At 64.4% G+C, this 221441-nt stretch carries 223 protein-coding genes, 2 tRNA genes, 4 pseudogenes and 1 riboswitch (2 of these 230 cut by a window edge); of the genes and pseudogenes, 118 read left to right on the top strand and 111 right to left on the bottom strand.

Annotated elements, in window-relative coordinates; genetic code table 11:
• Window positions 1–392, bottom strand: partial view of a hypothetical protein gene (locus AC0L27_RS10990; RefSeq protein ID WP_354208043.1) — the 5' portion only. Its footprint begins 61 nt before the window's first position; only the first 392 of its 453 coding nucleotides appear in the window; its start codon is at window positions 390–392; its stop codon lies beyond the left edge, outside the window.
• Window positions 393–709: 317 nt separating this feature from the next.
• Complete coding sequence (locus AC0L27_RS10985; protein ID WP_354208045.1) at window positions 710–3046, bottom strand: Tex family protein; 2337 nt, start codon at window positions 3044–3046, stop codon at window positions 710–712.
• 400 nt (window positions 3047–3446) lie between these two features.
• Between AC0L27_RS10985 and atzD the strand changes: the two genes are divergently transcribed.
• Entirely contained in the window at window positions 3447–4559 is a 1113-nt protein-coding gene (gene atzD / locus AC0L27_RS10980; protein WP_354208047.1) for a cyanuric acid amidohydrolase, read from the top strand.
• A 125-nt stretch (window positions 4560–4684) separates the two neighbouring features.
• Window positions 4685–6154, top strand: coding sequence for an amidase (locus tag AC0L27_RS10975; protein ID WP_354208049.1), 1470 nt, complete (start codon window positions 4685–4687; stop codon window positions 6152–6154).
• Window positions 6155–6191: 37 nt separating this feature from the next.
• On the opposite strand, the gene AC0L27_RS10970 is transcribed toward AC0L27_RS10975, so the two are convergent.
• Window positions 6192–6512, bottom strand: coding sequence for a hypothetical protein (locus AC0L27_RS10970; RefSeq protein WP_354208051.1), 321 nt, complete (start codon window positions 6510–6512; stop codon window positions 6192–6194).
• Between the two features lie 150 nt (window positions 6513–6662).
• Here AC0L27_RS10970 and AC0L27_RS10965 point away from each other — a divergent pair, with 150 nt between their 5' ends.
• Both AC0L27_RS10965 and AC0L27_RS10960 read left to right on the top strand, forming a co-directional pair.
• The gene (locus AC0L27_RS10965) at window positions 6663–7571 is read left to right on the top strand and encodes a PaaI family thioesterase (RefSeq protein WP_354208053.1); all 909 of its coding nucleotides are present in this window, start codon (window positions 6663–6665) and stop codon (window positions 7569–7571) included.
• Window positions 7572–7639: 68 nt separating this feature from the next.
• Entirely contained in the window at window positions 7640–8005 is a 366-nt protein-coding gene (locus tag AC0L27_RS10960) for a hypothetical protein (RefSeq protein ID WP_354208055.1), read from the top strand.
• On the opposite strand, the gene poxB is transcribed toward AC0L27_RS10960, so the two are convergent.
• The 3 genes from poxB to AC0L27_RS10945 all read right to left on the bottom strand — a co-directional run bounded on the left by poxB (window position 8002) and on the right by AC0L27_RS10945 (window position 11379).
• Window positions 8002–9738, bottom strand: a complete 1737-nt coding sequence (gene poxB / locus AC0L27_RS10955) for a ubiquinone-dependent pyruvate dehydrogenase (protein ID WP_354208057.1) — start codon at window positions 9736–9738, stop codon at window positions 8002–8004. The genes AC0L27_RS10960 and poxB overlap by 4 nt on opposite strands.
• An 80-nt stretch (window positions 9739–9818) precedes the next feature.
• Window positions 9819–10451, bottom strand: a complete 633-nt coding sequence (locus AC0L27_RS10950; RefSeq protein ID WP_354061754.1) for a 2-dehydro-3-deoxy-6-phosphogalactonate aldolase — start codon at window positions 10449–10451, stop codon at window positions 9819–9821.
• A gap of 13 nt (window positions 10452–10464) precedes the next feature.
• Entirely contained in the window at window positions 10465–11379 is a 915-nt protein-coding gene (locus AC0L27_RS10945) for a 2-dehydro-3-deoxygalactonokinase (RefSeq protein ID WP_354061752.1), read from the bottom strand.
• A gap of 241 nt (window positions 11380–11620) precedes the next feature.
• On the opposite strand from AC0L27_RS10945, the gene AC0L27_RS10940 reads away from it, so the two are divergent.
• Window positions 11621–12718, top strand: coding sequence for an LLM class flavin-dependent oxidoreductase (locus AC0L27_RS10940; protein WP_275173603.1), 1098 nt, complete (start codon window positions 11621–11623; stop codon window positions 12716–12718).
• A 55-nt stretch (window positions 12719–12773) separates the two neighbouring features.
• On the top strand, window positions 12774–13328 hold the full coding sequence (locus AC0L27_RS10935; protein ID WP_354061750.1) for a flavin reductase family protein: 555 nt from the start codon (window positions 12774–12776) through the stop codon (window positions 13326–13328).
• A 205-nt stretch (window positions 13329–13533) separates the two neighbouring features.
• On the opposite strand, the gene AC0L27_RS10930 is transcribed toward AC0L27_RS10935, so the two are convergent.
• The 4 genes from AC0L27_RS10930 to AC0L27_RS10915 all read right to left on the bottom strand — a co-directional run bounded on the left by AC0L27_RS10930 (window position 13534) and on the right by AC0L27_RS10915 (window position 21313).
• Window positions 13534–15393, bottom strand: coding sequence for a sigma-54-dependent Fis family transcriptional regulator (locus AC0L27_RS10930; RefSeq protein ID WP_354208060.1), 1860 nt, complete (start codon window positions 15391–15393; stop codon window positions 13534–13536).
• A gap of 109 nt (window positions 15394–15502) precedes the next feature.
• On the bottom strand, window positions 15503–18808 hold the full coding sequence (locus AC0L27_RS10925; RefSeq protein WP_473318923.1) for an acetyl-CoA carboxylase family protein: 3306 nt from the start codon (window positions 18806–18808) through the stop codon (window positions 15503–15505).
• 127 nt (window positions 18809–18935) lie between these two features.
• A complete protein-coding gene (locus AC0L27_RS10920; protein WP_354208064.1) occupies window positions 18936–19619 on the bottom strand; it encodes an aspartate/glutamate racemase family protein in 684 nt (227 codons plus the stop codon).
• 11 nt (window positions 19620–19630) lie between these two features.
• Window positions 19631–21313 (bottom strand): methyl-accepting chemotaxis protein, encoded by a 1683-nt coding sequence (locus AC0L27_RS10915; RefSeq protein ID WP_354208066.1) that lies wholly within the window; start codon window positions 21311–21313, stop codon window positions 19631–19633.
• Window positions 21314–21610: 297 nt separating this feature from the next.
• Between AC0L27_RS10915 and AC0L27_RS10910 the strand changes: the two genes are divergently transcribed.
• Both AC0L27_RS10910 and AC0L27_RS10905 read left to right on the top strand, forming a co-directional pair.
• On the top strand, window positions 21611–22111 hold the full coding sequence (locus tag AC0L27_RS10910) for a hypothetical protein (protein ID WP_354208068.1): 501 nt from the start codon (window positions 21611–21613) through the stop codon (window positions 22109–22111).
• An 11-nt stretch (window positions 22112–22122) separates the two neighbouring features.
• Entirely contained in the window at window positions 22123–22596 is a 474-nt protein-coding gene (locus tag AC0L27_RS10905) for a hypothetical protein (RefSeq protein ID WP_354208070.1), read from the top strand.
• 56 nt (window positions 22597–22652) lie between these two features.
• Here the strand turns inward: AC0L27_RS10905 and AC0L27_RS10900 are convergent, their stop codons facing one another.
• The gene (locus AC0L27_RS10900) at window positions 22653–23582 is read right to left on the bottom strand and encodes a CobW family GTP-binding protein (protein WP_354255099.1); all 930 of its coding nucleotides are present in this window, start codon (window positions 23580–23582) and stop codon (window positions 22653–22655) included.
• Window positions 23583–23585: 3 nt separating this feature from the next.
• Window positions 23586–25076, bottom strand: a complete 1491-nt coding sequence (locus AC0L27_RS10895) for an amidohydrolase family protein (protein ID WP_354208073.1) — start codon at window positions 25074–25076, stop codon at window positions 23586–23588.
• A 1004-nt stretch (window positions 25077–26080) separates the two neighbouring features.
• Here AC0L27_RS10895 and AC0L27_RS10890 point away from each other — a divergent pair.
• Window positions 26081–27034, top strand: coding sequence for an alpha/beta hydrolase (locus AC0L27_RS10890; protein WP_275173662.1), 954 nt, complete (start codon window positions 26081–26083; stop codon window positions 27032–27034).
• A gap of 103 nt (window positions 27035–27137) precedes the next feature.
• Here the strand turns inward: AC0L27_RS10890 and AC0L27_RS10885 are convergent.
• Both AC0L27_RS10885 and AC0L27_RS10880 read right to left on the bottom strand, forming a co-directional pair.
• Window positions 27138–27212 (bottom strand) — tRNA-Glu (locus AC0L27_RS10885).
• A gap of 221 nt (window positions 27213–27433) precedes the next feature.
• On the bottom strand, window positions 27434–27778 hold the full coding sequence (locus AC0L27_RS10880; RefSeq protein WP_354208075.1) for a hypothetical protein: 345 nt from the start codon (window positions 27776–27778) through the stop codon (window positions 27434–27436).
• Here AC0L27_RS10880 and AC0L27_RS10875 point away from each other — a divergent pair.
• The 3 genes from AC0L27_RS10875 (at window position 27777) to AC0L27_RS10865 (ending at window position 30434) form a co-directional block, all read left to right on the top strand.
• Window positions 27777–28784, top strand: coding sequence for an RluA family pseudouridine synthase (locus AC0L27_RS10875; RefSeq protein ID WP_354061730.1), 1008 nt, complete (start codon window positions 27777–27779; stop codon window positions 28782–28784). The two genes, AC0L27_RS10880 and AC0L27_RS10875, sit on opposite strands and share 2 nt — an antisense overlap.
• A 217-nt stretch (window positions 28785–29001) precedes the next feature.
• A complete protein-coding gene (gene rpoH, locus AC0L27_RS10870; RefSeq protein ID WP_007596598.1) occupies window positions 29002–29901 on the top strand; it encodes an RNA polymerase sigma factor RpoH in 900 nt (299 codons plus the stop codon).
• A gap of 191 nt (window positions 29902–30092) precedes the next feature.
• A complete protein-coding gene (locus AC0L27_RS10865; protein ID WP_275173591.1) occupies window positions 30093–30434 on the top strand; it encodes a hypothetical protein in 342 nt (113 codons plus the stop codon).
• A gap of 182 nt (window positions 30435–30616) precedes the next feature.
• On the opposite strand, the gene AC0L27_RS10860 is transcribed toward AC0L27_RS10865, so the two are convergent.
• The 4 genes from AC0L27_RS10860 to AC0L27_RS10845 form a co-directional block, all read right to left on the bottom strand.
• Window positions 30617–31243 (bottom strand): peptidoglycan recognition protein family protein, encoded by a 627-nt coding sequence (locus AC0L27_RS10860; protein WP_354061728.1) that lies wholly within the window; start codon window positions 31241–31243, stop codon window positions 30617–30619.
• A gap of 34 nt (window positions 31244–31277) precedes the next feature.
• Complete coding sequence (locus AC0L27_RS10855; protein WP_354061726.1) at window positions 31278–32489, bottom strand: GGDEF domain-containing protein; 1212 nt, start codon at window positions 32487–32489, stop codon at window positions 31278–31280.
• Window positions 32490–33184: 695 nt separating this feature from the next.
• Window positions 33185–33796 (bottom strand): LysE family translocator, encoded by a 612-nt coding sequence (locus AC0L27_RS10850; protein ID WP_354061724.1) that lies wholly within the window; start codon window positions 33794–33796, stop codon window positions 33185–33187.
• A 56-nt stretch (window positions 33797–33852) separates the two neighbouring features.
• Entirely contained in the window at window positions 33853–34227 is a 375-nt protein-coding gene (locus AC0L27_RS10845; RefSeq protein ID WP_275173588.1) for a response regulator, read from the bottom strand.
• A 127-nt stretch (window positions 34228–34354) separates the two neighbouring features.
• On the opposite strand from AC0L27_RS10845, the gene AC0L27_RS10840 reads away from it, so the two are divergent.
• A complete protein-coding gene (locus tag AC0L27_RS10840; protein WP_354208082.1) occupies window positions 34355–35188 on the top strand; it encodes an SDR family NAD(P)-dependent oxidoreductase in 834 nt (277 codons plus the stop codon).
• A 202-nt stretch (window positions 35189–35390) separates the two neighbouring features.
• On the opposite strand, the gene AC0L27_RS10835 is transcribed toward AC0L27_RS10840, so the two are convergent.
• The gene (locus tag AC0L27_RS10835; RefSeq protein WP_354208084.1) at window positions 35391–36197 is read right to left on the bottom strand and encodes a lytic murein transglycosylase; all 807 of its coding nucleotides are present in this window, start codon (window positions 36195–36197) and stop codon (window positions 35391–35393) included.
• A 153-nt stretch (window positions 36198–36350) separates the two neighbouring features.
• On the opposite strand from AC0L27_RS10835, the pseudogene AC0L27_RS10830 reads away from it, so the two are divergent.
• A pseudogene (locus AC0L27_RS10830) lies at window positions 36351–37288 on the top strand (OmpA family protein).
• Window positions 37289–37851: 563 nt separating this feature from the next.
• Window positions 37852–38088, top strand: a complete 237-nt coding sequence (locus AC0L27_RS10825) for a hypothetical protein (RefSeq protein ID WP_275173584.1) — start codon at window positions 37852–37854, stop codon at window positions 38086–38088.
• Between the two features lie 167 nt (window positions 38089–38255).
• Here the strand turns inward: AC0L27_RS10825 and rpoD are convergent, their stop codons facing one another.
• Together rpoD and dnaG are read right to left on the bottom strand one after the other, a co-directional pair.
• Window positions 38256–40406: an RNA polymerase sigma factor RpoD gene (gene rpoD, locus AC0L27_RS10820; RefSeq protein WP_354208086.1), complete on the bottom strand. Its 2151-nt coding sequence runs from the start codon at window positions 40404–40406 to the stop codon at window positions 38256–38258.
• Between the two features lie 385 nt (window positions 40407–40791).
• Entirely contained in the window at window positions 40792–42804 is a 2013-nt protein-coding gene (dnaG, locus tag AC0L27_RS10815; protein ID WP_354208088.1) for a DNA primase, read from the bottom strand.
• A 192-nt stretch (window positions 42805–42996) separates the two neighbouring features.
• Between dnaG and AC0L27_RS10810 the strand changes: the two genes are divergently transcribed.
• Window positions 42997–43560 (top strand): chlorite dismutase family protein, encoded by a 564-nt coding sequence (locus AC0L27_RS10810; RefSeq protein WP_354208090.1) that lies wholly within the window; start codon window positions 42997–42999, stop codon window positions 43558–43560.
• Here the strand turns inward: AC0L27_RS10810 and AC0L27_RS10805 are convergent.
• Both AC0L27_RS10805 and AC0L27_RS10800 read right to left on the bottom strand, forming a co-directional pair.
• Window positions 43557–43955 (bottom strand): gamma-glutamylcyclotransferase family protein, encoded by a 399-nt coding sequence (locus AC0L27_RS10805; protein WP_354208092.1) that lies wholly within the window; start codon window positions 43953–43955, stop codon window positions 43557–43559. The genes AC0L27_RS10810 and AC0L27_RS10805 overlap by 4 nt on opposite strands.
• Before the next feature lie 45 nt (window positions 43956–44000).
• Window positions 44001–44912: a transglutaminase family protein gene (locus AC0L27_RS10800; protein ID WP_354208094.1), complete on the bottom strand. Its 912-nt coding sequence runs from the start codon at window positions 44910–44912 to the stop codon at window positions 44001–44003.
• Window positions 44913–45002: 90 nt separating this feature from the next.
• Here AC0L27_RS10800 and AC0L27_RS10795 point away from each other — a divergent pair, with 90 nt between their 5' ends.
• The gene (locus tag AC0L27_RS10795; protein ID WP_354208096.1) at window positions 45003–45809 is read left to right on the top strand and encodes an N-formylglutamate amidohydrolase; all 807 of its coding nucleotides are present in this window, start codon (window positions 45003–45005) and stop codon (window positions 45807–45809) included.
• Window positions 45810–45820: 11 nt separating this feature from the next.
• Here AC0L27_RS10795 and AC0L27_RS10790 read toward each other — a convergent pair whose 3' ends face one another.
• Complete coding sequence (locus AC0L27_RS10790; protein WP_085384410.1) at window positions 45821–46441, bottom strand: LysE family translocator; 621 nt, start codon at window positions 46439–46441, stop codon at window positions 45821–45823.
• A gap of 165 nt (window positions 46442–46606) precedes the next feature.
• Between AC0L27_RS10790 and AC0L27_RS10785 the strand changes: the two genes are divergently transcribed.
• The 3 genes and pseudogenes from AC0L27_RS10785 (at window position 46607) to AC0L27_RS10775 (ending at window position 47894) form a co-directional block, all read left to right on the top strand.
• The gene (locus AC0L27_RS10785) at window positions 46607–46921 is read left to right on the top strand and encodes an ArsR/SmtB family transcription factor (RefSeq protein ID WP_354208098.1); all 315 of its coding nucleotides are present in this window, start codon (window positions 46607–46609) and stop codon (window positions 46919–46921) included.
• Window positions 46914–47385: pseudogene (locus AC0L27_RS10780) on the top strand (SRPBCC family protein). Before AC0L27_RS10785 ends, AC0L27_RS10780 begins: the two are co-directional and overlap by 8 nt.
• Window positions 47382–47894: an SRPBCC family protein gene (locus AC0L27_RS10775; RefSeq protein ID WP_275173575.1), complete on the top strand. Its 513-nt coding sequence runs from the start codon at window positions 47382–47384 to the stop codon at window positions 47892–47894. Before AC0L27_RS10780 ends, AC0L27_RS10775 begins: the two are co-directional and overlap by 4 nt.
• An 18-nt stretch (window positions 47895–47912) precedes the next feature.
• Here AC0L27_RS10775 and AC0L27_RS10770 read toward each other — a convergent pair whose 3' ends face one another.
• Entirely contained in the window at window positions 47913–48089 is a 177-nt protein-coding gene (locus AC0L27_RS10770; protein ID WP_245286329.1) for a hypothetical protein, read from the bottom strand.
• Between AC0L27_RS10770 and AC0L27_RS10765 the strand changes: the two genes are divergently transcribed.
• The 3 genes from AC0L27_RS10765 to AC0L27_RS10755 all read left to right on the top strand — a co-directional run bounded on the left by AC0L27_RS10765 (window position 48084) and on the right by AC0L27_RS10755 (window position 49479).
• Entirely contained in the window at window positions 48084–48416 is a 333-nt protein-coding gene (locus AC0L27_RS10765; RefSeq protein ID WP_275173574.1) for a hypothetical protein, read from the top strand. The genes AC0L27_RS10770 and AC0L27_RS10765 overlap by 6 nt on opposite strands.
• Window positions 48417–48481: 65 nt before the next feature.
• Window positions 48482–49288: a transglutaminase-like domain-containing protein gene (locus AC0L27_RS10760; protein WP_354061705.1), complete on the top strand. Its 807-nt coding sequence runs from the start codon at window positions 48482–48484 to the stop codon at window positions 49286–49288.
• The gene (locus tag AC0L27_RS10755) at window positions 49288–49479 is read left to right on the top strand and encodes a hypothetical protein (protein WP_354208102.1); all 192 of its coding nucleotides are present in this window, start codon (window positions 49288–49290) and stop codon (window positions 49477–49479) included. The genes AC0L27_RS10760 and AC0L27_RS10755 overlap by 1 nt, the downstream gene beginning before the upstream one ends.
• Before the next feature lie 27 nt (window positions 49480–49506).
• Here AC0L27_RS10755 and AC0L27_RS10750 read toward each other — a convergent pair whose 3' ends face one another.
• A complete protein-coding gene (locus tag AC0L27_RS10750) occupies window positions 49507–50280 on the bottom strand; it encodes a DUF2189 domain-containing protein (RefSeq protein WP_354208104.1) in 774 nt (257 codons plus the stop codon).
• A 314-nt stretch (window positions 50281–50594) separates the two neighbouring features.
• Between AC0L27_RS10750 and AC0L27_RS10745 the strand changes: the two genes are divergently transcribed.
• A complete protein-coding gene (locus tag AC0L27_RS10745; protein WP_354208106.1) occupies window positions 50595–52823 on the top strand; it encodes an ATP-binding protein in 2229 nt (742 codons plus the stop codon).
• On the opposite strand, the pseudogene AC0L27_RS10740 reads toward AC0L27_RS10745, so the two are convergent.
• The 6 genes and pseudogenes from AC0L27_RS10740 to AC0L27_RS10715 form a co-directional block, all read right to left on the bottom strand.
• A pseudogene (locus AC0L27_RS10740) lies at window positions 52824–53266 on the bottom strand (hypothetical protein). It abuts the gene before it with no gap.
• Window positions 53267–53347: 81 nt separating this feature from the next.
• Window positions 53348–53815, bottom strand: coding sequence for a MarR family winged helix-turn-helix transcriptional regulator (locus tag AC0L27_RS10735; RefSeq protein WP_354208110.1), 468 nt, complete (start codon window positions 53813–53815; stop codon window positions 53348–53350).
• A gap of 9 nt (window positions 53816–53824) precedes the next feature.
• A complete protein-coding gene (locus tag AC0L27_RS10730; RefSeq protein ID WP_354208112.1) occupies window positions 53825–55435 on the bottom strand; it encodes an acyl-CoA synthetase in 1611 nt (536 codons plus the stop codon).
• Between the two features lie 119 nt (window positions 55436–55554).
• Entirely contained in the window at window positions 55555–56691 is a 1137-nt protein-coding gene (locus tag AC0L27_RS10725) for an epoxide hydrolase family protein (RefSeq protein ID WP_473318943.1), read from the bottom strand.
• A 160-nt stretch (window positions 56692–56851) separates the two neighbouring features.
• Entirely contained in the window at window positions 56852–57307 is a 456-nt protein-coding gene (locus AC0L27_RS10720; protein ID WP_354208114.1) for a GatB/YqeY domain-containing protein, read from the bottom strand.
• Between the two features lie 33 nt (window positions 57308–57340).
• Window positions 57341–58069 carry an alpha/beta fold hydrolase gene (locus tag AC0L27_RS10715; protein WP_354208116.1) on the bottom strand — a complete coding sequence of 243 codons (729 nt, stop codon included), beginning with the start codon at window positions 58067–58069 and terminating at the stop codon, window positions 57341–57343.
• Window positions 58070–58215: 146 nt separating this feature from the next.
• Here AC0L27_RS10715 and carA point away from each other — a divergent pair, with 146 nt between their 5' ends.
• Both carA and AC0L27_RS10705 read left to right on the top strand, forming a co-directional pair.
• Window positions 58216–59406 carry a glutamine-hydrolyzing carbamoyl-phosphate synthase small subunit gene (gene carA, locus AC0L27_RS10710; protein ID WP_354208118.1) on the top strand — a complete coding sequence of 397 codons (1191 nt, stop codon included), beginning with the start codon at window positions 58216–58218 and terminating at the stop codon, window positions 59404–59406.
• A gap of 160 nt (window positions 59407–59566) precedes the next feature.
• Window positions 59567–60088 carry a hypothetical protein gene (locus AC0L27_RS10705; protein ID WP_354061688.1) on the top strand — a complete coding sequence of 174 codons (522 nt, stop codon included), beginning with the start codon at window positions 59567–59569 and terminating at the stop codon, window positions 60086–60088.
• Between the two features lie 112 nt (window positions 60089–60200).
• On the opposite strand, the gene AC0L27_RS10700 is transcribed toward AC0L27_RS10705, so the two are convergent.
• The gene (locus tag AC0L27_RS10700) at window positions 60201–60725 is read right to left on the bottom strand and encodes a Dps family protein (RefSeq protein ID WP_018453593.1); all 525 of its coding nucleotides are present in this window, start codon (window positions 60723–60725) and stop codon (window positions 60201–60203) included.
• A 113-nt stretch (window positions 60726–60838) separates the two neighbouring features.
• Here AC0L27_RS10700 and AC0L27_RS10695 point away from each other — a divergent pair, with 113 nt between their 5' ends.
• Window positions 60839–61540 (top strand): class I SAM-dependent methyltransferase, encoded by a 702-nt coding sequence (locus AC0L27_RS10695; protein ID WP_354208120.1) that lies wholly within the window; start codon window positions 60839–60841, stop codon window positions 61538–61540.
• A 237-nt stretch (window positions 61541–61777) separates the two neighbouring features.
• On the opposite strand, the gene AC0L27_RS10690 is transcribed toward AC0L27_RS10695, so the two are convergent.
• A complete protein-coding gene (locus AC0L27_RS10690; protein ID WP_354208358.1) occupies window positions 61778–62149 on the bottom strand; it encodes an ArsR/SmtB family transcription factor in 372 nt (123 codons plus the stop codon).
• A 108-nt stretch (window positions 62150–62257) separates the two neighbouring features.
• Between AC0L27_RS10690 and AC0L27_RS10685 the strand changes: the two genes are divergently transcribed.
• From AC0L27_RS10685 to greA, 3 genes are all read left to right on the top strand, one after another.
• Window positions 62258–63427, top strand: a complete 1170-nt coding sequence (locus tag AC0L27_RS10685; RefSeq protein ID WP_354208122.1) for an MFS transporter — start codon at window positions 62258–62260, stop codon at window positions 63425–63427.
• 144 nt (window positions 63428–63571) lie between these two features.
• Window positions 63572–67036 carry a carbamoyl-phosphate synthase large subunit gene (carB, locus tag AC0L27_RS10680; RefSeq protein ID WP_354208124.1) on the top strand — a complete coding sequence of 1155 codons (3465 nt, stop codon included), beginning with the start codon at window positions 63572–63574 and terminating at the stop codon, window positions 67034–67036.
• Window positions 67037–67248: 212 nt separating this feature from the next.
• Window positions 67249–67722: a transcription elongation factor GreA gene (gene greA, locus AC0L27_RS10675; RefSeq protein WP_007596674.1), complete on the top strand. Its 474-nt coding sequence runs from the start codon at window positions 67249–67251 to the stop codon at window positions 67720–67722.
• Between the two features lie 186 nt (window positions 67723–67908).
• Here the strand turns inward: greA and AC0L27_RS10670 are convergent, their stop codons facing one another.
• Complete coding sequence (locus tag AC0L27_RS10670; RefSeq protein ID WP_275172518.1) at window positions 67909–68388, bottom strand: Lrp/AsnC family transcriptional regulator; 480 nt, start codon at window positions 68386–68388, stop codon at window positions 67909–67911.
• 265 nt (window positions 68389–68653) lie between these two features.
• Between AC0L27_RS10670 and trxB the strand changes: the two genes are divergently transcribed.
• From trxB to AC0L27_RS10645, 5 genes are all read left to right on the top strand, one after another.
• A complete protein-coding gene (trxB, locus tag AC0L27_RS10665) occupies window positions 68654–69619 on the top strand; it encodes a thioredoxin-disulfide reductase (protein ID WP_354208127.1) in 966 nt (321 codons plus the stop codon).
• 5 nt (window positions 69620–69624) lie between these two features.
• Window positions 69625–70548 (top strand): LysR family transcriptional regulator, encoded by a 924-nt coding sequence (locus AC0L27_RS10660; RefSeq protein WP_007614700.1) that lies wholly within the window; start codon window positions 69625–69627, stop codon window positions 70546–70548.
• A 465-nt stretch (window positions 70549–71013) separates the two neighbouring features.
• Window positions 71014–71922: a 4-hydroxy-tetrahydrodipicolinate synthase family protein gene (locus AC0L27_RS10655; protein WP_354208129.1), complete on the top strand. Its 909-nt coding sequence runs from the start codon at window positions 71014–71016 to the stop codon at window positions 71920–71922.
• 178 nt (window positions 71923–72100) lie between these two features.
• Window positions 72101–72247 (top strand): hypothetical protein, encoded by a 147-nt coding sequence (locus AC0L27_RS10650; RefSeq protein WP_354061676.1) that lies wholly within the window; start codon window positions 72101–72103, stop codon window positions 72245–72247.
• Between the two features lie 131 nt (window positions 72248–72378).
• Window positions 72379–72525 carry a hypothetical protein gene (locus tag AC0L27_RS10645; protein ID WP_275172513.1) on the top strand — a complete coding sequence of 49 codons (147 nt, stop codon included), beginning with the start codon at window positions 72379–72381 and terminating at the stop codon, window positions 72523–72525.
• A gap of 78 nt (window positions 72526–72603) precedes the next feature.
• Here AC0L27_RS10645 and AC0L27_RS10640 read toward each other — a convergent pair whose 3' ends face one another.
• Complete coding sequence (locus AC0L27_RS10640) at window positions 72604–73281, bottom strand: ParA family protein (protein ID WP_007596685.1); 678 nt, start codon at window positions 73279–73281, stop codon at window positions 72604–72606.
• Window positions 73282–73709: 428 nt separating this feature from the next.
• Window positions 73710–74060 (bottom strand): hypothetical protein, encoded by a 351-nt coding sequence (locus AC0L27_RS10635; RefSeq protein WP_354208359.1) that lies wholly within the window; start codon window positions 74058–74060, stop codon window positions 73710–73712.
• A gap of 321 nt (window positions 74061–74381) precedes the next feature.
• Here AC0L27_RS10635 and AC0L27_RS10630 point away from each other — a divergent pair, with 321 nt between their 5' ends.
• The 4 genes from AC0L27_RS10630 to AC0L27_RS10615 all read left to right on the top strand — a co-directional run bounded on the left by AC0L27_RS10630 (window position 74382) and on the right by AC0L27_RS10615 (window position 78166).
• Window positions 74382–75548 carry a CaiB/BaiF CoA transferase family protein gene (locus tag AC0L27_RS10630; protein WP_354208131.1) on the top strand — a complete coding sequence of 389 codons (1167 nt, stop codon included), beginning with the start codon at window positions 74382–74384 and terminating at the stop codon, window positions 75546–75548.
• Complete coding sequence (locus AC0L27_RS10625) at window positions 75545–76474, top strand: HpcH/HpaI aldolase/citrate lyase family protein (RefSeq protein ID WP_354213920.1); 930 nt, start codon at window positions 75545–75547, stop codon at window positions 76472–76474. Before AC0L27_RS10630 ends, AC0L27_RS10625 begins: the two co-directional genes overlap by 4 nt.
• 6 nt (window positions 76475–76480) lie before the next feature.
• The gene (locus AC0L27_RS10620) at window positions 76481–77419 is read left to right on the top strand and encodes an AEC family transporter (RefSeq protein WP_473318899.1); all 939 of its coding nucleotides are present in this window, start codon (window positions 76481–76483) and stop codon (window positions 77417–77419) included.
• 342 nt (window positions 77420–77761) lie between these two features.
• A complete protein-coding gene (locus tag AC0L27_RS10615) occupies window positions 77762–78166 on the top strand; it encodes a nuclear transport factor 2 family protein (protein ID WP_354208137.1) in 405 nt (134 codons plus the stop codon).
• A gap of 109 nt (window positions 78167–78275) precedes the next feature.
• Here AC0L27_RS10615 and AC0L27_RS10610 read toward each other — a convergent pair.
• The 4 genes and pseudogenes from AC0L27_RS10610 to AC0L27_RS10595 all read right to left on the bottom strand — a co-directional run.
• Window positions 78276–78635, bottom strand: a pseudogene (locus AC0L27_RS10610) (thiaminase II/PqqC family protein); the annotation flags it as partial.
• A gap of 141 nt (window positions 78636–78776) precedes the next feature.
• Window positions 78777–79274 (bottom strand): tetratricopeptide repeat protein, encoded by a 498-nt coding sequence (locus AC0L27_RS10605; protein ID WP_473318894.1) that lies wholly within the window; start codon window positions 79272–79274, stop codon window positions 78777–78779.
• A gap of 776 nt (window positions 79275–80050) precedes the next feature.
• A tRNA-His gene (locus tag AC0L27_RS10600) sits at window positions 80051–80127 on the bottom strand.
• Between the two features lie 192 nt (window positions 80128–80319).
• Window positions 80320–80751 carry a phasin gene (locus tag AC0L27_RS10595; RefSeq protein WP_275172505.1) on the bottom strand — a complete coding sequence of 144 codons (432 nt, stop codon included), beginning with the start codon at window positions 80749–80751 and terminating at the stop codon, window positions 80320–80322.
• 651 nt (window positions 80752–81402) lie between these two features.
• Here AC0L27_RS10595 and AC0L27_RS10590 point away from each other — a divergent pair.
• From AC0L27_RS10590 to AC0L27_RS10580, 3 genes are all read left to right on the top strand, one after another.
• Window positions 81403–84810, top strand: coding sequence for a PAS domain-containing sensor histidine kinase (locus tag AC0L27_RS10590; protein ID WP_473318891.1), 3408 nt, complete (start codon window positions 81403–81405; stop codon window positions 84808–84810).
• A gap of 332 nt (window positions 84811–85142) precedes the next feature.
• Window positions 85143–86186, top strand: coding sequence for an AI-2E family transporter (locus tag AC0L27_RS10585; protein WP_354208143.1), 1044 nt, complete (start codon window positions 85143–85145; stop codon window positions 86184–86186).
• A 254-nt stretch (window positions 86187–86440) separates the two neighbouring features.
• Window positions 86441–86908, top strand: a complete 468-nt coding sequence (locus AC0L27_RS10580) for an MAPEG family protein (RefSeq protein WP_354255160.1) — start codon at window positions 86441–86443, stop codon at window positions 86906–86908.
• Between the two features lie 3 nt (window positions 86909–86911).
• Here the strand turns inward: AC0L27_RS10580 and AC0L27_RS10575 are convergent, their stop codons facing one another.
• Entirely contained in the window at window positions 86912–88915 is a 2004-nt protein-coding gene (locus AC0L27_RS10575) for a BTAD domain-containing putative transcriptional regulator (RefSeq protein ID WP_354208147.1), read from the bottom strand.
• A 151-nt stretch (window positions 88916–89066) separates the two neighbouring features.
• Here AC0L27_RS10575 and AC0L27_RS10570 point away from each other — a divergent pair, with 151 nt between their 5' ends.
• The 4 genes from AC0L27_RS10570 to AC0L27_RS10555 all read left to right on the top strand — a co-directional run bounded on the left by AC0L27_RS10570 (window position 89067) and on the right by AC0L27_RS10555 (window position 91001).
• Complete coding sequence (locus AC0L27_RS10570) at window positions 89067–89255, top strand: hypothetical protein (RefSeq protein WP_354061648.1); 189 nt, start codon at window positions 89067–89069, stop codon at window positions 89253–89255.
• 42 nt (window positions 89256–89297) lie between these two features.
• Complete coding sequence (locus AC0L27_RS10565) at window positions 89298–89525, top strand: hypothetical protein (protein WP_354208149.1); 228 nt, start codon at window positions 89298–89300, stop codon at window positions 89523–89525.
• A gap of 297 nt (window positions 89526–89822) precedes the next feature.
• Window positions 89823–89975, top strand: coding sequence for a hypothetical protein (locus tag AC0L27_RS10560; RefSeq protein WP_354061644.1), 153 nt, complete (start codon window positions 89823–89825; stop codon window positions 89973–89975).
• Window positions 89976–90095: 120 nt separating this feature from the next.
• On the top strand, window positions 90096–91001 hold the full coding sequence (locus AC0L27_RS10555) for a hypothetical protein (protein ID WP_085348788.1): 906 nt from the start codon (window positions 90096–90098) through the stop codon (window positions 90999–91001).
• An 85-nt stretch (window positions 91002–91086) separates the two neighbouring features.
• On the opposite strand, the gene AC0L27_RS10550 is transcribed toward AC0L27_RS10555, so the two are convergent.
• From AC0L27_RS10550 to AC0L27_RS10500, 11 genes are all read right to left on the bottom strand, one after another.
• Window positions 91087–92259 (bottom strand): thiolase family protein, encoded by a 1173-nt coding sequence (locus tag AC0L27_RS10550; RefSeq protein ID WP_275172497.1) that lies wholly within the window; start codon window positions 92257–92259, stop codon window positions 91087–91089.
• Between the two features lie 270 nt (window positions 92260–92529).
• Entirely contained in the window at window positions 92530–94119 is a 1590-nt protein-coding gene (serA, locus tag AC0L27_RS10545; RefSeq protein WP_354208152.1) for a phosphoglycerate dehydrogenase, read from the bottom strand.
• A gap of 134 nt (window positions 94120–94253) precedes the next feature.
• Complete coding sequence (locus AC0L27_RS10540; protein ID WP_354208154.1) at window positions 94254–95426, bottom strand: phosphoserine transaminase; 1173 nt, start codon at window positions 95424–95426, stop codon at window positions 94254–94256.
• Window positions 95427–95505: 79 nt separating this feature from the next.
• Entirely contained in the window at window positions 95506–95697 is a 192-nt protein-coding gene (locus AC0L27_RS10535) for a hypothetical protein (RefSeq protein WP_231170993.1), read from the bottom strand.
• A 171-nt stretch (window positions 95698–95868) separates the two neighbouring features.
• On the bottom strand, window positions 95869–96333 hold the full coding sequence (locus tag AC0L27_RS10530; protein WP_354255167.1) for a GNAT family N-acetyltransferase: 465 nt from the start codon (window positions 96331–96333) through the stop codon (window positions 95869–95871).
• A 25-nt stretch (window positions 96334–96358) separates the two neighbouring features.
• A complete protein-coding gene (locus AC0L27_RS10525; RefSeq protein WP_354208158.1) occupies window positions 96359–96949 on the bottom strand; it encodes a glutathione S-transferase family protein in 591 nt (196 codons plus the stop codon).
• Window positions 96950–97019: 70 nt separating this feature from the next.
• Window positions 97020–97847: an outer membrane protein gene (locus tag AC0L27_RS10520; protein WP_473318881.1), complete on the bottom strand. Its 828-nt coding sequence runs from the start codon at window positions 97845–97847 to the stop codon at window positions 97020–97022.
• 167 nt (window positions 97848–98014) lie between these two features.
• Entirely contained in the window at window positions 98015–98851 is an 837-nt protein-coding gene (locus AC0L27_RS10515; RefSeq protein ID WP_275172493.1) for an outer membrane protein, read from the bottom strand.
• Between the two features lie 234 nt (window positions 98852–99085).
• Window positions 99086–100336, bottom strand: coding sequence for an MFS transporter (locus tag AC0L27_RS10510; protein ID WP_354208162.1), 1251 nt, complete (start codon window positions 100334–100336; stop codon window positions 99086–99088).
• A gap of 124 nt (window positions 100337–100460) precedes the next feature.
• Window positions 100461–101804 (bottom strand): phosphoglucosamine mutase, encoded by a 1344-nt coding sequence (gene glmM, locus AC0L27_RS10505; protein ID WP_275172491.1) that lies wholly within the window; start codon window positions 101802–101804, stop codon window positions 100461–100463.
• Between the two features lie 219 nt (window positions 101805–102023).
• Window positions 102024–102191, bottom strand: a complete 168-nt coding sequence (locus AC0L27_RS10500) for a hypothetical protein (RefSeq protein WP_007596725.1) — start codon at window positions 102189–102191, stop codon at window positions 102024–102026.
• 149 nt (window positions 102192–102340) lie between these two features.
• Here AC0L27_RS10500 and AC0L27_RS10495 point away from each other — a divergent pair, with 149 nt between their 5' ends.
• A complete protein-coding gene (locus AC0L27_RS10495) occupies window positions 102341–103477 on the top strand; it encodes an alpha-hydroxy acid oxidase (RefSeq protein ID WP_473318878.1) in 1137 nt (378 codons plus the stop codon).
• Window positions 103478–103687: 210 nt separating this feature from the next.
• On the opposite strand, the gene AC0L27_RS10490 is transcribed toward AC0L27_RS10495, so the two are convergent.
• The 8 genes from AC0L27_RS10490 to AC0L27_RS10455 form a co-directional block, all read right to left on the bottom strand.
• A complete protein-coding gene (locus AC0L27_RS10490; protein WP_354208170.1) occupies window positions 103688–104311 on the bottom strand; it encodes a single stranded DNA-binding domain-containing protein in 624 nt (207 codons plus the stop codon).
• A gap of 14 nt (window positions 104312–104325) precedes the next feature.
• The gene (locus AC0L27_RS10485) at window positions 104326–104952 is read right to left on the bottom strand and encodes a hypothetical protein (protein WP_354208172.1); all 627 of its coding nucleotides are present in this window, start codon (window positions 104950–104952) and stop codon (window positions 104326–104328) included.
• Between the two features lie 65 nt (window positions 104953–105017).
• Window positions 105018–105851 carry a shikimate dehydrogenase gene (locus tag AC0L27_RS10480; protein ID WP_354208174.1) on the bottom strand — a complete coding sequence of 278 codons (834 nt, stop codon included), beginning with the start codon at window positions 105849–105851 and terminating at the stop codon, window positions 105018–105020.
• A 93-nt stretch (window positions 105852–105944) separates the two neighbouring features.
• On the bottom strand, window positions 105945–107699 hold the full coding sequence (locus AC0L27_RS10475; protein WP_354208176.1) for a SulP family inorganic anion transporter: 1755 nt from the start codon (window positions 107697–107699) through the stop codon (window positions 105945–105947).
• A gap of 109 nt (window positions 107700–107808) precedes the next feature.
• Window positions 107809–108081, bottom strand: a complete 273-nt coding sequence (locus AC0L27_RS10470) for a helix-turn-helix domain-containing protein (protein ID WP_247353060.1) — start codon at window positions 108079–108081, stop codon at window positions 107809–107811.
• Between the two features lie 356 nt (window positions 108082–108437).
• Entirely contained in the window at window positions 108438–110486 is a 2049-nt protein-coding gene (locus AC0L27_RS10465) for an elongation factor G (protein ID WP_354208178.1), read from the bottom strand.
• Between the two features lie 152 nt (window positions 110487–110638).
• The gene (locus AC0L27_RS10460) at window positions 110639–111109 is read right to left on the bottom strand and encodes a DUF992 domain-containing protein (protein ID WP_354208180.1); all 471 of its coding nucleotides are present in this window, start codon (window positions 111107–111109) and stop codon (window positions 110639–110641) included.
• A gap of 160 nt (window positions 111110–111269) precedes the next feature.
• Window positions 111270–112472, bottom strand: coding sequence for a pyridoxal phosphate-dependent aminotransferase (locus AC0L27_RS10455; RefSeq protein ID WP_275172483.1), 1203 nt, complete (start codon window positions 112470–112472; stop codon window positions 111270–111272).
• A 638-nt stretch (window positions 112473–113110) separates the two neighbouring features.
• Here AC0L27_RS10455 and AC0L27_RS10450 point away from each other — a divergent pair.
• The 6 genes from AC0L27_RS10450 to AC0L27_RS10425 all read left to right on the top strand — a co-directional run bounded on the left by AC0L27_RS10450 (window position 113111) and on the right by AC0L27_RS10425 (window position 117005).
• On the top strand, window positions 113111–113761 hold the full coding sequence (locus tag AC0L27_RS10450; RefSeq protein ID WP_354208183.1) for a glutathione S-transferase family protein: 651 nt from the start codon (window positions 113111–113113) through the stop codon (window positions 113759–113761).
• Between the two features lie 154 nt (window positions 113762–113915).
• Entirely contained in the window at window positions 113916–114092 is a 177-nt protein-coding gene (locus AC0L27_RS10445; protein ID WP_007614766.1) for a hypothetical protein, read from the top strand.
• A 73-nt stretch (window positions 114093–114165) separates the two neighbouring features.
• Window positions 114166–114324, top strand: a complete 159-nt coding sequence (locus tag AC0L27_RS10440; RefSeq protein ID WP_473318873.1) for a hypothetical protein — start codon at window positions 114166–114168, stop codon at window positions 114322–114324.
• A gap of 129 nt (window positions 114325–114453) precedes the next feature.
• Window positions 114454–115266: a PAS-domain containing protein gene (locus tag AC0L27_RS10435; protein ID WP_354208185.1), complete on the top strand. Its 813-nt coding sequence runs from the start codon at window positions 114454–114456 to the stop codon at window positions 115264–115266.
• Window positions 115267–115331: 65 nt separating this feature from the next.
• Window positions 115332–115787 (top strand): GNAT family N-acetyltransferase, encoded by a 456-nt coding sequence (locus AC0L27_RS10430; protein ID WP_354061610.1) that lies wholly within the window; start codon window positions 115332–115334, stop codon window positions 115785–115787.
• A 276-nt stretch (window positions 115788–116063) separates the two neighbouring features.
• A complete protein-coding gene (locus AC0L27_RS10425) occupies window positions 116064–117005 on the top strand; it encodes an aldo/keto reductase (RefSeq protein ID WP_354208187.1) in 942 nt (313 codons plus the stop codon).
• Between the two features lie 19 nt (window positions 117006–117024).
• Here AC0L27_RS10425 and hmuQ read toward each other — a convergent pair whose 3' ends face one another.
• The 3 genes from hmuQ to AC0L27_RS10410 form a co-directional block, all read right to left on the bottom strand.
• Complete coding sequence (gene hmuQ / locus AC0L27_RS10420; protein ID WP_354208189.1) at window positions 117025–117348, bottom strand: heme-degrading protein HmuQ; 324 nt, start codon at window positions 117346–117348, stop codon at window positions 117025–117027.
• A gap of 79 nt (window positions 117349–117427) precedes the next feature.
• Complete coding sequence (locus AC0L27_RS10415; RefSeq protein ID WP_354208191.1) at window positions 117428–118645, bottom strand: DUF1501 domain-containing protein; 1218 nt, start codon at window positions 118643–118645, stop codon at window positions 117428–117430.
• A gap of 2 nt (window positions 118646–118647) precedes the next feature.
• Complete coding sequence (locus AC0L27_RS10410) at window positions 118648–120237, bottom strand: DUF1800 domain-containing protein (protein ID WP_473318867.1); 1590 nt, start codon at window positions 120235–120237, stop codon at window positions 118648–118650.
• A gap of 114 nt (window positions 120238–120351) precedes the next feature.
• Between AC0L27_RS10410 and AC0L27_RS10405 the strand changes: the two genes are divergently transcribed.
• Window positions 120352–120564 (top strand): cysteine-rich CWC family protein, encoded by a 213-nt coding sequence (locus AC0L27_RS10405; protein ID WP_354208195.1) that lies wholly within the window; start codon window positions 120352–120354, stop codon window positions 120562–120564.
• A gap of 159 nt (window positions 120565–120723) precedes the next feature.
• Here AC0L27_RS10405 and AC0L27_RS10400 read toward each other — a convergent pair whose 3' ends face one another.
• The 3 genes from AC0L27_RS10400 to AC0L27_RS10390 form a co-directional block, all read right to left on the bottom strand.
• Window positions 120724–121419, bottom strand: a complete 696-nt coding sequence (locus tag AC0L27_RS10400; protein ID WP_354255175.1) for a glutathione S-transferase family protein — start codon at window positions 121417–121419, stop codon at window positions 120724–120726.
• Window positions 121420–121532: 113 nt separating this feature from the next.
• Entirely contained in the window at window positions 121533–121763 is a 231-nt protein-coding gene (locus AC0L27_RS10395; RefSeq protein WP_354208199.1) for a hypothetical protein, read from the bottom strand.
• The gene (locus AC0L27_RS10390) at window positions 121760–122539 is read right to left on the bottom strand and encodes a TSUP family transporter (protein WP_473318864.1); all 780 of its coding nucleotides are present in this window, start codon (window positions 122537–122539) and stop codon (window positions 121760–121762) included. Before AC0L27_RS10390 ends, AC0L27_RS10395 begins: the two co-directional genes overlap by 4 nt.
• A 126-nt stretch (window positions 122540–122665) precedes the next feature.
• Between AC0L27_RS10390 and AC0L27_RS10385 the strand changes: the two genes are divergently transcribed.
• The 4 genes from AC0L27_RS10385 (at window position 122666) to uvrB (ending at window position 127324) form a co-directional block, all read left to right on the top strand.
• Window positions 122666–123583 (top strand): LysR substrate-binding domain-containing protein, encoded by a 918-nt coding sequence (locus tag AC0L27_RS10385; protein ID WP_275172471.1) that lies wholly within the window; start codon window positions 122666–122668, stop codon window positions 123581–123583.
• A gap of 124 nt (window positions 123584–123707) precedes the next feature.
• On the top strand, window positions 123708–123935 hold the full coding sequence (locus tag AC0L27_RS10380) for a hypothetical protein (protein ID WP_275172470.1): 228 nt from the start codon (window positions 123708–123710) through the stop codon (window positions 123933–123935).
• Between the two features lie 58 nt (window positions 123936–123993).
• The gene (locus AC0L27_RS10375; protein WP_354208202.1) at window positions 123994–124224 is read left to right on the top strand and encodes a hypothetical protein; all 231 of its coding nucleotides are present in this window, start codon (window positions 123994–123996) and stop codon (window positions 124222–124224) included.
• A gap of 106 nt (window positions 124225–124330) precedes the next feature.
• A complete protein-coding gene (gene uvrB / locus AC0L27_RS10370; protein ID WP_354208204.1) occupies window positions 124331–127324 on the top strand; it encodes an excinuclease ABC subunit UvrB in 2994 nt (997 codons plus the stop codon).
• Window positions 127325–127392: 68 nt separating this feature from the next.
• On the opposite strand, the gene AC0L27_RS10365 is transcribed toward uvrB, so the two are convergent.
• The 3 genes from AC0L27_RS10365 to AC0L27_RS10355 form a co-directional block, all read right to left on the bottom strand.
• On the bottom strand, window positions 127393–127758 hold the full coding sequence (locus AC0L27_RS10365; protein ID WP_354208205.1) for a hypothetical protein: 366 nt from the start codon (window positions 127756–127758) through the stop codon (window positions 127393–127395).
• Between the two features lie 7 nt (window positions 127759–127765).
• Window positions 127766–128152 carry a hypothetical protein gene (locus tag AC0L27_RS10360; protein ID WP_354061587.1) on the bottom strand — a complete coding sequence of 129 codons (387 nt, stop codon included), beginning with the start codon at window positions 128150–128152 and terminating at the stop codon, window positions 127766–127768.
• A 118-nt stretch (window positions 128153–128270) separates the two neighbouring features.
• On the bottom strand, window positions 128271–128513 hold the full coding sequence (locus AC0L27_RS10355) for a hypothetical protein (protein ID WP_275172465.1): 243 nt from the start codon (window positions 128511–128513) through the stop codon (window positions 128271–128273).
• 263 nt (window positions 128514–128776) lie between these two features.
• Between AC0L27_RS10355 and AC0L27_RS10350 the strand changes: the two genes are divergently transcribed.
• The 5 genes from AC0L27_RS10350 to AC0L27_RS10330 all read left to right on the top strand — a co-directional run bounded on the left by AC0L27_RS10350 (window position 128777) and on the right by AC0L27_RS10330 (window position 132159).
• The gene (locus AC0L27_RS10350) at window positions 128777–129229 is read left to right on the top strand and encodes a nuclear transport factor 2 family protein (RefSeq protein WP_275172464.1); all 453 of its coding nucleotides are present in this window, start codon (window positions 128777–128779) and stop codon (window positions 129227–129229) included.
• A 207-nt stretch (window positions 129230–129436) separates the two neighbouring features.
• On the top strand, window positions 129437–129877 hold the full coding sequence (locus tag AC0L27_RS10345) for a nuclear transport factor 2 family protein (protein WP_354208206.1): 441 nt from the start codon (window positions 129437–129439) through the stop codon (window positions 129875–129877).
• A gap of 214 nt (window positions 129878–130091) precedes the next feature.
• Window positions 130092–131009, top strand: a complete 918-nt coding sequence (locus tag AC0L27_RS10340) for a hypothetical protein (protein WP_275172462.1) — start codon at window positions 130092–130094, stop codon at window positions 131007–131009.
• Window positions 131010–131318: 309 nt separating this feature from the next.
• Window positions 131319–131741, top strand: coding sequence for a hypothetical protein (locus AC0L27_RS10335; protein WP_275172461.1), 423 nt, complete (start codon window positions 131319–131321; stop codon window positions 131739–131741).
• Between the two features lie 280 nt (window positions 131742–132021).
• The gene (locus AC0L27_RS10330) at window positions 132022–132159 is read left to right on the top strand and encodes a hypothetical protein (RefSeq protein ID WP_007614812.1); all 138 of its coding nucleotides are present in this window, start codon (window positions 132022–132024) and stop codon (window positions 132157–132159) included.
• Window positions 132160–132199: 40 nt separating this feature from the next.
• Here AC0L27_RS10330 and AC0L27_RS10325 read toward each other — a convergent pair whose 3' ends face one another.
• The 3 genes from AC0L27_RS10325 to AC0L27_RS10315 all read right to left on the bottom strand — a co-directional run bounded on the left by AC0L27_RS10325 (window position 132200) and on the right by AC0L27_RS10315 (window position 133479).
• Window positions 132200–132346 carry a hypothetical protein gene (locus AC0L27_RS10325; protein WP_007596790.1) on the bottom strand — a complete coding sequence of 49 codons (147 nt, stop codon included), beginning with the start codon at window positions 132344–132346 and terminating at the stop codon, window positions 132200–132202.
• Window positions 132347–132544: 198 nt separating this feature from the next.
• Window positions 132545–133027: a MaoC family dehydratase gene (locus AC0L27_RS10320; protein ID WP_354255184.1), complete on the bottom strand. Its 483-nt coding sequence runs from the start codon at window positions 133025–133027 to the stop codon at window positions 132545–132547.
• Window positions 133027–133479 carry a MaoC family dehydratase gene (locus AC0L27_RS10315; RefSeq protein WP_354208208.1) on the bottom strand — a complete coding sequence of 151 codons (453 nt, stop codon included), beginning with the start codon at window positions 133477–133479 and terminating at the stop codon, window positions 133027–133029. The genes AC0L27_RS10320 and AC0L27_RS10315 overlap by 1 nt, the downstream gene beginning before the upstream one ends.
• A 176-nt stretch (window positions 133480–133655) precedes the next feature.
• Here AC0L27_RS10315 and AC0L27_RS10310 point away from each other — a divergent pair, with 176 nt between their 5' ends.
• Window positions 133656–133952, top strand: coding sequence for a DUF4282 domain-containing protein (locus AC0L27_RS10310; protein WP_275172458.1), 297 nt, complete (start codon window positions 133656–133658; stop codon window positions 133950–133952).
• A gap of 121 nt (window positions 133953–134073) precedes the next feature.
• On the opposite strand, the gene ychF is transcribed toward AC0L27_RS10310, so the two are convergent.
• The 4 genes from ychF to AC0L27_RS10290 all read right to left on the bottom strand — a co-directional run bounded on the left by ychF (window position 134074) and on the right by AC0L27_RS10290 (window position 137206).
• Complete coding sequence (gene ychF, locus AC0L27_RS10305) at window positions 134074–135171, bottom strand: redox-regulated ATPase YchF (RefSeq protein ID WP_473318855.1); 1098 nt, start codon at window positions 135169–135171, stop codon at window positions 134074–134076.
• Between the two features lie 115 nt (window positions 135172–135286).
• Entirely contained in the window at window positions 135287–135892 is a 606-nt protein-coding gene (gene pth, locus AC0L27_RS10300) for an aminoacyl-tRNA hydrolase (RefSeq protein WP_275172457.1), read from the bottom strand.
• A 58-nt stretch (window positions 135893–135950) separates the two neighbouring features.
• Complete coding sequence (locus AC0L27_RS10295; protein WP_275172456.1) at window positions 135951–136670, bottom strand: 50S ribosomal protein L25/general stress protein Ctc; 720 nt, start codon at window positions 136668–136670, stop codon at window positions 135951–135953.
• Between the two features lie 284 nt (window positions 136671–136954).
• On the bottom strand, window positions 136955–137206 hold the full coding sequence (locus tag AC0L27_RS10290; protein WP_007596812.1) for an accessory factor UbiK family protein: 252 nt from the start codon (window positions 137204–137206) through the stop codon (window positions 136955–136957).
• A 168-nt stretch (window positions 137207–137374) separates the two neighbouring features.
• Between AC0L27_RS10290 and AC0L27_RS10285 the strand changes: the two genes are divergently transcribed.
• From AC0L27_RS10285 to AC0L27_RS10250, 8 genes are all read left to right on the top strand, one after another.
• The gene (locus AC0L27_RS10285; RefSeq protein WP_027520357.1) at window positions 137375–138106 is read left to right on the top strand and encodes a dienelactone hydrolase family protein; all 732 of its coding nucleotides are present in this window, start codon (window positions 137375–137377) and stop codon (window positions 138104–138106) included.
• Between the two features lie 14 nt (window positions 138107–138120).
• Window positions 138121–138966, top strand: coding sequence for a prolipoprotein diacylglyceryl transferase (gene lgt, locus AC0L27_RS10280; protein ID WP_473318851.1), 846 nt, complete (start codon window positions 138121–138123; stop codon window positions 138964–138966).
• Between the two features lie 21 nt (window positions 138967–138987).
• Window positions 138988–140106: a class I SAM-dependent methyltransferase gene (locus AC0L27_RS10275; protein ID WP_275172453.1), complete on the top strand. Its 1119-nt coding sequence runs from the start codon at window positions 138988–138990 to the stop codon at window positions 140104–140106.
• Entirely contained in the window at window positions 140103–140870 is a 768-nt protein-coding gene (pgeF, locus tag AC0L27_RS10270) for a peptidoglycan editing factor PgeF (protein WP_275172452.1), read from the top strand. The genes AC0L27_RS10275 and pgeF overlap by 4 nt, the downstream gene beginning before the upstream one ends.
• 113 nt (window positions 140871–140983) lie before the next feature.
• Window positions 140984–141598, top strand: coding sequence for a hypothetical protein (locus AC0L27_RS10265; RefSeq protein ID WP_275172451.1), 615 nt, complete (start codon window positions 140984–140986; stop codon window positions 141596–141598).
• Window positions 141599–141791: 193 nt separating this feature from the next.
• Complete coding sequence (locus AC0L27_RS10260; protein ID WP_007596822.1) at window positions 141792–142745, top strand: ribose-phosphate pyrophosphokinase; 954 nt, start codon at window positions 141792–141794, stop codon at window positions 142743–142745.
• Window positions 142746–142882: 137 nt separating this feature from the next.
• The gene (locus AC0L27_RS10255) at window positions 142883–143911 is read left to right on the top strand and encodes a putative zinc-binding metallopeptidase (RefSeq protein ID WP_354061563.1); all 1029 of its coding nucleotides are present in this window, start codon (window positions 142883–142885) and stop codon (window positions 143909–143911) included.
• On the top strand, window positions 143908–144942 hold the full coding sequence (locus AC0L27_RS10250; protein ID WP_275172449.1) for a D-alanine--D-alanine ligase family protein: 1035 nt from the start codon (window positions 143908–143910) through the stop codon (window positions 144940–144942). The genes AC0L27_RS10255 and AC0L27_RS10250 overlap by 4 nt, the downstream gene beginning before the upstream one ends.
• 82 nt (window positions 144943–145024) lie before the next feature.
• Here the strand turns inward: AC0L27_RS10250 and AC0L27_RS10245 are convergent, their stop codons facing one another.
• Window positions 145025–145603 (bottom strand): 6,7-dimethyl-8-ribityllumazine synthase, encoded by a 579-nt coding sequence (locus tag AC0L27_RS10245; RefSeq protein ID WP_354208211.1) that lies wholly within the window; start codon window positions 145601–145603, stop codon window positions 145025–145027.
• Window positions 145604–145679: 76 nt separating this feature from the next.
• Window positions 145680–145839: riboswitch (FMN riboswitch) on the bottom strand.
• Window positions 145840–146246: 407 nt separating this feature from the next.
• On the opposite strand from AC0L27_RS10245, the gene AC0L27_RS10240 reads away from it, so the two are divergent.
• Window positions 146247–146747: a type III secretion system chaperone family protein gene (locus AC0L27_RS10240; protein WP_354208212.1), complete on the top strand. Its 501-nt coding sequence runs from the start codon at window positions 146247–146249 to the stop codon at window positions 146745–146747.
• Window positions 146748–146930: 183 nt separating this feature from the next.
• On the top strand, window positions 146931–147758 hold the full coding sequence (gene proC, locus AC0L27_RS10235; RefSeq protein ID WP_354208213.1) for a pyrroline-5-carboxylate reductase: 828 nt from the start codon (window positions 146931–146933) through the stop codon (window positions 147756–147758).
• A gap of 13 nt (window positions 147759–147771) precedes the next feature.
• Here the strand turns inward: proC and AC0L27_RS10230 are convergent, their stop codons facing one another.
• The 5 genes from AC0L27_RS10230 to AC0L27_RS10210 form a co-directional block, all read right to left on the bottom strand.
• Entirely contained in the window at window positions 147772–148167 is a 396-nt protein-coding gene (locus AC0L27_RS10230; RefSeq protein ID WP_354208214.1) for a thioesterase family protein, read from the bottom strand.
• A 178-nt stretch (window positions 148168–148345) separates the two neighbouring features.
• Window positions 148346–148621, bottom strand: coding sequence for a tautomerase family protein (locus AC0L27_RS10225; protein WP_354208360.1), 276 nt, complete (start codon window positions 148619–148621; stop codon window positions 148346–148348).
• Window positions 148608–150320, bottom strand: coding sequence for a histidine--tRNA ligase (gene hisS / locus AC0L27_RS10220; protein WP_354208215.1), 1713 nt, complete (start codon window positions 150318–150320; stop codon window positions 148608–148610). The genes AC0L27_RS10225 and hisS overlap by 14 nt, the downstream gene beginning before the upstream one ends.
• Before the next feature lie 80 nt (window positions 150321–150400).
• Window positions 150401–150925, bottom strand: a complete 525-nt coding sequence (locus tag AC0L27_RS10215) for a YegJ family protein (RefSeq protein WP_354208216.1) — start codon at window positions 150923–150925, stop codon at window positions 150401–150403.
• Window positions 150926–151031: 106 nt separating this feature from the next.
• Window positions 151032–152114, bottom strand: a complete 1083-nt coding sequence (locus AC0L27_RS10210) for a branched-chain amino acid aminotransferase (RefSeq protein ID WP_354208217.1) — start codon at window positions 152112–152114, stop codon at window positions 151032–151034.
• A gap of 339 nt (window positions 152115–152453) precedes the next feature.
• On the opposite strand from AC0L27_RS10210, the gene AC0L27_RS10205 reads away from it, so the two are divergent.
• The 3 genes from AC0L27_RS10205 to AC0L27_RS10195 are packed head-to-tail and all read left to right on the top strand — an operon-like array spanning window position 152454 to window position 155128.
• Window positions 152454–152993, top strand: a complete 540-nt coding sequence (locus AC0L27_RS10205; protein WP_007596846.1) for a MarR family winged helix-turn-helix transcriptional regulator — start codon at window positions 152454–152456, stop codon at window positions 152991–152993.
• Window positions 152990–153721 carry a response regulator gene (locus AC0L27_RS10200; RefSeq protein ID WP_275172442.1) on the top strand — a complete coding sequence of 244 codons (732 nt, stop codon included), beginning with the start codon at window positions 152990–152992 and terminating at the stop codon, window positions 153719–153721. The genes AC0L27_RS10205 and AC0L27_RS10200 overlap by 4 nt, the downstream gene beginning before the upstream one ends.
• Before the next feature lie 18 nt (window positions 153722–153739).
• On the top strand, window positions 153740–155128 hold the full coding sequence (locus AC0L27_RS10195; RefSeq protein ID WP_275172441.1) for an ATP-binding protein: 1389 nt from the start codon (window positions 153740–153742) through the stop codon (window positions 155126–155128).
• Between the two features lie 105 nt (window positions 155129–155233).
• Here the strand turns inward: AC0L27_RS10195 and AC0L27_RS10190 are convergent, their stop codons facing one another.
• Window positions 155234–155764, bottom strand: coding sequence for a DUF3617 domain-containing protein (locus AC0L27_RS10190; RefSeq protein ID WP_354255190.1), 531 nt, complete (start codon window positions 155762–155764; stop codon window positions 155234–155236).
• Between the two features lie 44 nt (window positions 155765–155808).
• A complete protein-coding gene (locus AC0L27_RS10185) occupies window positions 155809–156102 on the bottom strand; it encodes a hypothetical protein (protein WP_354208219.1) in 294 nt (97 codons plus the stop codon).
• 182 nt (window positions 156103–156284) lie between these two features.
• Between AC0L27_RS10185 and AC0L27_RS10180 the strand changes: the two genes are divergently transcribed.
• The 4 genes from AC0L27_RS10180 to AC0L27_RS10165 all read left to right on the top strand — a co-directional run bounded on the left by AC0L27_RS10180 (window position 156285) and on the right by AC0L27_RS10165 (window position 158939).
• On the top strand, window positions 156285–156749 hold the full coding sequence (locus AC0L27_RS10180) for a hypothetical protein (RefSeq protein WP_027565385.1): 465 nt from the start codon (window positions 156285–156287) through the stop codon (window positions 156747–156749).
• A 119-nt stretch (window positions 156750–156868) separates the two neighbouring features.
• Entirely contained in the window at window positions 156869–157561 is a 693-nt protein-coding gene (locus AC0L27_RS10175) for a ribonuclease T2 (RefSeq protein ID WP_354208220.1), read from the top strand.
• A 52-nt stretch (window positions 157562–157613) separates the two neighbouring features.
• The gene (locus AC0L27_RS10170; RefSeq protein WP_354208221.1) at window positions 157614–158474 is read left to right on the top strand and encodes a 23S rRNA (adenine(2030)-N(6))-methyltransferase RlmJ; all 861 of its coding nucleotides are present in this window, start codon (window positions 157614–157616) and stop codon (window positions 158472–158474) included.
• A 249-nt stretch (window positions 158475–158723) separates the two neighbouring features.
• A complete protein-coding gene (locus tag AC0L27_RS10165) occupies window positions 158724–158939 on the top strand; it encodes a cold-shock protein (protein WP_092029496.1) in 216 nt (71 codons plus the stop codon).
• Window positions 158940–159025: 86 nt separating this feature from the next.
• On the opposite strand, the gene AC0L27_RS10160 is transcribed toward AC0L27_RS10165, so the two are convergent.
• Window positions 159026–159649 (bottom strand): outer membrane protein, encoded by a 624-nt coding sequence (locus tag AC0L27_RS10160; protein WP_275172436.1) that lies wholly within the window; start codon window positions 159647–159649, stop codon window positions 159026–159028.
• Between the two features lie 250 nt (window positions 159650–159899).
• Between AC0L27_RS10160 and uvrC the strand changes: the two genes are divergently transcribed.
• The 9 genes from uvrC to AC0L27_RS10115 all read left to right on the top strand — a co-directional run bounded on the left by uvrC (window position 159900) and on the right by AC0L27_RS10115 (window position 168683).
• Window positions 159900–161969, top strand: a complete 2070-nt coding sequence (gene uvrC / locus AC0L27_RS10155; protein WP_354208222.1) for an excinuclease ABC subunit UvrC — start codon at window positions 159900–159902, stop codon at window positions 161967–161969.
• Window positions 161970–162067: 98 nt separating this feature from the next.
• Window positions 162068–162685, top strand: coding sequence for a CDP-diacylglycerol--glycerol-3-phosphate 3-phosphatidyltransferase (gene pgsA / locus AC0L27_RS10150; protein WP_007596859.1), 618 nt, complete (start codon window positions 162068–162070; stop codon window positions 162683–162685).
• Window positions 162682–162933: a molybdopterin converting factor subunit 1 gene (gene moaD, locus AC0L27_RS10145; protein ID WP_018318355.1), complete on the top strand. Its 252-nt coding sequence runs from the start codon at window positions 162682–162684 to the stop codon at window positions 162931–162933. The genes pgsA and moaD overlap by 4 nt, the downstream gene beginning before the upstream one ends.
• 3 nt (window positions 162934–162936) lie before the next feature.
• Window positions 162937–163413 (top strand): molybdenum cofactor biosynthesis protein MoaE, encoded by a 477-nt coding sequence (locus tag AC0L27_RS10140; RefSeq protein WP_354208223.1) that lies wholly within the window; start codon window positions 162937–162939, stop codon window positions 163411–163413.
• Complete coding sequence (prmB, locus tag AC0L27_RS10135; protein WP_354208224.1) at window positions 163413–164372, top strand: 50S ribosomal protein L3 N(5)-glutamine methyltransferase; 960 nt, start codon at window positions 163413–163415, stop codon at window positions 164370–164372. The genes AC0L27_RS10140 and prmB overlap by 1 nt, the downstream gene beginning before the upstream one ends.
• A gap of 91 nt (window positions 164373–164463) precedes the next feature.
• Window positions 164464–165063, top strand: a complete 600-nt coding sequence (locus tag AC0L27_RS10130) for a phage holin family protein (RefSeq protein ID WP_354208225.1) — start codon at window positions 164464–164466, stop codon at window positions 165061–165063.
• Window position 165064: 1 nt separating this feature from the next.
• The gene (locus tag AC0L27_RS10125) at window positions 165065–166195 is read left to right on the top strand and encodes a YihY/virulence factor BrkB family protein (RefSeq protein ID WP_354208226.1); all 1131 of its coding nucleotides are present in this window, start codon (window positions 165065–165067) and stop codon (window positions 166193–166195) included.
• A 142-nt stretch (window positions 166196–166337) separates the two neighbouring features.
• Window positions 166338–167813, top strand: a complete 1476-nt coding sequence (locus AC0L27_RS10120; RefSeq protein ID WP_473318841.1) for an EAL domain-containing protein — start codon at window positions 166338–166340, stop codon at window positions 167811–167813.
• Window positions 167814–167828: 15 nt separating this feature from the next.
• Window positions 167829–168683 (top strand): TIGR01459 family HAD-type hydrolase, encoded by an 855-nt coding sequence (locus AC0L27_RS10115; protein WP_354208228.1) that lies wholly within the window; start codon window positions 167829–167831, stop codon window positions 168681–168683.
• A 212-nt stretch (window positions 168684–168895) separates the two neighbouring features.
• Here the strand turns inward: AC0L27_RS10115 and AC0L27_RS10110 are convergent, their stop codons facing one another.
• Window positions 168896–169291: a response regulator gene (locus tag AC0L27_RS10110; RefSeq protein ID WP_007596883.1), complete on the bottom strand. Its 396-nt coding sequence runs from the start codon at window positions 169289–169291 to the stop codon at window positions 168896–168898.
• A 230-nt stretch (window positions 169292–169521) separates the two neighbouring features.
• On the opposite strand from AC0L27_RS10110, the gene AC0L27_RS10105 reads away from it, so the two are divergent.
• From AC0L27_RS10105 to arfB, 7 genes are all read left to right on the top strand, one after another.
• Window positions 169522–170493 (top strand): bifunctional riboflavin kinase/FAD synthetase, encoded by a 972-nt coding sequence (locus tag AC0L27_RS10105; protein ID WP_354208229.1) that lies wholly within the window; start codon window positions 169522–169524, stop codon window positions 170491–170493.
• A 203-nt stretch (window positions 170494–170696) separates the two neighbouring features.
• Entirely contained in the window at window positions 170697–173696 is a 3000-nt protein-coding gene (ileS, locus tag AC0L27_RS10100) for an isoleucine--tRNA ligase (RefSeq protein WP_354208230.1), read from the top strand.
• Window positions 173697–173852: 156 nt separating this feature from the next.
• Entirely contained in the window at window positions 173853–174347 is a 495-nt protein-coding gene (gene lspA, locus AC0L27_RS10095) for a signal peptidase II (RefSeq protein WP_199198057.1), read from the top strand.
• Window positions 174348–174444: 97 nt separating this feature from the next.
• Window positions 174445–175170 (top strand): hypothetical protein, encoded by a 726-nt coding sequence (locus AC0L27_RS10090; protein ID WP_354255260.1) that lies wholly within the window; start codon window positions 174445–174447, stop codon window positions 175168–175170.
• Between the two features lie 198 nt (window positions 175171–175368).
• Window positions 175369–176763 carry a M16 family metallopeptidase gene (locus tag AC0L27_RS10085; RefSeq protein ID WP_473318839.1) on the top strand — a complete coding sequence of 465 codons (1395 nt, stop codon included), beginning with the start codon at window positions 175369–175371 and terminating at the stop codon, window positions 176761–176763.
• On the top strand, window positions 176760–178127 hold the full coding sequence (locus tag AC0L27_RS10080; RefSeq protein ID WP_354208231.1) for a M16 family metallopeptidase: 1368 nt from the start codon (window positions 176760–176762) through the stop codon (window positions 178125–178127). The genes AC0L27_RS10085 and AC0L27_RS10080 overlap by 4 nt, the downstream gene beginning before the upstream one ends.
• Before the next feature lie 113 nt (window positions 178128–178240).
• Entirely contained in the window at window positions 178241–178657 is a 417-nt protein-coding gene (arfB, locus tag AC0L27_RS10075; RefSeq protein WP_354208232.1) for an alternative ribosome rescue aminoacyl-tRNA hydrolase ArfB, read from the top strand.
• Window positions 178658–178719: 62 nt separating this feature from the next.
• Here arfB and AC0L27_RS10070 read toward each other — a convergent pair whose 3' ends face one another.
• Window positions 178720–178908: a hypothetical protein gene (locus AC0L27_RS10070; RefSeq protein WP_354101211.1), complete on the bottom strand. Its 189-nt coding sequence runs from the start codon at window positions 178906–178908 to the stop codon at window positions 178720–178722.
• 426 nt (window positions 178909–179334) lie between these two features.
• On the opposite strand from AC0L27_RS10070, the gene AC0L27_RS10065 reads away from it, so the two are divergent.
• Genes AC0L27_RS10065 through AC0L27_RS10050 form a run of 4 tightly spaced genes read left to right on the top strand, consistent with a single transcriptional unit; the run spans window position 179335 to window position 182298 of the window.
• Window positions 179335–179721, top strand: a complete 387-nt coding sequence (locus AC0L27_RS10065) for a c-type cytochrome (protein WP_354208362.1) — start codon at window positions 179335–179337, stop codon at window positions 179719–179721.
• The gene (locus AC0L27_RS10060; protein ID WP_275172421.1) at window positions 179722–180117 is read left to right on the top strand and encodes a VOC family protein; all 396 of its coding nucleotides are present in this window, start codon (window positions 179722–179724) and stop codon (window positions 180115–180117) included. It begins immediately after the preceding gene.
• Window positions 180118–180151: 34 nt separating this feature from the next.
• Window positions 180152–180700, top strand: coding sequence for a gluconate 2-dehydrogenase subunit 3 family protein (locus AC0L27_RS10055; RefSeq protein ID WP_354208233.1), 549 nt, complete (start codon window positions 180152–180154; stop codon window positions 180698–180700).
• Window positions 180701–180729: 29 nt separating this feature from the next.
• Window positions 180730–182298: a GMC family oxidoreductase gene (locus AC0L27_RS10050; protein ID WP_354208234.1), complete on the top strand. Its 1569-nt coding sequence runs from the start codon at window positions 180730–180732 to the stop codon at window positions 182296–182298.
• Window positions 182299–182445: 147 nt separating this feature from the next.
• Here the strand turns inward: AC0L27_RS10050 and AC0L27_RS10045 are convergent, their stop codons facing one another.
• On the bottom strand, window positions 182446–182763 hold the full coding sequence (locus tag AC0L27_RS10045; RefSeq protein WP_275172418.1) for a ribbon-helix-helix domain-containing protein: 318 nt from the start codon (window positions 182761–182763) through the stop codon (window positions 182446–182448).
• A gap of 245 nt (window positions 182764–183008) precedes the next feature.
• Here AC0L27_RS10045 and mutL point away from each other — a divergent pair, with 245 nt between their 5' ends.
• A complete protein-coding gene (mutL, locus tag AC0L27_RS10040; RefSeq protein ID WP_473318834.1) occupies window positions 183009–184820 on the top strand; it encodes a DNA mismatch repair endonuclease MutL in 1812 nt (603 codons plus the stop codon).
• Between the two features lie 133 nt (window positions 184821–184953).
• Here mutL and rsmD read toward each other — a convergent pair whose 3' ends face one another.
• Window positions 184954–185508 (bottom strand): 16S rRNA (guanine(966)-N(2))-methyltransferase RsmD, encoded by a 555-nt coding sequence (gene rsmD, locus AC0L27_RS10035; protein ID WP_354208236.1) that lies wholly within the window; start codon window positions 185506–185508, stop codon window positions 184954–184956.
• A gap of 2 nt (window positions 185509–185510) precedes the next feature.
• Complete coding sequence (locus AC0L27_RS10030; RefSeq protein WP_473318832.1) at window positions 185511–187652, bottom strand: pseudouridine synthase; 2142 nt, start codon at window positions 187650–187652, stop codon at window positions 185511–185513.
• Window positions 187653–187772: 120 nt separating this feature from the next.
• Here AC0L27_RS10030 and AC0L27_RS10025 point away from each other — a divergent pair, with 120 nt between their 5' ends.
• Window positions 187773–188231, top strand: a complete 459-nt coding sequence (locus AC0L27_RS10025) for a nucleoside deaminase (RefSeq protein ID WP_275172521.1) — start codon at window positions 187773–187775, stop codon at window positions 188229–188231.
• Here the strand turns inward: AC0L27_RS10025 and AC0L27_RS10020 are convergent.
• Window positions 188228–189133, bottom strand: coding sequence for an alpha/beta fold hydrolase (locus tag AC0L27_RS10020; protein ID WP_354208238.1), 906 nt, complete (start codon window positions 189131–189133; stop codon window positions 188228–188230). The two genes, AC0L27_RS10025 and AC0L27_RS10020, sit on opposite strands and share 4 nt — an antisense overlap.
• Before the next feature lie 171 nt (window positions 189134–189304).
• The gene (gene purD, locus AC0L27_RS10015) at window positions 189305–190588 is read right to left on the bottom strand and encodes a phosphoribosylamine--glycine ligase (RefSeq protein WP_354208239.1); all 1284 of its coding nucleotides are present in this window, start codon (window positions 190586–190588) and stop codon (window positions 189305–189307) included.
• A 262-nt stretch (window positions 190589–190850) separates the two neighbouring features.
• On the opposite strand from purD, the gene AC0L27_RS10010 reads away from it, so the two are divergent.
• The 3 genes from AC0L27_RS10010 (at window position 190851) to AC0L27_RS10000 (ending at window position 194494) form a co-directional block, all read left to right on the top strand.
• Window positions 190851–191102, top strand: a complete 252-nt coding sequence (locus AC0L27_RS10010) for a hypothetical protein (RefSeq protein ID WP_354255206.1) — start codon at window positions 190851–190853, stop codon at window positions 191100–191102.
• Between the two features lie 71 nt (window positions 191103–191173).
• Window positions 191174–191728 (top strand): hypothetical protein, encoded by a 555-nt coding sequence (locus AC0L27_RS10005; protein WP_473318823.1) that lies wholly within the window; start codon window positions 191174–191176, stop codon window positions 191726–191728.
• Between the two features lie 483 nt (window positions 191729–192211).
• Window positions 192212–194494 (top strand): KAP family P-loop NTPase fold protein, encoded by a 2283-nt coding sequence (locus tag AC0L27_RS10000; protein ID WP_473304559.1) that lies wholly within the window; start codon window positions 192212–192214, stop codon window positions 194492–194494.
• 270 nt (window positions 194495–194764) lie between these two features.
• Here AC0L27_RS10000 and AC0L27_RS09995 read toward each other — a convergent pair whose 3' ends face one another.
• From AC0L27_RS09995 to AC0L27_RS09985, 3 genes are read right to left on the bottom strand one after another with little or no spacing between them, the layout of a single operon-like run.
• The gene (locus AC0L27_RS09995; protein ID WP_018453460.1) at window positions 194765–195064 is read right to left on the bottom strand and encodes a winged helix-turn-helix domain-containing protein; all 300 of its coding nucleotides are present in this window, start codon (window positions 195062–195064) and stop codon (window positions 194765–194767) included.
• Window positions 195064–195618, bottom strand: a complete 555-nt coding sequence (locus AC0L27_RS09990; RefSeq protein ID WP_354208240.1) for a hypothetical protein — start codon at window positions 195616–195618, stop codon at window positions 195064–195066. Before AC0L27_RS09990 ends, AC0L27_RS09995 begins: the two co-directional genes overlap by 1 nt.
• Window positions 195615–196724 (bottom strand): alpha/beta hydrolase, encoded by a 1110-nt coding sequence (locus AC0L27_RS09985; RefSeq protein ID WP_354255212.1) that lies wholly within the window; start codon window positions 196722–196724, stop codon window positions 195615–195617. Before AC0L27_RS09985 ends, AC0L27_RS09990 begins: the two co-directional genes overlap by 4 nt.
• A 118-nt stretch (window positions 196725–196842) precedes the next feature.
• Between AC0L27_RS09985 and xseA the strand changes: the two genes are divergently transcribed.
• On the top strand, window positions 196843–198483 hold the full coding sequence (gene xseA, locus AC0L27_RS09980) for an exodeoxyribonuclease VII large subunit (protein ID WP_354208241.1): 1641 nt from the start codon (window positions 196843–196845) through the stop codon (window positions 198481–198483).
• Window positions 198484–198796: 313 nt separating this feature from the next.
• Here xseA and AC0L27_RS09975 read toward each other — a convergent pair whose 3' ends face one another.
• Together AC0L27_RS09975 and AC0L27_RS09970 are read right to left on the bottom strand one after the other, a co-directional pair.
• Entirely contained in the window at window positions 198797–198982 is a 186-nt protein-coding gene (locus AC0L27_RS09975; protein ID WP_354208242.1) for a hypothetical protein, read from the bottom strand.
• A gap of 181 nt (window positions 198983–199163) precedes the next feature.
• Window positions 199164–199988 carry a dienelactone hydrolase family protein gene (locus AC0L27_RS09970; protein WP_354208243.1) on the bottom strand — a complete coding sequence of 275 codons (825 nt, stop codon included), beginning with the start codon at window positions 199986–199988 and terminating at the stop codon, window positions 199164–199166.
• A gap of 175 nt (window positions 199989–200163) precedes the next feature.
• On the opposite strand from AC0L27_RS09970, the gene AC0L27_RS09965 reads away from it, so the two are divergent.
• Window positions 200164–200391 carry a DUF2093 domain-containing protein gene (locus AC0L27_RS09965; RefSeq protein WP_007596922.1) on the top strand — a complete coding sequence of 76 codons (228 nt, stop codon included), beginning with the start codon at window positions 200164–200166 and terminating at the stop codon, window positions 200389–200391.
• 16 nt (window positions 200392–200407) lie between these two features.
• Here AC0L27_RS09965 and AC0L27_RS09960 read toward each other — a convergent pair whose 3' ends face one another.
• Window positions 200408–200791, bottom strand: coding sequence for a hypothetical protein (locus tag AC0L27_RS09960; protein ID WP_473318817.1), 384 nt, complete (start codon window positions 200789–200791; stop codon window positions 200408–200410).
• A gap of 441 nt (window positions 200792–201232) precedes the next feature.
• Here AC0L27_RS09960 and AC0L27_RS09955 point away from each other — a divergent pair, with 441 nt between their 5' ends.
• Window positions 201233–201427 carry a hypothetical protein gene (locus AC0L27_RS09955; RefSeq protein ID WP_275172402.1) on the top strand — a complete coding sequence of 65 codons (195 nt, stop codon included), beginning with the start codon at window positions 201233–201235 and terminating at the stop codon, window positions 201425–201427.
• 380 nt (window positions 201428–201807) lie between these two features.
• Here the strand turns inward: AC0L27_RS09955 and AC0L27_RS09950 are convergent, their stop codons facing one another.
• The 7 genes from AC0L27_RS09950 to AC0L27_RS09920 form a co-directional block, all read right to left on the bottom strand.
• On the bottom strand, window positions 201808–202143 hold the full coding sequence (locus AC0L27_RS09950; RefSeq protein ID WP_007596925.1) for a GYD domain-containing protein: 336 nt from the start codon (window positions 202141–202143) through the stop codon (window positions 201808–201810).
• Between the two features lie 313 nt (window positions 202144–202456).
• Window positions 202457–203473 (bottom strand): tetraacyldisaccharide 4'-kinase, encoded by a 1017-nt coding sequence (gene lpxK, locus AC0L27_RS09945; protein ID WP_354208244.1) that lies wholly within the window; start codon window positions 203471–203473, stop codon window positions 202457–202459.
• Complete coding sequence (locus AC0L27_RS09940) at window positions 203466–204812, bottom strand: 3-deoxy-D-manno-octulosonic acid transferase (RefSeq protein WP_354208245.1); 1347 nt, start codon at window positions 204810–204812, stop codon at window positions 203466–203468. The genes lpxK and AC0L27_RS09940 overlap by 8 nt, the downstream gene beginning before the upstream one ends.
• The gene (locus tag AC0L27_RS09935; RefSeq protein ID WP_354208246.1) at window positions 204775–205488 is read right to left on the bottom strand and encodes a lysophospholipid acyltransferase family protein; all 714 of its coding nucleotides are present in this window, start codon (window positions 205486–205488) and stop codon (window positions 204775–204777) included. The genes AC0L27_RS09940 and AC0L27_RS09935 overlap by 38 nt, the downstream gene beginning before the upstream one ends.
• Entirely contained in the window at window positions 205485–205727 is a 243-nt protein-coding gene (locus AC0L27_RS09930) for a DUF4170 domain-containing protein (protein WP_007596929.1), read from the bottom strand. The genes AC0L27_RS09935 and AC0L27_RS09930 overlap by 4 nt, the downstream gene beginning before the upstream one ends.
• Window positions 205728–205787: 60 nt before the next feature.
• Complete coding sequence (locus AC0L27_RS09925; RefSeq protein ID WP_354208247.1) at window positions 205788–206606, bottom strand: inositol monophosphatase family protein; 819 nt, start codon at window positions 206604–206606, stop codon at window positions 205788–205790.
• Window positions 206593–207996 carry a TldD/PmbA family protein gene (locus AC0L27_RS09920; protein WP_473318809.1) on the bottom strand — a complete coding sequence of 468 codons (1404 nt, stop codon included), beginning with the start codon at window positions 207994–207996 and terminating at the stop codon, window positions 206593–206595. The genes AC0L27_RS09925 and AC0L27_RS09920 overlap by 14 nt, the downstream gene beginning before the upstream one ends.
• A 264-nt stretch (window positions 207997–208260) precedes the next feature.
• Here AC0L27_RS09920 and AC0L27_RS09915 point away from each other — a divergent pair, with 264 nt between their 5' ends.
• The gene (locus AC0L27_RS09915; protein ID WP_354208249.1) at window positions 208261–208779 is read left to right on the top strand and encodes a DUF6101 family protein; all 519 of its coding nucleotides are present in this window, start codon (window positions 208261–208263) and stop codon (window positions 208777–208779) included.
• Here AC0L27_RS09915 and ubiA read toward each other — a convergent pair.
• Complete coding sequence (ubiA, locus tag AC0L27_RS09910; protein ID WP_354208250.1) at window positions 208776–209708, bottom strand: 4-hydroxybenzoate octaprenyltransferase; 933 nt, start codon at window positions 209706–209708, stop codon at window positions 208776–208778. The genes AC0L27_RS09915 and ubiA overlap by 4 nt on opposite strands.
• Entirely contained in the window at window positions 209705–210364 is a 660-nt protein-coding gene (locus AC0L27_RS09905) for a hypothetical protein (protein ID WP_275172395.1), read from the bottom strand. The genes ubiA and AC0L27_RS09905 overlap by 4 nt, the downstream gene beginning before the upstream one ends.
• Before the next feature lie 210 nt (window positions 210365–210574).
• On the opposite strand from AC0L27_RS09905, the gene AC0L27_RS09900 reads away from it, so the two are divergent.
• A complete protein-coding gene (locus AC0L27_RS09900; RefSeq protein ID WP_354208251.1) occupies window positions 210575–211327 on the top strand; it encodes a 16S rRNA (uracil(1498)-N(3))-methyltransferase in 753 nt (250 codons plus the stop codon).
• An 81-nt stretch (window positions 211328–211408) separates the two neighbouring features.
• On the opposite strand, the gene AC0L27_RS09895 is transcribed toward AC0L27_RS09900, so the two are convergent.
• Window positions 211409–212353, bottom strand: coding sequence for a helix-turn-helix domain-containing protein (locus AC0L27_RS09895; RefSeq protein WP_354208252.1), 945 nt, complete (start codon window positions 212351–212353; stop codon window positions 211409–211411).
• A 739-nt stretch (window positions 212354–213092) separates the two neighbouring features.
• Between AC0L27_RS09895 and AC0L27_RS09890 the strand changes: the two genes are divergently transcribed.
• The 5 genes from AC0L27_RS09890 to AC0L27_RS09870 all read left to right on the top strand — a co-directional run bounded on the left by AC0L27_RS09890 (window position 213093) and on the right by AC0L27_RS09870 (window position 218205).
• Window positions 213093–214244, top strand: a complete 1152-nt coding sequence (locus tag AC0L27_RS09890; protein ID WP_354208253.1) for an ATP phosphoribosyltransferase regulatory subunit — start codon at window positions 213093–213095, stop codon at window positions 214242–214244.
• Between the two features lie 3 nt (window positions 214245–214247).
• Window positions 214248–215225, top strand: a complete 978-nt coding sequence (gene hisG, locus AC0L27_RS09885) for an ATP phosphoribosyltransferase (RefSeq protein ID WP_354208254.1) — start codon at window positions 214248–214250, stop codon at window positions 215223–215225.
• Between the two features lie 100 nt (window positions 215226–215325).
• Entirely contained in the window at window positions 215326–216387 is a 1062-nt protein-coding gene (locus AC0L27_RS09880) for a glycosyltransferase family 2 protein (RefSeq protein WP_354208256.1), read from the top strand.
• A complete protein-coding gene (locus AC0L27_RS09875) occupies window positions 216384–217229 on the top strand; it encodes a ChbG/HpnK family deacetylase (protein ID WP_354208258.1) in 846 nt (281 codons plus the stop codon). The genes AC0L27_RS09880 and AC0L27_RS09875 overlap by 4 nt, the downstream gene beginning before the upstream one ends.
• Window positions 217230–217365: 136 nt before the next feature.
• The gene (locus AC0L27_RS09870) at window positions 217366–218205 is read left to right on the top strand and encodes a DUF2076 domain-containing protein (RefSeq protein WP_354208260.1); all 840 of its coding nucleotides are present in this window, start codon (window positions 217366–217368) and stop codon (window positions 218203–218205) included.
• A 73-nt stretch (window positions 218206–218278) separates the two neighbouring features.
• Here AC0L27_RS09870 and AC0L27_RS09865 read toward each other — a convergent pair whose 3' ends face one another.
• A complete protein-coding gene (locus AC0L27_RS09865) occupies window positions 218279–219079 on the bottom strand; it encodes a L,D-transpeptidase (protein WP_354208262.1) in 801 nt (266 codons plus the stop codon).
• Window positions 219080–219393: 314 nt separating this feature from the next.
• Between AC0L27_RS09865 and AC0L27_RS09860 the strand changes: the two genes are divergently transcribed.
• The gene (locus AC0L27_RS09860) at window positions 219394–220173 is read left to right on the top strand and encodes a protein phosphatase CheZ (protein WP_275172386.1); all 780 of its coding nucleotides are present in this window, start codon (window positions 219394–219396) and stop codon (window positions 220171–220173) included.
• A 161-nt stretch (window positions 220174–220334) separates the two neighbouring features.
• Here the strand turns inward: AC0L27_RS09860 and AC0L27_RS09855 are convergent, their stop codons facing one another.
• Window positions 220335–220856 carry a hypothetical protein gene (locus tag AC0L27_RS09855; RefSeq protein ID WP_018453434.1) on the bottom strand — a complete coding sequence of 174 codons (522 nt, stop codon included), beginning with the start codon at window positions 220854–220856 and terminating at the stop codon, window positions 220335–220337.
• 313 nt (window positions 220857–221169) lie between these two features.
• Here AC0L27_RS09855 and AC0L27_RS09850 point away from each other — a divergent pair, with 313 nt between their 5' ends.
• Window positions 221170–221441, top strand: partial view of a co-chaperone GroES gene (locus AC0L27_RS09850; RefSeq protein WP_007596954.1) — the 5' portion only. Its footprint extends 25 nt past the window's final position; 272 of the gene's 297 nt are visible here — the first part of the coding sequence; its start codon is at window positions 221170–221172; its stop codon lies off the right edge, out of view.

Here is a 221441-nt window from a genome sequence, read left to right as displayed (position 1 = left end):
CGCCAGCAGCCGTCATTGTAGCCGGCATAGTAATAGGGCGCGCCGAAGACGGCGAAACGACGGAAGTGATGGTGGTGCAAGAAGGCGTGATGGCCGTGCCAGCCGGCACCGGCAAAGCGTGGTCCGATCGCGCCGTGCGCGAAACGCGCCCCGCCGAAGCCTGGTCCGCCAACATGGGCAAAGCGCGCGCCGCCCATTCCGCCGACATGCATCCCGCCGAAGCCACCGGCGTGCATGCCGCCGCCGAAATGCCCACCACCGCCGAAATGCCCGCCGCCGCCGAATCCGCCATGACCGCCACCGCCGCCACCTCTGGCAAGCACCGGTGAAGCGAGCGCCATCACCGCTGCGATCGTCGCCGCGGTGAGGCCTTTGAGAAGCCGGTTGTCCATCGAAGCATCCTCCGTGCTGCGCGGGCGACACGTCGGCCGCGCGAGAAGGATCAGATGAGAGGAAGTGACAGGCACCTTCAACTTACAAACGCGCCAGATTCTGACGCGGAAGTCAGGGAGACGGACCCGCGCTCTCTCCTCGTCATTGCGAGGAGCCCTTGCGACGAAGCAATCCAGACTGTCCGGGCGGAGGCAGTCTGGATTGCTTCGCTGCGCTCGCAATGACGACGTGGAGAGAACTCTCCGCTGGTTGAGCAGCTCAACGTACGGAGACGATCCGACCTCTCCCCGCAGAAGAGCGGGGAGGGCTTAAGTACCTACGCCCGCTTGCCGCCGTTCTTCTCGGCCGCGCGGCGCAGCGCTTCGGCGAGCGCGCCGCCGCCGGAAGACTCCTGCTGGCGCGGGGCCGACGAGGTCATGCGGGAGGGGTTGCGTGGGCTGTTGTCCCGCTGCATGCCGGGCGCGTCCTTCTTGGCGCCGACCTCGTCGTCGAGCCGGAGCGTCAGCGAGATGCGCTTGCGCGCGACCTCGAAGTCCAGCACCTTCACCTTGACGATGTCGCCGGGTTTCACCACCTCGCGCGGATCCTTGATGTAGGTCTTGGACATCGCCGAGATGTGCACGAGGCCGTCCTGGTGCACGCCGATATCGACGAAGGCGCCGAACGCGGCGACGTTGGTCACGGTGCCCTCGAGGATCATGCCCTTCTTGAGGTGCTTGATCTCCTCGACGCCGTCCATGAACACTGCGGCCTTGAACGCCGGGCGCGGGTCGCGGCCGGGCTTCTCGAGCTCGCGCAGGATGTCGGTGACGGTCGGCAGACCAAACGTCTCGTCCACAAAGTCTTTCGGCTTCAGCGTGCGAACGATGTCGCTGCTGCCGATCAGCGCCTTGATGTCGCTCTTGGTCGCGCTGAGGATCCGGCGCACCACCGGATAGGCTTCCGGATGCACGCCGGAGGCGTCGAGCGGGTCCTCGCCGCCGAGGATGCGCAGGAAGCCGGCGCACTGCTCGAACGCCTTGGGGCCGAGCCGCGGCACCTCCTTCAGCGCCTTGCGCGACTTGAACGGACCGTTGGCGTCGCGGTGTGCCACGATGCTCGAGGCCAGGCCGGAGCCGACACCCGACACGCGCGCGAGCAGCGGAGCGGACGCGGTGTTGACGTCGACGCCGACGGCATTCACGCAGTCTTCGACCACGGCGTCGAGCGATTTGGCAAGCTTGGCCTGGCCGAGGTCGTGCTGGTACTGGCCGACGCCGATCGCCTTGGGTTCGATCTTGACCAGCTCGGCCAGCGGATCCTGGAGCCGCCGCGCGATCGACACTGCGCCGCGCAGGGTGACGTCGAGGCCCGGCAACTCCTCCGAGGCGAAAGCCGAGGCCGAATAGACCGAAGCGCCGGCTTCCGACACCACGATCTTGGTCATCTTCAAGTCGGGCAGACCCTTGACGAGATCGGCCGCGAGCTTGTCGGTCTCGCGCGAGGCGGTGCCGTTGCCGATCGCGATCAGCTCGACGCGATGTTTCAGCGCGAGCTTGCCGAGGATCGCCAGCGCCTCGTTCCACTGCCGCTGCGGCTCGTGCGGATAGATCACGGCGGTATCCACCACCTTGCCGGTCGCGTCGGTGACGGCAACCTTGACGCCGGTGCGGAAGCCGGGATCGAGACCCATGGTGACACGGGTGCCGGCTGGCGCCGCGAGCAGCAAGTCGCGCAGGTTCGAGGCAAACACGCGCACGGCCTCGGTCTCGGCCGCATTCCACAGCCGCATGCGCAGGTCGATGTTGAGATGCACCTGGATCTTGGTGCGCCAGGCCCAGCGCACGGTGTCGATCATCCAGCGGTCGCCGGCGCGCTTGAGGTCGGCGATGCCGAACCGCTTCATGATCTTCAGCTCATAGACACTCGGCACGCCCGGCGGCGATGCTTCGGTCTCGGCCTGGATCTGAAGATCGAGGATCTCTTCCTTCTCGCCGCGGAACATCGCGAGGATGCGGTGCGAGGGCAGCTTCGTCAGCGGCTCGGAGAACTCGAAATAATCGGCAAACTTTTCGCCCTCGGTTTTCTTGCCGTCGCGCACCTTGGATGTCATGCGCGCATTGGTCCACACCTCCTCGCGAAGCGCACCGATCAGGTCGGCGTCTTCGTCGAAACGCTCGACCAGGATGGCGCGGGCACCGTCGAGTGCTGCAGCGGCATCGGCAACGCCCTTCTCGGCATTGACGAAGGCTTCGGCAACGACCTTCGGATCGTTGGTGGGCTCGGCCATGAGCTGATTGGCGAGCGGCTCGAGGCCGGCTTCCTTGGCGATCTCGGCCTTGGTGCGGCGCTTCGGCTTGAACGGCAGATAGATGTCTTCGAGGCGTGCCTTGCTGTCGGCGGCGAGAATGGAGGCTTCCAGCGCGGCATCGAGCTTGCCCTGATCGCGGACCGATTCGAGGATGGCCTTGCGGCGGTCTTCGAGCTCGCGCAGGTAACCCAGGCGCTCCTCGAGCGTGCGCAATTGCGCGTCGTCGAGCGCACCGGTCGCTTCCTTGCGGTAGCGGGCGATGAAGGGAACCGTGGCGCCGCCGTCGAGCAGCGCCACTGTCGCCTCGACCTGCTCCGCCCGAACCCCAAGCTCCTGCGCAATTTTCTGGTTGATATTTGCCACGCGAGAACCTCTCTAACCAAGCACGCATCGCGGAGGCGAACCACCGGCTGCGGGACGCCGCTTATGGACCATTCGGGGCTGATTCATCAAGGTGCGGCGGACGACCGTCGACAGGGGATTTTTTGTCGGGCCGATGCGATCTCGCCACAATCGTGGGAGCGTGGGAAGACGACGCACATCCTGCTGTCGTCCTGGCGAAAGCCAGGACCCATACCGCGTGATACATCGATTGTGGGCGGTAGGCGTGCCGAACGACGAGCCTTCGCCAAACTCCCCCTGGGGGTAATGGGTCCTGGCGTTCGCCAGGACGACGATGGGAATTGCCTCGACACCTTGACAGGCGCCCCGGTTCAGCGGCTGTTTTGTCCGCCGGACTCCTGAACCCCATGTGAGGACTATCATGCGGACGACATCGGTCGGCGTCTTCAAGGTCGCCACCAACGGCCCCGGCGACGTCTCCGGATTGATGAGCATGATCGCCTCCGGCGCGATCGATCCGACATCCATTCTGGCGGTCCTCGGCAAGACCGAAGGCAATGGCGGCGTCAACGACTTTACTCGGGAATACGCCGTTGCCGCGCTGAGCACGGCGCTAGCGCCACGGCTCGGCCTGTCGCCGCAGGAGGTCGAGCAGCGCATCGCCTTCGTGATGTCCGGCGGCACCGAGGGCGTGCTCAGCCCGCACATCACCGTGTTCACGCGCCAGGACGTTCTGCAGCGCCCGGCAGGCATCTCCGGCAAGCGCCTGAGCATCGGCATGGCGCAAACGCGGGATTTTCTCCCGGAAGAGCTCGGCCGTTCCGCTCAGATCATGGAGACAGCCGCGGCCGTGAAGGCCGCGACGGCTGATGCCGACATCGCCGATCCCGCCGACGTCCACTTCGTGCAGATCAAGTGCCCGCTGCTCACCAGTGATCGCGTTGCGGCAGCGAATGCGCGCGGCCACAAGACGGTGACGACCAGCGCCTACAGTTCGATGGCCTATTCCCGCGGCGCCTCCGCGCTCGGCGTTGCGGTCGCGCTCGGCGAGATCGCAACCGACATTCGCGACGAGGACGTGCTGCGACGCTATGATCTGTTCTCGAACGTCGCCTCGACCTCGTCCGGAATCGAGCTGATGCACAACGTCGTCATCGTGCTCGGCAATTCGATGTCTTCGACGAGCGACTTCGAGATCGGGCATGCCGTGATGAGCGATGCCATCGACGCTGCCGCCGTGCTCGCGGCGCTGGAGAGCGTTGGGCTCCGTGCCGCGCCGCAGACGACGACCGGCCGTGAGCTCGTCAACGTCTTCGCAAAGGCCGAGGCCTCGCCTGATGGCAGCGTGCGCGGCTTCCGCCACACGATGCTGGAAGATACCGATATCAGCTCGACGCGCCACGCCCGGGCTGCCGTTGGCGGCTTGATCGCCGGCCTCGCCGGCACCGGCGCGGTCTACGTCTCCGGCGGCGCCGAGCACCAGGGCCCCGCCGGCGGCGGGCCGGTCGCGGTGATCGCAAAACTCTCGAATTGATGCGTGCGCATGCAATGCGGGATTACCTCTCCATCCGGCGCAACCCTGCCCTTCGCGCCGCCTCAGTTGATTAAAATGTTCCCGTGCGAAACTAAGGTGGCGCCGCACGAAGAGGTTTGGACCGCATGACTTTTCCGATGAGCTGGAACGAATGGACGCAACACGATGGCGTGGGGCTGGCCGCGCGCGTCCGCAAGGGCGAGCTCACGGCGAAGGAATTGGCGCGCCAGGCCGCCGCGGGCGTCGCCAAGGTCAATCCGGCACTGTCGGGCGTGGTCGAGCTGTTCGATGACGTGATCGCCGATCCGGCCAAGGACGGCGCCAATCTCGCCGGCCCGTTCGCCGGCCTGCCCTTCCTGATGAAGGACCTCGGCCCGACCATGAAGGGCCGGCTCCAGGAGATGGGCTCGCTGTTGATGCGCGGCAATCGCGCCAGCGCCGACACGTTCCTGACCGGCAAATTTCGCCAGGCCGGACTGAACCTGATCGGACGCACCACGACGCCGGAATTCGGCGTCTGCAGTTCGGCCGACAATCCGGCCGTCTATGTCACGCGCAATCCCTGGGATACCGACTACACCACCTGCGGCTCGTCGGCCGGCAGCGCCGCAATGGTCGCCGCCGGCGTGGTGCCGATCGCACATGCGACCGACGGCGGCGGCTCGATCCGCATCCCCGCCGGCGTTAACGGCAATATCGGGCTGAAGGTCTCGCGCGGCGTGTTCTCGCTCGCACCGCACATGTCCGATCTCACCGGCCTCGTCTCGATCCAGGGCTGCCAGTCGCGCTCGGTGCGCGACACCGCCGCCTTCGTCGATCATGCAAGGGGAGCGGCGCCCGGCGAGTTCATGCCGTTCTGGACCACGGCGCAGCCTTATTCCGAGATGATCAAGCGCGATCCGTCAAAACTTCGCATCGCACTGTCGCACACCTGGGGCGACTACACGGCGACGCCCGAGATCGCGGCCGAGCTGGCGAAGGCCGGCCGTTTCCTCGAAGGCCTCGGCCATCACGTCGATTACGCCCTGCCCGAGCTCGACTTCCGCGCCGCGTTCGAGGCCCAGACCACCTGCTACATCTCGAATTTTGCGGTGGTGATCTCCAACATGCTCGCCGCACGCGGACTGGAACGGCCGCCGGAAGATCTCATCGAGCCGATGAATATAAGGATCTGGGAAGCCGGCCGGCATACGAGCTTCGCCGAGCGGGCGAAGATGCAAGGCGTGTTCAACACGACCTCGCGCGCCTTCGGCGCCTTCTTCGAGCAGTGGGACGTGATCCTGACCCCGATCACTGCGCTGCCGACGCCGAAGGTCGGCACCAGGGAATATCTCACCATCTCCGACAACCCCGACGTGCTCGACTGGTTCGGCAATCTCTGGCGCTTCTTCGCCTTCACGCCGCTCGCCAATCTCTGCGGCATGCCGGCGATCTCGATGCCGATGGCGACGCAGGACCACGGCCTGCCGCTCGGCATCCAGGCGATTGCGAAACAGGCCAATGACGGCCTCCTGCTGCAACTCGCCGCCCAGATCGAGCGCGCGCTCGACGGCAAGTGGAACGACGGCAGGAAGCCGAAGGTGCATGTGAGCTGAGCGCGTTGATCGCATTAACTGCGATCCGCTAACGGCCTCAGTTCTTCACCGTCGGGATCTCCTCCGGCCGGGGCTGCTGCTGGCCCTGCTGGTACATCGCCAGCGCCTTTTCGAGCGCTTCGCGCAGCGCCAGCGCGGCGGCCACGCTGCAGCGCAGATGCGCGGTCTGAACGACGTCAACCCTGACGGCGGCGCCGACCGGCATCAGGAGGTTCGCGGCGAGTTCGATCTGAATGGCGCCGTTGTGGTGTCCGAAGCAGGATGCGCCGTCGAAATAGATGATTGGCGCCCGCTCCGAGCTCGAGGTCGAAATGATGACGGGCCCCTGGCTGGTGGCGGGCATTTCGGGATCGGCCATGGGCACTCCTTGCGGCTAGTCGAACGAACGAGGCGCCCACCATCGTTGCTTCGGCCCGCCCTGTCGAGGCCAAACCGCCCCCGGCACGCCTGCCGCGGGACACGCATCCGGGGTTTTGCGCCGCGCCCGCCACTGGTCTAGAAAGTCGTCATGTCCAGCTCACCGACCACACTTTCGTTCGAGGACCTCGCCGAAGCGATCAGGGGCCGGCGCTCCGATTACGGCCAGATCAGCGGGCTTCAGCTCGACCGCGTCGCACCGCGCGAGGCCTGGTCCAGCCTGCCCTACCGGCCCGTCTTCGTCGGCGACACCGAGACCGGCGTCCTGCATGGCGGCGTCGTCACCGCGATGCTGGACGAGAGCTGCGGCATGGCGGTGCAACTCGCGCTCGACGGTACAAGCGCGATCGCGACACTCGATCTGCGCATCGACTATCAGAAGCCGGCGACGCCGGGCCTCGACATCAAAGCGCATTCGGTCTGCTACCGCACCACGCGTTCGATCGCCTTCGTGCGCTCCACCGCCTATCAGGAGTCCGAGGACGATCCGGTCGCGACCGCGACCGCCTGCTTCATGATCGGCGCCAACCGCACCAACATGCTTGCGGACCGCAGGACGGATTCGCCCGGCATTCCATCGCTGGAGGCGCCGGACGATCCGGAAGGCCCGTTCGCCAACAGCCCGTTCGCGCGCTGCCTCGGCATTCGCGTCAATGACGACGACACACTGACGATGCCGTTCTCGCCAAAGATCATCGGCAACCCGATCCTGCCCGCGATTCATGGCGGCATGACCGGCGCCTTCCTCGAGACCACCGCGATCTTCGGAGTGGCGCGCGAGCTCGGCGCCGCCGCACTGCCCAAGCCGATCGGATTGACCGTCAACTATCTGCGCTCGGGCCGCGCGCTCGACACCATCGCCAACGTCTCGATTGTGAAACAGGGCCGGCGCATCGTCGCCTTCGAGGCGCGGGCCTGGCAGGACGATGCGAACAAGCCGATCGCCACGGCCTTTGGCCATTTCATGCTGCGGCCGACGCCCGGAAACGACGAGGAATAGGCGCATTTTCCCTTGACGGCCAAGGCCTGGGCCCCAACGATAGCGCGTCTCTCACGAGAGGTATTGGGTTGAGGCATCCGCTCGACATCATCGCCATGTTCGCCGCGCTCTGGCTGCTGGCAGCGATGGTGCTCGACGCGCTGACGCCGAAGGAGCTGACGACGGTGATGATCGGCATCGCCATCGGACCCGCCGTCGTCATCACCGCCGTGTTCTACTATCTGCGCTGCCCGCGCACCGATTTCGCCGTGATGTTCGCAGCACTCTGGCTGATCTCCGACATCGGCATTGCGTTCATCTCGCCGGCGCAGCTGCCGCATTTCCTGATCGCGCTCGGCTTCGTGCCGGCGCTGCTGATCGGGATCGTCCTGCACTGGCAACGCTTCCAGCGCCGCCATGAGCGGCTGCCGGTGCCGTCGGTCAAGCGGGGTTAGCGCGGCAGCAGATTGGTCTTGGCGAGATCGACGACCTCGTCGCCGCGGCCGTTCATCACGGCGCGCAAGACCCAGAGGCTGAATCCCTTGATCTGTTCGGGCGTGATGGTCGGCGGCATCGACAGCTCCTGCTTCGCCGTGACCACGTCGAGCAGCGCCGGCCCGTCGTGGGCCAGCATGTCCTTCATCGCTCCCGGGAGCTCGCCGGGATCCTCGACGCGCCTTGCGAAGATGCCCATCGCGCGCGCCATCGCCGCGAAATCCGGATTCTCCAGATCGACATTGGTGTCGACGAAGCCGGCCGCCTTCATTTCCAGTGCGACGAAGCCGAGCACGCCGTTGTTGAAGATGACCACCTTCACCGGCAGCTTCATCTGCGTCAGCGTGATCAGATCGCCCATCAGCATGGTGAAGCCGCCGTCGCCCGAAAGCGAGATCACCTGCCGGCCGGGCCGCGCGGCCTGCGCGCCGATCGCCTGCGGCATGGCGTTGGCCATCGAGCCGTGCACGAACGAGCCGATCAGCCGGCGGCGACCGTTCATGTCGAGATAGCGCGCGGCCCACACCGTGGGTGTGCCGACGTCGGCGGTGAACACGGCATCCTCTGAGGCGTGGTCGCTGATGACCTTGGCCAGGTATTGCGGATGGATTGGTTTGGTGCCCGGCGTGCCCTTTGCGAGTGAGTCCAGGCCCTCGCGCGCCTTCTTATAGTGCGCGATCGCATCGTCGAGGTGCCTGCGCTGCGTCTTGGATTTCAGAAGCGGCAGCAGCGCCTCAAGGGTGAGCTTGACGTCGCCGACGAGGCCGAGATCGATCTTGCAGCGGCGCCCGAGATTTTCCGGACGGATGTCGACCTGCGCGATCTTCGCATCGGTCGGGAAGAACTGCTTGTAGGGAAAATCCGTGCCGAGCATCACCAGCGCGTCGCAGGCGTGCATGGCGGCATAGCCGGAGGAGAAGCCGATGAAGCCGGTCATGCCGACGTCGTACGGATTGTCGTATTCGACATGCTCCTTGCCGCCCAGCGCATGCACGATCGGGCTCTTCAAGGTTTCCGCAAGCTGCATCAGCGGCGCATGCGCGCCGGCGCAGCCGCGACCGCAGAACAGGGTAATGCGCTCGGCGCCGTTGAGGAGGTCCGCAAGCGCCTTCAGTTCATCGGCTTGCGGCACGATTTTCGGCGCGGACAGCGCAAGGCCACGCGCCGTCGACAGCGCACGCTTGGGTGGCGAGCGGAACGCGACGTCGCCCGGCATGGCGACGACCGCAACACCGCGCATGCCCACCGCCGCACGGATGGCGTTTTCCAGCACGTAAGGCAGCTGACTCGGATCCGAGACCAGCTCGCAATAATGGCTGCACTCGCGGAACAGGTTTTGCGGATGCGTCTCCTGGAAATAGCCGCTGCCGATCTCGGCGGTCGGGATTTGCGCCGCGATCGCCAGCACGGGCACGCGGCTGCGGTGTGCGTCAAACAGGCCGTTGATCAGATGCAGATTGCCCGGACCACACGAGCCCGCGCACACCGCAAGGCTGCCCGTCATCTCCGCTTCCCCGGCAGCGGCGAAGGCCGCAACCTCCTCGTGCCGGACATGGATCCACTCGATCGTGCCGCGCCGTCGCAGCGCTTCGGTCAATGCATTCAGGCTGTCGCCGACGATGCCGTAGATGCGCTTGACACCGGCCTGTTCGAGCGTTGCCACGAACAGATCGGCCACGTTGTTGATCGCCATGTCGGTCTCCTGATCTCGCTGGTCCAGCAAGATAGGATAACGCGCGGGTGTGACCGCATCACGGCTTGTTTATTGCGGGCTCAGTCTTTCGCAATCGCCCGATCGTAGGCCGCGATCGTCAATTTTGCGCGAGCGGCAACGTCCGTTGCCGTCATGCCAGGCTTGTAGAGGCTGGAGCCGAGCCCGAACACGGTGACGCCGCCCTTGATGTACTCCGCAAAGTTCTGGTCGGAGACGCCGCCGACGGCGGCAATCATCACGCCGGCAGGCAGCACGGCACGGATCGCGGCAATGCCGGACGCACCGAGCACGCTTGCCGGAAAGAATTTCAGGCCCGATGCGCCGGAGCGCGCGGCAAGCAGCGCCTCGGTCGGCGAAAACACGCCCGGCAACGTCACCATGGCGTATTGATGCGCACGCGTGAGCACCTGTGTATCGACATTCGGCGACACCATCAGCTTGCCGCCGACATCGTTGAGACGATCGACATCTGCGGTGGTCAGCACCGTGCCGGCGCCGATCAGCACGTCCGCCGGCGCCTGTTTCACGGCTGTCGCGATGGAGCGGAACGGGTCCGGCGAGTTCAGCGGGATCTCGATTGCGGTCATGCCGGCTTCGATCAGCACGCCGACGATGGCCTGCGTCTCCTCGGGCTTCACGCCGCGCAGGATCGCGACCAGTGGCCGCTTCATCGCCGGAAAGGGAACGCTCATCTCAACAGTCCTCTCATTTCGTCCAGATCGCGGCAGCCGCCATCGACAGACCGCGGCGGACGGCTTCATCGGCATCGACCGGGTTCACAGTGACCGACAGTGTGTCGAAAGCCAGCCGGTACAGCATTGCGAGCCGCCCCGAGGCAATCAGCGTGATTCCTGCTTTCGGCATCGCGCCGGACAGCCCTGCCGCCAGCTCGACGCCGATCAACGTTCCCGACAGCGTTTCGCGCGCCGCGGCCGGTGTGCCCCCGAACAAAAGCTGCCGCGACCGCGCGCCGAACAGAAAATTGGCGGCGAAGGCCGGCGCTTCATACGCGGCTTTCACCGCCGCCTGGAAACTCGCGACATCCTCGGCGTCCTCGGCGCCTGCGACCGCAAGCGACAAAATCGTCTCGCGCGACACGGCGCTGAAGAGCTCGCCGGTCATGAAGGTGGAGAAATGCGCAACCGTGCCGTCCTTCAGGCGCACCCATTTCGAATGCGTGCCGGGCATGCAGACCAGCGCTTCGCCGGCGGCATCGAGCCCGAGGGCGCCGAGCAATTGCGTCTCCTCGCCGCGCATCACGTCGGGCGCTTTTGCATCGCGCTGCGCAATACCCGGCAGGATGCGTATATCGCGCGTCTCGCCCGGCACCCGCGCAGCCTGCTTCAGAACGGCCGCGAGCGGCGCCGGTGTATCGACATATCCGGCTTCGACCCAGCCCGTCTTGGCGCCGGCCATGCCGCAGACCAGAACCGGCAGATGAGCTGGTGCTTCGACGGCGGCAAGATGCGATTGCAGCACGGCCGCGAAGCCGGTCTTTGCCGCCGCCAGCATGCCCTCATCGCTGCGCCGTTCGGCCAGCACCACGCCGGTACGATCGATCAACCAGAGCCGGAAGCTGCTGGTGCCCCAGTCCACCGCGACGTAAGCGGGTTCGGTCATCTCGGTTCTCGTCCTCGTCTCACCGGCAAGACGCCGTCTCGCGACAATGAGACAACGCCCCGCAAATCTGCCCCGGGATATCGGCTATTGCTGCCGCAAACCAGCCATTTCTCGCCAGGTCTGAGGCGCCGCTCGCGCAGGCACACCGCTCTCGAAGAGGTGGCACACCGCTTGCTAAGGTGTTCCCGCTCACGTCCGTGAACCGCGCAACAAGACGCGTCAACATCAGATGAGGAAACCCATGGAGATCGGTTATTTCACGATGCCTTCGCACCCGCCGGAGTGCGGCCTGAAGGAAGGGAACGACTGGGACCTGCAAGTCATGCGCTGGCTCGACGAGCTCGGCTATCAGGAGGCCTGGGTCGGCGAGCACCATACCGCGCCCTGGGAACCCAATCCCACGCCGGATCTGCTGATCGCACAGGCCCTGATGCAGACCAAGAACATCCGCATCGGGCCGGGCGGCTTCCTGCTGCCCTATCACCACCCCGCCGAGCTCGCCAATCGCGTCGCGATGCTCGATCATCTCTCCGGAGGGCGGCTCAATTTCGGCGTCGCGGCCAGCGGCCTGCCGAGCGACTGGGCCATGTTCAACGTCGATGGGATGAGCGGACAGAACCGCGACATGACGCGCGAGGCGCTGGAGATCATTCTGAAGATGTGGAGCGATCCCGCGCCCTGGACCTACAAGGGCAAGTTCTGGACGGTGACCAAGCCGGACACGATGTTCGACTTCCTCAAGCCCCACATCAAGCCGTTGCAAACGCCGCATCCGCCAATCGGCGTCGCCGGTCTCTCGAAGAACTCGGACACGCTGAAGCTCGCCGGCGAGCGCGGCTTCATCCCGATGAGCCTCAACCTGAACCCGGCCTATGTCGGCAGTCACTGGGATTCGGTCGTAGCAGGTGCCGCCAAGACCGGGCGCAAGCCGGACCGCGCGGATTGGCGGCTGGTGCGCGAGGTGTTCGTCGCCGATACCGACGAGGAAGCGTGGAGGCTCTCGACCGGCGACATGATGGGCCGGATGATGGGCGAGTACTTCCTGCCGCTGCTCGGCCATTTCGGCTTCAAGGACTATTTGAAGCACGCGCCCGACGTGCCCGATAGCGACGTCACCGTCGAATATTGCGCCAAGCGGAACTGGATCGTCGGCTCGCCCGCGACCGTCGCCGAGAAGATCGAGAAGATCTACGAGGAGGTCGGCGGCTTCGGCGTGCTGCTGGTGTTCGGCTTCGACTACAAGCACAAGGCTGAAGCCTGGCATCACTCGCTGTCGCTGCTCAGGAACGAGGTGATGCCGCGCCTGAAGCATCTCGGCTCCGCGAAGAAGGCGGCTTGACCCGACGCGGGTGCGGCGCGATCGTGCCGCACCCGTTCTTTCTGGAGACCATCGCGTGAGCGTGGACGCAAAGGATTTCAAGCAGGCGATGCGCCAGTGTGCCGGCGCCGTCGCGCTGGTCACTGTGGGGGCCGAGCACGGCAAGCGCACGGGGTTGACGGTGACCTCGGCCTGCTCACTGTCGGACTCACCGCCATCCCTGATCGTCTGCGTCAACCGCAACGCCAGCGCGCACGCGCGTATCCGCGAAGAAGGCGCGTTCGCGATCAACTTCCTGCACGAGGACCACGCGGCGCTGGCGCTGACCTTCAGCGGCCAGAAGGGCGTCAATGGCGACGACCGTTTTGCGTTCGGGGAGTGGACGCGCGGGGTGACCGGCGCGCCGGTGCTGAGCGATGCGGTCGCGGCGTTCGATTGCGTGCTGGCCCAGGAATTCGAGACGACGACGCATTCGATCTTCATCGGCGAGGTGCGCGGCGCATCGCATTCCGACGGCGCGGCGCCGCTCGTGTATCTGCGCAGCAGCTTCCACGCCCCTCGCGAAATCCGCGGCACCGTGACGGTCGGCGACCTCGACTCGCGGCATCTGAGCTGGAGTGATTTTTCGTAGAGAGCGACGCCGAGCGAGCTGCCGTTCCCTTCTCCCCTTGCGGGAGAAGGTGGCGCGAAGCGCCTGATGAGGGGTATCTCTCCGCATACACAAATGGCTGAGGTGAATGCGGAGACAGACCCCTCACCCGTCTCGCCACTACGCTGCGAGCCACCCTCTCCCGCAAGGGGAGAGGGGAAGAACGCTCGCCGCATGCAGCTGAGTCCTACTGCGCCGTCTCGATCTTCAACTGCTTGAGCTTGCGATACAGTGTGGCGCGGCTCAGCTTCAACGCGCGCGCCGCTTCAGTCACACGACCACCGTGCTTGCGTAGTGCCTCCACGATCGTGGCGCGCTCCGCCGCCGCGAGGTCCGCTTCCACCGCCCTTCCACCAAACGGCGGCAGATCGAGATCGGCATCGGTAATCACGCCGTCCTCCGCCGTGCAGCCGGCGAGCCGCAGCACATGCCGGAGCTGGCGCATGTTGCCGGGATAGGGATAGGCCGCGAGCTGCACCCAAGCCTCGTCCGAGAGCGAGCAGTTCGGCGCTTCCTCGCGCGCGATCTGGCGGATGACGTCGTCGCGGTCGGCGCGCTCGCGCAAGGCCGGCAGCCGCACCTCCATGCCGCGCAGACGGAAATACAGGTCGGTGCGGAAGGCGCCCTCCTCGGCCATGCGGCCGAGATCGCGATGGGTGGCGCTGATCAGGCGAATGTCGACCGGCACGGGCTTCAGCGCGCCGAGCGGCCAGACTTCGCGGTTCTCCAGCACACGCAGCAGCCGCGTCTGCAGCGCGATCGGCATGTCGCCGATCTCGTCGAGGAACAGCGTGCCGCCGTCGGCCTGCACGATCAGGCCCTTCGAGCCGTCGCGGCGCGCGCCGGTAAAGGCGCCGGCCTCGTAGCCGAACAGCTCGGCATCGATCAGGCTTTCCGGCATCGCCGCGCAGTTCAGCGCGACATAGTTGTGACGCGCGCGATTGCCGGTTGCGTGAATGGCACGAGCGAACACATCCTTGCCGACGCCGGTCTCGCCATGCAGCAGCACCGGCAGATTGTGATCGCCGACGCTTTTAAGTCGCTTCACGCTCCTGATCAGGCCGGGATCGCGGCCGGCCAGGCGCTGCAGCGCATCGATGCGATCGACCGGTGCCTCGCGGCGCGGCGCGAGCGGACGGGTCGAGGCCCTCGCCCGCAGCGGCGGCGCGACATGGCCATGCCCCAGCGGAGTGCCATCGGCCCGGCGCAGCTCGACGAGATCGTCTGCGTCGCGCGCAGCAAACTTGACGTACCGCGACAGATCGATGCCGGATGCGATCAAGCCGTCGGTGAGACCCAGCAGTGCGCGCGCCGAACGGCAGGCGCCCACGATGCGGCGATCGTCGTCATAGGCGAGCAGGCCGCTGCCGCCGTCGCCCGGGACGGTCGCGATCCAGGCGTTGCGGAAATGACCGCGGAAGATCGCACCCTCCATGCGCCGCGTCGCCTCCATCGTCACCGCCAACGCAAGCTGATGCGCGGTGCGTTCGAGGTCCTCGCGGCACGAGGTGATGTTCACGGCGCCTGCAAGCCTTCCGGCCTCGTCGAACAGCGGGGTCACGGCGCAGGAGAACATGTGCCACTGCGCGCGAAAATGCTCGTCGCGATGCACCAGGATCGGCTTTTGCTCGGCAAGTGCCGTGCCGAGCCCATTGGTGCCTTCGAAGGACTCGGAAAAATTTGAGCCGGTGTAGATCTTCCAGTCCATGAATAGTCTTGCGTCGGCTTCGCCGGGCAGGCGGCTGAACAGCATGGTTGCGTTCACGTCCGCCAGATTGACGCAATAGCCGGCATCGCGCAGCACACGGGCGAGATCGTCGAGCTCCGGTGTTGCGAGCCGGATCGTCTTCTCCATGGGTTCGGCGACGTGACGGATCTCGGCTTCGGTGAGCGTCTGCGGCGGCCCCTGACGGGCGGGATCAAGCTTGTGGCTGACCAGGCAGCGCCGCCAGGAATTGGCAATGCGCGAAGAAGCATCGACGTCGGCCACGTGGTTGGCGGCGGACAAGACACGGGCGACATGGTTCGAGGCCGAAAGGCTGGCCATCGCGGACGTCTCCACCCAGTATTATTGTGCAAAGTCTGGCACCGCAGACGGGGATGTCAATCGGGAACCGGAAACGCGGCGAAGCGCAATCAGAATTGCTGCACCGCCCTCACCACGTATCGATGCATGGGCGTTTCTTCGCGGTCCGCGCCGGCGGCTTCGGCACCGAGCGCAAGCCTGCCATGATCCACCGCCTCGTCTCAGCGGGGTCGATGACGTTGTCGATCTCGAACACCGAGGCGATCGACACGGCCTTGCCGTTGGCATAGAGCTCGGCGACCTTGTTGCGATAATAAGTCTCGCGCTCGACGGGGTCGGCGATCGCCTCCATTTCCTTGCGGAAGCCGAGGCGGACGTATCCCTCCAGGCCCATGCCGCCGAACTCGCCGGTCGGCCAGGCCGCGGTGAAGAACGAGGCGTGGAAGCCGCCGCCGATCATCGACTGGGCCCCGAGCCCATAGCCCTTGCGCAGCACGATGCCGAACAGCGGCACTGTCAGGCTCGCGCCTGTCACGAACATGCGCGAGACGTGGCGCACGATGGCCGTCTTCTCGGCTTCCGGTCCGACCATGAAGCCGGGCGTGTCGCACAGGGAGACGATCGGCAGATCGAAGGCGTCGCAGAGCTGGAGGAAGCGCGCGGCCTTGTCTCCGGCATCGGCGTCAATCGCGCCGCCGAGATGGCGCGGATTGTTGGCGATCAGGCCGAACGGCTTGCCCTCGATGCGGATCAACGCGGTGACCATGCCGACACCGTAGTCGCGGCGCAGCTCCAGCACGGAATCCTTGTCCGCGACGAGGTCGATCACGCTGCGGATGTCGTAAACGCGCAGGCGGTTCTCAGGGATCGCGCGGCGCAGCAGCCGCTGGTCGGCGGCCTGCCACTCCGTCACCGCGCCCTGGAAATAGGACAGGTATTTTTGCGCAACACGCGTCGCCTCCTCCTCGTCCTCGACGAGGATATCGATGACGCCGTTCGGTGACTGGAACGTGACAGGACCAATCTCGGCCGGATGATAGACGCCGAGCCCGCCGCCCTCGATCATCGCGGGGCCACCCATGCCGATCGAGGCGTTTTTGGTCGCGATGATGACATCGCAGCAGCCGAGCATCGCGGCATTGCCGGCGAAGCAATAGCCGGAGACCACGCCGATGACCGGCACGAGACCCGAGAGCCTTGCGAACTGCACGAAGGACGGACCATCAAGCCCGGTCATGCCGAGCCGGTCGGTATCGCCGGGCCGGCCGCCGCCGCCTTCGGCATAGAACACCAGCGGCACGCGCCAGTCTTCCGCGAGCGTCAGCATGCGGTCGATCTTCTTGTGGTTCATGTGGCCCTGCGTGCCCGCGAGCACGGTGTAGTCGTAGGCCACGACGATGCAGCGCCCGCCTTCAGGACCGAACTTTTCGGCGTTGACGGTCGCGACACCCATGACGAGGCCATCGGCCGGCGTGTTCTTGACGAGATCGTCGAGCTTGCGCCGGCGCCGCTGCGCAGCGATCGCAAGGCTGCCGTACTCCATGAACGAGCCGTCGTCGACGAGCTGCGCGACATTCTCGCGCGCCGTGCGCTGATTGGTGTTGCGGCGGCGCTCGACCGAGGCCGGGCGATTTTCGTCGAGCGTGTTGGCCTGGCGCGCGATCAGTTCGGCGAGATCGGGACGGATGTGGTCGAGATCGATATCGGCTTCTGTTGCCGACGCATCCGCCGCAACCTCGAGCGGCTCCAGATACATGATCGGCTCGCCATGCATCAGCGTGACGCCGTCGCCGGCCACGAGCTTCATGACGCGACCACCCTGCTCGGCCATGACCAGATGCTCCATCTTCATGGATTCGATCACGGCGAGCTGCTGGCCCGGGCGCACGATCTCGCCCTCCTTCACCTGAATGGTGACAATGGTCCCCTGCAAGGGTGCTGCGACCATCACCGTGCCTTCGGGCACGATCTGTGCGGTATGCGCCTCGGTGCCGGGACCGCCGCTTCGTTCCGTCGCCGCAAAATAGAGTGGTTTGGCCGCGCCATCCGCGGCTTCGACAAGCTTGCCGATGTTGCGATCGATGAAGTCTGTCGCGATGCGGTTGGAGCGGAAGTCGGGATGCGCCAACACGGCCTGGAGGAAGCCGATATTGGTGACGACGCCGTCGATCCGAAACTCCCGCAAGGCGCGCGAAGCCTTGGCGACGACATCGTGCCAGGCTTCACCGGGCGTATGCACGATGACCTTTGCCAGCAGCGAGTCGAAGGCGGCGCTGGTCTTGTAGCCGGCATAACCGAAACTATCGACGCGGACGCCGGGGCCTGATGGCGGCTCGAACACGGCAAGCACGCCGCCGGTCGGGTGCGTCGCCCCTAGCTCGTCCAGCGTCTCCATGTTGACGCGGAGCTGCATGGCATAACCGCGCGGCTTCGGGATCGAGCCTTGCGCCAGGCCGAGCGAGGCAAGCGAGGCACCGGCAGCAACCGCAAGCTGGGCGCGGACGAGATCGAGGCCGAGCACCTCCTCGGTCACTGTGTGCTCGACCTGAAGCCGCGGGTTGGCCTCGATGAAGGCAAAACTGTCGTCGGCGGTGCCGTCGACCAGGAACTCGAACGTGCCGAGATTGTCGTACGACGCAGCCACGGCGAGTTGCTTCGCCGCCTCGATGATACGGCCACGCAAGCCGTCGCCGAGCGACGGGCTCGGCGCCACCTCGATTAGCTTCTGGTGCCGGCGCTGAATGGTGCATTCGCGTTCCCAGAGGTGGGAGATCGCACCACGATGGTCACCGATGATCTGCACCTCGATATGGCGCGCCTGCCGGATCAGCCGCTCGGCATAGACGCCGTCGAAGCCGAACGCGGTCTTGGCCTCGGACTGGCAGCGCGCGTAGGCCTCCGCGAGATCGGCAGCGCACTCGACCACGCGCATGCCACGGCCACCGCCACCGGACATCGCCTTGATCACGATCGCCGCATTGCTGCCGAGCGAGATGAAGAACGCCGTGATATCCTCCAGCGAGGACGGCCCGCTGGTGCCGACGATGATCGGCACGCCGCAGCGCTTTGCCAGCTGCCGTGCCGCAACCTTGTCGCCGAACAGTTCGAGCGCCGCGGCCTTCGGCCCGACGAAGGCGATGCCTGCATCGGCACAGGCCGTGGCGAACGCAGCGTTCTCGCTGAGGAAGCCATAGCCGGGATGCACGGCGTCGCATCCAGACGCCGTTGCCGCCTTCACCACGGCCTCGATGTCGAGATAGGCCCGCGCGCCGCGGCCGGGGATTTCGACCGCCTCATCGGCAACCCGCACATGCAGCGACAGCGCGTCGTCGGCGGAATGGATCGCGGCCGTCGCGATGCCCGCGTCTGCCGCCGCACGCGCGATGCGGATGGCGATCTCGCCACGATTGGCGATCAGGAGCTTTTTGAACGACATGCAGCGTCTCCATGCCCGCGCACCCAAGCGCGGGTCGGCAGGTCCGATGGTTCTGCTTCGTCACTTTAACCGAGGTCGTCAAGGGCAAGAACGCCGGTCGCGATGACCGTTCCCGCGGGCCGGAATTTCAGTCGGTCGCGCGCGCCGTGACGAGGCGAATAATCCGCGCCACGGCAGACGGGATCGGCGCGATGATTGGCACGGTGAACATCGGCTGAAGCTCGCGCGCGGCTTCGCCCAGCGGCCCGCCACCGATGATGACCGCCTCTGCGCCATCCTGCGCGATGCAGGCCTCGACCGCACCGGCGAGAGCCGCGCGCAGCCACGCCGGATCACGCATCAAGTCTTGCGGATCGCCCTTGGCGAAGCGGGCGCCGGTGTAATGCGATCGCAAACCCAGCGCTTCCGGCAGAGCGTCGATCTTCGCTTCCAACAGCGGTGTCGTGGTCGCCACGCCGAAGCGGCGGCCGTTCTCGGCGGCTTCCAGCATCGAGGACTCGCCGATGCCGACCGCGGGCAGTTTCATCGCGGCCTTGATCCCCGCCAATCCGGGATCGCCGAACGCCGCGACGATGATACCGTCGCATGCATGCCGGTTCGACTGCGCGATCTCGAGAACTTCGGTGGAAGCTGCATCCAGCGCATCCGGCGTCACGATCATTTGCGGCGCGCGCGTTGCGGTCGCGCCGTCGACGTCGAAGCCGTCCACGGCGGCCGACTTCGCGATGGCGACCATCATCGCTGTGGTCGCCACGGAACTGTTCGGATTGATCAGGAGAACGCGCGCGCGACGATCGGAATTTGGGCCCATCCCCTGCTATACTAGGCCGCTCGCACCCCCGCAACGAAAGCGCTGACCTCGTTTTCCAGCGATTGCAGCTTCTGCGACAGCCGGCCGCTCGATTGCAGCACGAGGCCGGCGGCCTGGCCGGTCTCCGCCGTGGCATCAGTGACGCCCGAGATGTTCTGCGAGACCTGGTCGGTGCCGGAGGCGGCCTCCCTTACGCTGTGGGCGATCGCCGCGGTCGCGGCGCCCTGCTCCTCGACGGCTGCGGCGATCGACGAGGAAATCTCGTTGACCTCCATGATGGTCTTGCGAATGCTGTCGATGTTGCCGACCACCTGGTTGGTCTCGGCCTGGATCGCGGTGATCTGCGCGCCGATCTCGTCGGTCGCCTTCGCGGTCTGGCTTGCCAGCGACTTCACTTCGCTTGCCACCACGGCAAAGCCCTTGCCAGCCTCGCCGGCGCGCGCCGCCTCGATGGTGGCGTTGAGCGCGAGCAGATTGGTCTGCGAGGCGATCTGGTTGATGAGGTCGATGACCTCGCCGATCTTGTGCGCGGCGGCGGCAAGTCCCTGCACCGTGTCGTTGGTGCGCTGACCGTCGGCGGCGGCCTTGTCGGCCACGCTTGCAGCCTGCGCGACGCGCTGGCTGATCTCGGCGATCGAGGACGACAGCTGCCCGGCGGCGGAGGCCACCGTCTGCACGTTGCTCGAAGCCTGCTGGCAGGCGGTGGCGACGAAGCTCGCACGGTCGGTCGCCTTGTTCGCGGTCTCGGACATGCCCTGCGCGGCCTGCTGCATCGCGCGCGCCTCGTTGAAGACGTCGCGGACGACGGCCTGAACGTTGGCCTCGAACTTGCCGGCGAGGTCGGTCATCGTCTTGCGCTTCTCCTCGTCGGCCTTCTGCTTCGTCTCCTGCTGTTCGGCGTGCATCCGGCCGACCGCCGACGCATTGTCCTTGAACACGGCGAGCGCCTTGGCGAGCCCGCCGATCTCGTCGCGACGATCGGTATGGGGCACATCGAACGCGCTGTCGCCGGCGGCGAGGCGCTCGGTGAGCGCAGTGATCTTCGCCAGCGGCCGGGTCACGCTGCGGCCGATCACGAAGGAGGCGCCGAGCACGAGCACGAACACGGCCAGGCACACCAGGGCGAACGTCATCGCATTCTGGCGGAAGACGGCGTCGACATCGTCGAGATAGATCCCGGTACCGATGATCCAGCCCCAGGGCGCAAAGCCCTTCACATAGGAGATTTTCCCGACCGGCTGGTCGAAGCCGGGCTTCGGCCAGAGGTAGCTGTAGAAGCCCGCGCCCTGCTTCTTGACGACGTCAACGAAGCCGACGAACAGCGCGTTGCCGGACGGATCCTTCATCCCGGCGAGATCCTTGCCGTCGAGTTCGGGCTTGATCGGATGCATGACCATCTTGGGGGTCATGTCGTTCAGCCAGAAATACTCGACCTTGTCGTAGCGCAGGCTCTTGATTTCCGCGATCGCGCCGGCCTGGGCCTGCTCGCGCGGGAGTTTTCCCTCACTCTCGAGCTTCTGGTAGTGCGCCAGGATGCCGTAGCCGACGTCGACCATGTGCTGCGTCTTGGCCTCACGGTCTGCGATCATCTGCGCGCGCAGGGTCGAAAGCGCGATCGGCGCCAGCGCGATCATGCCGAGGAGGCTGATGCCGACAATCAGGACCAGCTTGAAACTGATGCGGGAGAAAAACATAGGTGCTCGCAAGATTTGGAAGGGCTGATATGCCAGTTTATCCCGCGCCCCTTAGCAAAGCTTTAAGCATTCGGGGTCCCCGCAAAACACGCAAAACTCCGTAGGATCCTACCGGCACGCCGCGGACGGCCTCGCAGGTTCACGAGGCCAGCTGCATCCAAGATGCGATCTCTTCAAAACTAGAAGGCCTCGATATCGCCCCTCCGAGCGTTGACTTGCAGGGGGCCCTGACGGAACGATCGACGCAGATCATCAGCGCCAGCCGGGGCGTGGGCGCAGCCGGAGGCCAGAGGCTCAATGCATCAATCGACATCGACAGGATCCCTCGACCTTCCGTCGCTGAACGCGGCGGAGCGGCTCTTCATTTGGGGATTTCGGGCGAAGGCGCGCAGCGGAAGCGCCGTTCCGACCGCGGCCGACGTCCAGCAAGTGTACGACCACTTTCGCGTGGGCGATGCCGTGCCTTCGCTGGAGTCCATCATCGAGATTTTTGCCTGCACGGCGCATACGGCGATCGCGGTGCACTGCCCGACCTGCCCGCGCATGTCCGACAGCGAGCACGGCATGTTGCGGGCGATCGCCGCCGCGCAGAAAGAGCGCGATGATATCGCGCGCGAGCAGTTCGAATGCTGGCTGCCGCCTGTCGGCGCCGACTGGGCCCTCGCACCCGTGCGGGGACTTGCAACGATCTTCCGCATGGCGGGCCTCATCCTGCCCGACCGACACGTTCCGTCTTTCGACCATGACCGGACCATGGCGATGAAGAGCTGGCTGGTCGGAAGCCCCACGTTGCACTGACGGGATCGCGCGTGATGCAGGACAGTTACGGCTCTGTGTCTGTCACGGAAGCCGGCCAGGCGCGGCTCTGTCCGCTCCAGGCCGCGCTTGCGACGCGGCCTGACGTCGAGAGCTACGATGATTTTGGCCGCGTCACGCTCTCGCTGTTCCGGTTCATCGCCGCCGCCTATGCGACCGGCGCGTCCGATTGCTGGGAGGCGGCTTATCGCTTTGCCGACGAGGCGCCCGGCATCGCCGATAGCCCGCTGCTGGTCGCACGCGTTGCCGCGCTGGTCAGGATCCTGCGCAGCGGCCGGCCGTGCCAATTGTGCTTCATGCCGCCGTCGTGCCGGCGTCTGTCGAAGGACGAGGCGGAATTGATGCGGCTGCTGGCGGTGGCGCGCGGCAATCGGCCGGGTGAGCTCGAATCCGCCGTCTGCCAGTTCGTCGGCAACGAGAACTGGATCGCGACAACTAGGGCAGTCAACGCGCTCGCGTTCTGCTGATACAGTCCTTCCAGACCACCGTGTTCGCCTCGCGCAATTCGCTTGAGGCGGCAGCTTCACCGATCGGCAACGCACGTCGCCATGATCGCATCGAGCTCCGCCTTCGAGAGCACGCCTAGCTCGGCGATGAACACGATGCGCGCGGCGGGCAGGCCCGGCGTCGGCACTTCGCCTGGCACCAGCGTGGCGCGGCCGGCGGCGAATTGAAACACCATCTGGCGCCCGGGCTGCTCGACGGTCTCGAACAGGCCTTTGGCCCGCGCGAGTTTTGGCGCAAGCTGACCGATCGCCTGCTGCAGGCGGGGCAGCGAGAGCGGCTGGTCCGAGGTCCAGCTCAGCGTTTCGAAGCGTTGCTCTGCCGGACGTTTCGGTCCGGGCTCGCGCCGCGCGGGGGCGCGATCGACGGTCGCGGGAAACAGCAGCGCGGACGGAATCTCGCCATGCTGCGCATCGACCACCACAGCAGGGACGCGCTGCGCGCGGATGGCCTCGCGCATCCGCCTGCCGGCGCCCTCGTCCGCCAGATCCAGCTTGCTCAGAGCCACGATGTCGGCGACACGCAGCTGCGAACGATGCAGCGCGTCGTCGAGAGCGGCGGGGGGTGTTGCCGCGTCCATCACGCAGACCACCGTTTCCAGGGGCGCCTCGCGCAGGATCACGGGATCCATCAAATTGCGGACGATGTCGGCGGGATCGGCGACGCCGCTGGTCTCGATGACGATGTACTCGGGCTTCGGATCACGCCGCAGCAGCGTCGAAAGCGTGCGCAGCAGGTCACCTTCAAGCGAGCAGCAGATGCAGCCGTTGGCGAGGCTGACCACGCCGTCGCTGGCGCCCGCGATCAGCTCGGCATCGATGTTGATCGCACCGAAATCGTTGACTACAGCGGCGATCCGCCGCCCCTCCGCATGCGCCAGCAGATGGTTCACGACCGTGGTCTTGCCGGCCCCCAGAAAGCCCGTCACCAGGAGAATGGGGACCGGCATGTCTCAGCCCCCAACGACGGGGCGGCGCACGGGACGGCCGGGCCGCGCCGCCACGTCCAGCACGCCATCTGTGATCAGCACCTCGCCGCTGACGATCAGATGCCGCACGCCTTCGGAGGGGCGGTTCATCGCCGTGAAGGTCGCGCGGTCCGAGAGCTTCTCGTAGTCGAACACGACGATGTCGGCATCGGCGTCCTTCGCGAGCCGGCCCTTGGCGCGCATCGCGGGCGTGCTCTGCGAGAGGATCTCCGCCGGGATCAGCGCGCATTTGCGCACGCCTTCGAGCAGCGACACCGTCTTGCGCTCGCGCACCCATTCGCGGATGAACTTTGTGAAGCAGCCGGCCGAGCGCGGATGCGAGGTGGCGTCATCCGGCAGCGGCCAGGCATCGCCGGTGTAGGTCTTGCCGTCAGACGTCGTCCACGGCATCGCGTCGGAGGCGATGGCGCCGCCGGGATAGAGCACCGACATGTCGAGGAGGTCGCGGTGATGCGCATTGTTCTCGGTGTCGAGGATGTGCCACAGCACCAGCGAAGACGGCTCTTCGCCCTGCGCCTTCAAGAGCTCCTCGCGATCGCTGAAGCGGTGGCCGTCGGTGACCCGCTGCACGGAATCGTAGCCGGTGCCGTTGCGCTCGACGAATTCGGGGTCGCTGAAAAACGCGGCCGCCAGCACGGTCGATCCGGTGCCGTAGGGATAGGCCTCGACCGTGATCGGCAGGCCCTGCGCCTGCGCTTTCGCGATCAGCACACGGCAGCGCTCGACGTCAGTCTTGCTCGACGAATTGAAATGGCAGATGTGCATGTGCGCGCCGGTGGCGCCGGCATAGCCGATCAGGCGGATATAGGCCTCCGCCGCGCTCTCGGGGTCGACGCGCGACATGTAGGCGACATGCGTGAAGGTCGGCACGTCCTGCGCGGCCGCGAGCTGGCAGACCGCGGTCAGCTCCTGCACGCCGGCGCCTGGCGCATAGGCGTTCAAGATGCCGATGCCGATGCCGCCCTCATTCAGGCCGCGCGACAATCTCTCGAGGATTCCCGCAACCTCCGCATCGCTCGCCACGTTGTCCATCCAGCGGCGATCGCGCATGGCATTGCCGAACGCCTCCAGCGAGCTCTCCGCATTGGAGCCCGTCATCGCGCCGATGCGCGCGAAGGCCCAGTTGGTGGCGGCGCCGTAGTTCAGCACGCGTCCCTTCCGCGCCTGGCGCTCATACCACGACCCGACCGGCAGCACGCCGGCTTCGAGATCGAGCGTCGTCGTGACGCCATCAAACGCCTGCATGCGATCGGCGGGGAGCGACTGGCCATGCGCATGCAGGTCGATGAAGCCGGGCGCGACCACGAGGCCGGTCGCGTCGATCACCCGCTCGGCGCCGCCGAGCGAGGCGCCGACCGCGGCGACCTTGCCGTCCACCACCGCCACATCGCCAACCGCGTCCATTCCGCTGGCGGGATCCACCACCCGGCCGCCAGAGATCACCAAGCCGCTCATGTCGTCACTCCCTCACGCTGAATTCGCATCAAGGCAGATTCCCGGAGGGACGACCACCTCCACCGATGCCGACGCATCATGCTCGCAAGGGAGGCTCGAAGGCAGGCTCGAAAGGGAGGCTCGAAGGAGAGGTCAATTCACAGCAGGTCGCGGACACGCGCTCGCAGTCTCGCGGCAGGTTTGCCCGAGGTATGCTTCTCGCTTCACGCCCTCGAAGAAAGGGCGCAGGCAAGACCGGGCGCCGGCTGGCACCCATAAAGACCCCCATGCGAACTGATTGCACACGCAATGCACAGGGGAGACACAGGGCAGCCGAGACCAGGCCTTCCCTGCGCGATGGTTTGACGGCCTATGCCGCGCTCTCCCCGGAGACGAGTTCCTTCTTGCCTCCGTCACCTCCGTGAAATGCACGGCACCGCGCCGGTTGACGCGCTGACGCCTTCGCAAAGGCTTGACCGTAGCAACGACGGCCAGGACCACACGGTTTTGCCGTACGCGAGCTTCCTGCTTCGCCCAAGGCTTCGCAGGACATGGCCCTGCTTCGGCAAAAGACTTCGCAGGCATTGGGCGCCGTCCGTCGATGCGGTTCGTGCCATGCTCACGAGGTTCATCTCGCCCTGCATGCACAATCCCGCCTTTAACGCCGCCCGCGTCCACCGCAACTCCCAACCCGCGTTCGTGACGACGTACGACCGCCCCTCTTGTGGGCTGGGATGGGCGACACATACGACATTTCCGAATTTCGGTAAAGCGGAATATTTTTGCTGGCGGGGATTGACTTGCGTTTGCGGCTGTTTCGCGCGACCGCCGGAGACGACCGACGCCACGACCATGCAATGGACCGCGAAGCTGCTCCGCCGTCTTCTCGCCCCCATTGTCATTCAGGAAGTTAGATGGGGCGCTACGGTGGACAAAGTTCCCAAAGGTTTCGTGTGATCGCTCGACCTCTTCTGCAACGCGACCCTCACCATTCTATTTCGCGCCGCGCTCTCCTCGGTGGATTTATGTCGGCAGGGACCGCCATTGCGCTCGGCGGATGCGCCGGCTTGGGTGCGACCGGGGCGCGTTTCGACGCGTCATCGCTCTCCCTTGATCCCACATTGCTCGTCGCCACCACGCGCAAGCCCGTCAACGGTGGTCGCACGAAACCCTGGTTCGGGCCGGAGCGTGCAACCAACATGACGGTCGCGAGGGCGAAGCTGGTGGCGCCGGACGAGAGCCGACTTTCTCTCGCCTCGGTCGGATTTGGCGATTGGCGCCTTGATCGGCTCGAACCGGTATCGGCAGACGTTGGCGATCTGGTCGCGCAGGCCGGCGGAGGAGACGTGCTTATCTATGTGCACGGCTTCAAACAGACATTCGAGACGGCGATGCTGGATGCCGCTCATCTCTCGGATGGGATCAAGTTCCGCGGCCGAACCGTGGCGTTCTCCTGGCCTTCCAAGGCAGGGCTGTTCGACTATGCCTATGACCGCGACAGCGCGATGTGGTCCCGCGACGATTTCGAACGCGTGCTCTCTGCCCTCGTGTCCGCTCCGGGCGGCGGCCGCGTACACATCGTTGCGCACAGCATGGGAACCATGCTGACGCTCGAAAGCCTGCGTCAGCTCTATGCCCGATACGGCGACACAGTTACGAGCAAGATCGGCGCGGTTGTGTTTGCTGCGCCAGATATCGACATGGACGTGTTCACGTCGGCGGTCCACCGCATCGGTCCGCTTGCCGGCAAAATCACCGTGATCGCCGCGACGAACGATCGCGCACTGGCGCTGTCGGGACAAATCGCAGGTGGAATGACCAGGGTGGGCGCCGCCGAGAAGGCCGTCATCGCGCGGCTCGGTGTGCGCGTGGTAGATGCCTCGCAGGAAGGCTGGGGCATCATCAACCACGATCTGTTTCTGTCGAATGCAGAAGTGCAGCGGGTGATCCGCCGCTCGATCGACGGCACGATCGCGTAAGAGAGCGCCTGCGCCGAGCCGTGGAAAGCTCGCTCCTGCGCTTGCTCGTTGCGGCTTCAGGCGGGAACGGCCGGGGTTTGAAGTGCCCAGTCTCGTACGCGAATGGCGCTCCCTAGGGGAATCGAACCCCTGTTTCAGCCTTGAGAGGGCCGCGTCCTAACCGCTAGACGAAGGGAGCGTGAGGGAGAGGACATAGCCTCGAATTTTGCCGGCGGCAAGCGGGGATCGCGGGGTTTTGGAACTCTGCTTGGCGTCGTCCCGGCGGAATCCGAACCCATTAGCTCGAATGCGGATGGTTAAGCAGATCGGAGCGACGATCTCGTTCATGCAAGCGGATTCGGTGGCTATGGGTCCTGGCCTTCGCCAGGACGACGATGGCGGCGAGTCCCGGGGCCGGACTCACGGCTCATTGGCAAATTTCAGCTTTCCGGCCGGCCGCAAGGTATGGGCGTCGAAGGTACGGATCTCGGTGACGCCGCCGATGTCGAGCGTGATCACGAGGCGGTCGCCGGCGACGGCGCTCGAGACGATTTTGGCGCCCTTGGGCAGGGTGGCAATGACCTCGCCGGCCGGCTCGGGCGCCCTTCCCTCCGACTTGAAAAGGCGGTAGCCCACCGCAATCAGCACGGCGCAGATTGCCAGCGCCGTGGTCAACCCCGCGATCAGCATCATCCGCCGCACCCGCGCGAACAGCGCGGCCTGCTCGGGGCTCGGTTCGGGAACAACGGTATCAGACGTCGTCATGGAAAATTCTGGCTCTGCGCAAAGGTTGGAGGTTGTCGTCGAAGGCTCCGAGGGCTCGACCCGGCTCGACCGCGTGCTGGCGGTGCACCTTGCCGAGCTGTCGCGATCGAGGCTGAAAGCCCTGATTCTGGCGGGCGCGGTGAGCCTCAGGGACGCCGCGATCCGGGACCCCGCTTATCACGTCGCCTCCGGTGATACGATCACAATCGACGTGCCGGAAGCGGCCCCGCCGGAGCCGAAAGGCGAGGATATCGCCCTCGATATCGTGTTCGAGGACGACGACATCGTCGTCCTCAACAAGCCGAAAGGGCTGGTGGTGCATCCCGCGGCCGGCCACGAGACCGGCACGCTGGTGAACGCGCTGATCGCCCATTGCGGCTCATCGCTGTCGGGCATCGGTGGCGTCCGCCGGCCCGGCATCGTGCACCGGCTGGACAAGGACACCACCGGGCTGATGGTGGTCGCCAAGAACGACCTCGCGCATGCCTCGCTCACCGCGCAATTCGCCGATCACGGCCGCACCGGGCCGATGCGGCGCGGCTACATGGCCTTCGCCTGGGGGCTGCCGGGGCGCCATCGCGGCACCGTGGACGCGCCGATCGACCGCCACCCGCATGCGCGCGAGAAGATGGCGGTACGCCAGGGCGGCCGCGAGGCCGTGACGCATTGGGAGCTTCTGGAGAGTTTTAACGGGCGCGACGGCAAGCCGATCGCGACGCTGCTCGCCTGCGAACTCGAGACCGGGCGCACCCACCAGATACGCGTCCACCTCGCCCATATCGGCCACCCCCTGATGGGCGATGCCGTCTACGGCCCGCATTTCAAGACCAAGGCGAACCAGCTCGGCCCCGAGTCGCAGGCCGTCCTGGCCGCGCTGGGGCGGCAGGCCCTGCATGCTTACCTGCTGGTATTGGAGCACCCGAGGACTGGAGAATTACTCCACTGGGAAGCGCCTCTGCCGGAGGATTTGCTTCTCCTCCAGGGGGCCCTGAAAGCGGCGCTATGACGCAGGCCGCTTCAGAAATGCTTTACATTACAAAAAGTTATAGCTGCCACACGGGGACGTGACGTCAGCAATCCTTCCCTTTTTGCCTCCCGATGGAGTATATTGCGCTTGCGTTGAAGACCAACGCGGAACATCGCAGCACCGATCGGCTTTAACCAAGCGGTCGTCTGCCTGGCCCGCCGCTATCGGGGGCCTGAACCTGTTTGGAGGGCGCACTATGGCCCGTACAGCTACCCTGCCGGTCCTTAATGGCGAATCCGGCCTTTCCCGTTACCTCGGCGAGATCCGCAAGTTTCCGATGCTGGAACCCCAGCAGGAATACATGCTCGCCAAGCGCTGGCGCGAGCACGATGATCGTGACGCCGCGCACCAACTCGTCACCAGCCATCTCCGTCTCGTGGCCAAGATCGCCATGGGCTATCGCGGCTACGGCCTGCCGATCTCCGAGGTCGTCTCGGAAGGCAATGTCGGCCTGATGCAGGCGGTGAAGCGGTTCGAGCCCGAGAAGGGCTTCCGTCTCGCCACCTACGCGATGTGGTGGATCAAGGCGTCGATTCAAGAGTACATCCTGCGTTCGTGGTCGCTCGTGAAGATGGGCACCACCGCGAACCAGAAGAAGCTGTTCTTCAACCTGCGCAAGGCGAAGAGCAAGATTTCCGCGCTGGACGAAGGCGATCTCCGCCCCGACCAGGTGGCCATCATTGCCAAGCGTCTCGGCGTCACGGCTCAGGACGTGGTCGACATGAACCGCCGCCTCGGTGGCGACGCGTCGCTCAATGCTCCGATCCGCGACGACGGCGAAGCCGGCGAATGGCAGGACTGGCTGGTCGACAATTCGCCCAACCAGGAAGCCATGCTCGCCGAGCATGAGGAGTATGATCACCGCCGCGACGCCCTGAACGGCGCGATGGGCGTGCTCAACCCGCGCGAACGCCGCATCTTCGAGGCCCGCCGCCTCGCCGATGAGCCGATGACGCTGGAAGACCTTGCCGCCGAGTTCGGCGTGTCGCGCGAGCGCGTCCGCCAGATCGAGGTCCGCGCCTTCGAGAAGGTGCAGTCCGCGGTCAAGGGCACGATCGCAAAGGCCGAACAGGCCGCGCTGGAAGCCGCGCTCTAAGCGCGGGGTTTTTAGCGCCAGAGATTGGCGGATCGACAAGAGACAGAAAGCCGGCGGCAACGCCGGCTTTTTTGTTTGCGTGTGAGGTGCAGCATGTTGTTGGAGACGCGGGCCAGGCGTCTTGAACCCCCACTGCCGGTCGGCCGACCAAAAACATTGGACTGACAGCCTCAAGAGAACGGACACAGACCGTGTCGATCATCCTGCAATCCACCGTCGGCGGCTTCTCCGCCCAGTTCATGCGCAAGCTGCCGCTGGTCGAGCAGGCGATGCGCGAGCACGGGCTCGAGCCGTCGGAGTTCGTGATCTCGAAGGACTATGCCTCGACCGCGACGATCCCGCTGATGGGTCCGTTCTTCTTCAATTACAGCGTCTACTTCGGCGACGAGACATTCACGGTCACCGAGCCGAACGACATGGTGTTCCTGGACTACTTCTTCAAGCGCGTGCTCGCGGCGGATGACCCGCCGGAAGTGCCGCGGCGGCCGGGCTTGATCCGGCGGTTGTTCGGCTGGATGTCGGAGCCGGTGTAGTTGCTTTTCCCCTCTCCCCTTGCGGGAGAGGGTGGCTCGCGAAGCGAGACGGGTGAGGGGTCGCCTCCGCGAGCGCATCTCTCACATCGTCATTCGCGGAGACAACCCCTCATCCGGCGCTTTGCGCCACCTTCTCCCGCAAGGGGAGAAGGGAAGAGCGCACCGCCGGCGCCTCGCTAACTCTACTCCCCCCAAACCCGCGCCAGGGTCGCGAGCCAGCAGCCTTCGCAATAGCGGGCGTCCTTGTAGTCGATCCAGTTGTGCGCATAAACGCGGTCGAGCGGGATCCCGTAGCGCGCGCGCAGGATCTGGACGAGGATCTTCCACGCCGCGACCTGCGCCGCGGTCGGGCCCGTCGTGACGTCGGGATAGTTGCCGGCGAACTCGACGCCGATCGAATTGTGGCGCACCACCTGGCGATAGGTCGGCTTGTTATCGATGTACTTGTTGTCGTTGCGGTTGGCGCCGTCGCCATGGGTCGGCACCAGGTTTTCCGCCACCGCCCAATAGACGGTGCCGTCGGTCTCCACCCACAATGTGACGCCGCGACGCGTGGGATTCTTAGCCTGCTCCTGCGCACCGCCGCGCGCCGAACCTGCCGGTCCCTCGGTCTGGTGCACGATGATGTTGCGCCAGGGTTTTGCGTTGCCGACGTCCCCCCATGGCGCCAGCCACACCATCTTCAGGCCGGGGATGTCAGGCGTGCCGGAGGCGCGCGCGAGCTTTGCGAGTTCGGCGTCGGCCGCGGCGGCAGGTGCGATCAGAACGAGGGCGGCGAGAATGGTCGCGAGCAGGCGAGAGATCATCATGCGGGTCCAGTGCGGACCCGACGTTAGCACGCCCCTACGCGAATTTGCGCAAGGCCTCACCTGGATCGATCGGGTCAGGCATGAGCGGCGGCGCCGGATCGTGGACGGCAAAGTCGTTCTTGCCGTTCTTCTTGGCCGCATAAAGAGCGTGGTCGGCATGTGCGATCAGGCGATCCGGAAACTGGCCGACGCCACGGTCCCACTGCGCCACCCCGATCGAGATCGCGATGGGAATGTCGATGCCGGTGCAGTTGACGGCATCCTGGCGGCAGACCTCGAGCACGCGTCGGGCGATCGCAGCCGCTTCGCGCAAGGTCGACGACGGCAGCACGACGCAGAATTCGTCGCCACCGGTGCGGGCGAGCATGTCGCCGGGCCTCAAGCGCGTCTGCGCCATCAGGGTGAAGTGCTGCAGGCAGGCGTCGCCCGCGGCATGGCCATGGGTGTCGTTGATGGTCTTGAAGCCGTCGAGATCGATCACCAGCAGCGAGAACGGCTCGTTGCTGCGCTCCGAGCGGGCGCATTCTTCACCCAGCCGCTGCAACAGATGCCGCCGGTTGGCGACACCGGTGAGATCGTCAAGCAGCGCGAGGTCGGCAACTTCGTTGCGCAGGCGGTCCATCGCCATCAGCAGGAAGCCGAAATTGAGCGTCATCGACAGGAACAGCAGGCCCAGCACCATGACGGCATGAGACTGCCCTCCGGCGACCGACGAGAAATCGCCGCCGAGCAGATTGCCGATCGCACGGGCCGCGAAGATCGCGATGATCATGATGATCACGATGCCGGAGAGCCGGGCTCCCGGGCTGGCACGGCCTTCCGGCGGCGATAGCAGCAAACGCAGCGACAGCGCCAGCGGCAGCGCCTGGCCGAGCGAGTAGCTGAGCATGCGCAGCTGCATGTGATCGAATACGACCATGAAGAACACGACGCCGCTGAGGCTGAGAATTCCCGTCGCGGCCATGACGCGCCACGACACCGGCCGACCGTAGAAGCGCTGAATGCCCATGGCGGCAAGGCTGCTCGCCGCGATGATGCCGACGGCTCCGAGCAGCAGCGGGACAGGCGAGACGACGAAAAGGCGGATCAAGGCCGCCATCGTGCCGATCGCGCCGACGAAGCACGATGCCATCCAGAACCGCGCGGCCGCGAATTTCGGATAGGAGCGCGTCACGTAGGCCCAGATCAGACCGAGCGCCAGGAAGTTGACGACGAATACGGTCCAGAGTGTCGGCACGTTCAGCATGGCGCGCGCCACAAGCGCAGCATCGCGCCCTCCGTCCCTGCCAGCTGTCCGTTCATGACCCCGTCCCCGTTTTGTTGCGGGGACAATGCGACCGACGCGCTTAACGGAGTCTCACTGCGATCCGCGAAAACATGCCTTTGGTTTTGGATTCATGAACGGCCGGCGCATTGTCGGATCGTTAGGCATGGCCGGCGATGTGGATTCGCGAGCCAAAATCACCCGAAAATGCATCTGAGCTGTGGATAACGCGATGACACGGATGTGACAGCGCGGGGCAGAAGCGCGCGAATCTGCTGAGCTTGTCGTCGAGGATGTTGCGAGGCTGGCCCTCCGCCGAGCATCCCTCGTGTCGCGTTTCACCATTAACCCTGAAGAGGATCCTATGGCTAAGAAAGCGAAGAAGGCGAAGAAGGCGACGAAGAAGAAGGCCAAGAAGGCAGCGAAGAAGAAGTAACGAGGCTTCTTATTCTTTGCCCGGGTGGAGCTCGCTCCGCCCGGGCGTCGGGCAGGAATTGTGAGTTTGAAGACGGCGGGCGCAAGGCCCGCTCTTTTATTGGGCGGTTGCTGGAGGGGCGGAATCTTCCGCAGCGTCATGGCCGGGCTTGTCCCGGCCATCCACGCCCACGCCACGGCACGAAGAACGTGGATGCCCGGGACAAGCCCGGGCATGACGACCGCTCGAGAGGTGGAAAGCGCTACCGCTCCGCGAACGCCAGCTTGGCGCCGAGCGCGGCGAAGCCGGCGGCAAAGCTGCGGCGCAGCCAGGCCATGACACGCGGGCGGGAGATGACGCGCTCCCGCACCGAGGCTGCGCAGAGGCCGTAGACCACGAACACCGCAAACGTCATCGCCATGAAGGCGCCGCTCAATTCCAGCATCCGCGCCAGCACATGGGCTTCGTCCGCGGCGATGAACTGCGGCAGGAAGGCGAGGAAGAAGATCGACAGCTTCGGATTGAGGATGTTGATCAGGAAGCCGGTCACGATCACCCGGCCAGCCGAACGCTCGCGGATCTCGCCGTCGACCGCCAGTGCCCCGGTCTCGCGCAGCGCCTGCCATGACATGTAGAGCAGATAGGCGACGCCGCACCATTTCAGCGCGGCGAAGGCGAGCGCGCTGGTGTGGAGCACGGCGGCGAGCCCCAGCATCGCGGCCGTCATGTGCGGCACGATCCCGAGCGTGCAGCCGAACGCGGCCGCGATGCTCGCGCGCGAGCCACGGGTCAGCGCTGCCGCCAGCGTGTAGAGCACGCCGGTACCGGGCGAGGCGACGACGATCAGCGAGGTGAGCAGGAAGGACAAGGTCATGGACCGACCTTATCACCGCGCCGCGGACCGTGAAAGCCGGCCTGCCAGATCGACCGTCAGGACAGCTGCGCGATCTCGGCCTCGCGGAGCACGTCGAGCGGCGCCCAGGGCTTGGCCCAGAACTTTGCGCCGTTCGGCAAGGGCTGCATCAAGGGGCGGCCGGAGGTGACGACGATGTCGAGCTTCGGGTTGCGGTCCTTGGCGACATGCGCGAGCTCGACGCCGTTCATGCGGCCGGCAAGCTGCACGTCCGTCATCATCAGGCAAAGCGCCCCGGCGCTCTTCTCCAGCACCAGCTCGGCCGCCTCGGCGCTCTCGCACTGAATGACGTCATAGCCGCTTTCTTCGAGAAGAAGGCTGAGCATCTCCCTCTGCATGAGGTCGTCTTCAACGATCAGTGCGGTGGCTCGAAACGGCTTTGCTTGTCCCATCGGCGGCTCCCAATGCTGCCTGTCTTCATGAAGTAACGTACGTTAAGGTGGGAACAGCGATGCGGTTCGGTTCCAATATGAAAAAATGTAAAGCATAGTTCCGCTCGAAGGCTTGACGGGGGATATCATGACATCGATCCGCGGCGCCGCCGCCATCAGCGGAGCGGCAAGCGGCATCGGCCGGGCGCTCGCGAGCGAGCTTGCGCGGCGCGGCTGCGATCTCGCGCTCGCCGATCGCGACGAGTCCGGGCTGAAGACGCTCGCGGCCGAGATCGGAGCCGCGCGCAAGGTCAGCCTGCATCGCGTCGACGTCAGCGAGCCCGACGACATCGCGCAGTTCGCGCGTGAGGCGACCACCACGCATCCCGCGCTCGGCATCGTCGTCAACAATGCCGGCGTGGCGCTGATGGGCTCGTTCGAGGAGATCGACCAGGCACAGATGGACTGGCTGTTCGACATCAATTTCTGGGGCGTGGTGCACGGCACGCGCGCCTTCCTGCCGCATCTGAAGACGATGGGCGAGGCGCACATCGTCAACCTGTCCTCGATCTTCGGCATCATCGCCCCGCCGGGACAGTCGGCCTATGCCGCGGCGAAATTCGCGGTGCGCGGCTTTTCCGAGAGCGTGCGGCACGAGCTTGCCATGGCGGGCAGCCCCGTCAGGCTGTCGGTCGTGCATCCCGGCGGCGTCGCCACCGCCATCGCCCGCAATTCGCGCACCGGGACCGGCGTCACCGATAATGCGCGCCGGTCGCAATCGATCGAGCGGTTCGAGAACGCAGCAAAGACCACGCCGCGAGATGCCGCGCTGCGCATCATCAGGGGCATCGAGAGAAACGAGCCGCGCATCCTGATCGGCAACGACGCCCGCTTCATGGATCTCCTGCAGCGCTTCCGCCCGGCAACGTACTGGGCCCCGTTGCAGCGCAAGCTGGAGAGGATGGCGAAGGGGACGAAGTGAGGGGCGCCGTCGAATTGCACGATGCCAGGCGCCACACCCGCCGCTGTCGTCCTGGCGAAAGCCAGGACCCATAGCCACCGAATTCAGTTTGGCGAAGACTGGCAGTTACTCAGCACGTGACTGCGAGTCGTTGTAACGATTCCCGCCTGGGGTAATGGGTCCTGGCGTTCGCCAGGACGACGGCGGAGAGGCATCACGCCCCTCACTGCCCCGCCAGCCGATCGGCAAAATACCCGATCGTCTTGCGATAGATCACCGCCCTGTTCCATTCGCGCATGGCCTCGAAATTGGCGGTGCCTTCGCCGTAGGGTTGGCCCATCTTGAAGCCGCTGGTGTGGAGCAGGTTCGCGGTCGAGGCGAGCACGTCGGGGACGCTGTGGCGGAGATCGACGTGGCCGTCGCCGTCGAAATCAACGCCATACTTGATGTAGGACGACGGCAGGAACTGAGTCTGGCCGATCTCGCCGGCAAAGGCGCCGATCAGGTCGCGCAGCGGCAGGTCGCCGCGCTGTACGATCTTCAGCGCGGCGAGCAGCTCGCCCTGGAACAGCTCCGTGCGGCGGCAATCATGCGCGAGCGTTGCCAGCGTGCGGATCACCGGCATCTTGCCGATGTCGCCCTTGCCGAAATCGCTCTCCAGCCCCCAGATCGCAACCAGGATATAGCGGGGCACGCCGAACTGCTGCTCGATGCGCGAGAGCAGCGCGGCGTGGCGCTGCAACATCGCACGGCCGCCATTGATGCGGCCGGGGCCGACGCGAGTCGAGACGTACTGCTCAAAGCTCTTGTTGAAGGTGTAGCGCTGGCGCCGGTCGAAGGCGAGCACCGCGCCGTCCTGCTGCACACCGCTGAGCGCCGCGCTGGTCACGCCCGCCGAGACGCCGGCGGCTTGCGCTTCCGAGGCCATGCTGGCGACAAAGCTATTGAAGTCGCCGCCGCAGCGCGCGGCCTGCGCCGATCCACTGGCCAGACAGGCGATGAAGGCGATGGCCAGGGCGTATCGCAGCATATGGGGAAATCCTTTGAACAATGAGCGGGGGGAAGCAGCGCGCGATCATGCCCGGGAACCGGATTCGCGTCAAAGCGGCAAATCCTCGCCAGAACCGATCGCTGCCTGCCTGCGACAAATCAAATGCGCTCGCCCCCTCCCCAACCGATCGAGATGTCCATGACCATGTCGCGCCGGGTGCTCGCCGCCCTCGCCTTGCTCTCCCTCACCGTGATGGCCGCTTCCGCACAGACGCGCGATGTCGCCGGCAGCCGCGACTATCCCGGCATCGGCCGGTTCGCCGGCAGCGTCATCACCGGCTATGTGATGAAGGATTTTGACGCGGCGCGGATGCAGGCGGCTCCCTTCAAGGACGGCCAGCCCGTCGATGCGCGGCGGCTCGAGGGCCGCATTGTCCGCATCGCCTATCGCACCAATCCCGGCCCCTCGATCCTGGAAGTGTCGCGAATTTCGAGACGCAGCTTGCCAAAGCCGGTTTCGAGACCCTGCCCGCCTGCGACACCGATTCCTGCGGGGCCATTTCTTTTACCGAAGCCATCGACACGCTGCCGGTGCCGCAGATGTGGGTCGATGGTTTCAACTATCGTTACTACGCCGGCCGCAAGATCGAGGGCGGGCGCGAGACCTTTGCCAGCGTCCTCGTCAGCCAGAACAATCAGGACATCACCGCGCAGGTCACCGTCGCCGAGCTCGGCGCCATCGCGAACAAGATGGTGGACGCCGCCGCGATGGCGAAGGGACTTGGCGAGACCGGCCACATCGCGCTCTACGGCATCTATTTCGACACCGACAAGGCCGTGCTCAAACCGGAAAGCCGGCCGACGCTGGAGCAGATCGCAAAGCTGCTGACGAGCCAGCCGCAGCTCAACGTCTTCATCGTCGGCCACACCGACAGCCAGGGCGCCTATGAGTACAATCTCGACCTGTCGAAGCGCCGAGCCGAAGCCGTCGCCGCCGAGCTGGTGAAGAGTTTTCGAATTGTGCAAACGAGGCTGCGCACCGCTGGCGTCGGCTTGCTGGCGCCGGTCGGATCCAACACATCGGACGCCGGCCGTGCGTTGAACCGCCGGGTGGAGCTGGTGGCGCCGTGAGAACGGCGCGTGCGATGGTGATGGGACAGCGTGAAGTGCGGAACGGATTAACATATGTTAGTCAGCGCAACTTCTGCACGCATGCGGGAATACGTGCAGGGAAACGCGCTTTCTGACAAGGTGGGTACCGGTCGCTGCATTGCGAGAGCAGGAAATATCCAAGCAATTGCTTTGCAAAACGCGATGTCGCGACCACTGCATATCTGACGCGCTCGCTGCGACATCGCAGCGTCAACGATTTGCCTTGCCACGGCATGGCGCGAGTTATAATCTTCTATTCTAGGTTGTCGCCCCGCCAGCCCCGGGCGACGCTGAAGACCAAAATAAACGGCGGGCTTCGCGGCCCGCCGTTTGTTGAGGCAAGGGTGAGGTAAGGGTCTCCTCGAAGGAGCGCATCGGGTTTTACGAAGCGTTGGACGCTTCCGCCCGACATCCAGGCGCCTCGCAAACGGGTTCGTCGATCGATCGCGCAGCCGGTTCTGCCGCTGCAGGGCGCGCAACCGGCCACCGGAAACCTGCCAAAGTCATTTGACTATGGCCCCCTGATCGACGAAAAGCCGGCCATGGCCAAAAAACCCGGAACCAATCCCAAGGGCGAATTCGCCTTTTTCAACGTCTTCTATGAAGACGGCTCCCAACGCTCAAACCGGCGCGTGCCCGCCGAATTGCTCGGCGGCCTCGACGGCGACGAGCCGGCCCGCGCCTTCATCATGGAGCAGGACCGCGAGATCGCCGAAAAATCCGGCCGCCCGCCGATGGAAATCAAGAACCTCGAGCGAGTCGGCGCGAAGAAGAAGTAAGTTTCAGCCCTATCCACGTCATTGCGAGCGGAGCGAAGCAATCCACGTCTCCACATGCCGCGCGATGGATTGCTTCGCTCCGCTCGCAATGACGGGGCGAGAGCTGAAGCTAAAACAAAAACGGCGGGCCTTGGGCCCGCCGTTTTGCTTTGGATCGATGTTCGCGCTCAGTTATCCAAAAAGCTTCGCAGCTTCCGCGACCTGCTCGGATGCTTCAGCTTCCGCAGTGCCTTCGCTTCGATCTGACGAATACGCTCTCTCGTCACCGAAAACTGCTGGCCGACTTCTTCCAGCGTGTGGTCGGTGTTCATGCCGATGCCGAAGCGCATGCGCAGCACGCGCTCTTCGCGAGGGGTGAGCGAGGCCAGCACGCGCGTGGTGGTTTCGCGCAGATTCGACTGGATCGCGGCGTCGATCGGCAGGATCGCGTTCTTGTCCTCGATGAAATCACCGAGGTGTGAATCCTCTTCGTCACCGACGGGCGTCTCCAGCGAGAGCGGCTCCTTGGCGATCTTGAGGACTTTTCGCACTTTCTCCAGCGGCATGCCGAGCTTTTCGGCCAATTCCTCAGGAGTGGGCTCGCGGCCGATCTCGTTGAGCATCTGGCGCGAGGTGCGCACGATCTTGTTGATCGTCTCGATCATGTGCACGGGAATGCGGATGGTGCGCGCCTGGTCGGCGATCGATCGGGTGATCGCCTGCCGGATCCACCACGTGGCGTAGGTCGAGAACTTGTAGCCGCGGCGGTACTCGAACTTGTCGACCGCCTTCATCAGGCCGATGTTGCCTTCCTGGATCAGGTCGAGGAACTGCAGGCCACGGTTGGTGTATTTCTTGGCGATCGAGATCACGAGACGGAGGTTGGCTTCCACCATCTCCTTCTTGGCCTGGCGGGCCTCGCGCTCGCCCTTCTGCACCGAGTGCACGATCTTGCGGAACTCGATGATCTCCAGGCCGGTCAGCGCCGCGAGCTGATGCACCTCGTGGCGGAGGTCCTTGATGCGGTCCTTCTCGTGATGGACGAAGTTCTTCCAGCCCTTGGCCGACAGCTTCGAGACACGGTTGAGCCAGCGCGGATCGAGCTCCGAGCCGGTGTAGTTGCGCAGGAAGTCTTCGCGCGCGACGCCGTGGCTGTCGGCAAGGCGCATCAGGCGGCCCTCATGCGAGACGAGGCGCTTGTTGATGTCGTAGAGCTGCTCGACCAGTGAGTCGATACGCGCCTGGTTGAGGCGCAGCGACTTCACCTCGACGATGATCTCGTCCTTGAGCTTGCGGTACTTGCGCTCCTGGTGCGGCGAGAGCGAGGGGCCGTGCGAGGTGCTCTCGAGCTGGTTCTGGATGTCCTGCTCTTGCAGCTTGCGCAGCTTCTTGTAGCTGTCGGCGATCTTGTCGAAGATCTCGACGACCTTCGGCTTGAGCTCGGCCTCGATCGCCGCAAGCGACATCTGGTTCTCGAACTCGTCGTCTTCGTCCATGTCCGCTTCGGCGGCGGACTCCGCGGGATCCTTCGCGGCCTCGCCGGCATTGCCGGGCGCAGGCGCGGCGCGGAACGGGGTCGGCGCCGGCGGTGCTGCGGGCGGCGCGACATGCGCGGGCGCAGCGCCGGTGACCTGGCCGCCTTCGGCCGCCGCTTCACCGTTCTCGCCGTTGGGACCCGCGATCATTGCATTGTTCATGCCGGCCTTGGCGTCGGGCCCGGCATAGGTGGCTTCGAGATCGATGATGTCACGAAGGAAGATCTTTCCTTCGTTGAGCTCGTCGCGCCAGATGATGATGGCCTGGAAGGTCAGCGGGCTTTCGCACAGACCTGCGATCATCGCCTCGCGGCCGGCCTCGATGCGCTTCGCAATCGCGATTTCGCCTTCGCGCGACAGCAGCTCGACGGTGCCCATCTCGCGCAGATACATGCGCACGGGATCGTCGGTGCGCTCGCCCGGCTCGCTCTTCTTGACCTCGGTGACGGCCTTCTGGGTGACTTCGACGAGCTCGTTGTCGGTCTCGTCCTCGCCGCTCTCGTCCTTGTCCTCCTCGCCTTCGCTATCGTCGGCTTCGGTGACGTTGATGCCCATGTCCGAGAGCATGGACATGATGTCCTCGATCTGCTCGGGAGAGGTCTGGTCGGACGGCAAAACTTCGTTGAGCTGATCGAAGGTCACGAAGCCGCGCTTCTTGGCCTGCTTGATCATCTTCTTCACGGCCGCGTCGGACAGATCGAGCAACGGCGAGGGCGCGTCCTGGGAGTCCTTCTCCGGCGCGTCCGCTGCCTTGTCGTCTTTTTCCTTGTCCTTCGCCTGCAGCGTCTTTGCCTTGGTGGCCATCCATTGCTCCTAAACGCGTTTCACACAGACGTTCGCCCGTTCGCCGCGCCCGCGTGAAATCACTTGAACCTGTTGCTCGATGCTCTCGCTTCGTCAGATCTCGACACGGAAAGGGCGGCGCGGACCTCTTGTCGCCACCCCCGACCTTTCACTCGCCGGATTTGCCTAACGCTTCGTAGAGCCTCTTTGTCGCAGCGGATGCAGGTGTAGTGCCAACAGCAATTGCGCGGATTCATTCCTGACGCGTCTGTTCTGCCTGCGGCCGCCTGGTGGCCAAAGTGCTACAAGACCGTTAAGCCTCGATTAACCCTGTTTTTGCCGCCAAACCTCGGATTTGGCGAGTCTTTTAGCGGTTCCGGTCCCGGCCGTCCGCATGATTCTTTCATCACACGCTCTTCTGGAACCGGCCCGACAGCTCGCCAAAACCCTCGATCAGGGCCTCGGTGCCATCGACTTCGCCTATCCGAGCCTTGACGTCGCGCAGCCACGCCATGTTGGCCTCGCTGGGATCCTCCCCCAAGGCCATCTCGGCGTCTTTCAGCTCTCTAAGTAGTGAATGGTACTGCCGATGCAAGGCGACCAGCTGATGCCAGGTGGAGAGAACGTCGTCCCGCGCGGCGCCCTCGCGGGCGCCCCACACCGCCGCGGTCGTGATGCCGCCATCAACCCTTTGAAGAGCCTGCGAAAATCCGCCCTTCTCGAGGTCGCCGCGCATCTTCTCGGCGAGCTCACCGGGGTCCGGCGAATGGTGATGGTCGTTGGCAAAGGCCGCGATGATGCCGGCCCGGAGCTTGTGGACCTCGGGATGGGCGAGCTCCAGGGCCGCGACTTCCTCGAGATGATCGTGCAGCAGCCATGGGTGGTTGATCAGGATTTGCAGGATCAGGGCCTCGCGGCGGGAGATAGCGCTGCGCTGGCCGCGCATGATCGGGCTTGCCGCCAGCTGCGCGCTCGCCGCCTGGTAGGGCCCGGAGGGCAGCTGGATCGGACCGGGCGGGCCGCGGCGGCCACCAAATCCCTGACCGCCGAATCGATTCGCGCCTCCCCCACCGCGGGGCTGGAACTGGCGACCGACGGGCCCGGGGCGGAAATTGCCCCGGCCGCCGCCAAAGCCGCCGCGCCCGCCTTCGGGGGCAAAGGCGCGCTGAAGCCGCTCGGCAAGATCCTGCCGATAATAGCGCCGCACCACCTCGTCGCGGATGCCGTTGGAGAGCTCCTTGATGCGCGCCTCCAGCGCGGCGCGGCGCTCGGGCGTGGCGAAATTGCCGCCTTCGAGCTCGCGCGACCAGATCATCTCGGCGAGCGGACGCGCCGCCGCGATCACCTCCTCGATCGCGCCGCGACCGCCGGAGCGCACGAGATCGTCCGGGTCCTGCCCTTCCGGCAGCAGCGCGAAACGAAGACTCTTGCCCGGCGCGAGGAAGGGCAAGGCGAGGTCCGCGGCACGATACGCCGCCTTCTGGCCGGCGCGGTCGCCGTCGAAGCAGAGGATCGGCTCGTCCGCCATCTTCCAGAGCAGCGCGAGCTGGTTTTCGGTGAGCGCGGTGCCGAGCGGCGCCACGCTGCCGGCAAAGCCCGCGGTGACCATGGCGATGACGTCGACATAGCCTTCGACCACGACCAGGGCGCTGCCGTCATGGGTGGCTTTGCGCGCCGTCTGGTGGTTGTAGAGATTGTCGCCCTTGTGGAAGAGCGGCGTCTCCGGCGAGTTCAGGTATTTGGCCGGAACGTCCTTTTCCAGCGCGCGCCCGCCGAAGGCGATGACGCGACCGCGCAAATCCGTGATCGGAAACATCACGCGATCGCGGAAGCGATCATAGGGCACCGGGATGTCGTTGCCGGCCACCAGCATGCCGGTCTCGACCATGTCGTCGACGGAGACGCCGAGCTTGCCGAGATGCTCTTTCAGCGCGAAGCGATCGGGCGGCGCATAGCCCAGCCGAAACTGCAATTGCGTCGCCGGCGAGATGGCGCGATCGGCGAGATAGCCGCGCGCCTTGGCGCCGACGCGCGAGGCCAGCGTCTCGGCGAAGAACTTCGCGGCGAGATCCATCACGTCATGCAGCGAGCGGCGCCGCTGCTCCTGACGCGCCGCATCCGGCGTCACCGCCGGCAGCGGCAGGCCCGCCATATTGGCGAGCCGCTCCACGGCCTCCGCGAACGGCAGGCCATCGGTCTCCATCATGAAGCTGATGATGTCGCCGTGCTTGCCCGAGGAGAAGTCGTGGTAAAAGCCCTTCTGGTCGTTGACGTAGAAGGACGGCGTCTTTTCCTGCTGGAACGGCGACAGCCCCTTCCATTCCCGCCCCGCCTTCTTCAGCTTGACGCGCTTGCCCACGACCTCGGAAACCGAAAGCCGGGCACGCAGCTCGTCGAGGAATTGGGGCGTGAAGCGCATGGGCTCTGTGTAACGCGAAACCGTGTGAGTCGGGCGAAGGGATCAGGGATATAGGGACGACCCGTCCAGAAGTCAGGTTTGTCAGGCTTATACGCGCTGTTCACAGCCCTTCCGTCATTCCAGGGCGGGCGGAGCCTGAGCCCGGAGTGACAGAGGCCTTGAACCCGCCCCGGTTCCACGCTTCCATGGGCCATGTTCAGGACCTTCCGAGGCGGCCAGAGCGGGGGTTGGCGCATCACCTCGATTTCGCCCGTGACGGGCGAACCCCTCCCCTTCATGCCGGCGCTGTCGGTCACCGACAGCGAGGCCATCGCGCTGCCGCTGGTGCCCTCGCGCAATGCCTGGCGGCTCGTCGGTGTCGCGAGCAGCTTGCGCTACACCGAGCGCGCCGAGAAGCAGCAACTCACGGCCGTGCAGGCCGGCCTCGGCCGGCTGGAAGCAACCAGCGCGGCGCTGATCCCGATCCGCAAGTCGCAGGCCTGGTGGGATCTGACCCAGGAGGAGCGCCGCAGGATCTTCGAGGACAAATCGCATCACATCGCGAGCAGCCTGCGCTTCCTGCCCGCGATCGCGCGCCAGCTCTATCATTGCCGCGACCTCGGCGGGCCCTTCGATTTCCTGACCTGGTTCGAATTCGCGCCCGCGCACGCCTCGCTGTTCGAGGAGCTGGTGGCGATGCTCAGGCGGACCGAGGAGTGGAGCTATGTCGAGCGCGAGGTGGACGTACGCGCGGTGAAGGAAGTGCTGTCGGCCTAGTGATCGAGGAAGCGGCCGGATTCGATGCGCGGCAGATCGGTGACCGGCCAGTTGTAGATGTAAGTCCAGGCCGGTGCCGTCGCGCCGTCCGCCCCTGTCACGTCGACCAGCTGGCGCAGATATTCGGTCGGCTCCGGAAAGCCCTCACCGCAGGCCTCGTACATGTCGAGCTCGCGCAGGAGCTCGTCCGGCACGCGCAGCTGGAAGAGTTCGCCGTGGACGCGGTCGGACGGCACATCGGAGAGCAGCAGCCCCGGATAATGCTTCACCAGAACGAGCCGGCCGCGGCAGGTCGCTTCACCGAGAAAATCCGCGTGGCCCGCAAGCAGCCGCGCCATCGGATGGTCGAAGCCGCGCATCAGCGTGCCGTAGACGAAGAGACGATTGGAGGTCATGGCCTTCTATAACCGTCAATCAGCAGCGCGCAAATCGCGGCCGATCTACGAAACCTCCGCCTCCAGCTCCTCGTCGCTGCGTTGCTCGTCCGACACCACCCTGATGGTCACGTCCATGGCCTCGAACGCGCCCGCAGGGCCGATATAGACGCCGTGCAGCGGGATCGCCTGGCGCGGATCGCGGGCGACCGCGACGCGGATGAGGTCGCGGGTGCCGACGATGCCGTTGGTCGGATCGAACTCGATCCAGCCCGCGCTCGGCAGATAGACCTGCACCCAGGCATGCGTCGAACCACCGCCGACATGGCGCTGCGCGATATCCTCCGGCAGGAAGATGTAGCCGGATACGAATCGTGCGGCGAAGCCGAGATGGCGCAGCGCCTCGATCATGAACAGCGCGTAGTCGCGGCAGGTTCCGGTGCCGGACTGCAAGGTGTCGAGCGGATGCTGCGTGCCCAGTTCGTGGCGCTTGCGATACTTGAACCGCTCGCGGATGCCGTGGGTCATGCCGCTCAGGATCTTGAAGGTCGGCGTCGGCGCGTCCTCGTCGAGAAAGCCGCGCGCCCATTCCGCGATCTCGCCCTCGGGATCGGTATATTGCGGCGTGATGTACTGGACGAGGTCGGGAAATTCCTCGTCCTCATAGGCGAACGGATAGAAATAGGCCGAATCGTCCGGCGTCAGCGCGAACTCCTCGACCGGATTGTGCTCGACGGTGACGTGCCAGTCGAACACCAGCGCGGCCGCGCGCTCGTCGAAATTCGCGATCGCGACGGAATTGCCGAACACGTCGTGGATCCAGTGCAGCGACATCGGCTCGGGCGAAATCTCGAGCCTGGAGTCGAGCACCCGCAGATCATGCCCGTCGCGCGGACGCAGCATGATCCTGTGTTCGCCGAACGCCACGGGGCGGATGTAGCGATATTCGGTCTTGTGATGAATCGTCAGCAGCGGCATCGTCAGGCAATCATGGTGATGTCGGGCGGACCAATCTACAGCAATCCCGCCCGATTCTTCGGGTGACTGCTGTTTCATTAGGCAATCAGGATGGCTTTAGACACAATCGAGGCGACCAATCAACTCCTCAGCGAGGGTGACGTCCCTCCGGTGCACGAGGTGAATGCGCAAGGGACGTCGCCTTTTTTGCTCACCTCGGACCACTACGGACGGGTGCTGCCGCGTACGCTGGGCGATCTCGGCGTCGCGGGAGGCGAGCTGACGCGGCACATCGCCTGGGACATCGGCATCGCGGGTGTCGCCGACCGGCTGGCCGAGATGCTGGGCGCGCATCTGATCGCCCAGCGCTATTCGCGGCTTGTGATCGACTGCAACCGCCCGCCCGCCGCCGTGAGCTCGATTCCCGTGATTTCCGAAGCAACCGCGATCCCGCGCAACGAGGGGATTTCGGAGCAGGAGCGCAAAGCGCGCAGGCGCGAGATTTTCGAGCCCTATCACCGCCGTATCGATGCAGCGATCGGCCGCCGCGTGCACGACAAGCGGCCCACGGTGCTGGTGTCGCTGCACAGCTTCACCCCCGTTTACGCCGGCGTCGCGCGTCCCTGGCACATCGGCGCGCTCTACAATCGCGACACCGTGCTGCCGCAGCTGTTGCTCAGGCATCTGCGCAGAGAGAGCGATCTCGTCGTCGGCGACAACGAGCCCTACGCGGTGAACGACCTCACCGACTACACTATTCCCGTCCACGGCGAAGCCCGCGGCCTCGTCAACACAGGCATCGAGATCCGCCAGGATCTGATCGCCGACCAGTCCGGCCAACAGCAATGGGCCGAGCGGCTGGCGCGGATTTTTGCGGAGATCGAGCTGGAGCTGCGGGCGGCGAGGCTGGTCGACTAGCTCAACGCCGGTTATTTCGCCCTGGTCAGCGCCAGCCAGATGCCGCCGCCGATCATGAAGCCGCCTGAGATGCGCGACATCATGCGGGTGCGGCGAGCCGAAAAGAACTTACGGGCGCGCCCGGCCGCGATGGCGTAGAGCGCGTCCGTCATCACCGCAGTGACCATGAAGGTGGCCCCCAGCAGCGCGACCTGCGGGAAGTGGTCGCGGTTCATGTCCATGAACTGCGGGATGAAGGCGCCAAAGAACACCAGCACCTTCGGGTTCGACAGCAGCACCAGGAAACCTTGCAGGAAGAATCCGCCACGCGGCGGCGCTGGCGGCTCGTCCACATTGACGCCCTCGACCGGCGCCCAGATCAGCTTGATGCCGAGCCAGACCAGATAGGCGGCGCCGGCAAAGCGCACCCAGTCGAACCAGTAGCCCATGGTCGCCATCAGCGAGGTCAGGCCGACCGCGACGATGCCGATGACGATGGCGAGGCCGGCCTGCGCACCGGCCACGTTGGTCAGCGCCGCACGCGTGCCGTGGCGCAGCCCGTTGGCGATGACGAGAGTGACGATCGGCCCCGGCAGCAGCGCCAGCGCGATGCAGGCGGCAAGGAAGGCGAGATAGGCTTGCAGAGACATCATGGGGAGGACTCGCTGAGAGCGGTTCGGAGCATTAATGCATGACACTCAATGTCCGTCCAGCGCCGCAGCCCCACGTCTTCATCTCCGGCGTCTGCAGGAACACGAGCATCGCGCGCCGCACCACCATCTTGACATGCAACCATATGGTTGCATATTATCGTCGCCATGGATGAGGTCTTCAAAGCGCTCGCCGATGCGTCACGACGGTCGCTGCTCGACAGGCTTCACGCCAGGAACGGCCAGACGCTGAACGAGCTCTGCGAAGGTCTCGCGATGACGCGCCAGGCGGTGACCAAGCACCTTGCCATTCTGGAACAGGCCAATCTGGTCACTACGCTCAGGCACGGCCGCGAGAAGCTGCACTATCTCAATCCGGTTCCGATCCATCAGATCGGCGAACGCTGGATCAAGAAATTCGAGCGCGGCAAGCTCGCCGCACTCGGCGAGTTGAAACGCCGGTTGGAGAAGCGCGATGAGTAAGCCGCAATTCGTCTATGTCACCTTACATCGAGACCACGCCAGAGAGGCTGTGGGAGGCGCTGACATCAAGCGAGTTCAGCAAGCAATACTGGTTCGGCGCCGAGGTCAGATCCGACTGGAAAATCGGCTCCCCTTTCGCGCTGCTGCTGGACGGCGAGACCACCGATTCCGGCGAGATCCTCGAGGCCGATCCACCGCGGCGGTTGTCCTACAGCTTCAAGCACCAGAAATACGAGGAATTGCGCGGTGAGCCGATATCCCGCGTCGTGTTCACCATCGAACCGTTCGGCTCGCTCGTGCGTTTGACGGTGCTGCATGACGGCTTCGTCGAAGACGGCAAATATCTCGGCGCCGTCTCCAACGGCTGGCCGGCGATCCTGTCCGGTCTCAAGAGCCTGCTGGAAAGCGGCAAGGTGCTGGCCATTCCGCGCGCAGCCCTCAACAAGGGATTCGATGCAAGATGAACCTCGATCAGTTCAAGCCGCTCACCGTCTACACGATTTACATCGCCGCGACGCCGGACAAGGTGTGGGAGGCGCTGACCTCCGCCGAGTTCAGCCGCAAATACTTTTCCGGCTTTGCAGTTGAGATGGAGCCAAGACTCGGCGGGAAATTCATCGTGCGCGCGCCCGACGGTTCGGAACACATCTCGGGCGATGTGTTCGAATACGATCCGCCGAACAAGCTGACGGTGACGTGGAACGTCAACTGGCCCGACCTCGTCGCAAAGCTCGGCACGACGCTTGTGACTTATGAGATCGAACAAGCCGGCGAGGCCGTCCGCCTCACCATGAGCGAACGTCACGACCGCCCGCTCAGCGACGACATCCTTTCCGGCGGCCGCACCGGCTGGCCCGCAATCCTGTCAGGGCTGAAGAGCCTGCTGGAAACGGGCAAGGCGCCGCAGATCAAGATGGCGCCGCCGGCGCAGATGCTGGAAGCGTTGAAGGCGATGGGTATCAAGACGCCGTAGCGGGCGAACCCGGCGCCGTCATCGCTTCTTCTTCACCGGCGGATTGATTTCGTCGATCTTGCGACTGCAATCCGCTTCCGAATCGTGCGGGCCCGAGACAAAGGTCCCGCTGACCTTGATCGCGTACCAGCCCGACTCGACGCCGAGCCGGAGCGCTTCTTCTGTCTTGACGTGTCGTGGGGAGAGAGCTTGCATCTGGTGCTTTCGGTTGGCGTTCGATCTCATGATCGAATCGCGGTGAAACCTTCAGAGGTCCGCGGCACGCGCTGCCGCGTCCAACTCACCCGCTGGAGCGGGCAATCTGCGCAACGACCGCTGTTGCGACGTCGCGATGAGTCGGCTCCGCCGGTGCGAGGAAATGAGGCGCTTCACGTCGCGCGAATAGTCGTGGCGCTGCATAGCGCAGAGACGACAGGTCTTTCCGACATTATCGGCACCGTGCGCGCAATCGCCGCAATTAGCTATCGTTTTCTCGCCCGCGCCGCGCTTTTGAGGCGCCAAATGCCGTGCGCGATCGAATAAGCCGTCGAAGCCTTGTGATCGGCGGCTTCGTAGCCATGTTGGGAGCTTAGCCAAGGGAAAATCGTATGAAGCTCCGCGTCGGATTTGAGATGCTGTACGAATTCCCGCAGCCCACGCCTATGATCATGGTGTTGGGCACGCACTTTACGCGCGCCTCCGATGTCATCGTGCCCGACCTGGTGACCACCAGACCCTCGGTGCCGATCACTCCCTATCGCGACCTCTTCGGCAATTGGTGCAGCCGTATCGTGGCGCCGGCCGGCGCCTTTCGCCTTGCCGGCGACGGCGTCGTGAGCGACAGCGGCCTGCCCGACCCGGTGTTCCCGAAAGCGGCTCAGCACGCCGTCGAGGCGCTGCCGGCCGACACGCTCGTCTATCTGCTCGGCAGCCGCTACTGCGAGACCGATCGCCTGTCGGATATCGCATGGAAACTGTTCGAGCACACCCAGCCGGGCTGGGCGCGGGTCCAGGCCATCTGCGATTTCGTTCATCGTCACATCGCTTTCGGCTATGAGCACGCGCGCGCAACCAAGACGGCGCGGGAGGCCTACGACGAAGGCAAGGGTGTGTGCCGCGACTATGCTCACCTTGCTATCACGTTCTGCCGCTGCATGAACATCCCGGCGCGCTACTGCACCGGCTATCTCAGCGACATCGGCACGCCGAAGCCCTGGGCTGTGGGAGATTTCGCCGGCTGGTTCGAGGCTTATCTCGGAGGAAGCTGGCACATGTTCGATCCCCGCAACAACACGCCGCGGATCGGCCGCGTGCTGATCGCACAAGGACGCGATGCCGCGGACGTCCCGATCACCCAGACCTTCGGTCCGAATAAGCTGGTCAATTTCAAGGTATGGACCGACGAGGTTGCCTGATGACAGACAACAGCGTTGCGCTCAGCGCCGATGAATTTGCGTCGTTGGCCGAGATCGGCAAGGGCAAGGCGCAAGGCGAAATTCCGCAAGCGCATGGCGAGCGGCTGACCAACCTGGGTTATGCGATCAGGCGCCTCGGTGAACTCGAACTGACCTCATCAGGCGAGCGCCGGCTGGCAACGGGCGAATAGCTCGCTGCCGTTGCGTCCGGCTCGCTGTTACGCCACCGGCACCACGATCCGCCGATAAAGATGCCAGGTCGCGTGCCCGAGCACGGGCAGCGCCACCACCAGCCCCAGAAAATACGGCAGCGCGGAGACGATCAGGACCATCACAATCACCGCGGCCCAGCCAATCATCGGCAGCGGGCTGGCCACGACCGCGCGCACGCTCGTCACCATCGCCGTGACGAAATCGACCTCGCGGTCGAGCAGTAGCGGAAACGACACCACGGTCAGTGAAAACAGGATCAGCGACAGCACCGCGCCGACCGCGTTGCCGATGCCGAGGAACAGCAAGCCCTCATTCGTGGTCAGCACCACCGTCATGAATTCCTGTAGGCTCGAGAACGAGGCATGCAGGCCAAGCAACAGCGCGATCAGAAGCCGCACCTGATACATCCAGACCACGAACACGAACAGCGTGACGAAGGCCATCCAGCCGATCTCGCTGCGCGCGCGCACGGCCGACCAGATCGCGCCGAGCGAGATGGCCTCGCCGCGCTCGCGACGGCGGCTGACTTCATAGAGCCCGATCGCCACGAATGGCCCGAGCAGCGCGAAGCCGGCGGCCAGCGGATAGACCAGATAGACCATGCCGAACGCGGTGAAGCACAGCATGATGGCAATGCCGCCGGCGGCGTAGAGCGCACCGAAGCAGAGGCCGTACAGCGGCAGCGCCTGGAAATCACGCAGGCCCTCGACCAGCGCCTCGGCGATGTCGGTCGCCGCGACGGGACGCACCACCGGATCGACCTTGCCCGAAATGGACATCAGCTTCCTCCTCGTTGGCCGGCGCGATCTCCGTCGCGCGCGGATTGGCCTCGATCTTAGCGTCCCCGCGGCCGGTCCGCACGCGCGAGTTGACGGCCGGACGACGGTATCCCGAAGCCGCCGGCGCAGACCCGGGGAAACCACCGCGCCGTCAGCGTCGCTTCGTTCGGGAAGCTCATCCGTGCTGCACGCGGCTCGAAATCTTTCCCCGTCGGAGACTTTTTCGGCCCGATGCCTATGGACTGAGCTGAGGGTGGTGCCGCAAATTGGGTCCTTGAACGAGCGCGCGATGACCCGAATGGACCGTCCCACCGATGAGCTTGCGTACCCGGCTACTGATACTCGTCATCGCGGCCATGCTGGTGCCGGCGAGCCTCGTCGGGCTGCGTTTCGTGCAGAACCGGAGCAGTGAAATCAACGCCGCCCTGGCCAATCTGGCGGCTTCGGCCGACGACATTGCCAGCGATCTGGGCGAGAAGATTCAGGGCACTGCGCAGCTTCACTACGGTCTGGCCCGTGCGCGCGACCTCGACACGCGCGACAAGGCGGCGTGCTCGGCGTTTCTGTCCGATGTGCGCGAGGAATACCCTCAGTTCACGGGAATCCTGACTATCGACCCGGACGGCAGTCTGTTCTGCGACTCGCTGCGGACCAACCGCACCCTCGACCTGAGGGATCGCGCCTATTTCAAGCAGGCCCTGGTCTCGCGCAACGTCGTGGTTGAGCCGGTATTCGGCCGGCTGACCGGAATATCGGTGCTCCAGATCGCATATCCGGTGCGATCGGAGGCGGGCGCGCTGAAGCTGGTGCTGCTTGCCTCGTTCAACCTGCGCAAATTCGCCGAGTATCACCACAAGCGGCTGCTCGCCGAGAAGGATATCCTGCTCATCGACGCCAAGGGCACCGTTCTCGTCGCCCCCTCGACAGCCGGCTGGAGCGCGCCCGTGGGCGCGTCGATTGCGGGATCCGACCTGCTCCGCTTCGCGACGGCTCCCGATCAAGATGCATATCAAGAAGTGACCGATCGCGACGGCCGCACGCAGGTCTGGGCCGTCGCCCACTCGCCTTCGATCCGTGATGCCGGCCTCCATATCCTGGTCGGACGGTCCAAGGACGGATTGGTCGCGGCGGCGAATCGCCGGCTCTACGAGGACATGGCGATCCTCGCGGTGGCCTTGCTGCTGCTGCTGGCCGGCGTATGGATCCTCGCAACCGTGAGCGTCGGGCGCCAGGTCGGGCGGCTCGCCAACATGGCGAAGAGGCTCGGGCTCGGCGATCTCAGCGCGCGAATTCCCCCTCCCCATCCGCGCGGCGAACTGGGCGGATTGATGACCCTGCTCAATGGCACCGCCGAGTCGCTCGAGCAGCAACGCGCGGCCATCGCGGACCTCAACCAGAAGCTCAGCCAATCCCAGAAAATGGAGGCCATGGGCCAGCTCACCGGCGGCGTGGCACATGACTTCAACAACCTCCTCACCGTCATTCTCGGCAATTCGGAGCACCTTGCCGACAGGCTGGCGGGAAACACGGAGTTGCACCGGATCGCCGGCGACATCGCAACAGCGGCCGAGCGCGGCTCCGACCTGACGCGGAGCCTGCTCGCCTTCGCGCGCAAGCAACCCCTGAGACCGCGGGACATCGACATTAGCGAGAAGATTCAGGAGATGGAGCAGTTGTTGCGTCGGCCGCTGGGCGAGCACATCGAATGCGCCTTCGCGCTCGAACCGGATGTGGGGTTGACCAGCGTCGATCCCGGCCAGCTGACGACGGCACTGCTCAATCTCGTGCTCAACGCGCGCGATGTCATGCCGTTGGGCGGTAGGCTGACCATCGAGGCGCGCAACGCTTCGCTCGGTGAGTCCGACCTTGACGTCAACGGCGAGCCGCGACCGGGCGACTATGTCATGGTGGCCGTGACCGACACCGGCAGCGGCATGACCGCCGAGGTGGCAAGCCGGGCGTTCGAGCCGTTCTTCACCACCAAGGAGGTCGGCAAGGGGACGGGGCTCGGCCTGAGCATGGTCTACGGGTTTGTGCGGCAGTCCGGCGGATTGGTGCAGATGCAGTCCGCGCCGAGACAAGGCAGCACCGTCAGGCTGTTCTTTCCCCGCCTGGCAACGCCGCCGAACGAGACCCCCTCACCCGCCGAAGGGATCGTCACGCGCGAAGCAAGCGAGACCATTCTCGTCGTCGAGGACAACGACATGGTTCGGACCTATGTCGAAAGCGAGCTGAAGACGCTCGGCTACCGCGTCATCACGGCGGCGAGCGGCCCGGAGGCGCTCGACTTGTTGCGCCAGCCCGGGGACATCGACCTGCTGTTCACCGACGTCGTGATGCCCGGCGGCATGTTCGGGCCGGAGCTAGCCAGGCAAGCGATCCAGCTGCGGCCCGGGCTCAAGGTGCTCTTCACTTCCGGCTACAGCCAAAATCCGGTCAAGGCGCCCGACGGGATCGGCGATGCCCGCATCCTGACCAAGCCGTTCCGGCGGCGAGACCTCGCCGCGATGCTGCGATCCGCGCTGTCGAAGCCGTCGCGGTAGTCAGGAGCGCGACGCGAGGAGAAGCGCCGCACCCAGATTGGCCACGAACAAGACCGCGTCGATGACGAAGATCCTGAGCATCGGGCCCTTCAACACGGGCCAGTAAGCCACCCCGACGCGTCCTCCGCGCAGCAGGACCGGAAGGTTGTAGGCGAACTGGCTGAAATGGCAGGCGGCAAAGAACAGGAACAGCGCAGCTGCGCTTCGACCGGCTGGAAGAAAACCGGACGGGCTGCCAGAAGATAGAGCGACAGAAGGCCGATCGGCAGATTGATGCCGCCGAGGAATGCCACGCTGGCCGACAATGTCGGCGCGATCGGATTGGCGCGCTCTTCCCGCGGCACGAGAATCTTCAGCGTGTTGGCTTGCGCAATGCTGAACTGGATGAAGGCGCCGCCGAACCAGAACGCGTTGAGGAGCAGGACGATATCCGAAAGACGCATGGCGGAGCCCTCCCTTGGCTCGTCGGCCAGGAAAGTGACAAAGCCCGCTCCTCATGTCAACCATGTTGACTTCAAGAATTGTCAATTGGTGTCGGCGATCGCCTCCATGACGCCCATCCACGCAGCCGCACCTGTCGCTCCGACGCGATCGAACGCCTCGCGCAGCACCTTGCGCTCGTGGTCCGATGCACGCTGCTCGATGCGCTGCCCCGCGGCGGTCAGGCGCAGCAGCTTCGAGCGATGCTGCTCGGGCGAGCGTTTCGAGGTCAGGAGCTTGCGCTCCAGCAACAAATTGAGCGGCCGGTTCAGGGCCTGCTTGGAAATGCCGAGGATCTCGATCAGCGAGCCGATCGCGATATCGGGCCGGCGCGCCACCACGTAGAGAATGCGATGGTGCGGGCGCGACAGTCCCTGCTTGGCGAGATACGCATCGGCTTCGAGTGTCATCCCGCGCCAGCCGTAATACATGAGCTCCAGCGCCGCATCGAGATCGTGCAGCTTCGCAAGTGAGGCGCGGTGAAGCCCCGCGGCTTGAGACGTCTTTGCCATTGCAGGAAGCTACCCCCTCGTCCGCAGTTCGCGCCGCAGCACCTTTCCGGTGGCGGTCATCGGCAGTGTCTCCGCGAACTCCACGAAGCGCGGGTATTCGTGGGCGGCGAGTTGCACCTTGACGAATTCCTGGATCTCGCGCGCGAGTGCGTCGCCGGCGGCAAAGCCCGGGCGCAGCACGATCCAGGCCTTGATCGATTCGGTGCGGATCGGATCGGGAATGCCGACCACCGCCGCCATCGCCACCGCCGGATGCTTCATCAGCGTGTGCTCGATCTCGGACGGGCCGACGCGATAGCCGGCGGTGGTGATGACGTCGTCCTCGCGGCTGACGTACCAGAAGTAACCGTCCTCGTCCTGCACGCCGAGATCGCCGGTGAGCAGGAACTCGCCGGCATATTTCTTCGCCGTGGCGTCCGGATTGCGCCAATATTCGAGCATCGTGCAAGGACAGGGCTGGCGCACGCCGATGATGCCGCGCTGGCCACGCGGCTGCTCCTCGCCTCTGTCGTTGACGATGCGAACGTCGAAACCCGGCGTCGCCTTGCCCATCGAACCGGGGCGGATCGGAAACAGATTCGCGTTGCTGCCGATCACGAGATTGCATTCGGTCTGGCCAAACACCTCATGCGCGTCGATGCCGAAAGTCTCGTGCACCCAGCCGAGCATCTCGCCGCCGAGGGACTCGCCGCCGGTAAAGATGCTGCGCAGCCTGACGCCCGGATGCGTCACCCTGGCCTGTCGCATCAGCTTCAGCGCGGTCGGCGGCAGGAAGACATTGCGCACGCCGAGATCGGCCATCATCTGCATCGCCGCCTGCGGCTCGAACTTTCGCGCGCGGTGACCGACCAGGGGAATGCCGTGATACCAGAACGCGAACAGGCCGTTGATGAGGCCGCCGATCCAGGCCCAGTCCGCCGGCGTCCACATCAGATCGCCGGGGCGCGGCAGGAAGTTGTGGCACATCTCGACATTGGGGAGATGTCCGAGCACGACGCGATGCGCATGCAGTGCGCCCTTCGGATTGCCTGTCGTGCCCGAGGTGTAGATGATCAGCGCGGGATCGTCCGGAGACGTGTCCACCAGCGTGAAGTCGGGCGATGCAGCCTTGACCGAATTCCAGAACGATGTCGTGCCCGCCGGCGTTCGTTCGCCAACGATGTAGACATTCTTCAGCTCCGGCAGGCGGTCGCGAATCTTCGAAAGCTTCTCCCAGCCACCCTCGTCGGTGACGATCGCCTTGGCCTGCGAGTTCGACAGACGGAATTCCAGCGCGTCTTCGCCGAACAATGCGAACAGCGGAATGGAGATCATCGCCGAACGGAACGCCGCCATGTGTGCGATCGGCAGCTCCAGCGACTGCGACAGGAACACCGCGACGCGGTCGCCGCGGGCAAGACCATCCGCCTTCAGCACATTGGCGAAGCGGCGCGACATCTCCGCGACCTCGTCGAAGGATGTGCGCGTGATGGCGCCGTTCTCGTCGACATAGACCAGCGCCAGCCGGCCAGTGCCGTCAGCATGGCGATCGCAGCAGGCCTCCGCCATGTTGAAGCGCGCCGGGATCTCCCAGCGGAAATTGCCATAGAGTTCGTCGTAGGTGCTGGCTTCGGTGAGCATGGTCGTTTCCCGGCGGCGTCGTCATGGCCGGGCGTGTCCCGGCCATCCACGTTCTTGTTTGACCTCAGTTTAAGGACGTGGATGCCCGGGACAAGCCCGGGCATGACGCAGATTGCGTTTCAGCGCACCGTCGCGAAGAACTTGCGGACATCGCGCACGAACAGCTCCGGCTGCTCGAATGCGGCGAAATGCCCGCCCTTCTCCATCTCGCTCCAATGCGTGATGTTGTGGAAGTTCGGCTCCATCCAGCGCCGCACCGGCGTGATGATCTCCTTGGGGAAGACAGCGACGCCCGTCGGCACCTTGACGACCGGCGTGGTCCGGCGCTTGCCAAAGCTTTCCCAATAGAGGCGCGCGGACGAGGTCGCCGTCTCCGTCGCCCAGTAGAGCATGACGTTGTCGAGCAGCTCGTCCTTGGTGAAGATGTTTTCGGGATGACCGTTGCAATCGGTCCAGGCCCAGAATTTTTCCAGAATCCAGGCCGCCTGCCCGCTCGGTGAATCCGTCAAGCCGTAGCCGAGTGTCTGCGGCCGCGTCGATTGCTGCTTCGAATAGCCGGAATCGAGGTCGACGTAATGCTTGAGGCCGGCGAGCGCGCGCTTCTCTTCCGGCGTCGGTTCGCCCTCGACCTTCGGTGCTGCGTTGAAGGCGAGCGTAATGTGGATGCCGGCGCAATGCTCGGCGTCCTGCATGCCGAGCGAGGTCGTTACCGCCGAGCCCCAGTCGCCGCCCTGCGCGCCATACCTGATATAACCGAGTCGGTCCATCAGCCTGGCCCAGGTCGCGGCGATACGATCGACGCCCCAGCCGGTGGTGTTCGGCTTGCCGGAGAACCCAAAACCCGGCAGCGACGGACAGACGACGTGGAAGGCATCGGCAGGATCGCCGCCGTGCGCGGCAGGATCGACCAGCGGCGCGATCACCTTCTGGAATTCGACGATCGAGCCGGGCCAGCCATGGGTGATGATCAGCGGCAGCGCCGACGGATGCTTGGAGCGCACATGCAGGAAGTGGATGTCGAGCCCGTCGATCTCGGTGGTGAACTGCTCGAAGCGATTGAGTTTTGCTTCGCGCGCGCGCCAGTCGTAGCCATCAGCCCAGTAGGTGCAGATCTCCTGGATCGATGCCAGCGGCGCACCTTGGCTCCAGTCGGAGACGAGCTCCGCCTCCGGCCAGCGCGTGCGAGCAAGGCGCGACTTGAGGTCGGTGAGGATATCGTCGCTGATGGCGATGCGAAACGGTTTGATGGCGGTCATCGGAGAGGCCCTGCTCATCGGAGGTTCTCGTCATGGCCGGGCTCGTCCCGGTCATCCACGTTCTTTCTCTTCATTCTGAAGAACGTGGATGCCCGGCACAAGGCCGGGCACGACGGGATGATAGTCTGTCAGCTCTTGGCAAATCTTTCGGCGCGGCCGTCTAGCCCGTCAGAGCAGCCTTCACCAAACCGGAAGCCTTGCCGAAATCCATCTGGCCGGCGTACTTCGTCTTCAGCACGGCGATCACCTTGCCCATGTCCTTCATGCCGGCGGCGCCGGTCTCGGCGATCGCGTCCGAGATCGCCTTCTTGACGTCGTCGTCCGACATCTGCTTCGGCAGATACGCAGAGATCACCGCGATCTCCTCGCGCTCCTGCGCGGCGAGCTCGGCACGGCCGCCCTTCTCGTAGAGCTCCACCGACTCCTGGCGCTGCTTGATCATCTTCTGAAACACGCCTAGCAGATCCGCGTCCGTGAGCGGCGGCTTGCCACTGCCGCGCGCCTCGATGTCGGCGTTCTTGATGGTCGAGTTGACCATGCGCAGCGTGGACAGCTTGCGCTCTTCCTTGGCCTTCATGGCCTGCTTGACCGCATTGTTGATGTCGTCGCGCAGCATGGTCGTGCTCCCCTAGAATATCCGACGCCTGATCTAGGCCGTTCGCGGCCCTGAGACAACCGGGGTTCCCAGCCATTCGACCAACGCCCGCACCGTCGCCGCGGGCTGCTCCGGCTGCGGCAGATGTCCGCAATTCTCCAAAACGACGAGCCTTGCGCCGGCAACGCCCTCCGCCATCTCCTTCGAGAATGCGTTGGGAATCGTATTGTCCGCATCGCCCGTCAGCACCAGCGTCGGGCATTTGATCGTCGCAAGCGTCGGCCGTGAATCCACCCGCGCGATGATCGCGGTCTGCTGTCGCAGATAGCCCTCGACGCCGACGTCATCGCCCTGCTCGTGTACGAGCTGGCGAATGCCGGCATCGTCGCGGCGCGAGGGATGCACCAGTTCGGGAAACATCTCCTCGCGCGCCGCACGGAGCTCGCCGCGCCGGGCCCGCTCCATCAGACCGCGGCGACGCGCGGTCGCCTCCGCCGTGTCGGGCCGGGCCTGGGTGTTGATCAGCGCCAGCTTTGCCACCCGCTCGGGCGCCTGGCGCATGATCTCGAGCGCGATGTAGCCACCCATGGAATGGCCGGCGAGCGCGAAGCGCGGCGGCGCCTCGCTCAGCACCCGCCGCGCAATCGCCGCCATGTTGTCGTCGCGAATATGGTTGGCGACCATCACCGCGCCGAACCGCCAGAGCGCCGGGATGACCGGCGCGTAGATCCGGGCCGAGGAGGCTAATCCCGGAACCAGCAGAATCGGCGTCGTCTGGTCCATTATTGCCTCCCAAGCCCCGGAATTTGCCGGAAATTATGCCACCGAGCTTAGGGGCCCAAGGCGACCTGTCAAATATGCAAAAACGCATGTGAATCGGCGCATCTCCGCTTTGACGTCGGCGCCCGCGGAGACTATGAACCGGGCTCATGACACAACATGACAACGATCCTGCCTGGCCGGACCACAAACCGACCGCGCTGTTGGTGCTTGCCGATGGCACGGTGCTGGAAGGCTTTGGCCTCGGCGCCGAAGGACAAGCCGTCGGCGAGGTCTGCTTCAACACCGCCATGACCGGCTATGAGGAGATCCTCACCGATCCCTCCTATGCCGGCCAGCTCATCACCTTCACGTTCCCGCATATCGGCAATGTCGGCACCAACGACGACGACATCGAGACGGTGAACATGGCCGCAACGCCCGGCGCGCGCGGCGTGATCCTGCGCACCGCGATCACCGATCCCTCGAACTACCGCGCCACCAAGCATCTCGACCAGTGGCTGAAGGCCCGCGGCATCATCGGCCTCTCGGGCATCGACACCCGCGCACTGACCGCGCTGATCCGCAACAAGGGCATGCCCAATGCCGTGATCGCGCACGCCAAAGACGGCGAGTTCGACCTGCACGGTCTGAAGGAAGAAGCGCGCGAATGGCCGGGGCTCGAAGGCATGGACCTCGTGCCGATGGTCACTTCCGGCCAGCGCTTCACGTGGGACGAGACGCCGTGGCTGTGGGACAAGGGCTTTGGCCGTCAGGACAAGCCTGAGTTCAACGTCGTCGCCATCGATTACGGCATCAAGCGCAACATTTTGCGCCTGCTCGCCGGCGTCGGCTGCAAGGTGACGGTGGTGCCGGCAACGACGTCGTCTGAAGATATTCTGGCGATGAAGCCAGACGGCGTGTTCCTGTCGAACGGTCCCGGCGATCCGGCCGCGACCGGCAAATATGCCGTGCCTGTGATCCAGGACGTGATCAAGTCGGGCACGCCGACATTCGGAATCTGTCTCGGCCATCAGATGCTCGGCCTCGCGGTCGGCGCCAAGACGAAGAAGATGCACCAGGGCCATCACGGCGCCAATCATCCCGTCAAGGACGAGACCACCGGCAAGGTCGAGATCACCTCGATGAACCACGGCTTTGCAGTGGACGAGAGCACCCTTCCGACCGGCGCGACGCAGACCCACATCTCGCTGTTCGACGGCTCGAATTGCGGCATCCAGCTCGACGGCAAGCCGGTGTTCTCGGTGCAGTACCACCCCGAGGCCTCGCCGGGTCCGCGCGACTCGCACTATCTGTTCCAGCGTTTTGCGGACCTGATGCGGCAGAAGAAGAGCGCGTAAATCGCGCGCTCTCCTGCAACTGCTTTGACGACATCGAGCCCGGGCCTTCTCCCGGGCTTTTGTTGTTCCGGGGCGCAGCGCCAACCCGCACTGACAGCGCACGAGGAACGCCGCTTAGCTCCCTTCGTTGATCCCTACTACGCTCACGCAGGAGCCCGCCATGTCCGTCGTCCGCGACAATGCCGAGCCGCTCGCCATCGTGTTTGAGGATGACGGGCTCGTGCCGAACAATATCCTCCCCTTCCTGGTCTACCAGGCCGCGGTGAAGCTCGATTCCAGACGGCCGGAAGAGACGATCGAACGCTTGTTCGAAGCGAACGGCTGGGGCGGCACGTGGCGCAATGGCGTCTTCGACTATCTGCATTATCATGCGACGGTGCACGAGGTGCTCGGCGTTGCGCGTGGCAGCGCGCGCGTGCGCTTCGGCGGCGACCATGGCCAGGAGCTGGAGATCAAGGCCGGCGACGTCGCGATCCTGCCCGCCGGCACAGGTCACCAACGTATCAAGGCCAGCGAGGATTTCTGCGTGATCGGCGCTTATCCGCCGGGCGCGAAGATGGAGGTCACCCGGGCAACGCCGGAGAACCACGCCAAGGCGCTGAAGACGATTCCAAACGTCGCGCTGCCGCCGGCCGATCCGGTGACGGGGAAGGACGGGGCGTTGATGCGGTTGTGGCGGTAGCTGCAAGCAAGGTGATGTAGGGTGGGTTAGCGAAGCGTAACCCACCTCTTCTGTTTCCGCGGAGGCAGACGTGGTGGATTACGCCTGCGGCTAATCCACCCTACGACCTATCCTACGCCTCGTTCGCACCTTCCTGTCTTGTGGCTTCGAACAAAAACCAGGTGCGGCGCTCCGTCTCGTCGATGAAGTTCTCGAGGATGCTGGCACTGGCGACGTCGCCGGCCTCGTCGCACACGTCGTGCGCCTTGCGCATTGCGGCGGCGACATGCTTGTTGTCCTGCATCAGCTCGCGCAGCATCTCACGCGGCGGGACGTAGTCTTCGTTGTTGTCCTTAATAGTCTGGAGTTTCGCGACCTGGCCGATCGACTTCAGGGTCGTGCCGCCGATCTTGCGGACGCGCTCGGCGAGCTGGTCGGTGGTGGCGAATATCTGGTCGGACTGTTCGTCAAGCAGCAGATGATAGTCGCGGAAATGCCGGCCGCTGATGTGCCAGTGAAAATTCTTGGTCTTGAGATAAAGCGCGAACGCATCGGCCAGGAGCACGTTGAGTGCCTCCGAAACCTTGTTGACTGCCTGGGACGACAGATCGGTGGGGGTGTCGAGGTCGGGCGAGACCTTTTGTGGGGCTTTGCTCACGAGAAACCTTCCTGTTAGGACGCGGACATTGACGGCGCGCCGCCGCACCCCTAACGCAGGCGGGCAGCGCCGGTTCCTTCAACGGAACCGTTTGGCCGGGGCCCTCGGATACCATGGACGATTGGATCGATTATTACGACTCGACGCATACGATCTATGTCAGCAAGCTGCATCGCGACTTGCACTTTCAGATCATCGCGCGGGACATCATCGGCTACATCTCCTCGCCCGAGGCGACCGTGCTCGACTATGCCTGCGGCGAGGCGCTGTCGGCGAGCCAGGTCGCGGCGGCTTGCGGCAAGCTGATCCTTGCCGAGCCCGCGCCCGGCGTGCGCGGCCGGTTGATCGCCCGGTTTGCCCCGAACACGAAAATCCGCGTCCGCTCGCTCGACGACGTCCACAACATGCAGGAGCAGTCGATCGATCTCGTCGTGATGAACTCGGTCGCGCAATACATGACGCCGGACGAGCTCGACGGCGCGCTCCTCAATTTCCGCCGCATCCTGAAACCCTCCGGGAAGCTGGTGCTCGGCGACATCCTCCAGCCCAATGTCGGCATGTTCAGGGACGTCACGGCGCTGCTCAGCTTCGGCCTGCGTCACGGCTTTTTGAAAGATGCACTGATCGGGCTGATCAGCACCGCACTGTCGGATTACCGTCATCTGCGCACGCGCATCGGGCTGCAGCGCTACAGCGAGGCGGAGATCACCGCCAGGCTCAAGGCAGCCGACTTCGCGGTCCAGCGCGCTCACCGCAATATCGGCCACAATAGCTGGCGCATGACGTTCGTCGCGCGGCCGCCGTTGGTTCGGTAAGTTTCCTGGGTTCGGTAAACTTCCTGGATTCGTTAGGCTTCCTGGGTCCGTTAAGCATAACGTCTGCCTGAGGTGGCTTGTCGCACCTCGATCGGTAATGATCGCCGCGGCCCGGTGGCGGAAGCGTTACGCGAGGGCGATGCATCGCTCTTTATCCTGGTTCAAATCCAGGCCGGGTCTCCACGCTTCGCCCCTCACGGGGCTACGCGTGGCGCGGCCACGCAAGCCGTCCAATCCTCACTCCATCTCGACCACTTCGCATTCCGACACAAGTCGCAGCCGGTCGGCATCCTTTGCCGCGGAGGTGATGACGGCATCCAGCAGGCCCGGAAAACGTGCGTCCAGATCTTCGCGGCGCAGCCGCACGAAGCGGTTGGTGCCGGCGACGCGGGTCTGCATCAGGCCGCATTCGCGCAGCTTGGCGAAGTGATAGGCCAGATTCGACTTGCCGCTGAGCCCGTTGAAATCGCCACAGCACAGCTCGCCGCTGACACGTTCCTGCTGCGCGAGCTGATACACGATCGCCAATCTGATCGGATCGCTCAGGCAATCCAGAACCATCGGCAGTTCGATCTGCGCGCGGGTGGGGTGGGGTGGGGTGCGGCTCATGTCGGAGACCATAGCGAAATGGCTTCGATGTTCAATAGTTCTTGAACCAATTGACTCCTGACCGTCCCATCGATAGTTCAATAAACATTGAACATAGGGAATCCTCGGATGAGCGTATTCTGGTTGGCCTTGGCGGCCTTTGCGATCGGCACGGAAGGCTTTGTCATTGCAGGGCTTTTGCCGTCGATCGCCACCGACCTGGCGATTTCCGTCCCCGCCGCCGGGCAGTTGGTCACGGCCTACGCCCTCACCTATGCGGTCGGCTCGCCGATCCTGGCGGTGACGCTGAACAATATCGACCGCCGCACCGTGCTGGCCCTGGCGCTATCGACCTTCATCGCCGGAAACCTCGCGGCGATGGTGGCGTCGAATTACGCCCTGCTGCTGGCCTCGCGCATGCTGATGGCGCTGGGCTCCGGCCTGTGCATGCCGACCGCGCTGGCCGTATCCGTGGCCGTCGCGGCGCCGGAGCGACGCGGCCGCGCGGTGGCGCTGGTTACCTCCGGCCTCACGGTTGCGACCGTCATCGGCGTTCCGCTCGGCAATCTCGTCGGCAGCCTGCTCGGCTGGCGCGCGACCTTTGCCATGGTCGCCCTGATCGGCGCCGTTGCGCTCGCTGGCCTCCTGCTCGGCCTGCCCCGCGGCCTGCCCCGCAACACGGCTTCGCTCGGCGATCGGCTGGCAGTGGCGCGTCACCGCAATGTCCTGACCGCGCTTCTGATCACGATCCTATGGGCGCTCGGCGGCTTCACAGTGTTCACCTATTTCGCGATCCCGCTGCGCGGCCTTGGATTCGATGCGTCGCAGATCAGCCTCGCGCTGCTGGTGTTCGGCGGCGCCGCCGCGATCGGCAACATGCTCGGCGGCGTCCTGGCCGACCGGCTCGGCACGCCCGCCACAGCAGGTCTCGGGCTTGCCGGCATGGCAAGCGCGCTGATCCTGCATTCGCTGGTCCTGAAGCTGATGCCGGGACAGGCGCATTATGCGGTGCTGGGCGCGATCTTCCTCTGGGGCATCTCGGGCTGGGCGTTCTACCCGGCCCAGGTCGCCAGCATCATCCGGATCGAGCCGCAGGCTTCGATGATCGCGCTCTCGCTCAACGCCTCGGCCATGTATCTCGGATTTGCGATCGGCGGTGCCCTGGGTGGCGCCGTGCTTGCGGCGTGGAGCCCGGCCGATCTCGGCTGGGTCGGCGGACTGAGCGTTTCGGCGGCTGTTCTGGTGCATCTCGCCCGGGGCTGGCAGGCCCGGCCAAAACCGGTCAAAATTGCCGGTTGATGGGCGTTTTTCGGGGTTTCGCCGTCCCGAAAACTGGTCTAAGACCCACCCCGCGCGCGAGGGGGGACCACCGCGCTCTCGGCCAAGGGACGCGCAGCAGGCGCGCCCTTTTTTTGTGCCCAAATTCCACTTCGGCGAGAGTTGATGCCCAAACGTACAGACATCACCACCATCCTGATCATCGGCGCCGGCCCCATCGTGATCGGCCAGGCCTGCGAGTTCGACTATTCGGGCACCCAGGCGGTGAAGACGCTGAAGGAAGAGGGCTATCGCATCGTCCTCGTCAATTCCAATCCGGCCACCATCATGACTGACCCGGAATTGGCGGATGCGACCTATATCGAGCCGATCACGCCCGAGATCGTCGCGAAAATCATCGAGAAGGAACGTCACGTCATTCCCGGCGGCTTCGCGCTGCTGCCGACCATGGGCGGACAGACCGCGCTGAACTGCGCGCTGTCGCTGCGCCAGCAAGGCACGCTCGACAAGTTCGACGTCGAGATGATCGGCGCCACCGCGGACGCGATCGACAAGGCCGAGGACCGCCAGCTATTCCGCGAGGCCATGACCAAGATCGGGCTCGAGACGCCGAAGTCACGGCTCGCCAACGCCTCCGCCCTAAAGAAGTCCTTCCGCGACAAGTACCAGGCCGAACGCGCAAAGGCCTCTGGCGCGGCGCTCGCAGAGCTCGAGCGGCAATGGACGCTCGGCGAGAACGACCGCCGCAAGCGCTACCAGGAATATGCGCTGGGCCAGGCGCTGATGGCGTTGTCCGAGATCGGCCTGCCCGCAATCATTCGCCCCTCCTTCACCATGGGCGGCACCGGTGGCGGCATTGCCTACAATAAGGAAGAGTTCCTCGACATCATCGAGCGCGGCCTGGATGCGTCTCCCACCAACGAAGTGCTGATCGAAGAATCCGTGCTCGGCTGGAAAGAGTACGAGATGGAGGTGGTGCGCGACAAGAAAGACAATTGCATCATCGTCTGCTCGATCGAGAACCTCGATCCGATGGGCGTGCACACCGGCGATTCCATCACGGTGGCGCCGGCGCTGACGCTGACCGACAAGGAATACCAGATCATGCGCGACGCCTCGCTGGCGGTGCTGCGCGAGATCGGCGTCGAGACCGGCGGCTCCAACGTGCAGTTCGGCGTCAACCCCGAAGACGGCCGCATGGTCGTCATCGAAATGAATCCGCGCGTGTCGCGCTCTTCCGCCCTGGCTTCGAAAGCCACCGGCTTTCCGATCGCAAAGGTCGCCGCCAAGCTTGCGGTCGGCTACACGCTCGACGAAATCGCCAACGACATCACCGGCGGCGCCACGCCGGCCTCGTTCGAGCCGACAATCGACTATGTCGTCACCAAGGTGCCGCGTTTCGCCTTCGAGAAATTCCCCGGCGCCTCCACCACGCTGACCACGTCGATGAAGTCGGTCGGCGAAGTCATGGCGATCGGCCGCACCTTCCAGGAAAGCCTTCAGAAGGCCTTGCGTGGACTCGAGACCGGCCTCACCGGCCTCGACGAGATCGAGATCGAAGGTCTCGGCCGCGACGACGACAAGAATGCGATCCGCGCCGCCCTCGGCACGCCGACGCCGAACCGGCTGCTCCAGGTCGCCCAGGCGATGCGGCTCGGTTGGTCGGACGAGGAGATCTTCAATTCCTGCAAGATCGATCCGTGGTTCCTCAGCGAGATGCGCGGCATCGTCGACATGGAAGCGAAGGTCCGCAAGAACGGCCTGCCGGGCAACGCCTTCGGCATGCGCACGCTCAAGGCCATGGGCTTCTCCGACGCCCGGCTCGCGGTGATCGCGGAGACGACGGAGGCAGAGGTCACGGCGAAGCGCCACGCGCTCGGCGTTCGCCCGGTCTACAAGCGCATCGACACCTGCGCGGCCGAGTTCGCCTCGCCCACCGCCTACATGTACTCGACCTACGAGGCGCCGTTCGCGGGCGCACCTGCGGACGAGAGCTCGCCGTCCGACAAGAAGAAGGTCATCATTCTCGGCGGCGGCCCGAACCGCATCGGCCAGGGCATCGAGTTCGACTATTGCTGCTGTCACGCCTGCTTCGCGCTGCACGACGCCGGCTACGAATCCATCATGGTCAACTGCAACCCGGAGACGGTGTCGACCGACTACGACACTGCGGACCGGCTCTATTTCGAGCCGCTCACCGCCGAGGACGTGCTGGAGATCATCGCGAAGGAACGCACGAACGGCACGCTTCACGGCGTGATCGTGCAGTTCGGCGGTCAGACCCCGCTCAAGCTCGCGCGTGCGCTGGAAGCCGCCGAAGTGCCGATCCTCGGCACCTCGCCCGATGCCATTGACCTGGCGGAAGACCGCGACCGCTTCAAGCGGGTGCTCGACAAGCTGCGGCTGAAGCAGCCCAAGAACGGCATCGCCTATTCGGTCGAGCAAGCGCGCCTGGTCGCAACCGATCTCGGCCTGCCGCTGGTGGTTCGCCCGTCCTACGTGCTCGGCGGCCGCGCGATGCAAATCATCCGCGAGGAGAACCAGCTCAGCGATTACCTGCTCGGCACGCTGCCGGAGCTGGTGCCGGGGGACGTCAAGGCCCGCTACCCGAACGACAAGACTGGCCAGATCAACACCGTGCTCGGCAAGAACCCGCTGCTGTTCGACCGCTATTTGTCCGACGCGACCGAGATCGACGTCGACTGCCTCTGCGACGGCAAGGACACCTTCATCGTCGGCATCATGGAGCACATCGAGGAAGCCGGCATCCATTCCGGCGACAGCGCCTGCTCGCTGCCGCCGCACTCGCTGGACGACAAGATGATCGAGGAGCTGGAGCGGCAGACCCGCGAGCTGGCGCTCGGCCTCGACGTCGTCGGTCTGATGAATGTGCAATACGCCATCAAGGACGGCGAGATCTACGTGCTCGAAGTCAATCCGCGCGCCTCGCGTACGGTGCCCTTCGTCGCCAAGGTGGTCGGCACGCCCGTTGCGAAGATCGCGGCGCGCATCATGGCCGGCGAGAAGCTTGCCGATTTCAAGCTGAAGAAGGCGAACCTCGATCATGTCGGCGTGAAGGAATCGGTGTTTCCGTTCGCCCGCTTCCCCGGCGTCGATACCGTGCTCGGCCCCGAGATGCGCTCGACCGGCGAGGTCATGGGCATCGACCGCTCCTTCGCGGTGGCGTTCGCCAAGAGCCAGCTCGGCGGCGGCACGCGGGTGCCGCGCAAGGGCACGGTGTTCGTCTCGGTGCGCGAGAGCGACAAGACGCGCATCACCGAGGCCGTCCGCGAGCTGCATTCGCTCGGCTTCAAGGTGCTGGCGACGTCCGGCACGGCCCGCTTCCTGACCGACCAGGGCATCCCGACCGAGAAGGTGAACAAGGTGCTGGAGGGCCGGCCGCACATCGTCGACGCCATCACCAATGGCGATGTCCAGCTCGTCTTCAACACCACCGAAGGCCCGCAGGCGCTCGCCGATAGCCGTTCTCTGCGGCGCGCGGCCCTCTTGCATAAAGTGCCGTATTACACCACTCTTTCCGGGGCCGTGGCGGCCGCGCAGGGCATCCGCGCCTATCTGGGCGGGGACCTTGAGGTTCGGACCCTGCAGAGCTACTTTTCGGAAACCTGATCGCGAGCGGAAGGCCCGACCTTCCGCTAAGTGATTGGCGATGAAGCCACTATGGCCGGAGGAACTGTCCGGCCATATGGTTGTTCTGTTCCGGCGCCAAGCCCATATGAACGTTCGGCGGCAAGCGCGTTGAGCCCCCGGACAGACTGACGAATCAAGTTGCGTGCGCTCTGGCATGTCAGGGCGCGCGCGACCGAAGGACGAGAGAAGAGATGGAAAAGGTACCGATGACCGCGGGCGGCTTTGCCGCGCTCGGGGAAGAACTGAAGAAGCGCCAGTCGGAGGACCGTCCGCGGATCATCGAGCATATCGCCGAGGCGCGCTCGCACGGAGACCTTTCGGAGAACGCGGAATACCACGCCGCGAAGGAAGAGCAGTCCCACAATGAAGGCCGTATCGCCGAGCTCGAGGACAAGCTCGCGCGCGCCGACATCATCGACATCTCGAAGCTGTCCGGCGACACCATCAAGTTTGGCGCGACCGTGACACTGGTCGACGAGGACACCGAAAAGAAGACGGTGTGGCAGATCGTCGGCGAGGTCGAGGCCGACGCCAAGAAGGGCCGCATCTCCATCACCTCGCCGCTCGCGCGCGCGCTGATCGGCAAAAAGAAGGGCTCAACCGTCGAGGTCAACGCACCCGGCGGCGCCAAGGCTTACGAGATCACCAAGGTGGAGTGGCGGTAACGATTTGCCGTCGCATGTGATTTGAAAAAGGCCGCGCAGTGCGCGGCCTTTTTTGTTGCTGGGTGTTGCTGGTAATGAGGTGGGATGATCCCTCACCGCTCGTCATTGCGAGCGCAGCGAGCAATCCAGAGTCTTTCCGGAGACCGCTTGGATTGCTTCGCTCCGCTCGCAATGACGGAGGAGACGCTACCTTCTTGCCCTCACGTCGAGCGGCACAGCCGCCTCGTATTTTGAATTGTGCAGCACCAACGAGGTCCGCACGTTGCGGACGTGTGGAGCGGCGGTCAAATGGGTGACGAAATCCTGGAAGGTGGCCATGTCGGGTGCGACGCATTTCAGGATGAAATCGACTTCGCCCGACAGCATCCAGCACTCGCGCACCAGGGGCTCGGCGCGGACGAACTCCTCGAAGGCGCGCAAATCGGCCTCGGCCTGGCTGGAGAGGTGCACCGCGGCAAACACCGTGACGTCGAAGCCCAGCTTGCGCGCATCCAGAAGCCCGCGATAGCCGTGGATATACCCCTCCTCCTCCAGCGCCCGGACGCGGCGCAGGCAGGGCGGTGGCGAAATGCCGACGCGCTTGGCCAGCTCGACATTCGTGATTCGACCGTCGGCCTGAATCTCGGTGAGAATTTTCAGGTCGATCTCGTCTAGGTTCCGCGACACGTGATTGGAACTCCTGGCCTTTACGGCGGTATTGGTGGGTCTGTCGCAATCCTCATAGCCCAGACCGCGCACTCGGCGCAATTTTATTGCGCGTGCAGCGCAATCGACTTTTGTTCCTTGTTGGAAAAATCCGCCGAGAGGGAATGCAATTCTTGCATAGCTCACCAGAAGGCTTAGATTACCTCTGATATTTCAGCGCCTCCGCGAGGCCTCCCGGCACGTTCCGCGCCCGCGCTGCAGTCCCCCGTGAAAGGCATCTGTCGAAATGTCCGCCGCTGTCCATGCAAAGGTCGTCATCATCGGCTCCGGCCCCGCCGGCTACACGGCGGCGATCTACGCCGCGCGCGCGATGCTCGAGCCGATCCTGATCCAGGGCATCCAGGCGGGCGGCCAGCTCACCATCACCACCGACGTCGAAAACTATCCGGGTTTCGCCGACGTGATCCAGGGCCCCTGGCTGATGGAGCAGATGGAGAAGCAGGCGCTGCATGTGGGCACCCAGATCAAGACCGATCTGGTGACCAAGCTTGACACCTCGCAGCGACCCTTTCGTCTGACCTGCGATAGCGGCGACGTCTATCTCGCCGACGCCGTCATCCTCGCCACCGGCGCCCAGGCGCGCTGGCTCGGGCTGCCGTCCGAAACGAAATTCCAGGGCGGCGGCGTGTCGGCCTGTGCCACCTGTGACGGCTTCTTCTACCGCAACAAGAACGTCGTGGTGGTCGGCGGCGGCAATACCGCGGTCGAGGAAGCCCTGTACCTCACCAACCATGCCTCGCAGGTCACCATCGTGCATCGTCGCGATCACTTCCGCGCCGAACGCATCCTGCAGGAGCGTCTGTTCAAGCACCCGAAGATCAAGGTGATCTGGGACTCAGCCGTCGACGAGATCTGCGGCACCGAGAACCCGAACAAGGTCACTCATGTGCGGCTGAAGAACGCCAAGACCGGCGCCTTGACCGACGTGCCGACCGACGGCGTCTTCGTCGCGATCGGGCATGCCCCGGCGACCGAGCTCGTGGCCGGCCAGATCAAGCTGAAACCGTCGGGCTATGTCGAGGTCGCCCCGAACTCGACCGCCACCTCGGTCCCCGGCCTGTTCGCTGCGGGCGACGTCGCCGACGAGACATATCGTCAAGCGGTCACGGCGGCAGGCCTCGGCTGCATGGCAGCGCTCGAGGCGGAACGATTTTTGGCCCTGCGCGCCAGCGAGCGCGCGGCAGCGGAATAGGCATCATGGCACGAACACGCGACGGATTCACGGATATGGACTGGGACAAGCTGAAGGTGTTTCACGCGGCGGCGGAAGCGGGCAGCTTCACGCACGCGGGCGAGCAGCTCGGCCTGTCGCAATCGGCGGTGTCACGCCAGGTGTCGGCACTGGAGCAAGAACTCTCGGTCTCGCTGTTCCACCGCCACGCGCGCGGCCTGATCCTCACCGAACAGGGCGATCTCTTGTTCCGCACCGCCCATGACGTGTTCATGCAGCTGCAGGCGGCGCGCGCGAAACTGACCGACAGCCGCGAGCGGCCGAGCGGCGATCTCAAGATCACCACCACGCCCGGCGTCGGCATCAACTGGCTGATCCCCCGGCTCGGCGAATTCACCGCGCTCTATCCGGAAATCCGGATCTCGCTGATCGTCACTGACGAGGAGCTCGATCTGTCGATGCGCGAGGCCGACGTCGCGATCCGCACCCGCAAGCCGACGCAGCCGGATCTCATCCAGCGCAAGCTGTTCGCGATGGGCTTCCACGCCTATTGCTCGCCTGATTACATCAAGCGCTTCGGCACGCCGCGTACGCTGGAGGAGCTCGACTCTCATCGCATCATCACGCTCTCCGACGGCAACTTCGCGCCGCATCTTCAGAACCGCAACTGGCTGGTCGAAGCGGGGCGCAACGGCTCGGGTCCGCGCGAAGCCTATTTCAGGGTCAACAACATTCTCGGCCTGGTGCGCGCCTGTCAGCAGGGCCTCGGCATCGCCGCGCTGCCGGACTATCTGATCGAAGAACAGAGCCGCCTCGTGCAGCTGTTCGGCGAATCGGATTCGATCCAGCTCGATACGTATTTTGTTTATCCGGAAGAGCTGAAGACGGTCGCACGCGTGCAAGTGTTCCGCGACTTCGTGGTGAGCAAGGCGCAGCGCTGGCCGTCCTGATTTCCGCATGTCTGACATGCGGCTTGGACGCTTGATGCAGGGCGCGAGGCTAGCCCATAATGTTTTCACGCTGAGCCTTCGCGTTGCGCATTTGTCCCCCTCCTCCAGTGGCGCGGGAGTTCAGTAATCCCTCTTGGAAGGTGATTGTGTCGGCCTCACGTGGCCAATACCTTAAGCCGGGCTCGATCGAGCCCGGCTTTTTTTTGGCAGATCCGGCCTTCGCCCTCCACGTGTATTGACAGTTCCATGCTTACCCCGCATCATTTGCGAATGATCACGAAGTCGTGCGCAATCTCGTCGAAGGCAGTCGCCTCGAAAAAAGGCCCCCATCTGGGGACCTCGGAATTTTGCGCGCGCTAACAGCCTTCGTCATCGCGAGCCGAAACTTCGAAAACCCCGCCGCCTGGACGGGGTTTTTTCATGTGCGCCCCCGTCTCAGGATTTTTCCCGAGAAGGAGATGGAACATGACCGGACTACAGGAACAATTGCACGGGCTCTGGCTGCCGCTGGTGACGCCGTTTCGCGACGGCGCTCTCGACGAGAGGTCGCTGCGCCGATTGACCCGGCATTACAGCGGACAGGCCGTCGACGGCTTCATCCTGGGGGCGACCTCCGGTGAAGGCATGACGCTGCGCGACGCGGAGCTTGAACGCCTCGTCGCCATCGTGCGGGACGAGCTGGCCGCCGCCCACAGCAAGATTCCGGTCTGCCTCGGATTGTCAGGCGCGGACACCTCGCGGCTGAAGGAGCGTCTCGACGAGACCGCGGACTGGCCGATCGACGGTTACCTGATTGCGAGCCCGTATTATGTGCGGCCGTCGCAGCGCGGGTTGCTGGCGCATTTCGAGGCGCTCGCCGATCACGCCGCCTGGCCGCTCGCGCTCTACAACATTCCCTATCGCACCTCGGTCAACATCACCAACCAGACGCTGCTGCGGCTTGCCGGGCATCCGAATATCATCGGCCTGAAGGATTGCGGCGCGAGCCGCGAGCAATCCATCGCGCTGCTGCGCGACCGGCCTGCGGGCTTTCGCGTGCTGACTGGCGAGGATGCGAATTATTTCGAGGCGCTCAGCGACGGTGCCGACGGCGGCATCGTGCTGTCAGCCCACCTCGAGACCGCGACGTTTGCGGCTGTCCATGCCGAGCTGAAGCACGGCAATCACGATGCGGCGCTGGCGCGCTGGCAGGAGGTCGCCGACCTGACGCGCCTGTTGTTCACCGAGCCCAGTCCCGCACCGGCGAAGTATTGGCTGTGGCGCGCGGGCCTGATCGACAGCCCCGAAGTGCGCCTGCCGATGGTCGAAGTCGGCAGCGAACTCGCAGTCCAGCTCGACCGCGAGATCGAGCGACGGATGCAAGTCGCGGCGTAGCTGATAGCCCGCACCCCACCCTCTCCCCGTAAGTACGGGGAGAGGGAGTGAGAGAGCGGAGTGCGTGGTTAACTGCGCCCGAACGGCCTTCGCTGCTGCCGCATGGTGCATCCACGGCTCGTTTACGCAAACGCGCCTATCGTCTTCATTCAAAGTCTTTTCAAATGGGGGAATGATCATGGGGCAACGCATCCGCCCGACGGCGGCAGACGTCTTCGCGTCAGCCGATTTCATGCGGGGAATTGTGGTGGTGTCGTCGTTCGGCTTCTGGGCGGTGATGCTCGGCCTGATGCCGGTGCTGGTGTTTCGGGTCTGGCTGGCGTGAGGCAAGCGCACGTCCGGATGGTTAACTCGTGGTAGCACCTGTGTTCGAAAGCGCGCGAGACTGCGACCCGGATTTTTAAAACATCCAATGTAGCGTTCACGCCCATAAGCGAAGAAATCGCGGGGGCGTTTGTGAATAGTCATAACGAAGTGGCGTCGCATTACGACGCTGAACAGCAGGGCTTTACCACCGAGGACATTCTCTGGGCCGCCGGCATCTGGTCGGTGATCCTCACTCTGTCGCCGGTGATCGTGTTCTACATGCTGATGGTGGCCTAGCTACCAAGTCATCTTCCCAAAAACGCAAAACGCGCGGATGTCCGCGCGTTTTTCGTCCGGGGAATGATTTATGAAAAATTACGCCGCCTGCTTGTGCATTGCGCCGGACGCCGACGCCGTGCCGCGAATAGCCTTTACCGAACGTTCGATCGCCGCCCACAGCCTTGCGATTTCCTGAGCCGCACGGCTCTCGGCCTGATATTCCCGCGCGCCCTCGCCGTGGCTCAGCGCCATCAGCAGATCCGAACGGTTGGTGATCTGGCCGCCCCACACCGGAGCACGGAACTTCGCCAGCGCTTCGCGGGCGATGGTGACGATCGGGCTTTCGGATTCGTCGCGGCGCGCCGGCGCACCGTTGAGCACGACCGCGTAGGGCTTGCGAGCCGCACGGCACATCTGGATGGTTTCCTGCACCGCGTTGACGTCGAACACGCCGGGACGGGCGGGAATCACCACCATGGTGGCATTGCGGATGGCGTCGTCAACGACGGCCGACAGGTTCGGCGGCGTGTCGATCAACACCCATTCATAACCGTCGCGCTTGGCAGCGGAGACGATGCCGCTGACCGAGTTCACTGCGGACTTGATCGGCGGCTCGTTGGTGCCACGCAGCTTGTGCCACAGCGTGAGCGAGCCCTGCGGATCCGCATCGACGAGCAGGATCGGCTTGGTCGCCTTGATCTGCGCGGCGAGATGCGCGGCCAGGGTACTCTTGCCCGAGCCACCTTTACGCGATGCAAAAACAATAACGTTCATACCTCTGCCTCCAGATTGACCCCAGGCGGCGAAAATGAATCACCGCGGTGATTCGGGAAAGAAAAATTTATCATAAGTTATGTCGGCGCCATGAAATAACAAAGCGCGTTGGCTTTTGAGTCACACTGTCGCGTGCGACGACGGCTTCATGCCGGCAATCGTGCGTTTTTTGGGCAGCCCGGCGGGAAATAATGGAATGCAACCTCGCCGCGCAATCCGTTTCGCTGGCCGTTTCCATCCCGCCTTGTCGCAAGCGTCCGCACGCGGAGGCGAACAAAACGAGTCCGGTGGCTGGTGTGGGACTGATGTCCTGATCAGTTTGGACTCAGCGACGAGGGGCCGGGCACGCAAATGCCCGGGACTTCAAACGCACTGCGCGCTTTGGCCCGGGCATGATCGAGTTTCAAAAAGGGAACGCGTGCCCGCGTTCAGCCTTCGCTGGATTTCTTCTTCTTGGCGGTCTTCGTGCTCTTCTTCGCAGGTTTGGGCGCGATGCTGGTCGGCTTGCCGGCGCGGGGCGCGGCCGCCATGCCCGGCTCCGGTCCCGGCCGGAAGAACACCCGGCACTGCGGCGAGAGCTGCGACTTCTTCTGGATCATGCAGGCGGTGATGGCATCGACGTTCGGAACGAAGTCGCCGCACAGCCGCATCGCATCGGGCGTGCAGGCCTGCTGCTCCTCCTGGGAGTAGGCAAAGCCTTCACCGGGGTGGATCAGGACGGCCAGGGCGATGCCCGTGATCGCAGCAGCAAAGGTCTTGTTGAAACGGAACGGCGGCATCGATCCCCCCAAAATGTCGAGTCGGAGCGGATAGTGGGTGAACGGGGGTTCGTTGGCAACGAGGGTAGATGCGAAAGGCGGGACGTGTGCGGTCTCGGCAACAGGGCCTCCCAAAACAAAAAGCGCGAAAACAACCCCATGCACAGTAGCCAAGTCCATGTGTTGATTGGACTTTGCCAATGGTGATTTACGGATTTTACGAAATGCGGTTTGACTCGTCGGGCAAAACAGGAGCATGATGCCATCATCACAGAACGTGCGTGGGGTGGTCGGCCTGTCTCCTGCGCTGGACAAAAGCGTGAGCGGGACGGAGACGATTGCATGGAGCGAAATGAGGCGGAGCTGCCGCTGTCGGGTGTGACGGTGGTCTCGCTCGAGCAGGCGATCGCGGCTCCTCTTGCCAGCCGGCATCTTGCGGACTGGGGCGCGCGCGTCATCAAGATCGAGCGGCCGGGCGATGGCGATTTCTGCCGCGACTACGATCACGTGATGAACGGGATGTCGAGCCAGTTCGTCTGGACCAACCGGTCGAAGGAGAGCCTCGCCATCGACATCAAAAGCCCCGAAGGCCAGAAGGTGCTCGAGGCCTTGCTGCCGCGGGCCGACGTCTTCATCCAGAACCTGGCGCCCGGCGCGGCGGAGCGGGTGGGCCTTGATGCCGCATCGCTGCTGCGGAAATTTCCCCGGATCATCGCCTGCGACGTGTCGGGCTATGGTGCGGGCGGTCCCTACAGCAACAAGAAGGCCTACGATCTCCTGGTGCAGTGCGAGGCCGGCGTCCTCGCCATCAACGGCACCGAGGCGGAGCCCGCCAAGGTCGGACTTTCGGTGGTCGATATCGCCACCGGCATGTACATCCTGAACGGCGTGCTGATGGCGTTGTATCGCCGCGAGCGGACCGGCAAGGGCACCGCCTTCCAGGCCTCGCTGTTCGATTCCATCACGGACTGGATGAGCTATCCCGCCTTCTACACGCAGAGTACGGGCCGGCCGCTGCCGCGAACCGGCGCCAGGCATGCAACGATAGCGCCGTATGGCCCTTTCCGCGTCGGCGACGGCAACACGATCTTCTTCGGCATCCAGAACGACCGGGAATGGCGATCGCTGTGCGCCATTGTGCTTGGCGACGCCGCCTTTGCCGACCACCCCCGCTTCCGCACCAATCCGCTGCGCATGCAGAACAGGGACGATCTGCAGGTCCATATCGAGCAGCGTTTTGCAGCGATGACCAGTGACGAGGTGCTGCGGCTGCTCGACGAGGCCTCGATCGCCAACGCGCACCTGAATTCGGTCGAGGCGTTCCTGGAGCACGAGCAGCTCCGCGCCCGCTCCCGGGTGCAACCGGTGGGATCTCCGTGCGGTCCGGTCATGAGCTTCCTGCCGGCCCTCACCATTCCCGGCCTGTCGCCCCGGATGGATCCGGTGCCTGACGTCGGCCAGCACAACCCATCCATCCTCAGCGAGCTCGGTCTCGCAAGGGAGACATGACGATGACGCCCCGGCGGCCGACGCGGGTCTATCTGGCCGTTCCCGCGCATCGCTCCCGTCTCGTCGCCAAGGCGGCTGCCTCGGCCGCGGACGCGGTGTTCATGGACCTCGAGGACGCGGTGCCGCCGACCGAGAAGAGCGCGGCGCTGGCGGAAGCCGCAGGGGCGCTGTCCTCGCTGGAGTGGGGCAACAAGGTCGTCGCGGTCAGGCTCAACGCCGTCGACAGCCCCTTCATCGCGCAGGAAATCCGCATGCTCGCTGCGCTGCCCAGGCTGGATTCGGTGATCGTGCCGAAGGCGGAGCACGCGAGCGACATCGCCGCCATTGCCGATCAGCTGCGCGCGGCCGCGCCGGATCGGCCCTCGCCTGTGGCGCTCGAACTGCTGATCGAGACCGCGCTGGGGCTCGTCAATGTCGACGCGCTCGCCGCGGCACACCAAAGCGTCGCCGCCCTTCATCTCGGCGTCGGCGATTTCGCGGCGTCGATCGGCGCCCGCTCCTCGGAAATCGGCGCGTCGCCGGACGGCTACCGCCACGTGGGCTCCGCCCAGAGCGGCTATGCCTCCGCCCCGCTCGATCTGTTCGCCTATCCGATGATGCGCCTGCTGGTGGCCGCGCGCGCGTTCGGCCTGCGCGCCATCGACGGTCCGTGCGGCGCGTTCCGGGATGGCAGGCTGACTGAAAGCAGCGCGCTCAAGGCGGCTGCGATGGGTTTTGACGGCAAGCAGGTGATCCATCCCGACCAGATCGAACCGACGCTGCGGGCGTTCGTCCCCTCCGACACCGAGCTCGCGCACGCGCGCCGGGTGGTCGAGGCCATGGAGCAGGCCGAGGCGCAGGGCCAGGGCGCGGTGACCCTCGACGGCAAGATGATCGACTATGCCAATGTTCGGATGGCGCGCAGGATCATCGAGATGGGATCGTAGCGGCGCATGGCCACGGTGCTGATCGTCGCGCCGGTGTTTGCGCTGATCGCGGCCGGCTATGCCGCGGTGCTGTTTCGCTTCGTCTCCGAGACCGCGCACAAGGGCATCTCGGAATTCGCCTTCAGCATCGCGATCCCCGCGCTGCTGTTCCGCACCATCGTCGTCTCGGAATTTTCCGGCGTCAGCCCCTACAGGATGTGGGGCGCCTATTACGGCGCGCTCGCGCTGACCTGGATCGCAGCGCTAGCGCTGTCGGCGCTGCTGCGCCAGCGGCGCGAGGACCGCGAGGACGGCGTCGTGTTCGCGATCGGCTCGGTCTACGGCAACATCGTGATGCTCGGCATTCCCCTGACGCTCTCGGCGCTGGGCAACGAGGCCGCAGGCCCGATGGCGCTGATCCTGTCGGTGAACACGCCGCTGCTCTGGCTCTGCGGCATCCTGCAAATGGAATGGGTCGGCCGCAAGCAGACCGGCTCGGCGCTGTCGGTGATCCGGCCCGTGCTCACGGATCTCGCGCGCAATCCGCTGATGCTGGGGATCGGTTTTGGCGTGGTCTGGCGTTTCACCGGCCTCGGCCTGCATCCCGTGGTCGACAGGACCGTCGAGCTGCTGGCGCAGGCGGGCTCGCCGGCGGCGCTGATCGCGCTCGGCATCAATCTGTTCCGGTTCGAGGTCAAGGGCGAGATGTTAAGCGTCGTCGTGATGAGCGCGCTCAAGCTGCTGGCGATGCCGGCGGCCGCGTTCGTGCTGGCAAAGCTGCTCGACCTGCCGCCGCTCGCGGCCGGCGTGGTCGTGCTGTTCGCGGCCATGCCGACCGGGGCGAACGCGTACATCTTCGCGGTTCAGTATCAGCGGCTGGTGAACCCGGTGTCGGGCGCGGTGGCGCTGGGGACGTTGTTGGCGGCGGTGACGTTGCCGGTGGTGGTGTGGCTGGTGGCGAGGTGAAGTGTCAGAGGCCTGCAGAGTGCGCCGCACCACCGACCGAATATCCAATCAGCGCAGGCCCAGGAACGAGAGCACCACACCAATTACGACGACGAGTCCGACCAGATAGATAATGCCGTTCATGTCTCAGCTCCTCAGCGTTGTCAGTCCTGCCGCAACACAAACACCCAAGGTCGTGAAAAGGTTCGGCGGTGCTCGGCGCCGTTTTCTCCTGAAATCGGGGAACGAAAGCGACCCATCCTGCTTCGTGGCGTGCTGAGCTTCGCCCCCTCAACGCGATGATTTTGCGTTTACACGCAAAGGTCGCTAGGCTGCCCTGATACGTCCTGCAGGGAGGGTGACATGGGACAGCGTGAAGAGAGACTGGCATTGATCAGAAGCGCTTACGCGGCACGCGACGGCGGTAACGCCGAAGGCTTGGTGACAGCCTTTCATCCCGAGGGTCTGTTCACCTTGATGGGCGACAACAGCGCGCTCGCACTGACGGGGACTATGCAGGGGCACCCGACCCTGCGTGGAGCCTTCAGTAAATTGATCGATGAATTCGGTTTCGAAGGTCGCGAAATCCTGGCCGAGCTGGTCGACGGAGATCGCGTTGCTGTCCACTCCCGCGTCGTCGTTCGACACCATCCGACCGGGAAGGCTTCCAGCACCGAGATCCTGGACCTGTTCAGATTTCAGGACGAAAAGATCGTCGAGCTGATCGAGTTTGCGGACACTGCGCAGATCAAGGCGATGATCTCCTGAACGCGCGATGGGGTTCTGTTAGTGTCGCCTGGCGTTGGTTAGCTTGGTGCACTGTCACACTAATTCGTAATTGTATGACCTTCAGGTTATGAACCAGGCTCCGAAAGGGTTATTGAACACGCTGGCCCTCGCGCCAAGCCATCTCCCAAAAGTCTGCCTCGAGTCGGGTGGCTTCCCTAAAGATCGCAATCAGCTCTGCCTCGCGCGCCGGCGTGGCGTAGAGATCGGCGAGATGCTCCATGTGCGCCCGCGCTTTGGCGGCGACCTCCTGGTACGGCGCGCCGGCGTACTCCGCGATCCAGACGCGGTAGGCGTTCGTCGCAGCGTCCGCGAGGGGGAGCGAGGCGAGCCGCGTTGCGATCTCCGCGTACCCGATCACGCAGGGGGCAAGCGCCACCTTGAGTGCCAGCAGATCGCCGCGCATGCCCGCGTCGAGCACGTAGCGTGTATACGCCGCGAGGTGAACTGCCGTCCGCTCCCTAACCACAAGAGGTCATACGGCGTGGCGCGCCTCTCAGAATCACGGTGACGGCGTATTATGTCACTACGTCGTGGAGTTTTTGCACTGACTCCGTCCCGCGGCACCTAGGAGCAAGTGGCAAAGACGTGCTCATTTCCCAGAGATGATCCCTTGGAAATCTGGATCATTGGTACTTGCCTCAGCGAAATACTGGCTGACTCGAAAATAGCGAACTACCGCTCTGCGAGATAATTGCAGTGCTACTTTCAACTTAGCTTTTGCCTCGACGTTGTTACCTGAAGCGACAAGCAAGGTTGCCTGATTGTATGCAATTATAGCCTTGGTATGGCCGTCAGCGCCCCACCATTCCGCAGCTTTAAATAGCCGCTCTGCTTTGTCGGTGTCTCCGCTAAGTCCCATCGCGAGCGCGAGGTTTGCTAATTCGATTGGTTCCGCTCCATGCGTACTAACCTTCCTCAGGAGCAACGACTTCGCTTCCTGCACCATCTTCTGTTGCAAATACACAAACGCGGTGTTGTTCACTGACGTAAAGATAGTCGAAGTAAACGCGCGAACACTGCGCCGTAAGAGGAAGCCCGCCCCTAACGCAGCAAGGCCCCCCGCCAGCACGGGTAGCAAATTCGACAAGTAGTCCCGCCAATCTCTCGGACGAGAGATTGAGACCTGTGTGTCTCCTTCCGCTCCAACCGAGTCGGCACTCCTCAATCCTCCCGTGGCTTTTTGAGTGTACCATTTCCTTCAACCAGCAACGATGCTGTTAGGGTCTCTGTCGGAGCAAGCGTGGGCAAATACAGGTTCAGGGTATGACTGTCCGGGGCACTTTCGGTGTAGACGCCGGCTGGCCCAGAGGACATCGATATTTGTTTCGACTTAATCTCCGCTCCGCTCGGCAATACAAAGCTGCCGCGGACATCACGAGCGGCCCTCGTACCAGTGTTCGCAATTCTGACAACAACGATGCCAAGTCGATTTTGGCCAGGCGAAAAAGACGCAACCTCTTGAATATTGTACCTTAATGTCTCCGTCTGAGGGGTTACCGTAGGCTCGCGCGTAACCCACCAAACGAACACTCCCGCCACTATGGCGACAATGCCAGAGACAAACGCTCCCACCAGCAAATCACGCCAATTCATAATCAACCTTTGCGACAAATCCCACAACTGAAGCGATCATCTTAGCGCAGGACTCGCGCGTACAACCAGATTTCGGTGACGTTGGACGATTTGGTGCAGTCGTGTTGCCTAACTCACGTAAGGGCGGGTTTGCTTTGTTGGCACCCTAAACGCATCGCGGCAAAGGGGTTGCCAGCGCTGGTAAAGTGGGTGGGTAACCGTTCGACCGCTGGTGTTTCTGTGTCGAGGAAGCTCGCTCGTGCCAGGGCAACCAAAGCTCTCCACCAACACTGGTACAGTTGGGTGGGCTCGAACCACCGACCTCCTGTTCCACAGACAGGCGCTCTAACCAACTGAGCTACAACTGCATCCTTGCGAGCCGCCCGGGGGGCGCCCTTGAAAGGGCCGGTACCGAGGGGGCTGGACGGGGCGGAAACTAGGTGCAACGGGCGTTTTTGGCAAGGCCGCAACACCCTCAAAACGTCCCGCAAACGAGGTTATTTCCAAAGCAAAACCCGGGCTCTAGGCCCGGGTTTCTTAATTGAGACGGCCGCGCCGGATCAGGCGGCGGGGTAGAGCTTCGCGGCGGAGGCCTTGATCGGCTCGGCGGCGGCGGTGGCAGCGCGCTGGGTGATCTCGGCGAGCTCCCGGGCCTGGGCCTGGAAGGTCTCGAGCTGCGTCTTGGAATGGTTGGTCCACAGCGCGAACGCATCCTGCGGCGCCTTCACGCTGAACAGCTCCTGGGTGAAGTCGAGATGGGCCTTGGTGTTGGCCTTCGCGAACTCCATCAGCTTGGCGGTGTATTCGCTCACGCCCTTGTGGGCGGAAGAGAACACGGCCTCGACGGTGCCGTTGTGGGTCTCGGCGGCGTCCTTGAACTTGGCGTAGCTCTCGCGGGCCTGCGACACGCCCTTTTCGGCGAACGCACGCATCTGCTCGGGGACCTCGAACGGAATGATCGAGGCAGAAAACGGATCAGTCGCACCTGTCATGGTTTGTCCCTCACACTAATGAAAAAACGGAGTGAGCCTTCAGGCGCGCCCGCCGGCCAACCGGGTGACGGATGCGAAGACTGGAAACACGAAACGAATGATGGCTCGCCCAGCGCCCGAACCAATGCCTGCCCAAAATGTCAACATTGTGCAACGCAACGGGTTTGGAGGGTGCATTGCGCAAATTTAATCGCGGGGAGGATGAGGTTCCCAAGCTGGGGAACCGGTGGTTGAGGTATTTGAGTCCGGCGGCCGCGCTCTCTCCGTTCCCTCCCCCCTTGTGGGGGAGGGTCAGGGAGGGGGGTGCCACATGGGGATTTTCTCTGTCGCGCTTTGGCCGCGGGGCAACGACTGACACCTTTTGCTGGGTTACCCCCTCTCCCTAGCCCTCCCCCACAAGGGGGGAGGGAACGCAGCTGAGTTGGGGCGCGAGCTTGGATTGATGCGACTGACCATTTGCCACGCGCGAATCCTGCGGATGCAGCGCCGGCGCGGCTTGCGGGCCTGGGGACATTAAGGTTATCGCGGCTTTAGGCCTTGGCCCGTAGGCTTGGGACGTGGACCTGCCCGCGGCTGCGGGCGATACTAACCCTTTCTTAAGGCTGTCATTCCCGGCAGCCTTGCTGACAAGCGAGACGCGAAGCCGGTCGGATGACGAGTTCGGATTTCCAGTTGCGAGGCGTGGGCGATCCCCGGCTGGCCGTGCACGCGACCTCCCCGCTGCCCGCCTGGCTCTGGTCGATCGACGGCACGCGCGTGCTCTGGGCCAATCCGGTCGGCGCAAGACTGTTTGGCGCGGCCAACGCCACGGCGCTCGCGGACAAGACTTTCGGGCCCGCCGACAGCCACCGCCGCCAGATCGTTCGCCTTGCCGGCCGGCTGCCTCCGAACGGGGCGATCCGGCTCGAACGGCTGCGCGGCTTCGGCGCGCGGCTCGGCACGCTGATGACCTGCGCCTGTGCCCGGCTTGAGTTCGCCGATGGCGGCCGCGCTGTGCTTGTCACCGCGATGGACCCGGGCTTGCGCGCCATGCCGCTGGTCGAGCGGCTGCTTCGTCTCGTCGATGGCGCCAAGGCGCCGATGGCGGCGTTCGCGCCCGACGGCCTGTTCGTCGGCGCCAGCGAAACCGCCCGCACCCTGCTCGGCTTCCGCGATCTCGGCGAAGCCGGCCTCGAACAAGCGCGCAGCGACGCGCTTCGCCAGGGCCGCGCCGAGACGCCGATCGGCATCGGCCAGATGGTGCTGCAGCGGGTCGGCAGCGGGGCCGATATCGGCCTGGTCGCGCTGATCGAGCCTGCGGTGCAGCAGGCGGCGGCTGCGAGTGAGGAGGTCGAAGCCAAGCCCGCTGAAGAGATCGCGCGCGAAGACATCGCTTCGTCCGAGCCTGCGCCGTCCCCTGCCCCACCCGCCGCGCCGGAGCATGTGCAAGCAGCGCCCTCGCACGAGGCGCCATCCGAAATCGCGCTGTTCGATGCATTTGCCGAGCCGGTCGACGCGCCGGAAGCAACGATCGCGCACGAACCGCCCGCGCGCGAGCCAGCGACGGAGATCGTCTCGATCCAGCAAGCCGTCGAGCAAGCGGCCGACGCCGCGCCAGAAACTCCGGTTGAAAACTCGCCCGAAGCCATGGTGTCGCCGCAGGACGCGCCGACCGTAACAGGCATGGTCGAGCCGCCGTCGGGCCACGAAGAGCCGCCCGCACCGCGTCAGCATCCGCTGCGCTTCCTCTGGAAGGCGGATGCAGAGGGCCGCTTTGTGCTTCTCTCCGACGAGTTCATCCACCTGATCGGGCCGCGCACGGCGGCCGGCTTCGACCGCCCCTGGCGCGAGATCGCCGACACCTTCGCGCTCGACCCTGAAAGCCGCGTGGCGCAGGCGCTTGCCAGCAAGGATACCTGGGCCGGGATCACCGTGAACTGGCCGGCCGACGGCGGCGAGCATCTGCCGGTCGAGCTTGCCGGTCTGCCGGTTTATGACGGCGAACGCAATTTTGCGGGCTTCAGGGGTTTTGGCGTCTGCCGCGATCTCGACGGACTCAACCGGCTCGATGCGCTCAGGCGCTTTGAGCTGCTGGCCGAACCGGCGGCGCCGCAAAGCCTGTCCGCCGATGTGGTCGAGCCGGAGCCCGAGCCAGAGGCGCCGCCTCCGCCGATCGAGCCGCCCGCACCTGAGCCTGAGCCTGAGCCTGAAGCTGAACTGCCCGAACCCACACCCGACGCGAATTCACATCCAACCGATCCGGAAACGCCAGTGGAAACGCCTCCCAATGTCCTGCCGTTCCGCGCGCCCGGCGACACGCGACCGCCGACGCTGACGCCGGTCGAGAACAGCGCGTTCAACGAGCTCGCGCGGCAATTGTCCGAGCGCCTCGAACGCGACAAGGAAACCATCGCGGCATCGACCGAGCCGCCGGATGCCGAGATCACGCCCGAAGCGCCGACGCCGGAGCCCGAGCCCAAGTCTGAGGCTGAGACGCCGCACGCGCCGGCCGAATGGCTGACCGCGCCCGCGCCGCCGGCGCACGGCCACAGCTCGCGCGACCGCGCGCTGCTCGACCTGCTGCCGACCGGCATCCTGATCTATCGGCTCGACCGCTTGCTCTATGCCAACCCGGCGTTTCTCGCGCGCATGGGCTATGCCAGCCTGAGCGCGCTGGAGAATGCCGGCGGGCTGGATGCGCTCTATGTCGAGCCGGGTGTCGCGGCGGCCAGCAGCACGTCGCAAGCAGGCACGCCTGTCACGATCAGCGCGACGCTCGCCAATGGCGAAGCGCCGCTGCCGACCACCGAGGCGCATCTGCACGCGATCGACTGGGACGGCGAGAGTGCGCATGCGCTGATCTGCGCGCTGCCGCAGGCCGCGCCCGTTGCGGCTGCGCCCGTGATCGCAGAGACCGTCGTCGCCGAGACCATTGTCCCCGAGATCTTCGCGCCCGAGCCCGAGGTCGGCGAAGCCGACGCGGAAGATCTCGCCGCGATCCTCGACACCACGGCCGAGGGCATCGTCATGTTCGATGCCGAAGGCAACATCCACGCCTGCAACCGCAGCGCCGAGGCGCTGTTCGGCTATGACGGCGAGACGCTGATGCAGCAGAATCTGGTGACGCTGTTCGCGCCGGAGAGCCAGCATGTCGTGATCGACTATCTGGAAAACCTCAAGAGCCAGGACATCGCGAGCCTGCTCGACCACGGCCGCGAGGTGCTGGGACGCGAGAAGAAGGGTGGCGTCATTCCGCTCGCCATGATCATGGGCCGCACCAGGCCCGACGGCCCGAACTTCTTCGCCGTGTTCCGCGACCTCTCGCAGAGCAAGCAGGGCGAGAGCGAGCTGACGCAGGCGCGACGTCTGGTCGACGGCGCGGCGAATGCCAAGGCCGACATGCTGGCGCGGATCAGCCACGAAATCCGCACGCCGCTCAACGCCATCATCGGCTTCTCGGAGGTGATGATCTCGGAGCGCTTCGGCACGCTCGGCAACGAGCGCTATGGCGAGTACATGAAGGACATCCGCGCCTCCGGCGAGCGCGTCATCGCCATCATCGACGACCTGCTCGAGCTGTCGCGGATCGAGACCGGCAAGCTCGACCTCAACTTCGCCAACCTCAACCTCAACGATCTGGTCGAGGCCTGCGTGGTCGTGATGCAGCCGCAGGCCAACCGCGAGCGCATCATCATCCGCACCTCGCTCGGCCACGCGCTGCCGCAGGTGAGCGCGGATGCGCGCGCGATGCGGCAGATCACCATGAATTTGATCTCGAACTCGATCCGGCTCGCCAGCGCCGGCGGCCAGGTCATCGTCTCGACTGCGCTGACCGACCGCGGCGAGGTCGCACTTCGCATCCGCGACACCGGCCATGGCCTCACCGAGCGCGAAGTCGCCGCCGCGATGGAGCCGTTCCGGACGCCACCGCCCGGCGACGCCGAGGACAATTCGGCGCTGAGCCTGTCGCTGACCAAGGCCCTGGTCGAAGCCAACCGCGCCCGCTTCAACATCAAGAGCGCGGCGAACTCCGGCTCGCTGATCGAGGTGGTGTTCGCACCGGCGCTGGCGAAGGCGTAAGCGGCGACCTCGATTTCCAGCCGATGCTGCACCCCCGCGGCGGCGCTGCGGCCGGCTTCGGCCGGGCCGCGCCCGACGAAGGCTGCCACGTCTTGCAACTTATCCCGAACGGAACCGAAGCCCCTTGTTGCGGCTTGAAGCCTGGACCAAGCGTTTCGCCTGCTGATCAGTTCGACACTGCAGCTCCCGCACCCCAGTGATTTCAAATGGCCGACCGAGCGAAATCCGTGGCATCGAAGCAGCGTTCGCCCAAGCGAAGCGACACGGTGCGGAGCGAGGGAGGCCCCACCGCAACTGAGCGAAAGCCGCTGCCCACGGGCGCGGGCGCGCGCATGAACGCACGGGTCGTGCTTGCCCTCGCGCTGGTCGCACTTGCGTTGTGGACGGCGGCGGGATTTCTCCCCGCGTTGATCTGGGCCGCGATTCTCGCAACCAGCCTGTGGCCGCTCTACACCAAGTTCGCGGCACGCGTGAGCTCCGGCCGCTCCAGCCTGGCCCCGCTGGTCTTCACGCTCGTCGTCGCCCTCATCCTGTTTACGCCGATGTCGCTTGCCGTCTATCAGATCGCGCAACAAGGCGATCTGCTCGTGGGCTGGATGAAGCAGGCCGGAGAGAGCGGGATCGAAGTGCCCGATTGGCTCGCCCGCCTTCCGATCGCCGCAGAGAGCATGGAGCAGTGGTGGCGCAGCAATCTTTCCGATCCCAAGGCCGCGACCGCATGGCTGAAAAGCGTCAACGCAGACAACGCATCGGAATTGCTTCGAACCTTCGGCGGCCAGCTGCTTCACCGCCTGTTTCTTCTGTTCTTCTCGCTGGTGGCCTTGTTCGTCTTGCTGCGCAACGGCCGGTCGATCTCGGGCCGCGTGCTGGAAACCTGCGATCGGCTTTTCGGTGAGGCGGGAGAGGGTCTCGCCGAGCAGATGGTCGGCGCGATCCGCGGCACCGTGAACGGTACGGTGCTGGTCGCCGCGGGCGAGGGATTATTGATCGGCGTGGCCTATTTCGTCGCGGGCGTGCCGAATGCCATCGTATTCACGATTTTGACCACGGCCTTCGCCATGCTTCCCTTTGGCGCCTGGCTGGCTTTCACCGCTGCGGCGCTGGTCCTGGTCTCAGGCGGAGGCAGCGGCTTCGCAGCCGCGGGCGTCTTCTTCTGGGGCGCGATCGTCATGTTGGCCGGCGATCATTTCGTATGGCCGACCCTGGTCGGCGACTCCGCGCGGCTGCCGTTTCTCTTTGCGTTCGTCGGAATTTTCGGAGGCTTGGCTGCCTTCGGCCTTCTGGGCTTGTTCTTGGGCCCGGTGATCATGTCGGCGTTGCTGGTGGTCTGGCGCGAGTGGGTCTTCCGACCTGCCGCGCACGAGAAGAACGGCTGAGTCACCGCGGGCGTATTCCCAAGCACGCGCCGAAAGCAAAAGGGCACGGCGCTTGCCTTCCTGGAGGATGTGGCCAGTGAGACGCGCGCCGGTCATGCCGAAGGGATAGCCGATCGCGATCGAGGTGGTGTTCGGACCGGCGCTGGCGAAGGCGTAAGGCGAGATCAGGCTGGGACTGGATTGGCGGCTGCCTTTACGTAGTGGCGCAACCCGCTCGGGCATGTAGTATGGCCCTGCCGGAGCGGGGTACCAAATTGGACGGAATCAATCTTCACGATCCCCTCTTCGCCACCTATGTCGTTGCCGCCAGCTTGATCATCCTCAAGGCCGTGGCGATGTCGTGGCTCACCGTAGTCCGGATGGTGAGGGCCCAGGGCGGCTACCGTTCGCCGGAGGACATCCAGAAGACACGACTGAATCCCGCGCCCGATCCGGCGCAGCTTCTTCCCAACGAAGATGTGGAGCGGATCCGCCGGATCCAGATGAACGATCTCGAGAGCCTGCCGTATTTCCTGGTCGCGGGCTTTCTTTATGTTCTCACAAAGCCGTCGCTGCTTCTCGCGCAATGCCTGCTCTACGGCTACGTTGCCTCACGCCTGCTGCATTTTCTCGCCTATCTCACCGGGCAAATTCACGACATTCGCGCAATTCTGTGGACCGTCGGCTCGGTCATCCTGGTCTTCATGACCATGCGCACGCTGCTCGTTGCACTCGGCGCTTGAGGCTCAGTCGGCCACGCCGGCTATCTGCTGGGCCGAAAGGTAGCGTTCAAGCGCCTCGTGCTGCTTGAAAAAGCGCATGGCGCGCAGATCGCGGATCGTCGTTTTTTGTGCCGCATCGCGAACCCGGGTGACCTCGCGGGCTTCCTCCAGCCGGCCGACCCCGACCAGGTTGGCCGCGAGCATGCGATGTCCGGTGCCGTTGCTGGGATTGTGCCGAACCGACTTGCGCGCCCAGGCAACGCCCTCCTCGTACTGCCCGAGGGCAAAGTAGGACGCGGTCAATCCCGTCATCCACATATGGAGCATGCTGTCCTCGGGGCTAAGGACGAGAGACCGATGCAGGCATGCGAGTGCGTTGGCATAATCGCCTCCCATGCTGTCGATCATTCCGAGTACACCCCATGCGAAAGCCGAACTCGGATTGAGCCTTGCGGCTTCGCTGGCGTGAATGCGCCCCTGATCGTTGTCGCCGGCGGGCCCAAACAGCGTGAAGCCGTAGACAGCGTGGGCGAAAGCGTCCCCACTATCCTGCTCGACGGCGCGGCGCGCCAGACCGACCGCCTCGGACGCGGCATCCGCAGACATGTTGGCGCCGAGCGGCGGAGCCATCACGAGTCCCCAAGCCAGCGCCGCCAGCGTCGCCGTTCGCTCCTGATCGAGGCTCAGAGACCGCCGAAGCAGATCGATGGCCTTGACGATACCTTCGCGGGTGCCGCCCCATAAATGGTGAAGGCCGCGCAAATACAGATCATAGGCCGAAAGATCAGTTGGCGGCTTGCGGCGTGCGCGTTCGATCTCGGCGCTACGAACGGCGGGATCGACGACTGCGGCAACACTGCTGCTGACGTCGTCCTGCAGGTCGAAGATGTCGACCAGGGGGCGGTCGTAGCGATTGGACCAGACCTGGGCCTCGCTTCCGGTATGAGTGAGCTCGGCCGAGACGCGAATGCGGTTGCCCGCCTTGCGAATATGACCGCTCAGGACGTATTGCGCACCGAGTTGCTGCGCAATCTGCCGGCTGGTCATTCCCTTGTCCCGAAGGGCAAAGCTCGATCCGGCCGCGATCACCACGAGCTCGCGAAAGCGCGATAGAGCGGTGATGATGTCTGCAGTGACGCCATCGGCGAAGTAGTCCTGTTCGGTTTCACCACCCATGTTGCGGAACGGAAGCACCGCCACGGAGGGCCTGTCGTTGCCGAACACGTGCTCCGCCTGGTGCGAAAGGTCTGCCGTCGGCTCCGCTGCCGGCAGAACGATCTTCTGCTCCTGGACCTTGCGCAATTCCGCAGCCAGGGCGGTGGTCGCCGCATCGGGCGCGGTGCCGAGCTCTTGCTTCAGCAAGACAACGACGGCCTGATAATATTTGAGTGCCTCGGCGTTGCGGCCGGCCGCGGACAACGCGCGCATGATCAGGCGGTGCGCATCCTCGCGCATGCTGTTGAGTGCATTGGCGCGCTGGCCGGCGAGCAGGGCATCGCCGGCACGTCCGTCGGACAGCTCCTGGTCGCCGAGCGCTACCATCGCGCCGACAGCCAGCTCCGATAACCGCTCGCGTTCGCCGGCCAGCCACTCGCTCCAGCCCTCAGCGTTGACCGCGATGTCATCGACGAGGCGCCCGCGATAGAGATCTGCCGCCGCGGTCAGCGCGTCACGGCTGCCCTTTCTGACAAGCCGCTCGAATTGCGGCACATCGCAGGTGATCACAACGGCATTCAACGAAATGAATTCGCCGTCACTCCTGAGAGCACTCTGACCAAGAACTTGACGTAGCTTGAACAGCGCCTGTCGCAGGTTTTGCTTCGCCTGCGCTTCGAAGTGCGATCCCCACAGCAAGGTCGAGAGCTTTTCGCGGTGCTGAGGCTGAGGTGCCGTGCAGGCCAGATAGGCCAGCAATCCCGCGAGTTTCTTGTTCGGCAAGCTGACGGCGCCGTCCGGCCCGATCAGTTCAAAACGTCCAAGAAGTGCGAGAGTAAAACTTGGGCTGGGCGCGGGTGCAGTTTCGGTCATTCCGCCTCAAAAATAAGCAGATGCGCTCACGGATATACATCCTACACGAATTGCCGCCTTAGCGAACAATATTAACGCTGCGGTGACGGCCGAGTGACGCCGGCGACGACGACAGTGGGTTCAGATCGCATCGCGACGAGATGCCGGTTGGTTGATCGACGCGGAGCAATTTCATCCGGAAGTCAGCGTGCGCGCGCATCACCTCATCATGATCGTCGTTGGCTTATTCGTGGTGCTCGCCGGATTCGACGCAGCGTTGACGACCTTTGCACACCCGGCACTCAGGGCCGCTTCGCAGTCGGCGCCGCCCGTCGCACCGCTCCTTTTCGGAGGCGACTGATCGCACGCCGGCATCACAACAGCCATCAAACAGGAGGTCGCATTGACCGACATCGCACAGCAGGGAAGACAATCGCAGAGGTTTCTCGCGTCCGACCAAGAACAGCGATTGGTTGCGATGTGGAGACTTGGAGTGGTCGCCTTCTATGGCTCGCTCATGGCGCTGGTGATTGCCTTCGCGGCAATAAGCAAGGCGCCCCGAGAGCGCCAAGCCAACCTCGCCTCCAATGATTTCGTCACCCACTACATTTCGAACCCGCCGACACCGTAGGCGATCGGGACGAGCGACACCGAAGCATATGAGGACAATCGTGAACAATCACAACCGTGCTGCGTCTCCAATTCGGGCCAGATCTCCAGCATCGCACGACAGAAAGCGAACAGGCGGCGAGACGCGCCTGATGATCCTCGTTCTGCTGGGATTCGGCCTCGTTCACGTGATCGGCGCGATCCTCATTCAGCGCGCGTCGACCGAGCGAGGTGATCCGCCCCTGATCCTCGCTTCGCACACCGACTGACGGCCGCCACATGCAGCCGGTTCATGGGATTTGAAAACCCAGGAGGCAACATGCCAGCAATCATACGCACGATTTCCCGCACGGTCCTCTCGGTCATCGGTGCCGAATTGGCGAAGCACGCCTTCTTGTTGTGCGCAGCGTGCGTCTTTGTGTTCGTGCTCTCACGAACCTACGGCCTGGATTTGAGCGCCGGATTCTTCTGACGTTCGCAATGGTGGCCGACATGACTGAAATCTGAAGACGCATCGTCGTCGATGCGCAAGTCCTGAGGAGCTGATATGTACGTTGGCCGGATATTGTCCACGCTTGGCGGACAAGGACCCATGCTCCTGGTGATCTCGCTTTGCGCAGGGCTGGTGATCACTCCCTTCGCTCATCTCGGCTACGATCTTTTGCCTTTTTCGGCATTTCTTCTGACGCTGGGCTCGTTTCTTACGGCGGGTCTTGCCCCCTCTGAAGCCAGCATTCGTCCGCTCCTGATGGGCGTGGTGCTTGCCTGGGTTGGCCTGGTGCTGCCATTCGCTGCTGCGATTCTGCTGTCCTTTGCTCCGCTTGATCCTGCGCTGCGGGCCGGCGTTCTGCTTTCACTGCTGGCGCCGCCGGTCGGAAGCGCCGCTGCGATCGCCGGAATGCTCGGTTTGCGACCACGTCTCGCACTGCTCGTTTCCATCGCACTGACCTTGCTCACACCGATCTCGATTCCGAGTTTTGCCACGGTACTCGGACTTGGAATTGCATTCGACATGGGCGGGCTGGCGATCCGGCTCTTCAGCATTATCGGCGCTGCAGGCCTGGTGGCCTTCTTAGCCATGAGGTTTCGTCGTCATGTGATTCCCGTTCTGCCCGATCAAAGCGCCGCCACCGGGATCGCCGTTGTCGGGCTCATGATCGTGGGGCTTGCCACCTCGCAAGGCATACGGGCGCAATGGACCAGCAACGCCCTGCGTTTCGACGTGATGCTCGCCGCGGCGATCGTGTTCAATTTCGGTCTGTGCGTCCTCGCTGCCATGACGTTCGCGAGACTGGGGTGGCAAACCGCCGGTACCATCGGTCTCGTGAGCGGAAACCGCAACGTCACGCTCGTGTGGGCAGCGGCGAGCTTCGGTCTGCCGTCGCTGGCGGAAGGTTATGTCGCTGCGTGCGTCATCCCGGTCCTCGCGCTTCCCCTCATCATCAAGCTTTGTCTTAGACTACCTTCCTTCAGCCGCTTCATCCCACAAAACCGGTGATCCAAAGAGTGCACGCCTGACCTGGTACTCAAACAAAGGGCACGGCGCTTGCGGCGCCGTGCCCTTTGCAGTCCTGCAGTCTGTCTCAGCTATAAATCTCGAACAGTCCCGCGCCGCCCTGGCCGCCGCCAATGCACATCGTCACGACGCCCCACTTCGCCTTGCGGCGCTTGCCTTCCTGGAGGATGTGGCCGGTGAGCCGCGCGCCGGTCATGCCGAAGGGATGGCCGATCGCGATCGAGCCGCCGTTGACGTTGTACTTGTCGGGATCGATGCCGAGCTTGTCGCGCGAATAGAGACACTGGCTGGCGAAGGCTTCGTTGAGCTCCCAGAGATCGATGTCGTCGATCTTCAGGCCATGGCGCTTCAACAGCTTCGGCACGGCAAAGATCGGGCCGATGCCCATCTCGTCCGGTTCGCAACCCGCGGCCGCCCAGGCGACGAAGCGGCCCATGGGATTGAGGCCGCGCTTCTCCGCGTCCTTGGCTTCCATCAGCACCACGGCCGCAGCACCGTCCGACAGCTGGCTGGCGTTGCCGGCCGTGACGAACTTGCCGGGACCCCTGACGGGCTCGAGCTTGGCGAGACCTTCCAGCGTGGTCTCGGGCCGGTTGCACTCGTCGCGGTCGACGACGTAATCGACGATCGACTCGGCCTTGGTCGCCTTGTCGACCACTTTCATCTTGGTCTTCATCGGGACGATCTCGTCCTTGAACTTGCCCGCCTGCTGCGCGGCGGCCATGCGGCGCTGCGACTCCAGCGAATACTCGTCCTGATATTCACGGCTGAGATTGTAGCGCTCGGCGACGATGTCGGCGGTGTCGATCATCGCCATGAAGATCGCCGGTGCCGTCTTGAGCAGCTCGGGATCGATCGATTCCTTCGGCGTCCCGCCGCCCGGCATCGAGATGCTCTCGACGCCGCCTGCGACGATGCAGTCGGAACCGTCCGAGCGGATCGAGTTGGCGGCCATCGCGATGGTCTGGAGACCGGACGAGCAGAACCGGTTCACTGAGACGCCGCCGGTCGATTTCGGCATTCCTGCCAGCAGCGCGGCCTGGCGGCCGATGTTCGGCGCGCCATGGGCGCAATTGCCGAGATAGCAATCCTCGACATAGTCCTTCTCGACGCCGGCGCGGTCGACCGCGTGGTGGATGGCGTGGGCCGCAAGCGACATCGGCGGGGTGATGTTGAACCCGCCGCGGCCGGATTTCGCGAGGCCCGTGCGTGCATAGGAAACGATGACGGCTTCACGCATTGTTTTCTCCCTTTTCGAACGATTTTGACCGGTGCGTCGGTCGAGGTCTTCTCGGCGCCATTGGTACACAAAGTGCAGCGGTCGCGGGAGAAATAAAAACGCCGCCCTCGCGAGAGGGCGGCGTTGTTCCGCGGGTCGGAATATCAATGTGAGCATCACTCTATCCACTCGTCATGCCCGGGCTTGTCCCGGGCATCCACGTTCTCTCTCCGACCGGGCAAGACGTGGATGGCCGGGTCAAGCCCGGCCATGACGACGGAGAAAGCTCGATTAGAACGTCAGCGCCTTGACCTGCTTGACCTGCGGCAGGGCCTGCACCTTGGCGAGCAGATCGGCCGGCACCGCGCCGTCGACCTCGATCAGCGCGATGGCATCGGAGCCCGGCGCGACGCGGCCGAGATGGAAGGTCGCGATGTTGATCTTGGCATCACCCAAGAGGCTCGCGAACTTGCCGATGAAGCCCGGCTTGTCCTCGTTGGTCACGTAGATCATCGACTTGCCGAACTCGGCGTCGACGCGGATGCCCTTGATGTCGACGAGGCGCGGCTTGCCGTCGGCATAGACCGTGCCCGAGACCGACCGCTCCTGCCGCTCGGTGGTGACCGTGACGGTGATCAGGCTTTCATAGTCGCTCTGGGCGGCGCGGACGATCTCGTCGACCACCATGCCGCGCTCCTTGGCGACGACGGGCGCGGAGACGACGTTGACCTCGCCCAGCATCGGCCGCAGCAGGCCGGACAGCACGGCGGAGGTGATCGCCTTGATCTTCATCTCGGCGACGTGGCCCTCATAGGTGATCTCGACCTTGAGAATGCCGCTCTCGGTCAGCTGGCCCGCGAACGAGCCGAGCTTTTCGGCGAGCGCGATGAACGGCTTCAGCTTCGGCGCTTCTTCCGCCGTGATCGATGGGAAGTTGACGGCGTTCGAGATCGCGCCGGTGAGCAGGTAATCCGACATCTGCTCGGCGACCTGAAGCGCGACGTTCTCCTGGGCTTCGGTGGTGGACGCGCCGAGATGCGGCGTGCAGATCACGTTGGGATGACCGAACAGCACGTTCTTGGTCGCGGGTTCCTCGACAAAGACATCGAAGGCGGCGCCGGCGATGTGCTTGGAATTCAAAGCGTCGACCACGGCCTGCTCGTCGACGAGGCCGCCGCGGGCGCAGTTGATCAGGCGCACGCCCTTCTTCATCTTGGCGATCGCCGACGCGTCGATGATGTTTTTGGTCTTCTCGGTCAGCGGGGTGTGCAGGGTGATGAAGTCGGCGCGCTTGAGCAGGTCGTCGAGCTCGACCTTCTCGACGCCGATGTCCCTGGCGCGTTCCGGCGACAGGAACGGATCGAACGCGATCACCTTCATGCGCAGGCCGAGCGCGCGGTCGGCGACGATCGAGCCGATGTTGCCGCAGCCGACGACGCCGAGCACCTTGCCGGTGATCTCGACACCCATGAAGCGGTTCTTCTCCCACTTGCCGGCCTGGGTCGAAGCGTCCGCCTGCGGAATCTCGCGCGCCAGCGCCAGCATCAGGGTGATAGCGTGCTCGGCAGTCGTGATCGAATTGCCGAACGGCGTGTTCATCACGATGATGCCCTTGGCCGTGGCGGCGGGAATCTCGACGTTGTCGACGCCGATGCCGGCGCGGCCGATCACCTTGAGATTGGTCGCCTTCTCGAGGATCTTCGCGGTCGCCTTGGTCGCCGAGCGGATCGCGAGGCCGTCGTAATTGCCGATGATCTCGGCGAGCTTGTCCTTGTCCTTGCCGAGATTGGGCTGGAAGTCGACCTCGACACCGCGGTCTTTGAAGATCTGTACGGCGGCGGGAGAGAGCGCGTCGGAAATGAGAACTTTGGGTTTGGTCATGGGAATGATCCCTGATGGTCGATAAATCTGAGACCGTCATCCGCGGGCTTGACCCGCGGATCCATTCTCTTCGATGGATGGCCGGGTCAAGCCCGGCCATGACGAGATGAGATAACGCGACGAGCGAAGCTTGCTTACGCCGCCTTGGCGAGCGTGGCCTTGGTCTCGGCGAAGGCCCAGTCGATCCACTGGGTCAGCAGCGCGACATCACTGGCTTCCACGGTGGCGCCGCACCAGATGCGCAGGCCTGCGGGCGCATCGCGGTAGTAGGCGAAGTCGTAGCCCGCGCCTTCCTTCTCGACCAGCGCCACCAGCTTCTTGGAGAAGTCGGCCTGCGCGTCCTCGGAGAGCGAGGTGATCGCGGGATCGGTGAACTTCAGGCACACCGAAGTGTTGGAGCGGATCGCGGCGTCCTTGGCGAGGAAGTCGATCCAGGGCGTCTTCGCCTTCCAGTCGGCGAGCACCTTGGTGTTGGCGTCGGCGCGCGCGATCAGCGCCTTCAGGCCGCCGATCGACTTGGCCCAGTTCAGCGCGTCGAGATAATCTTCGACGCAGAGCATCGACGGCGTGTTGATGGTCTCGCCGACGAAAATGCCCTCGTTGATCTTGCCGCCCTTGGTCATGCGGAAAATCTTCGGCAACGGCCAGGCCGGCTTGTAGGTTTCGAGCCGCTCCACGGCGCGGGGTGACAGGATCAGCATGCCGTGCGCGGCTTCGCCGCCGAGCGCCTTCTGCCAGGAGAAGGTGACGACGTCGAGCTTGGCCCAGTCGAGGGGTTGCGCGAACGCGGCCGAGGTGGCGTCGCAGATGGTCAGACCTTCGCGGGCCGCGCTGATCCAATCGGCGTTAGGCACGCGCACGCCCGAGGTGGTGCCGTTCCAGGTGAAGACGACGTCGGACTTCGGATCGACCTTGGAGAGGTCAGGGATCTCACCGTAAGCTGCGTTGAGCTTGGTGACATCCTTGAGCTTCAATTCCTTGACGATGTCGCTGACCCAGCCCTCGCCGAAGGATTCCCAGGCGAGCGTGGTGACGGGGCGCGCACCCAGCATCGACCACAGCGCCATCTCGACCGCGCCGGTATCGGAGGCCGGCACGATGCCGATGCGATAATCGGCGGGCACTTCGAGCACCTCGCGCGTCAAATCGATCGCGAGCTTGAGCTTGGTCTTGCCGACCTTCGCGCGATGCGAACGGCCGAGCGCTGCGTCCTTGAGATTTTGGGCATTCCATCCGGGGCGCTTGGCGCAGGGGCCGGAGGAAAAATGCGGCACGTTCGGCCGCGAAGCGGGCTTCGCTAAAGTCATCGTCTACCCTTCCAGATAGTAAGCCTCCCGTTGGGGGGAGGTGTCCCGCCGCGGCTGATACGGGAATCGGGAAGACCAGTCAAGGAAGTTCCGGGGCCTCACGCGCGAGTGATGGCGCCTCCGGTGCGATTTTGGGGGATTCGACGGCGGCGAGCGCGTTCAACAAGTCCGTGGCTTCGCTGATCAATTGCGCGGCGCGGCGACGGCTGCCGACTTTCAGAATACATTTGTCATTGGCCTGCACGACGTAGTCGTTGCCGACCTTGATCATCGAATAGCTTGTCATCGAAATCCCCGAACCGATCGAGCCCGGTTTCGACGTCCCGTAGCACCGTTCGTTCCCTCACCAACGTGAACGCCGTAGCGGTGGTTTATCAGCTCTTAATATGAACGTACGCGCGATCCGATTTCGCTGATCGCGCAAGGCTCATAGCGTGCTGCGTCAAAAGCGGACAGTCATGCCGACGTGACTCGCCGTGAACCCAAGCCGCTTGTAGAAGCGCTGCGCATCTGTTCGCGTCTGATGCGTCAGCAGTTCGACGAGATTGCAGCCGCGCGCTTTCGCTTCCGTCACCGCCCATTGCACCAATTGCTCGCCGATGCCGCGGCTGCGGCAATCGGAAGCAACGCGAACGTCTTCGAGCAGACCGCGCAGGCCGCCTTGCGAGCTGAGACCCGGCAGGATCGCGAGTTGCAGACAGCCGACCACCCTGCCCTCGCTCTCGGCAACCACGAGCTGGATATTTTGATCGCGCTCGACCCGCGCGAATGCCTCGTAATAGGACGCAGGCAACGGGTCTTCGACGCGCTCGCGTGCGCTCCCGAGACGATCGTCGGCGAGCATCGCCACGATCGCAGCAACATCCTCGCGGCGCGCGGGACGAATGGAGACGGATTCGGCGTTCATAACGTGACTCCTGCCTCAGCGCGCCTTAACGCGCCTTGGGAAGGCCGAGACAGGTCTCGGCTTCGGCGATCCAGCGGCGGACGGCTGCAAAGCGGCCGAGATCGAAGCCGCCTTCATGCGCAACGCGGGTATAGGCCAGCAGTGAGACATCGGCGAGCGAAACCGCATCGCCGGCGAGGAAACGGTTGCCGGAGAGATGCTGCTCCATGCGGTCGAGCGCCGCATAGCCGCGCTTGACCTTTTCAGGATCGAGCTCGGAGGCATCCTTGCCGAGATAGACGAGCTGGAAGCGGCACACCGCGATGTAGGGCTCGTGGCTGTATTGTTCCCAGAACAGCCATTCGTCCATCTTGGCGGCAGTGAAGGCATCGCCCGGAATGAGCGCACTGTCGCGCGCGAGATAGCGGATGATGGCATTGGATTGCGCCAGCGTGCGACCGTCGTCGAAAGCAACGGTGGGCACCTGGCCGGCACCGTTCATCTCGAGGAATTGCGCCGTACGGCTCTCGCCCTTGCGGGTGTCGATCTCGATCCACTGGTAGGGCACCGCGAGCTTGTTGCAGACCCACTTCACCTTCAAACAATTGCCGGAATTGCTATCGCCGTAGATCCGCATCGCTGCCCCCCGCGTTCAGCGACAGAGCATCAGGACGGAGGCGGCCTGTCAATCGGCCCGCGCGGGCGCGTCAGAACTTGTAGCCGAGACCGGCGCGGACGGTGTTGATGCTGGTGTCGACCGCCGAGCTGAAGCGGATATATTCGTACTCACCGCGGAAGAACAGGCCACCGACCAGATTGACGTCGACACCAAGACCGGCGCTGTAGCCGTAGATCAAATGGTTATGCTGGGCCTCCGTCGAGCTCAGCAGCGCGAGTGGAGTATAGGTGCCGAGCTGGGTCGCGCTGATGCGGTCCTGCGCACTGACCGTGCGGATGATGTCGGCATTCCCGAGTGCGAGACCCGCGAACATGTAGGGCAGAAAGCATCCCCAGGCGTAAGCTGCGCGGCCGCGGAATGTCGCCATGTCGCTGATGTTGATCGATGACGTGGAGGTCGCCGTCACGTCGTGAAAATTGTTGTCGGACAGAGCGAGGGCGCTCACGCGCCGCTCCGAGGCCGACGCCGATCCACCGAACTTGCCATGCAAGTAGCTGATCTCGAGGCCGAGTACGACATCGTCCCACTGGGCATTGTAGCCGACGAAAGCGCCGTAGCCGCTGGTGCGTTGTGAAGCCTTGCCAAGTCCGAGGTTCCACTGCGATACGCCCATCCCATTTTCGACCAAGGTATCGGCCAACAACGCCGCCATCATGTTGCTGGTCGAGCCTCTGAAGTTCTCGTCCGACGAGCCATAGCCGCCCTGGGCGCCGATATAGCTTCCCTGCCAGTTGACGTTGGACTTGCTCAAGCCGTCGGTGAAGCTGCCGCGCAGGATCGGAAGATCGGAGAGATCGGCCGCGTGCGCCGCAGAGACCGTCCCCAACATCGCCGCCGCCAACAATAGCCTACGCATCGAACGCTCCATCGAACTCGAACTTTCGCTCGTGATCATGGCCCGTTAACCTTAACCAATGGTTGCGTCGGAGCCCTTCGTCGCCGCTCGCCATGAAAAATACGCAAAGCAAAACGGCGCGGGATGATCCCGCGCCGTTAAGAAGTCCTAACCGATCAGGCGGACGATCAGCCCTTGGTGACGAGCGGCGGCGGCATGTAGGCCGGCGGGCTGCTGAGGTCCCAACGCACGCCGAGCTTCACGTCATGCGAAGTGATGTCCTTGACCTTGATCGTCGACGCGCCAGAGATGCTATTGTCATAGGCGCGGAAGTTGCCGGGGTTCGCGTCGCCGAGATCCATGTAGCTATAGGCGAGTTCGACGGTTAGGCCAGGGCTGACCTTGTAGGCAAGACCGGCATGAGCCGCCCAGGCAAGATTCCACTTACCGTTGTCGGCGAAGTAAGTCACGCTGTTGGAGAGACCGCCAGCATTGATGCGGGTGCCGTCGTCACGGAAGCCGCTCAGCTTGTTGTAGGAGCCGCCGACACCGGCGCCGATGAACGGGGTGATGCACCACCAGGTGCCGAGATCGACGTAGGCGTTGGCCATGACGACCCACTCGGACTTGCTGCCGGAGTAGTTGTTGGCTTCGAAATCGGCGGCTCCGAGCGTGACGTTGTCCGAGCCATGCAGATTGGCCTTGCCGCGATACTGGCCGATCAAATCGGTGCGGAACCAGTTGTTGAACTTATAACCGACGCCAAGGCCGAACAGCGGCGACGAATCGAAGCCGAGACCGACGGTCTGGGTCGGGAACGCCTGCGCGGTCGCGCTGTCGATGCGCTTGGCGCTCTGGTTGGTCATGCCGACGTCGCCGCGCAGGTACCAGCCACCGAAATCGGCGGGCGGAGCCGGGGGCGCGTACATCGGAGGGGGCGCCGCGATCGGCATGTCGGCGGCGAACGCCATCGAGGAGATCAGGGTTGCCGCACCCGCGGCAAGGAGAGACTTAACGCTACGCATTGGCTTCGTCCTTTTGGCCGGTGAGGCAATACGGCGCCTCACGTTCTGGAAACTCACGGTCGGGACGATGCCAGCAAATGTTTAAGCGCCACTTAACCCTAATTTTTAAGGTTGATTTTTTCTCTACTCACACGCGCGTGCGGCGCGAGCGTTGCAAAATGCAGCGCCAAATGCGACCCCTTCGCCGCATTTCCTAACGATGTATGAGGCCGCGTTGCAGCAAGACAGGATATATTAACGCGCGTGCCGCGGCAGCTTGGGCAGGAACACCGCGAGCAGGCCGATCGCCGGCAGGTAGGCGCAGACCTGGTAGACGAACGCGATCGAGGTGTGGTCGGCGAGCTTGCCGAGCACGGCGGCGCCAAGGCCGCCGATGCCGAACGCGACACCGAAGAACACGCCGGAGATCATGCCGAAGCGATGCGGCACCAGCTCCTGCGCGAACACGATGATCGACGACGTCGTCGAGGAGATGATCAGGCCGATGATCACGGACAGCACCGCACTCGCGTAGAGCCCGGCATAGGGTAGCGCCAGTGTGAACGGCAGCGCCCCCAGGATCGAGATCCAGATCACGATCCTGCGGCCGAAGCGATCGCCCAAGGGTCCACCGAGAAAAGCGCCGACCGCGTTCGCCGCGAGGAAAATGAAGAGATACATCTGCGCGGCTTGCGTCGACACGCCGAAGCGGTCGATCAGATAGAAGATGTAGTAGCTCGACAGGCTCGAGACGTAGAGCTGCTTCGAGAACAGCAATGCCACCAGCACGAGAAGCGCAACGACGACTCGACGCGAGTTCGGCGCGTCGGGATGGGCTTGAGCGACCGCGGTCTTCTTCGCCTTGATCTGCGGTTCGTACCAGCGGCCGATGCGCCAGAGGATGAGGATCGCGAGGAAGGCGATCGAGGAGAACCAGGCGATACTGCCCTGCCCGAACGGCACGACGATCAGCGCGGCGAGCACCGGTCCCATCGAGGTGCCGAAACTGCCGCCGAGCTGGAACACCGATTGCGCAAAACCGTAGCGGCCACCGGAGGCGAGCCGCGCGATGCGCGCCGACTCCGGATGAAACACCGCCGAGCCGAGGCCGACCAGCGCGGCGGCGACGAGGATGACGAGATATTGGTGGGCGGCACTGAGCAGCAACAGACCGAAGAAGGTCGAGGCCATGCCGATCGACAGCGAATAAGGCTGCGCCTTCTTGTCGGTGTAGTGGCCGACTACCGGCTGGAGCAGCGAGGCCGTGAACTGGAAGGCCAGCGTGATCATGCCGATCTGCGCGAAGTCGAGCGCGTAGGTGTCCTTCAGGATCGGATACACCGAGGCGATCAGCGATTGCATGGTGTCGTTGAGGAAGTGGGAGAAGCTGATGCCGGCCAGCACGACATAGGCCGGCCCTGCCGCTGACTTCGCCGCCGGCGTCACGTCGCTGACGATGACGGGCTCGGTCAGCGTTTCCTCTGAGACGACGACAGGCTTGTTCAATGGATCGATCCAGGCGCGGCACATTGCCGCGACCTGCTAGTTACGCTGCGCGCGGCGACCGATCCACCGCCAATCGTCGATGGCTGGGATGCGTCCGGGCTACGATCGTGCTTCGCGATGCGCCTTAAGCCGCGGCCTGCCCGAGCGCGGTGACGATGGTATCGACGACGTCCTCGACCAGGATGCGATCCTCGCCCTCGCCCATGACGCGGATCACCGGCTCGGTGCCGGAGGAGCGGATCAGCAGACGGCCGTGGCCGTTGAGCCGCTGCTCGCCGTCGGAGATCGCCGATTTGACGTCGGAATTGTCGAGCGGCTTGCCGCCCTTGTGGCGGACGTTCTTCAGGATCTGCGGCAGCGGATCGAAGCGGTGGCAGACTTCCGACACCGGCCGGCGCAGCTTCTGCACCACGGCAAGCACCTGCAATGCGGCAACGAAGCCGTCGCCGGTGGTGGCGTAATCGGACAGGATGATGTGGCCGGACTGCTCGCCACCGAGATTGTAGCCGCCGTTCAGCATCTGCTCGAGCACGTAGCGATCGCCGACCGGCGTGCGCACGAGATCGAGCCCCTGCGCATTGAGGAAGCGCTCGAGGCCGAGGTTCGACATCACGGTGGCGACGATGCCCGATCGCGACAGCCGGCCGTCTTCCTTCCAGCTCTGCGCGATCACCGCGAGCAGCTGGTCGCCGTCAACGATGTGGCCGCGCTCGTCGACCAGAATGACGCGGTCGGCGTCACCGTCGAGTGCGATGCCGATGTCGGCACGCATCTCGCGCACCTTCTTCGACAGCGCTTCCGGCGAGGTGGAGCCGCATTCCTTGTTGATGTTGAAGCCGTCCGGCTCGACGCCGATCGGGATCACGTCGGCGCCCAGCTCCCACAGCGCTTCCGGCACCACCTTGTAGGCGGCGCCATTGGCGCAATCGACCACGACGCGCAGGCCGTCGAGCGACAGATCGCGCGGCAGCGTGCGCTTGGCGAATTCGATGTAGCGATCATGCACGCCGTCGATACGGCGGGCGCGGCCGAGACTGGCGCTCTGGGCGAGACGCTTGTCGATGGGCTCGTCGAGCAGCTGCTCGATCTGCTTCTCGACATCGTCGGAGAGCTTGAAGCCCTGCGGGCCGAACAGCTTGATGCCGTTGTCCTCGAACAGATTGTGCGAGGCGGAAATCATCACGCCGAGATCGGCGCGCATCGACTTGGTCAGCATCGCGACCGCCGGCGTCGGCATCGGGCCGACCAGCAGCACATCCATGCCGACCGAGGTGAAGCCCGCCACCATCGCGTATTCGATCATGTAGCCGGACAGGCGGGTGTCCTTGCCGATCACGACCCTGTGGCGATGGTCACCGCGCTGAAACGCGAGGCCTGCGGCCTGGCCGACCTTGAGCGCGAGCTCCGGCGTGATCAGTCCGTTGGCGCGGCCCCGAATCCCGTCCGTCCCGAAATATTTGCGGCTCATATCGTCCCCCACGCAACAACCAGGGATCCCCAATACAACCTCCGGGTGCCCAAGCGGGACCCGCATCCCTGATTTGCTGAGTTCTTATAAAGCCATCGCAGCTAACTTGGCTTCAAAAAATATGATGAATCATTACGGAACCGGGGGTGCCCGGGCTCCGATAACGTCCTGTTAACATTATATTTCCGGCCAGGTCGCCGGAACAGGCCGGAACCCGCGCTAGTCCGAGCGCTTCACATGGCCGTCCCCGCGGCTCGGCGCCGGCTGGGTGACATTGACGGGATCGGAGCCCGGAAAGGTCTCTTCCAGACCTTCCTCCAGCGCCTCCTCAAGATCATGCTTCTCCTTGATCTCTTCCGGCGTCGGTCCGGTGTGCGGCCTGGTCATGGCGCCCTCCTCTTCAAAACGATTTGCAAACGATTTGGCTGTGCATCCAACCATGCTAGATGACCCCTCGATCTTCCGATGCAAGCCTCTTCCGCTACAAGACTTCCGATGCAGACTCTTCCGATACAATCCGGGCCGGGGAAACGTTCATGAAGCACATCACCTGTATCGACGATCTTCGCACACTGCATCAGCGCCGCGTGCCGAAGGCGTTTTTCGATTATTGCGACCGCGGCTCCTACGCCGAGGAAACGCTGCGCGCCAACCGCGATGACATGCAGGCAATCAAGTTCCGCCAGCGCATCCTGGTCGACGTCTCCAAACGCGACACTTCCACCACGATCCTCGGCGAGCCCTCGACCATGCCGCTGATACTCGCGCCGGTGGGCCTACTCGGCATGCAGCATGGCGATGGCGAGATCCATGCCTGCCGCGCCGCGCAAGCCGCCGGTATCCCGTTCACGCAGTCGACCATGTCGATCTGCTCGATCGAGGACATCGCGGCCAGTGTCGAGAAGCCGTTCTGGTTCCAGCTCTACGTGATGAAGGACCGCGGCTTCATCAAGGAATTGATCCAGCGCGCGATCGCGGCGAAATGCTCCGCGCTGGTGCTGACAGTCGATCTCCAGGTCATCGGCCAGCGCCACGCCGACATCAAGAACGGCATGACGGTTCCGCCGGAATGGTCGCTCTCGAAGCTGATCGACTTTGCCACCAAGCCGACCTGGGTGTCGGGCGTGCTCCAGGGCAAGCGCCGCACCTTCGGCAACATCGCCGGCCATGTGAAGAACACCGGGGACCTCAATCGCCTCGCGGAGTGGACGGCGTCGCAGTTCGACACATCGTTGAACTGGAAAGACGTCGAGTGGGTCCGCAGCATCTGGCCGGGCAAGCTGATCATCAAGGGCATTCTGGACGTCGAGGACGCCGAGAAAGCCGCCAAGACGGGCGCGCAGGCTCTCGTCGTCTCGAACCACGGCGGCCGTCAGCTCGACGGCGCGCCGTCATCGATCGAGGTGCTGCCCGAGATCGCCGAGGCGGTCGGTGACAGGATGGAGATCATGTTCGACGGTGGCATCCGCTCCGGCCAGGACGTGATGCGCGCGCTCGCGCTCGGTGCAAAGTCCTGCATGATCGGCCGCGCCTACGCCTATGGCCTCGGCGCCGGCGGCCAGGCCGGCGTCGCCAAGGCGATCGACATTATCCAGAAAGAGCTGCTCACCACCATGGGCCTGTGCGGCGTCAACAAGATTGACGAGATTGACGAACATATCATCGCGATGTGACCGTCGTAGTGTGGCGAAAAACAGCCGCTTCTAACTCAGCCGTCGTCCCGGCGAAGGCCGGGACCCATAGCCACAGCGAGTAATTTGGCGAAGATCGGTAGTTATTCAGCCTTCGCGCGGTACTGAGACCTGCGCCCAACGATAGATCACGCGGTATGGGTCCCGGCCTTCGGCGGGACGACACTGAAGATGTCGCCGCAGCAGCACACCTCACATCGGCGGCGTCACCCCATCCCTGCCGACATTCACCCGGTTGGCTTCCAGCGAACCATCGTCCTTCTTCACCGCACCGAAAATGATCAGCTTGGCGCCGGGCTTGAGCTCGGATTTGTCGCTGGCGACGAAGGTGACGATCGGCGTGTCCGGGGGCACCACGACTTTCTTCTCACCGTCCTTGTACTTGACCGTGATGTTCTGGCCGTCGGTGCCCTTCACCGTCTGCGCCACGGTGGCGTTGGTCATGGTCGAATTGGCGCGCGCGTCCCAGGGACGAAAACCTTCGGCCGCGCCGCGCTGGTTCTCAGGGAAGATGTGCACCGCGATTGCCTTCTGGGTGCCGTCGGGCTCCGGCAGGCCGGTAACGCCGATATAGGAACCGTCCTTGATCTCCGATAACGACGTCTTCACCACCGCAAAGACGGCGACGTTGTCGGTCATGCGCACCTTCATGTCGCTGCCTTCGCGGGTCTTGATGCCGAGCGTGTTGCCGTCGACGCTCTCGATGGTGCCGCGGATGCGCACCGTCGGCGTCTGCTGCGCCAGGGCGGATGACGTGACGATGCAGGCGGCGAATGCGGCCACGCCAATGCGTGATATCCAGGTTCTCTTCGACATGTTGTTATCCTCTATTACATCGGCGGCGTCAGGCCGTCGCGGCCGACGCTGACGCGGTTGGTTTCGAACGAGCCGTCCGGCAGCTGCTTCATGAAGGCGATGACCTTGGCGCCGGCCTTCAGATCGGATTTGTCGCCGGGCACGAAGGTCACCACCGGCGTATTGTCGGCGACGAACACCTTCTTCTCGCCGTCCTTGTACTTGACCAGCAGCGTATGGCCGTCATTGCCGACGACGCTCTCCGACACGGTCGCATTGGTCATGCTGGAGTTGGGCTTGAGGTCGTAAGGTCGCGAGCCCTCGCCGGTGCCGCGCATGCTCTCCGGAAACACGTGGACCTCGACCGCGTTCGCGCCGCCGTCCGGTCCGGGCACGGTGGTGGCGCCGACGAAGGAGCCGGGCTTGATGTCGGCAAGTGAAATCCTGGTAATGCCTGACACGTTCACGTCGGAGGCGATGTGCAGCTTGACGTCCTCGCCGCCGCGCGCCTTGACCTGCATCGTGTCACCATTGACGCTTTCGATCGTGCCACGCACGCGCGTCGGCACCGGCGCCCTTTGCGCAAGTGCCGAGAGGGTCGAGACGGCCACCATCGCGACGGCGATGAGCGGACGTGTGAAAGTTGCACGTTGAACAGACATGATGGTCTCCGATTGTCCCTATCGCCCTTACGGACATAGAACTCCGGAGGTTACGCGCTATTCTTTCAAGTCTTTGTGAGATCAGCCTCGACCAGCGCACGCAGCTCGGCCGTGACCTGCGGCCGCTGGCCGAACCACAGCTCGAAGCCGCGGACCGCCTGATGCAGCAGCATGCCAAGCCCGTCGGCGGTCTTCAGTCCACGCGCCTTTGCGGCCGCCAGCAGCGGCGTCACCAGCGGGACATAGACGAGATCGGCGACGACAGCGCCATCCGGCAGGCGCGCCACTTCAATGTCGAGTGAAGGCTGACCGTGCATGCCGAGCGAGGTCGTGTTCACGAGAAGTTTTGCACGCGGCAGGATGTCGTCGATCCCCTCCCACGCAACAGGATGCACCTTCGGCCCGAACTGGCTTGCAAGCATCTCGGCCCGGGCGATGGTGCGGTTGGCGAGATGCACGCAGCTGATGCCGCGTTCGAGCAGCCCGAACACGATGGCCCGCGCGGAGCCGCCGGCGCCCAGCACCAGCGCCTCGCTGGCTGCGTCCCAGCCGGGCGCGCTGGCATCGAGATTGCCGATAAAGCCCTCGACGTCGGTGTTGGTCGAGCGCAGCTCGCCATCCGCAAACCACAGCGTGTTGGCCGCCCCCACCGCCTGCGCGCGGGCATCGGGCGTCGAGAGCTCAAGCACGCGCTCCTTGTGCGGGATGGTGACGTTGGCGCCGACGAAGCCGCGCAGCGACAGCCGCAGCACGAAATCGCGCAAATTATCGGGTGGAACCGCCTCGATGACATAGCCGCCCTCGATCTCGAGCGTGCGCAGCCAGTAACGATGGATCAGCGGCGAGCGCGAATGCGCGGCCGGCCATCCGATCAGACAGGCTGCGGGAGCCTTGGTCACGGTCGTCCTCCCCTGGGGTCGTTTCGGAGGCGATCCATTTCGCGTCCCGCAGGCCCTGTCAAGCGCGCGGGCCGTCTCGGGAGAGGCTCGACGTCAGGTCGTGCCTGTCTCACCAGCTGCGGGGTGCGCCGCGCCGCCCTTGATGTCGGCCACCGCACGCGCGATGGTCTCGCGATAGCGCGCGCGTGGCGGCGTGACGCCATGGGTGAGCAGCGCGCGGCGAACCGTTGGCGATGCCCCCGTGATGAACAGCCGGATGCCCTGCCGGTGGGCCTTGGCGGCGACGCGGCCGAGCACGTTGGCCGCGGTCGAATCCAGGAACGGCACCGCGGCGAAATCGACCACAAAACCCTTGCGCTTGTCGGCGATGCCGTCGAGCACGCTGCCGATCGCCGAGGCCGCGCCGAAGAAGAACGCGCCGGTGATGCGATAGACCAGCACGTCGCGATCGACCGCGAGCGCGGGGTCGTAAGGCACGCGCTCGCCATTTTCGTCGTCGGGACGATCGGCGGCCACCATCGGCGAACCTTCCTCGATGCCGGTCATTTCCGCCATGCGATGGATGAACAGGACCGCGCCAAGCGCGAAGCCGACCAAAATGCCTTCGGTCAGATCGCGGAAGATGGTGAGCAGGAAAGTTGCGAGCAGCACGACGGCATCGCCCCATGACGAGCGCAGGAGCGTCGCGAATTCGTGCTTCTCCGCCATAGTCCAGGCCACGACGACGAGCACGGCGGCGAGCGCGGCCAGCGGGATGTAGCTCGCGAGCGGCGCTGCGATCAGCATGAACAGCAGCAGGAAGACCGAATGCAGCATACCCGCGAGCGGCCCCCGCGCGCCGGCGCGGATGTTGGTCGCGGTACGCGCGATCAGCCCCGTGACGCAGATGCCGCCGAACAGCGCCGAGCCGACATTGGCGGCGCCTTGCGCCACCAGCTCGCAATTGGAGCGGTGACGGCGCCCGGTCATGCCGTCGGCCACCACCGCCGACAGCAGCGATTCGATGGCGGCGAGCAGCGCGAAGGAGATCGCATCCGGCAGCACGGCGGTCGCCTTCGCAAGCGAGAACGCGGGCAAGGCCGGCGAAGGCAGTTCGCGCGGAATGCCGCCGAAGCGCGATCCGACGGTCTCGACCGGCAGCGACAGCACGGCACATGCGACCGCCGCGAGCACGACCGCGATCAGAATGCCCGGCCAGGACGGACGCCAGCGTCGCAGGCCGGCGATGATGGCAATGCTCACGATCGCGACCGCCAAGGCCGACGGATTGACGGTGTGCAGGCCCCCCGCAAGCGCGACGAGTTTCGGGACGAATTCGCTCGGCTCCTTCGCCACCAGCGTGATCCCGCCGAGATCGCGCAGCTGGCTCGCGAAGATGATGACGGCGATGCCGGCCGTGAAGCCGACCGTCACCGGGTACGGAATGAACTTGATATAGGTGCCGATCCGCAGGAAGCCCGCAGCGATCAGGAACAGGCCCGCCATCAGCGTGGCCAGGATCACGCCGTCGACTCCGTGACGGTCGGCGGTCGCCGCAACCAGCACAATGAAGGCGCCGGCGGGACCGCCGATCTGGAACCGGCTGCCGCCGAGCAGTGACGCAATGAAGCCGCCGACAACAGCGGTGTAGAGTCCGCGATCCGGCGTCACGCCCGAGGCGATCGCGATCGCCATCGACAGCGGCAACGCGACGATCGCGACCGTGAGGCCCGCGAACACATCGGCGCGGAAATCCGATAGGCCATAGCCCTCGCGCCATACGGTGACGAGCTTTGGCAGATAGAGTTCGGTAAAGGTCGGCCGACGAAGCTGGTGCAGCTTGCCTGCGTGTTCGCCTGTGATGCTCATTTCAGCAAATTGCTCCGCTGCCCACAACGCTTCGATGCATCGTGCGGCCGCGTAGCGGGGCGCGACGGTGCGTTAGTTAAGACTGCTTCCGAGCACGATCATTGCGGGATCATGCTCCCACTCGCCGCGGCGGCCCTGGCTGCTTGAGCCGAACGCCACGTCCGCCGCCTTCGCTGCGCGCCTGTTCGCCGATCAGCTCGACGCCGGCCCGATCAAAGGCTTCGACCACCTTCATCAAGGTCTCGACCACGCCGCGGACGTTGCCGGTGCTCGCCTCCATCCGCTGAATGGTCGGCAGCGAAACGCCTGCGAGCTCCGCCAAGGCTCTCTGGTCAATGCCAAGCAGCGCGCGCGCTGCCCGCATCTGGAACGACGTGATCACCTTGGCCTCACGTTTCAGCCTTTATAAGTGACATCTGAAGCATGTACAATGATGTAAAATACATCAACTAAGGCCGAACGCAAGGGGAAGTTCGCCGTGCAAGCCACCCCCTCCACCGTCATTGCGAGCGCAGCGACTTGTCCGCCGAAGCTTTAGCGAAGGCGGAAGCAATCCAGTCTTTCCGCGCAGGAATTCTGGATTGCTTCGTCGCTTCGCTCCTCGCAATGACGGTGGAGGGGATGGCTGAGTCCAACCTTCGCCACGCCCGGGGTGACAGCCCCTCACCCCACCCTCTCCCCGTAGAGAACGGGGAGAGGTGTGGGAGAGCGGTTGCTTCCCTTACTTCGGCAGACCGATCACGCCGCGTGCTGATGCGCTGCGATGATCTGGTCGGCGGCGCGCCCCGTGACTTCGGCCATGTGGTCGAACTGGCGGGTGAAGCTGCCGGCGCCTGCCGTGGCCGAGCGCAGTTCGACGATCAACTCGCCAATCTCGGCTTCCGGCATCATGGCGCGGACGCAGTCCCATCCGCTCCAGCCGTCGCGGGTGTCGAAGCCGAGGATCTGGCCGCGCCGCGCCGACAGGATCGCGTTGATCTTGGCGGTGGCGTCGGTCGGGCAGACGATCTCGACCACGTGGATCGGCTCCAGCAGCACCGACTGGCATTGCGGCAGGCCTTCGTTGAGCCCGACCCGCGCCGCCGTGCGGAAGGCGAGGTCGGAGGAATCGACGCTATGATAGGAGCCGTCGGTCAGCGTCACCTGCAAATCGGTGACCGGGAAACCGAGCGGGCCGCGTGCGAGCCCGTCGACGACCCCCTCTTCCACCGCGCCGATGTAGTTGCGCGGCACCGCGCCGCCGACCACCTTCTCGGCGAACTTGAAGCCATCGCCGCGCGGCAGCGGCCTGATGTCGAGCACGACATCGCCGAACTGGCCATGGCCGCCGGACTGCTTCTTGTGGCGGCCGCGCTGGACGATCGGCTTGCGGATGGTTTCCTGATAACCGATCGCGGGGGGATGCGAGGCGACCTTGACGCCGAAACGGTCGCGCAGCCGCTCGCTCGCGACGCGCAAGTGCATCTCGCCCTGCCCCCACAGCACGGTGTCGTGGGTCTGGGCGTTCATCACGAAGACGAGCGAGGGATCCTCCTCGTGCAGTCGCATCAGCGCCTGGCCGAGCTTGACGTCGTCCTTGCGGTCAGTAGCCGCAACCGAGATCGCGAGCACCGGCGGAGTGGGCTCGCCGGCGGCGAGCGCTGCTGGCTGGGTCTTGCCGTTCGAGACCGTGTCGCCGGTCTTGATCGGGTCGAGCTTGGCGAGCGCTATCGTGTCGCCGGCTTCCGCCGCGGCACGCTTGGTATCGTAGGCCCCGGTGACGGCGAGGATGCCGGAGATGCGGCTCGCCCCGCCGGAGGAGGATTGCAGGGTGGCACCGTCGTCGAGATGACCGGCGAGCATCCGCGTCAGCGACAGCTTACCGCCGTGCTGCGAATGCAGCGTCTTGAAAACGAAGCCGAGGGCGTCCCTGGTCTCGGGAACGCCGAGACGCTTTGCGGTCTCCGCGATACCGGGCGCCTCGTGGCGCAACGCTTTCATCAAACGCAGCACGCCGTTTTCGCGTGCGGCGGCGCCGAGCAGCACGGGGCAGATCAGCCCGTCACGCAATTCCCGCGCGAGATCATCGAACACGGCATCGCGCGGCGGCTGGATGTCCTCGAGCAGCTGCTCCATCAGCGCATCGTCGTGATCGGCGAGCTTCTCCAGCATCGAGAAGCGGGCCTCCTTCTCGCGATCGAGATCGCCGCCTTGGAGCGCGACCACTTCGGAGGCCTTGTGCTCGCGGTAAATGAACGCGCGCTCCAGCGCGAGATCGACGAAGCCCTCGATCAGCTCGTCCTTCCAGATCGGGATCTGGCGCAGCACCAGCGGCACGCGCGAGGCGGGCTGGAGCATCTCGAGCGTCTCGCGGATGCGCTTGTTGGCGCGGTCGATCTTGTTGAGGAACAGGAAGCGCGGGATCTTCAGCTCCTCCAGCTCGCGCAGAATGATCTGAAGCTGCGGCAGCTTCTTCTCGTCGGCTTCGCAGACCACGATTGCGGCGTCGACCGCAGGCAGCGCGGCGCGCATGTCGTGGGCAAATTCGACGGAACCGGGACAATCGAGAAAGGTGTAGCTGTCACCCATGAAACTCGTGGTGACGGCAGTCAGCCCGACGGTCATCTTGTGATGACGGGCCTCTGGCGTGGCGTCGCCGACGGAGGTTCCGGCGTCGACGCTGCCGGCGCGCGGGATTGCGCCCGTTCGCGCCAGGATGGCTTCGAGAAGTGTGGTTTTACCGCTTTGGAAAGGGCCCACCAGCGCGATGCACCGTGGACCTCGGGGACTTCTGACGTCCTGTCCCATTCGCCGCCTCCTTGGTGTGGAGCTCGGCCCATGATTGGGTCGGCAAACGCCGATGCTCTGCCCGTCCCCGAGATTTGGCAAGCATCAAACGTCGCTGCGGTGCGTCGTTGCCGGAATCGCGTCGGAGCGACGCGATTCGCACACGGGAGTTGTTAACGGCCCGGGCGGAGTTCCAGGCTCTCGAGGCCGGCGGCGACGTTGAGGCCGACCTGGCCCTGCACGCTGAGCGGCTGGAGCGCGATCGAATTGTTGGAGCCGCCGATCAGCACGTTGCCGCCGAGGCCGACGCCGACCGAGGCACTGCCCTGCGCGCCGGCATAGGTGCCGGCGAGGTCGCCCGGTCCGAGCCGGTTCACCGGCGCGAACACGCCCCAGGCGAGTGCCGTTTCCTGGGTGATGCCAATGTCGAGGCCGACCTTGCGGATGGTCGCGACGTAACGGTCGTCCGGCAAACCATCGACGCGCAGCACGCAGCCGAGATGGGTCACCGATCCCACGATGAAGCCCACGCTGGCGCCGCCGCGGCATTCGAGCACGCCCACCTGCACCATCCGCGACTGCGCGCTGGCGCCCGCGACGGAGGCAACGAGGCTCGCAACGGCAAGGAGGAGTGAACGGCGCATGAAGATCTCCGGCGATGAATGTGATGCGAGCATGGAGGCGCGGCACACGCCACGCGATGGTCTATGCCACAACAGTTCCGGTGGCGCCAGATCGCGCAGACTTGAAAGAAAAAGGGCCCGCGTTGCGCGGGCCCTTTGATGTCACATCAGGTCTGCGAGCTCAGCGCAGATTGCCGCAGAAGCGCTGGATTCGCTTGCAGGCGTCTTCGAGGTCCGAGGTCTTGGTCGCGTAGGAGATGCGGAATGCCGGGCCGAGGCCGAAGGCCGAACCCTGCACCACGGCGACGCCTTCGGTCTCCAGCAGTTCGGTGACGAATGTCTCGTCATTGTCGATCACCTTGCCGGACGGCGCGGTCTTGCCGATCGTGCCGGCGCAGGACGGATAGACGTAGAAGGCGCCTTCGGGACGCGGGCACTCGATGCCCTTGGCCTGGTTGAGCATGGAGACGACGAGGTCGCGGCGCTCCTTGAAGACCTTGTTGTTGGCGGGGATGAAGTCCTGCGGACCGTTCAGCGCCTCAACGGCGGCCCATTGCGCAATCGACGACGGGTTCGAGGTCGACTGCGACTGGATCGTCGACATCGCCTTGATCAGCTGCGCCGGCCCGCCGGCATAGCCGATGCGCCAACCGGTCATGCAATAGGCCTTCGACACGCCGTTCACGGTGAGCGTGCGGTCGTAGAGTTTCGGCTCGACCTGCGCGACCGTTGTGAATTGGAAGTCGTCATAGACGAGATGCTCGTACATGTCGTCGGTCATGACCCAGACGTGGGGATGCTTGACCAGCACGTCGGTGAGCGCCTTCAGCTCGGTCCTGGTGTAGGCGGCTCCCGTCGGGTTCGACGGCGAGCACAGGATCACCCATTTGGTCTTCGGCGTGATCGCGCGCTCGAGCGCTTCGGCCTGGAGCTTGAAACCGGTCGCGGCGGTGCAGACAACCGGCACCGGCTCGCCGCCGGCGAGCGCCACCATCTCGGGATAGCTGACCCAGTACGGCGCGGGGATGATCACCTCGTCGCCCGGATTGATGGTCGCCATCAGCGCGTTGTAGAGCACCTGCTTGCCGCCGGTGCCGACGATGATCTGGTTCGCCTTGTAGACGACGCCGTTCTCGCGCTGAAACTTGGCGATGATGGCGTCCTTCAACTCGGGAATGCCGTCGACCGCGGTGTACTTGGTCTTGCCGGCTTCGATGGCGTGGATCGCGGCCAGCTTGATGTTGGCGGGCGTGTCGAAGTCGGGCTCGCCGGCGCCTAAGCCGATGACGTTGCGGCCCGCCGCTTTCAGCGCACGTGCTTTATCCGTGACCGCGATGGTCGCGGACGGCTTCACACGGTCGAGCGCAGCGGCAAGGAAGGACATCGTCATCTCCTGACAAGCGTCGTGAACCCTTTGGCTTCACGACTCCGATTGTGGGAATGAGCCACCCTAAAACGAGTGCCGTTGCGCCGCAAGAAACTTCGGCCCGATCTCGGAAAAGTTTACGTGTCTGGCGCGCATCAAGCCGCGATTTCTCGCAATATTCCGCAACTTTGCGGGGCAAATCCCGCATATCCGACAAGGCGTGTCCTCGGAGCAATTTTGGCGCCTTCGAGGGCCATGAAACGAGAACGTCGTCATGCCCGGGCCTGTCCCGCCTTCGGCTCGCCGAAGCCGCTCCGGCGAGGCGAAGGCCCGGGCATCCACGTTCTTCGTGCCGTGTGCAGCGCGTAGATGGCCGGGACAAGCCCGGCCATGACGATGCGGAAGCTTCAGTGCCAAAACGCGGCCGCCGTTTCTCGCACACGATCGCGTCGAGCAACGCACTTGCGCGTTGACGCAAGCGTGAACTGAGTTGGATGGTCGCACGGAAATGATCTTCCGCCGCATTGCAATGCGGTAGGGTTTTCGAGTTTTTCTATTGGCCGGCTCTTGCGGCGGATTCGCATCGGCATCATTGTTTAGCCGCGTTGCGGGGCAACAAGCGCCGCGCCCTCCCGTCTTCCGGAATCATCCTCAGAATGTACAAGCTCTATTCGATGCAGCGCTCGGGCAACAGCTACAAGGTCCGCCTTGCGTTGGCGCTGCTGAACTTGCCTTACGAAGCGGTCGAGGTGGACATTCTGCGCGGCGAGAGCCGCACCCCGGACTTCCTGGCCAAGAACCCATCCGGTCAGGTGCCGCTTCTCGAGGTCGGCGACGATCGCTATCTCGCCGAATCCAACGCCATCCTCTGGTATGTCGCCGTCGGCACGCCGCTCGCACCGGAGAACCGCATCGATCGCGCCGACGCGCTGCAATGGATGTTCTTCGAGCAGCACGCGCTGGAGCCGAACATCGGCGCGGCCTATTTCTGGCTGTCGCTGGTGAGGGGCGGCCGCGACCTCCAGACTCATTCGCTGGAAGACTGGATGGAGCGCGGCTATGGCGCGCTCCAGGTGATGGAGAATCACCTCAAGACCAACGCCTATTTCGCCGCCCGCCAGCTCACGGTCGCCGACATCGCGCTGTACGGCTACACCCACCTCGCCGACCGCTGCGACTTCGACCTCTCGACCTTCCCGGCGATCCGGGACTGGCTGAAGCGCGTGGAAGCGGCCCCCGGCTTCGTCGCAATGGACTGGCGGCCGGCCAACATCGAGGACCCCGCCAGCATCGCCGCGGGCGCTTGACAGCGCGCAGTGCTCTGCGAATAGCGGGCACAAGGGCCATCATTGCCGCAATCTCGCCGTTTTCGCTCGATTGGCCGCCGCAATATTGCCGATTGGAACAGTGAAATTGTTCGATGTCGCGGGTGATTCGCTCGCGCGTTGAAGGATTTAGACCATGATTCGGGCGTCCGGCACGGCAGGCTTTCAGGGCCCACCCGCTACCGTTTCGTCTTCCAGGCTGACCAACGCGGTCGCGGCCTCGCTCGCCGTGGCCGCGCTCTCGCTGTGCTTGATCGTCACCCTGACGGTGCTGTCGACCAAGGCGACCATGGCGATGGGCCTGCCGGTCTGATTCCCGCTTCATCCTGGACCCGCCTTCAAGGCGCCGCGTGGCCCGCGCCGACCGGCATCGCGACAGGACGTCGATGAAATCACCTGTGCTAGTCGTTGCAATCACCCTGACCGCGGCCATCCTCGTCGCGGCATCGCTGTTGATCTTCGTCGGCACGCGCAAGGGCCAGGGGACGTCGACGCTGAATGCGCCCGCGCTGCAACAGCGTCTCAAGCACGCGCATTTGGTCTAAAATCATCCGAAAGCTTTGCGCGTGAACCAAAGCGCACCTTAAGCACACCGCGCGAAACCGCATCGCAATGGCGCAATATTCGGTCAGTGTTGCCGCCTTACCTCGTCCAGGGAGGAGCGAGACAGGCCCATGCGGTTGGGATGGCGTGCGATCTCCGGTCCGGCGCTGACGGCAGCGACTTTGCTGCTGACGATGTTTTTCGATCGCTTCGTCCCCGCTCCCTCGCCCGCGCCGCTGCTCGTCTGTATCGTGGCGCTCGCCGGCGCGCTCTCTGGTCCCGCGTCCGCCGTCGCCAGCGTAGCCATCGCCGTCACTGGCGCGGCACTGCTGCTCCTCAGCCGGCACGGCGTTTCAGGTCTTACCACGGCGGATATGATCCAGCTCGGCTTCCTGGCCGCGACGGCCGCGGGCACCGCAGGCATCACCGGCCTGATGCGCCAGCGGCTGCTCGGCACGTTTGCCGCCGAGCGGCGGAGCCACGCCACCGCAGGGCGGCTATCGGCCGCGCTCGACCAGGTCGATATCGGCATCGTGCTGCTCGATGCCGAGACGCGCGCCGAATTCATCAACCGGGCGTTCCGCGATTATTTTGCGGTGCCGGACGACATCGCCGACGGCAAGCCGCCGTTCATCGCGCTGATGTATCATGGCCGCGACACCGGCGCGTTCGAATTGCCCGAGGACGAGCTTGGTACCTTCATCGCACAGCGCATGGAGATGGTGCGGATCGGCGATGCCACGCCGATCAACATCGCATTGCGCAATGGCGAGGTGTTGCGCTTCGTCTGTGCCACGCTGCCCGATGGCGGGCGCATGCTGAGCTACACGCCGGTGACCGACCTCGTGCGCCACACCGATGCGCCGTCCCGTGCCGACTACTACCGCTCGCTGCGCGACCCCGCGGGTCGCAAGCTGATCCGGTATCTGCGCGTCGCGGAGTGATGCCCGATTGATCAGCACGTCCATCATCACGTATGAAGGACGCCTCATCGCTCCCGGGAATTCATATGTCGCTCACCATTCGCTCCGTCACGAGGCAGGACTACGAACAATGGCTGCCGTTGTGGGACGGCTACAACGCCTTCTACGGCCGCTCCGGACCGACCGCGCTCTCGCCCGAAATCACGCGTGTGACATGGCAGCGCTTTTTCGATGCCTATGAGCCGGTGCACGGATTGGTCGCCGAGAGCGACGGCCGCCTGCTCGGGATGACAAATTATCTGTTTCACCGCAGCACCACCGCGATCGAGCCGTCCTGCTATCTGCAGGACCTGTTCACGACCGAGGCGGCACGCGGCAAGGGTGTCGGCTCGGCGCTGATCCACGGCGTCTACGAGCGCGCGAAGCTCGCGGGCTCCCCGCGCGTCTATTGGCAGACGCACGAGACCAACGTCACGGCGCAGCGCCTGTACGACAAGGTCGCCGAGCGTTCCGGGTTCATCGTCTATCGCAAGATCTTCTGATCCTCGCGATCGGGAGGCCTGTGGATAACTCTGCCTGTCACCCGCGCGTAACATAGCGGGACTAGGCTGCAGCTGCGTCTGGTCAGCCCCCCGTCACCGATCAAGCGCCCCAAAGCGGTCCCCGTCAGTCGCCGCGTCTGACAGGGGCCGCATTTTTTTGTCGGCAATTCCTTGTCGGCAGCTCCTTGTCAGCATGGCAGCAACGCGGCGCGCCGCTTGCTGCGGCGGCGCACCGCAGTCACAATACGGTCCTGCCATCTCCGACAGGGATCTCCCATGGAAATTCGCAATCTCGGCGCCTCCGGCCTGCGCGTGTCTGCGGTCGGCCTCGGCTGCAACAATTTCGGCCAGCGCACGGATTTGGAGACCTCGCGCAAGGTAATCCATCGCGCGCTCGATCTCGGCATCACGCTGTTCGACACCGCCGACATCTATGCCGGCATGGGCGGTTCGGAAACGGTGCTGGGCACCGTGCTGGGCGACCGCCGCAAGGACATCGTGCTCGCCACCAAGTTTTCCAAGCCGATGGCGACCGACGGAACCAAACAGGGCGCTTCGCGCCGCTACATCATGAACGCAGTCGAGGCGAGCCTGACGCGGCTCAAGACGGACTACATCGATCTCTATCAGCAGCACGATTACGACCCGCTGACGCCGATGGAGGAGACGCTGCGCGCGCTCGACGATCTCGTCCGTCAGGGCAAGGTGCGCTACATCGGCAATTCCAATTTCCCGGCCTGGCGCTTGGCGGAGGCCGAATTCACGGCGCGTGCGATGAATGTCAGCCGCTTCGTCTCCTGCCAGGACGAATACAGCCTGCTGGTGCGCGACATCGAAAAGGACCTGCTGCCGGCCGCACAGGAGTACAAGCTCGGCCTCCTGCCGTTCTTCCCGCTCGCAAGCGGGCTCCTCACCGGCAAGTACCAGCGCGGCGCGGTCGCCCCAAGCGATACGCGCTTCGGCAAGGTACCGGCGTTACGCGACCGCTACGTCACCCCGCGAAACGAGGACATCGTCGACAAGCTCGCGGCATTCACGAAAGCCCGCGGGCACAGCATGCTTGAGCTCGCCTTTTCCTGGCTCGCCGCGCGCCCGCAAGTATCGAGCGTGATCGCCGGCGCCACCCGCGTCGAGCAGGTCGAGGAGAACGTGAAGGCGATTGCGTGGAAGCTCGGAGCGGATGATCTCGCCGAGATCGACAAGATCACGCTGGGCTGATCTTTTGGGGCGTGGCGCGCTACTTGGCGCCGTGTCCGACCGTCTGGATCACCTCAAAGCCCTCGAACTGGGGATGGCCGAGATAGGTCGGCTTGGTGTCGCCGGCCCGCGCATGCGCGGCACGAAAAGCATCCGATTTGGTCCAGGCCTCGAAGGCCGCATGGTTCGCCCACACCGTGTGCGAGGCATACAGCGTGTGGTCCTCGAGCTCGGGGCCGCGCAGCAGATGAAACTCGACGAAGCCCTGCACCTTGTCCAAATGAGTATCGCGCGAAAGCCAGACCTGCTCGAAGGCGGCCTCGGAGCCCTTGGCGACGCGAAAGCGGTTCATGGCGATGTACATGGGTGATGGTCTCCTGATGTTTGGCTGATCATGTCGTCATTCCGGGACGCGCCGCAAGGCGCGGGCCCGGAATCGCAGGTTAACTAACCAGCCCCTTCATCGGCCTTGCGCCCGCGCTGTCCGGAAACACCGTCTCGGCCAGCACGCGATCCGACAGGCCGAACTGTCCCTGCAGCACGCCCTTGATCACGGAGCGCAGATCGGTGGTGGGCTTGAGATCGCGGGCCTCGAAGAGGTTGGCGGGCTTGAGGCCGGGCCAGTCGGCGATGACGCGGCCGCCCTTCACCGCGCCGCCGGCGAGCAGCGCGACTGTTCCCGTGCCGTGATCGGTGCCGTCGGTGCCGTTGATGCGCGCGGTGCGGCCGAATTCGGTGGCGACCACCACGACGGTGTCGCGCCAGCGTTCGCCGAGGCCGCTTTCGAATTCGGCGAGCGCGCCGTCGAGCCCGCCGAGCAGGAAGGCGAGACGACCGACCGGCCCGCCTTCATTGGCGTGCGTGTCCCAGCCGTCGAACGCGAGCGCCGCGATGCGCGGGCCGTCGTCGGACGCCATCAGTTTTGCGGCGCCGCGCGCGACCTGCCGCATCTGCGCGACCGCATTGCCCGGCTTCGGCTTCATGTCGTCGCCGCTCGCGGCCTTCTCCAGCTGAAGGCCCTGCGACAGCACGGCCGCCAGCGCGGGATCGCGATGACGGTAGAGCTCGACCAGGCGCATCGCGGTGTCGTCATCGGCTTGCGGCAGCGCCACCGGCGCCCAGCCGACGGTCGGTGCATTGCCGCGCAGCACCAGCGGCGTGGTCGGGCCGACGGCAAGAGCACTCGACACCCGCTCGCCGCGCGGCAGCGCCTCCAGCGCGCGGTTGAGCCAGCCGGATTGCACGCGACCGGGCCCGGCATAGCCGCTTTCGAGCACGTCCTGGCCGTCGAAATGCGAACGGTCGCGATAAGGCGTCGCCACCGCGTGGATCACCGCGGCATGCTTGTCGCGATACATCCGTCCGAACTCAGGCATCGACGGATGCAGCGCAAAGAAAGCATCGAGCATGATGGCGGGATGCGCGCCGTCCGCCGTGAGCGCGATCGACCCGTGCAGGCCGGCATAATCGGGATCGCCGACCGGCGCGACGGTCGAGAGACCATCGAGCGCGCCGCGCAGGATCACCACGATCAGCCGGGGATCGCGACCGTCCGCCGCGCGGGCGAATTTCGGCAAATAAGCCCAGGCCGCGAACGACGCGCCGCCGAGCAGGAGGCCGCGGCGCGAGGTGATGAGCCGGTTCTCGACGCAGTCGATCATCATCATCTCCTCTGCATTTCCGGCGACATCAACAGCAGCGCCAGCGCCTGCTGCCGCGACTCCCCGCGCTCGATGGTGCGCCGTGTTTCGATCGAGGCCGCATCTGCTGCGGCAAATTCCAGCAGGTCGAGCGGGTCGATGTTGGGCCCGAGCCGCGCGCCCATTTGCGCGGCAATGTCGAGCCGGAGCTTGATGCCTTCGGGCGCAGCCCAGGCGGCGCTGGTATCAGCAAAACCATTCGGGCCGGCTGGCGACCACAACGGCTGGCCCAGCAGATTGAGATTGTTGAGATAGGCGCCGGGATCCTCCGGCACGCGCGCGAGCAGCCGGCCGCTCGCGACCAGGAAATCATAGGGACTCCGCATCTTGGTCAGCGGCGCCTGCCACGCCTCGTCGGAATCAACCAGTGCCGTTGCGAGCGCCTTGAGATCGCCGTCGGTCTTGATGAAGACATCGCGCAATCGCGCCACCAGCGCCGGCGGCGGATCGTCGGCGACGAAATGTCGGACGAACTTTGTGGCGATGAAGTTCGCGGTCGAGGGATGGCGTGCGATGTCAGCGAGGGCGGCTTCGCCTTGCGCAAGGCCCGTCGGCTCGTAGGTCTTGCCGAGCAGCATTTGCGGCCCGGGCTGGTGCGCATTGACGTTGAACACGAAGGAGCCCGGCGCCCCCAGCTGTCCCTGCCGGCCGGCAAAGGTCCAGCCGGTGATGATGCGCGCGAGCGAGGTGACGTCGTCCTGCGTGTAGCCGCCACCGACGCCGAGCGTATGCAGCTCCATGATCTCGCGCGCGAGATTTTCGTTCAGCCCGCGTTTGCGGTTCTGGCCGGCGCGCGAGTCCGGTCCGAGCGATTGTTGGTTGTCGAGGAAGAAAAGCATCGCCGGATGCTGCTCCACCGCTTTCAGCATGTCGGCGAAACGCCCGAGCACGTGCGGCCTGATCGCCTCGCGTTCGAACGCGCCGGCCCATATCCGCGCCAGCTCGCCCTTGCTGGCGGAGATGCAGAAATGGTTGGACCAGAACACGACCAGGCGTTCGGTGAAGCCGCACTCGACCAGGGTCGCGCGCTGCAACCGCGCCAACGCCTCGGCGCGAAAGGTTTTTTGGACGACGTTGAGCGGCTGCGGGGCGGGTTTTGCGGCAGCCGGCGCGGCCGCGTTGGGCTGCATGGCGTCCGGCTTGGCCGTATTGTCGACTGGCTTGTTGTCAGCAGGCTTGTTGTTACCAGGCTTGGCCTCGGCCATCTGGCCGGCGATCTCGGTTGCGACGGCGTTCAGCGAGAGATTGCGGCGCAGTCCGGGCTTCTGATCGGCCGGCGCTTGCGGCAGTGCTTCGGTCGGCGCGCCGGCTTTGGCGGCGGCCTCGCGCGCCTGCTTGACCTGATCCTGATAGGCGAACACGGACTGCCCGAGCTGCGGCGTGGATTGCAGGCCCGGCGCCTCTAGCAGCACAGCGTTGGGGCGGGCGAGTTCCGCCTTCACGAAGCCGCGAGGATCGGAGGCCGCGTTGATGAGATCGCCGGATGCGCCGCCACGGGCGCCGAAGCCGAAACGGTTGAGCGCGACGAGCGCGGCTTGCGAATCGCGGGCCATCGATATGTCCTTCGCGTGCTGCCTATCGCTTTCCTGATACGTGCGCGAGGCATAATATACCGCAGCGGGAGATGAACCCGGCATGAAAATGACAGCCCAGCTTTTGCGCAAATCATGACAAATCCGCAAGACGTTTCCGTGCAGGAACCGCGCCGCCTCGCCTGCTCCCGCTGCGGCGCCGAGTTCGGCTGTGACCTCTCAGGCAATTGCTGGTGCGCGGAAGAAACGGCCCGTCTGCCGATGCCGGTCAAAGGCGAGGATTGCTTGTGCCGGGAATGCTTGCGCGAGGCGGCGGCGATGCGTAGCCCGGATGGAGCACAAGCGTAATCCTCCGCGTCGGCCTGGCGAAAGCCAGGACCCATTACCCCAGGGAGTTGTTTGGCGAAGACTGGTCGTTCGGGACGTCTACCGAACGCAATCGATAGATTCCGCGGTATGGGTCCTGGCTTTCGCCAGGACGACGCCGGGGAGAGCCGGCCGCGACAACTACACCGCATGCCCCGGTGATTTCCGCGCCATTCCGTCGAACGCATCCAGCAGCTTTTCGCGCCAGGCGTAGACCGGGTCGTCCGCTTCCAGCAGCTTGAACGGGCTCGTCACGCGGGCCCACTGAAAACCACCGAACACGATGTAGTCGGCATAGTTCGGTGCGGCGGCGCCGATGAAGGGCTGCTTCTTCAGGGCCTGCCGCATCGGCTCCAGCGATTTGCGGAAGGCGACCACGCCGGCATCGCGGCCCGACATCACCTCTTCCAGACTCTTGCCGAAACGCGCCTCGCGCGACTGGCGGAAATAGGCGGCGTCGACCTCGGCCAGATTCTTCGGAATGTCGGCGATGATCAGCGGAAAGATGCCGCCGACGATGGCAATGTCGCCCCAGGCATTTAGCATGCGCGCCATGGCGCGGCCGCCTTCGCCGCCGAACAGCGACGGACGGTCCGGAAACTTGTCTTCGAGATAGGTCGCGATCGCCCAGGAATCGACCACGGGCTGGTCGTGATGCAGCAGCACCGGCACCTTCTCCGAGCCGTGCGGCGCAATCGCGCTTTTCTCGGTGAAGCGCCAGGGCAGCGTTTCCGCCGAAAGGCCCTTGTGCGCCAGCGCCATCCGCGTGCGCCAGCAAAACGGGCTGAACGGTCGCGAGGCATCGGTGCCGACGAGTTCGAACAGTTTGAGCGACATGAAAGGGGTCTCCCGGTATTCCGTCATTGCGAGCGAAGCGAAGCCATCCAGGACTGCCGCCGCGGAACATTCTGGATTGCTTCGCTTGCGCTCGCAATGACGGATGTGGAGGGCTACCGCCCGTTCGTGCGCAGCAGCCTCTCGCCGTCCTCCGTCACCGCAATGACCAGCCCGAGGCCGGCAATCGTCTCGCGTGCGACATAGCCGCGGTCGGCGGCGTCTTCCCAAATGGTGAGGCGCGGGCACGAGGTCTTCCAGGTCGCGATCACCTCGGCATAGGCGCGCGGCTCGCGTGCGACCCATTCGACGAAGTCCAGCACCAGCGGATCGGCGTTCTCGCTCATTGCAAACCTCCCTTGTCGAAGGCTGCCAGCACGGGCGTGCGGACCAGCAACCAGCTGCCATAGGCGATGTAGTAGCAGGCGATGGCGGTGATCAGCTTCATCGACCAGGCCACGAATTGCTGGTCGGTCATGGCTTCGAGGATGCGCCGCGCCAGCGTGGTGCCGAGCATCGACGCTGCGATCGCGACGGCCGCGAGCACGGGATCGAGCGTCGCCGCCTGGTCGATCACGCCGCCGAAATAGATCAGCTTGGTGAAATGGCTGACGAGCTGGCACATCGCCTTGGTCGCCACCTTCTCGCGCCGGCCGAAATCGCCGCCGAGGAAGAAGGTGTCGAGCAGCGGCCCCGACACGCCGGTCATCAGCATGAGACCCATGCAGATCGTGCCGTAGACGGTGCCCTGCCAGAGACGGTCCGGATCCGGCTTGATGTTCGCGGGCAGCAGCCGCGCCATGAACGGGGTGATGCCGAGCAGCAGCAGCGCGACAGACTTGTCCGGCACATAGCGGGTGAGCGACCACGCCGCGAGCGCGATAGCCGCGCCGACCATATAGTTCGCGACCGGCCGCCAGCGGATATGCGCGCGCCAGAGAAAGGCGCGCCAACCGTTCGAGGCCATCTGCGTGATCGCATGCAACACCATCGCGGTCGGCAGCGGCATCAGGGCCAGCAGCACGCCGATCAGGATCAGCCCTCCCGCCATGCCGAACAGCCCCGACAGGAATGCGGTGCCGACCATCAGCAATCCAAGGGCAGCGATCATGATGAGAGTCACGTAAAAATCTCCGGTTGGCCTTCCCCCCGCTCGCGGCGAGAAGCGAAGGGGAACGTGCCCCGCTTGCCCCGTCTACGCAAACTGAGTTATCTTGGCCTGGCATCAGCTTTCCTGAGGGTCAGTCATTTGCGGCGCTTGCTGTTTCTCAACGGCATCAAGGCATTCGAGGCCGCCGCGCGGGCCGGCAGCTTTGCCGCGGCCGGCCTCGAGCTGAGCGTGTCGGCGGCCGCGGTCAGCCGCATGGTGCACATCCTGGAAGAACGGCTCGGCGTCGCGCTGTTCGAGCGCAAGGCCAACAAGCTGCTGCTCACGCAGGCGGGCCGCGCCTATCAAAGCGGGCTGACGCCGATCTTCGACGCGCTCGCAAGCCTCACCGCCCAGGTGACGGCGCCCTCGAGCGTCCGCGTGCTCACCATCGGCATCGGCCACACCTTTGCGATGCGCTGGCTGATCCCGCGCCTGTCGGAGTTTCGCAGCGAAGAGCCCGACATCGAGGTGCGCTTCACCACCGGCGGCGCGTCAGTGCCATTCGGCGAGGACTGGAGCTGCGGCATCCAGCTCGGGACCGGGGACTGGCCGGGGCTGGTGGCCGAGCCGCTGTTCGCCGGCGACCTCACACCGGTTTGCGTGCCCCGCCTCGCTTCCTCGCTGAAGCGCCCGGCCGATCTCAGGGGACCGAGCCTGATCCGCGTCGCGCATTCGCCCGAGGACTGGCCGATCTGGCTCAAGGCCGCGAACCTCGCGCGCATCAACGCGCGCGGGCCGGAGTTCCAGTTCTACGGCCAGGCGCTCCAGGCTGCCGCCGACGGGCTCGGCGTCGCCATGGGCATCCGGCCCTATATCGACGACGATCTCGCCGCCGGCCGATTGGTAGCGCCATTCGACCTCTCGGTGCCCAAGGGCATGCGCTGGTACCTGCTCTATCGCAGCTTCCAGACCGAGCAGCGCGACTTTGCCGCGTTCCGCCGCTGGATCATGCGCGCGGCGTCGGAACCTGCCGCCCGTCCGGTGAGGCGAACCGGCCGCACCGCCGCGCGGAACTGACGCTGCAACAGCCTTTTAGTCAAAAAAGCCCGCCGCTTGTGAACGGCTTCACATCCCAAAATGCGCAAACGTGGTCCCCTGACCCTCCAACAAGGCGCTCGAACAAGACATTTTGGGGACTGCAATGACGACCATCTACGACGGCTTTGACATCGAATCCTTCGAAGCTGGCAAGGGGCTGTGGCACGCCCGTATCCGGCGTGCCGATTTCAGCCCGGTTGCCATCGACGGCGTGCTGTTTCCGGCCATGGAAGTCGGCTTCGCCTGGCCCGATCCCGATGCCGCGATTGCCCATGCCAAGCATCACATCGATCGCTTCCGCCGGCGGGCCGACGACAGCGACGACGAATAAGCGAGCGGGACTGCAGGCGAACCAGGGAACGGCGCAGGGTCAAAGGGGGAAACCGGTCATGTCAGTCATCGAATTCGAAGACACGCCGCAGCCGAGGATTTACACCCGCAATGTGATGTCGAGCTGCCCGGAATGCGACGGCGATCTCACGGTGCTCCGCGTGATCGGCGGCCGTGCCGGATGCGAATATTGGGCCATGCGCTGCACCGATTGCGGCGGCATCCATCTCGACATCCTCGAGCCGCGCCAGGCGGCCGGGGACGACGAGGGCCCGCTGCCGGCGGCCTGATCGCAGATCCGGCAATCCGGGCCTGCTGCCAACCTGCTGTCAGCATGCTGACCTAGGAAGGGCATTCGCTCTTTATTGCGAGCCGGACTCGCCCCATATTCGGAGCATGGCGAAGAAACCTGCATCCCCCGAAAAATCCGGCAAATCCCCCAAGACCAAGGCTCCGAACGCCAAGGCACCAAATTCCAAAGCGCCAAGCTCCAAGGCGTCACGCCCGGACGTGCAGCCGATCGGGCCGGCGCTGGCCGAGTTGCTCAATCCCGCGATCAATCGCGGCGATGCCGGGCTCGGATCGGGCACCGGCCTGCAGCCGCCGCCGGACAATTCGCGCGACCGCCGCTCCGGGGGCGAGGCCGCCGCGCATCGCGCGCGTGCTTCGACGCCGAAGGAGTTTCCGCAGGACAATAACAGGCCGATGCCGCTGCGGCCCAATCCGCAGCCGCCGGGGGCCCGCAACGCGGGCTTCGACGAGGCGCCACAGGCCAATTACGGAACCGCGGCCACGATCCCGACGCTCGATCCGGAACTGGCGCGTCAGCTCGGACTTCCCACGGAAGAGGACGATGCCGAAGCCCTGGCGCGTCCGCCGCGCAGCAAGATGGAGGCGCTCGGCGTCAAGGCGACCGCGGACGCGCTGGAATCGCTGATCCGCGAGGGCCGGCCGGAGTTCCGCAAGGACGACGGCTCCACCAGGGTGTGGACCCCGCATCGGCCGCCGCGCCCGGAAAAGTCCGAAGGCGGCGTGCGCTTCGAGATCAAGTCGCACTACGAGCCGCGCGGCGACCAGCCGACCGCGATCGCCGAGCTGGTCGAGGGCATCAATCGCAACGACCGCTCGCAGGTGCTGCTCGGCGTCACCGGCTCCGGCAAGACCTACACCATGGCCAAGGTGATCGAGGCGACGCAGCGCCCCGCCATCATCCTGGCGCCGAACAAGACGCTCGCCGCCCAGCTCTATGGGGAGTTCAAGAGCTTCTTCCCCGACAACGCGGTCGAATATTTCGTCAGCTATTACGACTACTACCAGCCGGAAGCGTATGTCCCTCGCACCGACACCTACATAGAAAAGGACTCCTCGATCAACGAGCAGATCGACCGCATGCGCCACTCGGCGACGCGCGCGCTGCTCGAACGCGACGACGTCATCATCGTCGCCTCGGTGTCCTGCATCTACGGTATCGGCTCGGTCGAAACCTACACCGCGATGACCTTTGCCCTGAAGAAGGGCGAGCGCATCGACCAGCGCCAGCTGATCGCCGACCTCGTCGCCCTGCAATACAAGCGCACCCAGGCCGATTTTACCCGCGGCACATTTCGTGTGCGCGGCGATGTCATCGACATCTTCCCGGCGCACTATGAAGACCGCGCCTGGCGCGTGAACCTGTTCGGCGACACCATCGAGACCATCGAGGAGTTCGATCCGCTCACCGGCCACAAGCAGGACGAGCTCGAATTCATCAAGATGTACGCCAACTCGCACTATGTGACGCCGCGCCCGACGCTGGTGCAGGCAATCAAGTCGATCAAAGCCGAATTGAAGATGCGGCTCGACCAGCTCCACGACCAGGGCCGCTTGCTGGAAGCGCAGCGGCTGGAGCAACGCACCACCTTCGACCTCGAGATGATGGAGGCGACCGGAAGCTGCGCCGGCATCGAAAACTATTCGCGCTATCTCACGGGGCGCCTGCCCGGCGAGCCGCCGCCGACGCTGTTCGAATACGTGCCCGACAACGCGCTGGTGTTCGCCGACGAAAGCCACGTCACCGTTCCCCAGATCGGCGGCATGTTCCGTGGCGACTTCCGCCGCAAGGCGACGCTCGCCGAATATGGTTTCCGCCTGCCCTCCTGCATGGACAACCGCCCGCTGCGCTTCGAGGAATGGGACATGATGCGACCGCAGACGGTCGCAGTCTCGGCGACGCCCAGCGCCTGGGAGATCAACGAGAGCGGCGGCGTGTTCGTCGAGCAGGTGATCCGACCGACCGGACTTATTGACCCTCCCGTGAACATTCGCCCGGCCCGCACCCAGGTCGACGATCTCGTCGGCGAAGTCCGCGCCACCGCCCAGGCCGGCTATCGCTCGCTGATCACGGTGCTGACCAAGCGCATGGCGGAGGACCTCACCGAATATTTGCACGAACAGGGCATTCGCGTCCGCTACATGCACAGCGATATCGACACCATCGAACGCATCGAGATCATCCGCGATCTGCGCCTCGGCGCGTTCGACGCGCTAGTCGGCATCAATTTGCTGCGCGAAGGCCTCGACATTCCCGAATGCGCGCTGGTCGCGATCCTCGATGCCGACAAGGAAGGCTTCTTGCGCAGCGAGACCTCGCTGATCCAGACCATCGGCCGCGCGGCGCGCAACGTCGACGGCAAGGTGATCCTCTATGCCGACCAGATGACGGGATCGATGGAGCGCGCCATCGCCGAAACCGACCGGCGCCGCGAGAAGCAGGTCGAGTACAACACGGCGCACGGCATCACGCCGGAGAGCATCAAGAAGTCGATCGGCGACATCATGAACAGCGTCTACGAGCGCGATCATGTGCTGGTCGAGATCGGCGGCCACGACATGACCGACGACGTCATCTCGATCGGCCACAATTTCGAAGCCGTGCTCGGCGATCTCGAGACGAGGATGCGCGAGGCCGCCGCCGATCTGAACTTCGAGGAAGCCGCGCGCCTGCGCGACGAGGTCAAGCGCCTGCGCGCCACCGAACTCGCGGTGGTCGACGATCCCACCGTCAAGCAGCGCACCGTGCAGGGCAAAGCCGGCGCCTATGCGGGCGCGAAGAAATACGGCGATGCGGCGAATTTGCCGGTCAGCGCCATGAAGAAAAAGACCGTGAGCTCCGCGCTGAAGGCGAGCGGCGGCGGCAGCGGCTCGAAGGTGCACAAGCCGCATCTCGACGAGATGCACGGCCCGGAATCCCTGCCCTATCGCGCGGACCGCGCGCTGCCCACAAAGCCGTTCGGCGGCGAGAGCCGCATCATCCAGCCGACGGACTCGCGGCAGTCAGGTCCGGAGTTCGGGCCGGCGCCGCGGTCGAGCGGAGGGGCGCCGGGGCATAGAGGTGGGTGGAAGAAGAGGTAGAGGGCGCAGAGCGCCGGCGCCGCCCATGGTTATTAGTGGCGGCGTCCGAGAAGGATCAGAACGCGAACTCACCCCACGCTTGCCGCCAGCAGCGACAGCAGCAGCACTGAGGTCACCAGCTGCATCGAGGTCGCCGGCTTGCCGCGCCAGCAGGCGATCTTGTCGGAGAAGGACAGGCTGGCGTCGAAGAACAGCGGTTCGTAGGCGTTCTTTGCGAATCTCGGGAATGTCGATCCCGCCCAGATGGCGAGACAGCTGTAGAAGATCGACGCCATCGCGATGGTGAGGACATGATTGCCACCGCGGTCATGTCCCAGCAGCTTCACCATCAGCGACGCCGCGGCGAAGATCGGGAAGCCCTGAAGGATTGTGGTGAGCGCAAAGCCTTCGAGCCAGTTGAGCGGCCCGGATTTCGACGCGGTGATGAAGGACATGATGCGATCACCCCACGCTCGCCGTCACTACCGCCATCACCGACAGCAGCAGCACGATGGTCATCAGTTGCAGCGAGGCGACCGGCTGGGTGCGCCAGGCCGTGATCTTGTCGGCGAGCGACAGATGGGCCTCGAAGAACTTTGGTTCGTAGACGGTCTTGAAGAGGTGCGGGAAGCTCGGCCCGAAGGTCACCGCGAGCAGCGCATGGGCGAGCGAGGCGATGGCGACGAAGATGGCGACGCCGGGATCGCCGACCAGGTCGTGATTGCCGACCAGCTTGAGCAGGAAGGCGGCGGCGGCGAAGGTCGGGAAGCTCTGCAGCGTCGCGGTCAGCGCGAGGCCTTCGACCGCATTGTGCAGGCTGGACTTTCTGACTCTGGCGATGGCGGCCATGGCACGTCTCCCTGATGACATGCGGATGAATCTAGCCGCCATCAGGGAAGCCTGATGTGAGATGCGTCACGCCCATTTCCTCTGCGGGAACAAGGGGCGCGCCCGGAATGACCAAGGGTTACAGCTTGCCCTGCCCGTTTACCTGGCTCTGCTGTTGCCGCTGCCTCTCCTGCTCTTGCTGCTCCTTGGCATGATGGCGGCCGTAGAGGCAGCCGGCGGCGGCACCGAGGACGCCATGATGACCGGCATAGTGGCCGGCGACGCCGCCGACGACGGCGCCCTTGAGGCAGCCCTTGGCGTTGGCGGTGGAGGTCGCGCCAAGCATGAGAAGTGCGGCGGCGATGGCGGCGAGCAATTTCATCGATCGATGTCTCCGGATGCGGTGTCGCAATCTCAACGGGCACGGGCTCGTCCCGGTTCCGCGTTTGCTTCCTGCGCCCAGGCCAGCCGCGCGCGAATTCGTTTAGGCGCGCGGTACCTCAACCCTTAATTGCAGCCATGAACCTGGCATTGCGCTGGCGCGTCATATTGTCTGCAGTATCCCCTGTGGTTTTGCGGATTGCCGGTGTCCGAGGCGGCGCGTTAGCCTTGCGCAACTCCACACGGCCAATGAGGACGGGCGGAATGACGGTCGAGAAGCTCAATCGCCAGCGCGTGCTGCATCTGCTCGACGCCATTGCGCGCAGCGACCTCCAGGCTGCGCTCGCCTGCTGCACCGACGACGTCGACTTTCTCACCCACGCGCCGATCGACGTGCTGCCGCACATGGGCCCCTGCCACGGCAAGAAGGAACTTGGCGAGTTCTGGCGCACCGTGCAGGAGCGATACGCCGAGATCCGCTACGAGGCGCCGCAGATCGTCGCCGAGGGCGACGCGGTCGCGGCCTATCTACGTGTGTTCTTCAGGAAGCGCAGCAACGACCGCATCATTCAGGTCGACATGGCCGTGTTCTACACTTTCCGCAACGGGGAGGTGGCGCAGATCCGCGAGATCATCGACTCCTACGATCTGGTGCAGCAGGTGCTGGAACGTGAGATTGGCCCGCTGATCGTGGGCGAGCGGGTGGACGGGGGCTAGCCCCGGCCCGGACCGGAAAAATACGGGTCCTATTGTAAATCTCACACGCCGGGGTCAATTGTGCATTGCAAAAACGTGAATTGCGTTTTGGCCGAATTGGCGTATTTATTCGTATACAAATGAGTTGAGCGACCCCGCGGCACCTTATCCTGTGCGCTTGGGGTTGTTTTTCGTTTTTTTTGCAAGCCAGCTTCAGGACTGCCCAAGATGACAGAGCACAGCCTCTGGCGTTTCTCGCGTGCGTTGCATCGCGCGATCAACGACCGGCATTTCGAGGACATCGAGGCCCTGATCGACGAGGACGTCGAGTGGGCGCTCTACGGCCCGATCAACATGTTTCCGTTCCTCGGCGCGCGCCAGGGCAAGGACGCCGTGCTCGACGTCATCCGCCAGTTCGCCGACAATTTCCAGGTCCGCCGCTTCGACCGCGAGAGCATCATGCTCGGCGTCGATTCCGCCGCCTCGATGCTGCGCTATTCGCTGACCGCCTTGGATTCCAGCAAGCCGATCAGCTTGCGGGTGGCGCAATTCGCCCAGTTCAGGGCGGGCAAGCTCACCAGCATGCGCGTGCTGATCGACACGTTTGATCTGGTCGAGCAGGCACTCGGCCGCGCCATTCATCTGCCCAAGATGACCAGCGTCGGCTGAACGGAACACCAACGGGCCCCGCTGTTCGGGACCGATGGCTGATGCTCCCCGCGACGCGTCCTGGCCTCCAGCCCCGCCGGATGCAATCGTGGAGAAGCTCGTCCTCGGGCGCGCGCCTTTCGCGCGGCCCGTTGGTTCGCGTTTGATGGAACCGCCACAATTTCGCAACGATGGTTCCGCATCCTGGGCGGGAACTGGGCTGACGGGCAGGACGATGGAATTCGCGACAGGGTTTGGCTGGACCAGGCTGCCGATGCTGGCGGCCGCTTTCATCTTGGGATCGGTGCTGACGGTTTCGGCGCAGATCATTCCGCCCTTCTCCCCCGGCCCGGCCGCAGCGCCCGACGACGAGGCCGAGACGGCGGAGGCCCCTGATGTCAACGACCCCGACCTGCTCCGTGGCATCGACGTCGACAAGCTCGATTGGGGCCAGCTCGCGATCGACGCCGGCACGCTCAACGACATCATCGCCGCCAAGAAGCGCGCCCAGGCCGCCGCCAAGGACGGGCTGAACTGGGCAACGAACGCCAACGCCAACGGCTCCTCGGCGGTGACGGTGAAGCAGTCGGTATCCTCATTCTGGGACGCCCGCATCGGCGCCGACATGACGGTGACGAGCGAGCCGCGAACGATGTCCGAGCTGCTGGCGCAGAAGGCCACCAATGGCGGCAGCGTGCCTCAGTCGTCCGGCAGCGCCTGGGCGGCCGCGACCGCGCCGGGCGCGGGCGCGATCTGGGACAAGACCGCAGTCGAGGCCCGCGTCGATCCCGGCGCCGAACAGAGCAAGCTCGGGGCGTCGCTGATCAAGTCGGTGCCGCTGTCGGGCGACACGTCGCTGACACTCCAGAACGGCTACAGCGTCAACCAGCAGGGCACCACGGCGCTCCCCGGCGTCGGCGGTCACATCACGCGCAATTACGAGACCGACCAGTCGGCCAAGGTCACTCTCACCGACACCGGCACCAGCATCACCGCGGGCCAGTCGCTGTCGACCACCGACGACAAATGGCTGCGCAAGGTCGGCGCGGAACAGAAGCTGTTCGACAACGTCACCGTCTCCGGCTCGGTCGGCGAAACCTCGCAAGGGGCGATCAACAAGAGCCTGACGGCGGGTTTCAAGAAGAGCTGGTAGGTCCACTCTCTCCCCTCGTCCTGAGGAGCGCTCCAACGGAGCGCGTCTCGAAGGATCGAGGCCCCCGCGAGAGCCGGGCCTGGCATGGTTCGAGACGCGCTTCGCGCTCCTCACCATGAGGAGCTAGAAAGTTCGGCGCGGCAAGGGCGTTTAGACTCTCGTAACCATACGTCACGGCAAAGCCCCCGAATAGACCGCCCTTGCCGCACCTCGGCCAAGTTGCGGCCAAAATCCGACGCCCTAGTCCCAGACTGACGTCGTCGTGCGGGGGATACTCGCGCTGCGCTCAACGCGAACAGGGGAACAACGATGAACGCCATGCGTCCGGAAAAGACCGAAGGTACCGAGACCGAGACCATCGACACCAACCTCGCCGCCGTGACGGAAGTCGAAGCCGGCATCCGTGACTTCGTCCGCAATGACATCGCCTATCTGCGCCGTCCGGCGTCGACGACCACGGACGCACCGCCGCTCGATCCGAGCGCGGAGGCCACCGTCACCAACGTCAACTCGCTGATCCAGCGCGTCGCCGGCACCTCGCTTGCCGAGATCGAGAATCTGATCTCCGAGCTCGAGAGCCTGCGCGATCTGCTCCACGCCGAAGGCCAGCGCGTCCAGCGCGAGATCTCCGGCTACGCCCAGCTCAGCCAGGCCGCGATGAAGTCGACCCGCATGATCGCCGACAACGTCTCGCAGTGGAAGCGCGCCGCCGACGGCCTGCGCAACAGCTGATCACTGCATCCCGCATCACCAGCCGCCGCGTTCCGAAAGGGGCGCGGCGGTTTTGATTCGGGGGTGTGATGAGTGCGCATGCGTCCCATGAAAGTGTCATCACCCGCGAAAGCGGGTGATCCAGTATTCCAGAGGCAGCGAGGCTAGACCGAGAGCCACCGGCGTACTGGATGCCCCGCTTTCGGGGGGGCATGACAGCGGAGGGTTTTGAACTTCCCGCATCCCCGCGGCGACTAACGCCAGGCGCCCTTGCCATCGCGGCCGGGCCTGGGGACATTTCATGGAAAGCATTCGGCCCGACACCACCGACCCGATACCGCTGCGGCCCGCGCCGAACCAGTTCGGCACGATCATGCTGCGTTTTGTCGGATTGCTGGCGGTTGCGATCGCGATATTGGCGTTCGTCTATAGCCGCTGAAGGCGAAGGCCGCGTTGCGGCCCCGCGGAGTTAACGAAATTTACCGGGCGGCTTCCACGGTCGAAGCTTCCAGGGTGTAGGCACCATCGGCATAGCCCTTCACCACCATGCCGGCCACCAACATCACGGCCAGCGTCGCGGTAGCAAAGATGAATCCGACCAGCTTGAGTGCGCCGCGGTCTGCCATGGTCCTCGTCCCCTGTACTCTGCCCAGTTCGTTCAAATAGACAGCGACAGGTTCATAATTGGTTAGCAACTCGATGGTTCCGCCAAATGCTTCGCGGGAAAACCATGTTGCGCAGGCTTATGGCAGCCACCCGGAATCGCGTCCATAGCGCGGAGGCAACACTCGCACGCTGTTTTTGCCGTTCATCCTGGAACGAATCTAACCACCGTTCGCACGCATCGGCACGAAGGCACTGGCGGTGATGGCGTAGACGTCCTCGCCGCGCTGGTTGGTGCCGGTGGTGCGGGCGGTCAGGATGCCCCAGCCGGGTCGCGAGGCGGAGCTGCGCTTGTCGATGACGACGTTGACGTAGGTGATGATGTCGCCGGCGAGCACCGGCCTGATCCAGCGCAGGTCGCGAAAGCCCGGCGATGGGCCCCACACCGCGACCTCCTCGCCGCGCGAAACGGCTTCCCGCGCCAAACGCTGGCCGTCGGCGACAAGCAGGCTCATGCAGGCCGAGCCGACATGCCAGCCCGAGGCCGCGAGCCCGCCAAACAGCGAGTTCTTGCTCTCCTCCTCGTCGAGGTGAAAACGCTGCGGATCGAACTTTGCGGCGAATGTCTTGATCGACTCGGCCGTGAACGTATAGGCGCCGATCTCGCGGCGATGCCCAATCTCGATCTCCTCGAAAAACGGCATCAGACCGCCCCCTCGCGCCGCTTGATCAGGATCGGCGACGTCATCTCGCACAGCGCCTGCCCCGCCGCGTTACGCACGGTGCATTTGAACTTGACGATGCCGAGCTCCGGCCGGCTCTTCGAGGTGCGGGCCTCCACGACGTCGACGTCGAGCATGAGGTCGTCGCCGGGTCTGAGCGGCGACAGCCAGCGCACTTCATCGACGCCGGGAGATCCCAGCGAAGCGGCGCGGGTAATGAAACCGTCGGCCATCATCCGCATCATCAGCGAACAGAGATGCCAGCCCGAGCCGGACAGGCCGCGCAGCATGCTTTTGCCGGCGGCCTCCTCGTCGAGGTGCATCGGCTGCGGATCGAACTCGGCGGCAAAGGCCACGATCTCGTCGCGCGTGACATGGCGCGGGCCGAATGTTCCGAACCGGCCGGGCGGGAAATCTTCGAAGGTCAGGGTCATCTTGGGAAAGGTTTGAGGGAATGACAGATTGTGGCCGCACTTTGCGGCAATCTCAACCCGCCGGCCCGCATGGCTCGTGCTACATTCGGCGCGCCGGCGTGGTCTTGAGTCGGATCGGTCAGGGGTCTCGATCCATTTGCAAGGCCCGGCAACACCTGAATTGCCTGGGGAGAGCAATGTTTTCATTCAGCGACCTGTTTCAATGGGACCGCTTCATCACGCCGACGATCATCAAGACCTTCTACTGGCTGGTGATCGCGCTGATCTGCCTGTTCGGCCTCTCCGGCATCTTCTCCGGCCTCGCGATGATGGCGATCAGCCCGTTCGGCGGCTTCCTGATGCTGCTGTCGTCGATCGCGAGCGTCGTCGTCGGAATCGTGTTCTCGCGCATTCTCGCCGAGCTGATCCTGATCATCTTCCGCATCAACGAGCATCTCGGCGCGATCAGGGATCAGGGCGGCGGGATGAAGTGAGGCAAGCACCGGCGCCGTAGGCTGGGTTAGCCGAAGGCATAACCCACCAACTTCGTTCTGCAAAACGAGGAAGCATGGTGGGTTACGCTGCGCTAACCCACCCTACGAACCTATCCAGATCTTACGTATTGAACCTGAAATGCATCACGTCGCCGTCGGCGACGACGTATTCCTTGCCTTCGAGGCGGAGCTTGCCGGAATCGCGGGCGCCGGCTTCGCCGCCGAGCGCGACGTAGTCCTCATACGCGATGGTCTCGGCGCGGATGAAACCCTTCTCGAAGTCGGTGTGGATCACACCGGCCGCGCCCGGCGCTTTGGTGCCGCGATAGATGGTCCAGGCGCGCGCTTCCTTCGGGCCCACCGTGAAATAGGTGATGAGGTCGAGCAGCGTGTAGCCGGCGCGGATCAGGCGATCGAGGCCGGCCTCTTCGAGACCCAGCGTCTCCAGGAAGTCGGCGCGTTCGTCACGTGAGATGGTGGCGATCTCGGATTCGATTTTCGCCGAGATGACCACGGCAATGGCGCCCTCCTTGGCAGCCTGGTCCTGCACCGCCTTCGAGAACGAATTGCCAGTCGCGGCCGAGCCTTCCTCGACGTTGCAGACGTAGAGCACGGGCTTTGAGGACAGCAGCCCGAGCATCCCGAAGGCGCGCTCCTCCTCCGCCTTGCGTTCGACCAGACGCGCGGGCTTGCCCTCCCGCAGCAGCACCAGCGTACGGTTGAGGAGATCGAGCTGCTCCTTGGCGTCCTTGTCGTTGCCCTTGGCCTTCTTGGACAAATTGTCGACGCGCTTTTCGAGGCTGTCGAGATCGGCGAGCATCAGCTCGGTCTCGATGGTCTCGATGTCGGCGAGCGGGGCGATCTTGCCCTCGACATGGGTGATGTCGGAATCCTCGAAGCAGCGCACGACGTGCGCGATGGCGTCGACCTCGCGGATGTTGGCGAGGAACTGGTTGCCGAGGCCTTCACCCTTGGACGCGCCGCGCACGAGGCCGGCGATATCCACGAAGGTCAGCCGGGTCGGGATGATCTGGCCCGACTTGGCGATCGCTGCGAGCTTGTCGAGCCGCGGATCCGGCACCGCGACCTCGCCGACATTCGGCTCGATCGTGCAGAACGGATAATTGGCCGCCTGCGCCGCGGCCGTCTCGGTCAGCGCGTTGAACAAAGTCGATTTGCCGACATTGGGCAATCCGACGATCCCGCATTTAAATCCCATAATGTCCTCTATCCATGTTCGTCATGGCCGGGCTTGACCCGGCCATCCACGACTTTGACTTGCGGCACCAAGAACGTGGATGCCCGGGTCAAGCCCGGGCATGACGGAGAGCCAGTTATTCCTTGCCGTTGTCGTCCTTGGTCAAAAATCCCTTCGCCTGCATGGCGAGATGCACCCTGTTGGCGAAGGTCGCGTCCGTGCCTTTGGCAACCAATGCCGCGTGCTCGGCCACCGCGTCGCAGAGCGTCGCCACCCAGTCGTTGTCGGCTTTGGCGAAGTCCGACAGCACGTGGCCGTGCACCAATTCCTTGACGCCGGGATGACCGATACCGAGCCGCACCCGGCGGTACTCGTTGCCGATATGGGCGGAGATCGAGCGCAGGCCGTTGTGGCCGGCGATACCACCGCCGACCTTCACCCGCACCTTGCCCGGTGGCAGTTCGAGTTCGTCATGGAATACGGTGACGTCGCCCGGCGCGATCTTGAAGAAGCTTGCCGCTTCCTGAACGCTGCGGCCGGACTCGTTCATGTAGGTCATCGGCTTGAGCAGGATCACGCGCTCGGTGCCGAGCGTGCCTTCCGAGGTCTCGCCCTGAAACCTGCGGCGCCAGGGCGCGAAACCATGACGCCGCGCGATCTCATCGACGGCCATGAAGCCGACATTGTGCCGGTTACGTGCGAATTTCGGGCCGGGATTGCCGAGCCCAACAAACAGTCGCATGACGCGGCGCGCCCCTCGCTCGGCGCGCGGTCATGGACCGCGCGCCAGCTTTGAGAGATTACTTCTTCTTGTCGCCGCCGGCGGGAGCCTTGGCAGCCGGGGCCTTGGCAGCCGCTGCCGGAGCAGCAGCACCCGCAGCCGGAGCAGCACCAGCCGCCGGAGCAGCAGCACCCGCAGCAGGAGCAGCAGCCGCGGCCTTCTGCTCTTCGGCGTAGCCGGACGGCGGCACGATGGTGACGAGGGTCGCGTCCTCGGACGTCAGCGCCTTCACGCCAGCCGGCAGCTTGATGTCGGAGAGATGCAGCGAGTGGCCGATTTCGAGCGAACCGACGTCGGCCTCGATGAACTGCGGGATGTTCTCCACGCCGCACTCGAGCTCGATCGCGTGCGCAACGATGTTCACGGCGCCGCCGCGCTTCACGCCCGGCGAACCTTCAGCCTTCACCACGTGCAAGGGAACGCTGATGCGGATGGTGGCGCCTTCGCCGAGCCGCATGAAGTCGACGTGGATCGGGAAATCCTTGACCGGATCGAGGTGGTAGTCGCGCGGAATCACGCGGTGCTTGTTGCCCTCGAGATCGATGTCGACCAGCGTGGTCAGGAACCGGCCGGCGAGGATGCGGGTGCGCAGTTCACGATCTTCGATCGAGATCGTCAGCGGGGGCTGGTTGTTGCCATAGATCACTCCGGGCACTCTCCCGGCGCGACGCTCAGCCCGGGCGGCCCCCTTGCCGCTCTTCGGACGTGCGGTCGCCTTCAATTCCTTGACGGTCGCCATAACGTTAAGTCCTTGTTTTTGCAAAAGTTAATGGGCCGCAACGCGGCCCATGGCATACGCCGCAGCAAGCCTCCAGGGGTGCGGGGGCTGCAGACGTGGCGGGCTTTTACCCGGAAGACGCGGAAATGACAAGGAGAATGGGCGGCCGGAAGGTATCGGTAGCCCGGATGGAGCGCAGCGTAATCCGGGACCTACGCCGCTGGAACACCCCGGATTGCCGCGAAGCCTGTCATCGGGCGGCGCTTCGCGCCGACCCGTTGGCTCCATCCGGGCTACGATTCCCCCTACCCGCCGAGCTTGGCCTCCAGCGCCGCGATGCGCGCCTTCAGAGCCTCGTTCTCCTCACGCGCCAGGCGCGCCATGTCCTTGACCGCCTCGAACTCCTCGCGCTTGACCAGGTCCATATCGCGCAGGAATTTTTCGGCCTGGGTGCGCATCACCGTGTCGAACTCGCGCTTGACGCCCTGCGCGGCACCGGCGGCATCGTTCATCAGGCGGCCGATCTCGTCGAAAAACCGGTTGTTGGTCTGGGTCATGTCGGTCTCCTGGCGGCTTTCGATGAACTCTGCGCGAACGCACGGGGAGACAATGGCAATCCGATTGGGCCGGTTCAAGGGCCGATCAGCGGTATCCTTGTCATGCCCCGGTTTCCTTGCAATCGTATTCAACGTCCCTGCATAAGAAGAATCACAAAGGCGCTCGAGATGATCGACCAGCAGATCGCGATCCCCACCAAGGACGGTCACACCGCAACCTTCATCAGCCATCCCGAACGCGGCGGGCCGTTTCCGGTCATCCTGTTCTACATGGACGCGCCGGCGATCCGCGAAGAGCTGCGTGACATGGCGCGCCGGCTCGCGACATCGGGCTATTACGTGATGCTGCCGAACCTCTATTACCGCTCCGGCGTGATGGAGCTCGGCGCGCTGCCCGCCGATCCGAACGCCCCGGAACGCAAGCGCATGTTTGCGCTGATGGGATCGCTCACGATCCCAATGATCATGGACGACACGCGGGCGTTGCTGACCTATGCCGAGGGCCAGGCGGCTGCGAACACCAAACTGATCGGCACCGTCGGCTACTGCATGAGCGGCCGCTACGCCGTTAATGCCGCCACGCACTTCCCCGATCGCGTCAAGGCCGCCGCCTCGGTCTACGGCACGCAGCTCGCAACCGACCAGGACGACAGCCCGCATCTCGCGGCAGCCAAGACCAAGGCCGAACTCTACTTCGCCTGCGCCGAGACCGACATCTACGCGCCCGCCGAGATCATCGAGAAGGTGAAGCAGGGCATGAGCGGCGCCAAAGCCGAAGTCGAGATCTATCCCGGCACCCATCACGGCTTCGCCTTCCCCAAGCGTCCGGTCTACGACCGCGACGCAGCCGAGCGGCATTGGGAGCGTCTGCTGGCGCTCTATCGCCGCAATCTCGTCTAGACATAGAAGGCGCGATGCCCTTTCTGCTCATCGACTTTCCCGCCTTCAAGCCGATCGCGATCGAGATCGGTCCGTTCGCGATCCGCTGGTATGCGCTGGCCTATATCTGCGGCATCGTGTTCGGCTGGCTCTATGCGCGCTCGCTCCTGAAGAAAGAGCGGCTGTGGGGCGGCCCGGCGCCGATGTCGCTGGTGCAGATCGACGACTTCATTCTGTGGGTCACGCTCGGCATCATCCTCGGCGGCCGCACCGGCTATGTGCTGTTCTACAATCTGCCCTTCTTCATCGACCATCCCGCTGCGATCTTCAGGCTGTGGGAAGGCGGCATGTCCTTCCACGGCGGCTTTCTCGGCTGCGTCGTCGCGGTGATGTGGTTTGCTTATCGCAACGGCATCTCGATCCTGTCGCTCGGCGATATCACAACCGCCGTCGCGCCGGTCGGGCTGCTGCTCGGCCGCATCGCCAATTTCATCAACGGCGAATTGTGGGGCCGCGCCGCTGACCCGGAGCTGCCCTGGGCGATGATCTTCCCCAACGATCCCACCCAACTGCCGCGCCATCCGAGCCAGCTCTATGAGGCCGGCATGGAGGGCATTTTGCTGTTTGCCGCCCTCGCGGTCATGATCCGGTTCGGTGCTCTGAAGCGACCGGGCATGATCCTCGGCGCGTTCATCCTGATCTATGGTCTGAGCCGGATCGCCGGCGAGCATTTCCGCGAACCGGACGTCCAGCTCGGCTTCCTCTGGGGCGGATTAACCATGGGCATGCTGTTGTCGATCCCGATGCTTATTGTCGGCCTCATACTTATTCTATTGGCAGTGAGGCGCGGTGCGCCGAAGCCCGCAGGGGCTATTCGTTAATTCCTTTTGAGAAGATGGACCGTGACCGACCAGCCGTTACTCGACGAGATCAAGGCGCTGATCAAATCCTCAGGCCCCATGCCGGTCTGGCGGTACATGGAACTGTGCCTGATGCATCCGCGCTACGGCTATTACGTCTCGCGCGATCCGTTGGGACGAGAAGGCGACTTCACCACCGCGCCCGAGGTCAGCCAGATGTTCGGCGAGCTCCTGGGCCTGTGGACCGCCTCGGTGTGGAAGCAGATGGGCTCGCCGCAATTCCTGCGGCTGATCGAGCTCGGCCCCGGCCGCGGCACCATGATGGCGGATGCGCTGCGTGCGCTCCGCGTGCTGCCGCCGCTCTATCAGGCGCTCCATATCCACATGGTCGAGGTCAATCCGGTCCTGCGCGAGCGGCAGAGTGCGACGCTGTCGGGCGTGCGCAACATCGCCTGGCACGACAGCATCGACGACGTGCCTGAGGGACCGAGCATCATCCTCGCCAACGAATATTTCGACGTGCTGCCGATCCATCAGATGGTCCGTCACGAGAACGGCTGGCACGAGCGCGTGATCGAGGTCGACGCCAATGGAAAACTTCAATTCGGCGCGGCGGCCGAGCCGACGCCGCGCTTCGAGGTGCTGTTGCCGCCTCTGGTCCGCGCCGCGCCCGTCGGGGCCGTGTTCGAATGGCGGCCAGATGCTGAGATCATGAAGCTCGCCAGCCGCGTGCGCGACCAGGACGGCGCGGCGCTGATCATCGATTACGGCCACCTGCGCAGCGATGCCGGCGACACCTTCCAGGCGATCGCGCGCCACACCTTCACCGATCCCCTGAAGGCGCCGGGCCAGGCCGACGTCACAGCCCATGTCGACTTCCAGGCGCTCGCGCGCGGAGCGGAGGACGTGGGCGCCCGCGTGCACGGGCCGGTGACGCAGGGCGATTTTCTCAAACGCGTCGGCATCGAGACCCGTGCAGCCGCCTTGATGCAGAAGGCGGCGCCCGACGTCGCCACCGACATTTCGATCGCGCTAAAGCGCCTGACCGAAACCGGCCGCAGCGGCATGGGCTCGATGTTCAAGGTGCTCGGCATCTCCGAGCCGCGGCTAACGGGCCTTGCGGGCCTCAGCGATCTCGAACGCACCGGAGACGGTTCATGACGCTTGCCTCCTCGCTGCTGTCGGCGGTGCCGGGCCTGCGCCATGCCTTCTTCACCCGCGAAGGCGGCGTCTCGGGCGGCATCTATTCCGCGCTGAACGGCGGGCTCGGCTCCAATGACGATCAACTCCTTGTCGCGGAGAACCGCCGCCGCATGGCCGAGCATGTCGGCGTCGCACCGGAACGCTTTCTCAGCCTGCACCAAATCCATTCGCCCGACGTGCTCGTGGCCGACGCGCCGTGGCCGAGCGGGCCGCGGCCGAAGGGCGATGCGCTGGTGACGAAGGTGCCCGGCATCGCGCTCGGCGTCTCCACCGCCGACTGCGGGCCCGTGCTGTTCGTCGACCCCAATGCGGGCGTGATCGGCGGCGCGCATGCCGGCTGGAAGGGCGCGCTCACCGGCGTCCTGGAGCAGACCATTTCGGCGATGGAGAAACTCGGCGCCTCGCGTGGCGGCATCATCGCCGCGGTCGGCCCGCTGATCCGCCAGGACAGTTATGAAGTCGGCAACGAGTTCGTGACGCGCTTCATCGAGGCGGATGCGGACAACGCCATGTTCTTCATCCCGTCGGTGCGCGAAGGACACGCGATGTTCGATCTCGCCGGCTTCATCCGCAAGCGTCTGGAAGCCGCGGGCATCCTGATGATCGACGATCTCGGTCTGGACACCTACGCCGACGAACGCTTCTTCAGCTACCGCCGCTCGGTACATCGCAAGGAGCCGGATTACGGCCGCCACGTTCACGCGATCGCGCTCGAAGCGTGAACACAACGGCAACCCCGTGTCATTCCGGGGCTATGCCTGCGCGCGATGACAGTGGCCTGTGGCGCCCCCGCCCTAGACGTTAATGCGTTTTAACGATATCGCTGCCCTCCATAATGAGGGACGCGTCATTCATCTTGCGCCGCGCGGGTTCGCGCGTGCTGGCGGTCATGCTGCTGACGGCTGCGACAGCCCTCGGCGGCTGTGCCGGTGGCGGTGGTGCCGCGAACTCCTATGCGATGGCGCCGAGCGCCGGCTCGGGGGCGACAGTCGCGTTCGAATCGATCGACGGGCCGCCGCCGCAAGTGTTCGACCGCATGGTCGGCGTGCTCGACAGCGAATCCAAGCTGCGCAGCCTGTCCGTGGTCTCGCGCGAGGGGACGGCTGCCTACCGCGTGCGCAGCTACCTCTCCGCCCAGATCGTGCGCGGCAAGACCGTGATCGCCTGGGTCTGGGACGTCTACGACGCCAACCAGCAGCGGGCGCTGCGCCTTTCCGGCGAGGAACCGACTGCGGCCAAGGGCGGCCGCGATCCTTGGAGCGCGGCCGACGACCTCGTGCTGCGGAAGATCGCCCAAGCCGGATTCAGCGGACTTTCCAACATGATCAACGGAACGCCGGATGCGCCGGGCTCGGCTCCCGGCTTGCGCGGGCCGGCCGTGGCGAGCGTGATGCCGGAGGCCCCGGTGGCCGAGATGCCGGCCTCGGCGCTGGGCTATGCCGAGCGATAACCCCCGCGAAACCACGGCCCCAACTTCCAGCCAAACCGTTGGCCGGACTCAGGATTTCGCAGGGAAAACGTAGCCTCCCGGGTTGCCATCGCAGCCCCCGGCCTGATATTTCCTCGCCCGTCGTAACCGTGCTTCGAGTGGGTATTGTTTGATGTTGAACATCGTGTCCAGCAAAGCGCGGGAGGAAGCGTCCATGTCGGCCAAGAACGGCTCCATCAAGCTCGTCGCCGGCAACTCCAATCCGGCTCTCGCGCAGGCCATCGCGCAGGGTCTCGACCTGCCGCTGACCAAGGCGGTGGTACGGCGCTTCGCCGACATGGAGATCTTCGTCGAGATCCAGGAGAACGTGCGCGGCTCGGATGCCTTCGTCATCCAGTCGACCTCGTTCCCGGCGAACGACCATCTGATGGAATTGCTGATCATCACCGACGCACTGCGCCGCTCCTCGGCGCGCCGCATCACCGCGGTGCTGCCCTATTTCGGCTACGCCCGGCAGGACCGCAAATCGGGTTCGCGCACGCCGATCTCGGCAAAACTCGTCGCCAATCTGATTACGCAGGCCGGCGTCGACCGCGTCATGACGCTTGACCTGCATGCCGGCCAGATCCAGGGCTTCTTCGACATCCCGACCGACAACCTCTACGCGGCACCGCTGATGGTGCGCGACATCAAGGACAAGTTCGACCTCTCCAGGACGATGGTGATCTCGCCCGACGTCGGCGGCGTGGCGCGCGCACGCGGCCTCGCCAAGCGCATCAACACCCCGCTCGCGATCGTCGACAAGCGCCGCGAGAGGGCGGGTGAATCCGAGGTCATGAACGTGATCGGCGACGTCGCCGGCTACACCTGCATCCTGATTGACGACATCGTGGACTCCGGCGGCACGCTGGTGAACGCCGCCGACGCGCTGATCGCCAAGGGCGCCAAGGACGTCTACGCCTACATCACCCACGGCGTGCTCTCCGGCGGCGCGGCCGCCCGGATCACGAACTCCAGGCTGAAGGAGCTGGTGATCACCGACTCGATCCTGCCGACGGAGGCGGTGAGCAAGGCGCCGAACATCCGCACGCTGCCGATCGCCAGCCTGATCTCCGACGCGATCGCGCGGACCGCGGCGGAAGAGTCGGTGTCGAGCCTGTTCGACTGAGTTTCTTACCTCGCCCCGCTTGCAGGCAGAGGAAGTGCGAGCGTCTGCGTCCCTTACGAGGCAGCCCCCGGGTTGTTGCCAACGACCGCCCATGACATCATCCGAATCCCGAGTCATCTCTGCCCTCTGGATGCCCGATGCCACGCCGGAAATTTGCCTGGGAGAAGCTGTCGGATGACGAGTTGCTCAAGCAACGTCTCTCCAGCCTGAGGGTTACGGTCGAAGGCACCTGGCTCGAGGATTGCGTCAGCACGCTCTACGAGGAGCTGGAAGAACGGGATATCCGGCTGCGGCCGCACACATGGATGTCGAGCGAATGGTTCAGTCCGGGCGGCGTTCCCGGCATCGCCATTCCGTTCTATCTCGCTCATCCCCGCCTGATGAAGCTCGAGAAGAAGATGATGTTCGACGTCGAGGGCGGAACCTGGCGCGAATGCATGGCCATCCTCCGTCACGAAGCGGGCCACGCCATACAGCACGGCTACCAGCTGCAGCGCCGCCGGCGCTGGCAGCAACTGTTCGGCCCGTCGTCGAAACATTATCCGCGCTATTACCGGCCCAATCCGGCGAGCCGGCGCTATGTCCAGCATCTGCGGCTCTGGTACGCGCAGAGCCATCCGGACGAGGATTTCGCCGAGACCTTTGCGGTGTGGCTGCGGCCGCGCTCGAACTGGCGGACGCGATATGCCGGCTGGCCGGCACTGAAGAAGCTCGAATATGTCGACGAGCTGATGGGCGAGATCGCGGGCAAGCGGCCGCCGATCACGACCCGAGAGCGTGTCGATACGCTGGGTCGGCTCAGCCAGACGCTCGAAGAGCACTACAAGAAGAAGCAGGCGTTCTACGCCTTCACACCTCCGAAGACCTACGACCGCGATCTATCCCGGCTGTTTTCAGCCGATCCACGGCATCACCGGTCGAAGCCGGCTTCGGCTTTGATCCGGCGGCACCGCGCCCATATCAGGCAGCTGGTGGCGCGATGGACGGGCGAGAATCAGCTTACACTCGATGCCGTGCTTGACGAGATGATCTCCCGCTGTCGCGAGCTCGATCTGCGCGCCGTCGGCCCCGAACAGAAACTCGTTCTCGACTTCATCGTCCTCGTGACCGCCAAGACGATGCACACGATGTTTGGCCCGTCTCAGCGAAAGTGGATCGCGCTATGAGACGTCTCCGCATTCTGGTCCTCATGCATCCGGACTTCCTGCCCCCGGACTCCTCCGACGGATATAGCCCGCAGGAGATCAATGCGTGGAAAACCGAATACGACGTGGTGAGCACCTTGCGCGCAGCCGGCCACGAGGTTCGACCGCTCGGTGCGCAGGAGGAAATCAAGCCGGTGCGCGAGGCGATCGAGGAGTTCAAGCCGCACGTGGTTTTCACGCTGCTGGAGGAATTCCACAACAACGTCGCCTTCGACCAGCACATCGCGAGCTATCTCGAGCTGATGAAGGTCCCTTATACCGGGTGCAATCCGCGCGGCCTGACCCTGGCCCGCGGCAAGGATTTGTCCAAGACGCTGGTGCATCACCGCCGGATCGCCGCTCCGGCCTTTGCCGTCTTCCCGATGCGCCGCAAGGTGAAACGCCCGACGCGTCTTGCGCTGCCGCTGATCGTCAAGAGCCTGAACATGGATGGCTCGTTCGGCATCTCGCAAGCCTCGATCGTCGACACCGACGAAAAGCTGGCGGAGCGGGTCGCCTTTATCCACGAGCGGGTCGAATCCGCCGCCATCGCCGAGCAGTTCATCGAGGGGCGAGAGCTTTACGTCGGCGTGCTCGGCAACAACCGCTTACGCGTTCTGCCGATCTGGGAGTTGAAATTCGGCAGCATGGGCGGCCGCTCTTCACGGCACATCGCCACCGAGAAGGCCAAGCACGACACCGATTATCAGGAGAAGGTCGGCATCGTCGACGGGCCAGCGAAGGATCTGGCGCCGGAAGTGACCGCCAGGATCCAGCGGGCCGCGAAACGCATCTATCGGGCGCTTGGCCTCGACGGCTACGCGCGCATCGATTTTCGTCTCACCGCCGACGGCACACCGTATTTCATCGAAGCCAATCCCAATCCCGAGATTGCGAAGAGCCAGGAGTTCGCCACAGCGGCTCAACATGCCGGACTCAAATATCCGGCACTCCTGCAGCGCATCCTGGCCCTCGGAATCAGCCGCGCCAAGGCGGGGGTCTCGCTCGGCTGATGACGAACACGGCGGCGATCGCCCCTCATCCGTCGAGACGCGCTTCGCGCCCCTCGGGATGAGGGATGGTCGTTGCGCTGCGTTACGCGATTCCCGCGGCGACCTGGCCGCGCAGGCGTTCGAGCCCGAGCAATGTCTCCGCACAGGCGGCCGCCACCTCGACGCCCTTGATCGCAAAATGCTTGCGGAAGAAATCGTAGTGCACCTCGGTTTCGTGGAATTGCTGCGGCGTCAGAACCGCGGAGAACACGGGCACCTCGGTGCGCAGCTGCACGTCCATCAGCGCCTTGATCACGGTGTCGGCGACGAACTCATGGCGGTAGATGCCGCCGTCGACGACCAGGCCGGCCGCGACGATCGCGGTGTAGCGCCGTGTCTTGGCGAGGATCTGCGCATGCAGCGGGATCTCGAACGAGCCCGGCACCTCGAACACGTCGACATGATTGAGGTGGCGCGCTGCCGCCTCCTTCACGAAGGCGATACGGGCCTCCTCGACCACGTCGCGGTGCCAGCAGGCCTGCACGAAGGCCACCCGCTGCGGTTTCGCGAAGCGCGGGTGCTCGGGCGCCGGATCCTGCGGAACCGGCGGTGGCGTTTGGGTTGGTTGGGAAATTTCGGCCTTGGAAGTTTCGGCTTGGGGGTCTTGCAACATCTGATTCATGGCTTTCCTCAGTTAAGGACCAGAATCAGGGCACACGGAACGACAAACAGCCGCATCCTGCGATGCGTCTGCCACCGACCGTTCTCTTTCATCCGGACTTTAACCGTCGGCTTCGGAGTTGCACCGAATCTGCTGACCCTTCCCCTCAGCAACAGACTTGGAGGAAGGCGCTCGCGGGCTTAGGCCTTACGGCCCTTACCGCCGGTGGGGACTTTCACCCCGCCCTGAGAACATCGGCCGTCCGGAATGAACGGCCTGACCGAAATATGACGCCGGTTGGGGGCCGCGGCAAGCGGGTTCCGCATGGAAAACCGCATGGTCCCATGCCGCCATGGCGGTCCAGGGGCACGCGACGGAATTAACGATTGGCGGGCCATCGAATCCGATTCCGATTTGTTCTTCCCGTTAATAATTGTGGCCGAGATGAGCTGTGGACGAACGAGTCCTGGCTTGTGGACGGACTCGGCAGCCAGTTGCGCAGATTCCGCAAATCACATCAGTTGATCCGCGACAAGCCCGCGCTTGATCCGAGGAGATCGCGACAGCGACTCCGAGGGATCGCCTTAACGAATTTAAAGGGAGCGCGCGCCGGACCAACCGCGTGCGTATCAAAGACAACAAAAAGGCAAGAGGTCGAGACGGCATGTCCCTGCTCGAAGGCACTATCGATTCCAAGAACCATCCGCTCGCGGTGGTCGAGGATATCGCTGCCAGCAACAACTGGCCGTTCGAACGCTCCGGCGAAGACGAACTCACGATTGTCTCCAAGGGACAATGGATCGACTATCAGATCTCCTTCACCTGGATGGGCGAGATCGAGGCGCTGCATCTGGCCTGCGCTTTCGACATGAAGATTCCGGTTGCGCGGCGACCGGAGGTGCAGCGGCTCGTGGCCGCCGTCAACGAGCAGCTATGGGTCGGGCACTTCGACCTGTGGACCACCACCGGCATGATCATGCACAGGCAGGCCCTGGTGCTGCCGGGCGGGCTCATCGCTTCCACCGGGCAGTGCGAAGCCATGCTCGCCGGTGCCATCCACGCCTGCGAACGCTATTTCCCGGCGTTCCAGTTCGTGGTGTGGGCGGGCAAGTCCACGACGGAAGCCATGGACGCAGCCATGTTCGACACGGTGGGCGAGGCGTAAGCGCACTCTCCCGAGGCAGCGAGCGAGCCCAGCTTTCTCCATCGTCGTCCTGGCGAAAGCCAGGACCCATACCGCGAGGTCTTTGTGTAGCTCGCGATGCTTGTTGCCTTGCCATCCTTCCACTAGAACCAGCCGTGGTAATGGGTCCCGGCCTTCGCCGGGACGACGGCGGTGGCAACGGCTATGACGAGCAACAGCACTCTCGAAAACATCACCGGCACCATCCTGCTCGCCGGCGCAGGCAAGATGGGCGGCGCGATGCTGACCGGATGGCTTTCGGGCGGGCTCGATCCGCACCGCGTTGCAGTGATTGATCCGCACGTCTCGGCCGAGATCACCGCGCTTGCCGCCAAGGGGGTGGCGCTCAATCCGGACGTGACGACGGCAGGCCGGATCGAGACGCTCGTCGTCGCGGTGAAGCCGCAAATGTTCCGCGAGGCCGGCGCCAAGCTGAAGCCGTTCGTCTCCGACAAGACCTCCGTGGTCTCGATCATGGCGGGCACCACGATCGCCTCGCTTCAAGAGGTCTGCGGCGGCGCGGTGGTGCGCGCGATGCCGAACACGCCGGCCGCGATCGGTCGCGGCATCACGGTGGCTGTCGCCGCGAACAACGTCAGCGCACCGCAACGCGCGGTGGCCGATGCGCTGCTACGCGCCACCGGCTCGGTCGAATGGGTCGACGATGAGAGCCTGATGGACGCGGTGACCGCGGTGTCCGGCTCGGGCCCGGCCTATGTGTTTCTGCTGGCCGAAGAACTCGCGCGCGCCGGCGTCCAGGCGGGATTGCCCGAGGCGCTCGCGACAAAACTTGCGCGCGAAACCGTCGCCGGCTCGGGTGAACTTCTCCACCAGTCGGAGCTTGCCTCCGGCACGCTGCGCCAGAACGTCACCTCGCCCGGCGGCACCACGGCCGCGGCACTCGGCGTGCTGATGGGCGAGCCCGGCCTGCGCGATCTGATGATCCGCGCGATCGCGGCGGCGACGCAGCGGTCGAAGGAATTGGCGAAGTAGCTAGAGCGCGGGGCTACGTCGCCCCCAGCCGCTTGTTGAACATCTCGACATTGACGAGCCCGCGCGCGTGGCGGCCTTCGCCGAGTTTTCGCGAGCCCTCGAAGGCCTCGACCTCGAAGCGGATGACGCGGCGCTCGACTGCGAAGACCTTCGCGCTGGTCCGCACCGTCGCGCCGACGAGGGCTGCTGCAAGATGGCGGATGTCGACCTCGGTGCCGACGGTGACCCAGCCCGGCTGAAGGGCGCTGCGGATCGCGTCGCCCGACGTCATCTCCATTTCCAGAATCATCATCGGCGTCGCATAGACCATCGGCATGCCGGGCACGAAATGCCCCACCGTGCGCTCCACCGGCACCACCAGCGTGCGCTCGGCGCTCATGCCGACCTTGATGAAGTCACGTGCGTCCATGGGCCCTCCCCCGTCGTCCTGGACAAGCGAGCAAAGCGAGCGCCGATCCGGGACCCATTACCCCGACCGAAAATTGTCATGCGCGGTCTAAACCACGACCTGCTGCAACAACTGCCGTTTGGATAATGGGTCCTTGCTTTCGCCAGGACGACAGTTGCGTTTGCAGCTACAGGGGTGACTATTTCTTCGCAGCCGCCGCGCGCTCCACGAACGTCTTGCCGCCCTTCATCTTGTGGCGGAGCGGGGCTTCGTTGATCTGGATGACGACGGCGTCGGCATCGACGCCGAGGTTCTTCACCAGTGCCTGGGTGATGTCGCGCATCATGCCGGCCTTCTGCTCGTCGGTGCGGCCTTCGGCCATGCTGACAGTGATCTCAGGCATTTTTCTCTCCCTTTTGTTATTGCTCGCGTTCAAGATGAACTCGGCACCATCACAATCATCATGATTGAAGATGGCGCAATTCTACCCTCTCGCCATAAGGCCAATTCCATTTCACATCATGCCTTCGGAGGATTTCAAGGACGGCAGGCACAAGATCTTCTTCAAAGACAGCTTTTTGCGCCATCATCTGATGCTGCAGATAGTCGTCTCTGTCTTCGGTTCGCTGCCCAACGGTCTTTCCCAATGCAAGGTCCTTCACAACGACAATTGGCCTACCGTGAGGGTTATCTCGCTCAGAGCTGCCTTGAATTACGACACAAGGGGAGTTTCGACGATCGGCGTACTTGAATTGCACACCTAGATTGTTTTTTGGATTGCCAAGATAAAGTTCAGCGCGAATGCCAAAGTCGCGCAAGGTCGTAACAAATCTTTGATACCGGTGAATCTGATCACGATCCATTACAAGCACGACTACTGGTCCAAAGGCGGGCTTAGTGTCTTGCGATCCTAGCGTTGCGAGCGCAGCCAGCAATCGCGAAACTCCTACAGAAAAGCCGGTCGCAGGTACGGGCTCTCCCCGAAAGCGAGATACAAGGCCGTCGTAACGGCCACCGCCGCCCACTGAACCAAAACGCATTGGCCGTCCTTTTTCGTCAGTGGTTTGAAGCAACAGTTCCACTTCGTAGACGGGGCCAGTGTAGTACTCGAGGCCTCGAACCACCTCGGATGCTATTCGAATTCGTTGTGATCCATATCCAGAGCTCTGCGCGACGCTGATTATTTCTTCAAGCTCATCTAAACCCTGCATCGCTCTCGGAGAATGATTCAAAATATTCCGTCGTTGGGCGATCGCACCCCGATTCGACAAGAAATACGTCCCATGTCCGCCGATCGGAATACTCGCATCATCGCGACGCAAATGTTCCGCAAGTTGCTCCGCGCTTATTAGAATTTCGTCAGTTGTTGCAGGATGGTTCTGGGTATCAATACGTTCCCAAGAGAGGTTTTGACCGCCAGCTACTTGGAAGATCAATTCCATTTGTTCGATCGAAAGTCCTGCACCCCTTGTGAAGTCGCCTTTGCCTTCCTCGCCGCCGTCCCATCGGCCGGGCCCCAACAACTTTCGCACTTCATCGACCGGAAACTTATCCAGCTTGTCTATTGCACGTAAAACAGTAAGCCTGCGGCCAGCGTTCTCTTCGCCACCGAGGCCAATCACTTCTAAAACTCCATCGAGCACCTTGCGGTTATTCACCTTAACCACATAGCTGCCACGAGGAACGCCGAGGGCCTCCATTGTATCGGCCGCCATCATACACATCTCGGCGTCGGCCGCCGGGGACGCCGAACCTACGGTATCGGCATCGAATTGCATGAACTGACGGAAACGGCCGGGGCCGGGTTTTTCGTTACGATAGACATAACCGGCGCGATAGCTGCGATATGGCTTCGGCAAGCTATCAAAGTTTTCCGCGACGTAGCGGGCGAGCGGCGCGGTCAAGTCGTAGCGCAAGGAAATCCACTGCTTGTCGTCGTCTTGAAACGAGAACACGCCTTCATTTGGTCGATCCTGATCGGGCAGAAACTTGCCGAGTGCATCGGTGTACTCCATCGCCGGCGTCTCCACCGGCTCGAAGCCATAGCGCTCATAGATTTCGCGGATTTTCTCGACCATCTGACGGGTGGCAGCGATTGTGTCGGGACCGCGATCTTCGAGTCCGCGCGGCAGGCGCGCCTTCAACTTTTGTGGCTTTTTGACCTTTTCTCTCATATCCGGCTAGGTACCAGCCGAGGCGCGGCAGGGCAACCCGGCGGGCCACCCCTCCTCCAAAGAACTAAACGTTACTTGGGTTACGGCTGCTCCATCCGAGCCCGGAGGGCATCCGCGTCAGCTTTCGGCAGCGACTTCAGCGTCGGCTTGATGGTTTCGCCGCCGACGATCTTGCCGTTGCGCATGAACATCCAGTCCGAGATGTCGGCTTCAGTGAATTCGACCTTGTCGCCTGCCCGCTTGCCGGGCAGATCGCGTGGCTCGTTGGCGAAGAGGCCGGAATAGGCTCCATTGGGTAGCTTCTTCACCTCGGCCATCCAGATGTGCTCACCACCTTTGCGGGTCGAAAAGTGCACCTTCAGGGCATGCCCCGTTTCCGACGGCTTCGGCGCCTCGTAGGAGGCCCAGAAGGTCGGCAGCGTCCCACGGGCGCGCGCGATCGCGGTGTTCATCTCCGGATCGGTGGTCCGCACGTCGACGACGGGCGAACGGCCCTCAGCGGAGACATCCGGCTTGGGGCCGATGGTCAGAATGCCGAATACGGTGATGCCGGTGACCGCGGCAAGAACCACCCATTTCAGGGACTGGGGAAGAGTGGATGTCATGATCGCGATGTCCAGGTATTCGAGGTCTCGGACTTTGTCGCACGATCATCGTGTCGCGTTCATTGCGCCTCTCTCTCCCCGCGAGCGAAGAGAGAGAGGGCAAAAATCAAGACAGATTGCGGATCCAGTTGTGCGGGTCGTTGGTGCGGCCGTACTGGATGTCGACGAGCTGCTTGCGCAGGCCCATGGCGACCGGGCCGGCCGCGCCGCCGCTGATCTCGAAATCGCCGCTCACCGAGCGCACCGTGCCGATGGGCGAGATCACGGCGGCGGTGCCGCAGGCAAACGCCTCCTTCAGCTTGCCGCTTGCCGCATCCTTGCGCCATTGGTTGAGCGAGTACGGCTCCTCGCGCACGGTCTTGCCGGTGTCCTTGGCCAGCGCGATGATGGAATCGCGGGTGATGCCGGGCAGGATGGTGCCGAGCGGCGGCGTCGAGAGCGAGCCGTCGTCGAACACGAAGAACACGTTCATGCCGCCGAGCTCTTCGATGTAGCGGCGCTCGATCGCATCGAGGAAGACGACCTGATCGCAGCCGTGCTGGATCGCTTCGGCCTGCGCGCGCAGGCTTGCGGCATAGTTGCCTCCGCATTTGACGGCGCCGGTGCCGCCGACCGCAGCGCGCGTGTAATTCTCGGACACCCAGATCGAGACCGGCGCGGGGCCGCCCTTGAAGTAGGAGCCGACCGGCGAGGCGATCACCGCGAAGATGTATTCGGACGACGGCTTGACGCCGAGGAAGGTCTCGCTCGCGATCATGAACGGGCGCAGGTAAAGGCTGCCCTCGCCGCCCGGCATCCAGGCGCGGTCGATGCGCACGACTTGCTCGACCGCCTCGATGAAGACGTCTTCGGGAAGCTGCGCCATCGCCATGCGGTCGGCCGAGTCCTTGAAGCGCCGTGCATTGGCGTCGGGTCGGAACAGGTTCACGCCGCCGTCGTCGCGCTTGTAGGCCTTGAGGCCCTCAAAAATTTCCTGGGCGTAGTGCAGGACGGCGCCGGCCGGATCGAGCTGAAAATTAGCGCGGGCCTCGACACGCGCCTCGTACCAGCCGCCCTTGGCCTGGTTGTAGCGGACCACCGCCATGTGATCGGTGAAGACCCGCCCGAAGCCGGGGTCCACCAGCTTGGCGACCCGATCCTTCTCGGGGGTCGGATTGGATGCGGGCTGGATGTCGAATTTCATGCTCATGTCCTTGCCTCCCGCTGCCGGTGGCGGCGCCGTTCTGGCACCCGCCTGCCCTGATTTGGGCCCGGCTGGCTCGATTGGTTTCTGGCCGAACCGCCGCCAGCCTTGTTACGGCCGGTTTCCGTGGCCAGCATGTCACCGAGGACATGCTTTTGCGGAAGACGGAAGTCCAGTATGTTTTGCCGAAATGCCGTTCGACAATCGCACGGTAGATCTGCTCCGGCCGTCGCCGCCTGTCCGGCCCTGTGCGGCCGCCTTGCTTCGATGCCCACCCGATGCGAAACGATCTAAAATTTCGTACGGGCTGATCGTTTTGTAACATTCAAACCAAGATACGTCAATATGCCTGACATAAATTTCGCGACTCCTTCTCAAGACGCTGCCGGGCCGCGGCCGGCCGCAGACGACGGAGGCAATTTGCGCTGGGATATCATCGAACTGCTGTTCTTCGCCTATCGCGATTTCGTCGGCGATCCCGACCAGGAGCTGGAGGCATTCGGCTTCGGCCGGGCCCATCACCGCGTCATGCACTTCGTCTATCGTTATCCCGGGCTCAAGGTCGCCGACCTCCTCGACGTCCTGCGCATCACCAAGCAATCGCTCGGCCGGGTGCTCAAGCAGCTCCTCGACGAGGGCTACATCGTGCAGAAGACCGGCGACAATGATCGCCGCCAACGCCTGCTGTTTGCGACACCGAAGGGCGAGGCGCTGGTGCAGAAGCTCGCCGGCCTCCAGACCACGCGCATCACCAAGGCGCTCGCCGAGATGGCGCCGCAGGATGCCGAGACCGTCAAGCGCTTCCTGCGCGCGATGATCGACCGCGACGATCCGGACAAGGTGCTCGAGACGATCTTTGCCACCGTCAATCAGGACAAGGAGTGACCGTGCCGCTCGCTGCCACGCTCGCACGCCCGCCGGCACGCCCCGCCGACGATGCCCCGCATCTCCTGCTGGTCGACGACGACCGCCGCATCCGCGATCTGCTCTCACGCTTCCTTGCAGGCGAAGGCTATCGCGTCTCGACCGCCGCCAGCGCCAGCGACGCTCGCGCGAAGCTGATGGGCCTGCACTTCGACCTCTTGATCCTCGATGTCATGATGCCCGGCGAGACCGGCTTCGATCTCGCCCGTTTCATCCGGACCTCGTCCTCGGTGCCGATCGTGATGCTGACGGCGCGGCACGAAGCCGAAGCGCGCATCGAGGGCCTGCAGATCGGTGCCGACGACTACGTCGCAAAGCCGTTCGAGCCGCGCGAGCTTGCGCTGCGCATCAACAACATCCTCAAGCGCGCCGCGCCGCCGCCGCAGGCCGCTGCGGTCGAGAAGATCGCGTTTGGCCCGTACATTTATCACCTCGACCGCGGCGAATTGCGTCAGGGCGAAGACGTCATTCACCTCACCGACCGCGAGCGCGAGATGCTGCGGATTTTATCGGAGACACCGGGCGAGACCGTGCCGCGCAGCGCGCTGACCGGCAATGGCAGCGTCAACGAGCGCGCCGTCGACGTGCAGATCAACCGCCTGCGGCGCAAGATCGAGACCGATCCCGCCAATCCGCTGTTCCTCCAGGCCGTGCGCGGCATCGGCTATCGGCTGGTAGCCTCGCCATAATAAAGTGAAGCGCCACCGATGAGCACGATCGATACCGGCCTGACGCTTTTGAAGAGCGCCGCCGGCCGCGTCTCTGCCGCCAATGGCTGGATGGGCAACGCCTTCAAGGGCTGGATGCCGACCGGCCTCTACGCGCGTGCGCTGCTGATCATGATCGTGCCGATGGTGATCCTGCAATCGGTGGTCGCCTTCGTGTTCATGGAGCGGCACTGGAACACGGTGACACGCCGCCTGTCGGCCGCCGTGGTGCAGGACATCGCCGCGCTGATCGACGTCTACAAGGGCTATCCGCAAGACCGGGATCGCGACCAGATCCGCCGCATCGCGCAGCAGCGCCTCGGCCTCGTCGTCGATTTCCTCCCGGCCGGCGACATGCCGCCGCCGGGACCAAAGCCGTTCTTCTCGCTGCTCGACCAGACGCTGTCGGTGCAGCTCGGCCGCCAGATCGGGCGCTCCTTCTGGATCGACACGGTCGGCCGCTCCAACCTTGTCGAGATCCGGATCCAGCTCGACGACGCCGTGATGCGCGTGTTCGCGCAACGCAGCGCCGCCTATGCCTCGAACTCGGAGATTTTCCTGTTCTGGATGGTCGGCACGTCCTCGATCCTGCTGATCGTCGCGGTGCTATTCCTGCGCAACCAGATCAAGCCGATCCTGCGACTTGCCGACGCCGCCGAAAGCTTCGGCAAGGGCCGCGAGGCGCCGAATTTCCGCCCGCGCGGCGCGCGCGAGGTGCGGCGCGCATCGGTCGCCTTCCTCGAAATGAAATCGCGCATCGAGCGAACGATGGAGCAGCGCACCGCAATGCTCGCCGGCGTCAGCCACGATCTGCGCACGATCCTGACGCGGTTCAAGCTCGAGCTGGCGCTGATCGGCGACAGCCCCGAAATGGAGGGCATGCGCAAGGACGTCGACGAGATGTCGATGATGCTCGAGGACTACCTCGCCTTTGCCCGGGGCGATTCCGGCGAGCAGTCGCAGCCGACCGACATGGCGCAAGCGCTCGAGGAGCTGCGCAGCGACGCCGAACGCCACGGCCACACGGCGACCGTCGCGTTCAACGGGCTGCCCGTGGTCACGGTAAAGCCGGCCTCGTTCAAGCGCTGCCTCGCCAACCTCGTCACCAACGCCGCCCGCTACGGCAAGAGCATCGCCATTACCGGCCAGCGCGATCACCGTTATTTGACAGTGACGGTCGACGACGACGGGCCGGGCATTCCCGCCCATCTGCGCGAAGAGGTGTTCAAGCCATTCCTGCGGCTGGACAACGCCCGGAACCAGGACGAAGGCGGCACGGGTCTTGGCCTCGCGATCGCCCGCGATATAGCGCGTTCGCACGGCGGCGACATCACGCTTGGCGACAGCCCGATGGGCGGATTAAGGGCGAGCGTGCGGATACCGGTGTAACCGGTGATGTAGCCCGGATGGAGCGTAGCGCAATCCGGGATTCTTTCTTCGCGATCGATGCACCGGCCCCGGATTCGCTTCGCTCCATCCGGGCTACGATCTTCCCTACTTCGGCAACAGCGCTTTCAGCTTGTCCATGTCGCGCACGTTCATCTTGAAGCCGCCGGGCATCACGATATCGCCGGGCTTCTGGTCCGGCTTGCAGGCCCCCAGCCATTTCGCTTCGAGCTGCATGGTCGTGTCGCGGCCTGCCGCGCCGGCGGCGCCGCCTTGCGCGTGCGACGACGTCTTCACCGTATAGGCCGAATTGAAATCGCCTGATATCTCAGCATGCGAGGTCGTGCTGATGCCGGCGACGCTACACTCGGAATCGCTGACATAGCCAGTCGCGGTCTTCTTGATGTCCTGCTTGGCGCAGATCTGCTTGGCCATCGGCGAGACGTTGTTGTTCATCTCCTTGTCGACGGTCTCGTCGGTGCAGTGCTGCATGGTCATCTCGGGCACGGGCGTGCCGGTCCTGACCATCTTCAATTCCCACAGGCCCGCCTTGCGCACCGGCAGGTCTTCAGCGCGAGCGCTGCCTGCCGACAAGACGAAGCAAAGTGCAGAGCCGAGCAAAGCGAGTTTGCGCGTCATGTGGGAAGCTCCCGGCTGCGAGATAGCGGCGTTGCGAAAGCGCCTCAGTAGAGCGTGCGGATCGGCTGCTCGGCGGCGCCATAGGGCACCCAGCGGCAGGAGAACGAGATGTAGCCGCCCTCATAGGCCTGCACCGCCAGGAATTTGGCGACCTTGCCGTAGCGCGCGCAGTGATCGACCGCGACCTGCCGCGCATCGGTCTGGGTTGCCATCGAATAGGCGATGATGCCGCCGGTGTCGTTGCCCTTGAACGGAGGCACCGGAAGCAGATCGGCGCGCGCCGACTGGCTCGCCATCATACCCAGGGCAAGAAGGCCCGCGGCCGCAATGATTCGCATTCCCGTCACTCCGATTGGTTGGCGGCAGTTTACGGTGCCAGCGCGGCGGTGGAAAGAACGGAAGGCCCCTCTAGTGCAGCATTGCGGTCAACTCGTCGGCAAGTGTTGCCGCGCTGCACTTGACCTCCTCCGGCCTTCGCGGCACCGTCGGACCCTCGCAGATCATGCTGTCTGGATCATCCATGCGCGCCTCGACCTTCCTGAAATCGCTCCGCTTCGCCGCCGTGCTCGGCCTCCTGTTCGGGGCGCTGTCGCTCGGCGAGGCCAGGGCTGCCAATCCGCTGGAGCTGAATTTCTGGCTGAGCGGGCCGCGCTATGACGGCAATGTCTCCGAATGCGACAGGGCGCTGCCGACGATCGCCAGCCAGTTCTGGGAGAAAGAAAGCTCGTTCTGGAATTCCTCATTGAAGATCACCGGCTTCGCCGCGGTTCACGAGACCGCGTTCCGGCCCTGGGCATCCGACAACATTCCTCGCCGCTATTGCACCGGCGAGGCCATGCTCACGGACGGCAAGATGCGCAAGGTGCACTTCTCGATCGTCGAGGATGGCGGCTTCGCCGGCTACGGTCAGGGCGTCGAATGGTGCGTGGTTGGGCTCGACCGCAACTGGGCCTACAACCCGGCCTGCCGCGCCGCCAAACAATAATCGAAGAAGTCCGGATCGGAGCGGTCAGGCGGCCGAACGACGGTCGCCCGAATTTTGTTCTTGAAATGTTCCTATCGCCTGCTAGGCTGATCTGCACAGTCTAGTTGAGGGGCGTCGCCATGTTTCATTCCAGATTGCATTCGTTCTCCCGTCTGATGATCTCGCTGACGCTTGCAGCCGGGTTGGCTGCATTGGCCGGTGGCGCCAAGGCCCAGGACAAGCGGCAGAACACGCCCGGCGAATTCGATTTTTATGTGCTGTCGCTGTCGTGGTCGCCCTCCTTCTGCGAGGAGGCGGCGGAGCGCGGCGGCCGCTCGCAGATCCAGTGCAGCGGACGGCCCTACGCTTTCGTGGTCCACGGTCTGTGGCCGCAATATGAGAACGGTTTTCCGGAATATTGCCAGCGGCCGTCGCCGCGGCTGAACCGCAGCATCGTCTCCTCCATGCTCGATCTGATGCCGGCGCCGGGGCTGATCTTCAACGAGTGGGACAAGCACGGCACCTGCTCGGGGCTGGCCGACCGCAGTTATTTCGAGACGATCCGGAAGGCGCGCGCTGCAATCAAGATTCCGGCCGAATATCTCGATCTATCGCAGGCCAAGACCGTGGCGCCGGCGGAGGTGGAAGAGGCCTTCATCAAGGCCAATCCGGGCCTCAGCAATGCCGCCGTCTCGATCACCTGCAACCGGACGCGGCTATCGGAAGTCCGCATCTGCCTCAGCAAGGACCTGCAATTCCGCGCCTGCGAGGAGATCGACCGCCGCGCCTGCCGCCGCGACCAAGTGACAATGCCGCCGATCCGGGGTGGGTAGCCCAGGCGTCGTGCCTCTTTGCTCAAGCCGTCACGTGGCGTAGTGCTCTTGCATGAATTACCGCCACGCCTTCCATGCCGGCAGCTTCGCCGATGTCATCAAGCACATCGTGCTGGCACGCATCATCACCTACCTCCAGGACAAGCCGGGTGCGTTCCGCGTCATCGACACCCATGCCGGCGCCGGCCTCTACGATCTCGAAAGCGACGAGGCACGCCGCGGCGGCGAGTGGCTGACGGGCATTGGGCGGCTGATGCAGGCGCGGCTGTCGAACGACGCCATGGCGCTGACCAAGCCCTATCTCGACATCGTCCGCGCCTTCAATCCGAAGGGCGAGCTCAAGGCCTATCCGGGCTCGCCGCTGATCGCGCGCGCCCTGATGCGGCCGCAGGACCGCCTCGTCGCCTGCGAACTCGAGCCGAAGGCGCGGAAAGCGCTGATCGGCGTGCTCCGCCACGACGAGCAGGCCCGCGTGGTCGACCTCGACGGCTGGATGGCACTGCCGGCTTTCGTGCCGCCAAAGGAACGGCGCGGGATCGTCCTGATCGACCCGCCGTTCGAGGCCAAGGACGAGTTCGACAAGCTCGGCGAGGCCTTCTCGGCGGCCTTCGCGAAATGGCCGACCGGTATCTATGTAATCTGGTATCCCGCCAAGAGCCGGCGGGCCACTGATGCGCTGGTGCAATCAGTGGCGCGGCTCGCAGCCGTCGCAAAGCCGCCGGGAAAATGCCTGCGGCTTGAATTCAGCGTAGCGCCGCAAGCCGACGGCGCAGCCCTCACCTCCACCGGGCTCTTGATCGTCAATCCCCCTTACACATTGCACGGCGAGCTCAAGACGATCCTGCCGGAGCTGGAAATGCCCCTCGGCCAGGGTGGCGCTGCCAGATTCCGATTAGAGGTGCCGAGGCCGTAACACTCCGGCATCTTGGGAAAAATATGCAGGAGCGGTGGTCAATCTGCAGAGAACCGTATTATGCTGTTTCAGTGACTGGCTTTACGTTCCGCTTCCGCGAATGGTTGCGGCGGAGTGAAGGCCTAAGAAAGATCCAGTCGGACCGAATGGTCTGCCCAAGGATGGCCAGCTCCCGGGCTTCGTAAGGCCCGGTCATGTCGTGACGTGCGTCTGCGTCACGACGGAGGAGCAATGAGGGGGAGTTTCCCGATGGCCATGACGGGAACGGTCAAGTTTTTCAACGGTGAGCGCGGCTACGGATTCATCAAACCGGACGACGGGGGCCGCGACGTCTTCGTGCATATTACTGCTGTGGAGCGGGCCGGACTGAAGGACCTTGCCGAAGGACAGCGTATTACTTTCGAAGTCGAGCCGGACAAGAAGGGCAAGGGGCCGAAGGCGGTCGATTTGGTCATCTTGTCCTAGCGAGTCCGACGCGAAAACACCGGCGAAAAAAAATCCCGGCCGCGAGCGGCCGGGAGGCTGTAGTCCGGTATTTTCTTCTTTGGGTATCAGAAGTGATAGTTCACGCCTGCGCGCACAACGCTGGCGCTATAGCCGTTTGACACGCCTGTAATCGCGAACTGACTCGTCGACAGATCGATGTAGAGATATTCGAGCTTGGCGCTCCAGTTCGGCGCGAAGCCGACTTCCGCACCAGCACCAATGGTCCAACCGGCGCTGGTGTGCGACTCCGTCCAGCCGAACGTCTGTGCACGCAGCTCGCCGAAGGCGAGGCCCGCCGTGCCGTAGAACAGCACGTTGCTGAAGGCGTAGCCGGCGCGGCCGCGCAGGGTGCCGAACCACGGATTGGAGAACTTCCACGGCGCGAAAGTGTCGTCGGCACCGGCGGCCTGGATGTCGCCCTCGACGCCGAACACCCAAGGACCGTTCTGGAAATTGTAGCCGGCCTGAACGCCGCCGACGAAGCCCGACGGTTTTGCGGGATTGTTGTTCACCGAGCCCCATTCGTAGCCGAGATTGGCACCGAGATACGGACCGGCCCAGCTATAGGCGTTGAGCGGCTGATTGACCGTGTAGGGCGCACGCTGCCCGTAATTGAGATCGGCGGCCTCTGCCGAAGCCGTCCAGCCGACTGCAGCCAACGCGGCTGCGCCCACAACGAGCCCCTTCATCACACACTCCAACGCAACTGTCCCAACCGGTGCGATGCCCGCGCCGCCGCGCGAGGCAAAACCGCATGGTTACGGAACCACGACTTTTTCGCGTACGATTTATCGAGAGTTTTAAGTTAAAGGCCTGTTAAGTCGGGTTACCGCGCTGTTAACAGGCTTAAGTAAGCGTTACCGGGAACTGCGCCGCCATCCTGTGCGTGCCGCACGGCCGGAACTTCAAATCGGCACCCGCAGCGCCTAAATTCGCACCATGGTTCACGATTCCACCGACAATCCGGACGACGCACGCGTACGCAAACCCGTGCACGGCAACGCGCCCGATGTCCCGCCCCAGGAAACGGAAGCGGCGCCGCCGGACCTCGATCCCGCCACCGCAAGCGGCGACGACGAGGACGACGCACGGCTGCCGGACATCCTGGAAGAGAGCGGCACGGTCGGCGAAGAGCCACTGGCGACCGGCCACGAGGCGATCGAACGCGCGGTCCGCCTCGCCCCCACCTCGCCCGGCGTCTATCGCATGCTCAACGCCAGTGCCGACGTGCTCTATGTCGGCAAGGCCAAGAACGTCAAAAAGCGCCTGTCGAACTATGCGCGCCAGAGTGCGCCGCAGCCGGCGCGCATCCTGCGCATGATCGCCGCCACGGTTACGGTGGAAATCATCTCGACCCACACCGAGACCGAGGCGCTGCTGCTGGAGGCCAACCTCATCAAGCAGCTTCGGCCGCGCTTCAACGTGCAGCTGCGCGACGACAAGTCGTTTCCCTATATCCTGATCACGGGCGACCATTGGGCGCCGCAGATCTTGAAGCATCGCGGCGCGCAGACGCGGCCCGGTCGCTATTTCGGCCCGTTCGCCTCCGCGGGCGCCGTCAACCGCACCATCACCGCACTTCAGCGCGCGTTCCTGATCCGCTCCTGCACGGATTCCTTCTTCGAGAGCCGTTCGCGGCCCTGCCTGCTCTACCAGATCCGCCGTTGCGCCGGCCCCTGCACACGTGAGATCGACTTCCCCGGCTACACGACCCTGGTGCGCGAGGCGAGCGACTTCCTGTCCGGCAAGAGCCATGCGGTGAAACAGGAGCTTGCTAGCGAGATGGAGAAGGCCTCCGGCGAGCTCGAATTCGAAAGCGCCGCGCTCTACCGCGACCGCCTCGCTGCGTTGTCCGCGATCCAGTCGCAGCAGGGGATCAATCCGCGCACCGTGGAAGAAGCCGACGTGTTCGCCATCCACCAGGAGGGCGGCTTCTCCTGCGTCGAGGTGTTCTTCTTCCGCACCGGGCAGAACTGGGGCAACCGCGCCTATTTCCCGCGCGCGGAGAAGACCTATACGCCGGAAGAGGTGCTCGGCTCCTTCCTCGCCCAGTTCTACGACGACAAGCCGCCGCCGAGGAATATCCTGCTCTCGCACGAGATCGAGGAGAGCGAGCTGCTCGCCAACGCGCTGTCGATCAAGGCCGGCCGCAAGGTCGAGGTTTCCATGCCGAAGCGCGGCGAGAAGAAGGAGCTCGTCACCCACGCGCTCACCAACGCGCGCGAGGCCCTGGGCCGCAAGCTCGCGGACACCGCGACGCAGAGCCGGCTGCTGGACGCCATGGCCACGACCCTGAGCCTGCCACATGCGCCGAAGCGGATTGAAGTCTACGACAACAGCCACATCCAGGGCACCAACGCAGTCGGCGCCATGATCGTTGCCGGCCCGGACGGTTTTGTGAAAAACCAGTACCGCAAGTTCAACATCAAGTCGGAAGGGATCACGCCGGGCGACGACTTCGCCATGATGCGCGAAGTGCTGGAGCGCCGCTTCAAGCGCCTGATCAACCCGCCCGAAGAGGGCGCGGCCAAAACCAAGGACGACGACTTCCCGCAATGGCCCGATCTCGTGATCATCGACGGCGGCCGCGGCCAGCTCAACGCGGTCCGGGAAATCTTTGCAAACCTCGGCCTGACCCAGGTGGCGCTGATGTCGGTCGCCAAGGGGCCGGACCGGGATGCCGGCCGCGAGACCCTGTTCATGCCGGAGCGCGAGGCGATCAAGCTGGAGCCGCGCGACCCCGTACTCTATTTCATCCAGCGGCTGCGGGACGAGGCGCACCGCTTCGTCATCGGTTCGCACCGCAAGCTGCGCAAGAAGGACATCCGCGAGGCCGGCTTGCAGGAGATTCCGGGCATCGGTCCGTCACGCAAACGTGCCTTGCTGCACCATTTCGGAACCCTGAAGGAGATCGAACGGGCTTCGATCACCGATCTCGGCAAGGTTCCGGGGGTGAGCGCCGAGAGCGCCCGCAGGATTTTCGAGTATTTCCATCCCCAGCCGGGGTGAAATAAAGGGGGGCCGCGGTCATATGGTCGTCGCATCCCGCACCCCATTTGGGGAGCGGAACGGTTGACCTTCAGGCTGCAGCGGTATTGGTAGGACGGATGAACATCGCCACGACACGAGGGACCACCAGCCGCGCGATGTCCCTCCCGAACATCCTGACCTACGGCCGGATCGCCGCGATCCCGGTCGTGGTCGGCTGCATCTACGCACAGTCGATCATGGACGGCCCGCTGTGGCTGCGCTGGGTCGCGGTCGCCATTTTCATCGCGGCTGCGGTCACCGACTACCTCGACGGCTATTACGCGCGGATATGGAATCAGCAATCGGCGTTCGGCCGGATGCTCGATCCGATCGCCGACAAGCTGCTGGTCGCCTCGTGCCTGCTGATGCTGGCTGCCGACGGCATCATTCACGGCTGGTCGCTATGGGCCGCCATCGTGATCCTGTGCCGCGAGATCCTGGTCTCGGGCCTGCGCGAATATCTTGCCGCGCTGCGCGTCAGCGTGCCCGTGACCAAGCTTGCGAAGTGGAAGACGACGGTTCAGCTCATCGCCATCGGCTTCCTGCTGGCTGGTCCGGCCGGCGATGAGGTGGTGCCCATGGTCTCGATGATCGGACTGGCGCTGCTCTGGGCCTCGGCGATCCTCACCATGTACACCGGCTACGACTATTTCGGCGCCGGCATCCATCACCTTATCAAGGAGGATGAGGGATGAAGGTGAAGTACTTCGCCTGGGTGCGCGAGCGCGTCGGCAAGGCCGAGGAGACCATCGAGCCGCCCGCAACCGTGCGCACCGTGGAAGAGCTGATCGCCTGGCTGTCCGGCCAAAGCGAAGCCTACGCCTACGCGTTCGAGAAGCCGAAGGTGATCCGTACCGCGATCGACCATGCCCACGTCAAGTCGGACGCCGCGATCGCGGGCGCTCGCGAGATCGCGTTCTTCCCGCCGATGACCGGCGGCTAGACCATGCCCGGCACCACCTGCCCCGTCACCATCCGTATCCAGCAGGACGATTTCGACATCGCGCGCGAGATCGCGGTGCTGACCGGGAACCGCACCGACATCGGTGCGGTCGTGAGCTTTTCCGGCATCTGCCGCAGCGACGAGGACAGCGCGAAGATCGCCGCGCTCTCGCTCGAGCATTATCCTGGCATGGCCGAGGAGGAGATCAGGCGCCATGCCGACGAGGCCACCTCGCGTTGGCCTCTCAACGGCGTCACGGTGATCCATCGCGTCGGCCGGTTCATGCCCGGTCAGAACATCGTGCTGGTGCTGACCGCCTCGCAGCACCGCCAGGCAGCGTTCCAGGCAGCCGAGTTCCTGATGGATTATCTCAAGACCAACGCGCCGTTCTGGAAGAAGGAAGAGAGCGCCTCCGGCACCGGCTGGGTCGAGGCCCAGGCCCGCGACGATGAAGCCGCCGCACGCTGGACCCGATCCTGATGGCAACAACATCCAAAAAGAGCGTGCGCGGCCGCGCCGCGCCAAAGCTCGCGAAAGTAGGCCGCGGAGAGCTTCTCACGCTGGTCGATTTCGTCCGCTATGCGGTGAGCCGCTCCAATGAGGCGAAGCTCGCCTTTGCTCATGGCACGCCCGATCCAGTCGCGGAAGCGGCCTTCCTGGTCTGTGAAGCCCTGCATCTGCACCCCGAGCAGTTCGAGATTTTTGCTAACGCGCGCGTCACGGCCGCCGAGGGCAGGACGATCATCGATCTCATCCATCAGCGCGTCACCACGCGTAAACCGGCTGCCTATCTCGTCAACAAGATCTACATGCGCGGCCTGCCGTTCTATGTCGACGAGCGCGTCATCGTTCCCCGCTCCTTTATCGGCGAGTTGCTGGAATCGCATTTCGGCGGCGACGGCGAAGCCGGCTCGCTGATCGATGACCCCACCGCGGTCGAGCGGGTGCTCGATCTCTGCACGGGGTCGGGATGCCTTGCGATCCTCGCCGCCCAGCATTTTCCGAACGCCACGATCGACGCCGTCGATATCTCCAAGGGCGCGGTCGACGTCGCCAGACGGAATGTCGGCGAATACGGGCTCGATGACCGGATCAGCCTGCATCGCGGCGACCTGTTCGCCCCGCTCGGTGACACCAAATACGACCTGATCATCACCAACCCGCCTTATGTCGACGCCGAAGGCATGGCTGCGTTGCCGCCGGAGTGCCGGGCCGAGCCGAAGCTCGCCTTTGACGGCGGCGCCGACGGTCTCGACGTGGTGCGCCGGATCCTGCGCGACGCGCCCGACCACCTGACGCCGCATGGTGGGCTGATCTGCGAGATCGGCCGCGGCCGCGAATTGGTCGACGAGGCCTTTCCTGAACTGCCGCTGCTCTGGCTCGACACCGAGGACTCCGAGGGCGAAGTGTTCTGGATCGCGGCAGCCGATCTCGGTTGATCCATCACGGCGGTCCGACCTCGTTCGGAACAAGTCAAATACCGCCACGTTCATCCCCCGACGAATTTTCTCGCACTCGGAGGATAACCGCATGCTTGCGCCATCGGGCGAATTGCTGCGCGCTGGCGTCGCGCTCAAGCTCAACCATCTCAAGCGCGCCGCCCAATCCTATGCCCGTGACCGGAGCAATCAGGCCACTGGGCGCATGACCTCGTACGCGACTGCGGCCGGACTGCTCGCGGTTGCGGGCTTGTTCGTCGTCGCAGCCTTCTTCGTCGGCCTGATCGCGCTGTACCGCTGGGTTGCAATCCATTACGGGCAATTCTGGGGGTTCGGCGCCGTTGGCGGCGTGCTCCTGATCCTGGCCGCCGCCTGCGCGGGCGTGGCCATGGCCCAGATGAAGCGCAAGACCAAGCCGATCGTGCCGCTCGCCAGCCGCCTGCGCGTGGCGATCGCCACCCCGCGCATCCCGCGCGGAACGGTGAAACAGGCGGTGAAAGAGGTCGCGACGACAATTCCCCTGGCGCCGCTCGCGCCGGGCGAACGAGGGCATGAACCAGGACATGGCGGCAGCACGTGGCCGGCTCGGTCCAACCGGCCCGTGCAAGTCGGGCTGATGCTCGCAGCCGTTGGGCTGGTCGGCCTCACGGCCGCGCGCCGGCGGCGTCACGGCCACGGAGCGGAGACCTGAAATGCCTATACGGCGCGCCGAACAATTTGACAGCTGGCTGTTGGTGGCAGCCACGACCGTGTTCGTGCTCACCGCGGAACGGTATTTCCAGGATTCCGGCATGGTCCGGGCGGGACCTCCGCACGACCACCGCAAAGGCGAGGCGAATTCGCCGGAAACGAGCCCGGTGGGTGCAGCCTCGCAGCCCGGCCGCGGCCGCCGCGCGAAAAGCCCGTTCGCGATCCCTTGGGCGGGCTGGAAGGACGTCTTCTGGCGCACCTATCAGCGCATCGACGACGATCGCCTGCTCGCGACCGCCGGCGGCGTCGTCTTTTTCGGGCTGCTCGCGATCTTTCCCGCCATCACGGCTCTGGTTTCGTTCTATGGCCTCTTCGCCGACCCCTCGAGGATCAGTTCCAACCTGCAATCGCTCGCGATGATGCTGCCCGAAGGCGCGTTCCAGATCGTCGAGGACCAGGTCGCCCGGGTCGTGTCGAACGGCGGCGCGACCCTTGGTTTCACTTTCCTGTTTGGCCTCTTGCTCGCGATCTGGAGCGCCAATGCCGGCGTCAAGGCCATCTTCGACGCCATCAACGTCGCCTATGAAGAGCGTGAAAAGCGCAGCTTCATCCGGCTGAACTCAGTCTCGCTGGCTTTCACGGTCGGTGGCATCGTTGCCCTGCTCCTGATGGTAGGCGCTGTCGTCGCCTTTCCGCTCGCGCTCAATCACCTCGGCATGGCGCCCGAAAGCAAGACGATCGTGGCGCTGGCGCGATGGCCAGTGCTGTTCGTCATTCTCCTTGCCGCGCTCGCCGTCCTCTACCGCTTCGCGCCCAGCCGCGACGCCCCACGCTGGCAATGGCTGAGCGTCGGAGCGGTGGCGGCCGCGATCCTCTGGATCGCCGGCTCGGCGCTGCTGTCCTGGTATCTCTCGGAATTCGCCAATTACAATGCGACCTACGGCTCGCTCGGCGCTGCGATCGGCTTGATGATGTGGATGTGGATGTCGGCCATCGTCGTCATGTTCGGGGCCGAGCTGAATTCGGAGATCGAACGGCAGACCCTGCGCGACACGACCACCGGGCCGCCCAAGCCGCTTGGCACCCGCCAGGCCGTCTCGGCCGACACGGTCGGCGCTGCGGCGCCATCCTGACTCCGAGATCGGGCCGCTATCCCCTCGAATCAACAATGATGTTAAGCTCATGCCGCTTGGGGGAGCATGCGGCGTGACGGGTTCGATACGCCACCCGTGTTTTCCCGGTCAGGCAGTCAGCTCTTGAGGCGTAACGCGCGGCATGATTCGTATTTCGACGATCTTCATCGCCATCTGCATGGTTCTGGTCGCCGCCTCGCTCGGGCTCGTGCTCTACGCAGTCGCCGGCATCAGCGGAACCGAATCCGCGATCGTGGCACTGACGGTGCTGACCTTCCTGATCCTCTACAATGCAGTGTCGATGCGACTGCGCGACCGCAGCGACGTCGGCGGCCAGATCACCGACCTTTCGCGCGGCACCGCCGACCTCGCCCGCCAGGTCGCCGAGTTCGGCCGCCGGCTTGCCACGATCGAAGCACGCATCGCCTCCTCCAATTCGACCAACTCCGACCGCATCCAGTCGGTGGTCGGCGAGATCAACGAGCTCGGCGGGTTGGTCAGGCAGCTCGCCACCACCGTGTCGGCCCATGAGGATCTGATGGCCGGCCACGCGCCGGTGCCGGCCCCCGCTCCGGTCGCAAGGCAGGAGCCGGAGGCGCCGCTCGACCTGATGGCCACGTTCGAGGAGGAGCGCCCGGCTGCCCCTCCCCCGGCGCCCGCGCCGCAGCCGCGGCCGTCAGCGCCGGCGATCCAGACCCAGACCGCCAATCCGGTTCAGACCGCCAACGGCCGCAACCCGACCCAATTGCTGGCGACGCTCCGCAACGCGATCGACGAGAACCGCATCGACATCTTCCTGCAGCCGATGGTGACGCTGCCGCAGCGCAAGGTCCGCTTCTACGAGGCCGTGACGCGCCTGCGCGACGAGCGCGACCAGTTGGTCGCGGCTGAGGAGTTCATCAGCATCGCGGAGGCCTCCGGCCTGATCGGGCGCATCGACAACATGGTGATGCTGCGCTGCGTGCAGGTGCTGCGACGGCTGATGGTACGCAACAAGGAGGTCGGCGTGTTCTGCAACGTCGCGGCTTCCACGCTCGGCAATTCGACGACCTTCGCGCAATACCTCGATTTCCTCGAAGCCAACCGGGCGCTGGCGCCCTCGCTGGTGCTGGAATTCAAGCAATCGACCTTCCGCAATCTCGGCCCGGCCGAGACCGAGAATCTCGCCGCGCTCGCCCAGCGCGGCTTCCGTTTCTCGATCGACCATGTCACCGATTTGCGTATCGAACCGCGCGAGCTCGCCGATCGCGGCGTGCGCTTCATCAAGGTGCCGGCCTCGCTCCTGCTCGACGCCAGGCAGGCTTCGGCCTCGGACATCCACCCTTCCGACCTCTCCGACCTGCTCGGCCGCTTCGGCATCGACCTGATCGCCGAGCGGATCGAGGGCGAGCGCGCCGTGATCGACCTGCTCGACTATGACGTGCGGTTCGGCCAGGGGTTCCTGTTCGCGCCGCCCCGACCATTGCGGCCGGAGGGGTCATTTGCTACCGCCGCGCCGAACCAGGCACAGGACACCCAGGGATCCAATGGCTCCGGCACCCCCAGCTCAAGCGCGACGTCGGCTGCGTCTGCGCCACAGCGCGTCACCGGCAACGCCGCGCTCGCGCGCCGGATCTGATCGGCCGCACGCATCATGACCACACTGCATTTCGCCGAAAGCCTGCGTGAACTCGTGGCGGGCGTGAACGTCGTACTCAGCGACATCTGGGGCGTGGTCCATAACGGCCTCGAATCCTTCCCCGAAGCCTGCGAGGCGCTGCACACCTATCGTAGCCGCGGCGGTACGGTCATCCTGATCACCAACGCGCCGCGCCCGGCAGACTCGGTGCAGCGGCAATTGCGCAAGCTCGGCGTCGCCGACGAGACCTACGACGCGATCGTGTCTTCAGGCGACCTGACGCGGCTCTATGTCGCCGACCATCCCGGCCGCAAGATGTTCTGGCTCGGCCCCGAGCGCGACAACTCGATCTACCGCGGCCTCGATGCGGTGACCGCGCCGCTGGAGCAGGCAGATTACATCGTCTGCACCGGCCTCTATGACGACGAGACCGAAACGGCGGAAGACTATCGCGGCATGATGCTGAAGGCGCGCGAGCGCAAGCTGACGCTGGTTTGTGCCAACCCGGACATCGTGGTGGAACGCGGCGACCGGCTGATCTATTGCGCCGGCGCGATCGCGGAGCTCTATCGCGAGCTCGGCGGCGAGGTGATCTTCTACGGCAAGCCGCACCGGCCGATCTACGAGCGCGCGATGGCGCTCGCCGGCGAACGCCAGGGCCACCAGATCGACCGCAAAAAGGTGCTCGCGATTGGCGATTCCGTCCGGACCGACCTCACCGGCGCGCGCGAGTTCGGGATCGATTGCCTGTTCGTGACCCGCGGCATCCATGCCGAGGAGTTCGAGGGTCTCGACCAGCTCGACCCGGCTTCGGTGCTGGAATTGTTCGGCCATCCGCCGAAGGCGCTGATGCGCGAACTGAAGTGGTGATGGCTACGGCTTGAAGCGTCGCCTACCAAGACCAATTGCTAAGCCCCCGGACGCCGTCATGGCCGGGCATAGTCGGCCGTAGGACGGCGTCGCTCCCGCTCGCCTACGCCCCGGCCATCCACGCCTTCTTTGCAGCTCCAAGAACGTGGATGCCCGGGACAGGCCCGGGCATGACGATCCCAATGATGGATTATTATCCGGCCAAGCGCGCCTTACGCGCTTGCCATGTCCGGGAAGACCGCCTCGATCTTGGTCTTCAGCGTTGCCGCGTTGAACGGCTTGACGATGTAGTTGTTCACGCCGGCCTTCTTGGCCGCGATCACGTTCTCGGTCTTCGATTCGGCCGTGATCATGATGAAGGGCGTGGTGGCGAGGTTCGGATCCGCGCGCACTTCGCGCAGCAGGTCGTAACCCGTCATCGGCTCCATGTTCCAGTCGGAAATCACGAGCCCGTACTTCTTGCCGCGCATCTTGTTCAGCGCTGCCGAACCGTCGCTTGCATCATCGATATTCTCGAAGCCAAGCTGCTTCAGGAGGTTCCTGATGATACGGATCATGGTGCTGTAGTCGTCAACCACCAGAACCGACATCGACAAATCAACCGCCATCTCGACTCCCCCAACGCAAACCCAGGAAATATTTACGATCGGACCTGCCGGGCCGGAGCCCCGCGGTTCCACGCCCAAGGACTAGCACCAAGGCGTTAAACAGCGCGTTAACTGGGAACGCCCCCGGTGGACTGAAATCGCATTCGATGCGGCCGCCCCCTCCCGCTTGACTTCATCCGGCCCGTCGCGCCACGGTCCCGGCCGGTCCCGCCGGTTCGAGAATTCCCCTGATGGCTCCGCATTTTACCGTTATCCGCGACACCACGCCGGACTCCGCCATTGCAAGGGGTGCCGTGGTCGCCATGGGCAATTTCGACGGCGTTCATCTCGGCCATCGCGCCGTGATCGCCGCAGCCCTGGAAATGGGCAGGATACATGGCCGCCCTGCTCTGGCATTGACCTTCGAGCCGCATCCGCGCCGGTTTTTCAGCCCCAACACCCCGCAATTCCGCCTGACGGATGAGCGTGCCAAGCTGCGGCTTCTGGCCGGCACCGGACTGGACGGCGCCGTGGTCATGACCTTCGACAAGTCCCGCGCCGGGACCAGCGCGCAAGACTTCATTCACCATGACCTGATCGGGCGCCTGGGCATCGGTGGAATCGCCGTCGGCTACGACTTCCATTTCGGCAAGGGTCGGGTCGGCTCGCCGAGCCTCCTTGTCAACGAGGCGCCCCGGCTCGGCATCGAGGTCGACGTGCAGCCGCATGTCGATATCGACGAGCGGCCGGTCTCTTCCAGCGCGATCCGGATCGCGCTCGCCGAAGGCCAACTCGACGAGGCCACGGCCATGCTCGGCGCGCCCTGGTTCATCACCGGCGAGGTCATCCACGGCGAGAAGCGCGGCCGCGACCTCGGATATCCCACCGCCAACATCCGCCTCGATGCCAATTGCGGCCTCAAGCACGGCATCTATGCGGTGCGAGTCGGCCGCGGCGCGGAGCGGCTCGACGGCGTGGCAAGCTTCGGCCGCCGCCCGACCTTCGATAACGGCGCACCGCTGCTGGAAATCTTCCTGTTCGACTTCAAGGGTGATCTTTACGGACAGACGCTCGACTGCGCCTTTATCGGCTTCATCCGCGAGGAGCTGAAATTCGACAGCCTGGAGGCCCTGATCCGCCAGATGGACGACGATTCCGCCCGCGCCCGGGCCATGCTCGCCGCCGCCCCGAACGCGTTTCCGAGGCTTGGCGTCATCGATTAAGGTCGGAAACCGGCCCGCCGAGACCTTTTGCGCTTCCTCCGCCCCCCTGCTATGGAGAGGCCATGTTTGCGCGGCGCATCATAGGGATTAGCGGCCCGGCTTCCGCCTGAGCCTTCGGCTCGGCGCAAGACCGGGATGTTGTCGTTTCACCCGCGATTCCGCATCGCCATCCGTTCCCGCGCCCTTCCGAGCCAGTCAGCCTCATGTCCGACAAGTCCCAAAAATCCGAAGCTAAAGACTATTCGAAAACCCTGTTCCTGCCGCAGACGGAATTCCCGATGCGCGCCGGCCTGCCGCAGCGCGAGCCGGAACTGTTGAAATACTGGAACGACATCGGCCTTTACGAGAGGCTGCGCCAGGAAGCCCAGGGCCGCGCCAAATTCGTGCTGCATGATGGCCCGCCCTACGCCAATGGCAACATCCATATCGGGCACGCGCTGAACAAGATTCTCAAGGACGTCGTGACCAAGAGCCAGCAGATGCTTGGCTTCGACTCCAACTACGTGCCTGGCTGGGATTGCCACGGCCTTCCGATCGAATGGAAGATCGAGGAAGAGAACTACCGTTCCAAGGGCAAGCAGAAGCCCGACTTCCGCGACTCCGCCGCGATGGTGGCATTCCGCAAGGAATGCCGCGCCTATGCGACGCACTGGATCAACGTGCAGCGCGAGGAGTTCAAGCGGCTCGGCATCATCGGCGACTGGGATCATCCCTATCAGACGATGAGCTATCCCGCCGAAGCGCAGATCGCCCGCGAGCTGATGAAGTTCGCCGCCAACGGCACGTTGTACCGCGGCTCCAAGCCGGTGATGTGGAGCGTGGTCGAGAAGACCGCGCTTGCAGAGGCAGAGGTCGAATACGAGGACTACACCTCCGACATGGTTTGGGTGAAGTTTCCCGTCACGTCCCCGGCACATGGTGCGCTCGCCAATGCTTCGGTCGTGATCTGGACCACCACGCCCTGGACACTGCCCGGCAACCGCGCGATCTCGTTCTCACCGAAGATCGCCTACGGCCTCTACAAGGTGACGGATGCGGCCGCGGACAATTGGGCGAAGACCGGCGATCTCCTGATCCTGGCCGATGCGCTCGCCGCAGAGGTGTTCAAGCAGGCGCGCGTCACGGCCTATGAGAAGGTGCGCGACATTCCCGGCGATACGCTGGACGCCGTGGAGTGCGCCCATCCCTTGCGCGGCCTCGATGGCGGTTACGAGTTTATCGTGCCGCTGCTCGCCGGCGAGCATGTCACCGACGATACCGGCACCGGCTTCGTGCACACCGCGCCGAGCCACGGTCGCGAGGACTTCGACGTCTGGATGGCCAACACCCGCGAGCTCGATGAGCGCGGCATCTCGACGGCTATCCCCTACACTGTCGACGAGAACGGCGCCTATACGGCGCAGGCCCCTGGCTTCACCGGCAAGCGCGTGCTCAACGACAAGGGCGAGAAGGGCGATGCCAATGAGGCCGTGATCAAGGCGTTGATCGAGGCTGGCAAGCTGCTCGCGCGCGGCCGCCTCAAGCACCAATATCCGCATTCATGGCGCTCGAAGAAGCCGGTCATTTTCCGCAACACGCCGCAATGGTTCATCGCGATGGACAAGGACATCAGCGACGATGGCCACGCCAAGAAGGGCGATACATTGCGGGCCCGCGCGCTGCATGCGATCTCGGTCACGCAATGGGTACCGCCGTCGGGCGAGAACCGCATCAACGGCATGATCGCCAATCGTCCGGACTGGGTGATCTCGCGCCAGCGCGCCTGGGGCGTTCCGATCGCCGTGTTCGTGCGCGAAAAGAGCGACGGTTCGGCCGAGATCCTGCAGGACGAGATCGTCAATCAGCGCATCACCGAGGCCTTCATGGAGGAAGGCGCCGACGCCTGGTACATGGAAGGCGCCCGCGAGCGCTTCCTTGGATCGCGCGCGAAGGAAGACTGGAGGAAGATCGACGACATCTGCGACGTCTGGTTCGATTCCGGCTCCACGCACGCCTTCGTGCTCGAGGATCGCCAGAACTTCCCGCAGCTCGGCAACATCGTCCGCAAGGTCGACGGCGGCAACGACACCGTGATGTACCTGGAAGGCAGCGACCAGCATCGCGGCTGGTTTCACTCGTCACTGCTGGAGAGCGCCGGCACGCGCGGCCGCGCGCCCTATGACATCGTGCTCACCCACGGCTTCACGCTCGACGAGAACGGCCGCAAGATGTCGAAGTCGATCGGCAACACCGTCGAGCCACAGAAGGTGATCAAGGATTCGGGCGCGGATATCCTGCGCCTGTGGGTCTGCGCCACCGACTATGCCGACGACCAGCGCATCGGCCCGGAGATCCTGAAGAACACCATCGAGACTTACCGCAAGCTGCGCAACACCGTGCGCTGGATGCTTGGAACGCTGGATCACTACAAGCCGGCCGACGCAGTCGCGCCCGCCGACATGCCTGAGCTCGAACGGCTGATGCTGCACGAGCTCGCGGTCCGTGCTGCCGTCGTCCGCAAGGCCTATCAGGAGTTCGACTACAAGACCGTGGTCGCAACCTTGTCCGCCTTCCTGAACAGCGAGCTCTCGGCGTTCTATTTCGACATCCGCAAGGACACGCTGTATTGCGATCCGCCGTCCTCTCTGACGCGCAAGGCGGCGCTGACCACGATCGACCTGTTGTGCAGCTCGATCCTGAAATGGCTGGCGCCGATCCTCAGCTTCACCGCGGAGGAAGCCTGGCGCATGTACAGGCCCGACGCCGAGCCCTCGGTGCACCTGACGCTATTTCCGGAGAACCTCGAAAGCCTGCGCGACGACAAGCTCGCCGCGAAATGGGAAGCGATCCGCAACGTCCGCCGCGTCGTCACCGGTGCGCTGGAGCTCGAACGCGCCGCCAAGAACATCGGCTCGTCGCTGGAGGCATCACCGGTGATCTATGTCGCCGACCGCGACATGCTGGCGACGCTGTTCGACACCGACCTCGCGGAAATCTGCATCACCTCGAATTACGAGGTGCGCGAGGGCGAAGCGCCGGCTTCCGCATTCCGTCTCGATGCCGTTCCAGGCGTCGCTGTCGTGGTGGAGAAGGCGGTCGGCACCAAATGCGCCCGTTCCTGGAAGATTTCGCCGACGGTGGGTGAAGACCCCGAATATCCCGACGTCACCCCGCGCGACGCCAAGGCGCTGCGCGAATGGAAGACGCTGGGGGTCAGCATCTAGCTCTCACCGTCGTCCTGGCGAAAGCCAGGACCCATTACACCGCCGCGAATTGCGACGAAGGCTGATGACCACAAGTCTTTCAAACAACGACCGCCTCGGAGCATGGGTGCTGGCTTTCGCCAGGCCGACGACGGAGCGTGATGTGGCCAGCTGCCCATGACCCCGCTCCGCGCCGGCATCCTCGCGGCCCTGGTCACGCTCGTGGCCGACCAGGCCTCAAAGCTCTGGCTGCTGAACGTGTTCGACCTCGCCCGTCGCGGAGCGGTGAGCGTGACGCCGTTCTTCGACCTGGTGCTGGCCTGGAACATCGGCATCAGCTTCGGCTGGCTCCAGAACGACGGCCAGGCGGCGCAGATGGCGCTGATGGCCGTGAAGGTCCTCGCCGTGGTTGCGCTGGCGATCTGGATGGCCCGCTCGCACACGCTGCTGGCAACCATCGCCCTCGGCCTGATCATCGGCGGCGCCATCGGCAATGGCATCGACCGTTTGGCCTATGGCGCGGTGGTCGATTTCGCCCTGTTCCACGTCGAGATCGGCGGAAATACCTATAATTGGTACGTGTTCAACCTCGCGGACGTGGCCATCGTTGCTGGCGTGGCGGCGCTATTGTATGATTCCTTCCTGGGGGTACCCGCCGCAAAAGCGCCCTGATCCCGGCTGATACGGACCGGCAGGCGGAACCTTGTTTTTGCGAGGGATTATGCCGCGCGAGAGCGGCAAACTGCCACAATTTGGAACAGGTACGGTGATGCGCAGCTCGAAGACCAGCAGTTCGATGGTTGGAGACCCCCGGCAGGGGTTCTGGCGGGCGTTGAAATTGTCCGCTGTCGCGCTCGGCATCGGTCTCGTCATGTCGGCTGGCGCCGCCCGCGCCGGTGACGACGGCGAGGACGATGACGACATGACCTTCGAAGAGAAGCTCATCGACAATCTGATGTCGGGCATCGGCGCCAAGAGCATGGAGAAGAAGGGTATCGAATACCGCGAGCGGTCGCCGCTGGTGGTACCGCCCAAGCTTGACCTGCCGCCGCCCGCCGGGACCGAAGCCAAGAACGCACCAAACTGGCCGAAGGACCCTGACGAGAGACGCCGCAAGGAGGCCATCGCGCAGCGGAAGAAGGCCGTCAAGGCGACGGAGAGCTGGCAGGCAGGGCGGGCGTTGTCACCCGCCGAGATGGAGGTCGGCAGGACAGCCGCACCCGAGCGCACGAGCAATGATCCTATTCAGCCGGGCACCAACGGCAATCCGTCGCTCAGCCCCGCCCAACTCGGCTTCACCGGCGGTCTGTGGGGCATGATGTCGAACAACAAAGGCGAGGCCAAGCAATTCACGACCGAGCCGCCGCGCCAGTCGCTGGTCGAGCCGCCGCCGGGCTACCAGACGCCGTCGCCGAGCTACGCCTATGGCGCCGGAGAGGACAAGACACGGCGGACCTATTTCGACATCATGTCCGGCAAGGACAAGGAACAATAGCCCTCCTGTCCCTTCGCGATATCCGGCAGACGCGGTCCCGCGCCGGCGGCTCGTGCGCGCGGGACGCGGTCTTTTATTGCTTATCAGTAACTTGCGCCCGAGTTGAGTTCTCTGCTTCGTGACGCGAAGCGTTTGCCGCACGGTGTACCATGCCGTGCCTCCGAGCCGGACATCCGGGCTCGGCCTTTCATAAGGATCATGATGTCCTCTTACCGATCGGCTGCCTGCCTCCTTGCCGCGCTGCTTTCGACGAGTGTCCTGACGGCCGGCGCATCCCTTGCGCAGACCACGGTGACATCGGCCCCGCCCGCCAGCTTCACGCTCGGAAACGGCATGCAGGTCGTGGTGATTCCCGACCACCGCACGCCCGTCGTCACGGAAATGATCTGGTACAAGGTCGGCTCGGCTGACGAGACGCCGGGCAAGTCCGGGCTCGCGCACTTCCTTGAGCACCTGATGTTCAAGGGCACTTCGAAGCATCCGGTCGGCGAATTCTCCCAGACCGTGCTCCGCGTCGGCGGCAACGAGAACGCCTCGACCTCAGTGGACTACACCAACTATTACCAGCGAGTACCGAAAGAGCAGCTGCCGAAGATGATGGAGTTCGAGGCCGACCGCATGACCGGCCTGATCCTCAAGGACGAGAACGTGCTGCCCGAGCGCGACGTCGTGCTCGAAGAGTATAACATGCGCGTCGCCAACAATCCGGACGCGCGGCTGAACGAGCAGATCATGGCCGCGCTCTATCTCAACCATCCCTACGGCCGGCCGGTGATCGGCTGGCACCAGGAGATCGAGAAGCTCGATCGCGAGGATGCGCTCGCCTTCTACCGCCGCTTCTATGCGCCGAACAACTCGATCCTGGTGATCGCCGGCGACGTCGAGCCCGCCGACATCCGCCCGCTGGTCGAGCGCAATTTCGGCTCCATCCCGGCCCAGCCCGCAATCCCGGCGCGCCGCGTCCGCCCGCAGGAGCCGGAGCCCGCGGCGCCGCGCACCGTGACCCTGGCCGATCCGCGCGTCGAGCAACCCGGCTTGCGGCGCTATTACCTGGTGCCGTCGGCGACCACGGCTGCGGCCGGCGAAAGCGCGGCCCTCGACGTGCTGGCGCAGCTGATGGGCAGCGGCAGCAATTCCTATCTCTACCGTGCGCTCGTGGTCGACAAGCCGCTCGCGGTCTCCGCCAGCGCCAGCTATTCGAGCATCTCGCTCGACCCGACCCAGTTCGCGATCTCGGCTTCGCCCAAATCCGGCGTCAGCTTCGCCGAGGTCGAGCAGGTGGTCGACGGCGTCATTGCCGACATCGCGCAAAATCCGATCCGCGCCGAGGATCTCGAGCGGGTCAAGACCCAGCTCATCGCCGAAGCGATCTACGCCCAGGACAACCAGGCGGTGCTGGCGCGCTGGTATGGCGGGGCGCTGACCACGGGCCTGTCGGTCGAGGACATCCGGAGCTGGCCCGATCGCATCCGCGCGGTCACCGCCGAGCAGGTCCGCACCGTCGCGCAGAAATGGCTCGAGAAGAAGCGCTCGGTGACGGGCTATCTGATCAAGGACACCGCGACCACCAAGCGCGAGGAGAAGCGTTCGTGACCTATCCCTTCCTTCGACGCGTTGCATTCTCCTTTGCCACCGGCGCTGCACTCGCGCTCGCTGCGGTCTCGCCGTCGCAGGCGGCTGCAAAGATCCAGCATCTGACCTCGCCGGGCGGCATCGAGGCTTGGTTCGTGCAGGATGCGACCGTGCCGCTGATCGCGATGGAATATTCCTTTGCGGGCGGCTCGGCACAGGATCCCAAGGACAAGTCGGGCGTCGCCAATCTGGTCGGCGATCTCCTCGACGAAGGCTCCGGCGATCTCGATTCCAAGACCTTCCACGAGCGGCTCGACCGCCGCGCCATCGAGCTCTCCTTCAGCGCCACCCGCGACACGTTCCGCGGCAGCCTGCGCATGCTGCGCGACAACAAGGACGAGGCCTTCGACCTGCTGCGGAGCGCGCTGACCTCGCCGCATTTCGAAACCGCCGATGTCGAACGCATCCGCTCGCAGGTGATCTCGGGCCTGCGCCGCGAGACCACCAACCCGACTTCGCTCGCGAGCCGCAAATTCCTGGAGGTCGCCTTCGGCGATCATCCCTATAGCCGGCAATCCAACGGCAATCTCGACAGCGTTCCGACCATCACGGTGGCCGACATGAAGGATTATGTCGGCCGCGTGCTCGCCAAGGACTCGCTGAAGATCGCGGTGGTTGGCGATGTCGATCCGGCCACGCTCGGCAAGCTGCTCGACCACACGTTTGGCAGCCTGCCCGCCAAGGCCAACCTCGTGCCGGTCCCCGACGTCGAGGCCGCCAAGCCGCCGCAACGCGCCTTCGTGACGCTCGACGTGCCCCAGACCGTGATCACCTTCGGCGGCCCCGGGGTGAAGCGCAGCGATCCGAACTTCATGGCTGCCTATGTCGTCAACCACATCCTCGGCGGCGGCGGGTTGTCCTCGCGGCTCTATCGCGAGGTGCGCGAGAAGCGTGGCCTGGCTTATTCGGTATTCGAGTCGCTGCTCTGGATGGAGCATTCGGCGGTCTTCATCGGCAATACCGGGACCCGTGCCGACCGTGCCGGCGACACCATCGATGCCATCGACAAGGAAGTGCGCCGGATCGCCGAGGAAGGCCCGACGCAGAAGGAGCTCGACGAGGCCAAGTCCTATCTCAAGGGCTCACAGATGCTGGCGCTCGACACCTCCTCTAAGCTCGCGCAGGCGCTGCTGCAATATCAGCAGGACAAGCTGCCGATCGACTATATCGAGAAGCGCAACGCCGTCATCGAAGCGGTCACCATGGACGACGCCAAGGCGGCCGCAAAGCGCCTCTGGGGCCAAGGCCTCCTGACCGTCGTCGTCGGCCGCGCTCCGCAGGCCGCGGCGCAACCAGCCGCCGCACCGGCGACGAAGTCGAACTGACGTCGTCCGTAGGCTTCCTGAATTGGCCGGGCACGCCCGGCCATTTGCATTTCGGGCACCATTGCCGAACTTGGGCGGCCGGGATATGTCCGGGCATCACGAATGGTGCCACCATGCTGCGGATATCCCGCGATCTCGTCATTGACGAGGACGACATCGAGATCAGCTTTGTCCGCGCCTCCGGCCCGGGCGGGCAGAACGTCAACAAGGTCGCGACCTCGGCGCAATTGCGCTTCGACACCCGCAAACTGACGCTGCCGGAGGATGCCGCGTTGCGCCTCGCCCGGCTCGCAGGGCAGCGCATGACCAAGGACGGCGTCATCGTGATCCAGGCCCAACGCTTCCGCACCCAAGAGCGCAACCGCCAGGACGCCATCGATCGGCTTACGGAGATGCTCGGCGAAGCCATGATCCGGCCGAAGCCGCGGCGCGCGACGAAGCCGACCTTTGGCTCGAAGCAGCGCCGGCTCGAGGGCAAGAAGCGCCGCAGCGACATCAAATCGAAGCGCGGGCGCGGTTTCGACGACTAGCAGACACAGCAAAAGAACTCCGGCCGCAGGGCGACCGGAGTTCTGCCGTTTCACTCCATTGGCTAGTAGCGCTTGCCCGTGGCTGCACCGCCCGTCGCGGAATCGTCGGTGGTCCCTCTGTGCGCAGCACTGCCCGTCGTGCCAACCGTGCCCCTGGTACCCTTCGTCGGCTTCATGCCCGTCGTCTCGCCCGCCGCGCCCGGCTGGGCGCTCATCTCCTCGTCGCCGCTGCCCATTGTGCTGCCTTGCATGGGTTTGCTTTGCACGGTCCCGCTAGGCCTGGCGCCGGACGACGTACCTTGCGCGAGAACGGGTGTCACAATGAGGGCCGAGACGGCGCATGCGATTGCAGAGGTCTTCAACAACTTCATCCATTTCTCCTGGACTTTCGCGATGATCGGTTCGGCGGCTTGATGCGCCGTCCGCCTGAGCCGAACCAGTCCATCGCGTTACGAGCTCGAACGGCGCGGCCGTGATGCAATCTGTCTCGTGTGGTGATCGTTTAGGGATTTGACGGCGGTTTCGCGAAATTGTCCTCCGCATATGCGGCAGCGCGGAACAACGCTGCCCGCGCGCATCTCCGCACGCAGCGAAACAGCCCGCTACTACCACGGCTTGTTTTACCGCGCCTAGAATTTGCGCACGCTGAATTGACGTGGATGGGCGGACTTTTGACGATGCGCGCGATCGTGCTGGGGTTGTGCACCGCGATGGTGCTGGTGGTGCGGGTGGCCGAGGCGCAAATGCCCTTGCCGGCTGCAAAGCCGCCGGATGGCGCGACACTGTTCAAGCAGCAATGCGCGGTGTGCCACACCACGAACCTGTCAGAACCGGTGCGGCAGGGTCCGCCGCTGGTTAGGATCGTCGGGCGTCCCGCCGGAAAGGTCGAAGGCTTTCACTATTCAGAGCCCCTCGCAAAAGCAGCCTTTGCCTGGGACGAGACGAAGCTCGATGCCTGGCTGACCAATCCGCAAGCGGTGATTCCCGGTGTCGTCATGGTCTACCGGCAGGCGAAGCCGGAGACGCGCGCCGCCATCATCGCCTTTCTTAGGGAGCAGCACTGAATGGCGAAGCCGGTCCATTCCATGATCCGCGCACTCGACGAGGCGCGCTCTCTCGACTTCTACCAGCGGGCCTTTGGCCTGGAAATCACCGACCGTCTGAAGTTCGCAGACTTTGTCTTGATCTATCTGCGGCACCCGTCCTCACCCTTCGAGGTGGAGCTGACGGTCAATTTCGATCGCAAGGAACCGTATGCGCTCGGCGACGGCTACGGACATCTAGCCGTGGTGGTCGAGGATCTCGATGCCGAACATGCCCGCTTCGAGCGCGAGAAGCTCGCGCCGGGCCAGCTGCGTGACTTCAAGCACGACGGCAAAACGCTAGCGCGCTTCTTCTTCGTCAGTGATCCCGACGGCTACAAGATAGAGGTGATTCAGCGCGGCGGACGTTTCAACTAACCAAATCAAAAATCAAGATCAACGGAGGAATGCCATGAGAGAAGTCGATCGTCGAAGCAAGCACAGCCGCCGCGTCTTTCTCAAGGGCGCCGCGACCGCCGTGCCGGTCGCGGCAGTCGCGGCCAGCGTCGCCGTCAGCGTCGAGGGCGCATGGGCCGACGAGACCAGTGCGCTTTCGCCCACAACGATGAAGACGCTGCTGAAGGTCGCGCGCGATATTTATCCGCACGACGTCCTCGGCGACAGCTACTACATCACCGCGATCAAGCCGTGGGACGGCAAGGCGGCGAAGGACGCCTCCGTCAAGTCGCTGATCAGCGACGGCATCACACGGCTCGATCAGAATGCGCGTGATCGCCACAAGGTGGCTTACGCCGAAGTGCCGTGGGAAGCCGACCGCGTGGTGCTCCTGAAGGAGATCGAGCAGAGCGAGTTCTTCCAGAAGGTGCGCGGCGAGCTCATCGTGTCTCTCTACAACCAGAAAGAGGTCTGGCCGCGGTTCGGCTACGAGGGCTCCTCCGCCGAGCACGGCGGCTACATCAACCGCGGCTTCGCCGACATCGACTGGCTGCCGAAGGCTTAACGTCCACCCAACGGTTCAGGAGAACGCATATGGCAAAATTCGATCTGAACGATTCAGGCGTTGTGGTGATCGTCGGCTCCGGTGCCGGCGGCGGCACACTGGGCAACGAACTCGCACAGAAGGGCGTCAAGGTCGTCATTCTCGAAGCAGGTCCCCGCATCGAAAATCAGGACTTCGTCAATGACGAGTGGGAGAGTTTCTCCCAACTCGCGTGGACCGATGCCCGCACCACGTCGGGAACATGGCGCGTCGCAAAAGACTTCTCGGGTCTTCCCGCCTGGATCGTCAAGGCGGTCGGCGGCTCGACCACACACTGGGCCGGCGCATCGCTGCGGTTCGAGGAGCACGAGTTCAAGGTGAAGAGCACCTACGGCAACCTTCCCGGCGCCAACCTGCTGGACTGGCCGGTCACGCTTGCCGAGATGGAGCCGTGGTACGCCAAGGCCGAGAACAAGATGGGCGTGACCCGCACCAACGGCATTCCCGGACTTCCCGGCAACAATAACTTCAGGGTGATGGAGGCCGGCGCGAAGAAGCTCGGATACAAAACCGTGCATACCGGCAACATGGCGATCAACAGCCAACCGCGCGATGGCCGCGGCGCCTGCCAGCAGATCGGCTTCTGCTTCCAAGGCTGCAAGTCCGGCGCGAAGTGGTCGACGCTCTATACCGAGATACCCAAGGGCGAGGCGACCGGCAATCTCGAGGTCCGCCCCGCGAACATGGCGGTCAAGATCGAGCATGACGCGGGCGGCAAAGTCACCGGTGTGGTGTATGCCGACGAGACTGGCGCGATGCAGCGCCAGAAGGCCCGCATCGTTGCGGTGGCCGGCAATTCGATCGAAAGCCCGCGGCTGCTGTTGAACAGCGCATCCACCATGTTTCCGGACGGCCTCGGCAACTCATCGGGCCAGGTCGGCCGCAACTACATGCGCCACATGACCGGCAGCGTCTACGCCGTGTTCGAGAAATCGGTGCACATGTATCGCGGCACCACCATGGCCGGCATCATCCGCGACGAGGCCGCAAATAATCCGAAGCGCGGCTTCGTCGGCGGCTATGAGATGGAGACACTATCGATCGGCCTGCCCTTCATGGCGGCGTTCCTCAATCCCGGCGCCTGGGGACGTCCATTCACCGCGGCGCTCGACGGCTATCCGCGGATGGCCGGGATGTGGCTGGTCGGCGAGGACATGGCGCAGGAGACCAACCGCATCACGCTCGATCCTGTCGTGAAGGACAAGTTCGGCCAGCCGGTCGCAAGCGTGCACTTCGACGATCATCCCAACGATCTCGCGATGCGCGCGCACGCCTACAAGCAGGGCGCTGCGGTCTACGACGCCGTCGGCGCCACCGTGAGCTATCCGACACCGCCCTATCCGAGCACGCACAATCTCGGCACCAACCGGATGAGCGAGAAGCCGCGAGACGGCGTGGTCAACAAGTTCGGCCAGAGCCACGACGTCAAGAACCTGTTCGTCTCCGACGGCAGCCAGTTCACCAGCGGCGCAGCCTGCAATCCGACGCTGACCATCGTCTCGCTCGCGATCCGGCAGGCGGATTACATTGCGGGTGCGATGCAGAAGAAGGAGATTTGATCCAATCTCGTTCGTCGTCCTGGCGAAAGCCAGGACCCATTGCCCCAGGAAGGAGTTCGGCGAAGGCTCGTTGTTCGGGACCCATACCGCCCATCGCTGACGGATTCCGCGGTATGGGTCCTGGCCTTCGCCAGGACGACATCGGGGCTATTCCGCCGCATCGAGGATGGGCGCGACCGTCGTCTTGAACGTCTGCACCGGCGCTGTCGCCTTGGCGCGGTAGATCAGGCAGGAGCAGCGCAGCAACGAAGCGAAGTTGTTGACCTCGCCGTGATGGTCGAGCACCTCGGTGTAGAGCGTCGTCAGGAACTTGCCGACGCTCATGTTCTCCTTGGCCGCGATCTCCTCCAGTGTATCCCAAAATGCCATTTCCAGACGGATCGAGGTGCAATGCCCTCCGATCCGCAACGAGCGGGTCTGGGATTCGTAGTCGCGTTGGGGCTGGTGCGCGAAGAGATGGCACATGGCGTCCTCCCGTCCTGTTGCCGTTTTTTCACGATGCTACACCGCAGCCCGGTACCCCACAATCGGGACCAGCACCGGAGATTGATCCATCCCAGTTGCGCGATATTCTCGAACGTCCAATCTCTTCAATGCGATAGACAGCCCTTTTCCCCAGCCCGCCATGTTCCTGTTGCCCAACACATGCTTTTGACGCAACACGGCCTAGAATATCGCTGTCAGCGAATCCAGGTCGAAGCCCAAGTTTCATGCCCGTCCGCCAATTGCCCGAACAGGTCGTCAACCGCATCGCCGCCGGCGAGGTGGTCGAACGTCCCGCGAGCGTGGTCAAGGAGCTGGTCGAGAACGCCATCGATGCCGGCGCCAGTCGGATCGAGGTCTTTACCGATGGTGGCGGGCGCCGGCGGATTGGCATTACCGACGACGGCGGCGGCATGACCGCCAGGGACCTGTCGCTGGCGGTCGAGCGTCACGCCACCTCCAAGCTCGACGACGAGGACCTGCTGCAGATCCGCACGCTCGGATTCCGCGGCGAGGCGCTGCCCTCGATCGGCTCTGTGGCGCGGCTCGCCATCACTACGCGGCATGCCAGTGAGCCGCACGCCTGGGCGCTCAATGTCGAGGGCGGCGAGAAAACCGAGATCATGCCGGCCGCGCTCGCGCACGGCACGCGGGTCGAGGTCAACGACCTCTTCTACGCGACGCCGGCGCGGCTGAAGTTCTTGAAGACCGACCGGACCGAGGCGGAAGCGATCCGTGAGGTGGTGCGGCGGCTGGCGATGGCGCGGCCCGAAATCGCCTTCACGCTTGCGGGCGAAGAGCGCGCGCCGGTGACCTGGGCTGCGGCACTGCCCGGCGTCGCCGGTCGCCTGACCCGTCTCGGCGACATCCTGGGGGCAGAGTTCCGCAGCCATGCCATCGAGGTCCATGCCGAGCGCGAGGGCGTCGTGGTCGCCGGCTATGCCGCAGCGCCGGCGCTAACCAAGGCCAACGCGCTCGGGCAATATCTCTTCGTCAACGGCCGCCCGGTACGCGACAAGCTGATCTTAGGCGCGGTGCGCGGGGCCTATGCCGACTATCTGCCGCGCGACCGCCATCCGGTGCTGGCGCTGTTCGTCACGCTCGATCCGCGCGAGGTCGACGCCAATGTGCATCCGGCCAAGACCGAGGTGCGGTTTCGCAACGCCGGCCTGGTCCGAGCACTGATCGTGCACGGATTAAAGGAAGGGCTTGCACGGGAGGGCCGGCGTACGGCCGCCAACAGCGGCGAGAGCGCGCTGTCGTCGTTCCGCCCCGCATTCACGCCGCGCCCGGCAAGCTGGGACTGGCGCCAGTCGCCATCCGCCCCGGTCGCGCCGATGCCGTCATTCGACGATGTGACCGCGCCCGCCTTCGCCGAGCGCGCGCAAGCGGCGTTCGATGTCGGCGCGCCCAGCGCGGACGTGCGGATCGAATCCCAGCCGGTCAGTGACCTGGTCGACCGCCCGCTCGGCGCTGCGCGCACGCAGATCCACGAGACCTATATCGTCTCTCAAACTCGCGACGGCCTGATCATCGTCGACCAGCACGCCGCGCATGAACGCATCGTCTACGAGCGGCTGAAAGCCTCGCTGGCGGCCAATGGCGTGCAGCGGCAGATCCTGCTGATCCCCGAGATCGTCGAGATGGACGAGGCTACGGTGGAGCGCCTGCTCGAGCGCAGCGAGGAACTGGCGTCGTTTGGCCTCGCGATCGAATCCTTCGGCCCCGGCGCGGTTGCGGTGCGCGAGACGCCGTCGCTGCTCGGCAAGGCCAACGCGGGCGGGCTCTTGCGCGATCTTTCCGAGCACATGGCCGAATGGGACGAGGCGCTGCCGCTGGAGCGCCGCCTGATGCACGTCGCCGCCACCATGGCCTGTCACGGTTCGGTGCGCGCCGGCCGAAGGCTGCGGCCGGAGGAGATGAACGCCCTGCTCCGCGAGATGGAGGACACCCCGAACTCCGGCCAGTGCAATCACGGCCGGCCGACCTATGTCGAGCTGAAGCTGAGCGACGTGGAGAAGCTGTTCGGGCGGAGGTAATTCGTAGGGTGGGTTAGCCCTGCAGATGCGCAAAGCGCATCTGCTCGGCGTAACCCACCAACTTCGTCCCACGTGCGCGGCAAGGTGGTGGGTTACGCCTTCGGCTAACCCACCCTACGAACCGATTGTGAAGTTACGGCCGCTTCAAAAACACGAACTCCGTGTCGTCATAAGCGCGCCGCTCCAATTCCTCGAAGCCCTCAGGCGTGACGAACTGCGCAGCCTTTGCCTCTTCCACCACGAGCAGCGCGCCCGGCGTCAGCCAGTCGCCGTCGCGCAAGCTCGCAAGCGCCTTCTCCGCAAACCCCTTGCCATAGGGCGGATCGAGGAACACCAGCGAGAACGGCTCGACCGGATGTGCGGGCCCGAGATCGGTCGCATCACGACGATAGACTTTTGTCACGCCGCCCAAGCCCAGCGTCTCGACATTGTTCCGCAGCAGGGCGCGCGCTTCCGCGCCGTTGTCGACGAACAGCGTGAACTTCGCGCCGCGTGACGACGCTTCGATGCCCAGCGCGCCGGTACCGGCGAAGAGATCGAGCACACGCGCATCCGCAATCGGATCGTCATAGGCGTGCATGAGGATGTTAAACACGGACTCGCGCAGGCGGTCCGCCGTGGGGCGGATGTCGCGCGAGGACGGTGAGGCCAGATTGCGCCCCTTCAATCGACCGCCGACGACGCGCAACGTCAGTCCTCCTTCGGCGCCAGATCGCGCTTGCCGTGATAGCCGCGCTTGGGACGGCGTGGCGGGCCGTAGCCGCTCGCCTCAGCCTCGTTGCGCTCGCGCGCTTCCTCGCTGCCGGTGCGCTGCACCAGAACGCGGCGGCCCTTGCGGTCGTTGATCACGCCGCGCTTGCTCGCAGGCTTCTTCTCGCGCGGCGCGTCGTCTCCCTCATGCGAGGCAGATTTCTGCGGCACGTCGAACTGTGCGCCCGATTTCTCGATGATCTTTTCGCCGAGCTGGTCGCGCAGCACGCGGGACTTGATCTCCTCGACCTGGCCTTCCGGGACCTCGCCGAGCTGGAACGGGCCGTAGGAGACCCGGATCAGCCGGTTCACCTCGAGCCCGAGATGGGCGCAGACGTTGCGCACTTCGCGGTTCTTGCCTTCGCGGATCGCGAAAACAAGCCAGACATTGGCACCCTGGTCACGCTCCAACGTGGCGTCGATCGGACCGTATTTGACGCCCTCGATCTCGATGCCGTTCTTCAGCTGGTCGAGCTGCGCCTGCGTGACGTCGCCATGGGCGCGGACGCGGTAGCGACGCAGCCAGCCGGTGTCCGGCAGCTCAAGCGTGCGCGCGAGCCCTCCATCATTGGTGAGCAGCAGCAGGCCTTCGGTGTTGAAGTCGAGCCGGCCGATCGAGATCAGCCGCGGCAGACCTTCGGGCAAATTGTCGAACACGGTCGGACGTCCCTCGGGATCGTCATGCGTCGTCATCAGGCCGCGCGGCTTGTGATAGAGGAACAGCCGCGTGCGCTCGCGCTCCGGCAACGGCTTGCCGTCGACAGTAACGACATCGTTCGAGGTGATGTCGAGCGCCGGCGAATTGATCACCCGGCCGTTGACGCTGACGCGGCCCTGCGTGACCATCTCCTCGGCATCGCGGCGGGAGGCGAGGCCCGCACGCGACAGCACCTTGGCGATGCGCTCGCCGGCTTTCTTCGGCTTGACCTCTTCCTCGCGGCGAGGCCGCCGCTCGGAATCACGATCGCGCTCGCGATAGGCGCCGCGACCGCCGAAGGCGGGACGTTTCTCGAAGATCCTGCTCTCATCCTCGTTTTCGCGACGTGGACGATCGCCGGAACGCGCTTCGTTGCGGGGATGCTCGTGCCAGTCGGAACGGCCCTCGGAGCGCTCGCGCGGACGATCGAATTTCGGGCGATCGCCGCCGCGATCGAACCTCGGACGATCATCGCGTGGGCGATCGAACTTGGGACGATCGAATTTGGGCCGCTCGCGGAACGGACGATCACCCGATGTGCGATCGTCGCGCGAACGCGAAAAGCGCGGACGGTCGTCGCCGCCGCCTTGCCGATCGTCGCGCTTCTGCCAGGGCTTGTCCTGACCGCGGTCGCTGCCGCCAAAATCCTTGCGCGGACCCTTGCTGAAGTCCTTGCGCGGCGGCCGGTCGCCGCGGGGAGCCGCATCGCGCTTCTGCCAGGGCTTTGAATCGCTGCGCTCGCTGCGATTGCGGTCCGGTGCACCGCGCGAAAACTTCCGCTCGCCGTCGAACTTGCGTTCCGGACGGTCGCCACGCGGCGCGTAAGGTCGCTTGTCGCCAAACTTCGCGTCACCGGTTCGGCCGGCCGGACGGGAATCGTCGCGATCCCTGCGCGGCGGACGGTCATCACGCCCATAGGACGGGCGATCACCGCGCGGCTTGAACGGCCGCTTCTCGCCATCGCGCGAGGGGCGATCAGAAAATGGGCGGTCGCCACGAGGCTTGAACGGGCGCTTCTCGCCGTCGCGCGACGGACGATCGGAAAACGGACGGTCTTCGCGCGGCTTGAAGGGACGATCCCCACGCGGCTTGAAGCTGCGCTCGCCACGATCCTCGCCGCGCGGCCGGTCTTCGCGCGGCCGGTCTTGGCGATTGAACTTCGGACGCTCGCTGAAGTCGCGGCGCGGGGCATCGCCCTCCTCGCGGCGGCGGACCGGTCGGCTGTCGCGGTCGCCGCGGGGCGGGCGGCTGTCGCCCTTGCCCTCGAAGCCGCGCTTGGCGAACTTCTTCTCGGGGCCCCGCGCCTTGCCGGAACGGCCGCCCTTGGCCGGGCCGCGATCACGCCGGCCGCGGGAATCGTTGTCTTTGTCGCTGTCGCGAGGCATGAATAATCTCACTCAGGGGGTGGCCAGAAAGCATTGTGCGCGCTCGTCTCGAGCCGCATGCTCAGGCAAATTCGGTCAAGCACTTCTGCTGAAGGCGCAGCTACTAGCAGGTTTCTCGCGATGATACGAGGCTTGAAAGCCCCCTCTTTCATGGATTTGGCGCTCAAAACGGCCGAAAACGCCGGAAAGGCGGGCGAAGTTCCGATCGGATGCGTCGTGGTCCGCAATTACGAGGTCATCGCCACCGCGGCGAACCGGACGCTGACCGATTACGACCCCACGGCTCATGCCGAGATCGTTGCGCTGCGCGACGCCGCCAAAAAAATCGGCAGCGAGCGCCTGGTCGACTGCGACCTCTACGTGACGCTGGAGCCCTGCACCATGTGTGCGGGCGCGATCTCGTTTGCAAGGGTGAGGCGCCTTTATTACGGCGCCGCCGATCCCAAGGGCGGCGCGGTGGAATCAGGCGTCCGGTTCTTCACCTCGCCGACCTGCCATCACGTCCCGGACGTCTATTCCGGGGTCGGCGAAAGCGAGTCCGCGCGGCTGCTCAAGGACTTCTTTCGGGAGCGGCGCTAAGGCGCGGCAAAGAACTCGCGCAGCGCCTTCGCGGTCACATCCGGGTTTTCCTCGGTGAGGAAGTGCCCCGAATCCACCGGCATACCCGTGACGTTGGTCGCCCATTGCTTCCAGATGTCGAGCGGGGTGGCGGCGGCTTGCGCCACGCCGGCGTTGCCCCACAGCGCCAGCATGGGAATCGTGATCTTCTTGCCAGCCTCGAAATCGGCCTTGTCGAGATCGTAGTCGAAATAGGCGCCGGCGCGATAATCCTCGCACATCGCGTGCACGCGGGCGGGATCGCGGAACGGGGCGATGTAGTGTTCGAGCGCGCGCTGGTCGATGGCGTCGAGCGTCTTCGACCTGGTCTGGCTCGCCATCTTGAAGCGCAGGAAGAACTCGCCGTTGCTCGCAATCAGCGTCTCCGGCAACGGGGCTGGCTGCGCCAGAAAAGTCCAGTGATAGATCTTTAGCGCGTAGGCGCGGTTCATCCGCTCCCAGTAATTATAGGTCGGCAGGATATCGAGCACCGCAAGCTTCGACAGCCGGCCGGGATGATCGAGCGCCAGCCGATACGAGACGCGGCCGCCGCGATCGTGGCCCGCGAGCGCGAAGTGCACATGGCCGAGTTGCTCCATCGCCTCGACCATGGCCTTGGCCATCGCGCGCTTGCTGTAGGGCATGTGCAGCGCGTCGCTCTCGGGCATGTCGGACCAGCCATAGCCGGGCAGATCGGCGATGATCAGCGTGAACTGGTCGGCCAGCTGCGGCGCGACGCGGTGCCACATCACGTTGGTCTCGGAGAAGCCGTGCAGCAGCAACAGCGGCGGTCCCTTCCCGCCGACGCGGGCGAAGATGCGGCCGAAGGAGGTGTTGATCCATTCGGAGGCGAAGCCGGGATAGAGGTCGGCGAGATCGGACATCTTCTGCATCCTTATCTGTCAGCGTGGGATCTGTTCGGTCTTGAGAATGTCCCAAAACAAAAAAGTCGAAAAACAACCCCATGCACAGTAGCTAAGTCCAACAGCCGCCTACACAATTTCGGAGGGCCGACGGCGCGGTCGCAAATTTCGCCGGCGTGCGAAAAAAGCCTGTCAGCTCTTGGACTTCTCGGCGTCCACCGCCTGCCAGCCGATGTCGCGGCGGCAAAAACCTTCCGGCCAGTTGATGCGGTCGACGGCCTGGTAGGCGCGCCCTTGCGCTTCGGTCACGGTCTTGCCGAGCGCGCAGACATTGAGCACGCGGCCGCCATTGGCGAGGATGGCGCCGTCCTTCTCGACCGTGCCGGCGTGGAATATCTCGGCGGTCTCGACCTCTGAGGCGTCATCGAGCCCCTCGATCCGCGTGCCTTTCTGATAGTCGCCGGGATATCCCTTCGCCGCCATCACCACCGTGAGCGCGGCCTCCGGATGCCAGCGGAGGTCAAAGTTCTTCAGCTGGCCGTCGCAGGCGGCGAGGAAGGCCGGCACGATGTCCGACATCATCCTGAGCATCAGCACCTGGCACTCGGGATCGCCGAAGCGCACGTTGAACTCGAACAGTTTCGGGCCCTGCGTCGTCAGCATGATCCCGGCGTAGAGGATGCCGCGAAACGGCGTGCCGCGCTGCTTCATGCCTGATACCGTCGGCAGAATGATCTTGGCCATGATCGCGTCGTGGATCGCCGGCGTGACCAGCGGCGTCGGCGAATAGGCGCCCATGCCGCCGGTGTTCGGGCCGACGTCGTGGTCGAACACGCGCTTGTGGTCCTGCGCGGACGCCAGCGGAATGGCGGTCTCGCCGTCGCACAGCGCGAAGAAGCTGATCTCGCGGCCCGGCAGAAACTCCTCGATCACGACCTCGGCGCCGGCCTCGCCAAAGGCGCCCTCGAACATCATGGCGATGGCGTCCTCCGCCTCGCGCACCGACTTGGCGACGACGACGCCCTTGCCGGCGGCAAGGCCGTCGGCCTTGACCACGATCGGCGCGCCCTGGCTCTGGACGTAAGCCCGCGCATCGGCGGCGTTGGTGAATCGCTCATAGGCGCCGGTCGGAATGCCGAATTCGGTGCACAGCGCCTTGGTGAAGCCCTTCGAGCTTTCGAGCTGGGCGGGGATCTTGTCCGGCCCGAACGCCTTGATGCCGGCGGCGGTGAGGTCATCGACGATACCGGCCGCCAGCGGCGTCTCCGGGCCGACCACCACGAGCTCGACCGCATTCGTCTTGCAGAAGGCGATCACGGCGGCATGGTCGGCGACGTCGAGCGCCACGCATTCCGCCTCGCGCGCGATCCCGGCATTGCCCGGCGCGCACCAGAATTTGGTCACCAGGGGAGAGGCTGCGATCTTCCACGCCAGGGCATGTTCGCGGCCGCCGGAACCAAGCAGGAGAATGTGCATCGAAGGCTCGAAATGAGGGGTTTGCTGTGGCGGAGGTCGCATGAATCGGGGTGGGGCTCAAGGGGAAACGGACCACCGACGCTGCAACATTGGCTTCGAACAGTGCAAGGCCAAGCCGGACAAGAGCTTCTTCAGCTCTGACGCCCAACACCAGGTTGATTAAGATCCACTTATTGCGCCGGCTCTAGCCGGGGCGTTCCGTTTGCCTTTTTCCAAAGCTCCACTAATCTTTCGCCTTTAGATTGTTAGTCATGGAGCTATTATGCGCCTCGGTACCATAGCCGTCGCCACCTTTATTGCCAGCGTTCCCCCAGCACATGCCCAGACCGTCGACCTCCCGGGCTTGCTGATGAGCAAGGGGCGTATCGTTGGCTCATCAATGACCCCCGATGGAAAAATCCTGGTCACAGTACAGAACAACACTACCACGTCGTTCTGCTTCTTCAGACGACCAGAGCCCAAAGCTGACTCGGTCATGATGTTTGAGAACTGCTACAGCGTCGGCCCAAAATGAACTAGTGCTCGCGCTGCTTTTCCGCTGTTCAACCCCTGATCCACATACAACAGCGAATTCTTTGGCAAGCCATGACTGAATACAAGCCTCACGGGCAGGACGCGCGAGACGCGCACGCCATCGCTATCGGCAAGATAGCAATGGCATGGAATGAGTACCACTCCATCCTTGGAGAACTCTATTCCGAGTTATTCACGCACGGTCGAAATTGGCAGCTAGCGCTTGCTGCTTGGCATGCCATACCTAGCGATAAAACCCAGCGAGACATGCTTCGCAAAGTCGCGGAGCTAAAGTTCAAGGCATCAAGCCGTGAGTTGACGGAGATAAACTGGCTCCTCGAAAAGACGAACGATGTCGTATCTGTCCAGCGTAACATCGGACTGCACACGCTTCTTTGGTCGTTTACCGCAGAAGATGGCGCGCATCTTATTCTCCCTATCGTATCCAACGACCGCACAGCGAAGGCGCTCGCCGACACAAAGGTGCTTAAAGAATACGCCCACTACGAGAAGCAGATACGAAAAATGATCGGTTTCGCTGTGGGCATCCAGTTCGCCGTGTCTCCTCGCCGTCGCGGGAAGAAGACGTGGCCTGAGCGCCCGCCCCTCTCGAAGCGGTCTCCCTAGGCTCCCACGATGGAGGACCATCACGGACGCCTCCATGTCTGGATCATGTAGAGCACTGCCAGGATGATATTGCTGCCATAGGCTAAGCCGGCTTCACGCCAGCCATAACGGCAGCGTGCGCCGGAAACGCGCACCACCCCGTCCCGGCCCATGAACGGCGCGAGATGCTTCAGCTGCTCGAAGGGAGATGAATGCTTCGGCGGAATTACGGAGCTACGGTGATAGTGCATTAAATTCCAATGCCAAAGCATCAATCGAAATGGTTTAGTGCACTGTCACCGCAATACATAATGGAGCGATGATGGAGCGATTTGGCGGTGAAGAGAAGCCCTTAGCTGAACTGATGGTTGGCTCGGTCATCGAAGCTAAGAGCGCGCCGCAGCAATGCCATCGTCTGGCAGGTCATTTGGGCGTGACTCACGGTAGGCAAAGCCGTAGCCTCGGGTGATCGTTTAAGTTGTCGTCTGACGCCCGAGATTGTTGATGGATGCCCAAAGCGACGTGCAAGCATCGCGCCCGCCTCTAACCGGCGACAAGGCCCTTGTCTCGATAGATGATGACGAGTTTGGGCTCAATGAAACCATTGCTCGATTGTCCAATACGCTCGCGACTTTGGTTCGTGGCGACGGTTACGCGCTCGGCATTGAAGGCTCGTGGGGGAGCGGAAAATCCACATTCGTCAATTTTATAGGCGAGCAGCTGGAGAGAATCTCAGGACAACGTGTGCTTCGCTTCGAGCCGTGGCTCATCGGCGACAAAAGCGTGCTTATTGCCGCGTTCTTTAGCTTGCTGGCGACCGAGATCGATAGGATCGAAGAATCATCCGAATTCGGGTCGTCCTTCACGTCCTGGCAACTCCGCCGTGCCCGAAGAAAATTGTCTAAGTCTATTCGGAAGTACGGGAGATATATCGGAGCGTTAGCGGGACCTGTTGGCGGCGCCGCATCGCTAGATCCGAGCGGCACCACCGCACTGGCGGCAATAGGTCTTAAGGGGCTTGATAGGCTTATACCGTTCTTCGGAAATGCAGTTCCGCTCGAAAAACTGAAGGCCGAAATCGTTGAAGGGCTGAGAGAGCTGCGACGAACGCATTCGGAAATTAGGTTTAACGTCGTCATTGACGACGTAGATCGTCTGCCTCCTGAAGAGGCTGTAGAGGTCTTGCGCATGGTGCAAAAGGTGGCCGATTTTCCCTGCATCACGTACCTGATCTGCTACGACTCCAACGTGTTGTCGGAGCAGGTCCGCCATACGTTGCAGGTTCAGGATGGCCGTCGCTATACCGAAAAGATACTTCAGGAAGTCATTCACATCCCGCCGCAGGAACCTTTCGCTCTCCGAAGGGCCCTCAAAAGGAAGCTCAAGCAAGCTTTTCCTAAGGAGTTTGAGAGGATTCAAGGAGACCGCGATGCAGAGTACCGGCAACATCTATTTTTTGATATTTGGGGTGGTACCTTTCTAGCAACACCGCGAGACGTCGCCCGGCTATTCGATGCCGTTGCCTTAAGCTGGCCTCTGCTGCCACTCGAGTCGGACTTCTGCGATTTTCTGTGGCTGCAACTGCTGAAGCTCAAATCGTACGAGCTGTATACATGGACTCGCGAGTATCTTCAGAATGTCGGTGCGTATCGCGACGGGGGCCGTGCCGGGGACACCCAGCCTGGCGAAATGGCTCAATCTCTATCAAAGCTGATGGAGAAGCATGGCTGGGCAAGCCGCGCATATCTCTCTGGTATCAATAGCTTTCTACCCGGCGTGGGTTCGTTCGCATTTGATGATGAGAGCAAGCGAAAGGTCTTTGACTTTACGCGTGACGAGCTGAGAAATTTCGAAGCCAAACACAGATTGGGAAGTCCGAGCCACTGGCGGCAATATTTTGCCTTCGAAGCACCATCATACGCGCTGAAGGATGGCGATCTTATCTCATTTCGCAAGGCATGCGCGACCAGCGTAGGAAGAGCCAAGGCGTTCCTGTTAGAGTTGCTAAGGCGGGAGCATGAACGAAGAGGGCACTTCGTTGATCTACTGCTGGATCGACTTTTGGATCAACCAGCGGGCTCACTTTCGACGTCCGAAGCAGATGGCATGGCTTGGGCGTTTGCGCTGACGATGGACGAATTGGCGGTCGAGGCCGTGGGCATCCAGGAATTTGGGAGGAGTGAACTCTGGCGCAAAGCAGTTCATTTGGTGGAGAAGAATAAGCCGTCGGATTTCTCCGACATCGTAACGAGAGGGAAAGCCATCAATTGGCTGTCCCATTTGGTCCGCGATCTGGGCTTTGCCCACGGTCTGCCGAAGGGCAACAGATCCTATCCTGAAAACCAATGGCTCAGCCGTGAGGCGCTTGATGAAGCTGTGATACTCATCACCCGACGATACGAAACGTTCGGTGTGAAGAGGATAATCACCCTGCCGAGCCCCTTGGACGCACTCTATTGCTGGGTTCAGCTCGGCAGCGCGTCCATTGCGAGGCAGTATATCGCTGCAGCAACTCGTGACGATGAGGGCTTTCTAAGTGCTCTCCAGGCGATGCGCGGTTGGCAAAGCAGCTCAGACACGGGCGTAACCCATCCGCTGCGTGATGATGTCGTCGGCCTTTTCCTCGATAAGGGAGAGGCATTCTCGCGTTTGGAAGTGTTGGCAAATGCAGGTCGTCCGCGCGCGATTCGTAAAAAGGCCTCAGCGCTATTGAAAGCGTGGCAAAGAAACGAAAGTGCCAGGCAACCCGTTGCCGAAATAGCAATGGACGATGCAAGCGACGAGTAAGTTATGTGAGAGTACACGGGCAGTCGCCCCACAAGGATTACTGCTTCTCAAGGACGCGATCGAGTCAGTTGCCACCGGGCTCGGTGGAGCAACGGGGCGAGGCGCGGAGCCCTCGGCATAGCGCAGCGGACAGGGGTTCGCAGAGATGTCTAGCAAAATGAAAACTCCTGCTACGAAAAAGACCTGACACGAAACGCAAGCTCGCTACTCCTTTCGAAGCCGACGTCGTTGTTCGTGATAACCAATCGACGGTACAGTCTGACCAATGGCCTACCCCTGCTTCCCCGCAATAATCTCCTGCAACGTCGCCACATGCCGCGCGAACGCGCCGCGGCCCGCCGCGGTCGCGGTGACGGTGGTCTGCGGCTTCTTGCCGACGAAGGCTTTTTCAACCGACACGTAGCCCGCCTTGGCGAGTGTCTCGATATGCGCGCCGAGATTGCCGTCGGTCGCGCCGGTGAGCTTTTTCAGCCGGGAAAACTCCAATCCTGCGGTGGCCGGCAACGCGTTTAGCGCCGCCATGATCTTCAGCCGCAACGGCTGGTGGATGATGTCGTCGAGCTCGGCCATCAGATCCGCCGCATCCAGAGGCCGCCGAGGATCAGGCCTCCGCCGTTGACGAAGGCCATCCAGAGCGGGAACGCCTCGCCGATGTAGAAATAACCGATCAGCGTCAGCGCGGAGATGCCGAGACCGATCGCCATGAAGGCATAGCCGAACCAGAGACCCGCCAGCGTATAGAACAGCATGAAGTAGAGCGGCCAGAACGTGCCGAGCTGGCGCGGACCGAAATGACCGAGCAAATTGGTGCAGAGATAACCGAAGGCGAAGAACAGCACGAACACCAGGAGCAGTCTGACGTTGAAGGCGGCGCCATGGGCGCGGTGCGGCGGATTGAAAATGCGCAGCGCCACCAGACCGCCGGCGCCCAACGCGTCCGCGGCAACCCAGGCGTAGACCGCATAAACCGGCCAAAGCCAGGTCACGAGATTGGCCGCGAACACCAAGACGCCCCACCAGACGGCAGCAAAGCTCGCCAGCTCATAGAGCTGCGATTGCTTCACGCGCTGGACGATATCGTCGATATCGGCCAGCGCCGCGGAGGCTTCCTTGCTGTCGATCATGACTGCCCTGCCCCGCGCGTTGCCACATCGTCGGCGATGACCGAGATCGCCTTCGGGTTGGTGACGATGCCCATATGGTTGATGCCGTCGATGATCCTGACGTCGACCGACGGTTTGATGGCCTGCACGACTTCCGCATATTTATCCGAGATCATCATCTCGTCCTCGGCGCCGCCGAAGATCGTGATGGGGCGTGTCGTTGCCGGAAGATCGATGCGATAGCCGCGCGTCGCGAAATTGCGCGTCAGGCGATCGGAATAGGTGGAGACGAGGTACTTTGCCGAAGTCGCGGGCACGGCGAGCGCGAGCACCGGAAGCTGCGAACAACAGTCGATGCCGAGCTTGCGCAGCGTGGCCAGCCCGAAGAAGCGCGGCAGGTCGACATTGGCCCAGCCGCCGGCATGCGGCTTGTTGGTCGGCGCGTCATAGCCGAGATAGGGCGCGAGCAGCACGGTGCGCACGAACATGTCCTGCATGATCGGTGTCGCGGCGACGCGCAGCGAGAAGCCGGCGCCTGCGGAATGGCCGATCAAGGTGAGCGGCAGCTCCGGGGCGGTCTTGCGGATTTGAGCGACGAAGTCGACGAGGTCGTCTTCGAGCTGGCCGACATAGCCGATATCGCCGCGCGTGCCGGAGCCGCCATGGCCGCGGATGTCGAGCGCCCAGGTCTCCACCCCGCGCGAGGCGATGGCATGGGTCAGGGCATGATTGACGGTGCCGCTGGAGCCGGACGAGCCGTGGATGAAGACCGCGCCGCGACCCGTGGCGGGGCCGGAGCCATTTCCGTTCCGATGGGATCGGAACGGGGCTCCGGATTCTTGTTTTGACGCGTTTTCTTCACGCGAACCGGCTTCCACTTCGCTTGAAAACGCTTTGGCAGCGTAGTGGCGGAAGCCGATCCAGGTGCCGTCGCGGGCCTGGAAGCGCTCGAGCGGAGGCAGCGTGGACCAATCGATGCCCTTGGCGGAGTCGGAGACCGATCGCATCTCCGGTGGTCGCTCCAGCGGCGTTGCGATCATGGCGGCCAGGATCAGCGCCACGCCGCCGACCGCACACAGGGCCCATTTCAGCCCGTTCAAAACGCCGCGCAGCAGTCGAATTGCCATGACCACACCTCTCAGACCGATAAAATATAGAGAACTCTATAATACAGAGTACTCTCTTGATCAATCCCCGGATTGGCGCCGCGCTGCAAAAATCCTTAACGTCGGGTCTGATCCCAACATGCCGAATCGTTTGCCGATGCCGTCTGCGGAACCCCTGCTCAACACTCCCGAATTCACCGTTTCCGAGCTCTCGCAGTCCCTGAAACGGACGGTCGAGGACACCTATGGCCATGTCCGGGTCCGCGGCGAGATCTCCGGCTTCCGCGGGGCGCATTCCTCCGGCCATTGCTATTTCGCGCTCAAGGACGAGAGCGCCAAGATCGAGGCGGTGATCTGGAAGGGCGTGCACGGCCGGATGCGCTTCAAGCCCCAGGAGGGGCTTGAGGTCATCGCCACCGGCAAGCTCACGACCTATCCGGGCTCCTCGAAATACCAGATCGTGATCGAGGCGCTGGAGCCGGCCGGCATCGGCGCGCTGATGGCGCTGATGGAGGAGCGCAAGAGGAAGCTCGCCGCCGAAGGCCTGTTCGACGAAGCGCGCAAGCAGCTTCTGCCGTGGCTGCCGGAGGTGATCGGCGTGGTGACCTCGCCGACCGGCGCCGTGATCCGCGACATCCTTCATCGGCTGGAGGACCGCTTTCCCCGCCACGTGCTGGTGTGGCCGGTGAAAGTTCAGGGCGAAGGCTCGGCCGAGCAGGTCGCGGCCGCGATCCGTGGCTTCAACGCGCTGCCGGAGGGCGGGAAGATTCCGCGCCCGGACGTGCTGATCGTCGCGCGCGGCGGCGGCTCGCTGGAGGACCTCTGGTCGTTCAACGAGGAGATCGTGGTTCGCGCCGCGGCCGAGAGCATGATCCCGCTGATCTCGGCCGTGGGGCATGAGACCGACATCACGCTGATCGATTTCGTCGCCGACAAGCGCGCGCCGACGCCGACGGCGGCGGCCGAGATGGCGGTGCCGGTGCGCAGCGATCTCTTTGTCGAGGTCGGCGATCTGGGGCGACGCACCCGGTCCTGCTGGCAACGCGGCCAGGAGAGCCGCCGCAGCGAGCTGCGTGCCGCCGCGCGCGCGCTGCCGGCCGCCGGCGATTTGCTGGCGATCCAGCGGCAGCGGCTGGATTCGGCGGGTGCGTCCCTGCCCCGCTGCCTCAAGGCCAACACCCATGCGCATTTCCGAAGGTTCACCGCCGCAGGCGCCAAGCTGACGCTGCGGGTGCTGCACGGCCAGATCGCGCAGGCCGATCATCGCCTCACCGTGTGCGGCGAGCGGCTCGGGCTGTCCACGCGCTCGCTGCTGCGGCGGCGGCGCGACCGCTTTGCCGGGCTGGAGGTGCGCTTGCGCGCCTCAAAGCTCTCCAATGCGCAGGCGCAACGCAACGCGATTCACCGCCAGCGCGAGCGCACGCATCGCCTTGCCGAGCGCGCGGGCCGCGCGCTGGTGACGCTGTTGCATCGGCTGGATGCCCGCGTCGAGAACAGCGGCAAGCTGCTCTCCGCCTTGTCCTATCGCGGCGTGCTCGCGCGCGGCTTTGCGCTGGTGCGCGACGAGGCCGGCCATCCCGTGCATGCGGCCGACAGCGTCGGCCCCGGTGCAAGGGTCGAGATCGAGTTTGCGGATGGACGCGTGGGTGCGACCGCGGATGCGGATCGTGCAGCACCGACGGCAAAGCGCGCGCCGGCGCAAGCCAAGCCGGCTGCGCAGGAGGCCAAGCCAGCGCCGAAGCGCGTGGGCAAGCCGGTGGATCAGGGGAATTTGTTTTAGGCGGAGCGGCGGCATCGCCTCACCCTCGGCGTCGTCCCGGCCTAGTGCGCAATTGCGCACGGGGGCCGGGACCCATAACCACAGGGAGAGGTTTGGCGAAAACTGGTCGCTCGGGACTGATGCCACGCGCAATTGATAGATCACGCGGTATGGGTCCCGGCCCCCCGTGCGCAATTGCGCACTAGGCCGGGACGACGATGGAGAGGCCCCAACCTCGTCATTGCGAGCGCAGCGAAGCAATCCAGAATCTTTCCGCGGAGGGACTCTGGATTGCTTCGCTGCGCTCGCAATGACGGTGTGGAAGCAGTTCGCCCTAGCGGCAGGACAATCCCGCGTCGATCGTGGTCCAGAAGCCGCAATGTTCCGGCGCGAGTTGCGGCGCGCCGGCATGGGCTTCGAAGAGATGGGCTTCGAACAGGAAGACCGCGACGGTGAAGACGATCAGGGCGGAGGAGAACAGGACGAAGCGGTTGCGCATGAGATTGCGTTTAATCGACATCGTGGTCGAATGATGGCGTCGTCACATGCTGAAACCATCACGGCGCGCGATCCGTAGAGTCACGGTCGGCCATTTTCCGTGCAGGGCGGTGGTCGATGCGGGGCTGTCCGCTGTTGTTCCCAAGGGCGGCCCCGCCTTCGCTTCTCACGAGCTACGGCGCGGCGAGCCCGCTCATTCCAGGCTACCGCGCCAGCCACTCCGCGACCTCCTTCTGCGACGCCGCGCGCGCCTGCGCATCGGTGCCGAGATGGCCGTGCTCGGGCGCCGCCGCATCGGTGCTGCCGGCGAGTGCGTGCAGCGGGGTGTTGGCGCGATCGAAGTCGTGAAAGGCGCCGGGATAGACCACGATGCGCGCGAGCGCGCTGCGGCCATGCGCACCATCGACCATCTGGCGGCAGGCCGGCGGCGACGAGACGTCGTCATTGCCGCCGATCAGCACCAGCGTCGGCACCCGTGTGCTCCACCCCAGGCCAGCGGAAATCCTGCAGTCCGGATAGAACGCGATCGCGGCGCGGAAATCCGGGCCCACATCGCGCGCAAGGCTCTGCGGACGCACGGCCCAGAGCAGCGCGCTGGCGCCATTCGCCCAGCCCATCAGGCTGACGCGGTCGCGCGCAACCCAGCTCTGCCGCATCAACCAGGCGCGCGACGCCACGATGTCGGTGACGCGTTCGCGCCGCGCCTTGACGTGCATCTCCTTGACGCGGCATTGCGGCCCGAGCTCGCGCGAGCCGTAGCTGTCAGGGAGCAGGACGGCGTTGCCGGATTTGAGCAGCCGCTCGGCCCACTCGCGGTAGCGCGGCAGCACGGAATCGGAATGGCCACCGAGGCCGCCGCAGCCGTGGAGCGCGATCACGGTCGGAAACGGCCCCGTGCCCTCGGGCTTGTAGAGCTGCGCATGCAGCACGCCGGACGCCAGCGGAATCTCAACCGGCTGCGGCGCCGGCGACGCGTGCGCGGCCGAGATCAGGAACGTCAGGAACAGGGCGGTGAACGGAAGGCGCATCGAACTTTGCCGTTGGATCCTTCGCTCAAGCACTATCATGCGGAAACGGCGCCAAAACATCACAAACCGGTGGGTTTACCGGGCGGACAAGCCACCCTATCTATGCTACATCCCGTCCAACACATCGTGCCCTCCAAGGTGACTCCGGAGCGGCCTTCCACGGAGACTTTCGACCGTGCTGAACAAGTTCGGCCCCTCGGGCCATGGCGAAGCGCAGGTGCAGTATCTCGACGGCGATTTCCGCGTGATCTCGCCGGGGACTTTCGTTCGCTGCGCGATCACCGATACGCGCATCCCGCTCGACGAGTTGAAATACTGGAGCGTGGATTTGCAGGAAGCCTACGCCACGCCCGCCGCCGTGCTCGAGCGGCATTACCCGGGCGCGCCCAAGCCGCAAGCTTGAGGCGGCGGCCGCGCGTCTAGTGCTGCTCCGTGCCATCCGCGCCCACGCAGGTTTTGATGAAACTCTTCCTGGTCTCGCCGACGATCTTCTGATCGATCGCCTGCTTCAGACAATCAAGCCGCGCCTGCGCCATGCAGAGCTGCATCTGGTCGCGCTTGTCTTGTCCCTTCAGATTTTGCGTTGAGCTGAGGCACGTCACGCGCTTGGTTGCGGGCACCGGCACTGTCGCGCTTGAAGCAGCGGGCGACGTCGTCTGTGCAAGCACGCGCGCAGCGATCAGACACGCAACGCTGGCGACAACAATCGCGGACGGCAGCTTCATCGAACTCTCCTGATCGTCTGAACGGTTAGGAGTTTTGCGATGAACGACGCCTGAATGGCGGCTGCCGTCGGCGAGCAAAGCGCAGCTGCCCTGTCGACGCAGCACGAAATGTGCAGCTTATCGCGAGGCATGGAAATGGTCCGCATCGGCGTCGCGACGATGTTCGCGCGCGCATGAAGTGCGCGTCTCACCGCAAATGATCTCCGTCACGCCGATCCGCGTTGCATCGGAGAGTGCTTGCACTCCGTGGTTAGTCATTTCGCGTTGTGGTTGGATTCTTTGTTGCGATTGGCGCTCTTAGGTTGTTTGACGAAGTCTTGCTGAAACAGAGCGCCGCTATGCTTCATCTTAGGTAATTGGCCCTGCTCTTTTTATCGCACAGACAATCAAGTCAACCAAACGGCCACTGAGCTCTGGAATTGGCGCAGTCTGTGAACGGGCTCATATCGAAGAGCCATCTGTCGGGCTACGATCACCTCGAAAATTCGCGGTGGAATATTTGTAAATCGAAAATCAACGATGGGGGTGATCATGCCCACCATATTAAACCTGCTCTATCGTGAGTATTGCCGCGCCCGCCTCGCTGAAATGCGGAAACAGCTTCTGATCGCAGCTGAACGCTCTGAAGCTCTCGAAGCGCATCATCATCCGGATCAGGGTGACGATGAGAGGACGGACACACAACGCAAGACCGGTCGCGGCACGCCGAATTGAAGCGGCCCGAGACCGGCGATTTCTGCCGTAGCAGTGACCAAGCAGTTGGCAACAGTTTGGGAGGCAGCAATGAATACACCCGAGTACTATACCGCCATGGTGGCCTGCGTCTCGTGCCTGACCATTATCGGATTGATGGCCGTTGGGGCGTGGTGAGCATGATTGACTGCTGAACCGCAATCGCAGGCCGTTACCGAGGCCGCTGGCAAGCGCGTTCGGTCGGACCTATGACGCCGGACGCAGCACGCGTCGTACAGCATTGTCCGTCAACGACGCAGGAGGCCTTCGCCTTGCCTCGGCTTGCAAACATTATTCTTGCTGTGAGGTGAGCGTTGCCGCCGCTTCGTTCGACTGCGGCGGCTTCGCTTTAGATCCGGATGTCAGCTTCCGGGCGGGGTATACGAAGAACGCAGCTTCGCCGCGTTCTGGCGGACCTGCTTGATCTCGTCCTGCGTGAACAGCCGCGTCAATTTCACGTTCTGCAGGGTGCCCGCCGTGACGGTCAGGCCGGAAATGGCCGGAGCCGCACCCGGATCAGGCACATCGAAAATCACCAAAACGCCTGGGCCGTCGGCCGCAACGCTGAACATCGAAATCAGCTTTCCGCCGGCCGCTTCGATGAGTTTTCTTGCCGCCTCCTGACGATCGGTCTTGGGGTTCTCCAAAATGGCATTGAGAGCGCGTGGTGTGTATTGTCCGGTGAGGCAAAAATGCATGGCATGTTCTCCTCTGGGTTTTTGGCAATGACTTTCCCTGCCGTTCCGAACTCGTCGTTACGGCTGCTGCATCTGAAATGATGAAGGTACTGCCCGCCGTGGGCATAAACGCCGTCGATGATTTCCGGGAGTTCGGCACGTCCCGGTGACGGCTCTCATGAAAGGCTACATCAACTGCCCAACATGCGGAAGGGAATTCGTCAGCCGCGACATGTCACCTCGGTTGCCACATATCGCATCCGCGCAGGAAATGCTTTTCGTCACACCGTGGCGTCCACAACGAGTGCGAGCGCGGTTCGCGCGCCGTCCGACATTATCGCCTGCCGAATCTTCGCTCGCGCGCCTTGTAGAGATGATCGCTGATCAATTGCCGGAGCGCAGCCGGGTCGTCGAACTCGAGCTGGACGGCGAACGGCACGATGCCGTCCGGCACGCCTTCGCGGCCGCGCAGACGCGCGAGATCCTTTTCCGTCGTCACCAGCGTTTGCTGCTCGCGTTGCGCCTCTGTGGCGAGGGCTGCGATCTCGTCGTTTGAAAACATGTGATGATCGGCGAAGGCGCGCGTGCGCGCGACCTCGATGCCGCTGGCACGCAAGCTGCGGAAGAACCGTTCGGGATCGCCGATGCCGGCGAACGCGAACACCGGCTTGCCCAATAGTCTTGCGACCGACTCGGTCTCGGGTCTCAGCCGCGCGCGCAGCTCCGGCTTGTTGCGCCTGGCAAGCTCGGCGGCGACATCGTCGGCGGCGCGCCCGCCGCCGATCACGACCAGCGCGTCGGTGCGCGCGAGCTGCGCCTGCAGTGGCGCACGCAGGGGACCGGCCGGGAACACCCTGCCGTTGCCGAGGCCGCGCTCGCTGTCGATCACGATCAGCGAGGTGTCCTTGAGAAGACGAGGGTTCTGGAAACCGTCGTCCATCAGGATCACGGTAGCGCCTTGCGACTTGGCCAGCACGACGCCCTCGAGGCGGTCGCGCGCAACCGTGACAGGAACGTCGCGCGCCATCATCAGCGGCTCGTCGCCGATATCGGAAGCGGTGTGACGCATCCGGTCCACCATCACCGGGCCCTTGAGGCTGCCGCCATAGCCGCGGCTGAGCACCACCGGCGTCTCGCCGAGCTCGCGCAAGAGCTTGGTCAGCGCCAGCACGGTCGGCGTCTTGCCGGCGCCGCCGACATGATAGTTGCCGACGCAGATCACGGGGATGCCGGCGTCGACGCCACCGCGCAGCATCCGGCGTTCGGTGATCGCGCCATAGAGCGCAGCCAGCGGCCCCAATGCGTAGGATTCGAGGGAACGTGGCCGGTACCAGAAGGCCGGCTCACGCATTGGCGGCCCCCATCTCGATCCGCAACTGCAGAAGATAAGGCTCGAGCGCGGTCATGGTGCGGTTGAGCGCGCCGCCGAGATCCTCGACCACGCCGGCGCCCGACTGCTGGATCTTCTGGCGCAGGGCGGAATCGGCGAGCAGCTGGCCAAGCTGCTTGATCAGCAGTTCCTGCGTGTCGGCCTGGCGCGCGCCGCCGCTGTGATCGAGCGCCTCGTAGACATCGGCGAAATTGAAGACGTGCGGACCATGGACGATGGCCGCGCCGAGCTTGATCGCTTCGATCGGATTCTGGCCGCCGTGGCGGATCAGCGATCCGCCCATGAACACGATCTCCGAGAGACGATAGAACAGGCCGAGCTCGCCCATGGTGTCGGCGACATAAACGTCGGTGGCCGCCGTCGGCAGCTCATCGCGCGAGCGCAGGGCCGGCTTCAGGCCGGACGCCGTGATCAGGCCCGTGATCGAGGAGCCGCGATCCGGATGGCGCGGCACGATCACGGTCAGGAGCTGCGGAAAGAATCCGCTAAGGCTGCGATGCGCCGCCACCAGCATCTCCTCCTCGCCCGGATGGGTCGAGGCCGCGACGATGATCGGACGCCCGCGCGTCATCGCCATCAGCCGTTCGAGCTTGGCGGGGTCGGCCGGCGGCGCCGGAACGTCGAGCTTGAGATTGCCCGTGGTGACGACATCGCGGCCGCCGAGCGTCGAGAAGCGCTCGGCATCGGTCTTCGACTGCGCCAGACAGATGTCGAAACGCGACAGCAGCGCCGAGATGGTGCCCTGCATGCGGCGCCAGCGCGGGAAGGAGCGCGGCGACATCCGCCCGTTGATCAGCACCATCGGCACGCGGCGCGCAGCGCCAGCCAGGATCAGGTTCGGCCACAGATCGGATTCGATGAACAGCGCCAGCGACGGCTTCCAATGGTCGAGGAAGCGCGCGACATAACGGGGGGAATCATACGGCACGTATTGATGGATGACGTCGGGCGGAAAGCGCTTTGCCACAATGGCAGCCGACGTGACCGTGCCCGAGGTGAGCAGAATGCGCAGGTTCAGATCGCGCAAGCGCTCGATCAGGGCCGCCGCGGCGAGGACCTCGCCGACGCTGGCGCCGTGAATCCAGACCAGCGGACCGTGCGGCCGCACGTCCCGGGACAGGCCCCGCCGTTCGCCGACGCGCGCGGGATCTTCCTTGCCCTGCTTGAGGCGCCGCTTGATCAGCGCAGGCGCGAGCGGCACCAGGCCGCGCGCCAGGCGCCGGTACATCCGCAGCGTCAACGGCAGCGAGCCGGGCAGCGATTTAGGCATCTGCAGGTCCCGGCCGGCCGAGTTGGGCATAGGCTTGGCGGGTCGCCTCGTTCAAGGTCTCCTCCAGCTCGAGCCGCAGCGCTTCCATGGTGGCGGCGTTCGCATCCGGCGGAACGTGGATTTCCTTGATGCCGACCAATGCGCCCCGCCCGAACGGCAGGTTGATGGTGGTGCGGTCCCAGTTCTTGAGCCGGACGAAGCGGCTGGTCGCCATCGCAAAAGGCATGATCGGCCGCCCCGATTCCCGTGCCAGCATGATGATGCCGAGCCCGGCCACGCGCGAGCGCTTGGGGACGTCGGCGGTCAGCGCGACATTACAACCGTCCTGGAGCGTCCGCACCATTTCCTTGAAGGCACCGACCCCGCCCTTGCGGTGAAACGCGCTGCCATGGTCGCCCGACCCGCGGATGGTGCCGATGCCGAGCCGCTCGGCGGCAATCGCATTGAACTCGCCGTCGCGGTGGCGGGAGATCAGGACCCTGGCCTTGTACCGGTCCTTGTTCTTGATGAAGGGGGTGAGGAAATGCTGGCCGTGCCAGAACGCGAAGATCGCCGGGATCTGCGGCTCGACCCGGTCATAGACGTCCGGCGGGTCGAACGTGAATTTGTTCGTCCGCCAGACCAGACGCAGATATTCGGCCGCCAGGATTCCGACGGCACGCTGGACGAAGCTGCTCCTCAGCGTATTGCGAAGCAGCTTTTTCAACGCGCCGGTTCTTGATTCGGGTCGAGCAGCCGGTGGAGATGGACGATGAAATAGCGCATCTGCGCGTTGTCGACCGTGCTCTGCGCCTTGGCGCGCCAGGCGGCGTGCGCGGTCGCATAGTTCGGGTAGAGGCCGACGATCTCGACGTCGTCGAGGTTCTTGAAGGTGTTGTGCTCGAGATCGACGAGCTCGCCGCCGACGACGAGGTGGAGCAGTTGTTGCGGGGCACTATCTGGCATCGGTTCTGTTCCTAACGGGCTGCCCGGCAAAGCAGTGTTCGACAAGCACGAGAAAGCGCTTCACGGCAAGGGGCGGTTTCGAAAATGCGAGACAATGCTCGCATGACGATCGCGACCCGCTGCCACCAGCACCCCATGCGTGACTTGCCGGCGGTTATAGAGGATGGGATCTCCGGAGAGATCGCTCATCCTACCATCGGCTTCCTGCACGATCAAATCCGCCGCCGCAAGGTCCCAATCATGACTGTTGCCGCCCGCAAAAGCCGCATCCAGCGCGCCATGGGCGACCCGGCACAGACGCAGCGCGAGCGAACCGATTCGCGGATGCAGCTTGATCTCGCCCAGTGACGGCTTAAGGCGCTCGACCAGGGGCTTCGGACCCGCGACACGCGAGAAGTCGAGCTCGGATCCCGCGCTCGCCCGCACCGGCACGTCGTTGAGGGTCGTGCCCTGGCCGCGGGCAGCGAAGAAGAACTCATCGCTCGTCGGCGCGAACACCGCGGCGAGCACGGGCGAGGCATCCTCGACCAGCGCGACGCTGACGCACCATTCGTCATGGCCATTGAGGTAGTTGCGGGTGCCGTCGATGGGATCGACGATCCAGGTCAGCCGCCGCGACAGCCGCACCTCGTCGTCGGCGCTCTCCTCCGACAGCCAGCCATAGTCGGGCGTCGCCGCACGCAGGCGCGATTCCAGGAGATCGTTGACGGCAATGTCGGCTTCCGAGACCGGCGAGGACGCGCCCTTGGTCCACTTCTTCAGCTCGGTGCGGAACATCGACTGCGCGAGTGCCCCCGCCTCCCGCACCGTGTCTTGCAGCAGCGCCGCGTCGCGCGCCTGGATGCCTTCACCCGTTGCGTTCGCGTCAACGTCCGCCAAGCGTCAAACCCTCGATGCGCACCGTCGGCGCATTGACACCGTAGCGGAACTCGAGATTGTTCGCCGGCTGCATCGACTTGAAGATCTCGAACAGATGACCGGCGATCGTCACCTCGCTCACGGGATAAGTGAGTTCGCCGTTCTCGATCCAGAAGCCGGAGGCGCCGCGGCTGTAATCGCCGGTTACGCCGTTGACGCCCGAGCCGATCAAATCGGTGACGTAGAAACCCTGCTTGATGTCGGAGATCAGCTCGGCCGGGGTGGGCGTGCCGGGTTCAAGATGCAGATTGTACGGCCCGGGCGACGGCGAAGAGGAGACGCCGCGATGGGCGTGGCCGGTGGTGGTGAGACCGAGCTCACGCGCGGTGGCGCAATCGAGCAGCCAGGTCGTCAGCACGCCTTCGTCGATCAGTGCGATCTTCTTCACGGCAACGCCTTCGGCGTCAAACGTCTGCGAGCGCAGGCCGCGTTTGCGCAGCGGATCGTCGATGATGCGGATGTTTTTGGCGAACAGCTGCTGACCGAGCTTGTCCTTCAGGAAGCTGGTCTTGCGCGCGATCGAAGCGCCATTGATGGCGCCGACGACGTGACCGACCAGCGAGCCCGCGACGCGCGGATCGAACACCACAGGCACCTTGCAGGTCTCGACCTTGCGCGGATTGAAGCGCGCCACGGTGCGCTCGCCCGCGGAACGGCCGACGATCTCCGGCGACAAGAGGTCCGCACCATGCGGCGCCGAGGTGAAATCGTAGTCGCGCTCCATGCCGGTGCCGTCGCCGACAATGGCAGTGGCGGAGATGCCCTGGCTGGAACGCAGGTAAGAGCCGTGAAAACCAGTGCTGGTGACGAGCACCATGCCGCCCATGCCGGCGGAGGCCGAAGCGCCGCCGGATTTGGTCACGCCCTTCACACCGAGCGCCGCAGCCTCGGCTTCGAGCGCGCGGCGCTCGAGTTCGGAGGTCGCGGGCACGTCAGGATCGAGCAGATCGAGATCGGGGAAGTCGCGCGCGAGCAGTGCGGGATCGGCCAGGCCGACATATTTGTCGTCGGGCGCGACGCGCGCCATCGCAACCGCTCGCTCGGCAAGCTTGGTCACGGCATCGCCGCTGGCGTCGTTGGTCGAGACCACCGCCTGACGCCGGCCGACCAGCACGCGCAAGCCGACATCGTCGCCCTCGGAACGTTCGGATTCCTCGACCCTGCCGTCGCGGACCTCGACGCCTTGCGAGACGCCACGCACGGCGACCGCATCGGCCGCATCCGCGCCGGCCCGCCTGGCCGCCTCCACCAGCCGCTGCGCGAGATCGGAGAGCGCAGACTGGTCGAACAGGTCGCGGCTGGCTGTGGACGAATCCTTGGGCGAAAGCGTCGAGCTTGGTGAAGGGTTCACAAACGAAATCCTGTTGGGGCGGGCTGCGGGACCGGAACCCACAGATGTGCCCTGATCGCGCGGACTTCAAGCATTTTCAGCCCACCAAAAGCTCAGATTCGCACTTTGCGCGCAACGTCTCGTCAATCATGCGCGCCAAGGTCTTGTCAATCATGCGCGGCGGTGAGGTTGGATTAACCAGCCTTTTTAAGCGGTTTCGGAAAGCCGCGCGCTAAGGTCCTCGCATCGACCGGGAACATAATCCCGGCGGGGAGAACTAAAGCCGTGAGGCGTCAAACAGCAACAAGCGGGATCGCTCCCGCCGGGTCGAGCCGCTCCCTGCGGCTCGACCCCCTTTCCCTTCCGGTTCGCTTCGATGCGCATGATCCGCGCGCCGACGGATATGTCCGGCAGATCGAGCTTCATCGCGAACGCGTCGTGCTGCACCGTGCCGTCCGCGGCATGCGGATGGCGATCAACGTCCGCGTCAGCGACTTCATCGGCGTCGCTCTGCGCGGCAACGACGAGGCCCAGACCCTCGTCCTCGTGCATCGCGATCCCTCGCTCTCCATTCCGCTGCTGGTCAGCGCCGATGGCGACGAACTCGTTGAGGCCTGGGCGATCTGGAGCGAGCTGTTCGCACTTCCGCAGCTCGACGAAGGCGCGCGCAAACCCGCGCCGCGCCGTCGCCGCGCCAACGCGATCCGCGACCGCCGCCCGAAATTTCTGATGCGCCGTCGCACCGGTGTCGCACGCGAGCTGTCGGTGCATCGCGATGAGCGCGAGATCATCGCACGGAGTTAAGCCGCTCGCATCACCGCGTCGGCGAGCAAACCCGCAAACAGCAGAAATCCCGCGTCGCGGTTCGAATAGAACAGGCGCTTGCAGAGATCGCCGTCGCTGATATTCAGCCGCGCGATCTGCGAGGCCAGATGCACGGCGAAGGCCACAAGTCCGAGCCAGGCTGGCCAGCGCGCATCGCCCGACGCCAGCGCCACGCCGATCAGCAGCACCGCCAGGCCGTAGAACAGGATCAGCGCCTGGTGCGTATGCGCGCCGAAAAGGCGCGCTGTGGACTTGATGCCGATCAGCGCATCGTCCTCGGCGTCTTGATGCGCATAGATCGTGTCGTAGCCGATCACCCAGGAAATCGCGCCGGCATAGAGCACGAGCGCGGTGACGTCGATCCGCCCGAAGGTGACGGCAAATCCCATCAGGGCGCCCCAGGAGAACGCGAGCCCGAGCACGGTCTGCGGCCACCAGGTGATGCGCTTCATGAACGGGTAGATCGCGACGATCAGCAGCGAGGCAATGCCGGTCAGGATCGCGAAGCGGTTGAACTGCAGCAACACCACGAGCCCGATCAGCGCTTGCGCGACCATGAAGGCCAGCGCCTGCTTCGCGCTCACCTGGCCCGACGGCAGCGGCCGTGAACGGGTGCGCTCGACCTTGTCGTCGAGGTCACGGTCGGTGATGTCGTTCCAGGTACAGCCTGCTCCCCGCATCACGAAGGCGCCGACGAAGAACAGGACGATGGTGAGCGGCAGGCCGCGGACGTCATGCGCCATGCCGGCGGCGAGCGCCGCCGACCACCAGCACGGCATCAACAGGAGCCAGGAGCCGATCGGACGATCGAAGCGGGACAAGCGCAGATAAGGCCGCGCCCATTGCGGTGCGCGCGTATCGACCCAGTTGCCGGTGGAATCGGCAACTCGGGCGGATGTGTCGCTCATCGGGTCAGGACGTTGCCGTTGAGTGTGTCGAAGGTGCTGCCGCCCTTCTTGCCCGCATTGGCCTCGGGCGCCGAGCCCGAACCCAGCACTTCGCTCAGCGACGGACCGGCCGGACCGCGTGGCTGGTTCTGCATCTGCTGCGCAACATTGCAGACCTTCGCGGCCATCGCCTCGGTGTTCTTGTGGCCGTCCTTCATCTGCGCGCCGATTTGCGCCGGAATCCCGCACTTCGAGGCGTTGGCCTCGATGTACTTGATCATCTTGGTCTCAGCCTGGCTGAAGTTGCGGATCAGCTTGCAGGCCTCGTCAGGCGGGGCGTGACGGTCGCTCGCGGCCTTGATCAGCTTGCCGCGCTTTTCGGCATCCTCGCGCAGAGGCATGAAGGCCTTCATGCAGTCCTCGCCGGGACCGGCTTGCGTCGGCGGGGCCGCGCTGAAGGCGCCGGCGCCACCGACGGGTGCGGCGCCGTTCACGGGAAAGGACGATTGCGGCGCGCCGCCGACGGAGGCGACGGGCGCCGAGCCATTCACGGGCGGGAAGGCGGAACTCGTTGGGGCCTGGCCCGGCAGCGGCGCGGGGAAACCCTGCGCATAGGCACACACGGCGCCCATCGTGACCATGGCGGCAGTGATCGGAACCATCAAATGACGGATCATCAAGGCAGTCTCTCCGGCAGGAGCTTGCGGGGTTCGGCGTCTTCCCAATTGAAGCGCAACCAGCGTGCTCGCGATTTTACGATTCCCGCCGGCCCTTAACAACCCGTTGAATAGGGCAAGAGCGCGGCGCGCCGACGCACCAATTTGGCAAAATTTACCCCGAAAGTACTGCTTTCGGTTAAGAACGGCGGCAAATCGGACCCTTGAACGATGCCTTCCCACGATTTCCGCGGCCCCCGCCTGTTCGTCGATGCCCCCCTTGCCCAGGACGGCAGGGTCGAGCTCGACCGCGACCAGAGCAATTATCTCGGCAATGTGCTGCGGCTTGCCGTCGGGGCCGAGGTTTTGGCGTTCAACGGCCGCGACGGCGAATGGCAGGCTGCCATTGAAGGCCGCAAGCGGCCGGACGGCCTCGTCATCCTCCAGCAGACCCGGCCGCAGGACCGGCTGCCCGATCTCGCCTACGTCTTCGCCCCGCTCAAGCATGCCCGGCTCGACTACATGGTGCAGAAGGCCATCGAGATGGGCGCTGCCTCGCTTCAGCCGGTGCTGACACGATTTACCCAGGCTTCCCGCGTCAATACCGAGCGGATGCGCGCCAATGTTGTCGAGGCGGCCGAGCAATGCGGCATACTCAGCATCGCCACCGTTGCCGAGCCGGTGCCGCTGGAGCGATTCCTCAGCCAGCGCGCCGCCGGCAGGCTGCTGATCTTCTGCGACGAGGCGGCGGAGCTCGAAAACCCCATTCAGAGTCTGCAAGGCGCAGGCGCGGCGGAGGGCATCGACGTGCTGATCGGCCCCGAAGGCGGCTTTGCCGAGGAAGAGCGGGCGCTGCTACTGCGGCAGCCGAAAATCCTGCGGCTGGCGCTGGGACCCCGGATCATGCGGGCCGACACGGCCGCAGTGGCCGCGCTGGCGATGGTGCAGGCGGTACTGGGCGACTGGGGTGGCGAACGCGGCTAGGCAAGCATTGGTTGCCTTCCGGCTGCCGATCATCTGAGCAGCCCAAGGCCACCGAACCAGGTAGAGGGCGACCGCGCCGTGCTATTCGCCTCGTAGCGATCGGTTCAGAGTCTCGGAAGGCAACTCTCCGAAAGCCTCTCTGTAGCTCGCTGCGAACTCGCTGAGATGCCAGAAGCCATGCGCAAGCGCACAGGACTTCACACTCCGGCCCGCTCGGCCGGTGCGCAGTTGCTTGCGCACCGACCAGAGGCGCAAGACCCGGCTATAGCGATGTGGGCTCATGCCGCAGATGGCCCGTGTCGCACTCTGGAGAGTCCGGACCGACACGCCCGCCTGCTCCGCCAGTTCGGTCGTCTTGTGCCAGATCATCAGATCGCGCCGGATCAGTTTCTCCATATCGGCTACGATCCGCCGATAATGCTCGGTGGTGGATGACACAGGTCCGCTTGCGACGCTGGACCAGATCGCCGCATCCATCGTGCTGAGCAGTGACTGTTCGACAATCGTTTGCGAAGCCGGCTCGTTCAAGAAGTCTGGGTCATTTGCTGCGGTTTCAAGCGATATCGAGATCAGACGGCGTAGCGAGGCAAGCACGTCCGGCGCCGGATTCAGCAAATGGCATCCATCGCCTAATTCAGGCAATGGCTCCCGCCCGGACGGACTGAAGTAGACCACTGCCAGCAGACGCCCCTCCGGCTCATGCACCAGGCAATCTGAATCACCTTTCAATACCAGGACAGAACCGCCCATCGATTGCCCGTTGATGCGGGCAGAGGTCACGTGATCCATCGGGACCGCCACTGCGGCAGCATTGGTGAACTGATAGCCTCGAATGATCCGGGGGAAGGTTTTCAACAGCGACAGGGTCAGGGTCGGCAAGGTGAGCCGGGCACGCATGATCGCGGTAGCCCCGGCCGACAACGGCATGCTCGATGCGCCGGCGTATTTCTCGGTCTCGCCGAAATGATCGATGTCATACGAATTGAGCTCGAGCGCCGAGGACGGCTTGAGATCCTGGAACGACATCAAGCGATCCGCCGCTCTCTTTTGCATTCCCTCGCGAGCAGGGACTAGACGGCTTTGATCCATGTTCTGCTGCTTACTTGGCCTTCTTCTTGGAAACGGCGACTTTGGCGCCCCGCAGATCATCCGGCCCGTTGACGCCGGCGCGCCGCAGGTCGCGCGGCATTGAGAATGGCATGAACGATCAGAAGGTCGAGTGGATCGAATTCGTCATAGTGCCGGAACATCTCGCAGATCGAAATCAGCGGCCAGCGCGTGTCACGAGACCGACCGTATATCGTCTGTTGCATCGCTATGAATCGGAAACCAACTTTCGCATTGTAAACGAAGGTTCCGCGAACGGATCGTCCCCCTACCCAAATTGAGTGTGTGACCGGTGGAGCATTCTGAAGCGGGCCGAGCAGCTCGCGGATGAAGTTGCGATCGAGGCGGCCGAGCTTTCCGCCCCAGGCGACCCATTCATCTTGGAAGCGCCCCAGAGACGTCCCTGCCCCGAAATGAATGAGGGTGAGGCCTCCCTATCCATCTGGGTCGACGCAGTGGGATGAATAGGTGCTATATTACCCGAGCTGGCGCGAGACCTGATTTAAGCTTCGCTCCTCTGATGACGGCGCGTCGCTCCGACGCTGTTAAGCGATTGATCCTTTGGAGGTCGAAACCGCTTTCGGGCCATGCTAAGGCCTGCGGCAATTCGTTCCCCTTGCTTGCCCTGCCCGGTTCTTCCGGGACGATGGACCCCGAGATGACCGCGACTGCTACCTCAAATGCTGCCGGCTCCGCCGCCTGGGCGGATACGCTGCTGCTGTCGTTCGCGCAGGCCGGCTATGTCAGGGCCGAGCCCGCGATCCTGCAACCGGCCGAACCGTTCCTGGACCTCTCCGGCGAGGACATCCGCAAGAGCCTGTACCTGACCACGGACCTCTCCGGCGAGGAGCTCTGCCTGCGGCCGGACCTGACCATTCCGGTGGCCCGCGATTACCTCAGCTCTGGCCGTGCTGGCCAGCCGGCCGGGTTCAGTTATCTCGGCCCGGTGTTTCGCTACCGCAACGGCCAGAGCAGCGAATTCCTGCAGGCCGGCATCGAATCGTTCGGCCGCCAGGACCGCGCCGCGGCCGATGCCGAGATGCTGGCGCTGGCGCTGGAGGCGACCGCCGCCTTCGGCGTCCGCGACGTCGAGATCCGCACCGGCGACGTGGCGCTGTTCAACGCGCTGCTCGACGCGCTCAACCTCTATCCGGTCTGGCGCCGCCGCCTGGTCAAGGATTTCAACCGCAAGATCAGCCTGGAGCAGGATCTGGAGCGGCTGGCAGCCGCGACCACCGCGACCCGCAGCGAATATGAGGGCGTGCTCGCGGCGCTCGCCGGCTCCGACCGCAAGGCGGCACTCGCTTTCGTCACCGATCTGATGTCGATCGCCGGCACCACCAATGTCGGCGGCCGCACCACGGCCGAGATTGCCGACCGCTTCCTCGAGCAGTCGACGTTGAAGGGCGGCGCGCTGCCGCGCGAGGCCATCGCCGTGCTCAAGCGTTTCCTGTCGATATCGGGTAATCCCGATGACGCCGTCGCGGAGCTGCGCGCGCTCACCAATGATGCAAAGCTCGATCTCAGTGCTGCGATCGACCAGTTCGAAAGCCGGGTCGGCTTCATGGCCGCGCGCGGCATCGATGTGAAGGGGACGCGCTTTTCGACCGCGTTCGGACGCGGGCTCGACTACTACACCGGCTTCGAATTCGAGCTGCATCACCGCGGCAACGGCGCCGAGCCGCTGGTTGCCGGCGGCCGCTATGACGGGCTGATGACTCAACTTGGATCGGCCGAGCCGATTCCGGCGGTCGGTTTCTCGGTCTGGGTGGATGCGCTGACCCGGATCGGCCGCAAGGTGGGAGCTTAAGTCATGAGCGCGCCATTCGTTCTGGCCGTTCCTTCCAAGGGCCGCCTTCAGGAAAACACCGAGGCCTTCTTCGCCCGCGCCGGGCTGAAGCTGTCGAAGGCGGGCGGCGCACGCGACTATCGCGGCACGCTCGCGGGCCTCGACAATGTCGAGGTGGCCTATCTCTCGGCGAGCGAGATCGCCTCGCAACTGTCCCGCGGCTCGGCGCATCTCGGCGTCACGGGCGAGGATCTGGTGCGCGAGACCATCGCGGACGCCGACAAGCGCGTCTCCCTGATCGAAGGCCTCGGCTTCGGCTATGCCGACGTCGTCGTCGCGGTGCCGCAGGCGTGGATCGACGTCCGCACCATGGCCGACCTCGACGACGTCACCACCGGCTTCCGCGAGCAGCATCACATGCGGATGCGGGTCGCGACCAAGTTCATCAACCTCACCCGCGCCTTCTTCCAGAATCAAGGCATCACCGATTACCGCATCGTCGAAAGCACGGGCGCAACCGAAGGCGCGCCGGCCGCCGGCAGCGCCGAGTTGATCGTCGACATCACCACGACCGGGGCGACCCTCGCCGCCAACGGATTGCGGGTGCTCGACGACGGCGTGATCCTGCGCAGCCAGGCCAATCTGGTCGCCTCAAGGGACGCCGATTGGTCGCCGCAGGCCCGGGAGACCGCGCGAATCATCCTCGATCACATCGCGGCGCGGGCGCGGGCCAACAAATACCGCGAAGTCCGCACCCGCTTCCGCCAGTGCGACGCGGCCATGCTCACCGAGGCTCACGAGCGCTTCGGCGTCGAAGCCCCGTTCGGCGGGCCGACCTCCTCGGGCATGCTCACGCTGCACTGCCCGCCGGGCCAGCTCTATGCACTCGCGAGCTTCCTGCGCGCGCATGGCGCCGAGACCGTCTCGGTGGTTTCGCTGGATTACGTGTTCGACCGGGACAACCCGCTGTTCGCCATGCTCGAGGCGTTCCTGCGGCAGTGAGCCCAAAGTTTGTTGAGCAATTCCGTTCAGCGTAGCGACAGCAAACGGCAGCTACCATATGCTGTCGAGATGACCTTGAACGCCTCTGGAACCTTGATCGATGACGTTGGGCTCTGACGTTTCCGGCATGACGACCACCGCGGCAAGCGCCGCCGTGAAGGGACTGTCGATTGTCGTCCCCGTCTACAACGAAGCGGCGGGCCTCGCCGCCTTGCACCAGCGCATTTGCGATCTCGCAAAGACCTTGCGGCAGCGCTATCGCTTGTCTTGCGAGGTCGTCTATGTCGACGACGGCAGCGCGGACGCGACGCTGTCGATCGCCCGCTCGCTGCCGGCCGACGCGGTCGACGTCCAGGTGGTGTCGTTGTCGCGGAATTTCGGCAAGGAGGCCGCGCTGATGGCCGGCCTCGACCATGCCCGGCTCGGCGCGGTGCTGTTCATGGATGGCGACGGCCAGCATCCGCCGTCGCTGGTCGAGCGACTGGTGCGGCACTGGATCGAGGACGGCTACGACGTCGTCTATACCGCCAAGGCGCATCGCGACAACGAGCCGTTCCTGCGTCGGCTCGCCGGGCGCGGCTTCTATGCGCTGATCAATTGGGGCGCGCGCCAGAAGATTCCCGAAGACGCCGGCGATTTCCGCCTGCTGTCGCCCCGCGCGGTCGCAGCACTGAGGCAGCTGCCGGAGCGCAACCGCTTCTTCAAGGGCCTCGCGAGCTGGATCGGCTTCCGCCAGATCCGCGTCGACTACGAGCCCGCGCCGCGCACCCATGGCGTGACAACCTTCAGCGCCGCGCGTCTGCTCGGTCTTTCGATCGAAGGCGTGACCTCGTTCTCGGTGGCGCCGCTGCGCTTCGCCAGCCTGCTTGGCGTGATCCTCGCCGGCGGAGCGTTCCTGTTCGGTCTGTCCATCCTCTGGGAGGTCTTGACCACCGGCAAGCAGGTGCCCGGCTATCCCTCACTCGTGATCGGCCTGATGACGATCGGCGGCGTGCAGCTCATCATGATCGGCATCGTCGGCGAATATATCGGCAAGATCCTGTCCGAGCTGAAGGCGCGCCCGATCTACTTCGTCGCCGAGCACAGTGAAAAGCATTTCGAGTCCGACAAGGCCCAGGACGCTTCAAGCCTGGACACCTCGAACAGGACGGCGGCCGAATGAGCGCGGCCGCGCCGCCGCGGCGGATCTGGCTCTGCGCCGACGATTACGGCATCAGCCCGGGCGTCAATCGCGCCATCCGCGACCTGATCGGACGCTGCCGTCTCAACGCCACCTCGGTGATGATGGTGGGACCTGTGGTCGAGCGCAGCGAGATCGAGGCGCTCCAGGCGGCGGCGCAAGCGAGCCCGCGCTGCGCGATCGGATTGCACGTGACATTGTCGGCTCCGTTCCGGCCGCTCACCATGCATTTCCGCCCGCTCGACGGCGACATGTTTCTCCCGTTTCCGAAGCTGCTGCGCGCGGGTCTTGCGCGAAGGCTCGACCGCGAGTTCTTTCGCAACGAGGTCAAGGCGCAGCTGGCAGCCTTCGCGAAAGCGTTCGGGCGCGCGCCTGACTTCGTCGACGGCCATCAGCATGTGCAGCTCTACCCGCAGGTGCGCGACGGCTTTGTCGATGCAGTTGCCGAAGCCGCGCCAAAAGCCTGGGTGCGCCAGGGCGGCCGCGACCTGCCGCTGATGCAGCGGCTGGCCTCACCGAAAGCCATGGTGCTCGATATCCTCAGCGCGCAATTCCGCCGCCGTGCCGGCCGCGCGGGCCTAAGCTACAATCCCGGCTTCGCCGGCGCCTATGATTTCACGCAGGCGGCCGATTTCGGTGCGCTGATGCGGCAATTCCTCGAAGGCCTGCCGGACGGGGGCCTCGTGATGTGCCATCCCGGCTTCGTCGACGACATCCTCACCGGGCTCGACCCGATGACGGATGTCCGCGAGCGCGAGCACGCCTATCTCGCCGGCGATGCCTTCGCGCGCCTGCTGACGGACAGCAGCGTCACGCTGGGGTGAAACCGGCCAAAGTCTGCGAGAAAGCCGCCCGCGAGGCAGCTTGTCGCATACCGAAATTTAATCCAGCCGGCACTGTTGGGGCCACATTGGAACCCTACATCTGCCTCGCGCTTGTTTTGCGCGAGGGAGACTGACCATGACGCCGCAGGAACGCCAGCTCGTCGACGAGCTTTTCGACCGGCTTTCGAAACTGGAAAATGCACCGCGCGATCCCGACGCGATCGCCGCGATCTCCGACGGCCTGCGCAAGGCGCCCGGCGCGATCTATGCGCTGGTGCAGACCGTGCTGTTGCAGGACGAGGCGCTGAAGCGTGCTCACAATCGCATCCAGGAGCTGGAGGCGGGGCAAGCGCCCGAGCAGGCGCAGTCCGGCGGCTTCCTGGACACCATGCGCGACACGCTGTTCGGCGGGGGTCCGTCGCGCGGCTCGGTTCCGAACGTACCGCCACGTGACTCGCGGCCGGTCTGGAACAGCGGCCAGGCGATGCAGCAGACCCAGCCCGGTTACGGCCAGCCGCCTTATGGGCAGGCTTACGGTCAAGGACCAAATCAGGGTCCAGGGCAAGGCTATGGCGCGCCGCCGGTCGGCGGTGGCGGCGGCTCGTTCCTCGGCACGGCGGCGGCAGCCGCGGCCGGCGTCGTCGGCGGCTCGCTGCTGCTGTCCAGCATCCGCGGCATGATGGGCGGATCGCATCAGCAGGCCTTCGGCGACACCAATGCCCTGGGCGACCGCAGCGCTGGTGGAAGTCCCTGGAGCGGCAGCGATCAGTCCGGCGGCTCACTCGCGCGCGATGCCGGCCTCGACGACATCGGCTCGAACCGCGACCGCGGTGATGCGTCCCGCCAGGGCTTCGCCGACCACGCTTCGAACGACGACCAGAATTACAACGATCAGAACGACAATGACGACAATGTCGACCTCGCCGACGACAGCGATTTCGGCGGCGGCGACGATGGCGGCAGCGATTACGCCTGACGCTATTTATCCTTGCTCCAAACGAGAACGGCCGCCGATGAGGCGGCCGTTTTTGGTTCCGAGCAATATGCGCCTACATCACCACGACCTTGGTGCCGACGTTGACGCGGCCATAGAGGTCGATGACGTCTTCGTTGCGCATGCGGATGCAGCCCGAGGAGACGTTGGTGCCGATGGTCCAGGGCTCGTTGGAGCCGTGGATACGGTAGAGCGTCGAACCGAGATACATCGCGCGCGCGCCGAGCGGATTTTCCGGGCCGCCTTCCATGTGCCTGGGCAGGTCGGGGCGGCGCGCGATCATTTCCGCCGGCGGGGTCCAGGCCGGCCATTCGCGCTTGGCCGTGATCGACTTCACGCCGGACCAGGTGAAGCCGGGACGCCCGACGCCGATGCCGTAGCGCATCGCCCGGCCGTTGCCCTCGACGAGGTAGAGGAATTTGTTCGGCGTATCGACCACGATCGTGCCTGCGCTTTCGTTGCCGCTATAGTCAACGAGTTGTTTCTCGAATCTCGGGTCGAACTGACGCTGCCGCGGATCGACCGCCTCCTGCTGGAGACCTGCGCCCTGCATCTGCGGCTCGCCCATCGGCGGCAGGCGGCGCTGGTCATAATAACCTGGCTGCTGCTGATACATCGGCTGCTGCGGAGCGTAGGCCGGACCGCGACCGGGCCCGTCGCCGAATATGAACTCGATGAAGCCGCCGCCCATGTTTGAATTGGAGGCGACCCGAACCGGCGCAGGCGGCATCTGCGGCTGGTAGAGCACCGCGGGCGGATCGTTCGGCACGCTATTGTCGAAAGCGCTGGCGCTGTTGGCGCCCGCAATGAAGGTGCAAGCGCTGCCAAGCAGCGCGACAGACATTTTCTTGAACATCGACGTACTCTGTACTGTTTCGTCTAGATCACATGCGCCGTGGCGAGGTGATGGCTGATCCGCTCCCGCGACGTGGTCAATAAAGAGCAAAAGCCGTTTTGTTTGGTAAACGGAAACGCCATTTCGATTCACCACGTCGTCGGCAGCGGTGCTATTTGGCGATCAGCGTTTATTTTCGATGAACGCCGCGCACGCATGGTTAATCGCCCGTTTGCAAGCCGTCGCGCACAACCGCACGACAGTTCCGGCTGTGAACTTCGTGTTAAATCGCTTCTGCCTACAAAGACGCGTGAGTGAGGTGGGGGGAGTTCTTGATGGCTATTCACCGCAAACGTTTTCGTGTCGAAGAGGCTATTGTCGGCGAGATGCCAAGCCCCGAAATGATTGAGGAGGCTGCGCCGATGCATAGCGAGATCATGGCCGAGTTGCGTGCGATCCGTGCACAGATGGCGAAGGGCACCGCGCCCTTGTCCGGCAGCGCCGCCATGGCCGCGATCGACGCCTCCACCGCCCACGAGCTCTCCGAAGCCCGTACCATGCTCGATACTTACCGGGCGCAGATCGAGCAGTGCGAGAAGCTGAAGGTCGAGCTCGACCTCATCCACGACGCCATCGACCGTACCAAGCGCGAGATCGCGACACTGCATGGCAAGAGCTTCGACGGCGGCGAAATGGCCAAGGTCAATGGCGAGCTCGGCGCAGTCGTCGGCGGCACCGAACAGGCGACCCAGCAGATCCTCGAAGCCGCCGAGTCGATCGACCAGGCGGCCAGCGCGATGGCCAAGGTGCAATCGGCCGATCAGCAGAAGCGGCTCGCCGACGATATCCAGGAACGCGTCATCTCGATCTTCGAAGCCTGCAACTTCCAGGACCTGACCGGCCAGCGCATCAGCAAGGTCATGACCACGATGAAGTTCATCGAGCAGCACATCAACTCCATGATGGAAATCTGGGGCGGCGTCGACGCGATCAAGTCCCACGTCGTGCCGCAGGTCGACACCCGCAGCGACGACGACAAGCTTCTCAACGGCCCGAAGCTCGCCGGCGACGTCGGCCACGCCTCGCAGGACGACATCGACGCGCTGTTCGACTGAGCGGACGCGACACTCTGAAAAACAAAACGCCGGCGCAAGCCGGCGTTTTTTTCGTCATTGCGAGCGAAGCGAAGCAATCCAGCCTGTGTCCGCGGAGGCAGCCTGGATTGCTTCGTCGCTTCGCTCCTCGCAATGACGAGTTGGCTAGGCCGGCGCTCTGATCACGCCCTCGGCGCGCAGCGGACGTAGACCATGTTGCCGTAGCGGGTGGCGGCGTCCTTGTCGATGAAGCGGGTGATGAGAACGCGACCGTCGAAGGAGACGATCTCGCGGTCCTGGTCGCCGGGCGTCGGACCCGCCGGCCCGATATAGTTCTTGCCGCTGGGCGAACCCTTCAGCCGCAGCTCCTGCGGTGTTGCCTGGTCCGCCAGATGCATGATCACGCCGCCGGAGGAGCCGGCGGTGATCACGTAAGGATTTTTGCATTGGGCCCGGGCGGCAGCCTCGGTGCGGGCTCGGTCGGCCGGGTTCTGGAACGAGGCGAGGCCCCAGCGCCCGACGATCTCGTCGGCGCGGATCGACGCGGGCATTTCCGGGCCGGTGCCGGGCTCGGCCTCGGGCGGCGGTGAGGACGAAGAAAAGGACGGCAGGCTCATGCCGCCGCCGCAGGCACCAAGCAGCAGCGCCAGGCAAGAAGCCGCCGCCAGATTGGCGACCGTGCGCGCGTGAGCTGAACTGATCATGGCATTCCCCCGGACAAAACCATGGCCGCACCCCTTACGCAGCCAAGCGCAAAACCGCTGCCGGAGCAATGACGTCCTTTAATACGCCGGCGCCCCGAACAAGTTTCCAATGTCACCATCCTATATCCGTCTCACCAATCGCTTAACCACCTTTGCTTGACAGGATCGCGGCCAAGCCATATTCCCGGACGCACCATTAGCACTCTGAAAGATGGATTGCTAACGCGCGCCGATCGATCCTCGGGGAGGGTGGACGGAAGCGCCGCCCGCCCACTGCCTCTCCTTCCGAAGCGAGCCTCCAAAGGGAAACGTCATGACTAAATCCAAATTTCGTCCGCTGCATGACCGTGTCGTGGTCAAACGTATCGACGCCGAGTCAAAGACCAAGGGCGGCATCATCATTCCGGACACGGCCAAGGAAAAGCCGTCCCAGGGCGAAGTCGTCGCCGTCGGCCCCGGTGGCCGCGACGAGGCCGGCAAGCTGATCCCGATCGACCTCAAGGTCGGCGACCGTGTGCTGTTTGGCAAGTGGTCGGGCACCGAGGTCAAGATCGACAACGATGAGCTCCTGATCATGAAGGAGTC

This window comes from Bradyrhizobium sp. Ken51 (assembly GCF_055807435.1).
Note: the sequence above shows the minus strand (reverse complement) of the source record. Positions and strands in the feature narration are given on the sequence as shown.

Excerpts from the sequence above, each read along its gene's own strand:
- atzD (WP_354208047.1), top strand. The coding sequence starts at position 3,447 with ATGCGGACGACATCGGTCGGCGTCTTCAAGGTCGCCACCAACGGCCCC.
- AC0L27_RS10975 (WP_354208049.1), top strand. The coding sequence starts at position 4,685 with ATGACTTTTCCGATGAGCTGGAACGAATGGACGCAACACGATGGCGTG.
- AC0L27_RS10970 (WP_354208051.1), bottom strand. The coding sequence starts at position 6,512 with ATGGCCGATCCCGAAATGCCCGCCACCAGCCAGGGGCCCGTCATCATT.
- AC0L27_RS10965 (WP_354208053.1), top strand. The coding sequence starts at position 6,663 with ATGTCCAGCTCACCGACCACACTTTCGTTCGAGGACCTCGCCGAAGCG.
- poxB (WP_354208057.1), bottom strand. The coding sequence starts at position 9,738 with ATGGCGATCAACAACGTGGCCGATCTGTTCGTGGCAACGCTCGAACAG.
- AC0L27_RS10950 (WP_354061754.1), bottom strand. The coding sequence starts at position 10,451 with ATGAGCGTTCCCTTTCCGGCGATGAAGCGGCCACTGGTCGCGATCCTG.
- AC0L27_RS10945 (WP_354061752.1), bottom strand. The coding sequence starts at position 11,379 with ATGACCGAACCCGCTTACGTCGCGGTGGACTGGGGCACCAGCAGCTTC.
- AC0L27_RS10940 (WP_275173603.1), top strand. The coding sequence starts at position 11,621 with ATGGAGATCGGTTATTTCACGATGCCTTCGCACCCGCCGGAGTGCGGC.
- AC0L27_RS10930 (WP_354208060.1), bottom strand. The coding sequence starts at position 15,393 with ATGGCCAGCCTTTCGGCCTCGAACCATGTCGCCCGTGTCTTGTCCGCC.
- AC0L27_RS10925 (WP_473318923.1), bottom strand. The coding sequence starts at position 18,808 with ATGTCGTTCAAAAAGCTCCTGATCGCCAATCGTGGCGAGATCGCCATC.
- AC0L27_RS10920 (WP_354208064.1), bottom strand. The coding sequence starts at position 19,619 with ATGGGCCCAAATTCCGATCGTCGCGCGCGCGTTCTCCTGATCAATCCG.
- AC0L27_RS10915 (WP_354208066.1), bottom strand. The coding sequence starts at position 21,313 with ATGTTTTTCTCCCGCATCAGTTTCAAGCTGGTCCTGATTGTCGGCATC.
- AC0L27_RS10910 (WP_354208068.1), top strand. The coding sequence starts at position 21,611 with ATGCATCAATCGACATCGACAGGATCCCTCGACCTTCCGTCGCTGAAC.
- AC0L27_RS10900 (WP_354255099.1), bottom strand. The coding sequence starts at position 23,582 with ATGCCGGTCCCCATTCTCCTGGTGACGGGCTTTCTGGGGGCCGGCAAG.
- AC0L27_RS10895 (WP_354208073.1), bottom strand. The coding sequence starts at position 25,076 with ATGAGCGGCTTGGTGATCTCTGGCGGCCGGGTGGTGGATCCCGCCAGC.
- AC0L27_RS10890 (WP_275173662.1), top strand. The coding sequence starts at position 26,081 with ATGTCGGCAGGGACCGCCATTGCGCTCGGCGGATGCGCCGGCTTGGGT.
- AC0L27_RS10875 (WP_354061730.1), top strand. The coding sequence starts at position 27,777 with ATGGAAAATTCTGGCTCTGCGCAAAGGTTGGAGGTTGTCGTCGAAGGC.
- AC0L27_RS10880 (WP_354208075.1), bottom strand. The coding sequence starts at position 27,778 with ATGACGACGTCTGATACCGTTGTTCCCGAACCGAGCCCCGAGCAGGCC.
- rpoH (WP_007596598.1), top strand. The coding sequence starts at position 29,002 with ATGGCCCGTACAGCTACCCTGCCGGTCCTTAATGGCGAATCCGGCCTT.
- AC0L27_RS10860 (WP_354061728.1), bottom strand. The coding sequence starts at position 31,243 with ATGATGATCTCTCGCCTGCTCGCGACCATTCTCGCCGCCCTCGTTCTG.
- AC0L27_RS10855 (WP_354061726.1), bottom strand. The coding sequence starts at position 32,489 with ATGCTGAACGTGCCGACACTCTGGACCGTATTCGTCGTCAACTTCCTG.
- AC0L27_RS10850 (WP_354061724.1), bottom strand. The coding sequence starts at position 33,796 with ATGACCTTGTCCTTCCTGCTCACCTCGCTGATCGTCGTCGCCTCGCCC.
- AC0L27_RS10845 (WP_275173588.1), bottom strand. The coding sequence starts at position 34,227 with ATGGGACAAGCAAAGCCGTTTCGAGCCACCGCACTGATCGTTGAAGAC.
- AC0L27_RS10840 (WP_354208082.1), top strand. The coding sequence starts at position 34,355 with ATGACATCGATCCGCGGCGCCGCCGCCATCAGCGGAGCGGCAAGCGGC.
- AC0L27_RS10835 (WP_354208084.1), bottom strand. The coding sequence starts at position 36,197 with ATGCTGCGATACGCCCTGGCCATCGCCTTCATCGCCTGTCTGGCCAGT.
- AC0L27_RS10825 (WP_275173584.1), top strand. The coding sequence starts at position 37,852 with ATGGCCAAAAAACCCGGAACCAATCCCAAGGGCGAATTCGCCTTTTTC.
- rpoD (WP_354208086.1), bottom strand. The coding sequence starts at position 40,406 with ATGGCCACCAAGGCAAAGACGCTGCAGGCGAAGGACAAGGAAAAAGAC.
- dnaG (WP_354208088.1), bottom strand. The coding sequence starts at position 42,804 with ATGCGCTTCACGCCCCAATTCCTCGACGAGCTGCGTGCCCGGCTTTCG.
- AC0L27_RS10810 (WP_354208090.1), top strand. The coding sequence starts at position 42,997 with ATGTTCAGGACCTTCCGAGGCGGCCAGAGCGGGGGTTGGCGCATCACC.
- AC0L27_RS10805 (WP_354208092.1), bottom strand. The coding sequence starts at position 43,955 with ATGACCTCCAATCGTCTCTTCGTCTACGGCACGCTGATGCGCGGCTTC.
- AC0L27_RS10800 (WP_354208094.1), bottom strand. The coding sequence starts at position 44,912 with ATGCCGCTGCTGACGATTCATCACAAGACCGAATATCGCTACATCCGC.
- AC0L27_RS10795 (WP_354208096.1), top strand. The coding sequence starts at position 45,003 with ATGGCTTTAGACACAATCGAGGCGACCAATCAACTCCTCAGCGAGGGT.
- AC0L27_RS10790 (WP_085384410.1), bottom strand. The coding sequence starts at position 46,441 with ATGATGTCTCTGCAAGCCTATCTCGCCTTCCTTGCCGCCTGCATCGCG.
- AC0L27_RS10785 (WP_354208098.1), top strand. The coding sequence starts at position 46,607 with ATGGATGAGGTCTTCAAAGCGCTCGCCGATGCGTCACGACGGTCGCTG.
- AC0L27_RS10775 (WP_275173575.1), top strand. The coding sequence starts at position 47,382 with ATGAACCTCGATCAGTTCAAGCCGCTCACCGTCTACACGATTTACATC.
- AC0L27_RS10770 (WP_245286329.1), bottom strand. The coding sequence starts at position 48,089 with ATGCAAGCTCTCTCCCCACGACACGTCAAGACAGAAGAAGCGCTCCGG.
- AC0L27_RS10760 (WP_354061705.1), top strand. The coding sequence starts at position 48,482 with ATGAAGCTCCGCGTCGGATTTGAGATGCTGTACGAATTCCCGCAGCCC.
- AC0L27_RS10755 (WP_354208102.1), top strand. The coding sequence starts at position 49,288 with ATGACAGACAACAGCGTTGCGCTCAGCGCCGATGAATTTGCGTCGTTG.
- AC0L27_RS10750 (WP_354208104.1), bottom strand. The coding sequence starts at position 50,280 with ATGTCCATTTCGGGCAAGGTCGATCCGGTGGTGCGTCCCGTCGCGGCG.
- AC0L27_RS10745 (WP_354208106.1), top strand. The coding sequence starts at position 50,595 with ATGAGCTTGCGTACCCGGCTACTGATACTCGTCATCGCGGCCATGCTG.
- AC0L27_RS10735 (WP_354208110.1), bottom strand. The coding sequence starts at position 53,815 with ATGGCAAAGACGTCTCAAGCCGCGGGGCTTCACCGCGCCTCACTTGCG.
- AC0L27_RS10730 (WP_354208112.1), bottom strand. The coding sequence starts at position 55,435 with ATGCTCACCGAAGCCAGCACCTACGACGAACTCTATGGCAATTTCCGC.
- AC0L27_RS10725 (WP_473318943.1), bottom strand. The coding sequence starts at position 56,691 with ATGACCGCCATCAAACCGTTTCGCATCGCCATCAGCGACGATATCCTC.
- AC0L27_RS10720 (WP_354208114.1), bottom strand. The coding sequence starts at position 57,307 with ATGCTGCGCGACGACATCAACAATGCGGTCAAGCAGGCCATGAAGGCC.
- AC0L27_RS10715 (WP_354208116.1), bottom strand. The coding sequence starts at position 58,069 with ATGGACCAGACGACGCCGATTCTGCTGGTTCCGGGATTAGCCTCCTCG.
- carA (WP_354208118.1), top strand. The coding sequence starts at position 58,216 with ATGACACAACATGACAACGATCCTGCCTGGCCGGACCACAAACCGACC.
- AC0L27_RS10705 (WP_354061688.1), top strand. The coding sequence starts at position 59,567 with ATGTCCGTCGTCCGCGACAATGCCGAGCCGCTCGCCATCGTGTTTGAG.
- AC0L27_RS10695 (WP_354208120.1), top strand. The coding sequence starts at position 60,839 with ATGGACGATTGGATCGATTATTACGACTCGACGCATACGATCTATGTC.
- AC0L27_RS10690 (WP_354208358.1), bottom strand. The coding sequence starts at position 62,149 with ATGAGCCGCACCCCACCCCACCCCACCCGCGCGCAGATCGAACTGCCG.
- AC0L27_RS10685 (WP_354208122.1), top strand. The coding sequence starts at position 62,258 with ATGAGCGTATTCTGGTTGGCCTTGGCGGCCTTTGCGATCGGCACGGAA.
- carB (WP_354208124.1), top strand. The coding sequence starts at position 63,572 with ATGCCCAAACGTACAGACATCACCACCATCCTGATCATCGGCGCCGGC.
- greA (WP_007596674.1), top strand. The coding sequence starts at position 67,249 with ATGGAAAAGGTACCGATGACCGCGGGCGGCTTTGCCGCGCTCGGGGAA.
- trxB (WP_354208127.1), top strand. The coding sequence starts at position 68,654 with ATGTCCGCCGCTGTCCATGCAAAGGTCGTCATCATCGGCTCCGGCCCC.
- AC0L27_RS10660 (WP_007614700.1), top strand. The coding sequence starts at position 69,625 with ATGGCACGAACACGCGACGGATTCACGGATATGGACTGGGACAAGCTG.
- AC0L27_RS10655 (WP_354208129.1), top strand. The coding sequence starts at position 71,014 with ATGACCGGACTACAGGAACAATTGCACGGGCTCTGGCTGCCGCTGGTG.
- AC0L27_RS10650 (WP_354061676.1), top strand. The coding sequence starts at position 72,101 with ATGGGGCAACGCATCCGCCCGACGGCGGCAGACGTCTTCGCGTCAGCC.
- AC0L27_RS10640 (WP_007596685.1), bottom strand. The coding sequence starts at position 73,281 with ATGAACGTTATTGTTTTTGCATCGCGTAAAGGTGGCTCGGGCAAGAGT.
- AC0L27_RS10635 (WP_354208359.1), bottom strand. The coding sequence starts at position 74,060 with ATGCCGCCGTTCCGTTTCAACAAGACCTTTGCTGCTGCGATCACGGGC.
- AC0L27_RS10630 (WP_354208131.1), top strand. The coding sequence starts at position 74,382 with ATGGAGCGAAATGAGGCGGAGCTGCCGCTGTCGGGTGTGACGGTGGTC.
- AC0L27_RS10625 (WP_354213920.1), top strand. The coding sequence starts at position 75,545 with ATGACGATGACGCCCCGGCGGCCGACGCGGGTCTATCTGGCCGTTCCC.
- AC0L27_RS10620 (WP_473318899.1), top strand. The coding sequence starts at position 76,481 with ATGGCCACGGTGCTGATCGTCGCGCCGGTGTTTGCGCTGATCGCGGCC.
- AC0L27_RS10615 (WP_354208137.1), top strand. The coding sequence starts at position 77,762 with ATGGGACAGCGTGAAGAGAGACTGGCATTGATCAGAAGCGCTTACGCG.
- AC0L27_RS10595 (WP_275172505.1), bottom strand. The coding sequence starts at position 80,751 with ATGACAGGTGCGACTGATCCGTTTTCTGCCTCGATCATTCCGTTCGAG.
- AC0L27_RS10590 (WP_473318891.1), top strand. The coding sequence starts at position 81,403 with ATGACGAGTTCGGATTTCCAGTTGCGAGGCGTGGGCGATCCCCGGCTG.
- AC0L27_RS10585 (WP_354208143.1), top strand. The coding sequence starts at position 85,143 with ATGAACGCACGGGTCGTGCTTGCCCTCGCGCTGGTCGCACTTGCGTTG.
- AC0L27_RS10575 (WP_354208147.1), bottom strand. The coding sequence starts at position 88,915 with ATGACCGAAACTGCACCCGCGCCCAGCCCAAGTTTTACTCTCGCACTT.
- AC0L27_RS10560 (WP_354061644.1), top strand. The coding sequence starts at position 89,823 with ATGCCAGCAATCATACGCACGATTTCCCGCACGGTCCTCTCGGTCATC.
- AC0L27_RS10555 (WP_085348788.1), top strand. The coding sequence starts at position 90,096 with ATGCTCCTGGTGATCTCGCTTTGCGCAGGGCTGGTGATCACTCCCTTC.
- AC0L27_RS10550 (WP_275172497.1), bottom strand. The coding sequence starts at position 92,259 with ATGCGTGAAGCCGTCATCGTTTCCTATGCACGCACGGGCCTCGCGAAA.
- serA (WP_354208152.1), bottom strand. The coding sequence starts at position 94,119 with ATGACCAAACCCAAAGTTCTCATTTCCGACGCGCTCTCTCCCGCCGCC.
- AC0L27_RS10540 (WP_354208154.1), bottom strand. The coding sequence starts at position 95,426 with ATGACTTTAGCGAAGCCCGCTTCGCGGCCGAACGTGCCGCATTTTTCC.
- AC0L27_RS10535 (WP_231170993.1), bottom strand. The coding sequence starts at position 95,697 with ATGATCAAGGTCGGCAACGACTACGTCGTGCAGGCCAATGACAAATGT.
- AC0L27_RS10530 (WP_354255167.1), bottom strand. The coding sequence starts at position 96,333 with ATGAACGCCGAATCCGTCTCCATTCGTCCCGCGCGCCGCGAGGATGTT.
- AC0L27_RS10525 (WP_354208158.1), bottom strand. The coding sequence starts at position 96,949 with ATGCGGATCTACGGCGATAGCAATTCCGGCAATTGTTTGAAGGTGAAG.
- AC0L27_RS10520 (WP_473318881.1), bottom strand. The coding sequence starts at position 97,847 with ATGCGTAGGCTATTGTTGGCGGCGGCGATGTTGGGGACGGTCTCTGCG.
- AC0L27_RS10515 (WP_275172493.1), bottom strand. The coding sequence starts at position 98,851 with ATGCGTAGCGTTAAGTCTCTCCTTGCCGCGGGTGCGGCAACCCTGATC.
- glmM (WP_275172491.1), bottom strand. The coding sequence starts at position 101,804 with ATGAGCCGCAAATATTTCGGGACGGACGGGATTCGGGGCCGCGCCAAC.
- AC0L27_RS10500 (WP_007596725.1), bottom strand. The coding sequence starts at position 102,191 with ATGACCAGGCCGCACACCGGACCGACGCCGGAAGAGATCAAGGAGAAG.
- AC0L27_RS10495 (WP_473318878.1), top strand. The coding sequence starts at position 102,341 with ATGAAGCACATCACCTGTATCGACGATCTTCGCACACTGCATCAGCGC.
- AC0L27_RS10490 (WP_354208170.1), bottom strand. The coding sequence starts at position 104,311 with ATGTCGAAGAGAACCTGGATATCACGCATTGGCGTGGCCGCATTCGCC.
- AC0L27_RS10485 (WP_354208172.1), bottom strand. The coding sequence starts at position 104,952 with ATGTCTGTTCAACGTGCAACTTTCACACGTCCGCTCATCGCCGTCGCG.
- AC0L27_RS10475 (WP_354208176.1), bottom strand. The coding sequence starts at position 107,699 with ATGAGCATCACAGGCGAACACGCAGGCAAGCTGCACCAGCTTCGTCGG.
- AC0L27_RS10465 (WP_354208178.1), bottom strand. The coding sequence starts at position 110,486 with ATGGGACAGGACGTCAGAAGTCCCCGAGGTCCACGGTGCATCGCGCTG.
- AC0L27_RS10460 (WP_354208180.1), bottom strand. The coding sequence starts at position 111,109 with ATGCGCCGTTCACTCCTCCTTGCCGTTGCGAGCCTCGTTGCCTCCGTC.
- AC0L27_RS10455 (WP_275172483.1), bottom strand. The coding sequence starts at position 112,472 with ATGTCCTTCCTTGCCGCTGCGCTCGACCGTGTGAAGCCGTCCGCGACC.
- AC0L27_RS10450 (WP_354208183.1), top strand. The coding sequence starts at position 113,111 with ATGTACAAGCTCTATTCGATGCAGCGCTCGGGCAACAGCTACAAGGTC.
- AC0L27_RS10445 (WP_007614766.1), top strand. The coding sequence starts at position 113,916 with ATGATTCGGGCGTCCGGCACGGCAGGCTTTCAGGGCCCACCCGCTACC.
- AC0L27_RS10440 (WP_473318873.1), top strand. The coding sequence starts at position 114,166 with ATGAAATCACCTGTGCTAGTCGTTGCAATCACCCTGACCGCGGCCATC.
- AC0L27_RS10435 (WP_354208185.1), top strand. The coding sequence starts at position 114,454 with ATGCGGTTGGGATGGCGTGCGATCTCCGGTCCGGCGCTGACGGCAGCG.
- AC0L27_RS10430 (WP_354061610.1), top strand. The coding sequence starts at position 115,332 with ATGTCGCTCACCATTCGCTCCGTCACGAGGCAGGACTACGAACAATGG.
- AC0L27_RS10425 (WP_354208187.1), top strand. The coding sequence starts at position 116,064 with ATGGAAATTCGCAATCTCGGCGCCTCCGGCCTGCGCGTGTCTGCGGTC.
- hmuQ (WP_354208189.1), bottom strand. The coding sequence starts at position 117,348 with ATGTACATCGCCATGAACCGCTTTCGCGTCGCCAAGGGCTCCGAGGCC.
- AC0L27_RS10415 (WP_354208191.1), bottom strand. The coding sequence starts at position 118,645 with ATGATCGACTGCGTCGAGAACCGGCTCATCACCTCGCGCCGCGGCCTC.
- AC0L27_RS10410 (WP_473318867.1), bottom strand. The coding sequence starts at position 120,237 with ATGGCCCGCGATTCGCAAGCCGCGCTCGTCGCGCTCAACCGTTTCGGC.
- AC0L27_RS10405 (WP_354208195.1), top strand. The coding sequence starts at position 120,352 with ATGACAAATCCGCAAGACGTTTCCGTGCAGGAACCGCGCCGCCTCGCC.
- AC0L27_RS10400 (WP_354255175.1), bottom strand. The coding sequence starts at position 121,419 with ATGTCGCTCAAACTGTTCGAACTCGTCGGCACCGATGCCTCGCGACCG.
- AC0L27_RS10395 (WP_354208199.1), bottom strand. The coding sequence starts at position 121,763 with ATGAGCGAGAACGCCGATCCGCTGGTGCTGGACTTCGTCGAATGGGTC.
- AC0L27_RS10380 (WP_275172470.1), top strand. The coding sequence starts at position 123,708 with ATGACGACCATCTACGACGGCTTTGACATCGAATCCTTCGAAGCTGGC.
- AC0L27_RS10375 (WP_354208202.1), top strand. The coding sequence starts at position 123,994 with ATGTCAGTCATCGAATTCGAAGACACGCCGCAGCCGAGGATTTACACC.
- uvrB (WP_354208204.1), top strand. The coding sequence starts at position 124,331 with ATGGCGAAGAAACCTGCATCCCCCGAAAAATCCGGCAAATCCCCCAAG.
- AC0L27_RS10365 (WP_354208205.1), bottom strand. The coding sequence starts at position 127,758 with ATGTCCTTCATCACCGCGTCGAAATCCGGGCCGCTCAACTGGCTCGAA.
- AC0L27_RS10360 (WP_354061587.1), bottom strand. The coding sequence starts at position 128,152 with ATGGCCGCCATCGCCAGAGTCAGAAAGTCCAGCCTGCACAATGCGGTC.
- AC0L27_RS10355 (WP_275172465.1), bottom strand. The coding sequence starts at position 128,513 with ATGAAATTGCTCGCCGCCATCGCCGCCGCACTTCTCATGCTTGGCGCG.
- AC0L27_RS10350 (WP_275172464.1), top strand. The coding sequence starts at position 128,777 with ATGACGGTCGAGAAGCTCAATCGCCAGCGCGTGCTGCATCTGCTCGAC.
- AC0L27_RS10345 (WP_354208206.1), top strand. The coding sequence starts at position 129,437 with ATGACAGAGCACAGCCTCTGGCGTTTCTCGCGTGCGTTGCATCGCGCG.
- AC0L27_RS10340 (WP_275172462.1), top strand. The coding sequence starts at position 130,092 with ATGGAATTCGCGACAGGGTTTGGCTGGACCAGGCTGCCGATGCTGGCG.
- AC0L27_RS10335 (WP_275172461.1), top strand. The coding sequence starts at position 131,319 with ATGAACGCCATGCGTCCGGAAAAGACCGAAGGTACCGAGACCGAGACC.
- AC0L27_RS10330 (WP_007614812.1), top strand. The coding sequence starts at position 132,022 with ATGGAAAGCATTCGGCCCGACACCACCGACCCGATACCGCTGCGGCCC.
- AC0L27_RS10325 (WP_007596790.1), bottom strand. The coding sequence starts at position 132,346 with ATGGCAGACCGCGGCGCACTCAAGCTGGTCGGATTCATCTTTGCTACC.
- AC0L27_RS10320 (WP_354255184.1), bottom strand. The coding sequence starts at position 133,027 with ATGCCGTTTTTCGAGGAGATCGAGATTGGGCATCGCCGCGAGATCGGC.
- AC0L27_RS10315 (WP_354208208.1), bottom strand. The coding sequence starts at position 133,479 with ATGACCCTGACCTTCGAAGATTTCCCGCCCGGCCGGTTCGGAACATTC.
- AC0L27_RS10310 (WP_275172458.1), top strand. The coding sequence starts at position 133,656 with ATGTTTTCATTCAGCGACCTGTTTCAATGGGACCGCTTCATCACGCCG.
- ychF (WP_473318855.1), bottom strand. The coding sequence starts at position 135,171 with ATGGGATTTAAATGCGGGATCGTCGGATTGCCCAATGTCGGCAAATCG.
- pth (WP_275172457.1), bottom strand. The coding sequence starts at position 135,892 with ATGCGACTGTTTGTTGGGCTCGGCAATCCCGGCCCGAAATTCGCACGT.
- AC0L27_RS10295 (WP_275172456.1), bottom strand. The coding sequence starts at position 136,670 with ATGGCGACCGTCAAGGAATTGAAGGCGACCGCACGTCCGAAGAGCGGC.
- AC0L27_RS10290 (WP_007596812.1), bottom strand. The coding sequence starts at position 137,206 with ATGACCCAGACCAACAACCGGTTTTTCGACGAGATCGGCCGCCTGATG.
- AC0L27_RS10285 (WP_027520357.1), top strand. The coding sequence starts at position 137,375 with ATGATCGACCAGCAGATCGCGATCCCCACCAAGGACGGTCACACCGCA.
- lgt (WP_473318851.1), top strand. The coding sequence starts at position 138,121 with ATGCCCTTTCTGCTCATCGACTTTCCCGCCTTCAAGCCGATCGCGATC.
- pgeF (WP_275172452.1), top strand. The coding sequence starts at position 140,103 with ATGACGCTTGCCTCCTCGCTGCTGTCGGCGGTGCCGGGCCTGCGCCAT.
- AC0L27_RS10265 (WP_275172451.1), top strand. The coding sequence starts at position 140,984 with ATGAGGGACGCGTCATTCATCTTGCGCCGCGCGGGTTCGCGCGTGCTG.
- AC0L27_RS10260 (WP_007596822.1), top strand. The coding sequence starts at position 141,792 with ATGTCGGCCAAGAACGGCTCCATCAAGCTCGTCGCCGGCAACTCCAAT.
- AC0L27_RS10255 (WP_354061563.1), top strand. The coding sequence starts at position 142,883 with ATGCCACGCCGGAAATTTGCCTGGGAGAAGCTGTCGGATGACGAGTTG.
- AC0L27_RS10250 (WP_275172449.1), top strand. The coding sequence starts at position 143,908 with ATGAGACGTCTCCGCATTCTGGTCCTCATGCATCCGGACTTCCTGCCC.
- AC0L27_RS10245 (WP_354208211.1), bottom strand. The coding sequence starts at position 145,603 with ATGAATCAGATGTTGCAAGACCCCCAAGCCGAAACTTCCAAGGCCGAA.
- AC0L27_RS10240 (WP_354208212.1), top strand. The coding sequence starts at position 146,247 with ATGTCCCTGCTCGAAGGCACTATCGATTCCAAGAACCATCCGCTCGCG.
- proC (WP_354208213.1), top strand. The coding sequence starts at position 146,931 with ATGACGAGCAACAGCACTCTCGAAAACATCACCGGCACCATCCTGCTC.
- AC0L27_RS10230 (WP_354208214.1), bottom strand. The coding sequence starts at position 148,167 with ATGGACGCACGTGACTTCATCAAGGTCGGCATGAGCGCCGAGCGCACG.
- hisS (WP_354208215.1), bottom strand. The coding sequence starts at position 150,320 with ATGAGAGAAAAGGTCAAAAAGCCACAAAAGTTGAAGGCGCGCCTGCCG.
- AC0L27_RS10215 (WP_354208216.1), bottom strand. The coding sequence starts at position 150,925 with ATGACATCCACTCTTCCCCAGTCCCTGAAATGGGTGGTTCTTGCCGCG.
- AC0L27_RS10210 (WP_354208217.1), bottom strand. The coding sequence starts at position 152,114 with ATGAGCATGAAATTCGACATCCAGCCCGCATCCAATCCGACCCCCGAG.
- AC0L27_RS10205 (WP_007596846.1), top strand. The coding sequence starts at position 152,454 with ATGCCTGACATAAATTTCGCGACTCCTTCTCAAGACGCTGCCGGGCCG.
- AC0L27_RS10195 (WP_275172441.1), top strand. The coding sequence starts at position 153,740 with ATGAGCACGATCGATACCGGCCTGACGCTTTTGAAGAGCGCCGCCGGC.
- AC0L27_RS10190 (WP_354255190.1), bottom strand. The coding sequence starts at position 155,764 with ATGACGCGCAAACTCGCTTTGCTCGGCTCTGCACTTTGCTTCGTCTTG.
- AC0L27_RS10185 (WP_354208219.1), bottom strand. The coding sequence starts at position 156,102 with ATGCGAATCATTGCGGCCGCGGGCCTTCTTGCCCTGGGTATGATGGCG.
- AC0L27_RS10180 (WP_027565385.1), top strand. The coding sequence starts at position 156,285 with ATGCGCGCCTCGACCTTCCTGAAATCGCTCCGCTTCGCCGCCGTGCTC.
- AC0L27_RS10175 (WP_354208220.1), top strand. The coding sequence starts at position 156,869 with ATGTTTCATTCCAGATTGCATTCGTTCTCCCGTCTGATGATCTCGCTG.
- AC0L27_RS10170 (WP_354208221.1), top strand. The coding sequence starts at position 157,614 with ATGAATTACCGCCACGCCTTCCATGCCGGCAGCTTCGCCGATGTCATC.
- AC0L27_RS10165 (WP_092029496.1), top strand. The coding sequence starts at position 158,724 with ATGGCCATGACGGGAACGGTCAAGTTTTTCAACGGTGAGCGCGGCTAC.
- AC0L27_RS10160 (WP_275172436.1), bottom strand. The coding sequence starts at position 159,649 with ATGAAGGGGCTCGTTGTGGGCGCAGCCGCGTTGGCTGCAGTCGGCTGG.
- uvrC (WP_354208222.1), top strand. The coding sequence starts at position 159,900 with ATGGTTCACGATTCCACCGACAATCCGGACGACGCACGCGTACGCAAA.
- pgsA (WP_007596859.1), top strand. The coding sequence starts at position 162,068 with ATGAACATCGCCACGACACGAGGGACCACCAGCCGCGCGATGTCCCTC.
- moaD (WP_018318355.1), top strand. The coding sequence starts at position 162,682 with ATGAAGGTGAAGTACTTCGCCTGGGTGCGCGAGCGCGTCGGCAAGGCC.
- AC0L27_RS10140 (WP_354208223.1), top strand. The coding sequence starts at position 162,937 with ATGCCCGGCACCACCTGCCCCGTCACCATCCGTATCCAGCAGGACGAT.
- prmB (WP_354208224.1), top strand. The coding sequence starts at position 163,413 with ATGGCAACAACATCCAAAAAGAGCGTGCGCGGCCGCGCCGCGCCAAAG.
- AC0L27_RS10130 (WP_354208225.1), top strand. The coding sequence starts at position 164,464 with ATGCTTGCGCCATCGGGCGAATTGCTGCGCGCTGGCGTCGCGCTCAAG.
- AC0L27_RS10125 (WP_354208226.1), top strand. The coding sequence starts at position 165,065 with ATGCCTATACGGCGCGCCGAACAATTTGACAGCTGGCTGTTGGTGGCA.
- AC0L27_RS10120 (WP_473318841.1), top strand. The coding sequence starts at position 166,338 with ATGATTCGTATTTCGACGATCTTCATCGCCATCTGCATGGTTCTGGTC.
- AC0L27_RS10115 (WP_354208228.1), top strand. The coding sequence starts at position 167,829 with ATGACCACACTGCATTTCGCCGAAAGCCTGCGTGAACTCGTGGCGGGC.
- AC0L27_RS10110 (WP_007596883.1), bottom strand. The coding sequence starts at position 169,291 with ATGGCGGTTGATTTGTCGATGTCGGTTCTGGTGGTTGACGACTACAGC.
- AC0L27_RS10105 (WP_354208229.1), top strand. The coding sequence starts at position 169,522 with ATGGCTCCGCATTTTACCGTTATCCGCGACACCACGCCGGACTCCGCC.
- ileS (WP_354208230.1), top strand. The coding sequence starts at position 170,697 with ATGTCCGACAAGTCCCAAAAATCCGAAGCTAAAGACTATTCGAAAACC.
- lspA (WP_199198057.1), top strand. The coding sequence starts at position 173,853 with ATGACCCCGCTCCGCGCCGGCATCCTCGCGGCCCTGGTCACGCTCGTG.
- AC0L27_RS10090 (WP_354255260.1), top strand. The coding sequence starts at position 174,445 with ATGCGCAGCTCGAAGACCAGCAGTTCGATGGTTGGAGACCCCCGGCAG.
- AC0L27_RS10085 (WP_473318839.1), top strand. The coding sequence starts at position 175,369 with ATGATGTCCTCTTACCGATCGGCTGCCTGCCTCCTTGCCGCGCTGCTT.
- arfB (WP_354208232.1), top strand. The coding sequence starts at position 178,241 with ATGCTGCGGATATCCCGCGATCTCGTCATTGACGAGGACGACATCGAG.
- AC0L27_RS10070 (WP_354101211.1), bottom strand. The coding sequence starts at position 178,908 with ATGCAAGGCAGCACAATGGGCAGCGGCGACGAGGAGATGAGCGCCCAG.
- AC0L27_RS10065 (WP_354208362.1), top strand. The coding sequence starts at position 179,335 with ATGCGCGCGATCGTGCTGGGGTTGTGCACCGCGATGGTGCTGGTGGTG.
- AC0L27_RS10060 (WP_275172421.1), top strand. The coding sequence starts at position 179,722 with ATGGCGAAGCCGGTCCATTCCATGATCCGCGCACTCGACGAGGCGCGC.
- AC0L27_RS10055 (WP_354208233.1), top strand. The coding sequence starts at position 180,152 with ATGAGAGAAGTCGATCGTCGAAGCAAGCACAGCCGCCGCGTCTTTCTC.
- AC0L27_RS10050 (WP_354208234.1), top strand. The coding sequence starts at position 180,730 with ATGGCAAAATTCGATCTGAACGATTCAGGCGTTGTGGTGATCGTCGGC.
- AC0L27_RS10045 (WP_275172418.1), bottom strand. The coding sequence starts at position 182,763 with ATGTGCCATCTCTTCGCGCACCAGCCCCAACGCGACTACGAATCCCAG.
- mutL (WP_473318834.1), top strand. The coding sequence starts at position 183,009 with ATGCCCGTCCGCCAATTGCCCGAACAGGTCGTCAACCGCATCGCCGCC.
- AC0L27_RS10030 (WP_473318832.1), bottom strand. The coding sequence starts at position 187,652 with ATGCCTCGCGACAGCGACAAAGACAACGATTCCCGCGGCCGGCGTGAT.
- AC0L27_RS10025 (WP_275172521.1), top strand. The coding sequence starts at position 187,773 with ATGATACGAGGCTTGAAAGCCCCCTCTTTCATGGATTTGGCGCTCAAA.
- AC0L27_RS10020 (WP_354208238.1), bottom strand. The coding sequence starts at position 189,133 with ATGTCCGATCTCGCCGACCTCTATCCCGGCTTCGCCTCCGAATGGATC.
- purD (WP_354208239.1), bottom strand. The coding sequence starts at position 190,588 with ATGCACATTCTCCTGCTTGGTTCCGGCGGCCGCGAACATGCCCTGGCG.
- AC0L27_RS10010 (WP_354255206.1), top strand. The coding sequence starts at position 190,851 with ATGCGCCTCGGTACCATAGCCGTCGCCACCTTTATTGCCAGCGTTCCC.
- AC0L27_RS10005 (WP_473318823.1), top strand. The coding sequence starts at position 191,174 with ATGACTGAATACAAGCCTCACGGGCAGGACGCGCGAGACGCGCACGCC.
- AC0L27_RS10000 (WP_473304559.1), top strand. The coding sequence starts at position 192,212 with ATGGATGCCCAAAGCGACGTGCAAGCATCGCGCCCGCCTCTAACCGGC.
- AC0L27_RS09995 (WP_018453460.1), bottom strand. The coding sequence starts at position 195,064 with ATGGCCGAGCTCGACGACATCATCCACCAGCCGTTGCGGCTGAAGATC.
- AC0L27_RS09990 (WP_354208240.1), bottom strand. The coding sequence starts at position 195,618 with ATGATCGACAGCAAGGAAGCCTCCGCGGCGCTGGCCGATATCGACGAT.
- AC0L27_RS09985 (WP_354255212.1), bottom strand. The coding sequence starts at position 196,724 with ATGGCAATTCGACTGCTGCGCGGCGTTTTGAACGGGCTGAAATGGGCC.
- xseA (WP_354208241.1), top strand. The coding sequence starts at position 196,843 with ATGCCGAATCGTTTGCCGATGCCGTCTGCGGAACCCCTGCTCAACACT.
- AC0L27_RS09975 (WP_354208242.1), bottom strand. The coding sequence starts at position 198,982 with ATGTCGATTAAACGCAATCTCATGCGCAACCGCTTCGTCCTGTTCTCC.
- AC0L27_RS09970 (WP_354208243.1), bottom strand. The coding sequence starts at position 199,988 with ATGCGCCTTCCGTTCACCGCCCTGTTCCTGACGTTCCTGATCTCGGCC.
- AC0L27_RS09955 (WP_275172402.1), top strand. The coding sequence starts at position 201,233 with ATGGGGGTGATCATGCCCACCATATTAAACCTGCTCTATCGTGAGTAT.
- AC0L27_RS09950 (WP_007596925.1), bottom strand. The coding sequence starts at position 202,143 with ATGCATTTTTGCCTCACCGGACAATACACACCACGCGCTCTCAATGCC.
- lpxK (WP_354208244.1), bottom strand. The coding sequence starts at position 203,473 with ATGCGTGAGCCGGCCTTCTGGTACCGGCCACGTTCCCTCGAATCCTAC.
- AC0L27_RS09940 (WP_354208245.1), bottom strand. The coding sequence starts at position 204,812 with ATGCCCAACTCGGCCGGCCGGGACCTGCAGATGCCTAAATCGCTGCCC.
- AC0L27_RS09930 (WP_007596929.1), bottom strand. The coding sequence starts at position 205,727 with ATGCCAGATAGTGCCCCGCAACAACTGCTCCACCTCGTCGTCGGCGGC.
- ubiA (WP_354208250.1), bottom strand. The coding sequence starts at position 209,708 with ATGAGCGACACATCCGCCCGAGTTGCCGATTCCACCGGCAACTGGGTC.
- AC0L27_RS09905 (WP_275172395.1), bottom strand. The coding sequence starts at position 210,364 with ATGATCCGTCATTTGATGGTTCCGATCACTGCCGCCATGGTCACGATG.
- AC0L27_RS09900 (WP_354208251.1), top strand. The coding sequence starts at position 210,575 with ATGCCTTCCCACGATTTCCGCGGCCCCCGCCTGTTCGTCGATGCCCCC.
- AC0L27_RS09895 (WP_354208252.1), bottom strand. The coding sequence starts at position 212,353 with ATGTCGTTCCAGGATCTCAAGCCGTCCTCGGCGCTCGAGCTCAATTCG.
- AC0L27_RS09890 (WP_354208253.1), top strand. The coding sequence starts at position 213,093 with ATGACCGCGACTGCTACCTCAAATGCTGCCGGCTCCGCCGCCTGGGCG.
- hisG (WP_354208254.1), top strand. The coding sequence starts at position 214,248 with ATGAGCGCGCCATTCGTTCTGGCCGTTCCTTCCAAGGGCCGCCTTCAG.
- AC0L27_RS09880 (WP_354208256.1), top strand. The coding sequence starts at position 215,326 with ATGACGTTGGGCTCTGACGTTTCCGGCATGACGACCACCGCGGCAAGC.
- AC0L27_RS09875 (WP_354208258.1), top strand. The coding sequence starts at position 216,384 with ATGAGCGCGGCCGCGCCGCCGCGGCGGATCTGGCTCTGCGCCGACGAT.
- AC0L27_RS09870 (WP_354208260.1), top strand. The coding sequence starts at position 217,366 with ATGACGCCGCAGGAACGCCAGCTCGTCGACGAGCTTTTCGACCGGCTT.
- AC0L27_RS09865 (WP_354208262.1), bottom strand. The coding sequence starts at position 219,079 with ATGTTCAAGAAAATGTCTGTCGCGCTGCTTGGCAGCGCTTGCACCTTC.
- AC0L27_RS09860 (WP_275172386.1), top strand. The coding sequence starts at position 219,394 with ATGGCTATTCACCGCAAACGTTTTCGTGTCGAAGAGGCTATTGTCGGC.
- AC0L27_RS09855 (WP_018453434.1), bottom strand. The coding sequence starts at position 220,856 with ATGATCAGTTCAGCTCACGCGCGCACGGTCGCCAATCTGGCGGCGGCT.